Source organism: Bauldia sp. (assembly GCA_037200845.1).
In the GTDB taxonomy this organism is placed as follows: domain Bacteria; phylum Pseudomonadota; class Alphaproteobacteria; order Rhizobiales; family Kaistiaceae; genus DASZQY01.
This window is the reverse complement of sequence record JBBCGQ010000001.1, coordinates 1-228576: the sequence shown is the minus strand read 5'-3', so window position 1 is coordinate 228576 and position 228576 is coordinate 1. Positions and strand designations below refer to the sequence as shown.

The 228576-nt window shown below is 66.2% G+C and carries 219 protein-coding genes, 2 tRNA genes and 1 pseudogene (1 of these 222 only partly in view); 138 read left to right on the top strand and 84 right to left on the bottom strand.

The window, feature by feature from the left end:
* A protein-coding gene (locus WDM94_01110) for a diphosphate--fructose-6-phosphate 1-phosphotransferase (protein MEJ0011227.1) crosses the window boundary here: on the bottom strand, positions 1 to 1150 show its 5' portion. 14 nt of this gene lie to the left of the window's left edge; the window shows 1150 of its 1164 coding nt (coding positions 1-1150); its start codon is at positions 1148 to 1150; its stop codon lies beyond the left edge, outside the window.
* 127 nt (positions 1151 to 1277) lie between these two features.
* Here WDM94_01110 and WDM94_01105 point away from each other — a divergent pair, with 127 nt between their 5' ends.
* Both WDM94_01105 and WDM94_01100 read left to right on the top strand, forming a co-directional pair.
* Entirely contained in the window at positions 1278 to 3500 is a 2223-nt protein-coding gene (locus WDM94_01105) for an adenylate/guanylate cyclase domain-containing protein (protein ID MEJ0011226.1), read from the top strand.
* Positions 3501 to 3610: 110 nt separating this feature from the next.
* Positions 3611 to 4000: a DUF3307 domain-containing protein gene (locus tag WDM94_01100; protein ID MEJ0011225.1), complete on the top strand. Its 390-nt coding sequence runs from the start codon at positions 3611 to 3613 to the stop codon at positions 3998 to 4000.
* Positions 4001 to 4013: 13 nt separating this feature from the next.
* Here WDM94_01100 and WDM94_01095 read toward each other — a convergent pair whose 3' ends face one another.
* Positions 4014 to 5126: a hypothetical protein gene (locus tag WDM94_01095; GenBank protein ID MEJ0011224.1), complete on the bottom strand. Its 1113-nt coding sequence runs from the start codon at positions 5124 to 5126 to the stop codon at positions 4014 to 4016.
* 182 nt (positions 5127 to 5308) lie between these two features.
* Between WDM94_01095 and WDM94_01090 the strand changes: the two genes are divergently transcribed.
* The gene (locus tag WDM94_01090; GenBank protein MEJ0011223.1) at positions 5309 to 6322 is read left to right on the top strand and encodes a FecR domain-containing protein; all 1014 of its coding nucleotides are present in this window, start codon (positions 5309 to 5311) and stop codon (positions 6320 to 6322) included.
* 4 nt (positions 6323 to 6326) lie between these two features.
* On the opposite strand, the gene WDM94_01085 is transcribed toward WDM94_01090, so the two are convergent.
* A complete protein-coding gene (locus WDM94_01085; protein ID MEJ0011222.1) occupies positions 6327 to 7379 on the bottom strand; it encodes a LacI family DNA-binding transcriptional regulator in 1053 nt (350 codons plus the stop codon).
* Positions 7380 to 7932: 553 nt separating this feature from the next.
* On the opposite strand from WDM94_01085, the gene WDM94_01080 reads away from it, so the two are divergent.
* From WDM94_01080 to WDM94_01040, 9 genes are all read left to right on the top strand, one after another.
* On the top strand, positions 7933 to 9180 hold the full coding sequence (locus WDM94_01080; protein ID MEJ0011221.1) for an ABC transporter substrate-binding protein: 1248 nt from the start codon (positions 7933 to 7935) through the stop codon (positions 9178 to 9180).
* 105 nt (positions 9181 to 9285) lie between these two features.
* Positions 9286 to 10227: a sugar ABC transporter permease gene (locus WDM94_01075; protein ID MEJ0011220.1), complete on the top strand. Its 942-nt coding sequence runs from the start codon at positions 9286 to 9288 to the stop codon at positions 10225 to 10227.
* A gap of 14 nt (positions 10228 to 10241) precedes the next feature.
* On the top strand, positions 10242 to 11141 hold the full coding sequence (locus WDM94_01070; protein ID MEJ0011219.1) for a carbohydrate ABC transporter permease: 900 nt from the start codon (positions 10242 to 10244) through the stop codon (positions 11139 to 11141).
* Positions 11142 to 11144: 3 nt separating this feature from the next.
* Entirely contained in the window at positions 11145 to 12230 is a 1086-nt protein-coding gene (locus tag WDM94_01065; protein ID MEJ0011218.1) for an ABC transporter ATP-binding protein, read from the top strand.
* A gap of 42 nt (positions 12231 to 12272) precedes the next feature.
* A complete protein-coding gene (locus WDM94_01060; protein ID MEJ0011217.1) occupies positions 12273 to 13034 on the top strand; it encodes a sugar phosphate isomerase/epimerase in 762 nt (253 codons plus the stop codon).
* Between the two features lie 5 nt (positions 13035 to 13039).
* Positions 13040 to 14185, top strand: coding sequence for a Gfo/Idh/MocA family oxidoreductase (locus WDM94_01055; protein MEJ0011216.1), 1146 nt, complete (start codon positions 13040 to 13042; stop codon positions 14183 to 14185).
* Positions 14186 to 14250: 65 nt separating this feature from the next.
* Entirely contained in the window at positions 14251 to 15057 is an 807-nt protein-coding gene (locus WDM94_01050; GenBank protein MEJ0011215.1) for an NAD(P)-dependent oxidoreductase, read from the top strand.
* A gap of 417 nt (positions 15058 to 15474) precedes the next feature.
* Complete coding sequence (locus WDM94_01045) at positions 15475 to 15933, top strand: TerB family tellurite resistance protein (protein MEJ0011214.1); 459 nt, start codon at positions 15475 to 15477, stop codon at positions 15931 to 15933.
* On the top strand, positions 15920 to 16657 hold the full coding sequence (locus tag WDM94_01040; GenBank protein MEJ0011213.1) for a glutamine amidotransferase: 738 nt from the start codon (positions 15920 to 15922) through the stop codon (positions 16655 to 16657). Before WDM94_01045 ends, WDM94_01040 begins: the two co-directional genes overlap by 14 nt.
* Before the next feature lie 590 nt (positions 16658 to 17247).
* On the opposite strand, the gene WDM94_01035 is transcribed toward WDM94_01040, so the two are convergent.
* A complete protein-coding gene (locus tag WDM94_01035; GenBank protein ID MEJ0011212.1) occupies positions 17248 to 17835 on the bottom strand; it encodes a tetratricopeptide repeat protein in 588 nt (195 codons plus the stop codon).
* An 85-nt stretch (positions 17836 to 17920) separates the two neighbouring features.
* Between WDM94_01035 and WDM94_01030 the strand changes: the two genes are divergently transcribed.
* Both WDM94_01030 and WDM94_01025 read left to right on the top strand, forming a co-directional pair.
* Positions 17921 to 18469, top strand: coding sequence for a sigma-70 family RNA polymerase sigma factor (locus WDM94_01030; GenBank protein MEJ0011211.1), 549 nt, complete (start codon positions 17921 to 17923; stop codon positions 18467 to 18469).
* Positions 18459 to 19244, top strand: coding sequence for a hypothetical protein (locus WDM94_01025; GenBank protein ID MEJ0011210.1), 786 nt, complete (start codon positions 18459 to 18461; stop codon positions 19242 to 19244). Before WDM94_01030 ends, WDM94_01025 begins: the two co-directional genes overlap by 11 nt.
* Here the strand turns inward: WDM94_01025 and WDM94_01020 are convergent.
* Positions 19241 to 20728, bottom strand: coding sequence for an MDR family MFS transporter (locus tag WDM94_01020; protein ID MEJ0011209.1), 1488 nt, complete (start codon positions 20726 to 20728; stop codon positions 19241 to 19243). The two genes, WDM94_01025 and WDM94_01020, sit on opposite strands and share 4 nt — an antisense overlap.
* A gap of 211 nt (positions 20729 to 20939) precedes the next feature.
* Here WDM94_01020 and WDM94_01015 point away from each other — a divergent pair, with 211 nt between their 5' ends.
* On the top strand, positions 20940 to 22370 hold the full coding sequence (locus tag WDM94_01015; protein MEJ0011208.1) for an adenylate/guanylate cyclase domain-containing protein: 1431 nt from the start codon (positions 20940 to 20942) through the stop codon (positions 22368 to 22370).
* 90 nt (positions 22371 to 22460) lie between these two features.
* Here WDM94_01015 and WDM94_01010 read toward each other — a convergent pair whose 3' ends face one another.
* Together WDM94_01010 and WDM94_01005 are read right to left on the bottom strand one after the other, a co-directional pair.
* Positions 22461 to 23252 carry a GntR family transcriptional regulator gene (locus WDM94_01010; protein MEJ0011207.1) on the bottom strand — a complete coding sequence of 264 codons (792 nt, stop codon included), beginning with the start codon at positions 23250 to 23252 and terminating at the stop codon, positions 22461 to 22463.
* Positions 23253 to 23393: 141 nt separating this feature from the next.
* Positions 23394 to 24764, bottom strand: a complete 1371-nt coding sequence (locus WDM94_01005; GenBank protein ID MEJ0011206.1) for an MmgE/PrpD family protein — start codon at positions 24762 to 24764, stop codon at positions 23394 to 23396.
* A 350-nt stretch (positions 24765 to 25114) separates the two neighbouring features.
* On the opposite strand from WDM94_01005, the gene WDM94_01000 reads away from it, so the two are divergent.
* From WDM94_01000 to WDM94_00960, 9 genes are all read left to right on the top strand, one after another.
* Positions 25115 to 26248, top strand: a complete 1134-nt coding sequence (locus tag WDM94_01000) for a CapA family protein (GenBank protein ID MEJ0011205.1) — start codon at positions 25115 to 25117, stop codon at positions 26246 to 26248.
* Positions 26249 to 26363: 115 nt separating this feature from the next.
* Positions 26364 to 28025: an ABC transporter substrate-binding protein gene (locus tag WDM94_00995; GenBank protein MEJ0011204.1), complete on the top strand. Its 1662-nt coding sequence runs from the start codon at positions 26364 to 26366 to the stop codon at positions 28023 to 28025.
* A 171-nt stretch (positions 28026 to 28196) separates the two neighbouring features.
* Positions 28197 to 29138 (top strand): aldo/keto reductase, encoded by a 942-nt coding sequence (locus tag WDM94_00990; GenBank protein ID MEJ0011203.1) that lies wholly within the window; start codon positions 28197 to 28199, stop codon positions 29136 to 29138.
* Between the two features lie 19 nt (positions 29139 to 29157).
* Positions 29158 to 29640, top strand: a complete 483-nt coding sequence (gene rraA, locus WDM94_00985) for a ribonuclease E activity regulator RraA (GenBank protein ID MEJ0011202.1) — start codon at positions 29158 to 29160, stop codon at positions 29638 to 29640.
* A 52-nt stretch (positions 29641 to 29692) separates the two neighbouring features.
* Positions 29693 to 30619, top strand: a complete 927-nt coding sequence (locus tag WDM94_00980) for an ABC transporter permease (GenBank protein ID MEJ0011201.1) — start codon at positions 29693 to 29695, stop codon at positions 30617 to 30619.
* Positions 30620 to 31495 carry an ABC transporter permease gene (locus WDM94_00975; GenBank protein ID MEJ0011200.1) on the top strand — a complete coding sequence of 292 codons (876 nt, stop codon included), beginning with the start codon at positions 30620 to 30622 and terminating at the stop codon, positions 31493 to 31495.
* The gene (locus WDM94_00970; GenBank protein MEJ0011199.1) at positions 31495 to 32472 is read left to right on the top strand and encodes an ABC transporter ATP-binding protein; all 978 of its coding nucleotides are present in this window, start codon (positions 31495 to 31497) and stop codon (positions 32470 to 32472) included. Before WDM94_00975 ends, WDM94_00970 begins: the two co-directional genes overlap by 1 nt.
* Before the next feature lie 55 nt (positions 32473 to 32527).
* The gene (locus WDM94_00965; protein ID MEJ0011198.1) at positions 32528 to 33415 is read left to right on the top strand and encodes an oligopeptide/dipeptide ABC transporter ATP-binding protein; all 888 of its coding nucleotides are present in this window, start codon (positions 32528 to 32530) and stop codon (positions 33413 to 33415) included.
* A gap of 45 nt (positions 33416 to 33460) precedes the next feature.
* Positions 33461 to 34225 (top strand): fumarylacetoacetate hydrolase family protein, encoded by a 765-nt coding sequence (locus tag WDM94_00960; GenBank protein MEJ0011197.1) that lies wholly within the window; start codon positions 33461 to 33463, stop codon positions 34223 to 34225.
* Positions 34226 to 34523: 298 nt separating this feature from the next.
* Here the strand turns inward: WDM94_00960 and WDM94_00955 are convergent, their stop codons facing one another.
* Both WDM94_00955 and WDM94_00950 read right to left on the bottom strand, forming a co-directional pair.
* A complete protein-coding gene (locus tag WDM94_00955; protein ID MEJ0011196.1) occupies positions 34524 to 35033 on the bottom strand; it encodes an MFS transporter in 510 nt (169 codons plus the stop codon).
* A 399-nt stretch (positions 35034 to 35432) separates the two neighbouring features.
* Positions 35433 to 36326 carry an NAD(P)-dependent oxidoreductase gene (locus WDM94_00950; protein ID MEJ0011195.1) on the bottom strand — a complete coding sequence of 298 codons (894 nt, stop codon included), beginning with the start codon at positions 36324 to 36326 and terminating at the stop codon, positions 35433 to 35435.
* Between the two features lie 260 nt (positions 36327 to 36586).
* Between WDM94_00950 and WDM94_00945 the strand changes: the two genes are divergently transcribed.
* From WDM94_00945 to WDM94_00915, 7 genes are all read left to right on the top strand, one after another.
* Positions 36587 to 37660: an amidohydrolase family protein gene (locus WDM94_00945; GenBank protein ID MEJ0011194.1), complete on the top strand. Its 1074-nt coding sequence runs from the start codon at positions 36587 to 36589 to the stop codon at positions 37658 to 37660.
* On the top strand, positions 37657 to 38781 hold the full coding sequence (locus WDM94_00940) for an amidohydrolase family protein (GenBank protein ID MEJ0011193.1): 1125 nt from the start codon (positions 37657 to 37659) through the stop codon (positions 38779 to 38781). The genes WDM94_00945 and WDM94_00940 overlap by 4 nt, the downstream gene beginning before the upstream one ends.
* Positions 38782 to 38887: 106 nt before the next feature.
* The gene (locus WDM94_00935; protein MEJ0011192.1) at positions 38888 to 39856 is read left to right on the top strand and encodes a tripartite tricarboxylate transporter substrate binding protein; all 969 of its coding nucleotides are present in this window, start codon (positions 38888 to 38890) and stop codon (positions 39854 to 39856) included.
* A gap of 77 nt (positions 39857 to 39933) precedes the next feature.
* Entirely contained in the window at positions 39934 to 40347 is a 414-nt protein-coding gene (locus WDM94_00930) for a Rieske (2Fe-2S) protein (protein ID MEJ0011191.1), read from the top strand.
* A gap of 129 nt (positions 40348 to 40476) precedes the next feature.
* The gene (locus WDM94_00925) at positions 40477 to 40923 is read left to right on the top strand and encodes a tripartite tricarboxylate transporter TctB family protein (GenBank protein ID MEJ0011190.1); all 447 of its coding nucleotides are present in this window, start codon (positions 40477 to 40479) and stop codon (positions 40921 to 40923) included.
* A gap of 2 nt (positions 40924 to 40925) precedes the next feature.
* Positions 40926 to 42425, top strand: coding sequence for a tripartite tricarboxylate transporter permease (locus tag WDM94_00920; protein MEJ0011189.1), 1500 nt, complete (start codon positions 40926 to 40928; stop codon positions 42423 to 42425).
* Between the two features lie 51 nt (positions 42426 to 42476).
* Positions 42477 to 43694 (top strand): FAD-dependent oxidoreductase, encoded by a 1218-nt coding sequence (locus WDM94_00915; protein ID MEJ0011188.1) that lies wholly within the window; start codon positions 42477 to 42479, stop codon positions 43692 to 43694.
* A gap of 16 nt (positions 43695 to 43710) precedes the next feature.
* Here the strand turns inward: WDM94_00915 and WDM94_00910 are convergent, their stop codons facing one another.
* A complete protein-coding gene (locus WDM94_00910; GenBank protein ID MEJ0011187.1) occupies positions 43711 to 44388 on the bottom strand; it encodes a GntR family transcriptional regulator in 678 nt (225 codons plus the stop codon).
* A gap of 329 nt (positions 44389 to 44717) precedes the next feature.
* Between WDM94_00910 and WDM94_00905 the strand changes: the two genes are divergently transcribed.
* On the top strand, positions 44718 to 45485 hold the full coding sequence (locus tag WDM94_00905; protein ID MEJ0011186.1) for an alpha/beta hydrolase: 768 nt from the start codon (positions 44718 to 44720) through the stop codon (positions 45483 to 45485).
* A gap of 15 nt (positions 45486 to 45500) precedes the next feature.
* On the opposite strand, the gene WDM94_00900 is transcribed toward WDM94_00905, so the two are convergent.
* Together WDM94_00900 and WDM94_00895 are read right to left on the bottom strand one after the other, a co-directional pair.
* Positions 45501 to 46280, bottom strand: a complete 780-nt coding sequence (locus WDM94_00900) for an alpha/beta fold hydrolase (protein ID MEJ0011185.1) — start codon at positions 46278 to 46280, stop codon at positions 45501 to 45503.
* Positions 46281 to 46361: 81 nt separating this feature from the next.
* The gene (locus WDM94_00895) at positions 46362 to 46934 is read right to left on the bottom strand and encodes a carboxymuconolactone decarboxylase family protein (GenBank protein MEJ0011184.1); all 573 of its coding nucleotides are present in this window, start codon (positions 46932 to 46934) and stop codon (positions 46362 to 46364) included.
* Between the two features lie 451 nt (positions 46935 to 47385).
* Between WDM94_00895 and WDM94_00890 the strand changes: the two genes are divergently transcribed.
* From WDM94_00890 to WDM94_00870, 5 genes are all read left to right on the top strand, one after another.
* Entirely contained in the window at positions 47386 to 48384 is a 999-nt protein-coding gene (locus WDM94_00890; GenBank protein ID MEJ0011183.1) for a hypothetical protein, read from the top strand.
* A gap of 99 nt (positions 48385 to 48483) precedes the next feature.
* Complete coding sequence (locus WDM94_00885) at positions 48484 to 48819, top strand: hypothetical protein (protein ID MEJ0011182.1); 336 nt, start codon at positions 48484 to 48486, stop codon at positions 48817 to 48819.
* A gap of 32 nt (positions 48820 to 48851) precedes the next feature.
* Positions 48852 to 49292 carry a carboxymuconolactone decarboxylase family protein gene (locus tag WDM94_00880; protein ID MEJ0011181.1) on the top strand — a complete coding sequence of 147 codons (441 nt, stop codon included), beginning with the start codon at positions 48852 to 48854 and terminating at the stop codon, positions 49290 to 49292.
* Positions 49293 to 49389: 97 nt separating this feature from the next.
* Entirely contained in the window at positions 49390 to 49734 is a 345-nt protein-coding gene (locus tag WDM94_00875) for a non-heme iron oxygenase ferredoxin subunit (GenBank protein ID MEJ0011180.1), read from the top strand.
* 100 nt (positions 49735 to 49834) lie between these two features.
* Entirely contained in the window at positions 49835 to 50965 is a 1131-nt protein-coding gene (locus tag WDM94_00870) for an amidohydrolase family protein (GenBank protein MEJ0011179.1), read from the top strand.
* Positions 50966 to 51222: 257 nt separating this feature from the next.
* Here the strand turns inward: WDM94_00870 and WDM94_00865 are convergent.
* Positions 51223 to 51298, bottom strand: a tRNA-Ala gene (locus tag WDM94_00865).
* A 185-nt stretch (positions 51299 to 51483) separates the two neighbouring features.
* Between WDM94_00865 and WDM94_00860 the strand changes: the two genes are divergently transcribed.
* Complete coding sequence (locus tag WDM94_00860) at positions 51484 to 51774, top strand: YggT family protein (protein ID MEJ0011178.1); 291 nt, start codon at positions 51484 to 51486, stop codon at positions 51772 to 51774.
* Positions 51775 to 51777: 3 nt separating this feature from the next.
* Positions 51778 to 52089 carry a DUF167 family protein gene (locus WDM94_00855; protein ID MEJ0011177.1) on the top strand — a complete coding sequence of 104 codons (312 nt, stop codon included), beginning with the start codon at positions 51778 to 51780 and terminating at the stop codon, positions 52087 to 52089.
* Position 52090: 1 nt separating this feature from the next.
* Here WDM94_00855 and WDM94_00850 read toward each other — a convergent pair whose 3' ends face one another.
* Both WDM94_00850 and typA read right to left on the bottom strand, forming a co-directional pair.
* The gene (locus WDM94_00850; GenBank protein ID MEJ0011176.1) at positions 52091 to 52612 is read right to left on the bottom strand and encodes a GNAT family N-acetyltransferase; all 522 of its coding nucleotides are present in this window, start codon (positions 52610 to 52612) and stop codon (positions 52091 to 52093) included.
* A gap of 110 nt (positions 52613 to 52722) precedes the next feature.
* Positions 52723 to 54543, bottom strand: coding sequence for a translational GTPase TypA (gene typA / locus WDM94_00845; GenBank protein MEJ0011175.1), 1821 nt, complete (start codon positions 54541 to 54543; stop codon positions 52723 to 52725).
* A 241-nt stretch (positions 54544 to 54784) separates the two neighbouring features.
* On the opposite strand from typA, the gene WDM94_00840 reads away from it, so the two are divergent.
* The gene (locus tag WDM94_00840; protein ID MEJ0011174.1) at positions 54785 to 56629 is read left to right on the top strand and encodes an adenylate/guanylate cyclase domain-containing protein; all 1845 of its coding nucleotides are present in this window, start codon (positions 54785 to 54787) and stop codon (positions 56627 to 56629) included.
* Positions 56630 to 56821: 192 nt separating this feature from the next.
* Here the strand turns inward: WDM94_00840 and WDM94_00835 are convergent, their stop codons facing one another.
* The 3 genes from WDM94_00835 to WDM94_00825 form a co-directional block, all read right to left on the bottom strand.
* The gene (locus WDM94_00835; protein ID MEJ0011173.1) at positions 56822 to 59371 is read right to left on the bottom strand and encodes an EAL domain-containing protein; all 2550 of its coding nucleotides are present in this window, start codon (positions 59369 to 59371) and stop codon (positions 56822 to 56824) included.
* A 99-nt stretch (positions 59372 to 59470) separates the two neighbouring features.
* A complete protein-coding gene (locus tag WDM94_00830) occupies positions 59471 to 60688 on the bottom strand; it encodes an argininosuccinate synthase (GenBank protein MEJ0011172.1) in 1218 nt (405 codons plus the stop codon).
* Between the two features lie 54 nt (positions 60689 to 60742).
* Entirely contained in the window at positions 60743 to 61630 is an 888-nt protein-coding gene (locus tag WDM94_00825; GenBank protein MEJ0011171.1) for a phosphatase PAP2 family protein, read from the bottom strand.
* A 59-nt stretch (positions 61631 to 61689) separates the two neighbouring features.
* On the opposite strand from WDM94_00825, the gene WDM94_00820 reads away from it, so the two are divergent.
* Positions 61690 to 62334 (top strand): LysE family translocator, encoded by a 645-nt coding sequence (locus WDM94_00820; GenBank protein ID MEJ0011170.1) that lies wholly within the window; start codon positions 61690 to 61692, stop codon positions 62332 to 62334.
* A gap of 107 nt (positions 62335 to 62441) precedes the next feature.
* On the top strand, positions 62442 to 63941 hold the full coding sequence (locus WDM94_00815) for an outer membrane beta-barrel protein (GenBank protein MEJ0011169.1): 1500 nt from the start codon (positions 62442 to 62444) through the stop codon (positions 63939 to 63941).
* 51 nt (positions 63942 to 63992) lie between these two features.
* On the opposite strand, the gene rlmN is transcribed toward WDM94_00815, so the two are convergent.
* The 5 genes from rlmN to thpR all read right to left on the bottom strand — a co-directional run bounded on the left by rlmN (position 63993) and on the right by thpR (position 67536).
* Positions 63993 to 65177 carry a 23S rRNA (adenine(2503)-C(2))-methyltransferase RlmN gene (gene rlmN, locus WDM94_00810; protein ID MEJ0011168.1) on the bottom strand — a complete coding sequence of 395 codons (1185 nt, stop codon included), beginning with the start codon at positions 65175 to 65177 and terminating at the stop codon, positions 63993 to 63995.
* 223 nt (positions 65178 to 65400) lie between these two features.
* Positions 65401 to 65982, bottom strand: a complete 582-nt coding sequence (locus tag WDM94_00805) for an invasion associated locus B family protein (GenBank protein MEJ0011167.1) — start codon at positions 65980 to 65982, stop codon at positions 65401 to 65403.
* A gap of 141 nt (positions 65983 to 66123) precedes the next feature.
* Entirely contained in the window at positions 66124 to 66504 is a 381-nt protein-coding gene (locus tag WDM94_00800) for a YkvA family protein (protein MEJ0011166.1), read from the bottom strand.
* A gap of 160 nt (positions 66505 to 66664) precedes the next feature.
* Complete coding sequence (locus WDM94_00795; GenBank protein MEJ0011165.1) at positions 66665 to 66955, bottom strand: 4a-hydroxytetrahydrobiopterin dehydratase; 291 nt, start codon at positions 66953 to 66955, stop codon at positions 66665 to 66667.
* Complete coding sequence (gene thpR, locus WDM94_00790; protein MEJ0011164.1) at positions 66940 to 67536, bottom strand: RNA 2',3'-cyclic phosphodiesterase; 597 nt, start codon at positions 67534 to 67536, stop codon at positions 66940 to 66942. The genes WDM94_00795 and thpR overlap by 16 nt, the downstream gene beginning before the upstream one ends.
* Positions 67537 to 67772: 236 nt before the next feature.
* On the opposite strand from thpR, the gene WDM94_00785 reads away from it, so the two are divergent.
* Together WDM94_00785 and WDM94_00780 are read left to right on the top strand one after the other, a co-directional pair.
* Complete coding sequence (locus WDM94_00785) at positions 67773 to 68543, top strand: Bax inhibitor-1/YccA family protein (protein MEJ0011163.1); 771 nt, start codon at positions 67773 to 67775, stop codon at positions 68541 to 68543.
* A gap of 73 nt (positions 68544 to 68616) precedes the next feature.
* A complete protein-coding gene (locus tag WDM94_00780) occupies positions 68617 to 69147 on the top strand; it encodes an N-acetyltransferase family protein (GenBank protein MEJ0011162.1) in 531 nt (176 codons plus the stop codon).
* Between the two features lie 236 nt (positions 69148 to 69383).
* Here the strand turns inward: WDM94_00780 and WDM94_00775 are convergent, their stop codons facing one another.
* From WDM94_00775 to acnA, 4 genes are all read right to left on the bottom strand, one after another.
* Positions 69384 to 69728: a DUF2794 domain-containing protein gene (locus tag WDM94_00775; GenBank protein ID MEJ0011161.1), complete on the bottom strand. Its 345-nt coding sequence runs from the start codon at positions 69726 to 69728 to the stop codon at positions 69384 to 69386.
* Positions 69729 to 70089: 361 nt separating this feature from the next.
* Complete coding sequence (locus WDM94_00770) at positions 70090 to 70290, bottom strand: hypothetical protein (GenBank protein ID MEJ0011160.1); 201 nt, start codon at positions 70288 to 70290, stop codon at positions 70090 to 70092.
* Between the two features lie 71 nt (positions 70291 to 70361).
* Positions 70362 to 71102 (bottom strand): DUF1223 domain-containing protein, encoded by a 741-nt coding sequence (locus tag WDM94_00765; GenBank protein ID MEJ0011159.1) that lies wholly within the window; start codon positions 71100 to 71102, stop codon positions 70362 to 70364.
* Between the two features lie 131 nt (positions 71103 to 71233).
* On the bottom strand, positions 71234 to 73957 hold the full coding sequence (gene acnA / locus WDM94_00760; protein ID MEJ0011158.1) for an aconitate hydratase AcnA: 2724 nt from the start codon (positions 73955 to 73957) through the stop codon (positions 71234 to 71236).
* A 210-nt stretch (positions 73958 to 74167) separates the two neighbouring features.
* Here acnA and ccmA point away from each other — a divergent pair, with 210 nt between their 5' ends.
* Together ccmA and ccmB are read left to right on the top strand one after the other, a co-directional pair.
* Positions 74168 to 74749, top strand: coding sequence for a heme ABC exporter ATP-binding protein CcmA (gene ccmA, locus WDM94_00755; GenBank protein ID MEJ0011157.1), 582 nt, complete (start codon positions 74168 to 74170; stop codon positions 74747 to 74749).
* Positions 74746 to 75414 carry a heme exporter protein CcmB gene (gene ccmB, locus WDM94_00750; GenBank protein ID MEJ0011156.1) on the top strand — a complete coding sequence of 223 codons (669 nt, stop codon included), beginning with the start codon at positions 74746 to 74748 and terminating at the stop codon, positions 75412 to 75414. Before ccmA ends, ccmB begins: the two co-directional genes overlap by 4 nt.
* A gap of 3 nt (positions 75415 to 75417) precedes the next feature.
* On the opposite strand, the gene WDM94_00745 is transcribed toward ccmB, so the two are convergent.
* A complete protein-coding gene (locus WDM94_00745) occupies positions 75418 to 75768 on the bottom strand; it encodes a lipocalin family protein (GenBank protein ID MEJ0011155.1) in 351 nt (116 codons plus the stop codon).
* An 84-nt stretch (positions 75769 to 75852) separates the two neighbouring features.
* Here WDM94_00745 and WDM94_00740 point away from each other — a divergent pair, with 84 nt between their 5' ends.
* The 3 genes from WDM94_00740 (at position 75853) to WDM94_00730 (ending at position 77456) form a co-directional block, all read left to right on the top strand.
* Complete coding sequence (locus WDM94_00740) at positions 75853 to 76584, top strand: heme ABC transporter permease (protein MEJ0011154.1); 732 nt, start codon at positions 75853 to 75855, stop codon at positions 76582 to 76584.
* The gene (gene ccmD / locus WDM94_00735; protein MEJ0011153.1) at positions 76581 to 76733 is read left to right on the top strand and encodes a heme exporter protein CcmD; all 153 of its coding nucleotides are present in this window, start codon (positions 76581 to 76583) and stop codon (positions 76731 to 76733) included. Before WDM94_00740 ends, ccmD begins: the two co-directional genes overlap by 4 nt.
* 141 nt (positions 76734 to 76874) lie before the next feature.
* Complete coding sequence (locus WDM94_00730) at positions 76875 to 77456, top strand: DsbE family thiol:disulfide interchange protein (GenBank protein MEJ0011152.1); 582 nt, start codon at positions 76875 to 76877, stop codon at positions 77454 to 77456.
* Here WDM94_00730 and WDM94_00725 read toward each other — a convergent pair.
* The 7 genes from WDM94_00725 to dapF form a co-directional block, all read right to left on the bottom strand.
* The gene (locus tag WDM94_00725; GenBank protein MEJ0011151.1) at positions 77416 to 78606 is read right to left on the bottom strand and encodes an MFS transporter; all 1191 of its coding nucleotides are present in this window, start codon (positions 78604 to 78606) and stop codon (positions 77416 to 77418) included. The two genes, WDM94_00730 and WDM94_00725, sit on opposite strands and share 41 nt — an antisense overlap.
* Positions 78603 to 79247, bottom strand: coding sequence for a septation protein A (locus WDM94_00720; GenBank protein MEJ0011150.1), 645 nt, complete (start codon positions 79245 to 79247; stop codon positions 78603 to 78605). The genes WDM94_00725 and WDM94_00720 overlap by 4 nt, the downstream gene beginning before the upstream one ends.
* On the bottom strand, positions 79244 to 79903 hold the full coding sequence (locus tag WDM94_00715; protein MEJ0011149.1) for a hypothetical protein: 660 nt from the start codon (positions 79901 to 79903) through the stop codon (positions 79244 to 79246). The genes WDM94_00720 and WDM94_00715 overlap by 4 nt, the downstream gene beginning before the upstream one ends.
* The gene (locus WDM94_00710; protein ID MEJ0011148.1) at positions 79900 to 80256 is read right to left on the bottom strand and encodes a hypothetical protein; all 357 of its coding nucleotides are present in this window, start codon (positions 80254 to 80256) and stop codon (positions 79900 to 79902) included. The genes WDM94_00715 and WDM94_00710 overlap by 4 nt, the downstream gene beginning before the upstream one ends.
* A gap of 55 nt (positions 80257 to 80311) precedes the next feature.
* On the bottom strand, positions 80312 to 81292 hold the full coding sequence (gene ftsY / locus WDM94_00705; protein ID MEJ0011147.1) for a signal recognition particle-docking protein FtsY: 981 nt from the start codon (positions 81290 to 81292) through the stop codon (positions 80312 to 80314).
* A complete protein-coding gene (mtaB, locus tag WDM94_00700; protein MEJ0011146.1) occupies positions 81293 to 82510 on the bottom strand; it encodes a tRNA (N(6)-L-threonylcarbamoyladenosine(37)-C(2))-methylthiotransferase MtaB in 1218 nt (405 codons plus the stop codon).
* 71 nt (positions 82511 to 82581) lie between these two features.
* Complete coding sequence (gene dapF, locus WDM94_00695; protein ID MEJ0011145.1) at positions 82582 to 83457, bottom strand: diaminopimelate epimerase; 876 nt, start codon at positions 83455 to 83457, stop codon at positions 82582 to 82584.
* 323 nt (positions 83458 to 83780) lie between these two features.
* Here dapF and msrB point away from each other — a divergent pair, with 323 nt between their 5' ends.
* From msrB to rplS, 9 genes are all read left to right on the top strand, one after another.
* Entirely contained in the window at positions 83781 to 84368 is a 588-nt protein-coding gene (msrB, locus tag WDM94_00690) for a peptide-methionine (R)-S-oxide reductase MsrB (protein MEJ0011144.1), read from the top strand.
* Between the two features lie 30 nt (positions 84369 to 84398).
* A complete protein-coding gene (gene msrA / locus WDM94_00685; GenBank protein MEJ0011143.1) occupies positions 84399 to 85124 on the top strand; it encodes a peptide-methionine (S)-S-oxide reductase MsrA in 726 nt (241 codons plus the stop codon).
* A gap of 114 nt (positions 85125 to 85238) precedes the next feature.
* Positions 85239 to 86294: a fatty acid desaturase gene (locus WDM94_00680; GenBank protein ID MEJ0011142.1), complete on the top strand. Its 1056-nt coding sequence runs from the start codon at positions 85239 to 85241 to the stop codon at positions 86292 to 86294.
* A 13-nt stretch (positions 86295 to 86307) separates the two neighbouring features.
* Positions 86308 to 86691, top strand: a complete 384-nt coding sequence (locus WDM94_00675) for a hypothetical protein (GenBank protein MEJ0011141.1) — start codon at positions 86308 to 86310, stop codon at positions 86689 to 86691.
* Between the two features lie 327 nt (positions 86692 to 87018).
* Positions 87019 to 88554 carry a signal recognition particle protein gene (gene ffh, locus WDM94_00670; protein ID MEJ0011140.1) on the top strand — a complete coding sequence of 512 codons (1536 nt, stop codon included), beginning with the start codon at positions 87019 to 87021 and terminating at the stop codon, positions 88552 to 88554.
* A gap of 31 nt (positions 88555 to 88585) precedes the next feature.
* Positions 88586 to 88969, top strand: a complete 384-nt coding sequence (gene rpsP / locus WDM94_00665) for a 30S ribosomal protein S16 (GenBank protein ID MEJ0011139.1) — start codon at positions 88586 to 88588, stop codon at positions 88967 to 88969.
* 143 nt (positions 88970 to 89112) lie between these two features.
* The gene (rimM, locus tag WDM94_00660; GenBank protein ID MEJ0011138.1) at positions 89113 to 89676 is read left to right on the top strand and encodes a ribosome maturation factor RimM; all 564 of its coding nucleotides are present in this window, start codon (positions 89113 to 89115) and stop codon (positions 89674 to 89676) included.
* Positions 89673 to 90365, top strand: a complete 693-nt coding sequence (gene trmD, locus WDM94_00655; GenBank protein ID MEJ0011137.1) for a tRNA (guanosine(37)-N1)-methyltransferase TrmD — start codon at positions 89673 to 89675, stop codon at positions 90363 to 90365. The genes rimM and trmD overlap by 4 nt, the downstream gene beginning before the upstream one ends.
* A gap of 170 nt (positions 90366 to 90535) precedes the next feature.
* Positions 90536 to 90931: a 50S ribosomal protein L19 gene (gene rplS / locus WDM94_00650; GenBank protein MEJ0011136.1), complete on the top strand. Its 396-nt coding sequence runs from the start codon at positions 90536 to 90538 to the stop codon at positions 90929 to 90931.
* A gap of 69 nt (positions 90932 to 91000) precedes the next feature.
* Here the strand turns inward: rplS and WDM94_00645 are convergent, their stop codons facing one another.
* Positions 91001 to 91804, bottom strand: a complete 804-nt coding sequence (locus tag WDM94_00645; protein ID MEJ0011135.1) for a class I SAM-dependent methyltransferase — start codon at positions 91802 to 91804, stop codon at positions 91001 to 91003.
* A gap of 111 nt (positions 91805 to 91915) precedes the next feature.
* On the opposite strand from WDM94_00645, the gene WDM94_00640 reads away from it, so the two are divergent.
* Complete coding sequence (locus WDM94_00640) at positions 91916 to 92059, top strand: hypothetical protein (protein ID MEJ0011134.1); 144 nt, start codon at positions 91916 to 91918, stop codon at positions 92057 to 92059.
* 54 nt (positions 92060 to 92113) lie between these two features.
* Complete coding sequence (leuC, locus tag WDM94_00635; GenBank protein MEJ0011133.1) at positions 92114 to 93532, top strand: 3-isopropylmalate dehydratase large subunit; 1419 nt, start codon at positions 92114 to 92116, stop codon at positions 93530 to 93532.
* Between the two features lie 193 nt (positions 93533 to 93725).
* Here leuC and WDM94_00630 read toward each other — a convergent pair whose 3' ends face one another.
* Positions 93726 to 94130 (bottom strand): hypothetical protein, encoded by a 405-nt coding sequence (locus WDM94_00630; protein MEJ0011132.1) that lies wholly within the window; start codon positions 94128 to 94130, stop codon positions 93726 to 93728.
* A 364-nt stretch (positions 94131 to 94494) separates the two neighbouring features.
* Between WDM94_00630 and WDM94_00625 the strand changes: the two genes are divergently transcribed.
* Together WDM94_00625 and WDM94_00620 are read left to right on the top strand one after the other, a co-directional pair.
* Entirely contained in the window at positions 94495 to 94902 is a 408-nt protein-coding gene (locus WDM94_00625) for a metallopeptidase family protein (protein MEJ0011131.1), read from the top strand.
* 104 nt (positions 94903 to 95006) lie between these two features.
* Positions 95007 to 95534: pseudogene (locus WDM94_00620) on the top strand (cytochrome b).
* Here WDM94_00620 and deoD read toward each other — a convergent pair.
* Positions 95531 to 96241, bottom strand: a complete 711-nt coding sequence (gene deoD, locus WDM94_00615; GenBank protein MEJ0011130.1) for a purine-nucleoside phosphorylase — start codon at positions 96239 to 96241, stop codon at positions 95531 to 95533. The pseudogene WDM94_00620 and the gene deoD sit on opposite strands and share 4 nt — an antisense overlap.
* A 57-nt stretch (positions 96242 to 96298) precedes the next feature.
* Here deoD and WDM94_00610 point away from each other — a divergent pair, with 57 nt between their 5' ends.
* Positions 96299 to 96799 (top strand): hypothetical protein, encoded by a 501-nt coding sequence (locus tag WDM94_00610; GenBank protein MEJ0011129.1) that lies wholly within the window; start codon positions 96299 to 96301, stop codon positions 96797 to 96799.
* A 75-nt stretch (positions 96800 to 96874) separates the two neighbouring features.
* Entirely contained in the window at positions 96875 to 97480 is a 606-nt protein-coding gene (leuD, locus tag WDM94_00605; GenBank protein MEJ0011128.1) for a 3-isopropylmalate dehydratase small subunit, read from the top strand.
* Between the two features lie 359 nt (positions 97481 to 97839).
* Here leuD and WDM94_00600 read toward each other — a convergent pair whose 3' ends face one another.
* Positions 97840 to 98757 carry a CoA ester lyase gene (locus WDM94_00600; GenBank protein MEJ0011127.1) on the bottom strand — a complete coding sequence of 306 codons (918 nt, stop codon included), beginning with the start codon at positions 98755 to 98757 and terminating at the stop codon, positions 97840 to 97842.
* A gap of 163 nt (positions 98758 to 98920) precedes the next feature.
* Between WDM94_00600 and WDM94_00595 the strand changes: the two genes are divergently transcribed.
* Positions 98921 to 99757 (top strand): PfkB family carbohydrate kinase, encoded by an 837-nt coding sequence (locus WDM94_00595; protein ID MEJ0011126.1) that lies wholly within the window; start codon positions 98921 to 98923, stop codon positions 99755 to 99757.
* Here WDM94_00595 and WDM94_00590 read toward each other — a convergent pair.
* From WDM94_00590 to WDM94_00580, 3 genes are all read right to left on the bottom strand, one after another.
* A complete protein-coding gene (locus tag WDM94_00590) occupies positions 99754 to 101004 on the bottom strand; it encodes an OmpP1/FadL family transporter (GenBank protein MEJ0011125.1) in 1251 nt (416 codons plus the stop codon). The two genes, WDM94_00595 and WDM94_00590, sit on opposite strands and share 4 nt — an antisense overlap.
* A 329-nt stretch (positions 101005 to 101333) precedes the next feature.
* A complete protein-coding gene (locus WDM94_00585) occupies positions 101334 to 101738 on the bottom strand; it encodes a GtrA family protein (protein ID MEJ0011124.1) in 405 nt (134 codons plus the stop codon).
* Positions 101739 to 101806: 68 nt separating this feature from the next.
* Entirely contained in the window at positions 101807 to 102841 is a 1035-nt protein-coding gene (locus tag WDM94_00580; protein ID MEJ0011123.1) for an aspartate-semialdehyde dehydrogenase, read from the bottom strand.
* Positions 102842 to 103248: 407 nt separating this feature from the next.
* On the opposite strand from WDM94_00580, the gene WDM94_00575 reads away from it, so the two are divergent.
* Positions 103249 to 104310, top strand: a complete 1062-nt coding sequence (locus tag WDM94_00575; protein MEJ0011122.1) for a hypothetical protein — start codon at positions 103249 to 103251, stop codon at positions 104308 to 104310.
* 529 nt (positions 104311 to 104839) lie between these two features.
* Positions 104840 to 106198 carry an Nramp family divalent metal transporter gene (locus WDM94_00570; protein MEJ0011121.1) on the top strand — a complete coding sequence of 453 codons (1359 nt, stop codon included), beginning with the start codon at positions 104840 to 104842 and terminating at the stop codon, positions 106196 to 106198.
* Here WDM94_00570 and WDM94_00565 read toward each other — a convergent pair.
* Entirely contained in the window at positions 106177 to 106671 is a 495-nt protein-coding gene (locus WDM94_00565; protein MEJ0011120.1) for a hypothetical protein, read from the bottom strand. The two genes, WDM94_00570 and WDM94_00565, sit on opposite strands and share 22 nt — an antisense overlap.
* Entirely contained in the window at positions 106668 to 107774 is a 1107-nt protein-coding gene (gene leuB, locus WDM94_00560) for a 3-isopropylmalate dehydrogenase (GenBank protein MEJ0011119.1), read from the bottom strand. Before leuB ends, WDM94_00565 begins: the two co-directional genes overlap by 4 nt.
* A gap of 316 nt (positions 107775 to 108090) precedes the next feature.
* Between leuB and sdhC the strand changes: the two genes are divergently transcribed.
* The 17 genes from sdhC (at position 108091) to WDM94_00475 (ending at position 125457) form a co-directional block, all read left to right on the top strand.
* Complete coding sequence (sdhC, locus tag WDM94_00555) at positions 108091 to 108492, top strand: succinate dehydrogenase, cytochrome b556 subunit (GenBank protein MEJ0011118.1); 402 nt, start codon at positions 108091 to 108093, stop codon at positions 108490 to 108492.
* Positions 108493 to 108494: 2 nt separating this feature from the next.
* Complete coding sequence (gene sdhD / locus WDM94_00550; protein MEJ0011117.1) at positions 108495 to 108869, top strand: succinate dehydrogenase, hydrophobic membrane anchor protein; 375 nt, start codon at positions 108495 to 108497, stop codon at positions 108867 to 108869.
* A 2-nt stretch (positions 108870 to 108871) separates the two neighbouring features.
* On the top strand, positions 108872 to 110689 hold the full coding sequence (gene sdhA / locus WDM94_00545; protein ID MEJ0011116.1) for a succinate dehydrogenase flavoprotein subunit: 1818 nt from the start codon (positions 108872 to 108874) through the stop codon (positions 110687 to 110689).
* A 389-nt stretch (positions 110690 to 111078) separates the two neighbouring features.
* Positions 111079 to 111522, top strand: coding sequence for a DUF3052 domain-containing protein (locus WDM94_00540; protein MEJ0011115.1), 444 nt, complete (start codon positions 111079 to 111081; stop codon positions 111520 to 111522).
* A 58-nt stretch (positions 111523 to 111580) separates the two neighbouring features.
* Positions 111581 to 112363, top strand: coding sequence for a succinate dehydrogenase iron-sulfur subunit (locus WDM94_00535; protein MEJ0011114.1), 783 nt, complete (start codon positions 111581 to 111583; stop codon positions 112361 to 112363).
* Between the two features lie 152 nt (positions 112364 to 112515).
* Complete coding sequence (locus WDM94_00530) at positions 112516 to 113091, top strand: AprI/Inh family metalloprotease inhibitor (protein ID MEJ0011113.1); 576 nt, start codon at positions 112516 to 112518, stop codon at positions 113089 to 113091.
* Between the two features lie 10 nt (positions 113092 to 113101).
* Entirely contained in the window at positions 113102 to 114232 is a 1131-nt protein-coding gene (gene zapE, locus WDM94_00525; GenBank protein ID MEJ0011112.1) for a cell division protein ZapE, read from the top strand.
* 29 nt (positions 114233 to 114261) lie between these two features.
* Positions 114262 to 114510, top strand: a complete 249-nt coding sequence (locus tag WDM94_00520; GenBank protein ID MEJ0011111.1) for a DUF4160 domain-containing protein — start codon at positions 114262 to 114264, stop codon at positions 114508 to 114510.
* Positions 114497 to 114907 carry a DUF2442 domain-containing protein gene (locus WDM94_00515; GenBank protein MEJ0011110.1) on the top strand — a complete coding sequence of 137 codons (411 nt, stop codon included), beginning with the start codon at positions 114497 to 114499 and terminating at the stop codon, positions 114905 to 114907. The genes WDM94_00520 and WDM94_00515 overlap by 14 nt, the downstream gene beginning before the upstream one ends.
* A gap of 193 nt (positions 114908 to 115100) precedes the next feature.
* Positions 115101 to 116066 carry a malate dehydrogenase gene (gene mdh / locus WDM94_00510; GenBank protein MEJ0011109.1) on the top strand — a complete coding sequence of 322 codons (966 nt, stop codon included), beginning with the start codon at positions 115101 to 115103 and terminating at the stop codon, positions 116064 to 116066.
* Positions 116067 to 116097: 31 nt separating this feature from the next.
* Positions 116098 to 117297, top strand: coding sequence for an ADP-forming succinate--CoA ligase subunit beta (gene sucC, locus WDM94_00505; protein MEJ0011108.1), 1200 nt, complete (start codon positions 116098 to 116100; stop codon positions 117295 to 117297).
* Positions 117297 to 118178: a succinate--CoA ligase subunit alpha gene (gene sucD, locus WDM94_00500; GenBank protein MEJ0011107.1), complete on the top strand. Its 882-nt coding sequence runs from the start codon at positions 117297 to 117299 to the stop codon at positions 118176 to 118178. The genes sucC and sucD overlap by 1 nt, the downstream gene beginning before the upstream one ends.
* Positions 118179 to 118305: 127 nt before the next feature.
* Complete coding sequence (locus tag WDM94_00495; protein ID MEJ0011106.1) at positions 118306 to 121275, top strand: 2-oxoglutarate dehydrogenase E1 component; 2970 nt, start codon at positions 118306 to 118308, stop codon at positions 121273 to 121275.
* A 42-nt stretch (positions 121276 to 121317) separates the two neighbouring features.
* Positions 121318 to 122553 carry a 2-oxoglutarate dehydrogenase complex dihydrolipoyllysine-residue succinyltransferase gene (odhB, locus tag WDM94_00490; protein ID MEJ0011105.1) on the top strand — a complete coding sequence of 412 codons (1236 nt, stop codon included), beginning with the start codon at positions 121318 to 121320 and terminating at the stop codon, positions 122551 to 122553.
* A 17-nt stretch (positions 122554 to 122570) separates the two neighbouring features.
* Positions 122571 to 123362 (top strand): hypothetical protein, encoded by a 792-nt coding sequence (locus WDM94_00485; protein ID MEJ0011104.1) that lies wholly within the window; start codon positions 122571 to 122573, stop codon positions 123360 to 123362.
* A 108-nt stretch (positions 123363 to 123470) separates the two neighbouring features.
* A complete protein-coding gene (gene lpdA, locus WDM94_00480) occupies positions 123471 to 124877 on the top strand; it encodes a dihydrolipoyl dehydrogenase (GenBank protein MEJ0011103.1) in 1407 nt (468 codons plus the stop codon).
* Between the two features lie 67 nt (positions 124878 to 124944).
* Complete coding sequence (locus WDM94_00475) at positions 124945 to 125457, top strand: gluconokinase (protein MEJ0011102.1); 513 nt, start codon at positions 124945 to 124947, stop codon at positions 125455 to 125457.
* On the opposite strand, the gene WDM94_00470 is transcribed toward WDM94_00475, so the two are convergent.
* Positions 125458 to 126402 (bottom strand): tyrosine recombinase XerC, encoded by a 945-nt coding sequence (locus WDM94_00470; protein ID MEJ0011101.1) that lies wholly within the window; start codon positions 126400 to 126402, stop codon positions 125458 to 125460. It lies immediately after the preceding gene.
* A gap of 1127 nt (positions 126403 to 127529) precedes the next feature.
* Positions 127530 to 128186, bottom strand: a complete 657-nt coding sequence (fsa, locus tag WDM94_00465) for a fructose-6-phosphate aldolase (GenBank protein ID MEJ0011100.1) — start codon at positions 128184 to 128186, stop codon at positions 127530 to 127532.
* Positions 128187 to 128308: 122 nt separating this feature from the next.
* Between fsa and WDM94_00460 the strand changes: the two genes are divergently transcribed.
* Positions 128309 to 130480, top strand: a complete 2172-nt coding sequence (locus WDM94_00460) for a primosomal protein N' (GenBank protein ID MEJ0011099.1) — start codon at positions 128309 to 128311, stop codon at positions 130478 to 130480.
* Here the strand turns inward: WDM94_00460 and WDM94_00455 are convergent.
* A complete protein-coding gene (locus tag WDM94_00455; GenBank protein ID MEJ0011098.1) occupies positions 130477 to 131103 on the bottom strand; it encodes a hypothetical protein in 627 nt (208 codons plus the stop codon). The genes WDM94_00460 and WDM94_00455 overlap by 4 nt on opposite strands.
* A gap of 267 nt (positions 131104 to 131370) precedes the next feature.
* Here WDM94_00455 and WDM94_00450 point away from each other — a divergent pair, with 267 nt between their 5' ends.
* From WDM94_00450 to WDM94_00420, 7 genes are read left to right on the top strand one after another with little or no spacing between them, the layout of a single operon-like run.
* Positions 131371 to 131931 (top strand): F0F1 ATP synthase subunit delta, encoded by a 561-nt coding sequence (locus WDM94_00450; GenBank protein MEJ0011097.1) that lies wholly within the window; start codon positions 131371 to 131373, stop codon positions 131929 to 131931.
* Complete coding sequence (gene atpA, locus WDM94_00445; protein MEJ0011096.1) at positions 131931 to 133460, top strand: F0F1 ATP synthase subunit alpha; 1530 nt, start codon at positions 131931 to 131933, stop codon at positions 133458 to 133460. Before WDM94_00450 ends, atpA begins: the two co-directional genes overlap by 1 nt.
* 29 nt (positions 133461 to 133489) lie before the next feature.
* Positions 133490 to 134371, top strand: a complete 882-nt coding sequence (locus WDM94_00440; protein MEJ0011095.1) for a F0F1 ATP synthase subunit gamma — start codon at positions 133490 to 133492, stop codon at positions 134369 to 134371.
* Positions 134372 to 134397: 26 nt separating this feature from the next.
* On the top strand, positions 134398 to 135846 hold the full coding sequence (gene atpD / locus WDM94_00435; GenBank protein MEJ0011094.1) for a F0F1 ATP synthase subunit beta: 1449 nt from the start codon (positions 134398 to 134400) through the stop codon (positions 135844 to 135846).
* A gap of 5 nt (positions 135847 to 135851) precedes the next feature.
* The gene (locus WDM94_00430) at positions 135852 to 136097 is read left to right on the top strand and encodes a hypothetical protein (GenBank protein ID MEJ0011093.1); all 246 of its coding nucleotides are present in this window, start codon (positions 135852 to 135854) and stop codon (positions 136095 to 136097) included.
* A 6-nt stretch (positions 136098 to 136103) separates the two neighbouring features.
* The gene (locus tag WDM94_00425) at positions 136104 to 136511 is read left to right on the top strand and encodes a F0F1 ATP synthase subunit epsilon (protein MEJ0011092.1); all 408 of its coding nucleotides are present in this window, start codon (positions 136104 to 136106) and stop codon (positions 136509 to 136511) included.
* Positions 136512 to 136571: 60 nt separating this feature from the next.
* Positions 136572 to 137636 (top strand): DNA topoisomerase IB, encoded by a 1065-nt coding sequence (locus WDM94_00420; GenBank protein MEJ0011091.1) that lies wholly within the window; start codon positions 136572 to 136574, stop codon positions 137634 to 137636.
* 113 nt (positions 137637 to 137749) lie between these two features.
* On the opposite strand, the gene aac(6') is transcribed toward WDM94_00420, so the two are convergent.
* The 10 genes from aac(6') to WDM94_00370 all read right to left on the bottom strand — a co-directional run bounded on the left by aac(6') (position 137750) and on the right by WDM94_00370 (position 146094).
* Positions 137750 to 138205, bottom strand: coding sequence for an aminoglycoside 6'-N-acetyltransferase (aac(6'), locus tag WDM94_00415; protein ID MEJ0011090.1), 456 nt, complete (start codon positions 138203 to 138205; stop codon positions 137750 to 137752).
* Positions 138202 to 138684 (bottom strand): isoprenylcysteine carboxylmethyltransferase family protein, encoded by a 483-nt coding sequence (locus WDM94_00410; GenBank protein ID MEJ0011089.1) that lies wholly within the window; start codon positions 138682 to 138684, stop codon positions 138202 to 138204. The genes aac(6') and WDM94_00410 overlap by 4 nt, the downstream gene beginning before the upstream one ends.
* Positions 138685 to 138707: 23 nt before the next feature.
* Positions 138708 to 139220, bottom strand: a complete 513-nt coding sequence (locus tag WDM94_00405) for an RNA pyrophosphohydrolase (protein MEJ0011088.1) — start codon at positions 139218 to 139220, stop codon at positions 138708 to 138710.
* Entirely contained in the window at positions 139217 to 140338 is a 1122-nt protein-coding gene (locus WDM94_00400) for a divergent polysaccharide deacetylase family protein (protein ID MEJ0011087.1), read from the bottom strand. Before WDM94_00400 ends, WDM94_00405 begins: the two co-directional genes overlap by 4 nt.
* Positions 140339 to 140401: 63 nt before the next feature.
* Positions 140402 to 141751 carry a S41 family peptidase gene (locus WDM94_00395; protein MEJ0011086.1) on the bottom strand — a complete coding sequence of 450 codons (1350 nt, stop codon included), beginning with the start codon at positions 141749 to 141751 and terminating at the stop codon, positions 140402 to 140404.
* Positions 141748 to 143085 carry a peptidoglycan DD-metalloendopeptidase family protein gene (locus WDM94_00390; protein ID MEJ0011085.1) on the bottom strand — a complete coding sequence of 446 codons (1338 nt, stop codon included), beginning with the start codon at positions 143083 to 143085 and terminating at the stop codon, positions 141748 to 141750. Before WDM94_00390 ends, WDM94_00395 begins: the two co-directional genes overlap by 4 nt.
* Positions 143085 to 143564 (bottom strand): 23S rRNA (pseudouridine(1915)-N(3))-methyltransferase RlmH, encoded by a 480-nt coding sequence (gene rlmH, locus WDM94_00385; protein ID MEJ0011084.1) that lies wholly within the window; start codon positions 143562 to 143564, stop codon positions 143085 to 143087. The genes WDM94_00390 and rlmH overlap by 1 nt, the downstream gene beginning before the upstream one ends.
* A gap of 50 nt (positions 143565 to 143614) precedes the next feature.
* On the bottom strand, positions 143615 to 144004 hold the full coding sequence (gene rsfS / locus WDM94_00380) for a ribosome silencing factor (GenBank protein MEJ0011083.1): 390 nt from the start codon (positions 144002 to 144004) through the stop codon (positions 143615 to 143617).
* 117 nt (positions 144005 to 144121) lie between these two features.
* Positions 144122 to 144742, bottom strand: coding sequence for a nicotinate-nucleotide adenylyltransferase (locus tag WDM94_00375; GenBank protein ID MEJ0011082.1), 621 nt, complete (start codon positions 144740 to 144742; stop codon positions 144122 to 144124).
* Positions 144743 to 144801: 59 nt separating this feature from the next.
* Complete coding sequence (locus WDM94_00370; GenBank protein ID MEJ0011081.1) at positions 144802 to 146094, bottom strand: glutamate-5-semialdehyde dehydrogenase; 1293 nt, start codon at positions 146092 to 146094, stop codon at positions 144802 to 144804.
* A 186-nt stretch (positions 146095 to 146280) separates the two neighbouring features.
* On the opposite strand from WDM94_00370, the gene WDM94_00365 reads away from it, so the two are divergent.
* The 3 genes from WDM94_00365 to WDM94_00355 all read left to right on the top strand — a co-directional run bounded on the left by WDM94_00365 (position 146281) and on the right by WDM94_00355 (position 148104).
* Positions 146281 to 147189 (top strand): DMT family transporter, encoded by a 909-nt coding sequence (locus WDM94_00365; GenBank protein ID MEJ0011080.1) that lies wholly within the window; start codon positions 146281 to 146283, stop codon positions 147187 to 147189.
* Between the two features lie 81 nt (positions 147190 to 147270).
* Complete coding sequence (locus WDM94_00360) at positions 147271 to 147696, top strand: CHRD domain-containing protein (GenBank protein ID MEJ0011079.1); 426 nt, start codon at positions 147271 to 147273, stop codon at positions 147694 to 147696.
* Positions 147697 to 147756: 60 nt separating this feature from the next.
* Positions 147757 to 148104, top strand: a complete 348-nt coding sequence (locus tag WDM94_00355; protein MEJ0011078.1) for a luciferase family protein — start codon at positions 147757 to 147759, stop codon at positions 148102 to 148104.
* On the opposite strand, the gene proB is transcribed toward WDM94_00355, so the two are convergent.
* The 11 genes from proB to WDM94_00300 all read right to left on the bottom strand — a co-directional run bounded on the left by proB (position 148105) and on the right by WDM94_00300 (position 157033).
* Entirely contained in the window at positions 148105 to 149226 is a 1122-nt protein-coding gene (proB, locus tag WDM94_00350; protein MEJ0011077.1) for a glutamate 5-kinase, read from the bottom strand.
* Positions 149223 to 150266 (bottom strand): GTPase ObgE, encoded by a 1044-nt coding sequence (gene obgE / locus WDM94_00345; protein MEJ0011076.1) that lies wholly within the window; start codon positions 150264 to 150266, stop codon positions 149223 to 149225. The genes proB and obgE overlap by 4 nt, the downstream gene beginning before the upstream one ends.
* Positions 150267 to 150270: 4 nt before the next feature.
* Entirely contained in the window at positions 150271 to 150825 is a 555-nt protein-coding gene (locus tag WDM94_00340) for a GNAT family N-acetyltransferase (GenBank protein MEJ0011075.1), read from the bottom strand.
* Positions 150797 to 151324, bottom strand: coding sequence for a GNAT family protein (locus tag WDM94_00335; GenBank protein MEJ0011074.1), 528 nt, complete (start codon positions 151322 to 151324; stop codon positions 150797 to 150799). The genes WDM94_00340 and WDM94_00335 overlap by 29 nt, the downstream gene beginning before the upstream one ends.
* A 146-nt stretch (positions 151325 to 151470) precedes the next feature.
* Positions 151471 to 151749 (bottom strand): 50S ribosomal protein L27, encoded by a 279-nt coding sequence (rpmA, locus tag WDM94_00330; protein ID MEJ0011073.1) that lies wholly within the window; start codon positions 151747 to 151749, stop codon positions 151471 to 151473.
* Between the two features lie 12 nt (positions 151750 to 151761).
* Positions 151762 to 152208 carry a 50S ribosomal protein L21 gene (gene rplU / locus WDM94_00325; protein MEJ0011072.1) on the bottom strand — a complete coding sequence of 149 codons (447 nt, stop codon included), beginning with the start codon at positions 152206 to 152208 and terminating at the stop codon, positions 151762 to 151764.
* A gap of 154 nt (positions 152209 to 152362) precedes the next feature.
* On the bottom strand, positions 152363 to 154804 hold the full coding sequence (locus WDM94_00320; protein ID MEJ0011071.1) for a glycoside hydrolase family 2 protein: 2442 nt from the start codon (positions 154802 to 154804) through the stop codon (positions 152363 to 152365).
* Between the two features lie 115 nt (positions 154805 to 154919).
* The gene (locus WDM94_00315; protein MEJ0011070.1) at positions 154920 to 155099 is read right to left on the bottom strand and encodes a DUF1328 domain-containing protein; all 180 of its coding nucleotides are present in this window, start codon (positions 155097 to 155099) and stop codon (positions 154920 to 154922) included.
* Positions 155100 to 155110: 11 nt separating this feature from the next.
* Positions 155111 to 156310 (bottom strand): AI-2E family transporter, encoded by a 1200-nt coding sequence (locus tag WDM94_00310; protein MEJ0011069.1) that lies wholly within the window; start codon positions 156308 to 156310, stop codon positions 155111 to 155113.
* A complete protein-coding gene (locus WDM94_00305) occupies positions 156307 to 156690 on the bottom strand; it encodes a hypothetical protein (GenBank protein ID MEJ0011068.1) in 384 nt (127 codons plus the stop codon). The genes WDM94_00310 and WDM94_00305 overlap by 4 nt, the downstream gene beginning before the upstream one ends.
* A 4-nt stretch (positions 156691 to 156694) precedes the next feature.
* Positions 156695 to 157033, bottom strand: a complete 339-nt coding sequence (locus tag WDM94_00300) for a hypothetical protein (protein MEJ0011067.1) — start codon at positions 157031 to 157033, stop codon at positions 156695 to 156697.
* A gap of 252 nt (positions 157034 to 157285) precedes the next feature.
* Between WDM94_00300 and WDM94_00295 the strand changes: the two genes are divergently transcribed.
* Positions 157286 to 157375: transfer RNA gene (locus tag WDM94_00295), tRNA-Ser, on the top strand.
* A 308-nt stretch (positions 157376 to 157683) separates the two neighbouring features.
* On the opposite strand, the gene WDM94_00290 is transcribed toward WDM94_00295, so the two are convergent.
* Complete coding sequence (locus WDM94_00290; protein ID MEJ0011066.1) at positions 157684 to 158004, bottom strand: hypothetical protein; 321 nt, start codon at positions 158002 to 158004, stop codon at positions 157684 to 157686.
* A 231-nt stretch (positions 158005 to 158235) separates the two neighbouring features.
* On the opposite strand from WDM94_00290, the gene WDM94_00285 reads away from it, so the two are divergent.
* The 8 genes from WDM94_00285 to WDM94_00250 all read left to right on the top strand — a co-directional run bounded on the left by WDM94_00285 (position 158236) and on the right by WDM94_00250 (position 166695).
* Complete coding sequence (locus tag WDM94_00285) at positions 158236 to 159300, top strand: LacI family DNA-binding transcriptional regulator (protein MEJ0011065.1); 1065 nt, start codon at positions 158236 to 158238, stop codon at positions 159298 to 159300.
* Between the two features lie 15 nt (positions 159301 to 159315).
* Complete coding sequence (locus WDM94_00280; protein MEJ0011064.1) at positions 159316 to 160383, top strand: Gfo/Idh/MocA family oxidoreductase; 1068 nt, start codon at positions 159316 to 159318, stop codon at positions 160381 to 160383.
* The gene (locus WDM94_00275) at positions 160380 to 161378 is read left to right on the top strand and encodes a Gfo/Idh/MocA family oxidoreductase (protein ID MEJ0011063.1); all 999 of its coding nucleotides are present in this window, start codon (positions 160380 to 160382) and stop codon (positions 161376 to 161378) included. The genes WDM94_00280 and WDM94_00275 overlap by 4 nt, the downstream gene beginning before the upstream one ends.
* Positions 161372 to 162412, top strand: coding sequence for a Gfo/Idh/MocA family oxidoreductase (locus tag WDM94_00270; GenBank protein ID MEJ0011062.1), 1041 nt, complete (start codon positions 161372 to 161374; stop codon positions 162410 to 162412). The genes WDM94_00275 and WDM94_00270 overlap by 7 nt, the downstream gene beginning before the upstream one ends.
* A 5-nt stretch (positions 162413 to 162417) precedes the next feature.
* On the top strand, positions 162418 to 163536 hold the full coding sequence (locus WDM94_00265; GenBank protein ID MEJ0011061.1) for a Gfo/Idh/MocA family oxidoreductase: 1119 nt from the start codon (positions 162418 to 162420) through the stop codon (positions 163534 to 163536).
* Between the two features lie 111 nt (positions 163537 to 163647).
* Positions 163648 to 164919, top strand: coding sequence for a sugar ABC transporter substrate-binding protein (locus WDM94_00260; GenBank protein ID MEJ0011060.1), 1272 nt, complete (start codon positions 163648 to 163650; stop codon positions 164917 to 164919).
* A gap of 34 nt (positions 164920 to 164953) precedes the next feature.
* Positions 164954 to 165853 carry a sugar ABC transporter permease gene (locus tag WDM94_00255; protein MEJ0011059.1) on the top strand — a complete coding sequence of 300 codons (900 nt, stop codon included), beginning with the start codon at positions 164954 to 164956 and terminating at the stop codon, positions 165851 to 165853.
* Positions 165850 to 166695 carry a carbohydrate ABC transporter permease gene (locus WDM94_00250; GenBank protein MEJ0011058.1) on the top strand — a complete coding sequence of 282 codons (846 nt, stop codon included), beginning with the start codon at positions 165850 to 165852 and terminating at the stop codon, positions 166693 to 166695. Before WDM94_00255 ends, WDM94_00250 begins: the two co-directional genes overlap by 4 nt.
* Before the next feature lie 2 nt (positions 166696 to 166697).
* Here WDM94_00250 and WDM94_00245 read toward each other — a convergent pair whose 3' ends face one another.
* Together WDM94_00245 and WDM94_00240 are read right to left on the bottom strand one after the other, a co-directional pair.
* On the bottom strand, positions 166698 to 167657 hold the full coding sequence (locus tag WDM94_00245; GenBank protein MEJ0011057.1) for an alpha/beta hydrolase: 960 nt from the start codon (positions 167655 to 167657) through the stop codon (positions 166698 to 166700).
* Between the two features lie 18 nt (positions 167658 to 167675).
* Positions 167676 to 168557: an AraC family transcriptional regulator gene (locus tag WDM94_00240; protein ID MEJ0011056.1), complete on the bottom strand. Its 882-nt coding sequence runs from the start codon at positions 168555 to 168557 to the stop codon at positions 167676 to 167678.
* 141 nt (positions 168558 to 168698) lie between these two features.
* Here WDM94_00240 and WDM94_00235 point away from each other — a divergent pair, with 141 nt between their 5' ends.
* From WDM94_00235 to WDM94_00195, 9 genes are all read left to right on the top strand, one after another.
* Complete coding sequence (locus tag WDM94_00235; GenBank protein ID MEJ0011055.1) at positions 168699 to 169460, top strand: phytanoyl-CoA dioxygenase family protein; 762 nt, start codon at positions 168699 to 168701, stop codon at positions 169458 to 169460.
* Positions 169461 to 169528: 68 nt separating this feature from the next.
* The gene (locus WDM94_00230) at positions 169529 to 170548 is read left to right on the top strand and encodes an ABC transporter permease (protein ID MEJ0011054.1); all 1020 of its coding nucleotides are present in this window, start codon (positions 169529 to 169531) and stop codon (positions 170546 to 170548) included.
* A 47-nt stretch (positions 170549 to 170595) separates the two neighbouring features.
* Positions 170596 to 171570 carry a substrate-binding domain-containing protein gene (locus WDM94_00225; protein ID MEJ0011053.1) on the top strand — a complete coding sequence of 325 codons (975 nt, stop codon included), beginning with the start codon at positions 170596 to 170598 and terminating at the stop codon, positions 171568 to 171570.
* Positions 171571 to 171641: 71 nt separating this feature from the next.
* Positions 171642 to 173168 (top strand): sugar ABC transporter ATP-binding protein, encoded by a 1527-nt coding sequence (locus tag WDM94_00220; GenBank protein ID MEJ0011052.1) that lies wholly within the window; start codon positions 171642 to 171644, stop codon positions 173166 to 173168.
* Between the two features lie 12 nt (positions 173169 to 173180).
* Complete coding sequence (locus WDM94_00215) at positions 173181 to 174116, top strand: ribokinase (GenBank protein MEJ0011051.1); 936 nt, start codon at positions 173181 to 173183, stop codon at positions 174114 to 174116.
* Positions 174113 to 174574, top strand: coding sequence for a D-ribose pyranase (rbsD, locus tag WDM94_00210; protein ID MEJ0011050.1), 462 nt, complete (start codon positions 174113 to 174115; stop codon positions 174572 to 174574). Before WDM94_00215 ends, rbsD begins: the two co-directional genes overlap by 4 nt.
* Positions 174575 to 174716: 142 nt before the next feature.
* Positions 174717 to 175394: a deoxyribose-phosphate aldolase gene (gene deoC, locus WDM94_00205; protein ID MEJ0011049.1), complete on the top strand. Its 678-nt coding sequence runs from the start codon at positions 174717 to 174719 to the stop codon at positions 175392 to 175394.
* Positions 175395 to 175445: 51 nt separating this feature from the next.
* On the top strand, positions 175446 to 176528 hold the full coding sequence (locus tag WDM94_00200; protein MEJ0011048.1) for an alcohol dehydrogenase catalytic domain-containing protein: 1083 nt from the start codon (positions 175446 to 175448) through the stop codon (positions 176526 to 176528).
* 3 nt (positions 176529 to 176531) lie between these two features.
* Complete coding sequence (locus WDM94_00195; GenBank protein MEJ0011047.1) at positions 176532 to 177392, top strand: creatininase family protein; 861 nt, start codon at positions 176532 to 176534, stop codon at positions 177390 to 177392.
* 71 nt (positions 177393 to 177463) lie between these two features.
* Here WDM94_00195 and WDM94_00190 read toward each other — a convergent pair whose 3' ends face one another.
* From WDM94_00190 to WDM94_00180, 3 genes are all read right to left on the bottom strand, one after another.
* Positions 177464 to 180874 (bottom strand): autotransporter domain-containing protein, encoded by a 3411-nt coding sequence (locus WDM94_00190; protein ID MEJ0011046.1) that lies wholly within the window; start codon positions 180872 to 180874, stop codon positions 177464 to 177466.
* Positions 180875 to 181070: 196 nt separating this feature from the next.
* On the bottom strand, positions 181071 to 182030 hold the full coding sequence (locus WDM94_00185; GenBank protein ID MEJ0011045.1) for an AraC family transcriptional regulator: 960 nt from the start codon (positions 182028 to 182030) through the stop codon (positions 181071 to 181073).
* Complete coding sequence (locus WDM94_00180) at positions 182027 to 183013, bottom strand: AraC family transcriptional regulator (protein MEJ0011044.1); 987 nt, start codon at positions 183011 to 183013, stop codon at positions 182027 to 182029. The genes WDM94_00185 and WDM94_00180 overlap by 4 nt, the downstream gene beginning before the upstream one ends.
* A 336-nt stretch (positions 183014 to 183349) precedes the next feature.
* On the opposite strand from WDM94_00180, the gene WDM94_00175 reads away from it, so the two are divergent.
* The 3 genes from WDM94_00175 to WDM94_00165 are packed head-to-tail and all read left to right on the top strand — an operon-like array spanning position 183350 to position 186487.
* Entirely contained in the window at positions 183350 to 184789 is a 1440-nt protein-coding gene (locus tag WDM94_00175; GenBank protein MEJ0011043.1) for a DUF1800 family protein, read from the top strand.
* A gap of 2 nt (positions 184790 to 184791) precedes the next feature.
* Positions 184792 to 185928 (top strand): DUF1501 domain-containing protein, encoded by a 1137-nt coding sequence (locus WDM94_00170; protein MEJ0011042.1) that lies wholly within the window; start codon positions 184792 to 184794, stop codon positions 185926 to 185928.
* A complete protein-coding gene (locus tag WDM94_00165; GenBank protein MEJ0011041.1) occupies positions 185921 to 186487 on the top strand; it encodes a hypothetical protein in 567 nt (188 codons plus the stop codon). The genes WDM94_00170 and WDM94_00165 overlap by 8 nt, the downstream gene beginning before the upstream one ends.
* Before the next feature lie 26 nt (positions 186488 to 186513).
* On the opposite strand, the gene WDM94_00160 is transcribed toward WDM94_00165, so the two are convergent.
* Positions 186514 to 187650 (bottom strand): helix-turn-helix transcriptional regulator, encoded by a 1137-nt coding sequence (locus WDM94_00160; GenBank protein ID MEJ0011040.1) that lies wholly within the window; start codon positions 187648 to 187650, stop codon positions 186514 to 186516.
* Between the two features lie 283 nt (positions 187651 to 187933).
* Positions 187934 to 188719, bottom strand: a complete 786-nt coding sequence (locus tag WDM94_00155; GenBank protein MEJ0011039.1) for an IclR family transcriptional regulator C-terminal domain-containing protein — start codon at positions 188717 to 188719, stop codon at positions 187934 to 187936.
* A gap of 111 nt (positions 188720 to 188830) precedes the next feature.
* Between WDM94_00155 and WDM94_00150 the strand changes: the two genes are divergently transcribed.
* The 11 genes from WDM94_00150 (at position 188831) to WDM94_00100 (ending at position 200659) form a co-directional block, all read left to right on the top strand.
* Entirely contained in the window at positions 188831 to 189676 is an 846-nt protein-coding gene (locus WDM94_00150; protein ID MEJ0011038.1) for a CoA-transferase, read from the top strand.
* Complete coding sequence (locus WDM94_00145; GenBank protein ID MEJ0011037.1) at positions 189673 to 190446, top strand: CoA-transferase subunit beta; 774 nt, start codon at positions 189673 to 189675, stop codon at positions 190444 to 190446. Before WDM94_00150 ends, WDM94_00145 begins: the two co-directional genes overlap by 4 nt.
* Complete coding sequence (pcaF, locus tag WDM94_00140; protein MEJ0011036.1) at positions 190443 to 191648, top strand: 3-oxoadipyl-CoA thiolase; 1206 nt, start codon at positions 190443 to 190445, stop codon at positions 191646 to 191648. The genes WDM94_00145 and pcaF overlap by 4 nt, the downstream gene beginning before the upstream one ends.
* 85 nt (positions 191649 to 191733) lie before the next feature.
* Entirely contained in the window at positions 191734 to 192081 is a 348-nt protein-coding gene (locus tag WDM94_00135; GenBank protein MEJ0011035.1) for a DUF6496 domain-containing protein, read from the top strand.
* A gap of 344 nt (positions 192082 to 192425) precedes the next feature.
* Positions 192426 to 193055, top strand: coding sequence for a gluconate 2-dehydrogenase subunit 3 family protein (locus WDM94_00130; protein ID MEJ0011034.1), 630 nt, complete (start codon positions 192426 to 192428; stop codon positions 193053 to 193055).
* 18 nt (positions 193056 to 193073) lie between these two features.
* A complete protein-coding gene (locus tag WDM94_00125; protein ID MEJ0011033.1) occupies positions 193074 to 194843 on the top strand; it encodes a GMC family oxidoreductase in 1770 nt (589 codons plus the stop codon).
* Positions 194844 to 194849: 6 nt separating this feature from the next.
* A complete protein-coding gene (locus tag WDM94_00120) occupies positions 194850 to 195260 on the top strand; it encodes a cytochrome c family protein (GenBank protein MEJ0011032.1) in 411 nt (136 codons plus the stop codon).
* 220 nt (positions 195261 to 195480) lie between these two features.
* Complete coding sequence (locus WDM94_00115; GenBank protein ID MEJ0011031.1) at positions 195481 to 196734, top strand: sarcosine oxidase subunit beta family protein; 1254 nt, start codon at positions 195481 to 195483, stop codon at positions 196732 to 196734.
* A complete protein-coding gene (locus tag WDM94_00110; protein ID MEJ0011030.1) occupies positions 196734 to 197051 on the top strand; it encodes a sarcosine oxidase subunit delta in 318 nt (105 codons plus the stop codon). The genes WDM94_00115 and WDM94_00110 overlap by 1 nt, the downstream gene beginning before the upstream one ends.
* The gene (locus WDM94_00105) at positions 197048 to 200029 is read left to right on the top strand and encodes a sarcosine oxidase subunit alpha family protein (protein ID MEJ0011029.1); all 2982 of its coding nucleotides are present in this window, start codon (positions 197048 to 197050) and stop codon (positions 200027 to 200029) included. The genes WDM94_00110 and WDM94_00105 overlap by 4 nt, the downstream gene beginning before the upstream one ends.
* Positions 200030 to 200194: 165 nt before the next feature.
* The gene (locus tag WDM94_00100) at positions 200195 to 200659 is read left to right on the top strand and encodes a sarcosine oxidase subunit gamma family protein (GenBank protein MEJ0011028.1); all 465 of its coding nucleotides are present in this window, start codon (positions 200195 to 200197) and stop codon (positions 200657 to 200659) included.
* On the opposite strand, the gene WDM94_00095 is transcribed toward WDM94_00100, so the two are convergent.
* The 6 genes from WDM94_00095 to WDM94_00070 all read right to left on the bottom strand — a co-directional run bounded on the left by WDM94_00095 (position 200656) and on the right by WDM94_00070 (position 207967).
* Positions 200656 to 200865, bottom strand: a complete 210-nt coding sequence (locus WDM94_00095; protein ID MEJ0011027.1) for a DUF2934 domain-containing protein — start codon at positions 200863 to 200865, stop codon at positions 200656 to 200658. The genes WDM94_00100 and WDM94_00095 overlap by 4 nt on opposite strands.
* Positions 200866 to 200940: 75 nt before the next feature.
* Complete coding sequence (locus WDM94_00090; protein MEJ0011026.1) at positions 200941 to 202200, bottom strand: aromatic ring-hydroxylating dioxygenase subunit alpha; 1260 nt, start codon at positions 202198 to 202200, stop codon at positions 200941 to 200943.
* A gap of 3 nt (positions 202201 to 202203) precedes the next feature.
* A complete protein-coding gene (locus tag WDM94_00085; protein MEJ0011025.1) occupies positions 202204 to 204714 on the bottom strand; it encodes an FAD-dependent oxidoreductase in 2511 nt (836 codons plus the stop codon).
* Between the two features lie 196 nt (positions 204715 to 204910).
* Positions 204911 to 206089, bottom strand: coding sequence for a choline ABC transporter ATP-binding protein (gene choV, locus WDM94_00080; protein MEJ0011024.1), 1179 nt, complete (start codon positions 206087 to 206089; stop codon positions 204911 to 204913).
* A 6-nt stretch (positions 206090 to 206095) separates the two neighbouring features.
* Positions 206096 to 206950 (bottom strand): choline ABC transporter permease subunit, encoded by an 855-nt coding sequence (gene choW / locus WDM94_00075; GenBank protein MEJ0011023.1) that lies wholly within the window; start codon positions 206948 to 206950, stop codon positions 206096 to 206098.
* Between the two features lie 69 nt (positions 206951 to 207019).
* Positions 207020 to 207967 (bottom strand): choline ABC transporter substrate-binding protein, encoded by a 948-nt coding sequence (locus WDM94_00070; protein ID MEJ0011022.1) that lies wholly within the window; start codon positions 207965 to 207967, stop codon positions 207020 to 207022.
* A gap of 278 nt (positions 207968 to 208245) precedes the next feature.
* Between WDM94_00070 and betB the strand changes: the two genes are divergently transcribed.
* Together betB and betA are read left to right on the top strand one after the other, a co-directional pair.
* Positions 208246 to 210315: a betaine-aldehyde dehydrogenase gene (gene betB, locus WDM94_00065; protein MEJ0011021.1), complete on the top strand. Its 2070-nt coding sequence runs from the start codon at positions 208246 to 208248 to the stop codon at positions 210313 to 210315.
* A 142-nt stretch (positions 210316 to 210457) separates the two neighbouring features.
* The gene (gene betA, locus WDM94_00060) at positions 210458 to 212116 is read left to right on the top strand and encodes a choline dehydrogenase (GenBank protein ID MEJ0011020.1); all 1659 of its coding nucleotides are present in this window, start codon (positions 210458 to 210460) and stop codon (positions 212114 to 212116) included.
* A gap of 8 nt (positions 212117 to 212124) precedes the next feature.
* Here betA and WDM94_00055 read toward each other — a convergent pair whose 3' ends face one another.
* Positions 212125 to 213414: an EAL domain-containing response regulator gene (locus WDM94_00055; GenBank protein ID MEJ0011019.1), complete on the bottom strand. Its 1290-nt coding sequence runs from the start codon at positions 213412 to 213414 to the stop codon at positions 212125 to 212127.
* Between the two features lie 351 nt (positions 213415 to 213765).
* On the opposite strand from WDM94_00055, the gene WDM94_00050 reads away from it, so the two are divergent.
* Genes WDM94_00050 through WDM94_00010 form a run of 9 tightly spaced genes read left to right on the top strand, consistent with a single transcriptional unit; the run spans position 213766 to position 225144 of the window.
* Positions 213766 to 214221, top strand: coding sequence for a chemotaxis protein CheW (locus tag WDM94_00050; GenBank protein MEJ0011018.1), 456 nt, complete (start codon positions 213766 to 213768; stop codon positions 214219 to 214221).
* Positions 214218 to 215726, top strand: a complete 1509-nt coding sequence (locus WDM94_00045; protein ID MEJ0011017.1) for a CheR family methyltransferase — start codon at positions 214218 to 214220, stop codon at positions 215724 to 215726. The genes WDM94_00050 and WDM94_00045 overlap by 4 nt, the downstream gene beginning before the upstream one ends.
* On the top strand, positions 215708 to 216253 hold the full coding sequence (locus WDM94_00040; GenBank protein MEJ0011016.1) for a chemotaxis protein CheW: 546 nt from the start codon (positions 215708 to 215710) through the stop codon (positions 216251 to 216253). Before WDM94_00045 ends, WDM94_00040 begins: the two co-directional genes overlap by 19 nt.
* A gap of 5 nt (positions 216254 to 216258) precedes the next feature.
* Entirely contained in the window at positions 216259 to 217731 is a 1473-nt protein-coding gene (locus tag WDM94_00035; protein ID MEJ0011015.1) for a methyl-accepting chemotaxis protein, read from the top strand.
* Positions 217732 to 217744: 13 nt separating this feature from the next.
* A complete protein-coding gene (locus WDM94_00030; protein ID MEJ0011014.1) occupies positions 217745 to 219781 on the top strand; it encodes a response regulator in 2037 nt (678 codons plus the stop codon).
* On the top strand, positions 219778 to 220845 hold the full coding sequence (cheB, locus tag WDM94_00025) for a chemotaxis-specific protein-glutamate methyltransferase CheB (GenBank protein MEJ0011013.1): 1068 nt from the start codon (positions 219778 to 219780) through the stop codon (positions 220843 to 220845). The genes WDM94_00030 and cheB overlap by 4 nt, the downstream gene beginning before the upstream one ends.
* Positions 220842 to 222800, top strand: coding sequence for a response regulator (locus WDM94_00020; GenBank protein MEJ0011012.1), 1959 nt, complete (start codon positions 220842 to 220844; stop codon positions 222798 to 222800). The genes cheB and WDM94_00020 overlap by 4 nt, the downstream gene beginning before the upstream one ends.
* 9 nt (positions 222801 to 222809) lie before the next feature.
* On the top strand, positions 222810 to 223241 hold the full coding sequence (locus WDM94_00015) for a response regulator (GenBank protein ID MEJ0011011.1): 432 nt from the start codon (positions 222810 to 222812) through the stop codon (positions 223239 to 223241).
* A gap of 4 nt (positions 223242 to 223245) precedes the next feature.
* Complete coding sequence (locus WDM94_00010; protein MEJ0011010.1) at positions 223246 to 225144, top strand: response regulator; 1899 nt, start codon at positions 223246 to 223248, stop codon at positions 225142 to 225144.
* A 3-nt stretch (positions 225145 to 225147) separates the two neighbouring features.
* Here the strand turns inward: WDM94_00010 and WDM94_00005 are convergent.
* Positions 225148 to 228576 (bottom strand): acyl-[ACP]--phospholipid O-acyltransferase (locus tag WDM94_00005; GenBank protein MEJ0011009.1); only part of this gene is annotated, 3429 nt, incomplete at its 5' end.

The window sequence follows — 228576 nt, the reverse complement described above, 5'->3', positions numbered from 1 at the left end:
GGAAGGTATCCGGCGGCGGCGGCAGGAGGCGGGTGAGATATGCCCTGCCGGCCGGCGCCAGCATGGTGCCGGCGTCGTCGAGGAAGTTGCGCGGCATCAGGCGCGTCTTGCCGGCGACGGCGGCCAGCGGCACGGAGCGGATGGCGACCGAGCCCTGCTCGTTGCCGAGCGCGACCGAGCAGCTTCCCGACTCGGCGGCGTTGACCGCGAAGACGCCGGTCTCGAAGGCCTCGCGGCGGTCGGCGTCGCTGACCGTACCGGAGAAGGCGCGCGGCAGGTAACCGAAGGTGTCGACGCGGGCGCGGGCTTTCGGGAAGGCGGCCGACAGCGCGGTCTGCATCGCCATGCCGAGGTCGTTGGTGGAAAGCTGCACGTTGCCGTGCGAGTCGCGCTCCAGCGCGTCGCCGAGCAGGCTTTCGATCAGCGACTTGCCGTCCGCGGTCGTGACGCCTTCCGACATCGCGACGATGCAGTAGTTGTGCTTCTCGCGGGTGGCGCGGACGTCCTCGACGAAGCGCTCGGTCGAGAAGGGAATCTCGGGGACGTAGACCAGATGCGGGCCGTCGCGCTCGGTCTGCTTCCAGGCGGCGGCGGCGGCGGTGAGGAAGCCGGCGTGGCGGCCCATGACGATGCCGACGTAGATGCCGGGCAGCGCGTGGAAGTCGAGGCTGACCGACAGGAAGGCGTGGGCGACGAACAGGCCGGCGGAGATGAAGCCGGGCGTGTGGTCGTTCTCGACGAGATCGTTGTCGATGGTCTTCGGCGCGTGGACAAAGGCGATGTGGTCGCCGCCGCTGGAATTCAGGATCTGGCAGGTGCCGGCGGTGTCGTTGCCGCCGATGTAGATGAAGGCGTCGGCCTTGACCGCGTCGAGCTGGTGCAGGATGCGCTCGCAATAGGCGGCGTCGGGCTTGTCGCGGGTCGAGCCCAGCGCGGCGTTGGGCGTCATCGCCATGCGGCGGAGGTCGGTCTCGGAAAGCGCGCTGAGGTCGACGAAGTGGCCGTCGCGCAGCCCGCGGACGCCGTGACGTGCACCCAGAACCTTCGCGCCGGGGTAGCGTTTCATCGCGGTCAGCGCCGCGCCGGCGACCGTCTGGTTGATGACGGCGGTCGGCCCGCCGCCCTGCGCAATCACGAACACCTTGCTCATCGCTTCCCCCGTCGCTCCCCGTCGCCGCCCCGGCCGGGGGCGGCAAAAATTGCGGCGCGACATTACAAGGCGGAGGCCTGTTGACAAGCAGCGCGCCACGTCCGCGATATTGGGACGCGGGGAGACCATGTTTCGATTCAACCGTTCGAGCGCGCTCTACATCGTGATCGTCGTCGCCATCCTCGGCGGCGCGACCTTCATCCGTTTCGCCGATCCGTTCTTCGTGCAGGCGCTCCGGCTGATCGCCTTCGATTCCTACCAGCGGCTAGGGCCGGCGACGTACGACCCGAACCTGCCGGTCAGGGTCATCGACATCGATGAAGATTCGCTCGCCAAGATCGGCCAGTGGCCGTGGTCGCGGACGATCCTTGCCGACCTCGTCGACAAGCTGACGGCGCAGGGCGCCGCGGTCATCGCGTTCGATATTTTCTTCTCGGAGCCCGACCGCACGTCGCCTGAGCAGGCGGTGAAGCTGATGTCGCCCGAGGACGCGGCGATCCTGGCGCCGGTGGTCGCCGGGCGCAAAACGCACGACCAGATTTTCACCGATGCGGTCGCGGCCGCGCCGGTGGTGCTGGCGACCGCGCTCAACACGACGCCGTCGGCGCCGCCGCCGCTCAAGGCGGGCTTCGCCATCGCCGGCGACGATCCGGCGCCGTTCATCACCAACTATCAGGGCGCGGCGGCGAACCTGCCGGAGCTCGATGCGGCAGCGAAGGGCATCGGCTCGGTCAACTGGCTGCCCGACCGCGACCAGGTGCTGCGCCGCGTCCCGCTGGTGCTGCGCATCGGCAATCAGTATGTGCCGGCGCTGTCGACCGAGGCGCTGCGTGTCGCCTATGGCGCCGGCTCCTACGTGCTGAAGGGCGCCAACGCCAGCGGCGAGACGGCGTACGGGCGCAACACCGGCCTCAACCACGTGCGCGTCGGCGCGACCGAGATCGCGACCGATTTCGACGGCCAGATCTGGCTGAAATTCCGGCCGCAGAATCGCGCGGCCTACATTCCGGCGTGGAAGGTGCTGAACGGCACCAACGACCCGAACGAGGTCGCCGGGCGCATCCTGATCGTCGGCACCAGCGCCTCCGGCCTGCTCGATCTCAGGGCGACGCCGATCGATGCGTCGATCGCGGGTTTCGAGGTGCACGCGCAGACGCTGGAGCGGCTGCTCGACCCGACGCGGGCGCTGACGCGGCTCGACTATGCCACGCAGATCGAGGTGTTCATCACCATCGTGCTGGGCCTGGCGCTCGCGACCATTATGCCGCGCATCCAGGCGCTGTACTCGGCGACGCTCGGCCTGTCCGTTATCGCCGCGCTCTTCCTCGGCGGGTGGATCGCCTACAGCCAGTACAATCAGCTTCTCGATCCGACCTATGGGGCGGTGGTGCTGTTCATCCTGGTGACGACGGCGACCATCTACGTCTACCGGCGCGTCGAGCAGCAGCGCGGCGAGGTGCGGCGCGCGTTCGGCTACTACGTCTCGCCGACGGTGGTGAACGAGATCATCGCCAATCCCGACAAGCTGGAACTCGGCGGTGTCGTCAGGCCGCTGACGCTGTTGTTCTGCGACGTGCGCAACTTCACCTCCATCTCGGAGCGCATGACGGCGCACGAGCTGACCACGTTCATCAACAACCTGCTGACGCCGCTGTCGGAGATCATCCTCGAAAACCGCGGCACCATCGACAAGTACATGGGCGACGCGATCATGGCGTTCTGGAACGCGCCGCTCGACGATACCGACCACGCGACGCACGCGCTGCAGTCCGGTCTCGCGATGATCAAGCGGATGGAGTCGCTGAACGAGGAGTGGCGCAAGCAGGCGGAGGCGGCGGGCAAGACGCATGCGCGCGTCGCCATCGGCATCGGCATCAACTCGGGCGACTGTTGCGTCGGCAACCTCGGCTCGTCGCAGCGCTTCGATTATTCGGCGATCGGCGACGACGTGAACGTTGCCTCGCGCTACGAGGGGCTGTCGAAGGTGTACGGCGTGCCGATCGTGCTCGGCGAGCCGACGGTGGAGCGGATCAAGGACATCCGGCCGATCGAGCTCGACCTGATGCGGGTCAAGGGCCGGGCGAAGCCGACGCGCATCTACACCGCCGCCGAGGCGCTGGGGCTGAGTTCGGACCAGTACCTGACGCTGATGTCGCGGCACGAGCCGATGCTCGCCACCTACCGGTCGCAGAACTGGGATGGGGCGGAGGCGGCGATCGCCGAATGCGAGGCTTTCGGCGTGCATGGGCTGGCGGCGCTCTACGGCGTCTATCGCCACCGCATCACCGAATGGCGCTCCAGCCCGCCGCCGGCGGATTGGGACGGCACGTTTACGGCTACTTCAAAGTAACCCTATATCCTTCAAAACAAGGTCAAATTGGCCATGTGACCGGTTTCACATATGGTGATTCCGGGCGGATGTACGGTTTCTTGCGGTGACGCGATGGCTGGGAGCGAGACGTGACAGACCCAACGGCGGCAGTTCTTGTCGCGCTCCTCTATCTGCAGGTGAAGCATTTCATCTGCGACTACCCGTTGCAGACCCACTACCAGCTCGCCAACAAGGGCACCTACGGGCATCCCGGCGGCATTGTTCACGCCGGCATCCATGGCATTTTCACGATCCCGGTTTTCCTGATCATGACGCCGACGTTCCTCGTCGGGGCCGGCATCGTCGTGGTGGAGTTCCTGCTGCACTATCACATCGACTGGACCAAGCAGCAGATCATGGCCCGCACCGGCTGGGTGGAGGCGGACCGCGAATTCTGGTGGGGCATCGGCGCCGACCAGTTCGCGCATCACGTGACCTACATCGGCATCGTCACGGTGCTGTGGCTGACGGGCGCCTAGCCCGGCCCCGATCCTAGCGGCGGAAGACGATCGCGACGGTGGCGGACTGGTTCTGCCACGTGTGGGTGCTCATGCTCGAGTTGTTCCACTCGTACTTGTAGTCGAAGCGCAGGTCGCCCTGCGCGCCGAGCAGATTGCGGAACACGAGCGAAGCGCCGGGCGCCGTCGACCAGTCCTGGCGGCTGCCGCTGCCGATGTCGGCGTAGGTGCGCTCGAACATCTTCAGATTAACCGAGGCGGAGAGGTTGTTGGCGATCGCCTTGGCGTATTCGAGGGTCGCGCCGGCCTCGGTGTAGAGGCCGGTGGCGAATTCGGTCGGGCCGTCCTCGGACGAGCCGCTGATGTTGCTCCAGCGGAACCACGGCGACACCGACAGGCTGTCGCGATCGTGGAAGACGTCCTGGATGGCGACACGGCTGCTGACATCGACGTAGGTGCCGTTGCCGGACGTGAACGACGGGTCGTACTGGCGGTAGCCGGCGCGGACGCGCAGCCACTGGTAGGCGCCGTTGAGATAGCCCTCGAACAGCGCGGAGGCGTTGACGTCCCAGTAGTAGGTGCGGCCGTTGAGGAAGGCCGTGCCGGCGCCGACCGCCGGGCGGACGGAGAAGTCCGTGCCCTTGATGTCCACGATCGGGCCAAGGTCGCCGTTAAGGGCGGCGTAGTTCATCTCGGTCTCGTGGGCGTAGGCCTCGCCGTAGAAATTGAGGTTCGTGCGCCAGCGATAAAGCCCGGCGGCGCGCTCGTCGCGCACGCGGAAGCTGCCGTAGCCGAGCACATCGTCGGTCGCCATCTCGGAGCGGAGGACGTTCGACTGCCACGTCGCGCCGACCTCGACGGTCTTCTGCGTCTCGGCGGGCTGGATGATTCGGCGGACACGCTGCAGACCGTCTCTCGCGACGGCGTTGCCGGGATCGTTGATCAGCACGCGCTCATACGCCGACAGCGCCTTGCGGTATTCGCCGCGTGATTCGGCAAGCTGGGCGTACTGGATGCTGATCTCGGAATTGGTCGGGTCGGCGAGGACGCGCGCATAGGCCGCCGTCAGCTCGTCGGCGATCGCCGCGGGCATGGCGAGCGCCAGCGCTGTCGTCGCCGTCAATGTCAATGCAATGCCGCGAAGCATGTGGGTGCCGCCGCTCCCCTTCGAATCTTCGTTTTGCGACGGTAGGCCAACGAGTCCGCGCTTGGCTATGGCACTGCAGCAACACCTGCCGCCTTTTGCACGGATTAACCATGGCGCTTGCTGGCAAGCGCAAAAAGCGCAGCGTAGACTCGCCGTACTGGAGACGCGGACCAGGAGATTCGATGATGGGCCGGCTGGGGCTTGCTGCTCTGCGGGTGCTGTTGCTAACGGGTGCGGCGCACCTTGAGTCGGCACATGCCGCCAGCAACATTGGTGTCGCCTCGGCGGCGCAAAACGACGTCAGCGGGATCACCGGTGGCGGATCGCAGTCGGTTGTCGCCGGCAGCCATATCTTCCAGGACGAGGTGATCAAGACCGGCGTCAAGTCGATGGCGCAGTTGCTGTTCCTCGACGAGACCAGCCTGTCGGTCGGGCCGCAGTCGGAAGTGACGCTCGACAAGTTCGTTTACAATCCGACGACCGGCGCCGGCAGCGTCGTCATCAACGCGACGCAGGGCGCGTTCCGCTTCATCAGCGGCTCGCAGGCGTCGGCGAACTACAAGATCAACACCGCGGTCGCCACCATCGGCACGCGCGGCACGATCGTCGATGGCAACTACAGGCCCGGTGTCGGCCTTGCGATCATCGCGCAGGAGGGCAAGGCCGACGGCGCGGTGATCGTCAACGTCAAGGGCAAGCAATACGTGCTGAAGCCGGGCGACGCGCTGTTCGTTGCGGAAGACGGGACCGTGACCGGTCCGATGGCGCCGGACGATGAATTCTTCCGCGTCGTCGGCGTGGCGCCGTGGCCGCTCTACGGCGGGCTGCTGCCCGGCGAGCACGAGCAGGTAGAGGTGCCGGACGGCGGCGAAGTGCGGAGCGACGATCTATTCAACCGGCCCGAACCTTGCGGCGATCCGATCGCCTATCACGGCGGTTCGCCGTTCGGCTCGCTGCTCACGCTGGTGGAGTGCGGCGGCGACGACGATCCGTGCGACTACTTCGCCGGCTTCAAGCAGGACTACGGCACCACGATGCCATTCATCCGGGTCGAGGGTTGCTATCCGGACGACCCTTGCAGCGATGCGAGCTTCGGCCGGGGTCAATCTCCGACCGCGCCGTTCATTCGGGTCAATGACGACGGCCGGGACGACGGCTTGTGGATGCCGCTCATTCTCGCGTCCGAGTGCGGGTAGCCGGCTAGACCGGCGCGCCGGTTATCGCCGCCGTCGGATGACGCTCGCGCGGCGCGCCGCGATGGGCGCGGACACTGTCCCTGATCACAAGCGTGCACGGCAGTCGCGTGCGCTGGGGCATGCTCTTGCGGTCGCCGCTCATGCGCAGGACGAGATGCTCGGCGGCGCGGCGGCCAAGCTCGGCGCGCGGCTGGCGCATGGTGGTCAGCGCCGGCGACAGGAGGTTGGCATATTCGATGTCGTCGAAGCCGGCGACCGACACATCTTCGGGCACCGACAATCCGGCGTCGCGGATCGCCTTGATGAAGCCGATCGCGACCTGATCGCTGGCGCAGAAGACGGCGGTCGGGCGGACCGGCAGCGCCAGGAAACGCTGCGCCGCGGCGGTGCCGGCCTCGAACGAGAAGCTGCCTTCCCACACGATCAGATCCTCGGGCGCGAGGCCGCTCGCGATCGCCGCCTCGTGCACGCCGCGCAGCCGCTCCTTCGCCTCGACGTTGTTCACCGGGCCGGTCACGTGGGCGATGCTGCGGTGGCCGAGGCTGATCAGGTACTGCACCATCTGGAACGCGGCATCGCGATTGGCGACCTCGATGACGGGCAGCTCGCCGAGCTCGGGGATGTCGTTGCAGATCAGCAGGATCGGTATCTGGCCGGCTAACGAGTCGAAGCCCTGCTGCGGCAGGCGGCCGGAGAAGAGCAGCACGCCGTCGACCTGGCCGGAGCGGACGAGCTGGTCATAGTGCTTCTCGCGGCCCGGCGTGCCGCGCGTGTCGCCCATCACCAGGCCGTAGCCGGCTTCGAAAAGCGTCGACTCGATCGCGTTCAGAATCGCGGTGTAAAACGAGTCGCCGATGCCGTTGATCAGCGCCAGCGCCATCTTGGTCGAGCGGGCGCGGAGACTGCGCGCTGATGCATTAGGTGTGAAGCCGACTTCGGCGATCGCGGCGAACACCGCGGCGCGCGTCGCCTCCGCCACGCGCTCGGGATCGGCGAGCGCGCGCGAGACGGTAGCCGTCGACACACCGGCGCGACGGGCAACGTCGCGGATGGTCACGGAGCCGGGTTTCGCTCGCGCTTCGGTTGCTCTCGACATGTTGAGACGGTTAAGTCTCGTCGCTCCCTACATCGGCATTGACTTCGCGCCGACTTGTAATTAGCGTCCAATGTAATCGTTTACAGCGCGATTGGCGAGTCTGATCGGCGTGCGTCATAGAGACCAATCTTCCTCCGCATGGGAGTTGCGGAGAAAGACGACGAAGCAAGAAGTGCCGCAAAGGCACTCGAGCGGGTGAGGGAGAGGAACTGGGCGTTGTAACGCCCGACACATTTTCCATTCGAATTGCGCCGTTCGTCATGCCGGTAACCGGCGATCAATCGGCGCCGCTGTTGAAAGAAGGAGAGGCGCGATAACGCGCCCGCCACAACTGGGAGGAATGGGCGCCAAAAAATGCGCCCCAGCTTTTCCGGATCGGAAATCGACCAGACGGGACAATTGCGCCCGGCGGGTTTGATGACTTGGACTGTCGCTTGGGAGTGCTCGTCTGGAATTGTCTTAGGCTTCTTGTGCCGGACGCCGATCGGCGGACGGAAAGATAGGGAGGAATGGAATGACGCATTTCGCAAAGACGCTGCTCGGGGCCACTGCCCTCGCGGCGATCGTCGGTGGGCCGGCTTTCGCCGCCGACGTGGAAGTGACTCACTGGTGGACGTCTGCGGGTGAATCCGCGGCCGTGAAGGTGTTTGCCGACGCGTTCGACGCGACCGGCAATCATTGGGTCGACGGCGCCATCGGCGGCTCCGGCGACACGGCTCGCCCGATCATCATCAGCCGTATCATGGGCGGCAACCCGCCCGGTGCCACCCAGTTCAACCCGGGCAAGGACTCGGACGATCTGGTTGACGCCGGCCTGATGACCGACCTGTCGGACCTCGCCGCCACCGAGAAGTGGAACGACCTCGTTCGTCCGCATTCGCAGATGGAATCCTGCACGCGCAACGGCAAGGTCTGGTGCGTTCCGGTGAACCTGCACTCGGGCCAGTGGCTGTGGACCAACCGCCACGTCTACCAGGACAACGGCATCGAGCCGCCGAAGAACTTTGACGACGTCGTCAATGCCGCTCCGGCTCTCCAGGCCAAGGGCATCCTGCCCCTCTCGGCCGCCCAGGGCTGGCCGATCGGCACGCTCCTCGGCGACATCGAAGTCGGCGTGGGTGGCATCGACCTCTACCTGAAGACGCACAAGGATCGTGACCTGGCCGCCTCCGGTGGCCCGGAAGAGAAGGCAATCTGGGTGGCCATGGATAAGGCCCGCCAGATCGTCGACCCGAACACGATCGTTCCGCAGTGGAACGACGCCGTGTCGCTGGTCATCACCGGCAAGGCCGCCGCGAACGTCATGGGCGACTGGGCCCGTGGTGAGTTCTCGGTCGCCAACATGAAGGCCGGCGTCGACTACGATTGTCTCCCGGGCCTCGGCTACCACGAGGTTCTGGATACGGGCGGTGACGTGTTCTACTTCCCGAAGCAGAAGGATCCGGAAGTCGTCAAGGCGCAGCTCCTGCTTGCTTCGACGATGTTCTCGAAGCCGGTGCAGGTCGCCTTCAACCTGAAGAAGGGCTCGCTGCCGATTCGTCCGGACGTCGATCTGGCCGCGGCTGACGACTGCATGAAGAAGGGCCTGAAGATTCTCGAGAACCCGGCGAACATCTTCCCGACGGGCGCTCAGATCATGGATCGTGACACCATCAACCAGATCCGCGACCTGCAGAACGAGTTCTTCACCAACAAGGACATGACTGTCGACCAGGCGCTCGCCTCGTTCGTCGACATCATCAAGAACGCCCCGAAGGGCTAGTACCTAGCCTTACGGCAAGCCACTGGCGTGGCCGGCTCGCGAAAACGAGCCGGCCACGTCGAACCAGGGGCCGCGTTCCTGATGAGCGCGAGGGGCAAGTAAGTCATGTCTGCTACCGCACAGCCGATTTCCAACGTCGCCACGGCGAGCGCGATAACCAAGCCGCCGCTCAAGATTTTCCGTAATCTTCAGTCGAAGATCGCGTTGACGCCCATGATGGCGACCGTGATCGTCGTTTTCATCGGCTGCAGCATCTGGACGATCGTCTACTCGCTGACCAGCTCGCGCATCCTGCCGACGTCCAATTTCGCGAAGGATTTCGTCGGCATAGATCAGTACACGCGCCTGTTCACCTCCTCGCGCTGGCAGTTGTCGGTCAGGAATCTCTTCGTCTTCAGCATCTTCTCGCTCGCCTTCACGTTCGTGCTGGGCTTCCTGCTCGCCGTGTTCATGGATCAGAAGATCCGCTTCGAGAACACGTTCCGCACGATCTTCCTCTATCCGTTCGCGCTGTCGTTCATCATCACTGGCATCGTCTGGGCATGGGCGCTCAACCCGGCGTTCGGCCTGCAGAAGTCGGTGCGCGATCTCGGCTGGACCAATTTCACGTTCGACTGGATCGCCAATCGCCAGATGGTCGTCTACTCGCTGGTCATCGCCGCGGTCTGGCAGGGCACCGGGCTGATGATGGCGCTGATGCTCGCGGGCCTGCGCGGCATCGACGATGAAATCTGGAAGGCGTCGCGCGTCGACGGCATTCCCAAGTGGCGCACCTACTGGTCGATCATCATTCCGATGATGCGCCCGGTGTTCATAACGGCGCTGGTGCTGTTCGCGGCCGGCGCGGTGCGCACCTACGACCTCGTGGTCGCCATGACCGGCGGCGGGCCGGGCCTCTCGTCGCAGTTCCCGACCGTCTACGTCTACGAATTCATGTTCGTGTCGAACCTGGCGCAGGGCCTTGCCGCTTCGTCGGTGCTGCTCGCCGCCGTCGCGATCATCGTGATCCCGTGGGCGTTCTACGAATTCGGCCAGAAGAAAAGCTAGAGGACGCGACCCCGTTGAGCAGCACCGCGCTTGCCATTGACCCGACAGGGCCGCGTCCGATCCGGCGCTTCGCGCCGTCGCGCATCTTCATCTATGCGGTCCTGATCATCTCGGCGATCTACTTCCTGATCCCGCTCTACATCATGATCTCGACGTCGCTGAAGGGGCTCGAGGAAGTCCGCCTTGGCAACATCTTCTCGCTGCCCATGCACATCACCTTCGATGCGTGGGACAAGGCATGGAACAAGGCGTGCACCGGGCTCGAGTGCCTCGGCATGCACACCAACTTCTGGAACTCGGTGAAGATCACGGTGCCGAGCGTCATCGTCTCGATCGCGATTGGCGCGGTCAACGGCTACGCGCTCGCCAACTGGCGCTTCAAGGGCTCGGAATTCTTCTTCATCATCCTGCTCGTCGGGTCGTTCGTTCCCTACCAGGTGATGATCTATCCGCTCGTGCTGCTCACGTCGAAGATGGGCATCTACTCGACGCTGTGGGCGGTCATCATGATCCACTCGATCTTCGGCATGCCGGTGCTGACGCTGCTGTTCCGCAACTATTTCGCGTCGCTGCCGGCCGAGCTGTTCAAGGCGGCGCGCGTCGACGGCGCCGGCTTCTGGGGCGTGTTCTTCAAGATCATGCTGCCGATGTCGCTGCCGATCTTCACGGTGGCGCTCATCCTGCAGGTCACCGGCATCTGGAACGACTTCCTGTTCGGCGTGATCTTCGCCGGGCCGACCAACTATCCGATGACGGTGAAGCTCAACAACATCGTCAACTCGATCCAGGGCGTGCGCGAATACAACGTCAACATGGCGGCGACGATCCTGACCGGCCTCGTGCCGCTCACCATCTATTTCGTTTCGGGCAGACTATTCGTGCGCGGCATCGCTGCCGGTGCGGTGAAAGGGTAGACGATGGCGCATGTTTCGGTTCGCAATCTCGAGGTCACCTTCGGCAATCTGAAGGTTCTGCAAAACCTCAATGTCGACGTCGAGGAGGGCGAATTCCTCGTGCTGCTCGGGCCGTCGGGCTGCGGCAAGTCGACCCTGCTCAACTCGATCGCCGGCCTGCTCGACATTTCGGGCGGCCAGATCTGGATCGCCGGCGACAACGTCACCTGGAAGGAGCCCAAGGACCGGCACATCGGCATGGTGTTCCAGTCCTACGCGCTCTACCCGCGCATGACGGTCGAGGGCAACCTGTCGTTCGGCCTCAAGACGGCGCGCGTCGCCAAGCCCGAGATCGCCAAGCGCATCAAGGCGGCGGCCGATCTCCTGCAGATCCAGCCGCTGATGAAGCGGCGGCCCTTCGAGCTTTCCGGCGGCCAGCGCCAGCGTGTCGCCATCGGCCGCGCGCTGGTGCGCGACGTCGAGGTGTTCCTGTTCGACGAGCCGCTGTCGAACCTCGACGCCAAGCTGCGCACCGAGCTCCGCGTCGAACTGAAGAAGCTGCACATCCAGCTCGGCTCGACGATGATCTACGTCACGCACGACCAGATCGAGGCGCTGACGCTCGCCGACCGCATCGCGGTCATGCACAATGGCCTCATCCAGCAGCTTGCCTCGCCTAAGGAAATCTACCGCCGGCCGATCAACCGGTTCGTCGCGGGCTTCGTCGGCTCGCCGGCGATGAACTTCCTCGACGGCAAGATCAAGAAGGCGAACGGCACTGTTGTGGTGGCGCTCGACGACGGCAGCGAGGTTCCGCTCAACGGCTACAACTTCATCGGCGCGCCGGCCGAAGGGCAGCCGATCGCGCTCGGCGTGCGCCCGGAGCAGCTTTCGGTGAAGGACCTGAACGGCCACGCGACGCTGCCCGTGACGGTTTCACTCATCGATCCGATGGGCGCCGATGCGCTACTGTGGGGCACGGTCGGCAAGAACATGATGTCGGTGCGTATCGGTCCGGAGGACGGATACGCGATCGGCGAAACGGTTCGCGCCGGCTTCGATCCTTCGGCGGCTTCGATCTTCGATGCGGAGAGCGGCGCGCGCCTTTAGGCCTTCCACTCCCAGTCACCCGCAAACACGAAGAATAAAGCCATGGCGAACTACCGGATTTCGTTCCAGCTCTACGGCGCGCGCAAATTTCCGCCGCTGGAGCCGGTGCTGGAGGGTCTCGCGGCGATCGGCTACGACGCCGTCGAGCCGTACGGCGGCAACTTCCAGGCCGACCCCAAGGGCCTGCGCGTGAAGGCGGACGCGCTCGGTCTCGCGATCCCGACCGCGCACATGCCGCTCGCCGATCTGGAAGCCGACCGCGCCAAGGTCATCGATCAGGCAAAGACGCTGGGCCTCGAGACCGTGATCATCCCGCACGTCGGCGGCGATGCGCGGCCCTCGACGGTAGAAGGCTGGAAGGCGTTCGGACATCGCCTGTCGGAGCACGCCGGCCATCTCGCCGAGGCCGGGCTGAAGCTCGGCTGGCACAACCACGATTTCGAATACGCCAAGCTGCCCGACGGCTCGCGGCCGATCGACCACATCCTCGCCGGCAACGGCGTGCGCTTCGAGGCCGACATCGGCTGGATCTTCCGCGCCGGTGCGGACTCGGCGACCGAGATCAGGAAGGAAGCCGGCAAGATCGCCGCGTTCCACATCAAGGATACGACCAAGCCGATCGTCGCCAAGGACGATGGCTGGACCGACGTCGGTGCCGGCGTCATCGACTGGAAGGCGCTGCTGCCGGCGATCTCGTCGACCGGCTCCAACCTGCTGGTGATGGAGCACGACAACCCGTCGGACTGGCGTTCGTACGCGGCCAATTCCTACAAGTACGTCTCCGGTCTGATCGGAAGGGGCTAGGTTTTATGGCATCGAAGGCCAAGGTCGGCATCATCGGTTGCGGCAACATCTCCGAGGCGTATCTCCGCCTCGCGCCGCGCTTCAGCAACGTCGAGATCGTGGCGGTCGCCGACATCGTTCCGGAAGTCGCGAAGAAGCGCGCCGAGCAGTTTTCGGTCAAGGCGCTGACGCCCGACAACCTGCTCAAGGAAAAAGACATCGAAGTGGTGGTGAACCTCACCATCCCGGCGGTGCACTACGACATTACCAAGTCGATCCTCACCGCGGACAAGCACGCCTATACCGAGAAGCCGCTGGCGCTCAACGCCAAGGACGCGGCCAAGCTCGTCAAGGAAGCCGACAAGCGCGGCCTGAAGCTCGGCAGCGCGCCGGACACCTTCCTCGGCGCCGGCGCGCAGACCGTGCGCCAGTTGCTCGACAAGGGCACCATCGGCAAGGTCGTCGGCGGCACCGCCTACGTCATGAGCCACGGCATGGAGCACTGGCATCCGAGCCCCGGCTTCTTCTTCCAGCCGGGCGCCGGTCCGGTGTTCGACGTCGGCGTCTACTACATCACGACGCTGGTCAGCCTGCTCGGCGGCGTGAAGAGCGTGACGGCGATGGCCTCGATGGGCTCGCCGACGCGCCTGGTCACGGCCGAGGGCCCGCTCAAGGGCAAGAAGATCAAGGTTTCGACGCCGACCAACATCAACGCGATTCTCGAATTCGCGAACGGCGCGCAGATCACGCTCGGCGCCTCGTGGGACGTGTGGAAGCACGGCCATCCGAACCCGATCGAGTTCTACGGCACGGAAGGCTCGATGCTGGTGCCGGACCCGAACTTCTTCTCGGGCAAGATCCTCTATTCCTCGCGCGGCGGCGACTACGTAGAGGTCGACAGCGCCGGCGGTTCGTTCGGCGCTTACAACTGGCCGCCGAGCGAGCCGACGCGCGCCAACTACCGCATGCTCGGCGTCTCGGATCTGGTCGATGCGGCCCGCTCGAAGCGCGAGCCGCGCTGCTCGGGCCGGCTTGCCGCGCATGTCGTCGAGGTGATGGAGGCGATCCTGACCTCGCCGGCGAAGCGCAGCTTCGTCACGATCAAGTCGACGGTCGAGCGGCCGGCGCCAGTCACCGCCGCGGTCGCCAAGCGGCTTGCCGCGGCGGCGTGATGCAATCGCATACGGATTGAACGAGCGGGGGCCTTCGGGTCCCCGTTTCCGTTCGGAGGCTTGAGATGAAGCGTATCCTGATCACCGGCGGGGCGGGCGGCGTCGCGACCGGGCTCAGGCCGTTGCTGCGCCCGCATTATCTGGTGCGGCTGTCCGACCAGCGGCCGGTTGCCGATCTCGTTGCCGGCGAGGAAGAAGCGCCGGCCTCGCTCGGCGATCTTGCCGCTCTCCGCCGTGCGGTCGCGGGCTGCGACGGCGTCGTGCATCTCGGCGGCTACGCCTACGAGGCGGAGTGGGAAACGATCCTCGCGTCGAACATCGTCGGCGTGCACAACGTCTTCGAGGCGGCGCGGCTGGAGGGCGTGCGGCGCATCGTCTTCGCTTCCAGCAACCACGCGATGGGCTTCTACCCCAAGGCCGAGACGATCCCGGTCGACGTCAGCGTGCGGCCCGATTCGCGCTACGGCCTCAGCAAGGCGTTCGGCGAGGCGCTCGGCAGCCTCTACGCCGACAAGTACGGCGCCGAGGTGCTGTCGATCCGCATCGGGCACGTGGTGGCGAAGCCGTTCGACCGGCGGCGGCTGGCGATCTGGATCAGCCGGCGCGATCTCGCGCAACTGATCCGCATCGGGCTCGACCATCCGGACGTCAAAAACGACATCGTCTACGGCATGTCGGACAACAGGCGCGCCTGGTGGACCAACGAGCGGGCCGAGGCGCTGGGCTACCGGCCGGTCGACCGCTCGGAGGACTATGCCGCCGAGTCGCTCGCCAACGACCACAGCGACATGACCGGCGACCCCAGGGCCGACCTCAACCAGGGCGGCGAGTTCTGCATCGTCGAAAAACTCGCAGCCGTGCGAACCAGTTAGCCGGCGTCTTCCACCGTTTTCCCCGCTACACGGCGCCCCACGCGAGATGCTTGCAAACGCGGGTCAGTTTTCGCAGAATCATTTGCGTAGTGATTCGCCGCGCCAATGGCCCGAAGCGTTTCGCTACTGAGAAAGTTTTAGGGGCGTAGTCGGTGTTGAATTAATAGTGTCGCCATTGTCCATTCGGTGATCACCTAGTTTTTCTTCAGGCACTTTCGTTCTTTCATCTTATTGGCCCGCTTTTTGGTTCGGGCGGTCGTTCTAGGGACGCAGTCTCATTCGGGTTTGAGTCTTGCCTCAAAACCGCCGGTCCGCCCGGCGGTTTTTCTTTTTTGGCGAGCTGCGACGGCGGGCGGCGTTTCCCAGCCTCCCGCGATGCGACTAGAGTGGCGCGACTTTCCTTGCCGGAGCGCCCGTTTGCTCGCCGCCATCAAGCGATTCCTCAGCGAAGCGACCGCCCAGCGTGCGCCCGGGCCGGCCGCCGAGGACGAGCTGCAGCTCGCCGCCGCGGCGTTGCTTTTCCACGTCATCGCGATCGACGGCGTCGTTTCGGACGACGAGCGCACGATGCTGACCGACCTCCTGTCGCGCCGCTTTGCCCTGTCGGTCGACGAGGCGGCGTCGCTGGCGAAGAAGGCCGAGGGCGCCGATGCCGAGGCGGTCGATCTTTACGGCTTCACCAGCGTGCTCAAGCGGCGCCTGGAAATCGGCGACCGCGAGCGCATCATCGAGATGATGTGGAAGCTGGTCTACGCCGACGGCACGGTGCACGAATTCGAGGACAACGCGGTGTGGCGCGTGGCCGAGCTGCTCGCCGTGCCGACGGCGACGCGCATCGCGCTGAAGAAGAAGGTGCGCGACAGTGGCCGCCACTAGCCACAAGCCGATCCTGATCGTGCTCCACCAGGAGCAGTCGACGCCGGGCCGCGTCGGCCACCGGCTGGTCGATCGCGGCCACCGCCTCGATATTCGCCGCCCGCGCTTCGGCGACGCATTGCCCACAACGCTGGCGGAGCATGCCGGCGCGGTGATCTTCGGCGGGCCGATGAGCGTTAACGATCCCGACGACTACGTGAAGCAGGAGACCGACTGGATCGACGTGCCGCTCCGCGAAGGGGCGCCGTTTCTCGGTCTCTGCCTTGGCGCGCAGATGCTGGCGCGCCATCTCGGCGCCGCGGTCGGGCCGCACGGCGACGGCCACATCGAGGTCGGCTGGTTCGGACTGAAGGCAACCGAGGCGGGCCGCAAGCTGATGCGCTGGCCGGACCGCGTGCATCAGTTCCATCGCGAAGGCTTCGGCCTGCCGGTCGGCGCGACGCTGCTTGCCGAGGGCGCGGCCGAGACGTTTCCGAACCAGGCGTTCGTGTACGGACCGGCGGCGTTCGCGATCCAGTTCCACATCGAGCTGACGACGGCGATGGTCAACCGCTGGACCCAGCGCATGGGCGAGCGTCCGTCGGCGCCGGGCAAGCAGGACCGCGAATATCACTTCGAAGGCCGCGCGCTACACGACTGGCAGACCGCGGCTTTTCTCGATGGATTCATCGATCTCTGGCTGTCGCGCGATACGCGCGTCGCGGCCCGCGAGGCGGCGGAGTAACACCTCGCAAATTGCGAAACGGTTCGCGTTTCGCAACGGCGCGGCGGTTAATTTTTCTTTAATAAAATCAATCGATTGCGATTGATTGCCGGCCATTGCCTAGGGCTGGTGGCGCTGCGACTGGCAAGCGGCTTGCGATGAGGGATGCCAAGCTGGCCATCGGTTGTGCGTCGGCCAGCGAGAGAACTGGGCGGGGGAGGGCACCAAAAGCCGTCGACCCCCGGCATCGCTCTTTCCCGTCCGGTCACTCTTCTCCTCGTTGTCGTCCCCGCGCAGGCGGGGACCCAGTAGACACCGGCGGATCAGGGGTGATCCGGCCGCGCATCGCTGCGTCTTAGTTTTCACCAGCGGCGTGTATTAGGTCCCCGCCTGCGCGGGGACACAGTGAGTGCTGATCGCCGTTCTCCACCACACTCCAACGTCACCCCGGCGAAAGCCGGGGTCCAGCGCAGTCGTCAGCGTCCGCCGAGGTCCTCGCGCACTGGATCCCGGCTTTCGCCGGGATGACGATTGTGGGGATGCGGCGACGGAGTTCCTCCGCCACCGTCACCGTCTACGGCGTTGCCGCCTTCGCGGGGACGACAGCGGTGCTAGTGCCACACCCCGTCGCCAATCAGCGCCGTCTGCAGATCCCGATACTGCTCGCACGTCGTGCCGCACAGCTTGGCCAGCGTGTCGAGTTCCAGTTCGGCGAGATCGACGCGGCCGGCGGCGAGGTAGCCTTCGCCGAGGTACTCGTGCGTGTGGACGTTGTCGGGATCGAGCGCCAGCGCCTGATGATAGATGGCGATGCCTTCCTCGGTGTGGCCGAGCTTGCGCTGGGAGTAGCCGATCATGGTCAGCGTCATGGCGTCGTTCTGATTCTTGATCGCGGCGAAGGTAGCGAGGGCGTCCTGGTAGTAGCCGGCGAGCGCCAGCGCGCGCCCCTGCTCGTAGAGGGCGCGGTCGTCCATCAAACTGGCGTTGACGGTGACGCAGATCTTCTTGGCCTCGTCGTACTTGGTGCCCTTGGCGCAGGGGACGCACGTCGACTTGTCGGCGTTGGGCACCTCGGGCGCCTTACAGGCCACAGGTGTCGGCGTGGCGGCCGGTGCGTCGTCCACGGCGAAAACCGGCGCGGCGGGGAGAGCGAAGGCGAGGGCGACGACGGCGAAAAGCACGTTGATCGATCGGCGCATAGCACGACTCCTGTTCAGGTCCGCGGCATCCCGGTAAGCTTCCCACACATGAACACGAGGCAAGCGTACCAAATTCGTTCGGCGCATGGGCGGGGATAGTCACGATCCTGTGATCGCCGGCATCGGCGCCGAGCTCAAGCGGCTCTGGCGCTACGGCCTCGTCTTGTCGGGCAACCGCGACACGGCCGAGGACCTGGTCCAGGCGACGTGCGTGCGGGCGCTGGAGCGGGCGCATCAGTTCCAGTCCGGCACGCGCCTCGACCGCTGGCTTATCTCGATCCTGCACTCCATATGGCTGAACGAAGTCCGCGCCCGGAAAGTCCGGCAGGGGCAAGGACTTGTCGATGCCGACGCGGTGCTGGTGTTCGACGGATTGCGCGACACGGAAACGAATATTCTGGCCGCCCAGGTGTTGAGGGAGGTGCAGGATTTGCCGGAAGTGCAGCGCGAAACCGTTTACCTCGTTTACGTCGAGGGCCTCACCTACAAAGAGGCGGCCGAGGCGCTGACGGTGCCGATCGGCACGATCATGTCGCGCCTGGCGGCAGCGCGGTCGAAGCTTGCGGGACTTGGCAGCGATACGCACGCCGGGGCGGAAGGTGCCCGGCTGGAGAGTGGAAGACATGGCCGATAGCGCCGACAACGACGCGATCCTGACCGCATACCTCGACGGCGAACTCGACGCCGGCGAGCGCGCGGCGCTGGAGAAGCGCATGTTGGCCGAACCGCAGCTCAAGGTGCGGCTCGACCAGCTCGGCCGTGGCGGGCGCGCGTTCGGACCGGCCTACGACGCGCTGCTGTCGGCGGCGCCCGAGGCGCGCATGGCGGCGATGCTCGCCGATCTCGTGGCGCGGCACGAGCAGAGCGCCAGCCGGCGTTCGCGTTCGTCGTGGTGGTCGCTGCCGGCGATCGCGGCGGCGGTCGCGATTTTCGTTGCCGGCGGGCTCGCCGGCTACGCCGTGCCGACCCTGACGCACAAGGCGCCGGAGCCGCCGGGCTGGCGGCAGGTGGTCGCCGAGTATCAGGGGCTGACCACGACCGAGACTCTCGCCGCGATCCCGGACGACCAGCCGGCGATGACGCAGGAGCTTTCCAACATCGGCGGCAAGCTCGCGATCGACCTGTCGCCCGACAAGCTGGCGCTGCCCGACGCGACTCTGAAGCGGGCGCAACTGTTCCAGTTCCGCGGCCGGCCGCTGGTGCAGCTCGCCTATCTGTCGTCGGACAGCGGGCCGCTGGCGTTGTGCATCATCGCCAACGGCCGACCCGACGAGGGCGCCGCCTTCGAAATGCGCGAAGGCTTCAACATCGTCTTCTGGACCGACAACGGCCGCGGCTACATGCTGATCGGCAAGGCGCCGCGGGCTGCGCTCGAGGCTTACGCCGGGACGCTGCAGACGCGGGTCTAGTGCCCGGCGCCCATCTCGGCCATTTGCACGGCCGGCTTCCTGACGAAGAATGCCGTCAGAATCGCGAAGAGCGAGATCACGGCTCCGATGGTGAAGGCGACGCGGATGCCGCCCGCCAGCGCCTCGACCGGACTTGCGCCGGCGGCGGCGCGTGACGCCGTCTGCAGCGACATCACCGCCACGAACAACGCGACGCCCGCCGCACCGGCCAACTGCTGCGTCGACCCGAGGATGGCGCTGCCGTGCGAGTAGAGCTGAGGCTTTATGGAGCCGAGGCTGGTCGTGAAGAGCGGCGTGAACAGGAACGCGAGGCCGAGGCTGAATATTACGTGCCCGGCGAGAATGAACGGCACCGGCGTCGTCGATCCAAGCTGGGTCATCGCCCACAGCACGGCGCTGACCGCGATGGCGCCCGGCACGACCAGCGGCCGCGGCCCGATACGGTCGAACAGCCGGCCGACATAGGGGCCGAGAAGTCCCATCAGCAAACTGCCCGGCATGAGCAGAAGGCCGGTCTGCAGGGTGGTGAGGCCGCGCACGTTCTGCATGTAGATCGGCAGCAGGATGATCGTGCCGAACATCGCCATCATCATGATCACGAACATCGTCACCGAGATCGTGAAATCCCGCGAGGCGAAAGTGCGAAGGTCGAGCAGCGCCCTGTCGTGCGCCTGCAACTGGATCTGCCGCGCCACGAAAATCACCATCGCGACGATGCCGATCGCGAGCGGGATCCAGGCGGGGACGATGCCGCCTTCGCTGCCCGCCGGCTCGCCGAAGCTCGAGAGGCCGTAGACCAGGCCGCCAAATGCCAGCGCCGAGAGGATCACGGAGAGGATGTCGAGCGGCGCGTAGCGCGTCGTTGTCACGTTGCGGAGCAGGGTCGTGCCCAGGGCCAGCGCGGCCAGCGCGATCGGCAGCACGAGGATGAACATCCAGCGCCAGCTCAGATAGTTGAGGATCAGGCCCGACAGCGTCGGCCCCAGCGCCGGCGCGACCGATATGACGATCGAGATGTTACCCATCATCTTGCCGCGTGCTGCCGGCGGGACCAGCGTCATGACGGTGGTCATCAGCAGCGGCATCATGATCGCCGTTCCCGAGGCCTGGACGACGCGCCCGAAGATAAGCACCGGCAGGCCGGGCGCGATTGCCGCGATCAGCGTGCCGATGCTGAACAGCGACATCGCCAGGATGAAGATCGGGCGCGTGTTGATGCGCTGGATCAGGAAGCCGGTGACCGGAATGACCACCGCCATCGTCAGAAGGAACGCGGTCGTCAGCCACTGCGCCGCAGTTGCCGTCGCGTTGAGGTCGGCCATCAGGTGCGGCAGCGCCACCGCCATGATCGTCTCGTTGAGAATCACCACGAACGCCGAGACGATCAGCAGATAGATGACCGAGAGATTCTTCGGGCTGATCGTCGTCGCTGCCTCATCGACGGCGGCGGGCGAAGAAGCTGCATCAATGGCTTCGACGGTCATCGGACGCTCCAATGCTTCTCGGGTGACGGACGGGGCGGGGCTTCTGCCACAAAACGCGGGTGGCGCGATAGCCCTGTGCCAGGCGCGCGGGCATAAGCCATGGGCATGTGTCAAAAACGCGACGCTGGCCAGCGTCGCCGCTCGCTGGGCCCGCGAGCCCCGGCTGACCGCTTAAGGCAAGGGCATGCCATAGTACGTCAGCATCACGGCCATGAAGCGAGACCGGCGCAATGCCTCCCGCATTCCCTTTCCGCACGGCAGCCATCCTCAAGCACCCGCCCAGGCGGCCATGAACCCTAAACCGCCAAGCGCTGCTTCGAGGGAGCCGCACCGCGATCCTCGGGCCCCGGCGCAACGGCTTGAGACCGCCTTTGCAGCGGAAGAGCGCAACGGGCTGAAGCTTGCCTTCAGGCTTCGGCTGGCGGCGCTCGGGCTGGTCGCGATCTTTCTGACCGCCGTGAATCCGTTCCCCGACGTCCTTTACTATTATGCGCTCCTGCTGGGGTTCATCGTGACCGGAGCGGCGTCTCTGGTTCCACGGCCGGAAGGCACGGGAACGCCGGAATGGACGCGATGGGCCGTCCCTCTCGCCGATCTTGCGCTGGCCACTTTCGCCGTCGTCTATCCCAATCCGTTCGGGGTCAGCGACTTCTCGGACTTGCCGATGCTGCTGCGCTCCGACAATCTCGTTTTCCCCGTGATCCTGATCGCCCTTTCCACCCTGACCAGTTCTCCCCGTCAGGTGCTCTGGACCGGAACTGCTGCGGCCATCATGTGGACCCTGGCCTCCTTCTGGGTCGCCGGCCTGCCCGGGCTGCGGTGGTCAACCATGGGCACCGATCCGCACGCCGTCATGGCTCATTCTCTCGTGAAGCAGGACTTTCTCCTGCTGGTCGTCGCCGGTCTGCTTTCCGGTGCGGTTAACCGCTCGCGGGCGCTCACTTTGCGCCAAGTGAAATCGGAGCGCGAACGCACGCAGCTTGCCCGCTATTTCTCCACGAACCTCGTCGAGCAACTCGCCGATGCGGATCGGCCGCTGAGCGAAGTGCGGGAGCAGACGGTCGCCATTCTCTTTGCCGACATCATCGGCTTCACGAGCCTTGGCGAGAAATTATCGCCGGTCGACCTGATCGGGCTGCTGCGGGAATTTCATCAGCGCATGCAAGCGGCGGTATTCGCCAACCACGGCACGCTCGACAAGTACCTTGGCGACGGCCTCATGGCGACCTTCGGCACTCCGAAGACCACTCCTCGCGATGCCGCCAATGCGCTCGCGGCGGCGCGGGACATGACGACCGCGCTGACTGCCTGGAATCGGAACCGGCAAGAGCAAGGCCAGCCGGTCATTCGTGTCGGCGTCGGATTGCACTGGGGACCGGTCGTGCTGGGCGACATCGGGGGCGACCATCGGCTCGAATTCGCTACGATCGGCGACACCGTGAATATCGCAAGCCGCCTCGAACATGCGACTCGCGACCTGGACGCCGATATCGTTGCCAGCATCGATCTGGTCGACGCTATGCGTGCCTGCGTGGGCGCGGACGAAGCTCAGGGTCTACTACTGGGATTCGCGGCGCCGACGCCGCATCCGGTGCGCGGGCGAAGCACACCGTTGGAGGTTTTTGCTCGCGTTCGCGTGTAGTTGGCGGAGCCGCTCCGCGATCGGCCGCACGCGGAAGGGCCGGTGTCTCGGTGGAGGACGTCAACCGACTAGCGCACTTCGGACCAGGCGCTAGAGTTTTGGCGAGTCACCGCGGGCCGAGCCTTCGGTGGCGGGCCGCTTTTGGTAGGTCCGCTCCGTCACCGGTATCGGTGTCGCCGTCTGCGCGTGCTGTGCCGCCAGCCATTCCTTGACGTTGGTCAGCTTGTTGGAGAGATGCTCGCGCAGAATCTTCGCCAGCGCCGCGCCGTCTCTTGCCGTCAGGGCCGCGAGGATTTGCTCGTGTTCCTTGATCGCGCGCTCCCAGCGCTCGGGCGACAGGTTGGCCGCGAAACGGGCGGTGAGGACGTAGCCCGGCAGCGCCCGGTAGGTCGACTTCAGCGTCTCGTTCCGCGTGGCTTCGCGAATCGCCTCGTGAATCGCCTGGTTCAGTTTCCTGTAGCGCTGTTGATTGCCGCGCTTCCACTGCACCACCATCGCTTCATGCAATTTGCGGATTTCGGCGACTTCCCGGTCGGTGATGCGCTGGCAGGCGATCTCACCCGAGAGAGCTTCGAGCGCGCCGCCGACCAGAAAGAGTTCCTCGAGGCTTTTGATCGTGAGGGCGTTGACGACGGCACCGCGATTGGGGAGCAGGCGGACCGCGCCTTCCGACGCCAGCACTTTCAGCGCCTCGCGCAGCGGCGTGCGCGACACGCCGAAACGTTCGCATAGCTCGCGCTCCGATATTTTCTGTGCCGGCCGCAAATAGCCGTCGACGATCAGGTCGCGGATGCGTTCCGTCAGCTCATCGTGCAGTGCGCGACGCGGAATGGAAACAGCTGCAGAAGATCTCATATCCAACCGGGTTTCACTCGCCCCCAACAATTGGCGCAGACGCTAGGCGTTTGGCTGATGTCGGCAAGCCCGTATATAGGCCCTTCGTCCGACGGCTCGCAACTTGTGATCGTTGCGGGCCGCCGGGCCGCACCATGCCATCGTCGGTCGAAACATGGCGCCGTACTTCTACTCGTAGACGATGGCGTCCAGCATGGGCGTCACCTTGTCCGCCGTCTCGATGGCACGTGCCGTGCGCACCGCCTTCTCGGCCGCGGCCTTGCCGAGCACCGGCTCGGCGAGGCCGAGGAACTTGGCATCCACCTCGTCATCGTTCATCGGGTTTTGCGGCGTGCCGCGCGGATTCTTGACCTCGATCACGGTCTTCTTGCCGTCGGTGCCGACCACGGTGGTGCGCAGGTAGTAGGTGAACGGATAGCTGCCGTCGCCCTTGTAGATCGCTTCGACGTCGGCCGGATTGTGCACCTTGATCTTGTTCATCAGCGGCCGGATGGCGGGATCGACGGCGAGCGCCGGCTCGTAGGAATTCACGGTGATGACGCCGTCCGTGAAGGTGCGGGCGAAGATGTAAGGCATGCTGTGATCCGCGGTCTCGCGCGTCTGCGGGTCCCACTTCTCCGGCTCGCTCGCCGTCTCGTGCCACGCCGACCAGTGCGTGTCGATGTCGATGGAGGCGATCTGATCGGCCTTCATCTTCTCGCGCAGCTGCAGGGCGGTCGGAACGATCGTCAGCGTGTTGCCCTCGACCGGCCAGAACTTGAGCTTGGTCGCCAGGATGATCCAGTTGCCGCCCTCGCTCGCCCATGGCTGCAGCTTGAAGGGACCGGTGATGAGATCCCAAAGCCCGTGGCGGCCTTCGAAGGATTTGTCGGGACCAGTGACGCCTTCGGCAGCGAGCAGCGAGGCGAATACGGCGTTGCGCGCGGCGAAGGCCGTCGCGGAGCCTTTCCAGTTCGACAGGGCACCGGCGCGGGATGTGCGCAGGGGCACGTTGGCGGTGCAGGTGATGGAGACGGCGTGGCTGATCTTCTCCGCCGAGAGACCCAGCAGATGTCCGACGCCGGCGGCGGTGCCGATGCCCACGGCGAAGCCCTGGTCCCATCCCTTCTCGCGGAGCTGCGTCGCCTTGGCCATGCGCACGCCGACCTCGTAGGCGACGACGAGCGAGGAGAGCAGCCGCTTGCCGTCGGCGCCGACGGATTCGGCGAGCGCCAGCAGTGCGCCGGTCATGTCGCTCGGATGGATGCCGTGTACCGCGTCGTTGAAGTCGAGGTAGCGGATCATCGACGTGTTGACGAAGGTCGCCGACTCGGCGCTGGCGCGTGAACGACTGCCGAGCACGCGGCCGGGATAGCGGTCGGGAGCGCCGCCGCCGGTGAGACGCTTGCCGGCGAGCACCGCGTTGCAATCCTTGCCGCCAAGCGCGACGCCGAGCGTGTCGATGAGACGGATTTTTGCGGCGGCTACGACTTCTTTCGGCAGGTCGGAATACTTCAGGTCGCTGGCATATTCGGCGATCCGGCGCGTTATCTCATCCATGGGTTTCCCTTCTCTGGCGCGCCCGCTTGAAAGGCGGGCTGTTGCTGGCAACCGCCGTCGGCGGCGAATGCCGTTGGCGCGCCCTACTATCGCAATCTCTCCGCCCCAGCACTACAAAAATCGAATTCAAAATGCATAATTAGACTTGACAGCGGAGGCGCGAGTTTGCGACGTTCGCGATCGGGAGAACAGGGAGGAAGACGCACAAAAGCGTCGCTATAGAGCTGAAAAAGCCCAAGCGATCCGTGCGTCCGGCGAACACGCCAAAACCCTTCACTGCGCAACCTGAGACGACTGCCGCGCCGGTTTTCCCGGCCGCGGAAACGCACAAAAACGGGATGTGGAAATCGATGAGTGACGGAAAGAATGGCGCGCTGACGTTCGCCGCAGTGGGAGATATCGGCGCGGTCGTGCACGAGACCGCCGACCATCTTTTCGAGCTCAACGCACACGTCCTGAAAGCGGCCGACATAACCTTCGGCCAGCTTGAGACGACTTATTCAACGCGCGGCGAGCGGCAACTCGGCGGCTTTCGCTGGAACGTGCCGTACCGTCCGCCGCTGGGGAACGTGCCGTCGTTTCGCCGCGTCGGTTTCGACATCATGTCGTTCGCCAGCAACCACAGCCTCGACTACGGCGTCGAAGCCTTCTTCGACACGATCGATCTGCTCAAGAAGAACGACATCGAAGTCGTCGGCGTCGGCAAGGATCTGGCCGAGGCGCGTAAGCCGGTGTTCATGGAACGCAACGGCGTGCGCGTCGCCTTCCTCGCCTACAACTCGATCCTGCCGCCAGGCTACGACGCGACTTACGACCGGCCGGGCACCAACCCGATACGCGTCTCCACCTTCTACGAGCAGGTCGACTGGCAGCCGGGAACGCCGCCGCGCATCGTCACGATGGCGAACAGCGAAGACCTAGAAGGCATGCGGGAGGATATCCGTAAGGTCCGCTCGCAGGCCGACATCGTCATCGTCGCGCAACACTCGGGCGTGCACCTCGTCCCGGACGTGTTGTGCATGTACCAGAAGGAAATCGCGCGCGCGGCCGTCGATTGCGGTGCTGACCTGGTGCTCCAGCATCACGCCCACCTGCTCGCCGGCGTCGAGATCTACAAGGGTAAGGGCATCTTCTACGGTCTCGGCAACTTCGCACAGGAGTCGTTCCGCGGAACGCTGCTCGAGACGTCTCTCGTGAAGGAGCATCACGAGTTCTACAAATTGAAGATCGACCCGGAGTGGAAGAATTTTCCGTTCCCGGGCGAGGCCCGCAAGACGATGATCGTCAAGGCGGCGATCACCAACAAGAAGATCACCAAGGTGGGCTTCGTGCCCTGCCTGACCAACCAGAAGGTCCAGGCCGAGGTGCTGCCCAAGAAGGATCCGCGCAGTCAGGTGGTCGTCGACTACGTCGCGGAGCTTTCGAGGAACCAGGGTTTCAACACGACTTTCTCATGGGAGGGTGACGAGATCGTCGTCGGCTGAACGCATGCGTGACGACGCGCTCGGGAGGCGCGGCGCCATGGTGAGGGAGAGTGGCGGCGATCGATTGCGCGCCAATAAGCGCAGTCCGTCCGCAAAAAACATTGGGAGGAAAACAATGAAGCCTGTTTCGACTACGGCGTCGGGTTCGCGCGGCGTGCGGCGGCGCACGGTGCTGGCCGGCCTCGCCGCCACGGCGGTCGCCGGTCCACTGAGCACGATCGTCGCGAAGGCGGCGGACGACGGCCCCGAGTTGCGGGTCGCCATGCAGGATTTCTACGGCGAGCAGCTCGATCCGATCATCGGCGGCAGCAACTCCAACTATCTGATGCTGCAGGGCCTGTACGACGGCGCCTTCGAGATCAACCCCGAAACCGGCGAAGTCGCGCCCGGCATCGTCAAGGCGTGGGAGACCGCGCCGGACGGCTTGTCGTGGACGTTCCACCTGCGCGACGACGTCGTCTTCCACGACGGCAGCAAGCTTACGGCCGACGACCTGGCCTACAGCTATGGCCGCGCGGTATCGAAGGAAGCCACCTACGGGTCCAACTGGCGCTCGATGCTCGGCGACACGCCGAACATCGAGGTGCTCGATCCGTACACGCTGCGCATTCATACGGCGGTGCCGCAGCCGCTGCTCGCCTACAGCTCGGCCGCGCCGGCGAACGAGCCGTACCTGGTGATCTTCCCGAAGGCGTACATCGAGAAGAACGGCATCGACAATTTCCGGGCGCATCCGATCGGCAGCGGACCGTACAAATTCGTCAGCCACACGCCGGGCGACAACATCCAGTTCGCGGCCGTCGATTATCCCCACTGGAGCGGCGTCACGCCGGACTTCAAGCGGCTGACCCTGTATCTCGTCCCCGAGGAATCGACGCGCAAGTCGATGATCGAGACCGACCAGATCGACGTCATCGAGGCGTCGATGGAGACCGCCAAGACCCTGAAGGACGAAGGCTTCGGCACGTTCTCCGGGATGGTGGCGCTGGCGCGCTTCTGGACCTTCGGCGCCTATCGCCCGCAGGCCAAGGGGCTGCCGCTCGCCGATGTGCGGGTGCGCGAGGCGCTGTCACTGGCGATCAACCGCCAGGAGATCATCGACACGATGTTCTACGGCCAGGCGCAGATGCCGCCGCCTTCGGCCGGCGCTACGCCCGACATGACCGCGGCGACGCGCCAGAAATGGGCCGACTGGTCCAAGCAGGCGTATCGCTACGATCCGGATGCCGCCAAGAAACTGCTCGCCGACGCGGGCTATCCCGACGGCTTCTCGTTCGACTTCTGGTCGGTGCCGGATTCCTCCGCGCCGTTCCTCGCCGATCTCGTGCTGGCGGTCGCCGGCTACTGGGAGAAGCTCGGCATCCACGCCAACGTCACCGCCGCCGACAAGGCCGCTTACCGCCAGGTACGCACGACCTCGAAGTCGCCGGCGCTGATCGGCAAGATGGCGTGCGATGCCTCGCCGGTGAATCGGCTTGGCCGCATCGACTTCGTCATCTGGACAAGTCAGTACGGCGTGCTCGACTTCCTCGCCGAGTCGCCGGACATCAAGGAGTTCGACGCCGACTACCTCGAAGCCAAGAGCAGCATGGACCCGGCTCATACGGCCGACCTGCTTGAGCGCATGGTCGAGATCAGCACCGCCAGCTGGTGCTGCCTGCCGATCGTCGCGGCCCCCGGCTTCTACGCAAACGGGAGGCACGTCTCGCTCACGTACCCGGTCTGGGGCCAAGGCCTCGGCAAGTACTTCGCGCAATGGAAGCACGTCCAGTCCTGAGGATAGTGAGATACCCCTAGACGCTCCCGAGACCGCGTCGAGCGCGTTTCGCCCATGCATACCGCAGCGTTGCGGTAGCCCTCGCATGACGGCGAAGCGTTCGGCGCGGCTCCGGAGAGGGGCAGCAACCCACCGGCGGCGTCGGCGTACGACGCCCCGTCGGAGACCCGCATGAAGTATCGCCAGCTCGGCCACACGGGATTGCGGGTCTCGCCGATTTGCGTGGGGTGCATGACCTTCGGTCGCGAGATCGACGAAGCAACTGCAACGCCGATCATCCGCAGGGCCCTCGACGAAGGGATCAATTTTTTCGATACCGCCAACACCTACGCCGGCGGCAAGTCGGAGGAGATCGTCGGCCGTGTCCTGAAATCGGAGCGCGACCGCGTCGTCGTCGCCACCAAGTTCGCCAATCCGACCGGCGAAGGCCCGAACGAGCGCGGTGCCTCGAGCCGCGTCGTCAAGAATGCGATCGATATCTCGCTGCGGCGTCTGCAGACCGACTACGTCGATCTCTACCAGGTCCATCAATTCGACCCCGACACTCCACTCGAAGAAACGCTGGGCGCCCTCGACGACATCGTTCGCGCCGGCAAGGTGCGCTACATCGGCTGCTCGAATTTCGCGGCCTGGCAGGTGATGAAGTCGCTGTGGATCAGCGACCGCCAGCGTGGGAGCAAATTCGTATCGCTGCAGCCGCGCTACAGCCTCGTCTACCGCGCGCCGGAGGCCGAGCTCCTGCCCATGTGCGAGGCGGAAGGGCTGGCGGTGATCAGCTATTCGCCGCTGGGCGGCGGTTTCCTCACGGGCAAATACAAGCCCGGCGTGCCACTGCCGCCGGACACGCGCATGAGCGCCACGACGCGATACCAGAAGCTTTACAGCCACGCGGCCAATTTCCGTATCGTGGAGGCGCTCGAATCCTATGCGCAGGCGCGGGGAACGCCGAAGGAGCAACTCGCGCTTGCCTGGGTCATGGCGCATCCGGCGGTGACGGCGCCGATCGTCGGCCTGCGTTCGATCGCGCAGCTCGAAACGGCGCTCTCGGCGCTGGCGCTCAACATGCCGCCCGATCAGCGCGACGAATTGAGCAAACTCGCCGACGAGGCGTGAGCATCATGGAGCATAACGAATGAGTCCGAAAACCGCCGACCTGTGCGACGCCTTCGAACAGGACGTCGCGATCGCCGAGCCGGTGTTCCGGGAATACGGCGGTGTCGCGGCCTTCCACGGCCGGGTTGCGACCGTGCGGCTTTATGAAGACAATCTGTTCCTGCGCCACACGACCGAGCAGCCGGGCGAGGGGCGTGTCCTGGTGATCGACGGTGGCGGATCGCTTCGCCGGGCGCTGATCGGCGGCAACGTCGCCGCGGTCGCCCACAAGAACGGCTGGGCGGGACTCGTCATCTACGGAGCGGTGCGCGACATCGTGGAACTCGCCGAGATACCGATCGGCATAAGGGCGCTCGCCTCCAATCCGCTGCGTCCGCGCGGCGACGGCTACGGCGAGAAGGACGTCACGGTCCGCGTTGCCGGCCTGACGATTGCTCCGGGCGATTATCTTTATGCCGACGAAGACGGACTGATCACGTCAAAGAAGGATCTGACGGCCTGATGCCGACCGCCGCGAACGCGCGACCGGCCGGCTAGTGATGTGAGGTACCGGTATGGGACGACAGATTGCCAGGCGGCTGATCCAGGGCGTGATAACCCTGCTCGTCCTTGCCACGACCGTGTTCGTGCTGGCGCGCATCATCGGCAATCCGGTCGACATGATGCTGCCGTCGGAAGCCACGCCCGATGCGCGCGAGGCAATGATCCACCGCCTCGGTCTGGATGAACCCTATTACGTCCAGTACCTGCGCTACATCGGCGGCATCCTGCACGGCAATCTCGGCGATTCCATCAAGTACAATCAGCCCGTCCTCACGCTGTTCGCGCAGAGCTTCCCGAACACGCTGAAGCTGGCCGTGGTGGCGATGGTCTTCGCGCTGATCGTCGGCTTCGCCTTCGGCATCGCGGCGGCCACCTATCGCGGCACCATCATCGACAGCCTGACGCGCGTGATCTCCGTCTTCGGCATGTCGGTGCCGGCCTTCTGGGCGGGCCTCATGCTGATGCTGATCTTCTCGGTGCGCCTGCGGCTGTTGCCCGTCGCCCGCATCGAGGGGCCGCAATCGTATGTCCTGCCGGCACTCACCTGGAGCCTGTTCCTGCTCGCCGGCATCGCCCGCCTCGTGCGGTCGAGCATGATCGAGGTAATGGACACGGAGTACGTCAAGCTCGCGCGCATCAAGGGCGTCTCCCCGGCGATGGTGATCTGGAAGCATTGCCTGCGGAATGCGCTCCTGCCGGTGGTCACGTTCGCCGGCGTGCAATTGGCCTTCCTGCTCAATGGCAGCGTCGTGGTGGAATCGATCTTCGCCTGGCCAGGCGTCGGGCGGCTGATCTATTCCGGAATCATCGGCCGCGACTATCCGCTCGTCCAGGGATGCCTGCTGATCGTCGGCTTCATGATCGTCACGATCAACATCGCCGTCGACGTTCTCTACGTCTATATCGACCCGCGGGTCGCGTTCGGCGGAGCGAAATAGATGGCCGCCACCGATCTCGCCGGCAACCCGGTGCTCGCCGGCGGCCGGAAAGCACCGCGCCGCATGACGCTGGTGCCGTTCGTCGTCCTCGGCCTGGCGTTGTTCGCCGCCGTCTTTGCCGGATGGCTGACGCCCTATGGGGCGAACGAAATGAACCTGGTGTCGCGGCTGAAGCCGCCGGGTTGGAGCGGCAGCGACGGCCTGCATCTGCTCGGCACCGATTCGCTCGGCCGCGACCTGCTGACGCGCATCTTCTTCGGAGCCCGCGTCAGCCTGGTGGTGGCGGGCGTCGGCGTCCTGTTCGGCGGCGGGCTTGGCCTCGCCGTCGGCATCGTCTCCGGCTATGTCGGCGGCCGCGTCGATTCCGTGCTGATGCGGCTCACCGACGTGTTCATGGCGCTGCCGACGCTGCTCATCGCGCTGGTCTTCGTGATGACGGTGGGACCCGGCCTCGGCACCACGATCGTGGCGCTGTCGATCATCAGCTGGTCGCGCTTCTCGCGCATCATTCGCAGCGAGGTGCTGCTGCTCAAGGAACGCGAATTCGTGCTGCTGGCGCGCGTCGCCGGCTGCTCCGCGGCGCGCATCATGGTGGTCCACATCCTGCCCAGCGTCGTGAACACGTTCATCGTTCTGTGCTCGCTACAGGTCAGCGAGCTGGTGCTGACCGAGAGCACGCTGAGCTTCCTTGGCGCCGGCGTGCCGCCGCCGACAGCGACGTGGGGCAACATGGCGGCCGACGGCCGCGACTACCTCGGCAGCGCGTGGTGGATCAGCGTCTTCCCGGGAGTGGCGCTCGCGCTGGTCGTCTTCTCGTTCAACTCGGTCGGCGACTGGCTGCGGGACCGTTTCGACCCCAAGCTGAAGCAGATTTGATGCCGCTGCTCGAGGTCAAGGGACTGCGTACCCACTTCTTCACGCGCCGTGGCGTCGTGAAGGCGGTCGATGACGTCAGCTTCACGCTGGAACGGGGTGAGACGCTTGGCATCGTCGGCGAGTCGGGCAGCGGCAAGTCCGCCATGTCGCTGTCGCTGCTGCGCCTGGTTTCGGAGCCGGGAAAGATCGTCGATGGGCAGATCCTGTTCGACGGCGTCGATCTGTTGGCGCTCGACGAGCGCGCCATGCGCGACTATCGCGGCCGCCACATGTCGATGATCCTGCAGGACCCGCTGAGTTCGCTCAACCCGGTGCTGACCGTCGGCGACCAGGTCAGCGAAGGCATCATCATCCACGATCACCTCAAGGGCGAGGCGCTGCAGAAGCGGGTGATCGAACTGCTCAAGATCGTCGGGATTCCGGCGCCGGACACGCGCGTTTCCCAATACCCGCACCAGCTCAGCGGCGGCATGCGCCAGCGCGTCGTCGGCGCCATCGCCATCGCCTGCCGGCCGGAGCTGCTCATCGCCGACGAGCCGACGACGTCGCTCGACCTCACCATCCAGCTCCAATACCTCAACCAGCTCAAGGAGATACAACAGCGCGAGAACCTCGCGATGATCATCGTCACGCACGATTTCGGCGTGGTCGCGAAGATGTGCGACCGCGTCGCCGTCATGTATGCCGGCAAGATCGTGGAGACGGGGAGGGCGGAGGACATTTTCGACCGCCCGCGCCATCCGTACACGGTGGCGCTGCTGAACTCCGCGCCCAGGGCCGATCGGCTGGAGCGGTTGCAGAGCATCGAGGGCCAGCCGCCGAGCCTGCTCAACATTCCCGCCCGCTGCTCTTTCTACGAGCGCTGCGCCGACCGCTTCGATCGCTGCCTCGCCGATGTCACGCCACCGAGTTTCGACCTGTCGAACGGCCAATTCGCAAGATGCTGGAAATATGAATCAGCCGCTCCTCAAAATTGAGAACCTGGAGAAGCACTTCCCTTCCGCCAAAGGGAGTCGGCCCACCGTAAAGGCGGTGACCGGCGTCAATTTCGAGCTCAACGAGGGGCAGACGTTTTCGCTCGTCGGCGAGTCGGGTTCGGGCAAGAGCACGACCGCGATGATGATTCTCCGGCTGCTCGACCCGACCGGCGGCGCCATCTGGTTCAACGGCGAAAACATTGCCGGCTTCCGCGGCAAGCAGCTCAAGAGCTACCGCAAGGCGATACAGGCGGTCTTCCAGGATCCGTTCAGTTCGCTCAGCCCGCGCATGCGCGTGGGCGATGCCGTCGGCGAGCCGCTGGTCGTCAACGGTTTTGGCAGCAAGAGCGACGTCAAGGACCGCGTCCGCGAGGCGCTTGAACAGGTCGGCCTCAGCGCCGAGGCCATGGACCGCTATCCGCACGAATTCAGCGGCGGCCAGCGCCAGCGCATCGCGCTCGCCCGGGCGCTGGCGCTGAAGCCGAAGATCATCGTGCTCGACGAGCCGGTGTCGGCGCTCGACGTCTCGATCCGCGCGCAGATCATGAACCTGATGAAGGACCTGCAGGAGAAGACGGGCGTCGCCTACCTGCTGATCGCGCACGGTCTCGATACCGTCCGCTACATGTCGCACTGGGTCGGCGTCATGTATCTGGGCGAGCTGGTCGAGGTGGCGCCGTCGGAGGAGCTGTTCACTCGTCCTCTGCACCCCTATACGCAGGCGCTGCTTTCCGCGGCGCTGCCGTCGCATCCGCGCGGCAACCGCCAGGAGATCGTGCTGAACGGCGAGCTGCCGAGCCCGCTCGACATCCCGTCTGGATGTCCATTTCACACGCGCTGTTTCCGGCAACGCGTGGACGCCTGCTACCAGCAGAAACCACTGCTCCGGGAAATCGCCGTCCAGCACGTAGTCAGCTGTCACCTGGCCGAGTATGGCCGCTGAGCGGCTCAATACCCTCACAAACATTCCGCAGGGAGGATCAAAATCGTGCAGCCTGAAGACGTCGCCCGCGCGGCGGCAATTCTGTTCAGCGCGCGGCAAAATCTGCGCCCGATAACCGATCTGCCGCCGGCCTTGCAGCCCCAGACGATTGTCGATGCTTACGCGATCCAGGATGCCGTCGTGGCGATGCAGGGACCGATCGCCGGCTGGAAGCTGGGGATGCCGGCGGCGTCGGCAGATCAAAGGTGCGCGCCGGTTGCTGCACCTTACGTATTCGCCTCGCCGGCCGATTCGATGAGTGGTGCGTTGCTGATAGCGCCGGAGATCGAAGTCGAGATCGCTGTCCGCTTCGCACGCGATCTGCCGCCGCGGGAGGCGCCCTACACGGCCGTCGACGTCGAGGCCGCGATCGGTTCAGTCCATCCCGCGCTGGAAATCCTGAGTTCGCGCTACGTCAACCGCAGGGCGGTTGCTCCGTTGTCGGTGGTGGCGGATGGGCAGAGCAACGGAGCGATCATCTGCGGCGCGGCCGTGCACGAATGGCGCGGGCTCGAGTTGGCGACGATCGCGATGAACCTGACCTTCGACGGCGTCGCTGTCGGATCTGCAACCGGCGAGGCCTCGACTGCGCAGGTGCTGGGGGCGCTCGCCTGGCTTGCCAATCACGTAGCGGCGCGGGCGGGCGGGTTGCGTTCCGGGCAGGTCGTGATCACCGGCGCCCGCATTTCGCCATTGCCGGTGCCACCGGGAGGGGCGACCGTCACGGCCGACCTCGCGGGCATCGCCACTCTTTCGGCGACGTTCCGGTAGACACCGCCTCGTTCCGATCGATTCCCCAAACTGTGCGGGGGCTTGCCGCCGACGATCCTGTAGGGCGACTCGGACGCCGGCCGTTTCGGCGGGGCTATGGTGGAGCCGAGGGGGCGATGGCAGCCGAGGCGCTTAGTGAAGCCAGATCAATAACTTAGATGCCCTGATGCACATCATTTTGTACCATGAATGTGCACCGTTTGGCTAGGTGGAGTTGACGCGCCGTTTACGCGCTGCACCAGCCCCCTACGGTGTCGATGTTCCGTGCTGTCGGATCGATCGACGGCTCATCACGCATTTACATGCAGGCGTAGACGAAGCGCACGAACTCATTGATGATTATCATCGCCCACAGCACCGCGCTGACCGCGATGGCGCCCGGCACGACCAGCGGCCGCGGTCCGATGCAGTCATAGACGCGGCCGACATAAGGTCCGAGAAGTCCCATCAGGAGACCGCCCGGCATCAGCAGGAGGCCGGTCTGCAGCGTGCTGAGACCGCGCACGTTCTGCATGTAGATCGGCAGCAGGATGATCGTGCCGAATATCGCCATCATCATGATCACGAACATCGTCACGGAGATCGTGAAATCGCGCGAGGCGAAGGTGCGGAGATCGAGCAACGCCTTATCGTGGGCCTGCAACTGGATCTGCCGCGCCACGAACGCGGCCATCGCCACGACGCCGACCGCGAGCGGAATCCAAGCTGGAATCGCGGCTTCGCTGCCTGCCGGAGCTGGAGAGGCCGTAGACCAGGCCGCCAAATGCCAACGCCGAGAGCACGACCGAGAGTATGTCGAGCGGCGCATAGCGCGTTGTCGTCACGTTGCGGAGCAAAGTCGTGCCGAGCGCCAGCGCGGCAGCACGATAATGAACATCCAGCGCTAGTTCAGATAATTGAGATTCTGCGGGCTGACGGCCGCCGTCTCGGTCGCAGACGAAGGAGCGGAATCAACAGCTTCGACGGACATCGGACGCTCCAATGCTTCTCGGGGGACGGGCGGGGTCGGGGCTTCTGCCACGAAGATGGCGGCGCGATAGCCCTCCGCCGTGCGTGCGGCGGCATTTGCCACGCCTTGTGTCAGAAAGGCGACGGCTTCGCGATGCAGACTAGAGGATCGAAGATCCGGCGAAGGGCAAGGGCTCCATTCCCGTAACGGTCGCCGCACCCGGCGGACGTTGACCGGGTGAGCCCCGGGGCGAGGTCTTCAGCTCTTTGCGTCTTCGGAGGAAAGAAATCGGGCAATTTCGGTATGGTCTGCCGCGTTTCCAAGCTGCTTGACCGCAGCTTCCCACAATGCCGCGTTTGCCTTCGACAGCGGTGCCGGCACGCCCAGGCTGCGAGCCAAATCGTCGGCCGTTCTGAGATCCTTTGCCATCAATCCAAGGGCGAAGCCCGACGCGTAGGTTTCACTCAGGACAAACGGCTTCATTTTTGCCTGCGTGCTGTTGTTGCGCCCCGTCGAGGCATTCAGCACATCGATCATCATTTCCGGGTCCAGTCCGAACCGACGGCCGATCTGAACCGCCTCGCAGGCCGCCGCCAAGCCGGCTGCCGACACGTAGTTGTTGAGCGCCTTCATGGCATGGCCCGAACCGAGGGAGCCAGTCTCGAAGATCGACTCTCCCAAGGCCGCCAGCAAGGGGTGAACCTCGGAGACATCTTCGGCCTCACCTCCCACCATGATGGCAAGCGACCCGTTCTGAGCGCGAGCCACGCCGCCTGAAACGGGTGCGTCGACAAGCCGGACCGAATAGGTCTCCAACCTCTTGGCGAGTTCCTGTGTGCCCGTTGGAGAAGAGGAACTCATGTCGATGGCGATGCAGTCCCTCGCCAACAGTCCCGCCAGGCAAGGCTCGCCGCCGAGCAGCGTTTCCCGCACCACGTGACCGTTGGGCAGCATCGTGATCAGCCGTTGGCATCCATCCACGGCATCGGACGGAGAATCGAACGCAAGTCCGCCTGCCTCGATGAGCTTTTCCCGTCTCTCTGCGACCGGATCGTAGCCGCGTACGACGTACCCCCTTCGCGCCAGGCGTGACGCCATGGGAAGGCCCATCATTCCCAGACCTAGAAAGGCGGTGGTTTGAGGCGATGTCATTGAAAAAACCCGGAAAGGGAAGGTTGGCCGTCGGCCCATGGATCCTGCCACATGCGCACCCGACCACGTGTCATACAAACGGTCAATCTTATTGTACACCGACCTGGGCCGACTAGACGTCGGGCGCTGGACTCATTCGTACGGTCCCAATTGATTGACCATCGTAAGACCGTATGATAATCTGATGAACCGATGTGCCGATGTCAGTGCGACTGCGAGTACGGTCGGCAAGGGACTTCCTGGGAGGGGAGGGACTCAAGATGTCGATAGCCAATGGCCCCATCGATTGCGACATCCACCCCTCTGTGCCTGGCATCAAGGCGCTGCTTCCCTACTTCCCGGGCCACTGGGCTGACGCTGCGGTGGAGCAGGGGTTCGAGGACATGGAAAGCGTCCTTTACCCGGTGAACTCGCCGATTACGGCACGGGCCGACTGGCGCCCCAGGGATGGAGCCCGCAAGGCCGGCACCAACCTCGAACAGCTCCGCGAGCAGGGTATGGATGCGTTCGGGTCAAGCATCGCGATCTGCAACAGCGTCTACGGCGTGCATCTTCTCTTCAGTCGCGACATGGCCGTTGCGTTTGCGCATGCGGTGAATGACTGGACCGCGCGCGAGTGGCTCGACAGGGAGCCGCGACTGCGCTCGTCGATCGTCCTGCCGCTGCAGGCGCCGGACCGCGCCGTCGAAGAGATGGAACGGCTTGCGGGCGATCGCCGATTCGTTCAGGTGCTGATGCCGGTTTCGGCCGAGATGCCCTTGGGCAAGCCGTTCTACTGGCCGATCTACGAGGCGGCCGATCGGCTTGGACTCCCGGTGGGAATTCATGCGGGCAGCATGTTTCGGCAGCCGACGACCTCGCTGGGATGGCCGAGCTATCATAGCGAGGATTACATCGCCCAAGCGCAGGGCTTTCAGTATGCGCTCGCCAGCCTTCTGGCCGAGGGCGTGTTCGCCAAGTTCGCCAACCTGAAATTTGTCTTCATGGAGTCGGGGTTCACCTGGCTGCCGGCGTGCCTGTGGCGCATGGACAAATATTGGAAAGGTCTCCGCAAGGAGATTCCTTGGGTAACTCGCTCTCCGAGCGACACCGTGCGCGACCACGTTCGGTTCACATTGCAGCCTGTGGACGCGCCCCCGACGAGCGCGCAGCTCGAGCGGTTCTTTACGCACATGGGCAGCGACGAGATGCTGCTCTATTCGACCGATTATCCCCATTGGCAATTCGACGGCAACGAGGTGCTGCCCAAGGGAATGTCTGCAGAGCTCGCGCGGAAGATCCAGTTCGATAACCCGCTCGCGACTTATCCGAGACTACGGGAGATACCGCAATGAACGTCACGGCGGAGATTCGGAACGAACCGCGGGCGGCGTCCCGCCTTGCGATCGCAGACTGCGACATCCATCCGGCGATGAGCAGCCGCAAGGAGCTCTATCCCTTCCTCGACGAGAGATGGCAGAAGCTGATGGAGATCTACGGCGCGCCGCGGCGCCGTGGTGTTCAGTTCGGTTCGATGTATCCCAAGTCGCAGCCGCACGCGTGGCGTCGCGACTTCCAGCCTAAGAAGACGGGCGACGGGCTCGCACTCCTGCAGAAGCAACATCTCGACGCCAACAATGTGGAGATGGGCCTGCTCAATCCGAGCGGCAGCGGATCCGACATGCGCCACCCTGGCCTCAGCGAGGCCTACTGTCACGCAGTCAACGACTGGCAGATCGCCGAGTACGTTTCAAAAGACTCGCGGCTCAAAGCGTCGATCGTCGTGCCCTACAACAACGCACCGGCAACGACGAAGGAGATCGAACTCCGCGCTAAGAACCGGGATTTCGTCCAGGTGCTGATGTGGAGCCGCACCGGCGATCCGCTCGGCAACCAGCGCTATTGGCCGATCTACGAGGCGGCGGAGGCGGCAGGCCTGCCGATCGGCGTTCACGCCTTCGGCGACAGCGGCTATCCGGTAACGAGCTCCGGCTGGCCGTCGTTCTATTTCGAAGAAATGTTTGGTCACTCGCCGTCATGTCAGGCGGTCGTCATGAGCTTAGTGATGGAGGGCGTTTTCGAGCGTTTCCCGAAGCTCAAGGTCGTCATAATCGAGGCGGGTGTGGCGTGGCTACCGTCTCTGATGTGGCGCCTTGACGCCCAGTACAAGAAGCTGAAAAGCGAGACGCCGCACCTCCATCGGCTCCCGTCGGAATATATCCGCGAGAGCGTCTGGCTCACGACCCAGCCGATCGAAGAGCCGGAAAAGCGCGAACAGCTTCTTGAGGCCATCGGCTGGGCCGGATGGGATCGCTTTTGCTTCTCGTCCGACTATCCGCATTGGGACTACGACGATCCGCTTCTTGCTCTGCCCGTCGCCAGACTCACGGCCCAGCAACGAGAAATGTACCTGCGCGGCAACGCCCACTTTGTCTTCGGCACCGCTCCGGGCAAGGAGCTCTCGGTCAAAGCGTAAGCGTGCGGCGCCAAGGCTGCCGGACGGACTCTGACAGTTGCCGAGTCTTTAGAACCGTCATTCGCCACAAGAAAAAACGCGAAATAGTCAACGGAGGAAAAGAACCATGCTGAACATGCTGAAATTACTGACAGCCGCGGCGCTCTTGACCGTCGGGGCAAATGCGCAGGCGGAGGATTGGCCGACCAAGCCGATCACGATCATCTCGACCTATGCGGCGGGCGGGCCCTCCGACATAGGCGTCCGGGTCTTTGCGGACGTCCTGTCGAAGATCGTGAAGCAGCCGGTGCTGATCGACAACAAGCCGGGCGGTGGCGGCGTTGTCGGTATGAGCGCGCTGCACCGGTCCAAGCCTGACGGGTACACCTGGGCCCAGGTGTCGGGCGCCTTCACGGTGAATCCGACGATCCAGAAGTCACTGCCCTATGACACGATCAAGGACTTCCAAGGGCTGACCATCTTCTACAGCACGCCGCACGCGATCGTCGCCTATCCGGGTTTCGCGCCGAGCACGCCGGAAGAGCTCTTTGCAGAATCGAAGAAGCGCACGCTGAAATTCGCTTCGGCAGGCGTTGGCTCGTCGAGCCATATGACGGGCGAACTCATCCAGAGCGTCGCCGGCGTCAGGTGGCAGCACATTCCGTACAATGGTGACGCAGAAGCGCTCGCCGACATCCTTTCCGGCCGCGTCGACTTTACCGTCAGCTCGTGGACGAATGTGGAACCGCAGGTTAAGGCGGGCAAGCTGAAGCTGATCGCTTTCTCGAATCCGACCCGCCTCCCGGACTACCCCGACGTCCCGACGCTGTGGGAAGTTCTTCCCGCTATGAAGGCCCTTCCGGTCGGCTCCTGGTCCGGGCTGGTCGCGCCGGCCGGCGTACCACCGGATGTACTCGCCAAGGTCGCCGACGCGATCAAGACGGCGTCCCTTTCGGATGAGTACAAGGAGAAGGCGGCCGCCATCGGCAAGATGGCGCGTTATATGACGCCTGACGAGACCTCCGCGTATCTCAAGACCGAGGTCGAGACCTGGGCGCGTATCGTGAAAGAACAGAATATCGTCATCGGGCAATAGCCCCAGCAAATGCCTCGCGGGAGACCACCCGCGAGGCATTTGCCAATTTCGGCCAAGATTCAGCAACAGGTGCAGCCTTGAGCAAGCACGTTGTCGCGGCGGTGCGGGAAATCCCGCCAGGGTCGCGCAAGCTGGTTACGATCAAAGGTCGCCCGGTCGCCATCTTCAACATCAAGGGCGAGTTTTTCGGCTTGCTCAACCGCTGCCCGCATCAAGGTGGGAGTCTGTGTGAGGGAGCCCTTATCGGATTGATCGAAGCGACCTTGCCGAGCGCGTACAAATATTCGCGCCAAGGCGAGATCCTCCGGTGTCCCTGGCATGGCTGGGAATTCGATATCCGGACCGGTCAATCCTATTTCGACCCCAAAGGCGTGCTGGCCAAGAACTATCCAGTCGAAATCGAACCGGGCACCCAGGTAGCCAAAGGCCCCTATGTCGCTGAGAAGATCGATGTCGTCGTCGAAGAAGACTATGTGGTCGTCAGCCTCTAAAGCGGCGTCCGCCGCAGGCTTTGTCTCCACGGGAAGCGATCGATACCCGTCTCCGGTTGGAGCGTTCAATCGGCCAATCTGACGTCGGGAGGGGCGGGGCGACATGAAGCCGGACATAGGGAGGGGAACATGAAACCGGACATAAAGGACATTGGTGCCGGGCTGGCGATAAGCCTCTTCGGCCTGTTCTTCTTCTTGAACTCGTTCCGCTACGGTTTCGGCACGAGTTCGCGCATAGGGCCGGGCCTGTTTCCTCTGCTGGTCAGCGCGCTCGCCATTCTCGTAGGGGTCATCATCATAGTGCCGGCGTTCAACCGCGCGGGCGGCCCATTGCCGAAGGTCGAGTGGCGCGCGATCGCGGCAGTCCTCGCCGGTGTGGCCGCCTTCGCAGCCGGTATCAGCTACCTCGGTTTCGTGCCGGCGGTCTTCCTATGCGTTTGTCTGTGCGCGCTCGGCGGCAAGACAATCCGGCCCGTGCAAACAGTCGTCCTGGCGAGCCTGACTACTCTGGCGTTCTGGCTACTATTCGTCGTTGGCCTTGAGCTCCAAATTCCCGCCTTTGGAGGAGCCTTATAGCCATGGATCTGTTCACGATCGGATTTCCGATAGCTCTGTCGCTTCACAATCTCGCGTACTGTTTTGTCGGCGTCTTCCTTGGAACGTTTGTGGGCGTTCTTCCCGGCATCGGCCCACTGGCGACCATCGCACTTCTTCTTCCCTTTACATTTTACATGGATCCCGTGACCGCGATGATCATGCTCGCGGGCGTCTACTACGGGTCCGAATACGGCGGCTCGATCACGTCGATTCTGCTCAACGTTCCCGGCGGCGCTGCCAGTGCCGTTACCGCCCTTGACGGCTATCCCATGGCGCGGCAAGGCCGCGCGGGCGTAGCCCTTCTGATGACAGGTGTCGGCTCGTTCATCGGCGGCATCGTCGGAATCATCCTGCTGATGATCCTGTCGCCGGTCATTGCAAATCTCGCGATTGCTTTCGGCCCGACGGAATATTTCTCCGTCATGGTGCTGGGCCTTTTGGCCGCGGCGAGCATCGGCAAGAGCGGTCCGGCCAAGGGCATAGCGATGGTCCTCGTCGGCATTCTTCTGGGGCTGATCGGCATCGACGTGAACAGCGGTGTTCCAAGGTTCGACCTCGACATCTATGCGCTCTACGACGGCATCAGCATTGCAGTGCTGGCGATGGCACTTTTCGGCATAACCGAGATCATATCGACGTTCACCGAGGCGCCGCCCGACATCATCAAGGCGAAGGTTACACTCCGGTCGATGATCCCGACGGCCGATGACGTGCGGCGCTCCGTGAATCCGGTCCTTCGCGGCTCCGGCATAGGAAGCTTCTTCGGAGCATTACCGGGCACAGGCCCGACCCTCGCCTCGTTCTTCAGCTATCTTGTCGAAAAGCGGATATCAAAAACGCCCGAGCGCTTTGGCCACGGAGCCATAGAGGGCGTGGTGTCACCCGAGGCGGCCAACAACGCCGCGGCGCAGACGGCATTCATCCCAATGCTCACGCTCGGAGTGCCGGGCACCGCCACCATGGCCGTCATGCTTGGCGCGATGATGCTCCACGGCATAACGCCCGGGCCACTTCTGCTCACCAATAATCCCGAGATATTCTGGGGGCTCATTGCGAGCTTCTGGATCGGCAATGTGATGCTGATCCTGCTCAACGTTCCGTTGGTCGGAATCTGGGTCAAGCTTCTGTCGGTGCCGACCCACCTGCTCTATCCGGTCATCGTGACCGCGGTATGTATCGGCACATACAGCATCAATTCCAGTGTGTTCGACGTCGGGCTCATCTGCGTGTTCGGCGGCGCCGGATATTTCATGCGGCTTGTTGGTCTTGAACCCGCTCCGCTTTTGCTTGGCTTCATCCTCGGGCCGTTGATGGAGGTCTACCTGCGGCGTGCCCTGCTCATCTCTGAAGGGGACTACTGGGTCTTGTTCCAGAGGCCCGTGAGCGGTGTTGTCCTCGTCATCGCCATACTCATCGTCCTGTGGAGCGTGTCGCTTGCTCTGCGCGCGGCCATCACTCGGAAGGTCGGAAAGGCTGCGTAGCGGCAGTTGGCAAACGAAGTCGCACCGAAGTCGCACCCAAGAACGCCAGTCATGGAACCGCTCCACGTCATCATCGGTGCCGGACAAGCTGGGAGTTGGGCGGCGATCGGAATGCGACAGGCCGGGTTTGCCGGCCGTATCCTAATCGTCGGCGACGAGCCTTGGCATCCCTACGAACGTCCGCCCTTGTCGAAGGCGGTGCTGACCGAGGCCGAGGAACCGGCGGTCAAGTTTTTTCAGTCCGTGACGACATACGATGAGCGAAACATCGATCTGCTTCTTCAGACGAAGGTGCTGGAGATTGATGCCAAGGCCCGGCGCCTGACACTCGACAATGGCGCGACACAACCGTTCGACAAACTCCTGATCGCGACCGGCGGCCGGGCGCGTCGACTGGCCATTCCCGGCGCCGAACATGCACATTACCTGCGGAACCTCGCCGATTCTCGGCGTCTGCGATCAGCGCTTGTTTCGGCGTCCCGCGTCGTTTGCATCGGCGCCGGGGTGATCGGTCTTGAGGTCGCGGCGAGCGCACGCGCGCTTGGCGCGTCGGTTCTCGTCCTTGAGGCAGGGGCCGCGCCGATGGGACGATGCGTATCGCCGGAGGGCGCTGCGGCCGTGGATCGGATACACAGAAACGCGGGAGTTGAAATCCGCTACGGCGTCGGCGTCGAGGGGATTGTCCCTGTTGGCGCCAGACTGCGCGTTGCGTGCGCGAACGGGCCGGACGAGATCTGCGATGTCGTCGTTGCCGCGATCGGGATGAAGCGAAACGTCGAACTGGCCGAGCAGGCCGGGATCGAGTCGGACAATGGAATCCTGGTGAACGCGTTCGGAGAATCGAGCTTAGCCGACATCTATGCCGCGGGGGACATCGCGGTCTTTCCCCATCCCATCTACCAGCAGCCAATGCGGCTTGAAACTTGGGCCCACGCCCAGAATCATGGCCTCAGCGTCGGCCGATCCATGGCGGGGTCTACTCAAGCCTACGACGAGATTCCGTGGTTCTGGTCCGATCAGCACCGCGCAAACATCCAGGTGGTCGGGTTGGCGACAGAGGCTGAGACGACTGTCGTGCGTGCCGACGGCGGCGATGACGCCTTCACCGCCGTGCATATTTCGAAGGGGGGGACCGTGAACGGTGTAACCGCAATCAACCGTGCTGCAGACATACGCGCGGGTCGCGCATTAATCCGGGGTCGAAAGCCGGTGAATATGGAAGCCTTGCGCGATGCTTCAGTGCCGCTTGCACAGGCGGCCGCGGCCTAGCTCTCGCGACGGCGAGCTATGAATCTTCCCTTGCCTTCATGATCTTCATCAGGATGGCTGCCGCGCTTTCTACGTGAGCCACGCTCGCATTCCAGGCTGCCTCTTTATCTCCACTCATGACCGCCTGGAATATTTTCTCGATCTCTTTGGCGGACTGGGCAAGCCTGTTCGGGTAGTTCAACGTCATCGATCGCAGGATGCTGGTGCGGGCGAACAGTTGATTGAGTTGAAGCAGCAAGGTCTCGTTGCCAGAGCCGCTGAACATGGTCACATAGAAGTCGTTCTTGGCCGCGCTGGCCTCCAGGAAGTTATCGGCTTCGCACGCGACCGTGAGGCGGTTGAAGGCCTGTCTCAATTGCGCCTTCTGTTTCTCGGTTGCAGTGTCAATGAACAAACGGCTCGCCAATCCCTCCAGGACGGCGCGCACCTGATAGAGGCCACGCGCTTCTTCCGCGGTCATCAAAGCGACGATGGGGCCCTTATTGGGCAGCACACTGACCAAGCCTTCGGCTTCCAATTGCCGAAGGGCTTCGCGTATCAGCGTCCTGCTTACGCCGATAGCGTCGCACAACTCCCTTTCGACCAGTCGGTCCCCGGCCCTGAAGCGACCGCCTGTGATTGCACCGCGCAAATTATCGACCACTCGTTGGCGGAGCGGGGCAGGCATCTTCTCGACGCGAAGCGTGTCGACCATTTGTTTCCCTTCGGGCCTCAAAGCTCGAATCCGGTTAGATATTGGAAAAAATGAAGAAACGGAACGCTGGCAGTACGAAAAATCTCCACTATAGTATTATCGAATGATTGTCACACATTGGCTGCGATCTCTATTTTGCATTTCTGCATCGCTGGTAGCCTCCTGCCGGTCACGACATGAGCCCCGTTCAAAGAGGTGAGTGCTCTGTATCGCGTCCATTCGGATTCCTCAAAAGCCAATCGTTTCCGTAGCTGGCGAGTTCGATCGCGTGCTCGTTCAGTCCGCCCGTCGCGTTCGGTCGCTCTCTCATTGCAGGGCAAGGGAAGCAAGTGATTGACCTTAACGTGCAAGTCAGCGGGCCCGAGGGTGCGCCGCCCCTTCTCCTCGTTCATGCGCTGGGCGCGAATTTGACCTTTTGGGACAGGTTCGTTGCCGAGATGGGCGAGGACGTCCGCTGCATCCGTTATGACCAGCGTGGTTTCGGACGTTCTCCGGTCCCGGCCCGTCCGTGGACGATCTCCGATCATGTCGAAGACATCGAGGCCATCAGGCATGCACTCGGCCTGGACACTTTGTCCATCATGGGGACTGCCGTCGGCGGCGTCATCAGCCTCTACTATGCCCATACTTACCCAGAAAGGGTCAGATCGGTTGTCTTCACTAACCCGACGATGGGCGCCAAACGGGAGTTGTCACTCGCCCGGCTCGAAAAGATGAAGTCGGGAGGCGGCGGAATGGATTTCATCGCCGAGGAGGCGGTCAGTACAGCTTACGGCCCGCTGCCCCACGATGCCCACTTCGTCCACTATCGCGACGATATATTTTCCAAGAACGATCCCAAGGGCTATGAGATGACTGTGCGCGGTATCGTGGGCACGTTCATCGACCCGATCCTTGACGAGATGCGGTGTCCGGTGCTCGTCGCGGGCGGTGCACTTGACTACAACAACCCGCCCGACGGTGTAGCCCGTGCCGTTGCCGACAGGCTTCGAAACGCGACGTTCGTCGTAGCGCCTTCGGCTTCTCATCTGGGCCCCTATCAGGCGCCGAGAGAATTCGCCGAATTCGTAAAGCCGTTCCTGTCTTCGCTCCCTTGAACCGACCGACGGTGCTTACAGTTGCTGCGCGTCCAGAAATGATCCGACGACGCGATTGAATTCGGCGGGATTTTCAATGTTGGAGAGATGTCCAGCGTTGGGGATTACGGCAAGCCGGGCGCCGATGATGCGGCGCGCGTCTTCCGCCATCGTCTTCGGGCGAAGGCCGTCTTGCGAGCCGGCGACCAATAGCACTGGAAGCCTTAGGGCTTCGACTCCTTCCGAATAGCTGTAGGTCTGAAGCGCCATCACGCAGCCGATGAATCCCTCCTGGCTGGTGGTTCGGATCATCTTGCGCACTTGCCTGACGGCATCCGTTTCCTGGGCTATGGACTGACTGGTGAACCAGCGTGCCAGCGTCGGTTCCACGAGTGCACCAAGTCCCTCCGAGCGTACGATCGCGAGACGCTTCTCCCATTCCGCCGCGGAACTCGCCGCCAATGCCGAATCACAAACCGTGAGGGAGATGAGCCGCTCGTGGTGATGGTGCGCCAGTCCCCATCCGGTCGCGCCGCCCATCGAGATTCCGACGAAATTTGCGCGCTCGATCCCGGCTTGGTCCATCAAATGGACTACGTCTTCAACCAGCAGCGGCAGGGAATAGGGTGGGGGCGATGCGGTGGAAAGGCCGTGACCGCGCTGGTCATAGCGGAACACACGATATCGTCCGCGCAGGGCTGCGGCCAAGCTTTCCCAGAGCGATAGGTTGGTGGCGAGCGAGTTGCTCAGGACCACCCACGGCGCGCCAGGTGGCCCCTCCACCACGACGTTGAAGTGGATGTCGCCCGCCTTCATGACTCGAGCCGTCATTCGCTCTCCATGGTCATCGCGAGCAAGCGTCGGCAGCGGCGCAATCGGATTTCAACGGATGGATCCTCAATCCGCTCCGTGCCGCTCGCGTTCGGCCACGTACCGATTCACGGTATCGGCCTCCAGTTCGATCTGCAGCGGGATCAGCACACGGACGGTCTGATTGTACCAAGCGACAATGAGCACGAGCTCCACGAGCTGCCGATGATTGAAGAATTTCGCGAGCGCCGCCCATGTCTGGTCGCTGACGTGTATCTGCTCCGTCACTTCGACGGCATAGCGCATGACCGCCTTGTCTTGTTCATTGAACTCCGTCGAGGTCTCGAAGTCGGCGAGTGCATCAATCTGCGTGGGCCGAACGCCCGCCAGCAGCGCCAAACGCGCATGATGGGTGAACTCGTACTCCGAATTCGCGATCCGGCCGACTGTGAGCACCGCCAGTTCCCGATAGCGGCGGTCTATGGCCGTGTCGTCCCGCAGGCTGTTGCTGTAGTCGTATCGCTTTCTGAACAGCTTCGGAGATGCGACCAGCGCTCTGAACAAATGGGAGACGTGGCCGCGGTTTGAAGCAGAATGGTCGAAGAGTTCGCGGTACTCCGCGGGCGCTTCATCGCGGGTGATGTAGGGAACCCTCGCCATTCTATTGCTCCATCGCGTCACTAGGGAAATCTCGGCCGGCGGCAACGGTGCCTAACGCGGCGCATCGCATCGCTGCGCCATGAGCTTGTCTGCGCGAGCCGCTCGGACTGTTCGCCAACTCTCGCCCCGATTGTGGCATCGACGCTTTGAAACAATCTAGCGTGTCCTAGCGCGACGTTGGCTTACTATCATACGGTCCTACCGTAGTCAAACTAGGCGGCGCCTCCTTGTGCCAGAAGCCCATGATAAGCACATGTTTTTTGCTGCTACGCTTACGAGAATAGGCGAGAAAGGGCACCGCACCACGTCGGCAGACATTTTCTGTATATGATTGTATGATAGTGACAGACATTCTGTAATATGATCAGATTGGAGAGCAGGTGCTTTTGAGGAGGCTGCGGCTTTGACTGGGCTCACGACTGGAACGATGAAGTACCTGAGGGCCCCTCTCGTGGCCAATATCACCGAGGGGATGAAGGTTCTCGTCATCACCGACTTCGCTCACGACCCGCGGGTGTGGCAGGTGGTGATGGCCACCCTTTCGGAATTGGGTGCCGACGCCGCGCTTGCGATCTTCGATCGTCGTCCCGCTGATTATTTCGATCCGCCCGAAGCTGTTTGCACGGCCATGCTGACTGTGGATGCGAATGTCCTCATAGCTTCGACCGGGATGCTGCATTCGCCCGCCAACCTTAAGGCTATGCAGGCGGGCATCGCCGCCATCTGCATGGATGGCGGCATGACGCTTGAGATGTTCCAATCGGGCGCTGTGACCGAGAACCAGCTCGAGATGGCGCGACGTAATTATTACGTGGCGGTCAACATCTTCGGTCGGGATGCCAAGACCTGCCGCGTCACATCCAAGTACGGCACGGATTTCACATATTCGGTTGAGGGCCGAATCTTTGTTCCAAATCTGCCGGGCGACGATTTCGTGCCGTACAAGATTCAGGATGTCGGCAAGGTGCAGAACCGGAAGTCGCTGCTTCGGCGCTTTCTCTTCCCGAACGGCGAATTCAATGTGCCGCCGGTCGAATACAACGCACACGGAAAGCTCGTCGTAGATCTGTGCATGCATCACCTCGGCCGTCTCACAGGGCCGATTGAAATCACCATCGACAAGGGACGGATCGTCAAGATCGACGGCGGCGCGGACGCGCACACCTTGCGTAATCACCTTGCCGAATTTGGAGACGAAAATGCGTATCTGTGTCCAGCAGAAGCGTCGGTTGGCATAAACACTAAGGCCATGATCCGCGGGGTTCAGCGGGAGGACAAAAACATCCTGGGCTCCATACATTTCGGGCTTGGGACCAACATCGACGTTGGCGGAACGATCATGTCCAAAATCCACATCGACGGCGTCCTCCTCGAACCGACGCTCTATGTCGATGGCGACAAACGCATCGAGGATGGGCGCTTTCTGCGGCCCATCGATGGACCGATGTGACGCTGGTCGCGCCTATGATTCATCGCTGCGGCAGCAAAGCCCAGAAGAATGGGTCAAACGCGTCAGTGCGCTTCGTCGGTGGAATAGGAGCTTGAACAAATGAGCAAGGAAGCCCGGGCATTGCTGTTAGTCGCGATGGATGTAGAGCCCGAATACGAGGAGGAATTTAACCGGTGGTATTGGGAAGAGCATCTGCCGGAGCGACTGGCTATTGAGGGGTTTCTCGATGCCAAGCGTTATGTCGCGGTGGAAGGAGCACCGAAGTATCTTGCGATCTACGAGCTAGAGAGCGCCGACGTGCTTCGCAGCGATGGCTACACCAAGGCTGCCGCTCAGTCGACGCCCTGGACTACACGGATGCGCCAGCATTACCGCTTCACGCGCAACATCTATGTCGAAATCGAAAATCCGAAGAGCGCTCCCGCTCCGCGATGACGTCGATATCGCAACAACCAGCAGAGACAAATATGCCCAAGCCTTCAAACGGAAAGAGTCATCTCAACGGGCGGACGAAGCTTTTCGAGGACGGGCTGGAAGTCCGCCGTGCGGTGCTCGGCAGCGACTATGTAGATAGCTCGATCGAAAACGCCAACGACTTCATGATGACGTTCCAGACCATTACGACCGAGTGGTGCTGGGGTTTCGCATGGAGCAGGCCGGGTCTCGATTTCAAGACGCGTAGCATGATCAACCTGGCCATGTTGACGGCGCTCAATCGGTCCTCAGAGCTGAAACTGCATGTCCGCGGCGCCTTGAACAACGGCGTTTCTGTTGACGAGATCAAAGAAGTGCTGCTGCAGGCAACCGTCTATTGCGGCATTCCGGCGGGTCTGGAGGCCTTCAAAGTCGCCAATCACGTGCTTGAAGATGCTGGCGCCTACGAAAAAGAGACCGCAACGGTGAAATAGCGCGCGTAGGGACGCGCCACCGGCATTCCGGACGGCATCGTGAAATTTTGCCGAACGGACATTTTCAACGGACATCGGGTTGCGTGAGGTGGATTTATTGACGGACGACGACTGGCTGATGGTTGCAGGGGTCGATGGGGTGATCGAAGGAAGCGTCACGACCGTCACTGTCGGTGATCGCGAAATCGCGCTCTATCACCTTCCAGGCGATGAGTTTCGCGCGTCCGACAACATCTGCACCCATGAGTACGCGCGCCTCTCGGAAGGGTGGCTGGAGGATGGCGCGATCGAATGTCCGCTTCATGCTGGCCGATTCGATATCAGAACGGGCAAAGGGCTTTGCGCGCCCATAACCAACGATCTTCAGGTCTTCGAGGTAAAAGTTATGGAGGGTCATATCTTCATCAAGATGCCCAGCGTCGCGCGCGAGGGGTCGGGCTGACAGCTCGCGCGCGAACGGACGCTGGCGAGCGTGGTGCTCCTCCGCGGGGCGCAATGAGCACGGCTCGCGGAACGGGTGTCCGGGGGGCGTCACGACAGACTTGGATGAAGCGTTGCGCGATGGCCTGCACTCCCAGCGCAGGTTGATCGAACTGCCAGTCACGATCGGGAGATTTCGCTTGAGTGGGAAAGAAACGAACGAACCGGGCCCGCATATTCGAGTTCGGCCGGATTGGCTGGCGCAACGGCAGGAGGAGATCCTGGAGCCGAATCTGGCCATCGTCGACGCTCACCACCATCTTTTCTGGGACCGACCAGATCGCCGTTATCTGCTTTTCGAATTCCTTGGCGATATCAGCGACCGGCACAACATTCGCGCCACCGTCTTCGTCGAATGCAGGGCGATGTATCGCGCCGATGGTGATCCCCGATTGAAGTCGTTGGGTGAGACGGAATTCGCTAATGGCGTGGCCGCCATGGGTGCGAGCGGTCTGTACGGCGACACTCGTGTTTGCGCCGGTATTGTCGGCAAAGTCGACCTAGTCGCTAGCGGGGACCGAAGTGGAGCGGAGCTCGAAGCACATGTCGCGGCTGCGCCAACTCGTTTTCGTGGCATTCGCAACATCTCGGCGTGGCATGCCGATCCAGCGGCTCGCGGCACGACGGCCGACCCGCCGCCAGGCATGCTGCAGGAACGATCGTTTAGGCAGGGCTTTGCCCACCTCGGGCGTCTGGGCCTCTCATTCGACGCATGGATGTACCACACACAGCTTTCCGAGCTGGCTGACCTCGCGGGCGCCTTTCCGGAAACGATGATCGTACTCAATCATGCGGGAGGGCCAATTGGCATCGGGCCGTATGCCGGTCGCCGTGACGCAGTCTTCGGCGAGTGGCTGGCCGGCATGCAGCGGCTTGCCGAGCACGACAACGTCACCGTCAAGGTTGGCGGTTTTGGAATGCGGCTATTTGGGTTTGGCTTTGAAAACGGCGCGCTGCCGCCTTCCTCGTCGGAACTGGCAGAAGCGTGGGGGCCTTATGTCGAGGAGTGCATTTCAGCCTTTGGCGTCCAACGTTGCATGTTCGAGGGTAATTTTCCCGTCGACAAGGGAACGTGCAGCTACGACACCATCTGGAACACGTTCAAGCGGATCGTGGCGAGCTATTCCGCCGACGAAAAGGCCCATCTGTTCCACGGTACGGCGACGCGAGTGTACCGGCTCGCGGGTATCTGATCGGGCGGCACGCAACGCAGACGACGAGGTCAGCCACGACCTTATTGAGATTTTGTTCGAGGGGATTTTGTTCTTCATCTTGCCACCTCGATGGCACGCCATTCGGCATCATAAGGGATGTGATGCTCAGGGTGAGTTGAAGAGAGTCTGACGCCTGTTTCACTCCGTGTGTATGCCAGCGGGGTGCACCAAACGGCAGCGCCAAGGCGTTGATCTCGCACAGAACGGTGGAAATGGTCCCGCTTGTACGTGTCTTTTGGTGGAGCCGAGGGGGATCGAACCCCTGACCTCCGCATTGCGAACGCGGCGCTCTCCCAGCTGAGCTACGGCCCCGAACCTGATGGGTTTGCCGAAAGGCGGCAAAGCGCGGCCATTTAGGGTTTGCGGTTCGGGGCTGTCAAGAACGGTCCGGAGACGCAGACGGCCCAGGGGTTGCGGGGGCTTCCGGCGCAGCTTAAATCAGGCTCGACCGAGCCGGCGGGAGGCGCGGCAGCTACTTCGATGCGGGGCCTGACGCGATGTACTCCCTTCTGGCGCTCATCTCGACCGTCATCCAGATCTACATCTACGTCCTGATCGCCTCGGCGGTCCTGTCGTGGCTGATCGCGTTCAACGTCGTCAACACGCGCAACCAGGCGGTCGCCATGATCGCCGACGCGCTCTACCGGCTGACCGAGCCGGTGCTGCGGCCGATCCGCAGCATCCTGCCCAATTTCGGCGGGCTCGACCTGTCGCCGGTCGTCCTCATCCTGCTCCTCTATTTCCTGCGCAGCCTGTTGTTCGAGATTTTCCTCGGCAGCTTCGGCTGAGCCTTGGCCTGCTTCCGGCGCGAGGCGGACGGCATCGTCCTGTCCGTCCGGCTGACGCCCAAGGCCAGCCGCGATTCGGTCGACGGGGTCGGTGCGCTGTCGGACGGCAGCGAAGTCGCGCTGGCGCGCGTGCGGGCCGTGCCGGAGGATGGCGCGGCGAACGCGGCGCTGATCGCGCTTCTGGCCAAGACATTCGGCCGGCCGAAGTCGGCGGTGACGCTGGTGCGCGGCGCGGCGCAGCGGGTGAAGCAGATGCGAATCGCGGGCGCGCCGGATCAGCTCGCCGCGATCGTCGAGATGTGGGAAGCGAAGTGACCTAGGCCGCCGACGCCTTGCCCCAGGCGAACGCGACCTTGGTCAGCGCGACCTCGCCGAAGCGTTCGTTCGCCTTGGCGACCTTGCGGCCGCCGGCGTTGCGATAGAAGCGGCAGGCGTTCTCGTTGTCGGCCAGCGCCCAGACTACGACCGTGTCGAAACCGAATCGGGCGAGCTCGCGGCGGGCGGCGAGGAAGAGCCGCGTGCCGAGGCCGACGCCCTGGTATTCCGGCTTCATGTAGATCTCGTAGACCTCGCCCTTCTGCGCCAGGTTGCGGGCGCGATTCGCGCCGACCGTGGCGTAGCCGCAGATGCTGCCGCCGACCTCGAGCACCAGGATCGCGGTGCCGCGGCGGATGGCGCGGTCCCACCAGCGCGGCCCGCGGCGGGCGATGATTCGGGTCAGTTCCTTGGCCGGGATCATGCCGTCGTAAGCGAAGCGCCACGCGGTGTCGTGGACCGCCGTGATCGCTTCCGCGTCACGGACTTCAGCTCGTCTCACGCCGATGACCTGCGTCGTCATGAACGAAAGCTTATCACCGCGGTTCCGGCTGCAAAGAGGGAACGGCGCGCAGGCTTAAGGTTTTTTGCCGCAGTGTTGCAGGCTTGCTGCGGGCGTTGGAAATGCTGGGGCTACGCCGCGCCGGCGCGGTCGGCGCGCTTGCGCGCGTTCGGGTCGAGGAGAGATTTACGGAGGCGGATCGAGGTCGGCGTCACCTCGACCAGCTCGTCGTCGTCGATCCAGGCGAGCGCCTTTTCCAGCGTCATGCGGATCGGCGGGGTGAGGCGGACGGCCTCGTCCTTGCCGGCGGCGCGGATGTTGGTGAGCTGCTTGCCCTTCAGCACGTTGATCTCGAGGTCGTTGTCGCGGGTGTGCTCGCCGACGATCATGCCGCGGTAAACCTTGGCGCCAGGCTCGATCATCATCGGGCCGCGGTCTTCCAGCTTCCACATGGCGTAGGCGACGGCCTCGCCCGATTCGTTGGAGATGAGCACGCCATTGCGGCGGCCGGGAATGTCGCCCTTGTACTCGGCGTAGGCGTGGAACAGGCGGTTCATCACCGAGGTGCCGCGGGTGTCGGTCATCAACTCGCCCTGGTAGCCGATGAGGCCGCGGGTGGGCGCATGGAATACCAGCCGCATGCGGCCGCCGCCCGACGGGCGCATCTCGATCATGTCGGCCTTGCGCTGCGACAGCTTGTCGATGACGACGCCGGCGTATTCCTCATCGACGTCGATGACGACTTCCTCGATCGGCTCGAGCATCTTGCCGGTCTTGGGGTCCTCCTGGAACACGACCTTGGGGCGCGAGACGCTGAGCTCGAAGCCCTCGCGGCGCATGGTCTCGATGAGAATCGCGAGCTGCAATTCGCCGCGGCCGGAGACGACGTAGGCGTCGGAATTCGGGGCGACGTCGACGCGGAGCGCGACGTTGCCCTCGGCCTCGCGGAACAGGCGCTCGCGGATGACGCGGCTCTGCACCTTGTCGCCCTCGGTGCCGGCGAGCGGGCTGTCGTTGACCATGAAGGTCATCGACAGCGTAGGCGGGTCGATCGGCTGGGCCTGCAGCGGCACGGTGACTTCCGGCGCGGCAAGCGTATCGGCGACGTTGAACTTGGGCAGGCCGGCGATGGCGACGATGTCGCCGGCGTCGGCTTCGTCGATCGGCACGCGCTCGATGCCACGGAAGGCGAGGATCTTCGACACGCGGCCGCTCTCGACGACCTTGCCCTCGCGGTCAATGACCTTGACCGCCTGGTTGGCCTTGACGCTGCCGGCGAAGATGCGGCCGGTGATAAGGCGGCCGAGGTAGGGGTTGGCTTCGATGAGGGTGCCCAGCATGCGGAACGGGCCGGGCTCGATGGTCGGCTCGGGAACGTGCTTCAGGATCAGGTCGAACAGCGGCGCCATCGCCTCGTCCTTGGCGCCGGTCGGGCTGTCGGCCATCCAGCCCTGCTTGGCCGAGCCATAGATGATCGGAAAGTCGAGCTGCTCCTCGGTGGCGTCGAGGGCGGCGAAGAGGTCGAACACCTCGTTCACGACTTCCTGCACGCGGGCGTCGGGGCGGTCGACCTTGTTGATGCACACGATCGGGCGCAGCCCGATCTTCAGCGCCTTGCCGAGCACGAACTTGGTCTGCGGCATCGGCCCTTCGGCGGCGTCGACCAGGATGATGGCGCTGTCGACCATGGACAGGATGCGCTCGACCTCGCCGCCGAAATCAGCGTGGCCGGGGGTATCGACGATGTTGATGCGGACGTCCTTCCACACCACCGACGTCGCCTTGGCGAGGATGGTGATGCCGCGCTCGCGCTCGAGGTCGTTGGAGTCCATCACGCGCTCGGCGACCTTCTGGTTCTCGCGGAAGGCGCCGGACTGCTGCAGAAGCCGGTCGACCAGGGTCGTTTTGCCGTGGTCGACGTGGGCGATGATCGCGACGTTGCGGAGGGCCATTTGTGTTCACCAAAAAAGGGCGCCGGCCGGCGGCCGCGCCCGATCCAATTCCCGGATGCGCCGACGGCGCGGAGGGAGGCTTGTTTGCGGCGCAATATAGTGAGCGGCGCCGCAAACGCAAACGACAGCTAAATGACTGCCGTAAACGGGCAATTACCCTTGGCTGGGCGGCGATATTCCCTTAGGGAAGCGGGATGTTTCGGCTGACCGGCCCAGACCTCCATACCGGACGGATTGCAGCATGCGCGCCCAACGCAAGCTGACCGTTCTGGCGTCTTTGGACGTCGCCGGCTACACGCGCCACATGGAGCGCGACGAGCGCGGGACGCTGCTGGCGCTCGCCCGCATCCGCATGCGGATCCTGCGGCCGACGCTCGACGAGCACGGCGGCACGATGTTCAAGACGATGGGCGACGGGGCGCTGATCGAGTTTCCCAACGTCGAGGACAGCGTGCGCTGGGCGATCGCGTTCCAGACCGCGATGGCGGACCGGAACGCCGGGCGGACCATCGACGCGATCGAGGTGCGGCTCGGCGTCGGGCTCGCCGACGTTTTCGTCTCGGGCGAGGACCGCTTCGGATCGGCGGTCGGCTTCGTCGTGCGGCTGCAGCAGGCGGCGCCGCCGGGCGGCATCGCGATCACGCACTCGGTGCGCTGGCAACTGGCGAAGCCGCTGACGCAGGAATTCGACCGCACGGAGTGGGTCGAGTTCAAGAACATGGAGGAGCAGTTCGAGATCTGGCTGTGGCGCGGTCTCGGGCCGCGCGCCGAGAATGCCGGCAACCGCATCGTCGGCTTCGCGCACCGGCCGATGGCTCCGGCCAAGCAGACGGGGCGCGTGGCGCCGCCGCCGCCGGAAGTGCCGCCGCTGGCGCCGGAGATGCCGAGGAGCGGGCGGCCGTCGATCGCGGTGCTCGCCTTCGACAACATGTCGGGCGATCCCTCCGCCGACTCGATCGCTGACGGCGTCGTCGAGGAAATTACCGCGACGCTGTCGCGGGTGCGCGACTTCAAGGTGATCGCGCGCAACTCGTCCTATGCCTACAAGGGCCGCGCCGCCGACATCCGCGACATCGCGCGGGCGCTCGGTGTGCGCTACGTGCTGGAAGGTTCGCTGCGCAAGTCGCAGGACCGCGTGCGCGTTACGGCGCAGTTGATCGACGCCGATTCGGGCGCGCACCTGTGGGCCGATTCCTACGACGGGCAGGTCGACAACCTGTTCGATTTCGAGGACGAGATCGCCGAGAAGGTCGCCGGGGCGGTGAACCCGTCGATACAGCTCGCGGAGATCGCGCTGGCCCGGCGCAAGCGTCCGGAGAGTCTCGCGGCGTACGACCTGGTGATGCGGTCGCTGCCGCACCTGTGGGCGCACCGGCGCGAGGAAAATGCCGAGGCGATCCGCCTGCTCGACGAGGCGCGGCGTCTCGATCCCGGGTACGCGCGCGCCATCGCGGTGGCGGCGTGGGCGAGGGCGCAGCACGTCATCTACTCGTGGACCGACGATGTGGAGAAGACGCGCGCGGAAAGCCGCGTGCTGATCGAGGCGGCGGCGGAGATGGTGAGCGACGATCCGACCGCGCTCAGCGCGCTTGCGACCGCCACCACGTTGCTGCTCGGCGATCTCGACCGCGCCAGTCACTTTACCGATCGCGCGCTGACGCTCGATCCGAACTACGCATGGGCGTGGTCGCGGCGCGGCTTCATCGAGGCATACCGCGGCCATGCCGAGGCCGCGATCGCCGCCTTCGAGCATGCCCTGCGCCTGTCGCCGCTCGATCCGTTCTCGTTCAACAGCCTCAACGGCATGGGCTTCGCGCATTTCGTAGAGGGGCGCTACGACGAGGCGATCGAGTGGACGCTCAAGGGCGTGCGCGAGAAGGCCGGCATGACGTGGGCCTATCGCGACCTTGCCGCGTACTACGCGCTCGCCGGCCGGATCGACGATGCGCGTGCGGCGACCGTGGTGCTGACCAAGACGCGGCCGGGACTGACCATCGCCAAGGTTGCCGAGACACTGAAGTTCATCGAGCCGCAGGTGCTGGCAAGGTATCTCGATGGGCTGCGGATTGCGGGATTGGCGGAGTAGGGCGTCCATGGCGGGCGCCGTTGCCCCCTCACCCTTCGCCTCTAATTCGCTGCGCTCATAAGAGGCGAAGCCCTCTCCCACAGGTGGGAGAGGGGACGTGCCACGCTATTGGTTTGTCCGCCCCCCACCTGTCGGAGAGGGCTCTTTCTTCTGGCGAGCACGGTGAGCCTAGAGAAAGAGGGTGAGGGCCGGCTACGCCGTCTTCCGCAGCGTCCGCATCCATTCGTCCATGCCGGCCTGTTCGCCGAACAGTTTTGAGACGGCAGTGGCGGGGAGCGGCGGTGAGAGCAGGAAGCCCTGCACCTCGGTGCAGCCCTGCTGGCGGACGAGTTCCAACTGGGCCTCGGTTTCGACGCCCTCGGCGGTGGTCGCCATGCCGAGGGAACGGCCGAGGCCGATGACGGCGGTGACGATGGCGCGGCTGTCTTCCTTGGCCGACAATTCCTTCACGAACGACTGGTCGATCTTGATCTTGTCGAACGGGAATGAGCGCAGGTAGGAAAGCGACGAGTAGCCGGTGCCGAAGTCGTCCATGGCGATGCGCACGCCCAGCGCGCGGAGCTGGTGCAGTGTCGTGATCGTGGATTCGACGTCGGCGAGCAGCAGCGACTCGGTCACCTCGATCTCCAGCCGCTCGGGCTTGAGGCCGGAGACGGCGAGCGCGGTCTTGATGTGGTTGAACAGGTTGCGGTGGCGGAACTGGATGGTCGAGAGGTTGACCGCGACGCGCACATCCTGCGGCCAGGCGGCGGCGGCGCGGCAGGCCTCGACCAGCACCCATTCGCCGATCGTGACGATGAGGCCGGTGTCCTCGGCGATGGGGATGAATTCGCTCGGCGGGACGATGCCGCGCTCCGGCCGGTGCCAGCGCAGCAGCGCCTCGAGGCAGCAGATGCGGCCCTCCGCTAGGTTGAACAGCGGCTGGTAGACGAGGCGGAACTCGCGGTTGGCGACCGCCTGGCGCAGGCCGACCTCCAGCGCGCGCCGCTCCTGCAGCGCCGCGTCCATGCCGCTCTCGAAGAAATGGTAGGCGCTGCGGCCGCCGTTCTTGGCGCGGTAGAGCGCGAGGTCGGCATTCTTGAGCAGCGCCTCGCTGGTCGTGCCGTCGCCGGGCGCCACGGCGATGCCGATCGACGCGCCGATGACGATGGAGTGGCCGTCGATGTCGAACGGCTCGGCCATGCGGGTGATGATGCGCTCGGCGATCGCGGCGGCATCGCGCGGCGCCTCCAGCGGCCCGGTGAGCACGGCGAATTCGTCGCCGCCGAGGCGGGAGATTTCGTCGCCCTCGCGGCAGCAGGAGCGCAGCCGCTTGCCGACCTCGGCCAGCACCTTGTCGCCGACGCCGTGGCCGAGCGTATCGTTGACCATCTTGAAATGATCGAGATCGACGGCGAGGACGGCGAGCCGCTCGCGGCGGCGGATGCGCTGCTCGGCCGCCTGCATGGTCTCCGAGAACATCAGCCGGTTGGGCAGGTTGGTGAGCGTATCGTGGCGTGCGAGATGGCGGATGTGGGTCTCGTGGCGGCGCTGCTCGGTGATGTCCTGGTGGGTGGACACCCAGCCGCCGTCGGGCATCGGGTGATGCAGCATCGAGATGACGCGGCCGTTGCGCAGCTCGGAGATGTCGACGCCGTCCTCGCCGGAGGCGGCGATCTGCCGGCGGCGCTTGAAATAGGCGTCGGCGTCCTCGGGGTACATGCCGTGGGCGAGGCGGTAGTCGAGAATATCGTCGAGCTTGGTGCCGGGGGTGACCATGTGCGGCGGCAGCTCGTACATGCGGGCATATTGCGGATTGCAGATGACCAGCCGCTGCTCGGCGTCGAACATGCAGAGACCCTGCGCCATGCTGTTCACGGCAACGGCGAAGCGCATGTTCTGGCGGGCAAGCTCGTGCTCGCGCGCCTCGAGCTGGCGGACGCGGGCGATGTCTTCGGTGATGTCCTGGTGGGTGACGACCCAGCCGATGCCCGGGCTGCGGGTATAGGTCGAGCGGATGGTGCGGCCCTGCAGCTCGATCTCGTAGAGCTGCGGCTTGGCGGGATCGCGCGTCTCGCCGATGCGCTGCCGGTACAGCCGGGTAAGTTCCTCCGCCGACACGTCGGGCCAGTTGCCGGCGACGCTCGACAGGCGGCAAACCTCGGCGAGCGACGTGCCGGGACTGAGGTTCCCCTGCAGGCTGAAGATGCGGCGGAACTGGTCGTTGCAGACGAGGATGTTGAAGCTGTCGTCCCAGATGACGAAGCCATAGGACATGCTGTCGAGCGAGGCGTCGAGCTGGGCGTGCTGGCGGCGCACCTCGTGCTCGCTGACGCGCAGCAGCCGCACGTCGTTCCGCTGCTCGGTGACGTCGTGGTAGACGGCGAGCCAGTGATCGTCGCCGAAGGCGTCGTAGGTGACCGAGATCGTGCGGCCGTCGGCGTAGATGCGGTCGAGGTCGAGCTTGCCGCGCTCGGCGAGGCCGCGGAGCGCGCCCTGCTCGGTCTCTTCGCCGTTGCGCGGATCGTCGATGACGCGCGGCGTGTGATCGAGAATTTCGGCGAGCCGGGTGCCGCGTTTCAGGATGCGGTCGGGCACGGCCTGCACGCGCTGGTAGGCGGAGTTCCACGCAACCAGGCGCAGCCTGGCGTCCCAGATGCAGGCGCCGGCGTCGAGCTTCTCGAGGAACGCCGTGAGGGCCGCGGGCGACATGTCGTTGTCGGCCATTGCCTCCGGCTGGCGTTTTGCGTCCGACCTGGTCACGCTTTTTACGACCGCTGAACAATGCTCGCGCGTTTGGCGAGCATTGGCAGGTGCGGCTTAATGCGTGATTAAGGCGAGGCCGGCTTTTCGCCGCAAGCCCTACGGCTTCTTGCGGTCCCGGGCCGCCAGCGTACGCAGGCGGAGCGCGTTCAGGCGGATGAAACCGGCCGCGTCCTTCTGGTCGTAGGCGCCGCGGTCGTCCTCGAAGGTGACGAGGGCGTCGGAGTAGAGCGACTTCGGCGACTTGCGGCCGGTGACGATGACGTTGCCCTTGTAGAGCTTCAGCCGAACCGTGCCCTCGACGTTGATCTGGCTCTCGTCGGCGAGCTTCTGCAGCATGATGCGCTCGGGCGCGAACCAGAAGCCGTAATAGACCAGCTCAGCATAGCGCGGCATCAGCGATTCTTTGAGGTGCATGGCGTCGCGGTCGAGGGTCAGCGATTCGATGGCGCGGTGGGCGACGTGCAGGATCGTGCCGCCGGGCGTCTCGTAGATGCCGCGCGACTTCATGCCGACGAAGCGGTTCTCGACGAGATCGACGCGGCCGATGCCGTTGTCGCGGCCGAGCGCGTTCAGCGCGGTCAGCAGCGCGGCCGGCGACAGCGCCCTGCCGTCGATGGCGATGGGATCGCCGTTTCTGAATTCGATCTCGACGCTGGTCGCCTTGTCCGGTGCATCCTCGGGGGCGATGGTGCGCTGGAAGACGTAGGGCGGCGGCTCGACCCACGGATCTTCCAGCACCTTGCCCTCGGACGAGGAGTGCAGAAGATTGGCATCGACGGAGAAGGGTGCTTCGCCGCGCTTGTCCTTGGGCACCGGGATCTGATGCTTCTCGGCGAAGTCGAGCAGATCGGTGCGCGACTTGAACTGCCACTCGCGCCACGGCGCGATGATCCTGATCGACGGATCGAGGGCGTAGGCGGTGAGCTCGAAGCGGACCTGGTCGTTGCCCTTGCCGGTAGCGCCGTGGGCGATGGCGTCGGCGCCGGTCTCGTGCGCGATCTCGACCAGGCGCTTGGCGATCAGCGGGCGCGCGATCGAGGTGCCTAGGAGATAGACGCCTTCGTAAAGGGCGTTCATGCGGAACATCGGGAAGACGAAGTCGCAGACGAACTCCTCGCGGAGATCCTCGATGTGGATCTCCTTGATGCCCATCAGCTCAGCCTTGCGGCGCGCCGGCTCGAGCTCCTCGCCCTGGCCGAGATCGGCGGTGAAGGTCACCACCTCGGCGCCGTAGGTCGTCTGCAGCCACTTCAGGATGATCGATGTGTCGAGACCGCCGGAGTAGGCGAGGACGACCTTCTTCACGTCAGCCATTGGGTACGCTCCCCGGAAACGAGTGCGGGCTTATAGGACGGGCGGGAGGTCGCCTCAAGCCGCGGGTGGCGCGGGCGGGTCGGCCGGCGGCTTGGCCGGGCGCATCGCGCCGATGCGGCGGGCGCCCGCGCGCGCGAAATCGCGGATGGCTAAGCCGGCGCGGGTCAGGCCGGCCTCGAGGACGGGATCGGTGAGCACTGCCGGGGGCGTCACGTAGAGGAAGCGCCAGGCGACGGCGATGACCGCCAGCGTGATCGCCCAGGCGAGCAGCACGTCGGAGAGGAAATGCCCGCCGGCGGCAACGCGGTTCAGCGACAAGAGAACGGCGAGGCCGATGAGGATGCGCAGCGCCGGACGCCGCCATGCGAGCGGCAGCAGCACGGCGAGCGTGATCAGCCAGATCGCGGACGACGCCTCGCCGGAGACGAACGAGCAGTTCGAGGCGCAGGCGTCGCTCATGTGCCAGGCGCCGACGAAGGGATGGTTGCCGCCGAAGATATCGACGGCGGTAGGGCGCGGGCGGCCCCAGTTATTCTTGAAGATGAGATTGACGACGATGCCCGGCCCGACGATCAGCGTGCCGAGGACGAAGAGCGTGTCGCGCGGCGGGATGAAGCTTTGCTGCTCGGGCAGCGCCAGCTTGAGAACGAGCACCAGGACCAGCCCGAGCGCCACGAAAAACGTCAGGTTGTTGCCGAGAGCGCGCAGCGCGACGAAGGCGCCGAGGTCGCCCGTCGGGAAACCTTTGCCGTCGTAGAACAGGCCGGAGAACCAGATGTCGAGGCCGGGGAAAACCAGGAAGAGAAGCGACAGCAGGAGCACGGCGATCGCCGCCTGCGCCAGCGGGTTGGCGATCAGCGCCGGCGAATCGGCGTGCAGCCAGCCCTTCGGCCATACGTGGCCGCCGAGACGCCGCGGCGGGTTTTCTTCCGGCAGGGTCAACGCTTACGCACTCCCACGGGCGGCTCCCTTATAGCGCGGGCGCCGGTTATAAGTCGTTGATGCTCGCCGATTTCGTCCCCGCGCTGCCGGTTGTCGCCGCGTTTACCGCTGCCTCGATCGTGCTGGCGCTGACGCCCGGCCCGGACATGACGTTCTTCCTGTCGAAGACGATCGCGCTGTCGCGGAAGGCCGGATTCGCGGCGCTCGGCGGGGTTTCGGTGGGCGTCGCGATCCACTCGGTGCTGGTGTCGCTCGGGCTGTCGGCGCTGCTCGCGGCGTCGGCGACGGCGTTTACCATTCTCAAATTTGCCGGCGCCGCCTACCTCGCCTACCTCGCGATCGACGCCATCCGCCACGGCTCGTCGCTGTCGCTGATGCCCGGCGCGCGGGCGGAGCGCCTACGGGCCGTGTTCCTCAAGGGGCTGCTGATCAACCTGCTCAATCCGAAGGTCATCATCTTCTTCGTGACCTTCCTGCCGCAGTTCGTCTCCGCCGACGATCCGCATGCGGCCGGCAAGATGCTGTTCCTCGGGCTGGTGTTCATGGTGGCGAACATCCCGGTCTGCGGCGCCTTCATTCTCGGCGCCGACCGGATCGCGGCGCTGCTCAAGACGTCGTCGCGCGCGACGCGGATCGTCGACTGGCTGTTCGCGGGCGTGCTCGGCGCCTTCGCGGTGAAGCTGATCCTGACGCACACGCGGTAAAAATGCGTAGTGCGAGTGTGCAGTACTATACATCCCTGACGGGAAATTAGGCGCCGACTGACCCCGCGGCGGTTGATTCGTTTTCGTAAAAATCGGGGCCAATACCCATGAGAAATCTGAGCCTGATCGGCCTGGCTTTTGCCGGCCTCGCGGTCACTACTCCTGTGCTGGCGTCCGGCGGCCCATGGTCGGGCTGGCACGCCGGCATCAACATCGGCGGGCAGACCAACAACACCGACTTTGTCCTGCTCGGACAGGGCGAGTGGCAGGACGTGTTTCTGCCGCCGTCGGACCAGGATCCGGCCTATCTCGTCAATCCGTTCGGCAACGGCCCGGCGAGCAGCACCGGCGTCATCGGCGGCGGCCAGATCGGCGCCGACATCCAGACGGGCGGCATGGTGTGGGGATTCGAAAGCGACCTCAGCGCGCTTTCCGGCACGGCGACGCGCAACTTCTCCGGCGTGTTTCCGAGTCTCTACCCGTCCACCATCGATGAACACACCAGTGTCGACTGGTTGGCGACCGTCCGCGGCCGCGTCGGCACGCTGATCACCAACAACACGTTGCTCTACGTGACCGGCGGTCTCGCCTTCGGCCAGGTGAGCGGCAACTCGACGCTGCACTACTACCTGCAGGACGGCACCACGAACCGCGACATTTCCAGAGGCTCGGGCAGCATGGTGGTGCCGGGCTGGACGATCGGCGTCGGCGGCGAAACGCAACTCGGCGGCGGCTGGTCGCTCAAGGGCGAGTATCTCTACGTCGACCTCGCGGCGGCCGACTACAACACCTTCTACGAGGGAAGCTTCGCGCCGTTCTTTTCCGAAAACATCTCGGCCCCGAGCCACATCAACATTCTGCGCGTCGGTCTCAACTATCATTTCAATCAGGGCGCGATGGACAGCAGCGGCGGCGCCGACCTCAGCTTCCCGAGCCCGCCGGCGATGGTGGCGCCGCGCACGTGGGCGGGCGCCTATGCCGGCGTCAATCTCGGCGGCGCCTTCGGCACGGCGACGGCAACCGACACCGACGTTGGCGACGGCTTCTACAACGCGCCCGGCGATACGTTCTCCGCCCGCACGACCGGGCCGGTCGGCGGCGTCCAGGTCGGCTACAACTGGCAGGCCGGTTCGGCCGTGCTCGGCGTGGAAGGCGACGTCGGCTACCTCGGCTTCCGCGGCACGGCCTCTTCGTCACTGGACTCGTCGACCGTGGTCACCGCAGTCGGCGGCCTCGCGGGCGCGGTGCGCGCCCGCGTCGGCGTCACCAACGGCAAGTTCCTCGGCTTCCTCAGCGGCGGCGTGATCATGGCCGACGTCCACGCGACGGCGAACGATCCGTACATCCCGATGTCGAACCTGGATCCGAGCCCCGCCGCCGTCCTCACGTCGCACACCGGCTTCCAGACCGGATGGACCGCCGGCGCCGGCGTCGAGATGGCGCTCGCGGAGGACTGGTCGATCAAGGCCGAGTATCAGTACTTCGACTTGGGCTCGAAGCTGGTCAGCGGATTGCAGATGAATCCCGATGTCGGGACGCCCGCCTTCGGCTGGACGATCCACAACACCGGCAGCATCGTCAAAGTCGGCTTGAACAAGAAGTTCTGACCCACCCCGCTTCTCCGCTTCCCCAGCGTTCGCGGGGGAAGCGGGGCGGGGCTAGGCCGGCGCGATCATCGCTTCCAGCGCCATGCGCTCGCGGATTTTCATGCGCTCGCTCTCGCTCTTGAGCTGGCCGCAGGCGGCGAGGATGTCGCGGCCGCGGGGCGTGCGGATCGGCGAGGCGTAGCCCGCCGCATTCACGATCTCGGCGAACTTTTCGATCTGGCCCCAGTCCGAGCATTCATAACTGTTGCCCGGCCACGGATTGAACGGGATCAGGTTGATCTTCGCCGGGATGCCGGCAAGCAGGCGGACCAGCTCGCGCGCGTCGGCGAGTGAATCGTTGACGCCTTTCAGCATCACGTACTCGAAGGTGATGCGGCGCGCGTTCGACAGGCCGGGATAGGCGCGGCAGGCGGCGAGCAGATCCTTGATCGGATATTTCCTGTTGAGCGGCACGAGCTCGTCGCGGAGTTCGTCGCGCACCGCGTGCAGCGAGATCGCGAGCATGACGCCGATCTCGTCGCCGGCCTTCGGGATCATCGGCACGACGCCGGAGGTCGATAGCGTGATGCGGCGGCGCGACAGGCCGATGCCTTCGCCGTCGGAGGCGATGTGCAGCGCATCCTTGACGTTGTCGAAGTTGTAGAGCGGCTCGCCCATGCCCATCATGACGACGTTCGACACCATGCGGCCGGTGGAAGGGACATCGCCTTCGATCGGCGTCGTCTGCGGGTAATCGCCGAGGCGGTCGCGGGCGAGCAGGATCTGGCCGACGATTTCTTCCGCCGTGAGGTTGCGCACGAGCTTCTGCGTGCCGGTGTGGCAGAACGTGCAGGAGAGCGTGCAGCCGACCTGGCTCGACAGGCACAGCGTGCCACGGCCTTCCTCGGGGATGTACACGGTCTCGATCTCGACGGGCCGGCCGGCGCCGCGCGAGGGGAAACGCAGCAGCCATTTGCGCGTGCCGTCGTTGGAAATCTGCTCGGTGACGATCTCCGGCCGCGCGATGGCGAAGTGATCCGCGAGCGTGGCGCGGAGGTCCTTCGAGACATTCGTCATCTGCCCGAAATCGGTGGCGCCGCGCAGGTAGATCCAGTGCCAGAGCTGGCCGGCGCGCATCTTCACCTGCGCCGCCGGGATGCCGATGCCGGCGAGCGCGTCGGCAAGGCCGGCGCGCGTCAGCCCGACAAGCGACGGCTTGCCGGCGGGGGCGGGGACATGGGCGGCTTCGGGTGGCATGGCGGGGTTATAGCGCAAGATATGAGTGTGGCCAGCTTTGCTGCGATGGCGGGTTGGGCTGGCACACCCCTCCCTCAAAACCGCTTTGCGGTTTTGGCCCTCCCGCAAGGGGAGGGCTCAAGCGGAGTCCAGGTCGTCCAACAAGGATGAACCCTCCCCTTGCGGGAGGGTCAAAATGGCGAAGCCATTTTGGGGAGGGGTGTCTCTCCTCCTCCAGGAAGCGCTACGGGCATTCCTTCGTCACAGCATCCAGCGCGGCGCTGATGCCTGACAGCGAGTACGTGTCGGTGATCACCGTGTTGCGCTTGGAGGTGCCGGTCATGGTCATGACGTGGCCCTTCTTCATCGCGTCGACCAGCGCGGCCTCGGTCTCGGCCACCGACCAGGCGGTGTCGGGGTGGGCGGCGTCGAGGAACATCTTGAACTTGGCGCCGTCGACGTCGATCGTCACGTCGGCGTTAGCGGCGAAGGTATAGCCGGCGATGGAGCTCACTTCGTTGACGCGGCCGCCGGCCGGGATGCGCGTGATCTGGAAGAAGGCGGGGTCGCGCCCGGAGGCGGGCTGCGAATATTTCGAGTCGGTCGGCTGGGTGGCGACGAAGCACATCTTGTTGCCGCCATCCGACGAGGTGAACGCGTTCCAGTCCTTGTAGGTGCCGATATTGGTGGCGGCGGACTGGGCGACGGCGGCGCCGGTCAGGCCCGCGAGGGCGACGGCGGCAATGGCGAGCAGGCGTAGGTTCATCGGTATCTGCCCGGCCGGCAGGAACGCGCCGGTACCGGAATCTCTCGCTCTGGTGATCATTTATTAAACTTCGCTGACCGGAGTTACTATTTCGCTAAGCACCCGCTGGCAACCGCGCCGCGGTGGCGGTTTTGGCCGCCAGCGCCGATCTCTGCCGTCAAATCGCGACGATAATGTGATGGAAGTGCCGGTAATTACTGGTTAATCGGCACCGGCCGCGGCGTCCATGGCGCGCCGGGCGGCTTCGCGGTGGGCCGGCGTGATGTGGGCGCGGACCATGGCAATGGCGGCGACCAGCACCGTCACATCATCGGAAAAGCCGATGCCGGCGAGGAAATCGGGCACCGCATCGAACGGCAGGACGAAGTAGGCCAGCGCCCCCAGAAGGATGGCGCGGACACGGTGCGGCGTGGCCGGGTCGAGGGCGCAGAAGTACGCGGCGACCAGATCGTCGGCGAACGGGATGTAGCGGATGGCCTTGCGAAACGTCGCCCAGAAGGTGCGCTTGATCCGGGCCGAGCGGGCCTCGTCGTCGTTACCCTTCTCGGGTCCCAGAATCTCGCCGTAAAGGATCTCGGGCATCCCGCCCCTCCGTCAAAGCCCAGGCCGGAAACATGGGACATGAATTGCGGCGCCGCAACTCCTCTCCGCTTTCCCCGCGAAAGCGGGGATCCAGGTGGCGACTTTCGCGGTGAGTTTGTTGTGCGACCTGGGCCCCCGCTTTCGCGGGGGAAGCGGACTGCTACTTAGCGATCGCGTCCATCGCTTCGGCGAGCGCGATGTCCAACTTGGTCAGGCCGCCGGCATCGTGCGTGGTCAGCGTCACGGCGACCTTCTTGTAGCTGTTCGACCAGTCCGGGTGATGGTCCATCTTCTCGGCGGCGAGCGCGGCGCGCGTCATGAAGCCGAAGGCTTCCGTGAAATCGGCGAAGGTGAAAGTGCGCGCGATGGCGGTGCCGTCGGCGGACAGCTTCCACTTCGGCAGCTTGCGGAGCGCGGCGCCGCGGGCGGCGGCGGTCAGTTTTGCGGCCACCGGCCGTGCTCCTCGCCGGTGCCGATGCCGGGCGCCGGCATACGCGGCACAGTCAGGTCGTACGCCTGCTCGACGATGTAGGGGCCGCCGCCGATGGAATCGCGCGACGAGAACAGGACGAAGCGGTCGACGACGAACGGCTCGGCGAAGAAGCCGCCGCGCAGCGTCAGGTACTCGGCGATGTTGCGGGCATTGCCGCTGCGGAGCCGCGCCAGCGTGACGTGCGGCGTGTACTTGCGGCCTTCGGCCTGGAGGCCGAGGCGCTGGAGGATACGCTCGTGCTCGGCCTGCAGCTCCATCAGCGGGCGCGACGGCTCGACCTCGGCGACGACGGCGTGATGCTTCTTGGTGCCGAGCACGCCGAGCCCGGTGAAGCGGAGCGGGAAGGCGGGGCGGCGGACGCGCGCCAGGCTGTCGGCGGCCTCCTCGGCGACATCCATGTCGACGTCGCCGATGAAGCGCAGCGTCAGGTGATAATTGGCGGTATCGATCCAGCGGGCGCCAACCAGGCCGCCGCGGAGGAAGGCGAGCCGATCCGCGATGTGTTCGGGAATTTCGATGCCGGTGAAAAGTCGCGGCATAGTGATTCTCCGGTTAGCGGCCCGTAAACAGAATCTCGGGTGAGTTGCGCCTCATGTAAAGGGGGAGGGCCCAAGTCTTTCTGCCTCACCCCACAAGGACTTGGCCGGGGGCTTGGCGGGGACAGGGCCGCCGCGGCCCACTTGTTTGGCGGTGCGGCACACTCCATATTCTCGCCAAGTCCGCGAAACGCTGCGGACGAGGGCGTTCGCAGCAGGACGGAGAGGGATCACTTTCCATGGCCAATATTGATAACCAGCCGCGCTACGGCGCTTCCGTCGCACGCGGCGCCGAAGCGATCGATGCCGGCCTTCGGGCCCATATGATCCGCGTCTACAACTACATGACCGGCGCTCTGGTCATCACCGGACTGGTGGCGTGGTTTGCCTACCAGGCGGCCGGCGGCGCCGACATCCACCTCACTTCCGAGGGCATCGCGGGGCTGACGTCGTTCGGCGAGGCGCTGTTCAACCCGCTGGCGCTGATCGTGCTGTTCTTCGGCACCCTCGGCCTCGTGTGGTTCATCAGCTTCCGCATCAACCGCCTGCAGGTAAGCACGGCGCTGACGCTGTTCCTGGTCTACTCGGCGGTGCTCGGGCTGTTCCTGTCGTCGATCTTCCTGACCTACTCGGGCCAGTCGATCGCGCGCGTGTTCTTCATCACCGCTGGCACCTTCGGCGTCACGAGCCTGTGGGGCTACACCACGAAGCGCGACCTCACCGGCATGGGCTCGTTCCTGTTCATGGGCCTCATCGGGATCATCCTCGCCTCGGTGGTGAACATGTTCTTCCCGTCGGGTCCCCTGTCGTTCGCGATCTCGGTGATCGGCGTCATCGTGTTCACGGGCCTCACCGCCTACGACACGCAGAAGATCAAGGAGATGTACTCGGCCGCCGACGACGGCACGATGATCGGCCGCAAGGCCGTCATGGGCGCGCTGTCGCTCTACCTCGACTTCGTCAACCTGTTCCTGATGCTGCTCCGCCTGTTCGGCAACAGCCGCAACTAGCGCAAGCCTTCAGGGTCAAGCTAAGAGAAGGGCGCGGGTCACTCCGCGCCCTTCGTCTTTTCCGGGCTATGCCATGAGCGCGACGCACCGGCCTGCCACTCACGCCGACATTCCGGCGATCACCGCGATCTATGCCGAGCAGGTGCTCTACGGCACGGCGACGTTCGAGCTCGCGCCGCCCGACGAGGCGGAAATGACCGCGCGCATGCGCGCCCTGCTCGACGAGGGGTATCCCTACATCGTCGCGGAACGCGAGGACCGCCTGGTCGGCTATGCCTACGCCGGGCCATATCGAGCGCGGCCGGCGTACCGGCACACGGTCGAGGATTCGATCTATCTCGCGCCCGACGTGCGCGGGCAGGGCATCGGCGGCCTGCTGCTCCGCGTGCTGATCGAGGAAAGCACCAAGCTTGGCTTCCGCCAGATGGTCGCGGTCATCGGCGATTCGCAGAACATGGCGTCGATCCGCGTGCATCGCGCGGCCGGGTTCGAGATGACCGGGACGCTGGTTTCGGTCGGGCACAAGTTCGGGCGGTGGCTCGACGCGGTGCTGATGCAGCGGGCGCTGGGTGTGGGGGACAAGGCGCAGCCGGAGCGGCCTTAGGCGCGCTGGCGCGGCCGCTTTTAGCGGCGATCAGCGAGGAGGAGAGACACCCCTCCCCAAAACGCCTTCGGCGTTTTGACCCTCCCGCAAGGGGAGGGTTCGGCCCGCTGAAATAGAGCGTTTCACCAAGCTCCGCTTGAGCCCTCCCCTTGCGGGAGGGCCAAAACCGCGCAGCGGTTTTGGGGAGGGGCGTCTATCGTCCGCGAGGCCGCGCAGAGCCGCCTCCGCGAATCGACCTAAGCCACAACCAGCTTCGGCTTGTCGATAAACCTGAGCACGTTCGCCAGATCGTGTCCGCGTTTCAGGATCGCGCCGGTGGCGGCGACCAGCGAATACGCCCCCTGCTTCCGCGCCAGCTTCGGCTGCTTGACGATGCGGTAGAGCGGCACCTCGGAGGTGCGGCGGAAGATCGAGAAGACGGCGCGCTCGCGCAGGTGGTCGATGGCGTAGTCGCGCCATTCGCCGTCGGCGACGTGGCGTCCGTAGACTTCGAGGATTTTGGTGATCTCTTGCCGGTTGAAGGCGACCGGCTCGTCCTGCTTGTAGGCGGCCAGCGGGATAAGGTTCGCGCGACCGCCCAAGGGCTCTTTTTCAGTAGTCTCGCCTGTTGCCACAAGCACCTCCACCGTTCACCCGACCGTCATGATTGTCCCGTTCAGGACGGCTGGCAAGGCGCATATTTTCTCATCGGGGACGCGGAAGAGAATTCACGATTTCGCCCTTTTTCGGCCCTTGCGAGGCCACCGTGCGCGGCGACCCTTTCATCGTTGCCTCAGGTTCGGTCCGGCGGGGTCACGGTAGTTTCTCAGCCCCCCAGCCCCCCGGGGCTCTGTTGGACCGAACCGATTTGTCCTGCGTAACGGGGTAATTCCCATGAGGTGGCAATTGGCCGGCGCTCGCGCCGGCCAATTTACGTATGGGGCTTAGGAATCTACCTGAAAATCAGAATGCGGCGGCGAGGGCGCGCTCGAGCATGCGCTGGCAGTCCTGCGCCTGCTGCAGCATCGCGGCGTCGCCCCACTTCGCAACGATCTCGCGGAGGTCGCGAATCGCGGCATCGACGGCGGTGACCAGGTCGATGTCCAAATCCAGCTCCTCCTCGACAAGCTCGGCACGCGATCGGAACTTTACAATTTCAGCCATACGGAATCGCCTCTCGCGGCGAATCAGGAGTTGCCGCTAAGCCATTCCGACTCAAAAGGGTTATTGGCTGCTTAAAGGCCTGCGCGAATGGTCGCCGCGCCGAGGATCGGGCCGGGAAGTCCGTCCTTCAATTCGGTCTGCAGCAACACGGCGCAGCGGTCGGCCTTGGCGTGCTCGATCTCGCTCTTGGCGAGGTCGACCGACATGGAGGCGCCGGTCCACATCGCGATCGGCCGCATCTTCCGCACGACGTTCGAGTAGGTGATCGTCTTGCCGGAATTTTCGCCGCGGCCGATCGGCACCGTGACGGCGCGGTCGTACATCACCAGCCACAGCGTGGCGTGCGGCATGTCGCTCGGCGCCGCGCCGATGTGCACGGTCACCGCGTCGGCGGTGGTCGAGAGATCGATCGGCACCGACAGCGCGCCGGAGTTGGTCGCGATCGCATTCTCGATGTCGTTCTTCAAGCTGCCGGGGACGTGCGTGCGTCCGTCGATCACGGCCTGCGGCGTGTAGACGTCGCCGTCGCCGCGCGCCGAAGAGTAGTCGCGCTGGCGCTGCGAGAAATCGTGGCTGGCGAGCGTGTCCTTCCAGCCGAGGTAGTCCCAGTAGTCGACGTTGTAGGAAAGGGCGAGCACGTCCTCGCGATCGGCGTAGGTCGCGAGCAGCTTGTCGGCGGCGGGGCACGACGAGCAGCCCTGGCTGGTGAACAGCTCGATGACGGATTTCGTGTCCGCGGCATGCGCGGGCAGCGCGCTGCCAGCGGCAAGCGCGCCGAACGCGGCGACAATAGCCATGCGGATGAATGACACGCTGCTTCCCCACTTCCCGGCGCCTGTTCCGGCGCCGAGCGTCTAACTATGACCCGGCCGGCTCAAGTACGAGTCACGTTAGGGTGAAATTCACCGCTTCCCTACCGGGCACTATACGCAAAGCCGGCGCGTCAGGCAGCCAACTGGCGCAATACGTAGTGAAGAATGCCGCCATGCTGGAAGTATTCCAGCTCGTCGAGGGTATCGATGCGGCAGGTGAGCGGCACCTCGGTAACCTTGCCGTCGGCCGACGTGATCTCGGCCTCCAGGATCTGGCGCGGCTTGAGATCGCCGCCGAGGCCGCGGATGGTCACGGTCTCGCGGCCCGAGAGGCCGAGCGAATGCCACGTCGTGCCCTCGGCGAAGACCAGCGGCAGCACACCCATGCCGACGAGATTGGAGCGGTGGATGCGCTCGAAAGATTCGGCGACGACGGCGCGGACGCCGAGCAGGCGCGTACCCTTCGCCGCCCAGTCGCGCGACGAGCCGGTGCCGTATTCCTTGCCGGCGAAGATGACCAGCGGCACGCCTTCATTCTGGTAGCGCATGGCGGCGTCGTAGATCGACTGGCGCTCGCCCGACGGCCAGTGAACGGTGACGCCGCCTTCGACGCCGGCGACCATCTGGTTCTTGATGCGGATGTTGGCGAAGGTGCCGCGCATCATCACTTCGTGGTTGCCGCGGCGCGAGCCGTACGAGTTGAAGTCGGCCGGGCGCACCTGATGCTCGATCAGGTAGCTGCCGGCGGGACCGTCGCGCTTGATCGAGCCGGCGGGCGAGATGTGGTCGGTGGTGATCGAGTCGCCGAAGAGGCCGAGGATGCGCGCGCCGACGACGTCTTCCACCGGCACCGGCGTCATCGTGATGCCGACGAAGTAGGGCGGGTTCTGGACGTAGGTCGAGCCGGAGTTCCAGCGATAGGTCTGGCCGCCCGAGACGTTGATCTCCTGCCAGCGCGCGTCGCCCTTGAAGACATCGGCGTAGCGCGTCTGGAACATGTCGACGGTGATGGTCGAGCGGATGAGGTCGGCGACTTCCTTCGACGACGGCCAGATGTCCTTGAGGAACACCGGCGCGCCTTCCTTGTCCTTGCCGAGCGGCTCGGTGGTCAGGTTGGTGCGCATGTCGCCGGTCAGGGCGTAGGAGACGACGAGCGGCGGCGAGGCGAGGTAGTTGGCGCGCGTATCGGGATTGACGCGGCCCTCGAAGTTGCGGTTGCCGGACAAGACCGAGGCGACGACGAGATCCTGGCCGCTGATCGCGTCGGCGATTTCCTCGGGCAGTGGGCCGGAGTTGCCGATGCACGTCGTGCAGCCGTAGCCGACGAGGTTGAAGCCGAGGTAGTCGAGGTCCTTCTGCAAGTCGGCGCGCAGCAGATAGTCGGTGACCACCTGCGAGCCCGGCGCCAGCGACGTCTTCACCCACGGCTTCGACGTCAGGCCCTTGGCGCGGGCGTTGCGGGCGAGGAGCCCGGCGGCGATCAGCACGCTCGGGTTCGACGTGTTGGTGCACGACGTGATCGCGGCGATGACGACGTTGCCGTCGGAGAGCTTGTAGTCCTTGCCGGCGACGTCCGACGACTTCATGTAGTCGGGCACCTTGCCGCCTTCCTCGTCCTGGTCGGCGGCTTTGTCGCTGCCGTTCACGTCGCGCATCTTGGCAAGCGCGACGTCGAAGGCCGAGTCGGCGACGGAGAGCGCGACGCGATCCTGCGGCCGCTTCGGCCCGGCGATCGACGGCACCACCGTCGCCAGATCGAGTTCCAGCGTGTCGGTGAAGAACGGGTCCGGCGTCTCGTCGGTGCGGAACAGGCCCTGCGCCTGCGTGTAGGCCTCGACCAGCGCGATGCGCTCGGGGTCGCGGCCCGTCGCCCTGAGGTAGGCGAGCGTGTCCTTGTCGACGGGGAAGAAGCCGCAGGTCGCGCCGTACTCCGGCGCCATGTTGGCGATCGTGGCCTTGTCCTCCAGCGACAGGTGCGAAAGCCCGGCGCCATAGAACTCGACGAACTTGTTGACCACGCCGCGCTTGCGCAGCATCTCGGTGACGGTGAGCACGAGGTCGGTGGCGGTGACGCCTTCGTGCAGCTTGCCGGCCATGCGGAAGCCGATGACCTCGGGGATGAGCATCGAGATCGGCTGGCCGAGCATCGCCGCCTCGGCCTCGATGCCGCCGACGCCCCAGCCGAGCACGGCGAGGCCGTTGACCATGGTCGTGTGGCTGTCGGTGCCGACCAGCGTATCGGGATAGGCGACCGTGCGGCGGCCGTCCTTGCCGGTCCACACCGTCTGGGCGAGATACTCGAGGTTGACCTGGTGGCAGATGCCGGTGCCCGGCGGCACGACGCGGAAATTTTCGAACGCGGTCGAGCCCCAGCGCAGGAAGGTGTAGCGCTCGCTGTTGCGCTCGTATTCCAGCTCGACGTTCTTGCCGAAGGCGCCGGCGCCGCCGAAATAATCGACCATCACGGAATGGTCGATGACGAGATCGACCGGGACCAGCGGATTGATGCGCGCCGGGTCGCCGCCCAGCGTCACCATCGCGTCGCGCATGGCGGCGAGGTCGACGACGGCGGGCACGCCGGTGAAATCCTGCATCAGCACGCGCGCCGGGCGGAACGCGATCTCGCGGTCGCTCTTGCGCGTCACCAGCCACTCGGCCATGGCGCGGATGTCGTCGGCGGTGACCGAGCGGTCGTCCTCGTTGCGCAGCAGGTTTTCCAGCAGCACCTTCAGCGAGAAGGGCAGGCGCGAAATGCCGGTGAGGCCGTTCTTCTCGGCCTCGGTCAGGCTGTAGTAGTCGTACTCGGCGCCGCCGACGTGGAGGGTGTGTCTCGACTTGAAGGTATCGGCGGTCACGGGCTCTCTGCTCCTCGGCAGTTTGACGGGCGCGGGCAAGGGAACGACAGGGGATATGGTCGGGGCTCAGCCTTGCCAGGCGACGGAAGCGGTGCGCGGGCCTTATAGTCCCATTCCAATGTGCAATTCCAGACGAACAAAAGCCGCGCTCCCCATGCGCTTGCAACCGTTCCTTCGGACGGTTCCAAGCAAGAACCGCGCCCTCCCGACATGCGGGTGACCGCCACCGATCTCGCGTCAGTCCGCGGCGGGCGGACCGTGTTTTCCGGCGTGTCGTTCGCGCTCGGCGAAGGCCAGGCGCTGGCGGTGACCGGGCCGAACGGCGCCGGCAAATCGACCCTGCTCCGGCTGGTCGCCGGGCTGCTCACGCCGGCAGGCGGGAAGGTCGCCCTCGAGCCGCAACCGGAAGATAGCGCGATCCACTATCTCGGCCACCTCGACGGTTTGAAGACGGCGCTGACGGTGCGACAGAATCTCGAGTTCTGGCGCGTGCTGTGGAAGGGCGGCGCCGTCGCGCCCGCGCTGGCGCGGCTCGGGCTCGAGTCTCTCGCCGATCTGCACGTCGGCGTGCTGTCGGCGGGGCAGAAGCGGCGCGTGGCGCTGGCGCGGCTGCTGGTGGCGCGGCGGCCGCTGTGGCTGCTCGACGAACCGGCAACGGCGCTCGACGCCGCTGCCGAGGCGACGCTCGGCGCGGTCATCGGCGAACATCTCGCGGGCGGCGGCATGGCGATCGTCGCGACGCACCGGCCGCTGCCCATTCCTGCCGCGACGTTGTCGCTGGGGGCCGCATGATCGCGGCGCTTACGGCAATCGCCGCCCAGACTGCGCGGTTGTCGCTGCGCGGCGGTGGCGCGCTGGTCGGTCTCGTCTTCTTCCTCGCGGTGATCGTGGTGGTGCCGTTTGGCGTCGGGCCCGACCTCAAGCTGCTGGCGCGGATCGGGCCGGCGATGCTGTGGATCGGCGCGCTGCTGGCGACGCTGCTCGGGCTCGACCGGCTGTTCCGCGACGACCGTGAGGATGGCTCGCTCGATCTTCTGATGCTCAGCGACGTGCCGCTGGAGCTGACGGTGCTGGCGAAATGCGCCGGCGCGTGGCTGGCGACCGGCCTGCCGCTGGTGATCATCGCGCCGGTGCTGGGGCTGCTGCTGGGCATCGAGCCGGGCGCGCTGCTCGCGGTCGCCGGCACGCTGCTGGCGGGCACGCCGGCGCTGACGCTGATCGGCTCGATCGGCGCGGCGCTGATCGCGGCGCTCGGGCGCGGCGGGCTGATCGTGGCGGTGCTGGTGCTGCCGTTCACGATCCCGGTGCTGATCTTCGGCGTCAGCGCGGCGTCGGCGCTGATCGTCGGGCCGACGCCGTTCCTGCCGCCGTTCCTGATCCTCTGCGCGCTGACGATGGCGAGTGCCGTGATCGCGCCGCTCGCCGCCGCCGCGGCGTTGCGCGCCAGTGCGGACTAGGCGCTACTGCGCGGGAGCGCAGGGATAGAGCGGATCCTTCAGGCTGCCGTCGGCCGACAGGTAGATCTTGCCGCCTTCGATGGTGACGATCATCTCGGGCATTGCGGCATCGCCGGCACTGCCGTTCAGCTTGCCGTTGGCGATAGTGTAGGTGCCCTTCTGGATGTCCGCCGGATCGGCGGCGCTACCCGACGTGAAAGTGCCGTCGGCGCTGAAGGTCAGGCGGCCCTGACTGCACGTCGCTTCATCGCCCCAGCTTCCGACGATCGCCTGCTTCAGTTCGTCGTCGGTGGCGGCGAGGGCGGGGACGGAAAGCGTCGCGAGAAACGCGACGGCGGTGACGATCTTCTTCATGCGTATTCCCTGAACAATCGAGCCCCTTCGCCCGCGCGGGTCTACCACGTTGCCGCCGGGCGGTCGCCCCCCTACAACCTCCCCATGGCCATCGTCGACCTCGCCAACCCGACGCGTTTCCTTGCCTTCGCGGGCAAGGTGCAGCCGTGGCTGATCGCCGCGACCGCGATCCTTCTCGCCGCGGGGCTCTACCTCTCCTTCTTCGCCTCGCCGCCCGACTACCAGCAGGGCGACGCCGTGCGCATCATGTACATCCACGTTCCCTCGGCGTGGCTGTCGATGTTCGGCTATGGCCTGATGGCGCTGGCCGCGCTCGGCACGCTGGTGTGGCGCCATCCGCTCGCCGACGTGGCGGCGAAAAGCGCGGCGCCGATCGGGGCGGCGTTCACGTTTCTCGCGCTGCTCACCGGCTCGCTGTGGGGCAAGCCGATGTGGGGCACCTACTGGGTGTGGGATGCGCGGCTGACATCGGAGCTGGTGCTGCTGCTCATGTATCTCGGCCTGATCGCGCTGTGGCAGGCGGTGGAGGATCCCGGCCGCGCATCGCGCGTCGCGGCCATCTTGATTCTGGTCGGCACGGTGAATCTCCCGATCATCAAATTTTCCGTCGACTGGTGGAATACGCTGCACCAGGGCGAAAGCATCTTCCGCGCCGGCGGGCCGACCATCGATGGCGGCATGCTGCGGGCGCTGTTCGTGATGCTCGGCGGCATGACGCTGCTGTTTGTCGTGCTGCTGTTCGCCGCCATGCGGAACGAGATTCTTCGCCGCCGCGTGCGCACGCTGGAACTGACCGCGGCGGGGAGTGCGGCGTGACCCACGCCGGATTTATCGCCGCTGCATATTTTTCGACGGCGCTGGTGCTGGCGGCCCTGATCCTGTGGGTGGTGGTCGATGGTCGAGCGCAGAGGAAGCGGCTGGCCGATCTCGATGCGCGTGGCATCAAGCGGCGGTCGGCGTCATGACTGGTGCCATGCCGTGAGGCTTGACCCCCTCCCAGCCTCCTCCTTTCAGGGGGAGGGGCGCTGTTGCACCGGCTGCGCCTTTTTCCTCCTCCCCCTGAAAGGGGGAGGCCGGGAGGGGGTCTCTTCGGGCAGTCAACGCCGATGAGCGAGACCGAATCTCCACGCACCAAGGCCGCCTGGCGGCTGATCTACCTGCTGCCGCTCGGCCTGTTCATCGCGCTGGCGCTGGTGTTCCTGTCGCGGCTGGAATCGGGCGACGCGCCGGATGCGATCCCCTCGGCCCTGATCGGCAAGCCGGCGCCGGAGTTCACGCTGCCGCCGCTCGACAAGCTCGGCGCGCCGGGCCTGGCGCGGGCCGATCTCCTCGGCAAGATCACCGTGGTCAACGTCTTCGCCTCGTGGTGCGTGCCCTGCCGGCAGGAGCATCCGGTGCTGGCGCAATTGGCGAAAGACACGCGCATCCGCGTCGTCGGCATCGACTACAAGGACCAGCCGGGCAACGCGCTCGCCTTCCTCACCGAACTCGGCAGCCCCTATGCGGCGGTCGGCGTCGACCAGCGCGGGCGCGCGGCCATCGACTGGGGCGTCTATGGCGTGCCGGAGACGTTTCTGGTCGGGCCGGACGGGACGATCATCACCAAGGTGATCGGCGCGCTCGACGCGGACAATGTCGAACGCGTGCTCATGCCGCAGATCGCGAAGCTGACGCCGGCCGGCGGCTGAGCGTCTGTCCGGTCAGGAACGCGGTGAGCGCCGCAGCGATCAGCACCGGCAGCGTCAGGTGCGCCAACCTTAGTCCCACGACGTCGGCGAGTGCGCCGAGGATCGCCGGCGCCAGCAGAACGGCGAGGCCGAATGCCAATGTCAGGCGCCGCGCCGCCGCATCGTTGTTGCCGTCGGCGGCGCCGAGCGCCAGCGCCATGGTCAGCGGATATTGCGGGGCGACGCAGAGGCCCAGCATTACGATGCCGGGGATCGCCGCCCACGGCGTCGCGATGCCCCAGTAGAGCAGGAAGCCGACGAGGCCGGTGGCGAAGGCGGCGAGCAGGATCGCCTGCGGCTGGAAGCGATGGAGCAGGGCGCGGAGCGCGATGCGGCCGGCGAGCACGCCGACGAAGAAACCGGCGGCGTAGGTCGCCGCTTGCGCGGGGCTCAAGGCGACGACGCGTTCCAGAAACGACGGCGACCACAGCAGCACGGAAAATTCGAAGGAGCACGAGAAGCCGAGCAGGGTGCAGTAGGCCCAGAACGCCGGCGGCAGCGGCTTGTGCGTCACCGTCGCGTCGGCGTGGGCTTCGGGGATGGCGATGTTGCGGAAGAGGACGACGAGCGTGACGCCCATCGCTCCGCCGAGGATCACCGCCGGCCGCCAGCCGAGGCCCTGCGCGACGGAGAAGCCGGTGAGCAGCGGCCCGACGATGGCGAAGGAATACGCGAGGATCGCCTGCTCGGCGAAGGCATGGCGGCGCGCCTCGCCGTGCAGGTCGGACAGGATCGCGGGGACGACCGACGGGATCAGCCCGCCGCAGAGTCCGATGATCAGGCAGCTCGGGATGCTCGCCCAGGCGCCCGGCGACAGGCAGAGCAGAAACGCGCCGACCGCGATGCCGCCGCCGCCCAGCCACAGTGAACGCCGGCGGCCGAGCGGCGCGATGACATGGCGGCCGAACAATGCGGTGACGATTACGCCCAGCGCCACGGCGCTCGAATGCAGGCTGACGACACGATAGGAGAGGGCGAATTCATCCTGCAGGAACGGGATGACGTTGCCCTGCACGTTGAACAGATAGATCTGCGTTGCGATGAGCAGGTAGCCGTACCAGGTCGCCGGCTGGCGGACGAAGGCGGGCGGCGGCGCGAGCGCTGCGCTCACTCGGCTTCCTTCTCCTCGAGCGAATGGCGCTGGATGAGCGGCATCTGCGTCAGCGCGAAGACGAAGGTGATCGGCACGATGGCGAAGACCTTGAAGGTCACCCACTGGTCGGTCGTGGCGAAGTGGCGGACGATCTCGTTGAGGATGGCGAGGCCGAAGAAGAACAGGCCCCAGCGGATGGTAAGCTTCCGCCAGCCGTCATCGTCGAGCTTGAACACCGCATCGAAGACGTAGCCCATCAGCGAGCGGCCGAAGAACAGGCCGCCGATGAGCACGCCCCCGAACAGGCAATAGATGATGGTCGGCTTGATTTTGATGAAGGTGTCGTCCTTCAGGTAGAGCGTCAGCCCGCCGAAAACGACGACGACGATCGCGGTCACGAACGGCATCAGCGGCAGCTTGCGCGTCAGCGCGAACGAGATCGCCAGCGCCAGCAGCGTCGCGACGATGAAGACGGCGGTGGCGAAGAAAATCGCGCCACCGAGCTGCTGGATGAGCGGCCAGCTCGCCGCCATCTTTTCCCCGCGCGCGTTGGCGAGGAAGAAAATGACCAGCGGCCCCATCTCGAGGCCGATCTTCAGCCATGGGTTCAGCTTCTTCTCCGCCGGTGTCTCGTGGTTGGGAGCGGATTCCAGGCTCATGGCGACAACTCGGGATCCGAGGCCAAACTGACGGCGAGACTTGCAAGGCGGCCGTTGTCCCAGACGAGATACAAGGTCGCTTTCCATAACACCCACACGCGCCGAAAGGCGCGGGAGGCTTCCTTGGTATTTTCGGATAGGTCGTCGACGATTTGCTCGTGCCGAATGCCCCGCTCGTCGATGTTGAGGTAGATGACGAGGTCCGCGGTTGGCGGGTAGCGTTTCGCGGCCTTGGATCGGGCAGCAGTTTGTAGCGCGGCCGGAATTTGTGCCGCGCGCGCTGCCCAAGCCTCAACCGGGTCATGCGTCATTCGTGGCGTCGTGCCCGCGGCGACTGCCCGATATTCGTCTGAGCGCCGACGATCAGGAAGATCGACCTCGGTCGCCTCGAAGCTTATCGAGGTCCCATCCACCTCGATCTCGAAGTCGGGCCAGTTGTCCGGGACTAGGCGAACGCGGGTGGCGTCGAGGCCCCTTGCAACTCGGGAAGCGATCCAAGCATCGCGCGCGAAAGTCATACCGGCTGCTACGAAGAACTGGTCGGACGGCATTAAGTTAATGAGCTCACTGGAGTAAGCGCAGAATTCTTCGAGCGGACGGAAAGACTCAATGTCTTTCTTTGCAGCTACGATTCTATCGCGGCTTAGGTGGCTCATGGCAGCACCGGTTCTCTTTGCAGCGCGCGGCCGAGCTCGAGCGTGAGCAGCCGGCGCATGACGTCCCTGTTCTTGGCGTAGTGCATGCTCTCGCCGCCGTCGAAGGTCCAGAAATACGTCGCATCGACGACGCCAAAGCTGGCGAAGATGCGGCCGCTGGCAAGGCGGATCCGCCAGGTCGGCGGGCGCTCGCCGGCGATGGGCTCAACCGCGGCGCCGGCAAATTTCTGGTTCAGCTCGCGGCACACCTCGGCCAGCGCCGCGAGGCGTTCCTCGTTGGCGCGGATCGCAAGTCCGCTTCCCCCGCGCTCGCGGGGGTCCAGGGGGTCGGAGGATGGCGAGGTGCTTACCAACTATTGCGGCTCTGTCTTTCGTACCTGGGTCCCGCTTTCGGCGGGAAAGCGGAGATTAGAGTCCCGCCAGCGCCTTGGCAAAATCGGCCGCGGCGAACGGTTCGAGGTCGTCGACACCCTCGCCGACGCCGATGAAATGCACCGGCAGCTTATACTTCGCCGCGATGGCGACGAGGATGCCGCCGCGCGCCGTGCCGTCGAGCTTGGTCATCACCAGGCCCGTAACGCCGGCGCGCTTGCCGAAGATGTCGACCTGCTGCAGCGCGTTCTGCCCGGTCGTGGCGTCGAGCGTCAGCAGCACGGAATGGGGGGCCGTCGGATCGACCTTGCGGATGACGCGGATGATCTTCTCCAGCTCCGCCATCAGCGCGTCCTTGTTCTGCAGGCGGCCGGCAGTGTCGATGATCAGGACATCGGCGCCGGACGCCTTCGCCGAGGTGAGCGCATCGAAGGCGAGGCCGGCGGCGTCGGCACCCTGCTCGCCGGAGATGACGGTGGCGCCGGTGCGCGTGCCCCATATCTTCAGTTGCTCGATCGCGGCGGCGCGGAAAGTATCGCCGGCGGCGAGCACCACGGATTTTCCTTCGGCGCGGAGTTTTGCCGCGAGCTTGCCGATGGTGGTCGTCTTGCCGGTGCCGTTGACGCCGACGACCAGCACGACGTGCGGCTTCAGCGCCGGATCGACGGCGAACGCCTGCGCGACGGGCGCCAGCGTCTTGCCGATCTCGTCGGCGAGCACGGCTTTCACCTCCTCGTCGGTGATTTCCTTGTCGTAGCGCGTGGCGCGCAGCGTCGCGATGACGTGGGCGGCGACGTCGGAGCCGAGGTCGGCGCGGATCAGCGTGTCCTCGAGGTCGGCGATGGCGTCGGCGTCGAGTTTTTTCCGCGTGAAGATCGCGGTGATGCCCTCGGTCAGCGCGCCGGACGAGCGGGCGAGGCCGGAGCGCAGGCGCTGCAGCCACGTCTGGCGCGGCGCCTCGGGCGCGGCTTCCGCCGCCGGCTTATCGCCGCCGAAAATCTTGCCGAACAGCGCCATCTACGCCGCCGCCGTTTCTGTCGTCGCGATCAGGCCGCGCGCGTCGCGGCCGACGATGCGGGCGTCGACGAAGGTGCCCGGCGCGGCGTCGATCTTGGCCGGCGTGAACTGCGGCGTGCGGCCGATGCCGCCGTTTTCGACCAGCAGGCGGCGGATGCTGCCCTGCTCGGCGGCCAGATGCGCGGCGAAGGCCAACGCGCCCTTGGCGCGGAGTTTTGCGGCGCGGGCGCGGATCGTGGCGCCACCGACCTGCGGCATGCGCGCGGCAGGCGTGCCGGGGCGGGGCGAATAAGGGAAGACGTGCAGGGTGGAGAGGCCGCAGTCGTCGACGATCGACAACGACTGCTCCGCCATCGCGTCGGTCTCGGTCGGAAAACCGGCGATGAGGTCGGCGCCGAAGGCGATGTCGGGACGCAGGCGCCGGACCGTGTCGGTGAAGTGCACGGCGTCGGCGCGCGAGTGGCGCCGCTTCATCCGCTTCAGGATCATGTCGTCGCCGTGCTGGAGCGAGAGATGGAGGTACGGCATCAGCCGCTCCTCCTCGGCGAACGCCGCGATCAGCGTCGCGTCGGCCTCGATCGAGTCGATGGAGGAGAGACGCAGACGCTGCAGCTCGGGCACCTCGCGCAGGATGGTGCGGACGAGCGTGCCCAGATCGGGCGCGGCATAACTGGTGATATCGACGCCGGTGAGCACGACCTCGCCGTGGCCCACGGCGACCAGCGCGCGGACCTCGGCGACGACCGTCGCCATCGGCACGGAACGCGAATTGCCGCGGCCGAAGGGGATGACGCAGAAGGTGCAGCGATGGTCGCAGCCGTTCTGGATTTCGACGAAGCCGCGCGTGTGGCCGGCGATGGTCGTCGCGCCGCTGCCGGCCGCGCGCACCGCCATGATGTCGCCGACGCGCCGGCGCTGGTCGGAGACATATGCCGACGCTTCGAGTTTCTCGGCGTTGCCGATCACGCGGTCGACTTCCGGCATCGCGGCGAACGAGTCCGGGTCGATCTGCGCGGCGCAGCCTGAGACCACGATCTCGCGTTCCGGATGAACGCGGCGCGCCTTGCGGATCGCCTGCCGCGCCTGGCGCACGGCTTCGGACGTCACCGCGCACGTGTTGACGAGGATTGCGTCGCGGAGCCCGGCTTCGGCGGCGCGGCGGCGCATCGTTTCGGATTCCAGCAGGTTCAGCCGGCAGCCGAAGGTGATGACGTCGATCGATGAAACGCTGCGCGATTTCGACCTCCCCTCGAGGGGGAGGTTGGAGTTCTGGTTTTCTGCCGTGCTCACTACGCCGCGCCCCGCGCCGAGGCCTCCCAGCGGAGCGTGGCCGGGTCGAGCGTGCCTTCGAATTCGGTGGCGACCGGGCCGGTCATCCAGACGTGGTTGTCGTCGCGCCATTCGATGAGCAGCGGCCCGCCGGGCAGCGTCACGGTCACGCGCCGGTCGGTGAAGCCCTTGCGGACGGCGGCGACGGCGGTGGCGCAGGCGCCGGTGCCGCACGCCTTGGTGATGCCGGCGCCGCGTTCCCAGGTCTTCGCCGTGATCGCGTCGCGGGCGGTGACGTGGGCGAGCGTGATGTTGGCGCGCTCGGGGAAGATCGGATGATTTTCGAGCAGCGGGCCGATGCGGTCGAGGGCATAGGCTTCGACATCGTCGACCCAGAAGATGGCGTGCGGGTTGCCCATCGAGGCGACCGAGGGCGAGTGCAGGATCGGCGCGTCGATCGGCCCGATCTGCAGTTCGATGGTGCGCGTGTCGGCGAATTCCTCGGCAAGCGGGATGTCCTTCCAGCCGAACTTCGGCTCGCCCATGTCGACGGCGATGGTCTCCGGCTTGCCGGTGTCGAAGGCGCGCAGCAGCCCGGCGTTGGTCTCGATGATCGCGGACTTAGTGCCGGCTTCTGCCATCAGCAGCCAGCCGACGCAGCGGGTGGCGTTGCCGCAGGCATCGACCTCGCCGCCGTCGCGGTTGTGGATGCGCATGAAGGCGTCGGCGCCGTTCTTCGCGCGCTCCAGCGTGATCATCTGGTCGAAGCCGATGGCGCCCGGCTCGCCCAGCGCCTGGATCGCGTCCGGCGGCAAAGCGATCGGTCCCCGGCGCGCATCGAAGACGATGAATTCGTTGCCGAGGCCGTTCATCTTGCGGAAGGGAATGGCGCCCATGGCGGCGTATATGGCGGATCGCGCGGGGGAATGCCAGACGGCGGATTGTGCCGGCGGGGCGGAGAGACACCCCTCCCCAAAACCGCGTTGCGGTTTTGGCCCTCCCACAAGGGGAGGGCTCAAGCGGAGTTTGTTGGAGCGCAGCGTTCCAACAAGGATGAACCCTCCCCTTGTGGGATGGTCAAACGGCCGTAAGGCCGTTTGGGGAGGGGTGTGCCTCAGCGCACGCTGTTGCAGGGGTCACATCCCGCTCACCGTCAATTGACGCCCAAGTCACCACGGGAATCCCTATATACCCGTCAGCAATTGGGGAGGTTCCCGCCATGACGTCGTCCCGCCGCAACTTTCTTCTTTCCGGTGCCGCCATCGCGGTTGCCGGCGCCTTCGGCCTCAGCCGCTGGGCCAAGGCCCAGACCATCGCAGGAGTACCCGGCAAGGTGCAGATCCATCAGTTCACCGACCTCGGCAAATCCATCGGCGTGGTCGAGATGGACAAGGTCGTGAAGACCGACGCGGAGTGGGAGAAGCAGCTTGCCTCGGCGCCGGTTGCCGGCGACGGCTCGACCGCCTTCAAGGTCGCGCGCCAGGAAGGCACCGAATATCCGTTCAGCGGGCCGAACTGGGACAACCATTCGGCCGGGCTCTATCGTTGCGTCTGCTGCGACAATGCCCTCTACACCAACGATACCAAGTACGATTCCGGCACCGGCTGGCCGAGCTTCTGGCAGCCGATCTCGGAGGAGAACGTGGTCCACACCATTCCGCAGCAGGGCGGCTACAAGGTTTCGTGCGCGCTCTGCGATGCGCATCTCGGCCACGTCTTCGACGACGGCCCGAAGCCGACCGGCCTGCGCTACTGCATGGATGGCGTCGCCATGCGCTTCATTCCCTGGGCCAACGCGCCCGCCTAGCCGTTTCCTGAAACTCCACCCATCGGGGTCATGACCATGAGCAAACTTTCGAAATTCGTAACCGGGTTCGCGCCGATCGCGGCGCTCGCCATCGTCGGAGGATTGATGATGACGCAAAGGGGCGCCGCCGAGGGCGGCATCGTCAACGTGCCGGCGCCGGCGGTCGATGAGCCGGCCGGCTCCGGCCCGGAAACTTTCGTCATCGCCGGCGGCTGCTTCTGGGGCGTGCAGGGCGTCTTCCAGCACGTCAAGGGCGTCGAGAGCGCGGTCTCCGGCTATGCCGGCGGCACCGTCGACAACCCGAGCTACGAGCAAGTGAGCGACGAGACCACCGGTCATGCCGAGGCGGTGAAGATCACCTTCGATCCGAAGCAGGTCAGCTACGGCAAGCTGCTGCAGATCTTCTTCTCGGTCGTCTCCGATCCGACGACGCTCAACTATCAGGGCAACGACTACGGCACGAGCTACCGCTCGGCCATCTTCGCGATGACCGACGCGCAGAAGAAGGTCGCCGCCGACTACATCGCGCAACTCGACGCGGCGAAGGTGTTCCCGGCCAAGATCGTCACCACCGTGACGCCCTACACCAACTTCTTCCAGGCCGAGGACTACCACCAGGACAATGCCACGACGCTCCGGGTCAACGTCGGCTACCTCCAGTACTTCGACCTGCCCAAGATCGCGAACCTCAAGACGGCGTTCCCGGACCTCTGGCGCGAAAAGCCGGTGCTGGTGTTCGCCTCGAACGAGTCCTAACCGCCCGTTTCCAGCGAAGAATACCGAGAACGGCGCCAGCGCCGGCCTCATTCTTCTGGAGATGTGCAAAATGTAACATTGCCGTCGCCCAAGGTGCTGTACGCTACAAGACACATGCGGCAGCCCGTCACCACGCTACCGAGCGACTCTCGCCAATGGTCGAAGGCGCTCGCGCGCTATCGCGACCCGAGCGACGGGCGGAGCGCCGTCGAAATCGCGCTCACCGCATTCCCGCTCATCGCGCTGTGGCTGACGATGTGGGCCTCGCTCCATTTCGTCGGCTACTGGCTGGTGCTGTTGCTCTCCGTACCGGCGGCGGGCTTTCTCGTCCGCCTGTTCATGATCCAGCACGACTGCAGCCACGGCTCGTTCTTCGCGCGGCGCAGTGCCAACGACTGGGTCGGCCGCGTCATCGGCGTCTTCACGCTGACGCCGCACGACTCGTGGCGCCAAAGTCACGCGCTGCACCACGCCGGCTCGGGCAACCTCGATCATCGCGGCATCGGCGATGTCACCACCAAGACGGTCGCCGAATACCGGCAGCTCGGCTGGCGCGGCAAGCTCAGCTACCGCGTCTATCGCAACCCGATCGTGCTGTTCCTCATCGGGCCGGCGTACCTGTTCCTGCTCCAGCATCGCCTGCCGGTCGGCTCGTTCCGGCTCGGCTGGCATTCCTGGGTGTCGACGATGACGACCAACCTCGGCATCCTCGTGCTCGCCGGCGGGCTGATCTGGCTCACCGGCATCGGCGCGTTCCTGATGATTCACCTGCCGATCACGATCATCGCGGCGTCGATCGGCGTGTGGCTGTTCTACGTCCAGCATCAGTTCGAGCACACGTCGTGGGAGCGCGATCCTGACTGGAGCCACCCCGAGGCTTCGCTGCACGGCTCGTCGCACTACGACTTGCCGGGCGTGCTGCGCTGGTTCAGCGCCAACATCGGCATCCACCACATCCACCACCTGTCGAGCCGCATCCCGTATTACCGGCTGCCCGATGTGCTGCGCGACCATCCCGAGCTCGCCGGTGTCGGGCGGCTGACGCTGTTCCAGAGCCTCGGCTGCGTGAAGCTTGTCCTATGGGACGAAGGGCGGAAGCGGCTGGTCTCCTTCCGCGAGATGCGCCACAATGCGAAGGCGGACGCCGGCGTGGCGCTTCCGTCGGCCTAGGCACTGTCGGCTGGTGTCGCGGCTTCATCCTCTGATCGCTGGTTTCATTTCTGCTGCTGCCGGGTTCGTCGCCTGGGCAGCGTTCGCATTCCCGACGCCGACGCACGAGGCCTGGGACGCGGACTCGTGGTGGTACCTCGCGCTGCCGGCGCTCGGCATCCTTTCCGCCGTGCTTGGCTATCTGGTGCCGGTCCGCGTCTGGCGCTGGCCGCTTGCCATTCTGGTTGGGGAGCTTGCGGCACTGCTGCTCATCCCGCGCAACGATCCCGGCTTCATCTTATTTCCGCTGGCGGTGCCGTTCGCGCTGGTGCCGCTGGCTATCGGCTTCTTCGGCATGGCCACCATCGGCGCGGTGTTTGCCCGCGACCAGAAATGGGACCCGGGCGTCCTCTGGTAACCATGGGCTTGTTTGACTCCGGCCGGACCGCCACGTAAACCCACGGCCGACTCTGAAAAGAGTGAGATTTAGATAAGCCCACCGGGGCCGGATCCCGGAGGTCAGCGTCCGCCAGCGCAATGCGCCCGCGGGCGCGTAACTGCTTGGGAATATTGGTATTTTGAACGTGATCGCTACCTCATACTCACTCGTCACCCCGGCGAAAGCCGGGGTCCAGCGGCGCGTGAGCGCCAAGCAGGAACAAGACTGGATCCCGGCCTTCGCCGGGATGACGACTGAGAGTGGGATGACGAAGAGCGACGGGATGGCCGAGGGGGGCGCGGCCTGATGTTCGAATCCCTCTCCGAACGCCTTGGCGGCATCCTCGACAAGCTCACCAAACGCGGTGCCCTGTCGGAGAACGACGTCAACGAGGCGATGCGCGAGGTTCGGCGCGCGCTGATCGAGGCCGACGTGGCCCTCGATGTCGTGCGCTCGTTCACCGACAAGGTGCGCGCCCGCGCGATCGGGGCCGAGGTCGTGCGCTCGGTCACGCCCGGGCAGATGGTCGTCAAGATCGTCAACGACCAGTTGGTCGAGATGCTCGGCTCCGAGGCGCAGTCGATCGACCTCAACGCGCCGGCGCCGGTGGCGCTGATGATGGTCGGCCTGCAGGGCTCGGGCAAGACGACGACGTCGGCGAAGATCGCGCGCCGTCTCGCCGACCGGCAGAAGCTGACGGTGCTGATGGCGTCGCTCGACACGCGCCGTCCGGCGGCGCAGGAGCAGTTGAAGATTCTCGGCGTCCAGGCCGGCATCGACACGCTGCCGATCGTCGCCGGCCAGTCGCCGGTCGAGATCGCGCGCCGGGCCGAGCAGGCGGCGCGTCTCGGCGGCTACGACGTCGTCATCCTCGATACCGCCGGCCGCACGCACATCGACGAGCCGCTGATGGTCGAGATGGCGGAGATCAAGGCGGCGACGAAGCCGCACGAGATCCTGCTGGTTGCGGATTCGCTCACCGGGCAGGACGCGGTCAATCTCGCGAAGTCGTTCGACGACCGCGTCGGCATCACTGGCATCGTGCTGACACGTGTCGATGGCGACGGGCGCGGCGGCGCGGCGCTGTCGATGCGCGCGGTGACGGGGAAGCCAATAAAACTGCTCGGCGTCGGCGAGAAGCTCGACGCGCTGGAAGATTTCGATCCGGCGCGTGTTGCCGGCCGCATCCTCGGCATGGGCGACATCGTCGGCCTGGTCGAGAAGGCGACGCAGAACATCGACATGGCCAAGGCGGCGAAGGCCGCCGAGAAGATGCGCAAAGGCGTCTTCGATCTCGACGATCTTTCCGAGCAGCTCAAGCAGATGGCGAATGTCGGCGGCATGAGCGGCGTGATGGGCATGCTGCCCGGCGTCGGCAAGGTGAAGAAGCAGATCGATGCGATGGGCATCGACGACAGCGTCTTCAAGCGCCAGACGGCGATCATCTCGTCGATGACCAAGGCCGAGAAGAAAAATCCCGACCTGCTCAAGGCGAGCCGCAAGAAGCGCATCGCCGCGGGCTCGGGCACCAAGGTCGAGGAGGTCAACCGGCTGCTGAAAATGCACCGGCAGATGGCCGACATGATGAAGGACATGGGCCGCGGCAAGGGCATGTTCGCCCGCATGGGCGGCATGATGGGCATGGGCGGCGGTGGCGCGCCCGGCGGCATGCCGCCGATGGACACCGCGGCGCTGGAGAAGCTTGCCAAGAGCGGCGGGCTCCCTGGTGCTCCGGCCGCGCTCCCGCCCGGCTTTCCGAATTTGAAGCTTCCAGGACTTGGTGGACCTTTGGGCGGTGGCGGGGGTTTCCCCGGTCTGCCCGGCCTGCCGAAAAAGAAATAACGTTCACCGAAATCAACGCAAGGAAACTGAAATGTCCCTGAAAATCCGTCTCACCCGCGCGGGCGCCAAGAAGCGTCCGTTCTACCGCATCGTGATTGCCGATTCGCGCTACCCGCGCGACGGCCGCTTCATCGAGATCGTCGGCACCTGGAACCCGATCCTGCCGAAGAACGATCCGAAGCGCGTCGAGCTCGTCACCGAGCGCATCCAGCATTGGATCAGCAAGGGCGCGCAGCCGACCGACCGCGTGCTCCGCTTCCTCGATGCCGCCGGCCTCGCCAAGCGTTCGCCGCGCAACAATCCGGAGAAGGCCGTGCCGGGCAAGAAGGCGCAGGAGCGCACCGGTGCTGCCGCCGCCGCTGCCGACAAGGCCGCCGCTGCTGCTGCCGCTCCGGCCGAGGCCCCGGCGGCCTAGCCACCACTCCGCTTCCCCCGCGAAAGCGGGGTCCAGGAGCTTGGCCATGGAGCGCGCAACTCGCGACTGCCGCGACACTTCTTCGACCGCGTGGGTCCCCGCTTTCGCGGGGAACGCGGAGCTGGGCGGGAGGGGGGCGCGCTATGTCTGACAAGCCGAAGCTCGTCCTCGTCGCGCAGATCGGCGCCGCGCACGGCATCAAGGGAGAGGTGCGGCTGAAGTCGTTCACGCAGGACCCGTTTTCCGTCGAGGACTACGGGCCGCTGACCGCGCGCGACGGGCGCACATTCGAGATCGAGACCGCGCGCGCCGCGGCGGGATCGTCGTCGGCCGACATGCTGATCGTGCGGCTCAAGGGCGTCGCCGATCGCAACGCGGCGGAGAAGCTCAACGGGATCGAGCTGTCGGTGCCGCAGGAGAAGCTGCCGCCGGCCGAGGAAGGCGAGTACTACCACGCCGACCTCATCGGCCTCTCCGCGGTGACGCTCAGCGGCACGATCCTCGGCACCGTCGTCGGCGTGCCAAACTACGGCGCCGGCGATCTGCTGGAGATTGCGCCGCCGACCGGCAACACGGTGCTGGTGCCGTTCACCGACGCGGCCGTGCCGCAAGTCGACATCGCGGGCGGACGCGTGATCCTCGATCCGCCGCGCGGCATCTTCGACGACGACAACGACGACAACGAAGAAGAAGGCGACGAAGCATGAGCTTCCGCGCCACCATTCTCACGCTGTTTCCCGAGATGTTCCCGGGACCGCTCGGCGTCAGCCTCGCCGGCAAGGCGCTGGCGGAAGGGAAATGGTCGCTGGAGGCGCGCGATATCCGCGCCTCGGCGACCGACAAGCACCGCAGCGTCGATGACTCGCCGGCAGGCGGCGGGCCGGGCATGGTGATGCGCGCCGACGTGCTGGGCGCGGCAATAGATGCGGTCGGTGCTGACGATCGTCCGCGCCTGCTGATGTCGCCGCGCGGGCGGCCGCTCGATCAGGCGTTCGTGTCCGATCTCGCCGGCAAGTCCGGCGTCGTCATCGTCGCCGGGCGTTTCGAGGGCGTCGATGAACGCGTCATCGAGGGGAGGGGGCTGACCGAAGTTTCGGTCGGCGACTATGTCCTGTCCGGCGGCGAGATCGCGGCGATGGCGCTCGTCGATGCGGTCGTCCGGCTGCTCCCCGGCGTCATGGGCAACGAGGCGTCGGGCGAGAGCGAAAGCTTCGCCGAGGCGCTGCTCGAGTATCCGCACTACACCCGGCCGCAGGTGTGGGAGGGGCGGCCCATCCCCGAGGTGCTGGTTTCCGGCGATCACGCGAAGATTGCCGCCTGGCGGCGGGCCGAGGCCGAACGGATTACGCGGCAAAGGCGGCCCGACCTCCTCAAAGGCCGGAGAGACCAAGGCTAGCGCGGCGTTAACGCATGGCCGGCAGAGTGGCGGGAATTGGCGCTCCGCCCTCGACAACCCATCCCTGTTAGGGTATGGAACCGCCCAATTTCAACGGATACGCCGGTATGCGGTCGGTTGCGCCACGAGGGCGCCCATCGCTTCGCGTCAGAGAAGAAGGCTCGACCCCCATGAACATCATCCAGGAGCTTGAAAAAGAGCAAGCCGCGGCGATCATGGGTGGCAAGGCCGTCCCCGAGTTCGCGCCGGGCGACACCGTCAAGGTCAACGTCAAGGTGACCGAAGGCACGCGCACCCGTATCCAGGCCTATGAAGGCGTGGTGATCGCCCGCACCGGCGGCGGCATCAACGAAAGCTTCACCGTGCGCAAGATTTCGTACGGCGAGGGCGTCGAGCGCGTGTTCCCGCTCTTCTCGCCGTCGGTCGACTCGATCGAGGTCGTGCGCCGCGGCAAGGTCCGCCGCGCCAAGCTCTATTACCTGCGCGGCCTGCGCGGTAAGTCGGCCCGCATCACCGAGAAGCAGGACTTCCGGGAGCAGGGCACCGAGGCCGAAGCGAAGGCGTAAGCTTCCGCTCCAGCGGTTCGGGTTCAGGGCGGCTTCGGCCGCCCTTTTTGTTTCGCCTTGCGGGCAATCTCAAGCGGGCATGGATTTGTTGTCCGTTGCCGCGATGACTTTGCGCAGCCGGTCGATCTCTTTTTCCCGCTCGGACATTGCCGCTTTGAGCCGCGCACTTTCGTAGTGATCCGATATCGCGCGTCCGAGATGAGCGTACGTCGACCGTATGCGCTGGCCCTCGTCTGTGCCCTCGGCAGCGTAGAGATCGATCAGCGCCTGCGTCCGCTGGTCGCCGACGCCGAGGACACCCAGGCCATGACCGTGCGTGAACTGGAAGTGCGGATAGGTGGCGGACAGTTCCTTCCAGAGACGGTGGACGCCGAAGTTCCGGGTGAGCACGGCCGTATCGTGAAAGAGTACGATCGCCCGCGCGGAAAGTTTCGGACGCCACGTCGAAAAATCATGGAGGGCGTCTTCGTACAGGTGGCGCCCGTCGATATGCAGCAGATCGATCGACCGGTCGGGGAAAGTTGCCAGCGCGTCGTCGAACGTCGCGCGGATCAGCTGCGAGAAGGCGGCGTAACGCGCGTCGTGGTACTTGCGGAACGCGGTGAAGACTTGCTCGCCGTAAAAGCCGGCGTGCTCGTCGCCGCGCCACGTATCTATCGCACTGCATCGGGTCGGGAGCCCATTGCGCTGCACGGCGTCGCAGAAGGCCGCGTAGGAAAAGCCGGAATACGTTCCAAGCTCGACGAGGCTCGCCGGGCGGTGCGTCTCGATCAGCCACTCGGCGAAGGGAGCGTGCTGGTGCCACGCCGATCGGGCCAGGTATCTTGGGATCCCGAGGGAAGACCACGAAAGCCACGTCGCGGCGAGGGACACGGTCGTTACTCCTGGCCCGCAGGGCTCGGTTGCCACAGCCATCCAAGGGGCTCGTGGGCGCAGTTTAACTGCCATTTGTCTTACGGCCACAGGGTTGCTATCTAACCCCCCATGAAAACGACAGTTTTCACCTCGCAGCAGCACGGCCGGCGCCTCCGCGGAACCTTCGATTTCGCGGGGATGGCGGATCGCGCGCGCATGCCGTGGCGGTTCCTGGCGCGCCACGTCACGGTCGACGGACTTATCGCGGCCTAGCTGACGCCGCCGCCCGTCAGGGCAATCCGACCCGTGCATTCAGGACCACCCGCCATGGCCAACGACAAACCGCAGACCCTCTACGACAAGATCTGGAACGACCACCTGGTCGAGGACGGCGCCGACGGCACCTCGCTCCTCTACGTCGACCGTCATCTCATCCACGAGGTGACCAGCCCGCAGGCCTTCGAGGCGCTGCGCATGACGCATCGCAAGGTGCGCGCGCCGGAGAAGACGCTCGCCGTCGTCGATCACAACGTGCCGACCACCGACCGGCGCGGCGGCATCCACAATCCGGAATCGAAGCTGCAGGTCGATACGCTGGCGAGGAACTCGCAGGAGTTCGGCGTCGAATATTTCGACGAGCTCGATCATCGCCAGGGCATCGTGCACATCGTCGGGCCGGAGCAGGGCTTCACGCTGCCCGGCATGACGATCGTGTGCGGTGACTCGCATACCTCGACGCACGGCGCCTTCGGCGCGCTGGCGCACGGCATCGGCACGTCGGAGGTCGAGCACGTGCTGGCGACCCAGACGCTGATCCAGAAGAAAGCCAAGAACATGCGGATCACGGTCGACGGCACGCCGCCGCCGGGCGTCACCGCCAAGGACATCATCCTCGCGATCATCGGCGAGATCGGCACCGCCGGCGGCACCGGCCACGTCATGGAATACGCCGGCGAGGCGATCCGCGGCCTGTCGATGGAAGGCCGCATGACGGTGTGCAACATGAGCATCGAAGGCGGCGCCCGCGCCGGCCTGATCGCGCCGGACGAGACGACCTACGCCTACATCAACGGCCGGCCGCGCGCGCCGAAGGGTGCGCAGTTCGACATGGCGCGGCGCTACTGGGAGACGCTCTACTCAGAAGACGGCGCGCATTTCGATCGCGAGGTGAAGCTCGATGCGTCGAAGCTGCCGCCGCTGGTCACGTGGGGCACCTCGCCGGAAAATGTCGTGACGGTGAACGGCAATGTCCCCGATCCGGCGAACATCGCCGATCCCGACAAGCGCCGCGCGGTCGAGCGCGCGCTCGATTACATGGGCCTCAAGGCGAACACGCCGATCAAGGACATCACGGTCGAGCACGTCTTCATCGGCTCGTGCACCAACGGCCGCATCGAGGACCTGCGCGCCGCGTCGAAGATCGTCGCCGGCAAGCACGTCAACCCGGCGGTGATCGCGATGGTCGTGCCGGGCTCCGGCTTGGTGAAGGAGCAGGCGGAAGCCGAAGGCCTCGACAAGATCTTCAAGGCCGCGGGCTTCGACTGGCGCGAGCCGGGCTGCTCGATGTGCCTCGCCATGAACGAGGACCGGCTGAAGCCCGGCGAGCGCTGCGCCTCGACGTCCAACCGCAACTTCGAGGGTCGCCAGGGCTTCAAGGGCCGCACGCACCTCGTGTCGCCGGCGATGGCCGCGGCTGCCGCGATCGCTGGCCGCTTCGTCGACGTGCGCGAGTGGGGAACCGCCTAAGCACAGGGGGCTCCTCCCTCGTGGAACGGGGAGGGGGACCATGCGAGGCATGGTGGAGAGGGCGCCCCCTCAGTCGGCTGCGCCGACAGTTCCCCCGTAAACAGGGGCGCACCGGGTCGTCACTTGCGGCAAAGAAGAAGCCCCGCGCTTTGTGAGCGCGGGGCTCTTCCCACAGGTCAAAGGTTGGACGCGACTACCAACCCCAACCCGGACCGTGTTGGCCGGGGCCGCCCGGGAACGGGCCATGGTTGCCCGGGCCACCGGGGAACGGACCATGGTTGCCCGGGCCACCGGGGAACGGACCGTTGTTGTGCGGCGGGTGGAACGGCGGCGGGCACTTCTGGCCGACGACGACCTGGCTCCAGTGCGGATAACCGAAGCGGTCCCACCACTTCACCTTCTTGACGATGGGCGTGCAGAACTTGGCCGGCTTGAACTGGTTGTACTGGTTGTAGTTGCCGTTGCCGATGGTGACGCTCCAACCGGGGCCGCCGAACTGCGCCGAGGCGCCTGCAGCGGAAGCCGAGGTCGTGGTGCCAGCCATGCCGAGGCCGATGAGGCCGGCAGTGGCGGCTGCGATGAGGGTCTTCTTCAACATGGTGGTCTCCCGTGGGCTATGTGTCGGGTCGTTTCGTCCGACCGTGATGCAGGTTCTAATCGGGAGCCGCTGAACCGAACCTGAGGCGGGCGTTTATCTGAGGTTCAGGCGCCGGCCACATTGATGAACGGCCACGTCGCCTCGTGCGGATTTCGTGCGGAGGAGAGACACCCCTCCCCAAAACCGCTTTGCGGTTTTGGCCCTCCCACAAGGGGAGGGCTCAAGCGGAGTTTGTTGGCGCCTGAGGTTCCAACACGGATGAACCCTCCCCTTGTGGGAGGGTCAAACGGCCGAAGGCCGTTTGGGGAGGGGTGTCTCTCATCCGCTTGACCTGCAACGTGAGCCAAGGAAGTCTCCCGGCGCCATGCCGATCTCCCCCACTGACCTCGCCCCCTCCCTCGACGACATCGAGGCGATCGCGCGCGATGCTTTCGCGGCGCTGCCCGATACATTCCGCACCCTTGTCGGCGAGGTGCCGATCCGCGTCACCGAATTTCCCGAGGAGGACGTGCTCACCGACCTCGGCATCGAGTCGGAGTTCGACATCCTCGGCCTGTTTCAGGGTGTCGGCATGGCGCACCACGGCGCCACGGCGCAGACCGGCGAGATGCCGAACATGATCTGGCTCTACCGCCGGCCCATCCTCGACTACTGGGCGGAGCACGAGGAGACGCTCGGCGCCGTGGTCAGCCACGTGCTCATCCACGAGATCGGGCACCACTTCGGCCTGTCCGACGACGACATGGAGGCGATCGAGGCGGAGGTCGGCTAGGCATTTTCTATCAGGCCGCGAAATATTTATGTTCCACGGCCGTCGGAAGATGCCGATCCGCTCGTGGGAGGAAGAGAGCGGCAACGGCGCACGGGGATGTCTCCATGTCTGTTTTCGGCAGCGAAAATCGCTACGGCCTTGTGGCGCAGGGCTTCCACTGGATTACCGCCATCCTCATCGTCGGCAACTGGCTGATCGCCGGCTCGTGGGGCCAGGACACAAGCTCGCCGCTGATGCGCGCCCACCAGTCGATCGGCTTCACCGTGTTCATCCTGGTGCTGCTCCGCCTCATCTGGCGGCTGTTCGACCGGCGCCCCGTCCTGCCGCCGATGCCCGGGCTGATGGCGTTCGCCGCCAAGGCCTCGCACTGGCTGCTCTATGCGCTGATGGTGGCGGTGCCGCTCAGCGCCATCGTCGGCACATGGCGCGAGGGCAACGCGCTCCTGATCTACGGAGGCGAGATCGAGCCGCTGATTTCCGCCTCGCGCCGCATCGGCCACTAGATCCTCGAAATTCACCACCGGATGGCGACGGTGCTGATCGGGCTCGCCGGCCTGCATGCGGTGGCGGCGATCTTCCACCACCTCGTGCTGCGCGATCCGGTGCTGCGCCGGATGCTGCCCGCCGGCTAGGCGCCGGTCGCCACCGTCAGCGCCAGTTCGGCCATCTCGCGGAGCGATGTCTGCCGCGCCTCGGGATCGATCTCCTCGCGGGTGACGAGCGAGTCCGACACGGCGCAGACGGTGAGCGCGCGGCGGCCGAAGCGGGCGGCGAGCGTGTAGAGCGCCGCCGTCTCCATCTCGACGCCCAGCACGCCGTGTGCGGCGAGGGTGTCGTAAACCTTGACGCCGTCCGGATGGTAGAACACGTCGATCGAGACGATACCGCCGACGTGCCAGTGCAGATGCCGCGTCTCGGCCGCCTCCACCGCGGCGCGCAGCAGGCCGAAATCGGCGGCGGGGGCGAAATTAAACTGGCCGAAGACGTCGCGGTTCATCGCCGAGCTGGTCGAGGCGGTGGACGCAATGACGACGTCGCGGAGCTTCACCTTGGGCACGAGCGCGCCGCACGTGCCGATGCGGATCAGCCGCTTGACGTCATACGTGTTGATCAATTCGTGGACGTAGATGCCGAGCGAGGGCTGGCCCATGCCGGTCGCCTGCACGCTCACCGGCTTGCCCTTGTACGTGCCGGTATAGCCCAGGCAGTTGCGCACCTTGTTGACCAGGCGCGGCGCCTCCAGGAACGTCTCGGCCACCCACTTGGCGCGCAGCGGATCGCCGGGCAGCAGCACCGCCTCGGCATAGTCGCCGGCTTTCGCCTCGATATGGGGTGTCACTGGAATGCTCCGAGAACAACTATGAATAGCAAATGATGTGTTTCAAGATATCCTACGGTGCAGATCGTTTACCGCGGGTTCCTCATGATACTTCGCGACCTACTGTGGCTAGCGCCTGTGATCGTCGGCGCTGTTGGTGCGACGGCCCTCCTAATCAGTATCGTCAGAGGACTCAACAGCGGTACTGCATCGATTGCGTTGGTTTGTTGCGTGGCGCTCCTGGGTGCTGGCGTGTTCACGAAAATCGTATTCTCGCCGAAAGACGGCCTCGTGGTTGAAACGGCTCAAGCCAGTGCCAACAGCCTTGTTGATCTAAAAAAGGCGGTGGACGCGAACGCTGCGGCTATCACAGAGCTGACGACAAAACTGAAGGAACTGGCGGCAGCGGGTCAAAAATCATCGGATGTCGATCCGAACCTAAACTGGACTTCCATCTTGCAATCGACGACCGCGCTTCAGCTCAAGAATGAGAGGAATGCCGAGTTGCTTGGCAATGTTGAGAAGAACAACGACGTGCTGTTGCAAAACATCGAAAAACTGAAGTCTAGCGGTTGGTGACGGCAGCCTTGACCTCGCGGACCGACCGTCGCATGACACGGGCCGCGAGGGAAAGAGACCGCAAAGGCAAGCCAGATGGAAAAGTTCACCACGCTCACCGCCGTCGCGGCGCCGCTCAATATGATCAACGTCGATACCGACATGATCATTCCAAAGGACTACCTGAAGACGATCGAGCGCACCGGCCTCGGCAAGGGTCTCTTCGCGGAGCTGCGCTACAACGACGATGGCTCGCCCAACCCGGATTTCGTGCTGAACAAGCCGGCCTACAAGACGGCGAAGATCATCGTCGCCGGCGACAACTTCGGCTGCGGCTCGTCGCGCGAGCATGCGCCGTGGGCGCTGCTCGACTACGGCATCCGCTCGGTGATCTCGACCGAGTTCGGCGACATCTTCTACAACAACGCCTTCAAGAACGGCATCCTGCCGATCAAGGTGTCGAAGGAAGATCTCGACAAGCTGATGGACGACGCACAGCGCGGCGCCAACGCGACCTTGTCGATCGATCTCGAGGCGCAGGAAGTGCGCGGGCCGGACGGCGGCGTGGTGCATTTCGAGATCGACGCGTTCAAGAAGCATTGCCTGTTGAACGGGCTCGACGAGGTCGGGCTGACGCTGGAGAAGACGGAGCGGATCTCGGCGTTCGAGAAGGCGGCGGCGGTCGAGCGGCCCTGGGTGTGACCTTCGTCGTCACCCCGGCGAAAGCCGGGGTCCAGCACTAAGGGTGCGGCGAGGTCGATTATCGCCCGCTGGATTCCGGCTTTCGCCGGAATGACGCTGTGGGGAGGGGAGACACCCCTCCCCAAAACGCCTTCGGCGTTTTGACCCTCCCGCAAGGGGAGGGTTCATCCTTGGCGGAACACCGCGCTCGAACAAACTCCACTGAGCCCTCTCCTTGTGGGAGGGCCAAAACCGCGCAGCGGTTTTGGGGAGGGGTGTCTCTCCTCCGCCCGGGTATTGGAAACCTGCAAAGAGACATCGCCCCGGCTGTCGTCCCCGCGAAGTTCGGGCGGCGACAATAGTGCGTAGGCTGTCCAGCGCTACTTCCGCCGCGCCTTCGGCTCCGCCGTATCCGCCTCCATCGCCTTGATCGCCTCCGCCATCGCGATCATGCGCTTGGCCGAGCGTTCGTGCAGCCGCTCGACCATCCGTCCGGCCAGCGCCAGCACCTCGACGCCGGAATTGTCGGGCTCGGCGAAGGCCGCGACGATCTTCCGCGCCCAGATCAATTCTTCCTCGTCCGGCGCGTAGGCGTCGTTGGCGATCGGCACCTGCGAGGGGTGGATCAATGTCTTCCCGTCCATGCCCATCTCGCGGCCCTGCACGCACTCCGCCTTCAGGCCCTTGCGGTCGTCGATGTCGTTGAAGGTGCCGTCGAGGATGGTCAGGCCGTGGGCGCGGGCGGCGAGCAGCGCCTGCGACAGGTGCGGCAGCAGCGCGGCGCGCCCCGGGCGCGGCGGCACGCCGAGCTCGGCGGCGAGGTCGTTGGTGCCGATGACGAAGCCGGTGATCGCCGGCGGCGGCAGCGAAGCGATGGCGGCGATCGCGGCGGCGTTGAGGATCGCGGCGGGCGTCTCGATCATCACCCACAGGCTCATGTCCTTCGGCGGCGATGCGGCGCTGATCGCGGCGCGGGCGCGGCGGATGTCGTCGGTGCGGGCGATCTTGGGCAGGAGCAGCGCGTTCGGTTTGGCGGCCACCATCGCGGCGACGTCGCGGGCGATCCACGGCGTGTCGAGGCCGTTGACGCGCACCACGATCTCGCGCGCCCCGTTGACCATCTCGGCGACCGCCTGGGCGACGGCCTCGCGGGCGCGCTCCTTGTTGGCGGTCGAGACCGAATCCTCGAGGTCGAAGATGATGACGTCGGCCGGCACCGTCTTCGCCTTGGCGACGGCGCGCGCGTTCGCGCCGGGGACGTAAAGTGCGCTCCGGCGGGGGCGCAGGCTGGCAGGCATCTCGTTCACTCCGAAGGTCGCGGGCCATGCTTTAGCGTGGCGGCGTGGTTTGCTCCAGAGGCGTGCGACAGGCGGCGAAGGATTGGAGTCGCCGCCTTCAGGAGGGCCGTGCTAACTCACGCCGTCCTGGACCCCCGCCTTCGCGGGGGAAGCGGAGTTGGCCGTGCCGAAATCTGCCGTCATCGTCGTCAACAGCCTCGTCGCGCGCGGCGCCATCGGCGGCCGGGCGTCGGTCTTTGCCCTTGAGCGGCTGGGCTTCCCGGTCTGGTCGGTGCCGACCGTGGTCCTGCCATGGCATCCGGGCCACGGCCGCGCCAGCCGCATCGCGCCCGATAACGCCGGCTTCGGCGCGCTGCTCGCCGACCTCGGCAAGGCGAAATGGCTGGGCGAAGTCGGCGCGCTGCTGGCGGGATATTTTGGGACGATCGATCAGGTGGCGGCGGCCGCCGAACTCATGCGCACCCTGAAGGCCGGAAACGCGGCGGCGCTGTTCCTGTGCGACCCGAACATCGGCGACTACTACGGCCTGTTCCAGCCGGAGGCGATGGTGGTCGCGCTCCGCGATCTCGCGATGCCGCTCGCCGACATCGCGACGCCCAACCGCTACGAGCTCGGCTGGCTGACCGGCATGCCGATCGGCGACAACGCGGCGCTCATCGCGGCGGCGCGCAAGCTCGGGCCGCGCGAGGTGCTGGTGACTTCGGCGCACGCCGCGGACGGCGAGATCGGGACGCTGCTGGTCACGGCGGAGGGGACGCATCTGGCGGTCCACCGCAGCATTGCCGACGAGCCGCACGGCACCGGCGATCTGTTCGCCGCGCTCTACCTCGCGCACCGGCTCGATGGCGTCAGGCCGGAAGCCGCGCTGGAGCGGGCAACCTCCGCGGTGCTGCGACTGGTCGCGCTCGCTGCCGATACCGGCGCCGACGAGATGCCGCTGGCGGCGGGGCAGGAAGCCTTCCTGGCCGCGCCCGCCGGGGTGACGGTAACCCGCCTCTAGAACTTGATCTTGAACGACGTCGACAGTGCCGCGATCAGGTCGTTACCGAAGCTGTAGCTGACGTCGGTACCGTGCAGGGTGCCGTCGGCTTCGGCTTCGGCGCCGACCGAGCCGGCGGTGAGGATGCCGAGCGCGCCGCCGAGGCGGAGTTCCATGTCGGCGCGCGGCGTGAAGCTGGCGCCGGCCGACAGCGTCCACATATCGGTGCGCGACGAGAGGCCGGTGGTCGTGCCGCGGTCCCAGGCAAGCGACGCCTGCGCGCTCCACAGGTCGCTGAACTTGTGCGCGACGCCGCCGGAGAGCGTCCAGCCGTCGCGATAGAGAAAGTCGAGCGAGGCCAGTTTGGCGACGTCGCCGAAGGTGCAGGGCCGCGTGCCCATGATCGCCTGCGAGCAGAAGGAGACGATCTGAAACGTGCTCCAGTCGACCCATTTGACCGAGCCGAAGGCCAGCCAGTCCTTGGCGATACCCGACTGCGCCTTGAGCTCCAGCGTCTGCGGCATCGCCTGATTGCCGAAGATCGGGATGAGCGGCGAGCCGTTCACCTCGCTGATGTCGAGCATGCCGGTGATGTTACCGAGATCGACCTTGCTGTTGTAGAGGACGCTGGCGCGGAGCGCGATTTCGGGAATCTCGTAGGCAGCGCCGATGCGCCAACCGACGCCGTGGCCGGCGAGATCGAGGCGGCCCGTGCCGTTGCCGATGACAGTGCTGTCCGGCACTACCTGGCGGACCTTGAAGCCGGAGACTTCCTGATAGAACAGGCCGCCGATGATGCGGGCCTGACCCTTGCCGAAGGTCATGCGGTACGAGCAGGTCGCGGCGTAGTTGTCGCTGTCGATCCGCGTCTCGATGTTGCTGTTGAGGCCGGCCCAGCCGTTGCCCGGATCGAGATGCGCGCCCCACGGCTGCGAGTAGTCGGCGAGGCAATCCACGTGGTCGCCGAGGCCCAGCTTGATGCCCATTTTCGGCACGGTGTAGGCGGGCGACTCGTGGACCCCGTCGGTGGCGCCGCCGCCGGTGCCGGTGGTGCCGATGCCGTCGATGTTGTTGGTGTCGACGACGTTGTTCAGCCGGCGCTCGGGCATGACGAAGGTTTCGGAGACGAATCCGGTGACCCTGGTGGCGTCGAACAGCGGGTCGATGTCGTAGCCGCCGCGCTCCAGCCCGCCGGCGTGGGCCGCGGTCGCGGCAAGCGAGAACAGGCCGGCCGCAAGCAGCAGCCCGGTTGTGCGCCGGTTGGTCATCGAAGCTCCCCCGCGATTTGTCTGACACTTGAGTCTCGCGGGAAGAAGTAAAGTTTTAACCAAGATTTCGCGGGTGGTCGGCGAAATGCGGTGGGTGGAACGTGGCGTTCGGGAGGATGAAAGACACCCCTGCCCAAAATGCCTTCGGCATTTTGACCCTCCCACAAGGGGAGGGTTCATCCCCGTTGAAACACTGCGCTCCAACAAATTCCGCTTGAGCCCTCCCCTTGTGGGAGGGCCAAAACCGCACTTCGCCGTTTTGGAGAGGGGTGTCTCTCATCCTCCCGGGATGACCGCTGTCCCGAAACGACCGCTGCCGCCAACCCCGCCTACACCACCGGCGGAGGCTCGCGGAACACGCCGAGGCGGAAGCCAAGGTAGGAGGCGACCGTGGCTATCGCCGTCGCGATGACGATGGCGACCAGCGTCGCCAGCGCCGGAAACGCCAGCAGCAGCAGGCTGTAGATCACGAAGTTCAGCGCGTTGGCGCTGGCAGCCACGGCCGCGAAGCGCAGGAACTCGGTCCACGAGGCGCCGGCGTCCATGGCGAAAGTGACGCGGCGGTGCATCAGCCAGGCGACGACCATCGCCACCGCGATGCCGAGCAGGCGCGCGACGAAACGGTTGAGGCCGAAGTGGGCGAGCATCAGCGTGATGCCGGAATCGGCCACGAACGCGGTGCCGCCGGAGAGGATGAAGCCTCCCCAGTGGCGGGCGCCGCTCGTGGTTGCCATCGTCGCGGCCGCCCGTTCCTACCGCACCACGCCGGACGGAAAGGCGGTGCCCACTTTTCCCGGCATCGTTACGCCGCCTTCTGCTTCGGCTTGATCAGCTTGCGGTTGACCAGCACCTCGGCGATCTGCACCGCGTTCAGCGCCGCGCCCTTGCGCAGGTTATCGGAGACCACCCACAGCATCAGGCCGTTGTCGACGGTCGGGTCTTCGCGGATGCGGCTGATGTAGGTCGCATCCTCGCCGGCGGCTTCCACCGGCGTGATGTAGCCGCCGGGCTCGCGCTTATCGATGACCAGGCAGCCGGGCGCCTCGCGTAGAATGTCGCGGGCCTCGTCGGCGGTGATCGGATTCTCGAACTCGATCGCCACCGCCTCGGAGTGGCCGATGAACACCGGCACGCGCACGCAGGTCGCGACCAGCTTGATCTTCGGGTCGAGGATCTTCTTGGTCTCGACCACCATCTTCCATTCTTCCTTGGTGAAGCCGTCGTCGAGGAAGACGTCGATCTGCGGGATGACGTTGAAGGCGATGCGCTTGGGGAACTTCTTGTACTCGACCGGATCGGAGACGAAGATCGCGCGCGTCTGCGTGAACAATTCGTCCGCCGCTTCCTTGCCGGCACCGGACACCGACTGGTAGGTGGCGACGACGACGCGCTTGATCTTGGCGCGGTCGTGCAGCGGCTTCAGCGCGACGACGAGCTGCGCCGTCGAGCAGTTCGGGTTGGCTATGATGTTCTTCTTGCGGAAGCCGACGATCGCGTCGGCGTTGACCTCGGGCACGATCAGCGGCACGTCGGCGTCGTAGCGCCAGGCCGAGGAATTATCGATGACGATGCAGCCGTCGGCGGCGATCTTCGGCGACCATTCCTTGGAGACGGCGCCGCCCGCCGACATCAGGGCGATGTCGGTGTCGGAGAAGTCATAGTTGTCGAGCGTCTTCACCTTCAGCACGCTGTCGCCGTAGGAGACTTCCGTCCCCTGGCTGCGGCGCGAGGCGAGCGCCACGACCTCGTCGGCGGGGAAGCCGCGCTCGTCCAGCGTGGCGAGCATCTCGCGCCCGACGTTGCCGGTGGCGCCTACGACCGCGACCTTGAAACCCATCTTGAAAGCTCCGTTCCCTCTCCGCTCATCCTTCGGGCCACATCCGACCCGTTTCCCTCGCCCGATGCCGGGGAGAGAGGTCGCGGCGGGAGCGAGAACTTAAGCGGTTTTCGTGGTTTTCGTTTTGGTTTTCCGCGCCACGGCCTTGCCGTCGGCGAGAGCCGGGCGGGCAAAAAGGGCCAGGAGAGCGAGGCGCAAGTTCATGGCGGACCTTGGGAAAACCGGGGCTTCTTCTACTGGAACCGGCGAAATAGTCAACGCGAACACAGGACCGGGACCGGATGCTCGCGGACGCATGGCTGACGACAAAGCCATGCTGAATATTTGGTTCATCAGGGTTTCAGGTACCGCGCGCTAAGCTAGTATCGATCGGTCGGCCCTTCGGCCGAAACGGGAGGGACGTTCGCATGCGTAGCCTTTTGGGCACTATGATCGTCGCCGGCTTTGCGATGGGGCTGTCGGCGGTGTCGGCACACGCCGACTCGACGGTTGCCTGTCCGCTTTTCCAGGCGACGCGCACCATCGTCGAGCCGCTGCCGCCGGGCTGGACCACCAACTCGCAGGTCAGCCCGCTCACCGACTACAAGGTCGATCTGTCGAGCGGCCAGCAGGTGCTGGTGTGCACCTATGGATCCTCCGGCGCCATGTCGCGCGCCGCTCCGGTCAACGAGAATTGCGCCAAGATTCCGGGCAAGCGGTTCAAGTGCGTCTCGGCGCCGCCGCCGGGCCCCTCCGTCAGCATCGTCTCCGACGGCCCGATCACGCTGGTCGACAATGGCGTGGCGGACCTCGACGCCGGCGGAGCGCCCGACATTCGCCTGCGCGCCGACAATCCGTTCCTGCGCCTGCTCGAGCCGGTCAACAACACGCGCCTCAGCCCGCAGGGCACGCATCTGCCGACCTTTGCCGATTGCCAGACGGCACCGTATGGCGCCGGCCCGATCCCGCAGTCGCAACTGCCGGTCGGCGTGTGGCTGTGCGTCAAGACGAGCGACGGCAACTTCGGCCGCCTGCGGGTAGCCAACGTCAACGGCATCCCGGGTCTGCCGATCCCGATGACCATCTACTTCGACCACACGACGTGGAGCGCGAGCAGCGGCGGCGGCAGCCAGCCGGTCCATTCGGACGGCACGATCGCGGTCCAGCAGACGTTCACGCTCGATCTCGACGAGGGCAACGTTCCGGGCGGCCCCGCCGCCGACCTGCAGTTCCAGGCGGTGACGGCGACGCAGTTGTTCCTCAGGCCGATGAACGGCGCGCAGTTTGCCGTCGGCAACAAGTCCGACCGCGGCTACGACGGCTGCTCTGCGGCATCCTTCAGTCCGAACGCGGTGCCGCTCATCACGCTGCCGGTCGGCAGCTACATCTGCGCCGCGACCAACCAGGGCCGCGTCAGCCAGTTCCAGATCACCGGCCTCACCGGCGGCGCGACGAAGAAGCTGACGCTGGCGTATTCGACCTGGGAGTGATCCCCGGCCGATAGCTGGTGACGATATTGGAGCCCGGCCGCGAGGCCGGGCTTTTCTTTGGTGGCGGCAAGTTGTTTGGCTGCGGAAGGAGGGGAGACACCCCTCCCCCCAAAACGCCTTCGGCGTTTTGAGGGGAGGGTTCGTCCCGTTGAAGCACCACGCTCCAGCAAACTCCGCTTGAGCCCTCCCCTTGCGGGAGGGCCAAAACCGCACTTCGCGGTTTTGGGGAGGGGTGTCTCTCCTCCTTTCACAGCGAATTTTTCCACCTCTCTGGAGGGAGAGGGCTTCGTCTTTTGAGAGCGAAGCGACTAGAGACGAAGGGTGAAGGGTTACAGACCGCCTGCTTACAAGCCCTGTTCCGACCCCTCACCCCCTTCGCCTAAGTTCGCTCCGCTCACCAATGTTCATTGCCCTCTCCGTCAGGGAGCGAGCAAAACAACGCCTTTCCCATCAACCACTTGCCAACCCACCGCCCACCTGCCATATCTGTTTGCGAATAATTCGCATTATCATTTGCGGGGCGCAAGGCATGCGGGAAGAGACGGCAGCGGGACCGGGAGGCGCGGCACCTGAGGGGTGGCGCTTCACGGGCAACCGCGCCAGCCTGCCCGAGGTCAACTCGACCGTCCGCGTGCCGCCGGCCGGCGCGTTCTGGTTCCGCCGGCTGCTCGCCTTCGTCGGGCCGGGCTACATGGTCTCGGTCGGCTACATGGACCCGGGCAACTGGGCGACCGACCTCGCCGGCGGCTCCAAGTTCGGCTACACGCTGCTCACCGTCATCATGATCTCCAACCTGATGGCGATCCTCCTGCAGGCGCTCGCCGCGCGCCTCGGCATCGCCACGGGCAGGGACCTCGCGCAGGCGTGCCGCGACGCCTTCCCGCGGCCGGTGAATTTCGTCCTCTACATCGCGTGCGAACTGGCGATCATCGCGTGCGATCTCGCCGAGGTGATCGGCACCGCGATCGCGCTGCAGCTTCTCTTCCACATTCCGCTGCTCTACGGCGCGCTGATCACCGCCGCCGACGCGTTCCTGCTTCTCCTGCTGATGAACCGCGGCTTCCGTTTCCTGGAAGCTTTCATCATCGCGCTGCTCGTCGTCATCGCCGGCTGCTTCCTGATCCAGATCATCGCGGCGCAGCCGCCGGTCGCGGCGCTGCTCGCCGGCTTCATTCCGCGCCCCGAGATCGTGACCAATCCCGAGATGCTCTACATCGCGATGGGCATCATCGGCGCCACGGTGATGCCGCATAACCTCTACCTGCACTCGTCGATCGTGCAGACGCGCGCCTACGAGCGCACGGAGACGGGCAAGCGCGACGCGATCAGGTGGGCGACGGTCGATTCAACCGTCGCGCTGATGCTGGCGCTGTTCGTCAATGCCGCGATTCTGGTGGTCGCCGCGGCGACGTTCCATACCAGCGGCCACGCCGATGTCGAGGAGATCGGCCAGGCGTATCAGTTGCTGTCGCCGCTGCTCGGCCTCGGCATCGCCTCGACGCTGTTCGCCGTGGCGCTGCTCGCCTCCGGCCTCAACTCGACGGTTACGGCGACGCTCGCGGGGCAGATCGTGATGGAAGGTTTCCTGCACATCCGCCTGCCGCACTGGGCGCGGCGGCTGCTGACGCGGGCGCTGGCGATTGTGCCGGTGGTGGTCGTCACGGCGCTCTACGGCGAGAGCGGCACGGCGCGGCTGCTGGTGCTGTCGCAGGTCATCCTGTCGATGCAGCTTCCATTCGCGGTGATCCCGCTGGTCAGCTTCGTCACCAGCAAGCGCAAGATGGGGACGTTCGCGATCGGGACGCCGGTGGCGGTGCTGGCGTGGAGCGTGGCCGCGATCATCGTCGGCCTCAACGTCAAGCTGCTCTACGACACCTTCGCCGGCTGAAGCGTCGTTTCGTATTCCGCCACGGCCTCCGGCGCGACCGAACGCAGGCCGGTGAGATCAACGCCCGGGCGGAGATCGAAGCGCAGCGGGCGCGTGCGCGCCGTATGGTCGGCGTAGATGAAATAAACCGGGGCGTTGCGTTTGACGATCGCGACGTGGAAGCGCCAGTTGCGGAACTCGCCGCGGATTTTCTTCGGCCCGGTCAGCGACCACTGCGTCGCGACCAGCGTGCCGTCAGTGTCGCGGTCGAGCGCCACCGCCACGTCGCGCCATTCGCCGACGATCTGCCAGATGGCATAGACGCTGCCGCCGAGGAAGAGCACGCCGAACAGCGCGCCGCTCGAGGCATCGCCGCCTTGTTCATAGGCGGCGCGCCACAGCTCGAAGATGCCCCACAGCAGCGCGGCGACGACGACGGCGAGATAGGCGACGGTGCGCGTCCAGACGCCGGGGCTGCGGTATAGGCGCGTCATTCGCGCCCGAGTTCCGCGAGGATCGCGTCGCCCATCGCCACGGTGCCGACCTTCTCGGTGCCTTCGGTCCAGATGTCGGCGGTCCTGAAGCCCTTGTCGAGCACGGCGGAGATCGCCTTCTCCAGCCGGTCGGCGGTCTCGCCTTTGCCGAAGGAATAGCGGAGCGCCATCGCCAAGGAGGCAAGCATCGCGATCGGGTTGGCGATGCCCTTGCCGGCGATGTCGGGCGCCGAGCCGTGCACCGGCTCGTAGAGCGCGCGGCGCTTGCCGGTCTTGGCGTCCGGCGCGCCCAGCGATGCCGAGGGCAGCATGCCGAGCGAGCCCGTCAGCATCGCGGCGACGTCGGAGAGCATGTCGCCGAAAAGATTGTCGGTGACGATGACGTCGAACTGCTTGGGCGCGCGCACGAGCTGCATGCCGCCGGCGTCGGCGAGCATGTGCTCCAGCGTCACGCCCGGATATTCGCGCTTGTGGGTCGCCGTCACGACCTCGTGCCACAGCACGCCGGATTTCATGACGTTGCGCTTCTCCATCGACGTCACCTTGTTGCGCCGCGTCTTGGCCAGATCGAAGGCGACGCGCGCGATGCGCTCGATCTCGTAGGTGTCGTAGACCTGCGTGTCGATGGCGCGCTTCTGGCCGTTGCCGATGTCGGTGATCGTCTTCGGCTGGCCGAAGTAAACGCCGCCGGTCAATTCCCGGACGATCAGGATGTCGAGATTCTCGACCAGCTCGCGCTTCAGCGACGATGAATCGGCGAGCGCCGGATAGACGATCGCGGGCCTGAGGTTGGCGAACAGCTCGAGGTCCTTGCGCAGGCGCAGGAGTCCGGCCTCGGGCCGCACGTCATACGGCACGCCGTCCCACTTCGGCCCGCCGACGGCGCCGAAGAGGACCGCGTCGGCGGCGAGCGCCTTCCGCATCGTCTCCTCAGACACCGCCTTGCCGTGCGCGTCGTAAGCGCAGCCGCCGACCAGATCGGTCTCGGTCTCGAACGTGTCGCCGCCCTCGATGTCGAGGAAGGCGAGCACGCGCTTCACCTCGGCCATGACCTCCGGCCCGATGCCGTCGCCGGGAAGGAGGAGGAGATGATGGGTAGGCATGAGAGGCGTTCCTTGGCGTGTTTCGGTTCCCGTAGCGGCGCGATGGCGCAAAGGCAAGCGCGCTCCGTCTGTCTCTTGCTCCGTTGTCGTCCCCGCGCAGGCGGGGACCCAGTAAACACAGGCGGTCGGGTTCTTGCCGCGCCAGCCTGCCACACCCTCAGGCACCGGCGTTTACTGGGTCCCCGCCTGCGCGGGGACGACACCCGAGGGAGAGACGCGCCGAACGCAATATGCTCGAAGCGTGCTTTGACGCACCGCCACATCGGGATTAGAACCACTCCGCTTTCCGTCGCCGTTTCTTGGGGCACCCGGGCCAATGTCGAGCGCCGACATCAAGGCGAACCGGCCGTTATCGCCGCACCTTCAGATCTACCGCTGGACGATGACGATGGCGATGTCGATCGCCCAGCGCATCACCGGCATCGGCCTCTATTTCGGCACGCTGCTGCTGGCGTGGTGGCTGGTGGCGCTCGCCGCCGGGCCAGGGCCGTTCGCTTTCGCCAACTGGGTGCTGGGCTCCTGGCTCGGGCTGATCGTGCTGTTCGGCTATTCGTGGGCGCTGATCCACCACATGCTGGGCGGCTTCCGCCATTTCGTCTGGGATTTCGGCTACGGTCTCGGCAAGCCGGCGCGCGACCGGATCGCGTGGGCCAATCTCATCGGCTCCATCGTGTTTACGCTCCTGCTCTGGGCGATCGCCCTCTGGCTGAGGTCGTAGCGATGCGCACGCCGCTCTCCCGCGTCCGCCACCTCGGCTCCGCCCACGAGGGCACCGAGCATTTCTGGAGCCAGCGCCTGACCGGCGTCGCGAACGCGATCCTGTCGACCGCGGTGGTGCTGATCCTGGCCTATGCAGTGGGTCGGCCCTTCGCGGACGTGCGCGACCTGATCGGCGCGCCGTTCGTGGCGCCGCTGTTCATCCTTCTCTTCGTGTCGGTCGCGATCCATATGCGTATCGGCATGCAGGTGATCGTCGAGGACTACGTGCACAACGAAGGCACCAAGCTGATCCTGCTCGGCGCCAGCACCCTGTTTTCCATCGCGGTCGCGGCGGTGGCGATCATCGCCGTTCTGAAACTCGCGGTCGGAGTCTAGTCATGGCGGACGGTAACGGCCCAGCGGTCAACGGCCGCGCCTATACCTTCACGGATCACACCTTCGACGTTGTCGTGGTGGGCGCCGGCGGCGCCGGCCTGCGCGCCGCGCTGGGTGCGTCGGAGGCCGGGCTCAAGACGGCGTGCATCACCAAGGTGTTCCCGACGCGCTCGCACACGGTCGCGGCGCAGGGCGGCATCTCGGCCGCACTCGGCAACATGGGCGAGGACGACTGGCGCTGGCACATGTACGACACCGTCAAGGGGTCGGACTGGCTGGGCGACCAGGACGCGATCGAATATCTCTGCCGCGAGGCGCCGTCGGCGGTCTACGAGCTCGAGCATTTCGGCGTGCCGTTCTCGCGCACCGAAGACGGCCGCATCTACCAGCGCCCGTTCGGCGGCATGACCACCAACTACGGTAAGGGCACCGCGCAGCGCACATGCGCCGCCGCCGATCGCACCGGCCACGCCATCCTGCACACGCTCTACGGCCAGTCGCTGCGCCACTCGGCGGAATTCTTCATCGAATATTTCGCCATCGACCTGATCATGGAAGACGGCGAGTGCCGCGGCGTCGTCGCGCTGTGCATGGAAGACGGCACGCTGCACCGCTTCCGCGCGCACAAGACGATCCTCGCCACCGGCGGCTACGGCCGCGCGTATTTCTCCTGCACCTCGGCGCACACCTGCACGGGCGACGGCAACGGCATGGTGCTCAGGGCAGGCCTGCCGCTGCAGGACATGGAGTTCGTGCAGTTCCACCCGACCGGCATCTTCGGCGCCGGCGTGCTGATCACCGAGGGCGTGCGCGGCGAGGGCGGCTATCTCACCAACTCGGAGGGCGAGCGCTTCATGGAGCGCTACGCGCCGCACGCCAAGGATCTTGCCTCGCGCGACGTCGTCTCGCGGTCGATGACGGTGGAGATCCGCGAGGGGCGCGGCGTCGGTCCGGAGAAGGACCACATCTTCCTGCACCTGTCGCATCTCGACCCGAAGGTCATCCACGAGCGGCTGCCGGGCATCTCCGAGTCGGCGCGCATCTTCGCCGGCGTCGACGTGACGCGCGAGCCCATCCCGGTGCTGCCGACGGTGCACTACAACATGGGCGGCATCCCGACGAACTATCATGCCGAGGTGCTGACCAAGAAGAACGGCGACCCGGACACCATCGTCCCCGGCCTGATGGCGGTCGGCGAGGCGGCGTGCGTGTCGATCCACGGCGCCAACCGTCTCGGCTCGAACTCGCTGACCGATCTCATCGTCTTCGGCCGCGCTGCGGCGGCGCAGGCGGTAAAGACCGTCGAGCGCGACTCCAAGCATCGCGACCTGCCCAAGGACGCCGGCGACAACGCGCTGGCGCGGCTCGACCGCTTCCGCAACGCCAAGGGCGGCACGCCGACCGCGGCGCTGCGCCTCCGCATGCAGAAGATCATGCAGGAAAATTGCGCGGTGTTCCGCACCGGCGAGGTGCTGGCGCAGGGCCACGAACGCATCCACGAATTGTGGAGCGGCAGCGAGGATATCCGCGTCAGCGACCGCTCGCTGATCTGGAACAGCGACCTGATCGAGACGCTGGAATACGACAACCTGATCGTCCAGGCCGTGACGACGATGGACTCGGCACTCGCCCGCACCGAGTCGCGCGGCGCCCACGCGCGCGAGGACTATCCGGAGCGCGACGACAAGAACTGGATGAAGCATTCGCTGGCGACCATCGACCTCGCCAAGCGCACGGTGAACCTCGACGACCGCCCGGTGCACACGCACACGTTGACCAACGAGGTGCAGTACATCGAGCCGAAGGCGCGGGTATACTGAGGACGGTGTAATCGGGTCTGCGTCCTCGCGAATGCCAATGAGTCACCTCGGGGGAGAGGGGACTCGCCGCGCCCCGGATTTCCCAAGCAACTTCAATGCATTGTGAGTGCGGTTGTCCCGCAGCCCCCGCTCGCGTCGCGCCTATTTCTGTAGTGATTCCAATAAGTTGTCACCGCAAATCGGTCAGTTAGCCATTTCAGTGGGTTAGCGCCGAAAAAGCGTGAAACTCGGGCCGCGATCCCCTATCTTTGTGTCAGGCCCGAGACGGCAAGGATTCGCATAGATATCCGAGCCTTAGAGTGGTTTTCCGAACCTGTCCGTTTCGTACTGAAGGGCGTTGCGACTAGCGGCGCTCCGTTGTCGCGTTGGCCTGAAGGAACGTTAAGACTATGGCGCTCGCCACACTTTCGCAGGCCGGTTACTCGGTCAAACCGCTCCACGAGAAGCTCGGCTACAAGCCGGGCTCGACCATCGCGTTCGTGGCGCTTCCGGACGATCTCGCCGAGCTTCCGAGCTCGGTAGATTTCGGGAAGGTCGCCAAGCGCGGCGACTGGTCGCGACCGCTCGGTCCGCAGACCTACGACGCCATCCACGCGTTCACGAAGAGCCGCGACGAACTCACGGCCGGCCTGCCGAAGCTCCGCAAATATCTCAACTCGGACGGCATGATCTGGATCTCGTGGCCGAAGAAGTCGGCCAAGGTGCCGACCGACATAACGGAAGACGTGGTGCGCGCCGAGGCGCTGAAGCTCGACCTCGTCGACGTGAAGGTTGCGGCGATCGACGACGTCTGGTCCGGGCTGAAGCTCGTCATCCGCGTCCACCTGCGCTGATCCGCGCGTCTGACGTGCTTGGCCCTCGGCGTCTGCCTCGGCTATAGAGGCGGGCGACATGGTCCAGTTCACCCTCCCCAAGAATTCCAAGGTCGGCACCGGCAAGGTGTGGCCCGCGCCGGAGACGGCGAAGGGCGAGGTCACCGAGTTCCGCGTCTATCGCTACAATCCGGACGAGGCCGAGAACCCGCACGTCGACACGTACTACGTCGATCGCGGGCAGATGGCGCCGATGGTTCTCGACGCGCTCATCTGGATCAAGAACAACATCGATCCGACGCTCACCTTCCGCCGCTCGTGCCGCGAGGGCGTGTGCGGCTCGTGCGCGATGAACATCGACGGCACGAACACGCTCGCCTGCACCAAGGCGATGGACGACATCGACGGCGCCGTAAAGATTTACCCGCTGCCGCATCTGCCGGTGGTCAAGGATCTCGTCCCCGATCTGTCGACCTTCTACGCCCAGCTCCGCTCGATCGAGCCGTGGCTGAAGACCGAGACGCCGCAGCCCGAGAAGGAATGGAAGCAGAGCCACAAGGACCGCGAGAAGCTCGACGGTCTCTACGAGTGCATCCTGTGCGCCTGCTGCTCGACCTCGTGCCCGTCGTACTGGTGGAACGGCGACCGCTATCTCGGGCCGGCGGTGCTGCTGCAGGCGTATCGCTGGCTGATCGATTCGCGCGACGAGGCGGTCGGCGAGCGGCTCGACAATCTCGAGGACCCGTTCCGGCTCTACCGCTGCCACACCATCATGAACTGCGCGCAGACCTGCCCGAAGGGGCTGAACCCGGCGAAGGCCATTGCCGAGATCAAGAAGATGATGGTGGAACGTCGCGTCTGACGCGGCGTTCTCCTACTGGAAACGCGGCCCCGCCGCGGTCTAGATTGCGCCGCTTTTCCAGCGGATGGCTGCTTCCCGCCTGAAAGGCGCTACAATTCGCCGCCAAACGGGTAAAGCGATTCGGCGGAGCCCGCCGCTAAAAGGACTTGTCGATGGCGTTGAGAATCGTGCTGCCGGTCACCCTCGTGATCGCGCTCGCCGGATGTGGATCGTTCGGCGCCATTGGCCTGCCCTGGAAACGCGAGAAGCCGGTCGATCCGCTGCCGGCGTCAACGACCACGGTCGGGACGGTGGACAGCACCGACATCGGCGCGCCGGCGGCCGACGGCAACGTCGATACGGTCGGCGGCCTGCCGGTCGATACCGGCACCAGCCCCGCCGACCAGCCGCTCACCCCGCCGCCCGGCTCGGTCACGACGACGGCATCCACCGGCTCGGGCGTAGACGGCGGCCTCGGCCGCACCGACCTGCTCGGCGGGTGGACGATCACCTCGGGCAACGATTCCTGCCAGTTGTTCATGACGCTGACGAGCTGGACCGGCGGCTACCGCGCCTCGACGCGAGGCTGCACGACCAACCTGCTCAAGTCGATCTCCGCCTGGAACCTGCAGGGCAGCAACGTCGTGCTTGCCGGGGCGGCCGGCGCGCCCGTGGTCACGCTCGCCTCGTCCGGCAACAACCGCTTCGACGGCCAGGCCAACGGGCAGGGCGTCACCTTCTATCGCTGATCCGGCAAACATGAGCGCGGCGGAGGCGACCGGCGGCCCGATCGCCGCCGAATATGCCGCGCGCGTCGCCGCCGGCGATGTCTCTCCCGATCCCGCGCAGATTCGCCTCGCCGCCCGGCTCGACCGGCTGCTCGCCGAGCTCGGCTCGCCGCCGCCGCGCGGTTTCTTCGCCCGCTTTCGCGGCGCGCCGCCGCCGCCGCGCGGCCTCTACATCCATGGCGCCGTCGGCCGCGGCAAGACGATGCTGATGGACGCGTTCTTCGCCTCGGCGCCGGACCTGCCGAAGCGGCGCATCCACTTCAACGAGTTCATGGGCGAGGTGCAGGACCGCCTGCATGCGGCGCGCGCCGGCGGCGGCGCGGATCCGATCGCGCCGGTCGCCGATGCCGTCGTGAAGACGGCGCGGCTGCTCTGTCTCGACGAATTCTCGGTCACCGACATCGCCGACGCGATGATCCTGTCGCGCCTGTTCGAGGCGCTGTTTGCGCGCGGCCTCGTGCTGGTCGCGACCTCGAACAGTCCGCCGGCGGAGCTCTACAAGGACGGCCTCAACCGCGGCCTCTTCCTGCCGTTCATCGCGCTGCTCGAAAGGCACGTCGATGTCTTCCATCTCGACATCGCCACCGACTATCGCCTGGCGAAGCTCGGCGGCGCCAGGGTGTACGTGACGCCGCTCGGCGCGTCGTCGCGCGCCGCGCTCGATACGCTGTGGCAGCGGCTCACCGGCACGATGCGCGGCGAGCCGACGGCGCTTCGCACCCGCGGCCGCGACATTCGCGTGCCGCAGGCGGTCGATGGCGTCGCGCGTTTCCGCTTCGCCGATCTCTGCGAGGCGCCGCTCGCCGCCAACGACTATGTGCAGCTCGCGCGCGCCTTCCACACCATCGTGGTCGACGACATCCCGGTGATCGCCGACGAGCGCCGCGACGTCGCCCGCCGCTTCATCCTGCTGGTCGATACGCTCTACGACCACCACGTCAACCTGATCGCCTCCGTCGCGGCCGAACCGGCGGCGCTCTACACCGCCACCGACGGCGAGGAGGCTTTCGCCTTCCAGCGCACGGTCTCGCGGCTGATCGAGATGCGCTCGGCGGCGTATCTCGGCGCGGAGCACGGGGCGAAGGCGGGCGGCAAAGGTTGAAAACCCAACCGGTTGGGTTTATATGAACCATGCCGACGGTGCTGCGATTTGCCGGATATCGGGTTGTCGTCTACCCGGCCGATCATGCGCCGTCGCATGTGCATGTCGTCGGCGCCGGCGGCGAGGCGGTGTTCAACCTGAACTGTCCCGGCGGGCCGGTGGAGCTGCGCGAGACCTACGGCATCGATCGGCGGCAGGTCGTGGCGATCCGTCGGGTGCTGGACGACAAGGTGCCTGTCCTTTGTGCGGAATGGAGGAAGATACATGGCCGGGCGTGAGGAGTTCACGGCCGCGAAGCGCCGTTCCGCGGCGCGGCGCACAACTGAACCTGCCGCCATCGGTGCGCGCTACGACCGGCGCCGCGATCGCGTGATCGTCAGCCTCAGCAATGGCGTCGAACTGGCATTCCCGCCGAGTCTCGCCGAGGGGCTGGAACACGCGACGCCCCAGGAGCTGAATACGATCGAGATCAGCCCGTCGGGCTTCGGCATCTATTTCCCTAAGCTCGATGCCGATCTCTACGTCCCGTCTCTGATGCAGGGCATCTTCGGCTCGAAGAAATGGATGGCGGCGCAGCTCGGCGTGGCCGGCGGCTCCGTGCGAAGCGCGGCGAAGGCCGAAGCGGCGCGCGCCAACGGCAAACGTGGCGGTCGACCGCGCGTCGCCTCGCGATAACCTCGAGGGCTAGGCGCGCCCCGCGAGGCTCAATCCCCGGCCCGCGCCCTCCATCCGGAATCTTTTCCGCCGGGTACGGACCTCACCAATTCCGCCTCTTGCACCGCACCATCAATAGGGTTAGGTCAACGCCCGTGTCCTTTCGGGGCGTCTCCCGCTCCTCCTTCCCGATAGTCGAAGGGAAATCTCGCCCATGGCTCGTGCACGGATCGCGTTGATCGGGGCAGGTCAGATAGGCGGCACGCTCGCCCATCTCGTCGGCCTCAAGGAACTCGGCGACGTCATCCTGTTCGACGTCATGGAAGGCGTGCCGGATGGCAAGGCCCTCGACCTCGCCGAGGCGACGCCGGTGTTCGGTTCCGACACCAAGTTTGCCGGCACATCGGCCTATGCCGCCATCAAGAATGCCGACGTCTGCATCGTGACGGCCGGCGTGCCGCGCAAGCCGGGCATGAGCCGCGACGATCTGCTTGAGATCAACCTCAAGGTGATGGAGCAGGTCGGCGCCGGCATCAAGAAGTACGCGCCCAAGGCTTTCGTCATCTGCATCACCAACCCGCTCGACGCGATGGTGTGGGCGCTGCAGAAGTTTTCCGGGCTGCCCAAGGACATGGTCGTCGGCATGGCCGGCGTGCTCGATTCGTCGCGCTTCCGCTATTTCCTCGCCTCCGAATTCGACGTCTCGGTCGAGGACGTGACGGCGTTCGTGCTTGGCGGCCACGGCGACACGATGGTGCCGCTCATCCGCTATTCGACGGTCGCCGGCATCCCGCTGCCCGATCTCGTGACGATGGGCTGGACGACCAAGCAGCGCATCGAGGAGATCGTGCAGCGCACGCGCGATGGCGGCGCCGAGATCGTGACGCTGCTCAAGACGGGCTCCGCCTTCTACGCCCCGGCGCACTCGGCGATCGCGATGGCGGAAAGCTTCCTCAAGGACAAGAAGCGCGTTCTGCCCTGCGCCGTGTCACTCAAGGGCGAGTATGGCGTGCGCGACCGCTACATCGGCGTGCCGGCCGTGATCGGCGCCAAGGGCGTCGAGCGCGTCATCGAGATCGACCTCAACAAGGCCGAGCGCGCGATGTTCGACAAGTCGCTGGCCTCCGTCGATGGCCTCATCGAAGCCTGCAACAAGATCGTGCCGGCGCTGACCAAGTAGCGGCGGCAGCCGGCGGAGACGAGCGGCGCCAATGAACATCCACGAGTATCAGGCGAAGGCGGTGCTGCGCACCTTCGGCGTGCCGCTTGCCAACGGCGTCGCGATCTTCTCGGCCGACGAGGCGGAGAAGGCGGCGAAGTCGCTGCCCGGCCCGGTGTGGGTGGTGAAGTCGCAGATCCACGCCGGCGGGCGCGGCAAGGGCAAGTTCAAGGAAGCCGCGGCCGGCGACAAGGGCGGCGTGCGCGTCGCGAAGTCGGTCGCCGAGGTGGTCGACAACGCCCGCCAGATGCTCGGCAAGACTCTGGTCACCAAGCAGAGCGGCCATGAGGGCCGCGTCGTGCGCCGCCTCTACATCGAGGAAGGCTCCGACATCGAGCGCGAGCTGTATCTCTCGGCGCTGGTCGATCGCGCCACCGGCCGCGTCGCGTTCATCGCATCGCAGGCGGGCGGCATGGACATCGAGGAAGTCGCCGCGCACACGCCGGAGAAGATCGTCACGGTCAGCGTCGATCCGGCGGCCGGCTACTCGCCGCATATCGGCCAGACGCTGGGCTACGGCCTCGGCCTTCGCGGCGACCTGGTCAAGCAGTGCGGTGCGCTGATCGCGCAGATCTACACGGCGTTCGTCGCCAAGGACATGAGCCTGCTCGAGATCAATCCGCTGGTGGTCACCAAGGGCGGCAAGCTCATCTGCCTCGATGCCAAGATCAGCTTCGACGACAACGCGCTCTTCCGCCATCCCGACATCGAGTCGCTGCGCGACGAGGCGGAAGAGGACCCCAAGGAAGTCGAGGCGCAGAAGAACGAGCTCAACTACATCGCGCTCGACGGCACCATCGGCTGCATGGTCAACGGCGCCGGCCTCGCGATGGCGACCATGGACATCATCAAGCTCTACGGCGGCGCGCCGGCTAATTTCCTCGACGTCGGCGGCGGCGCACCGAAGGAGCGGGTGACGGCGGCCTTCAAGATCATCACCGCCGATCCCAAGGTGAAGGGCATCCTGGTCAACATCTTCGGCGGCATCATGCGCTGCGACATCGTCGCGGAGGGCATCCTCGCCGCGGTCAAGGAGACCGGCCTCAACATGCCGCTGGTCGTGCGGCTGGAAGGCACCAACGTCGAGCTCGGCAAGAAGATCATCGCCGAGTCCGGCCTCAACGTGATCAACGCCGACGACCTCGACGATGCGGCGCAGAAGGTCGTCGCGGCGGTGGGGAAGGCTGCCTGATGTCCATCCTCATCGACGCATCGACCAAGGTCATCTGCCAGGGCTTCACCGGCAAGAACGGCACCTTCCATTCCGAGCAGGCGATCGCCTACGGCACGAAAATGGTCGGCGGCGTTTCGCCGGGGAAGGGCGGGCAGACGCACCTCGACCTGCCGGTGTTCGACACTGTGCTGGAAGCCGTCGCCGCGACCAAGCCCGATGCCACCGTCATCTACGTGCCGCCGCCGTTCGCCGCCGACGCCATCCTGGAAGCGATTGCGGCCGAGATTCCGCTGATCGTCACCATCACCGAGGGCATCCCGGTGCTGGACATGGTGAAGGTGAAGCGGGCGCTGACCGGCTCGAAGTCGCGGCTGGTCGGGCCGAACTGCCCGGGCGTGATGACGTCGGGCAAATGCAAGATCGGCATCATGCCGGGCAACATCTTCAGCCAAGGCTCGGTCGGGATCGTTTCGCGCTCCGGCACGCTGACCTACGAGGCGGTATTCCAGACCAGCAACGTCAAGCTCGGCCAGACCACCGCCGTCGGCATCGGCGGCGACCCGGTCAAGGGCATGGATTTCATCGACGTGCTCGAGATGTTTCTCGCCGACCCGGCCACTCACTCTATCGTGATGATCGGCGAGATCGGCGGGTCGTCGGAGGAGATGGCATCACAGTTTCTGAAGGATGAAGCGTCACGCGGACGTAAGAAACCCGTGGTTGGGTTCATTGCCGGGCGTACCGCGCCGCCCGGCCGCCGCATGGGTCATGCCGGCGCGATCATTGCCGGCGGCCACGGTGGGGCGGAAGACAAGATCGAGGCGATGCGGTCGGCGGGGGTCACCGTTTCCGACTCGCCCGCCCGTATCGGTCGTACTCTGGTCGAAGTCTTGAGGTGAGTGGGGCCGGACCCCACATAAGGGTCCTGAAAATCCCGGTTGATTGTCTGGTGATCGGCCTTTAGAGCGTGGCACTGTGGCTGCGCGGAAATGAGAGCGCGGGACCTCCTCCCGCGGGACCAAAAAGATGGCACGGCAGGACGCGAATAAGGAATTCGCGGCGACATCCTTCCTCTACGGCGCCAACGCGCCCTACCTCGAAGATTTGCACGCCCGGTATCAGCGCGACCCGCAGTCGCTCGATGCCGACTGGCGCGCGTTTTTCGAGGGGCTGAAGGATATCCCCGAGGCGGAAAACAAGCCGTCGTGGCAGCGGCCGGGCTGGCCGCCGCTGTTGAACGGCGAACTGACCGCGGCGCTCGACGGCAACTGGGCCGAGGTCGCGACCAGGACGGCGGACAAGATCAAGTCGGTCGCCGCCGCCAAGGGCGCGCCGCTCAGCGAGGCCGGGGTCACCCAGGCGACGCGCGATTCGATCCACGCGCTGATGATGATCCGCGCCTACCGCGTGCGCGGCCATTTCCACGCCAACCTCGATCCGCTGAACCTCGAGCTGGTGTCGAACGAGGACGAGCTCGATCCCGGCCACTACGGCTTCCGCGAGGGCGACCTCGACCGCAAGATCTTCATCGACAAGGTCCTCGGCATGGAGTTCGCGACCGTCCGCGAGATGGTCGACATTCTCCGCCGCACCTACTGCTCGACGCTCGGAATCGAGTTCATGCACATCTCCGACCCGGTCGAGAAGGCGTGGATCCAGGAGCGCGTCGAGGGGCCGGACAAGGGCATCGCGTTCACGCCGGAAGGCAAGAAGGCGATCTTCAACAAGCTGGTTGAGGCGGAAGGCTTCGAGAAGTTCTGCGACGCCAAGTTCACCGGCACCAAGCGCTTCGGCCTCGACGGCTCGGAGTCGCTCGTCCCGGCGCTGGAGCAGATCATCAAGCGCGGCGGCGCGCTCGGCGTGCAGGAGATCGTCGTCGGCATGGCCCATCGTGGGCGCCTCAACGTCCTCGCCAACGTGCTCGGCAAGCCGCACCGCGCCATCTTCCACGAGTTCAAGGGCGGGTCGGCCTCGCCCGACAACGTCGAAGGCTCGGGCGACGTCAAGTATCACCTCGGCGCCTCGTCGGACCGCGAGTTCGGCGGCAACCGGGTGCACCTGTCGCTGACCGCCAACCCGTCGCATCTCGAGATCGTCGATCCGGTGGTGCTCGGCAAGGCGCGCGCCAAGCAGGACAAGCTGGCCGACCAGCCGCGCGGCGACGTGGTGCCGCTGGAACAGCGCGAGCGCGTGCTGCCGCTCTTGCTGCACGGCGACGCGGCGTTCGCCGGGCAGGGCGTCATTGCGGAATGCTTCGGGCTGTCGGGCCTGCGCGGTCACCGCACCGCCGGCTCTATCCATTTCATCATCAACAACCAGATCGGCTTCACCACCAATCCGCGCTTCGGGCGTTCCTCGCCCTATCCGTCGGACACGGCGAAGATGGTCGAGGCGCCGATCTTCCATTGCAACGGCGACGATCCGGAAGCCGTGGTCTACGCCGCCAAGATCGCGACCGAGTTCCGGCAGAAGTTCCACAAGCCGGTGGTCGTCGACATGTTCTGCTATCGCCGCCACGGCCACAACGAAGGCGACGAGCCGGCATTCACTCAGCCGATCATGTACAAGGCGATCGCCGAGCATCCGACGACGCTGGAGATCTACGGCAAGAAGCTGGTCGAGGAAGGCCTGCTGACCAACGACGAGATCGAGAAGACTAAGGCCGGCTGGCGCGAGCATCTCGAAGCCGAGTTGGAAGCGGGCATCAACTACCGCCCGAACAAGGCCGATTGGCTCGACGGCGCCTGGGCCGGCCTCAAGTCGGCGGAAGCCGGCGACGCGCCGCGGCGCGGCGCCACCGGCCTCACGATCGACGAACTGAAGTCGATCGGCAAGACGCTGACCGAGGTGCCGGAAGGCTTCGCGCTCCACAGGACCGTCGGCCGCGTGCTCGACGGCCGCCGCAAGGCGATCGACACCGGCGCCGGGCTCGACTGGGCGACCGCCGAGTCGCTGGCCTTCGCCTCGCTGATCAAGGAAGGCCACCCGATCCGCCTGTCGGGCCAGGACGTGGAACGCGGCACCTTCTCGCAGCGCCACTCCGTGCTGTTCGATCAGGACATCGAGGAGCGCTACATCCCGCTCAACGCCTTCGCCAGCGGCGCGGCGCGCTTCGAGGTCATCAACTCGATGCTGTCGGAAGAGGCGGTGCTCGGTTTCGAGTACGGCTATTCGCTCGCCGAGCCGAATGCGCTGACCTTGTGGGAAGCGCAGTTCGGCGACTTCGCCAACGGCGCCCAGGTGGTCATCGACCAGTTCATCTCGTCGGGCGAGAAGAAGTGGCTGCGCATGTCGGGCCTGACGCTCCTTTTGCCGCATGGCTACGAGGGGCAGGGGCCGGAGCATTCGTCGGCGCGGCTGGAGCGCTACCTCCAGCTTTGCGCCGAAGACAACATGCAGGTCGTCAACCTGACGACGCCGGCGAACTACTTCCATTCGCTGCGCCGGCAGTTGAAGCGCGACTTCCGCAAGCCGCTGATCATCATGACGCCGAAGTCGCTGCTCCGCCACAAGCGCGCGGTGTCGTCGCTTGCCGAGCTCGGGCCGGATTCTTCGTTCCATCGTCTCCTGTGGGACGATGCGCAGTACCTCAAGAACGAGAAGATCAAGCTGGTGCCGGACGAGAAGATCCGGCGCGTCGTCCTGTGCTCGGGCAAGGTCTACTACGACCTCTACGAGTCGCGCGAGCAGCGCGGCATCAACGATGTCTACCTGCTGCGCGTCGAGCAGCTCTATCCGTTCCCGGCCAAGGCGCTGATGACCGAGCTGTCGCGCTTCAAGCAGGCCGAGATCGTCTGGTGCCAGGAGGAGCCCAAGAACATGGGCGGCTGGACCTTCGTCGAGCCGTACCTCGAATGGGTGCTGGCGCAAAACGAGGGCAAGGCGGACCGGCCGCGCTACGTCGGCCGCGCCGCGGCGGCGGCGACGGCGACCGGCCTGATGGCGCGGCACCTGGCGCAGCTCAACGCTTTCCTCGACGAAGCTTTTGCGGAATAGGAACTGGGCCTTCGCTAGAGTAGGCGAAACGGGGACTGAGACATGGCTACGGAAATCCGCGTACCGACGCTCGGCGAGTCGGTGACCGAGGCAACGGTCGGCACCTGGTTCAAGAAGGTCGGCGACAGCGTCGCCGCCGACGAGCCGATCGTCGAGCTCGAGACCGACAAGGTCACGCTGGAAGTTCCGGCGCCGTCCGCCGGCGTCATAGAGAAGATCGAGGCCAAGCAGGGCACCGTGGTCGGCCTCGGCGCGATCCTTGCCACCATCAACGTTGACGCCAAGGCTATCGCCGCTGCCCCGGCGAAGGCGGCTGCGCCTGCTGCTGCCGCCAAGGCCGCGCCGGCACCGGCGCCTGCCGCGAAGCCCGCTGCTGCCCCGGCCACCGCCGCCTCAGCCGTCGAAGGTGCTTCGCCTGCCGCCAAGAAGATCATGACCGAGCGCGGCGTCACGCCGGCGAACGGCAGCGGCAAGGACGGCCGCATCACCAAGGCCGACGCGCTCTCCGCGCCGATCACCGTGCCGTCGGCTCCCGCTGCGCCGGTCACGGTGCGCGCCCCGTCGCCGGCCGACGACGCCTCGCGCGAAGAGCGCGTGCCGATGACGCGGCTCCGCCAGACCATCGCGCGCCGCTTGAAGGAAGCGCAGAACACCGCGGCGATGCTGACGACCTTCAACGAGGTCGATATGAGCGCGGTGATGAAGCTCCGCACCGACTACCGCGAATTGTTCGAGAAGAAGCACGGCGTGAAGCTCGGCTTCATGGGCTTCTTCGTGAAGGCCTGCATCCAGGCGCTGCACGAGATCCCGGCGGTCAACGCCGAGATCGACGGCACCGATCTCGTCTACAAGAATTATTATCACATCGGCATCGCGGTCGGGACGGACCGCGGCCTGGTCGTGCCGGTGGTGCGCGACGCCGACACCAAGTCGCTGGCCGAAATCGAGAAGACGATCGCCGACCTCGGCAAGCGGGCCCGCGACAGCCAGTTGCAGTTGGCCGAGATGCAGGGCGGCACCTTCACCATCACCAACGGCGGCATCTACGGCTCGCTGATGTCGACGCCGATCCTCAACGCGCCGCAGTCGGGCATCCTCGGCATGCACAAGATCCAGGAGCGGCCAGTGGTCATCGGCGGCAAGGTCGAGGTGCGGCCGATGATGTATCTGGCGCTCAGCTACGACCATCGCATCGTCGACGGCCGCGAGGCGGTGACCTTCCTGGTGCGCGTCAAGGAAGGGCTGGAAGACCCGCAGCGCATGATCCTCGACCTTTAAGGCTCGGGACGGCGGCGATGCGCATCCTCGCCGCCGCGCTTCTCGCTCTGCTTTTCATCCTTCCCGCCCGCGCCGACATGACGACGGTGACGCCCGGTGCGCTGGCGCCGGCGCTTGGCGTCTATGTCGACGCGCTGGTCCGCGATCGCGCCACGGCGCTCGCGTGCGCCAAGCCGGACTCGCCCGTCCGCGACGATGCTGCCTGGGCGCAGGCCAAGGCCGTGTTCGTCGCGACGTTATGGGCAAACGGTTTCGCTGTCGATTTCATCAAGGAAACCGCGGCCCGCCTCGATGCGCTGCCGCCCGCCGGCCAAGCTGACTGCAACGACGCGACGGCGGCCGCCGATCTCGGCTACGTCGAGCGAGACGGGTGGGGCAAGGAGATCGACCGCGTGTTCTCCAGCATCGACATCACGCCGGTCGCAACGCCGGTGAGCCCCCAGCAATGGCAGGCGATCAAGGACGCCGTCGCCGCCGAGCTGCCATTGGAAAAGCGGCTGCTCGAATGCGTGGCGGCGACCCTGCCGACGATCCTGCCTGTGACCGTGCACGACTGGGACGACATGCTCGCCAAGATCGCCGCCAAACTCGTCGCCGCCGGCCTGCCGCGCGACGACATCGTCGCGCTTATCGGCGGCGCCGAGGCGAAAGTGCTTTGGCAGCGCGCGCCGGCCGAGGCTGCCGCAGCGCTCGCGGCGTCGTGCTCCAAGGACGAGGCGTGGAGCCAGCGCTTCTACAATCTCGAATTCCTGTCGCTCGGCGGCGCCATCGACAAGCTGCTGCCGCCTGCCGACGACACGGCCAACTGAAACGCGGACGGCGCCCGGACGAAAACCAGCCATGCGCCAATCGGGCGCTGACAGGGCCGGGCGAAGCGTCTATTTGTTCGCTCGCGGACTTCACGGAGACATGCGGCCTTGGCATCCACCTATGATTTCGCCGTCATCGGCTCGGGCCCCGGCGGCTACGTCGCGGCGATCAAGGCGGCGCAGCTCGGCCTCAAGGTCGCCGTCGTCGAGAAGATGGCGACGTTCGGCGGCACCTGCCTCAACGTCGGCTGCATCCCGTCGAAGGCACTGCTGCACACCTCGGACCTGTTCGAGGAAGCCGGCGAGCGCTTCGAGAATTTCGGCATCAAGGTCGGTACGCCCAAGCTCGACCTGAAGGCGATGCAGGCGCACAAGGATTCCGTCGTCGAGGCGAACACGTCCGGCGTCGCGTTCCTGTTCAAGAAGAACAAGATCGATGCCTTCATCGGCGTCGGCTCGATCCCCGCGCCCGGCAGGATCAACGTGACGGCGAGCGACGGCAAGGTCGAGACGATCGAGGCGAAGACCATCGTCATCGCCACCGGCTCCGAGTCGATGCCGCTCAAGGGCGTCGAGATCGACGAGCAGCGCATCGTCACCTCGACCGGCGCGCTGACGCTGGCGCAAGTGCCGGCGCGGCTGGTGGTCGTCGGCGCCGGCGTCATCGGGCTGGAGCTCGGCTCGGTGTGGCGGCGGCTCGGCTCCGAGGTGACCGTGGTCGAGTTTCTCGACCGCGTCCTGCCCGGCATGGACGGCGAGGTCGCCAAGCAGACGCAGCGCATCCTCACGCGCCAGGGCATCGCCTTCAAGCTGTCGTCCAAGGTCGCGTCGGTGGACAAGAAGGGCAAGACGCTGAAGGTCAACGTCGAGCCGGCCGCGGGCGGCGCCGCCGAGACGCTCGATGCCGACATCGTGCTGGTGGCGATCGGCCGGCGCGCCTACACCGAGGGCCTCGGTCTGGAAGCCATCGGCGTCACGCGCGACGAGCGCGGCCGCGTCACGGTCGACGAAAATTTCCAGACCAGCGTGTCCGGCATCTACGCCATCGGCGACGCCATCCGCGGCCCGATGCTGGCGCACAAGGCGGAGGACGAGGGCGTCGCCATCGCCGAGATCGCCGCCGGCCAGCACGGCCATGTCGACTACGGCACCATCCCCGCCGTGGTCTACACGCATCCGGAGATCGCCTCGGTCGGCAAGACGGAGGAGGAACTGAAGGCGGCGGGCATCGAGTATCGCGCCGGCAAGTTCCCGTTCTCGGCCAATGCCCGCGCCCGCGCCATGGGCGAGAAGGACGGCTTCGTGAAGATCCTCGCCGATGCCGCGACCGACCGCGTGCTCGGCGGCCACATCATCGGGCCGTTCGCCGGCGAGCTGATCGCCGAGATCGGCGTGCTGATGGAATTCGCCGGCGCCGCGGAAGACCTGGCGCGCATCAGCCATGCGCATCCGACGCTGTCGGAAGCCGTGCGCGAGGCGGCCTTCGCGGCCTGGACCAAGCCTATCCATTTCTGAAACCGGCGATATTCCGCACCCGGCCGGCCACTGGCAACCGCCGCCCGCGGCGGCTATGGATTGCCCGATGAGCGCAGGGAAGGGGCGGATGGCGATCGTCGTCATGGGGGTCGCCGGCAGCGGCAAGACCAGTGTCGGGGAGGAGATGGGGCGCCGGCTGGGCGTCCGCTTCCGCGACGCCGACGAATTCCACCCGCCCGCCAATATCGCCAAGATGTCGGCCGGCATCCCGCTCAACGACGACGACCGCTGGCCGTGGCTCGACGCCATCGGTCGTGCGATCCACGACGCGGCGCCGGAGGGCATCGTCGTGGCGTGCTCGGCGCTGAAGCGGGCCTATCGCGACCGCATCGTCAAGGCCGCCGGCCATCCGGTCGAGTTTGTGTTCCTCGACGGCTCGGTCGAGACGCTGCGCGAGCGCATCGGCAACCGCCGCGGCCACTTCATGCCGCCGAGCCTGCTCGACAGCCAGTTGGCGACGCTGGAGCGGCCGGCGGCCGACGAGCGCGCCGTGACCGTGTCGATCGACGTGCCGGTCGGCGAGGTCGTGACGCGGGCGCTGGCGGCGCTCGGGCAGTAACTACGCGCGCGGGTGGGCCGAGCGATACACCGCCATCAGCCGGTCGGTGTCGACTTCCGTGTAGATCTGCGTCGTCGACAAGCTGGCGTGGCCGAGCAGTTCCTGGATGGTGCGGAGATCGCCGCCGTTCGCCAGCAGGTGCGTCGCGAACGAATGGCGGAGCGCGTGCGGCGTCGCCGTCTCGGGCAGGCCGAGCGCGCCGCGCATGCGCTCCAGCGTGCGCTGCACGATGCGCGGCGACAGCGGCCCGCCCTTGGCGCCGACGAACAGCGGCGCGTCCGGTGCGGTGACGTAGGGGCAGACCGCGAGATAGGCGGCGACGGCGTCGGCGATCACCGGCAGCACCGGCACGACGCGTTCCTTGCCGCCCTTGCCGCGAATGCGCAGCGTGGTCGTGCCGCCGGCCGGCGCATCGCGGCGCTTCAGGCCGAGCGCCTCGGAGATGCGCAGACCGGCGCCGTAGAGCAGCGCCAGCACAGCGGCATCGCGCGCCGCGATCCACGGCTCCTCGTCGAGGCTGTTTACAGCGTCGACCACCTGCAGCGCGGCGGCCGGCGACAGCGGCTTCGGCAGCGATTTCTTCGGCCGCGGCGGGCGGATGGCGCGCAGCGCGGCGCCGTTGGCGGCGCCTTCCTTCTCGAGGAAGCGGACCAGCGAGCGAATGCCGGCAATGCCGCGCGCCAGCGTCCGCGATCCGGCGCCGTCGTTGCGGCGCGACGCCATGAAGGCGCGGATGTCGGTGGTCGTCAGCGCCTTGAGGTCGGCAAGCTTCGGCGCGCCGGCGAGATGCGTCGTGAGGAAGCGGAGGAACTGCCCGGCGTCGCGCGAGTACGCCTCCAGCGTCTTCGGCGAAAGCCGCCGCTCGCCCGACAGATGCTTCCGCCAGCGCGACACGGCGTCGAGCAGATCGGGCTGGGCAATGGTCAGGATTTCGGCGTCGGGCATAAGGATCAGTCCGCGCCCGTTCCGGTGAAGGCGGGGTTAATCCCTTTGCCGTCCGCCGAGAGGAGGAAAGACACCCCTCCCCAAAACGCCTTCGGCGTTTTGACCCTCCCGCAAGGGGAGGGTTCGTCCTTGGTGAAACACCGCGTTCCAACAAACTCCGCTTGAGCCCTCCCCTTGTGGGAGGGCCAAAACCGCGAAAGCGGTTTTGGGGAGGGGTGTCGTTCAACATGCGCTATCGGCGGTATAGCGCCGGCTGCTCCCGCCTCCCGTCATTCCGGCGAAAGCCGGAATCCAGCGTGAGTCTGGCCACGCGTGCGTATCCAGCAATGGGCGCCGACTCTCCCGCCGCACACTGGACACCGGCTTTCGCCGGGGTGACGAACCGGGGACAGCCACCAAAGTTATTCCCGCCTCCAGCCCGCATGAGAAACTCCGTCCCATCCCTGCTCACCCGAGGGCGCAACTCGAGGCGTCGTGGTGCGGAGTGGGGATGCGGCGCCCGCCGCCGATGGGTCGCACCATCGTCGTCGGGAGGCGCCTCGTTCCGTCGGCCGGCACTATGACCGGTCCCCGTCAAGGCCGAGAGGCCGGGTAATCGGACCGTGGGACAGCCGCCGGGGTAAAACGAGGCGAGCCCTCAGCGGGCCTGGACGCCAATGTCCGGGAGCAGCCACGCTCGTTCTCGCCGGCGGGGGAAGTTCGTGGATGGGGTTGCAAGAGAATGGACCCCGCCTTCCCACAGATGGCCCGAGCACGGAAAGGGGAAGCCAAAAATCGCCGCGGCGGGCGCCCGGAAGGCGCCCATGAAACGCGGACTACCCGCCTGGCACCAGCCGGGCGCCCGCCACCCCTCGGATTTTTCCCGGGGGGGGAATGCAGGAAGGATCAAAGCTCGGGCGCGGATGCGTCGCGAGAAGGAGAAGCCGTGCTCTCACCCGTCAACGCTCGCGCCGCTTCCTCCCCCACGCTGTCATCCTTCGGCGGCGCGGAGCGCCGACCGGAGGACCAGTTTCAGCAAATGCAATCGGTGCAGAAGGAGAGTGGTCCTCCGGTCGAGGCCTGCGGCCTCGCCGAAGGATGACAGTAAAGGGACGCCGCCGCGGGCGAGCATCCCTCCAGACCAGGGCCTAGTCGATCGACATGCCCGTTTTCTTCCAATCCGCAAGGAACGTCGCCAGCCCGCTTTCGGTCAGCGGATGCTTGGTCAGCGACTTGATCAGCGCCGCCGGCATCGTCGCGACGTCGGCGCCGGCCATCGAGGCGGCCTTGACGTGCAGCGGCGAGCGCATCGAGGCGGCGAGGATCTCGGTCTTGAAATGCGGATAGTTGTCGTAGACCTGACGGATCTCGCGGACGAGATCCATGCCCTCGTAGCCGATGTCGTCGAGGCGGCCGACGAAGGGAGAGATGAACGTCGCGCCGGCCTTGGCGGCGAGCAGCGCCTGGTTCGAGTCGAAGCAGAGCGTGACGTTGACCATCTTGCCTTCGCCGGTGAGCGCGCGGCAGGCGCGCAGGCCGTCCCAGGTGAGCGGCACCTTTATGGTGACGTTCTTGGCGATGGCCGAAAGCGTCGCCGCCTGCTTCAGCATGCCGTCGTAGTCGGTGGCGGTCACCTCCGCCGACACCGGGCCGGGGACGATGGCGCAGATATCGGCGATGACGTCGCGGATCGGGCGGCCGGTCTTGGCGACGAGCGTCGGGTTGGTGGTGACGCCGTCGACCATGCCGGTCGCCGCGAGTTCGCGGATTTCGTTCACGTCGGCGCCGTCGATGAAGAATTTCATGATGGAAGTTCCTATATGCCGGCCAAGGAATCCGGCCGGGCGGGAGCGGCCTTTCCTTTAGCCCAAAGCGGGGCCATCGTCAGCGTTCCGCCCTATCAACCTTAGAGATTCGTTTCACGTCCGTGGCCGGCGACAAGACCGTATCAGTGCTGGTGCCGGTGGCGGTCGCCGCGCCCTATACCTATCGCGCTCCGGCCGATGTGGAAGTGGGCAGTATCGTCGAGGTGCCGCTGGGCACACGTAACACTGTCGGCGTGATCTGGGACGATCCGGCCGATCCGGAGATCGGGCACAACCGGCTGAGGCCGATCACCGGCACTTTCGAGGCGCCGCCGCTTTCGGCCGAGATACGCAAATTCGTCGACTGGGTGGCGGACTACACACTGACCTCCCGCGGCATGGTCCTGCGGATGGTGCTGCGCTCAACCGGGGCGCTGTCGCCGGAGCCGCCGGTGCCGGGCGTGCGCCGCGCCGGTCCGCCGCCGGAGCGGATGACGGCGGCGCGGGACCGGGTGCTCGCCGTTGCCGACGAGGAAGGGCCGAGCTGGACCAAGTCGCAGCTCGCGGCGGCGGCCGGCGTCACCTCGTCCGTGGTGCAGGGCCTCATCGACACCGGCACGCTGGAAATCGTGATGCTGCCGGGAGCGCCGGCGCCGGTCGCTCCGAATCCCGATTACGCGACGCCGGTGCTGTCGGAGGCGCAGGAAGCCGGCGCGGCGTCGCTCCGCGAGGCGGTCGCGAGCGGCGGCTACTCCGTGTCGCTGATCGACGGCGTCACCGGCTCGGGCAAGACCGAGGTCTATTTCGAGGCCGTCGCCGCGGCCCTGCGATCGGGAAAACAGGCGCTGGTGCTCCTGCCGGAAATTGCGCTCACCGCTGAGTTCCTGGCGCGCTTCGAGCATCGCTTCGGCACGCGGCCGGCCGAATGGCACTCGGAGGCGGGGCCGAAGGCGCGCGAGCGCGTCTGGCGCGGCGTGTCGGACGGCAGCGTGCGCGTCGTCGTCGGCGCGCGGTCGGCCCTGTTCCTGCCGTTCCGCGATCTGGGTCTCATCGTCGTCGATGAGGAGCACGACCTCGCCTACAAGCAGGAGGAAGGCGCCATCTACAACGCGCGCGACATGGCGGTGGTGCGCGCCCACCTCGCCGGCTTCCCGGTCGTGCTGTCGTCGGCGACACCGTCGGTCGAGTCGCGCGTCAACGCCGACGCCGGCCGCTACCGCCGCATCGTGCTGCCCAACCGCTACCTCGACGCGGCGCTGCCGGCGATCCACGCCGTCGATCTGCGCAAGGAGCAGCCGGAGCGCGGCCGGTTCATCTCGCCGCCGCTCACTGCAGCGATCGGCGAGGCGCTGGCCGCCAAGCAGCAGGCGCTGCTGTTTCTCAACCGGCGCGGCTACGCGCCGCTGACGCTCTGCCGCACCTGCGGCCATCGTTTCCAGTGCCCCAACTGCTCGACGTGGCTGGTCGAGCATCGCTTCCGCGGCGTGCTCCTCTGCCATCACTGCGGCCACTCCGAACCGCGGCCGAAAGTGTGCCCGAGCTGCGACAACGCCGATACGCTGACCGCGGTCGGTCCCGGCATCGAGCGGCTGGCGGAGGAAGTCGGTCAGCGTTTTCCCGACGCTAAGGCTATCGCGCTGTCGAGCGACATGCTCGGCGGCGTCCAGCGCATGCGCGAGGAACTTGCCGCAATCGCGCGCGGCGAATTCGACATCGTCATCGGCACGCAGTTGGTCGCCAAGGGCCACAACTTCCCGCTCCTCTCCGTGATCGGCGTGGTCGACGCCGATCTCGGCTTGGCGCACGGCGACCTCCGCGCCGCCGAGCGCACCTTCCAGCTTCTGTCGCAGGTGACGGGACGGGCGGGGCGCGCCGGCGGCGCCAGCCACGCCTATCTCCAGACCTGGGCGCCGGAGCATCCGGTGATGCGCGCCATCGTCGCCGGCGACCGCGAAGCCTTCTACGCCCGCGAGATCGCCGAGCGCCGCTCTGCCGCCCTGCCGCCGTTCGGGCGCCTCGCCTCGATCATCGTCTCGGCCTTCACCCGCGCCGACAGTTTTGCTTTCGCCTCGGCGATCCGCCGCGCCGCGCCGGTCGACGACGCGGTGATGGTGCTTGGTCCGGCCGAGGCGCCGCTGGCGGTGATCCGCGGCCGCCACCGCTTTCGCCTGCTGGTCCAGGCACCGCGGAGCGCGAACCTGCAGGTGTACATTCGCGCCTGGCTTGCAGCCGCTCCGAAACCCCGCGCCGACCTCAAGGTGCAGGTCGACATCGACCCGCAGAGTTTCCTCTAGCGGCGGTGCGGCGGCTTCCGTTTTTTGCCGCCCTGCGTGGAGGATTTTAACTTCGGCAATCGCGACGGCGTTGAGGCAGGCGGCGCGGCCGGCGCGACCGTGAGCTGCGGTCGGATCCACGCCTCGGCGTCACCGGAAAATTCGAATCCAAGAATGGTCCGGAGCATCCCAACTTTTTGCCATCCAATGTACGGGACACCGTCTTTGGAGAATAGGACAGGCGCCCAGTCCGGCGAGCGCCCGCTTCGCAATGTCTGCAGCGGCTCGATTCCCACCAGGCAGTCTTTGGGATTGAGATTGAACTGGCGCAGCAATTCATCCGGAGAAGCCAGCACGCCGGAGGTAATGATGTCCTGCTTCAATATCTGCTGCGCGCGTTCCAGGCTCCGCAGCATAACGCGAGGGTCGAGCTGTTTTGCGCCGGGCGCCACAAATGGTGCGCTCTCCGGCGCCCACAAGATGTGCTCGTTGAGGCGAACGACTTTGTGCTTTGGCGCCAGCAGGCTCAGCACCTGGTTCTGGAATTTGCCGGTGGCGATTGCCGACACGGCCGAATAGATCGAAGCGGCGCTGCCGCCGACGCCGATGGCGGCGGAGCCAATGCTGATGATGTTCTCAAGCATCGCCCGTACTCGAAACACGCCGCGGCGCAAGACTACACGTCAAACGCGTGCTCGCAACAGGCCCGAATTTCCTCCGGTAGCGTAGGCGTTTAGGGACTTCGCCGTATTGCTCCACACCATCGCGTATGCTAAGCGAACCCCCAATTCTCGGGCGCGGAAAGTCGCGCGGCTGGCCGGCCCGAAAAACCAATCCGTTCAAGGCCTTGTGACGATGGGCCGGACCTCCGCAGATGGAGGCCCAGGGATGTCCGAGGGTTAGGGGTAAGGGTGGCTGCCAGCACGTCCAACGTATCAGGGGTCGCACAGCGCTACGCCAATGCGCTTTTCGAGCTCGCGGTCGATGAAAAGGCGCTTCCCGCGATCGAGGCCGACCTCGATCGTTTCGCTGCCCTCATCGAGGAAAGTCCCGACCTCAAGCGGCTGGTTCGCAGCCCGGTCTTCTCCGCCAGCGAGCAGCTCCGCGCCATCGACGCGATCCTTTCCAGGGACCAGATCGGCGGCATGGTCGCCAACCTGATCAAGGTCGCGGCCGGCAATCGCCGCCTGTTCGTGGTTCCCGAAATCATCACCGGCTTCAAGCAGCTTGCCGCCAGGCAGCGCGGCGAAGTTGCTGCCGAAGTCACCAGCGCCGAGCCGCTGTCGGATACCCACGTCGCCGAACTCAAGGCGGCGCTGAAGGCATCGCTCGGCAAGGACATCACTCTTGCTACCCATGTCGATCCGTCATTGATCGGCGGGCTGATCGTGAAGGTCGGCAGCCGCATGATCGATGGATCGCTCCGCACCAAATTGAATTCGCTCAAACTCGCCATGAAAGAGGTCGGCTGATGGAAATCCGGGCCGCAGAAATTTCCGCGATCCTCAAGGATCAGATCAAGAATTTCGGCAAGGAGGCGGAAGTCTCCGAAGTCGGCCAGGTCCTGTCGGTCGGTGACGGCATCGCCCGCATCTACGGCCTCGACAACGTCCAGGCCGGCGAGATGGTCGAGTTCCCCGGCGGCATTCGCGGCATGGCGCTCAACCTCGAGAACGACAACGTCGGCGTCGTCATCTTCGGCAACGACCGCGACATCAAGGAAGGCGACACGGTCAAGCGCACCGGCTCGATCGTCGACGTGCCGGTCGGCAAGGGCCTGCTCGGCCGCGTCGTCGACGCCCTCGGCAACCCGATCGACGGCAAGGGCCCGATCGTATCGACCGAGCGCAAGCGCGTCGACGTCAAGGCGCCGGGCATCATTCCGCGCCGCTCGGTGCACGAGCCGATGCAGACCGGCCTCAAGGCCATCGACGCGCTTATCCCGGTCGGCCGCGGCCAGCGCGAGCTGATCATCGGCGACCGCCAGACCGGCAAGACCGCGGTGGCGCTCGACGCCATCCTGAACCAGAAGACGATCAACGCGTCGGGCGACGAGAGCCAGAAGCTCTATTGCGTCTACGTCGCCATCGGCCAGAAGCGTTCCACCGTCGCGCAGTTCGTCAAGGTGCTCGAAGAGAACGGCGCGCTCGAATATTCGATCATCGTCGCCGCCACCGCTTCCGATCCGGCGCCGATGCAGTTCCTGGCGCCGATGTCGGGCTGCACGATGGGCGAATACTTCCGCGACAACGGCATGCATGCCCTGATCATCTACGACGATCTGTCGAAGCAGGCCGTCGCCTACCGCCAGATGTCGCTCTTGCTCCGCCGTCCGCCGGGCCGCGAAGCCTACCCGGGCGACGTGTTCTATCTCCACTCGCGCCTGCTCGAGCGCGCCGCCAAGCTCAACAAGGACAACGGCTCGGGCTCGCTGACGGCGCTGCCGATCATCGAGACGCAGGCCAACGACGTTTCGGCCTATATCCCGACCAACGTCATCTCGATCACCGATGGCCAGATCTTCCTCGAGACCGATCTCTTCTTCCAGGGCATCCGCCCGGCGGTGAACGTCGGCATCTCGGTGTCGCGCGTCGGCTCGGCCGCGCAGATCAAGGCGATGAAGCAGGTTGCCGGCTCGATCAAGGGCGAACTGTCGCAGTATCGCGAGATGGCGGCCTTCGCGCAGTTCGGCTCCGACCTCGACGCCGCGACGCAGCGCCTGCTCAATCGCGGCGCCCGCCTGACGGAGCTGCTCAAGCAGCCGCAGTTCTCGCCGCTCAAGGTCGAGGAGCAGGTCGCGGTGATCTTCGCCGGCGTGAACGGCTATCTCGACAAGCTGCCGGTCAACAAGGTCGGCGAGTTCGAGCGCGGCTTCCTCTCGCTGCTGCGCACCGATCAGTTGGCGCTGCTCAACGATATCCGCGACAAGCGCGAGCTCACCGACGACATCCGTACCCGCCTCAAGGCGGCGGCGGAGTCGTTCTCCAAGGTCTTCGGGTAAGCGAGCCGAGAAGGTAGCCGGACCGGCACATGCCCTCCCTAAAAACCCTTCGCAATCGTATCGCCTCGGTCAAGGCGACGCAGAAGATCACCAAGGCGATGCAACTCGTCGCGGCGTCCAAGCTGCGCAAGGCGCAGGCCGCGGCGGAAGCGGCGCGGCCTTATGCCGCCCGCATGGCGGCGGTGCTTGCCAACGTCGCCGCCGGCTCGACCGGCAGCACGGATGCGCCGCGCCTCTTGATCGGCACGGGGCAGGACAAGACTCATCTGCTGGTCGTCTGCACCGGCGATCGCGGCCTGTCGGGTGCGTTCAATTCGTCGATCGCGCGCATGGCGCGCGACCATGCCCGCCGCCTGATGGCGGACGGCAAGACGGTCAAGTTCCTCTGCGTCGGCCGCAAGGGCTACGACGCGCTTCGCCGGCTTTTCGCCAGCCAGATCATCGACGTCGTCGAGCAGCGCTCGGTGAAGGTTATGGGCTTCAGCAACGCCGAGGCGATCGCGGTGCGCGTGCTGGCGCTGTTCGCCGAGGGCCAGTTCGACGTCGCGACGCTGTTCTACGCCGAGTTCCGCTCGGTCATCTCGCAGGTGCCGACCTCGCGCCAGCTTATCCCGGCCGAGGTCAGCGCGGCGGCGCCGGCGACTGCCGGCGGCGGTGCGATCTACGAATACGAGCCGGACGAGGAATCGATCCTCGCCGACCTCCTGCCGCGCAACCTGGCGATCCAGATATTCCGGGCGCTGCTCGAGAACGTCGCCTCGGAGCAGGGCGCCAAGATGAGCGCCATGGACAACGCGACGCGCAACGCCGGCGACATGATCGACCGCTACACGCTGCTCTACAATCGCAGCCGTCAGGCGCAGATCACCAAGGAACTTATCGAAATCATTTCGGGCGCCGAGGCGCTCTAGACAAGTATCGAATACCGAAGGGAAGAATGATCATGGCCACCAGCACCGCCAACGCCAAGGGCGTCACCGGAAAGATCACGCAGGTAACCGGCGCCGTCGTCGACGTGCAGTTCCAGGACCAGCTCCCGGCGATCCTGAACGCGCTGGAGACCATGAACAATGGCCAGCGCCTGGTGCTCGAGGTTGCCCAGCACCTCGGCGAGAACACGGTGCGCACCATCGCGATGGACACGACCGACGGCCTCGTCCGCGGCCAGGAAGTCACCGATACGGCGGAGCCGATCGCGGTTCCGGTCGGCGTCGAGACGCTCGGCCGCATCATGAACGTCATCGGCGAGCCGGTCGACGAAGCCGGCCCGATCAACACGCAGCAGCGCCGCCCGATCCACCAGCCGGCGCCGACCTACGTCGAGCAGTCGACGGAAGCGCAGATCCTGGTGACCGGCATCAAGGTCGTCGATCTGCTCGCGCCCTACGCGCGCGGCGGCAAGATCGGCCTGTTCGGCGGCGCCGGCGTCGGCAAGACCGTCATCATTCAGGAACTGATCAACAACATTGCCAAGGCGCACGGCGGCTATTCGGTGTTCGCCGGCGTCGGCGAGCGCACGCGCGAGGGCAACGACCTCTATCACGAGTTCATCGAGTCCGGCGTCAACAAGAAGGGCGGCGGCGAGGGCTCCAAGTGCGCGCTGGTGTTCGGCCAGATGAACGAGCCGCCGGGGGCGCGCGCCCGCGTCGGCCTGTCGGGCCTGACGGTCGCCGAATATTTCCGCGACCAGGGCCAGGACGTGCTGTTCTTCGTCGACAATATCTTCCGCTTTACGCAGGCGGGTTCGGAACTTTCCGCCCTCCTCGGGCGTATTCCTTCGGCGGTGGGCTATCAGCCGACGCTTGCCACCGACATGGGCGCCATGCAGGAACGCATCACGACGACGCAGAAGGGCTCGATCACCTCGGTGCAGGCGATCTACGTGCCCGCCGACGATTTGACCGACCCGGCGCCGGCGACGTCCTTCGCCCACCTTGACGCGACTACCAACCTGTCGCGCGCCATCGCCGAAAAGGGCATCTACCCGGCGGTCGATCCGCTCGACTCGACGTCGCGCATGCTGTCGGCGGCGATCGTCGGCGAGGAGCACTACAACGTCGCCCGCTCGGTGCAGCAGGTGCTGCAGCGCTACAAGCAGCTCCAGGACATCATCGCCATCCTGGGCATGGACGAGCTTTCGGAAGAGGACAAGCTGACGGTCGCGCGCGCCCGCAAGGTCGAGCGCTTCCTGTCGCAGCCCTTCCACGTCGCCGAAGTCTTCACCGGCGCGCCGGGCGTGTTCGTCGAACTCACCGACACCATCAAGGGCTTCAAGGGCCTTGTCGCCGGCGACTACGATCACCTGCCGGAGCCGGCGTTCTACATGGTCGGCACCATCGAGCAGGCGGTCGAGAAGGCCAAGAAGCTCGCAGCAGAGGCGGCGTAGACCCCATGAACACCAAGATCATCCTGCTGCTTATCGGCCTCGTCGTCGGCGGGTTGGTCGGATTCATGACGCGGCCGCAGTCGAGCGAGATCAAGCTCGGCCCGGTCGAGCTCAACGTGACCAGCAACCAGACCGCCGATCCGAACGACCCGGTGACCTCCAGCCAGTGGCAGCACATCGCGATCTTCGCCGCGATCGGTGCGCTGGTCGGCATCGGCGCCGGTTACGCCGTCGGCGCGCGCAGGGCTTAGTTTCCGATGGCCGATCCGTTCCAGTTCGAACTCGTCTCACCGGAGCAGCTCCTGCTTTCCGGTCCGGTCGCCGAGGTGGTCGTGCCGGGCTCCGAGGGCTATTTCACCGTGCTCAAGGGCCACGCGCCGTTCATGTCGACCATGCGGCCAGGCGTCGTCGATGTTAAGGGCGGCCAGGGCGGCGACGTGCGCATTTTCGTGCGCGGCGGCTTCGCCGACGTCAACGCCGCGGGCCTGACGATCCTCGCCGAGCAGGCGATCCTGGTCGACGAAGTCGATGCGGCGATGCTGGCCAAGGAAGTGAAAGACGCCGAGGAAGACCTCGCCGACGCCAAGGACGGCGCGGCCAAGGACGCGGCGGCGCTGAAGCTCAACCAGCTCAAGGAAGTCCAGGCGGCGCTGACGCGCTCCTGATGTAACGGAACTCGCGGGCGGCGGGCGGCGTTATCGGCCGCGACGCTCGCTGGGGTTCCGATGTCCGACATCCTCGCCGCTTCCCGGGAAGACGCCCGCGCAAACGGTCTGCGTTATCTCGGCGATGACCATCCCGGCCTCAGCCGCAAACCGTTCCGCGGCCGTTTCCGCTATGTCGATGCGGACGGCAGGGCGGTGAAGGACAAGGCGACCCTCGACCGCATCCGCCATCTCGCGATCCCGCCGGCGTGGACGGACGTGTGGATCTCGCCGGCCGCCAACGGGCACATCCAGGCGACCGGACGCGACCAGCGCGGGCGCAAGCAGTATCGCTACCACGCCGACTTCCGCGCGGCGCGCGACCGCACCAAGTACGAGCACACGCTGGAATTCGGCAAGCACATCGAAAAGATTCGCGGGCGCGTCGCCGCCGACATGGCGCGGCCGGGGTTGCCGCGCGAGAAGGTGCTGGCGACCATCGTGCATCTGCTCGACACGACGCTGATCCGCGTCGGCAACGACGAGTACGCGCGCACCAACGGCAGCTTCGGGCTGACCACGCTGCGCAACAAGCACGTCGAAGTCGAGGGCGGCGCGCTGCATTTCGAGTTCAAGGGCAAGAGCGGCAAGATGTGGCACCTCGACGTGCACGACCGGCGCGTCGCGCGCATCGTCAAGTCGTGCCAGGAGCTGCCCGGCCAGCATCTGTTCCAGTACCTCGACGAGAACGGCGAGCGGCAGTCGGTCGGCTCGGCGGACGTCAACGCCTACCTCGCCGAGATCACCGGCGCCGAGGTGACGGCGAAAGATTTCCGCACCTTCGCCGGCACGGTTCTAGCCGCATCGGCGCTGCTCAAGTTCAAGCCGGCGGAGAGCGCGACGGAGGCCAAGGTCAACGTGCGCGCCGCGATCGAGGAAGTCGCCGGCCGCCTCGGCAACACGCCGGCCATCTGCCGCAAGTGCTACGTCCACCCCGAGATTGTCGCGGCGTATCTCGACGGCGCGCTGGCGTATCGTGCGGGCAAATCGGCGGAGCGCGCGGTGTTGCGTTTCCTGCAGGGCCGGCTCAGTCCGCGCCGGCGCAGGAAGGTTGCGCCAGTTGTCGCGGCTGCATTGGCAGCTTGAGCCGTTTCTCTTTTCCGCTTTCCCCGCGCAAGCGGGGATCCAGGTAGCGCAACAAGGATCGCTTTCTCGTTTGGCGCCTGGGCCCCGCTTTCGCGGCGGAAGCGGGGGAGGGGTCAGTCCAGTTTCACCAGGAACGTGACGATGCGGTCAGTCTCGGCGAAGCCCAGACGGACGTGCATCGTTTGCGAGTCGGTATTGTCGAGGTTGGTGTCCGACGCCATCTCGCGGTAACCGCGCGAGCGCGACCAGTCGGCGGCGGCTTCCATGAGGCGCCGGGCGATGCCCTGCAGGCGGACGTCCTCGTCCACCCACAGGCCCTCGACGTAGCCGACCGGCGAGGTGGTGCAGCCTTCCGCGTAGTCGCGGGCGCCGACCTCGACGAAGCCGACGCAGCGGCCGTTGCCCAACATGGCACCGAAGGCGGCGAAGTCGTCGCGGGTGGCAAGGCCGACGATCTCGCGCGCCAGCTCGGCGTGGTCTTCCTCCGCCCACAGCGCAACGCGCTTTTGCAGCCAGGTCGCGTCGTCCTCGGCGGTGAGGCGGCGAATGGTGACGTGGGTCGCGGTCACAGCCAGCGGCGGACGCGCTTCTTGAAATCGGCGTAGGGCGCGCCGAACTTTGCTTCGAGGTACCGCTCCTCGCGCACGATCACCTGCGTCGTGATCCACCAGATGACCGGGATCACGGCGAGCAGCGGCCACAGCGCGTTGCCGACCAGCGCGAGGCCTGCGAGGATCAGCGCCATGCCGAGGTAGATCGGATTGCGCGTGTAGCGGTAGGGGCCGTCGAAGGTCAGCGCCCGGGTCGGCTCGTGCGGGCTGACCGGCGTGCCGACCTTCTGGAAGAGGCCGAGCGCGGTGAACATCAGGTAGCCGCCGAACAGCACCAGCAGGACGCCGAGCACACGGATGGCGACGTCGAAGGTCGGCGGCGCCACCGCGATCGGCAGGATGAACTGAACGATGTAGCCGACGACGAGGCCGCCGGCGTAGACCAGCGGCGGCAGGACGGTGACGCCAGCGGTGTCGGATGGCTGGGACTGGGACATGCGGAGCCCTCCCGGATCGCGGGTCAGTCGGCGAGCGAAGCGAACGCCGCCACCACCTGTTCATACACCTTGCGCTTGAAGGGCACGATCAGCTCGGGCAGGCGCTCGAGCTTCTCCCAGCGCCACGTCGAGAATTCGGCCTTGTGCTTGCCGCCGCCGGGATGGAGCACGTCGATGTCGGCGTCCTTGCCCTCGAAGCGGAGCGCGAACCATTTCTGCTTCTGGCCGCGATAGCGACCGCCCCACGATTCGCCGACCAGTTCCGGCGGCAGGTCGTAGGTCAGCCAGCCGCGTGCCTCCTTGAGGAGGCTGACTTTCTTGACCGAGGTTTCCTCGTAGAGCTCGCGGAGCGCCGCCTTGTACGGGTCCTCGCCCTCGTCGAGGCCGCCCTGCGGCATCTGCCACCAGTGGCCTTCGCCTTCGCCCTCGGCGTCCTTGTCGGAGCGGTTGCCGATCCAGACGCGGCCCTTGGCATTGAACAGCGCGATGCCGACGCACGGGCGATAGGGCAGCTTCTCGATGTCGGATTTCTTCACGACCGGTTTTCCGCAAGCGCGCTGATCGGCACGAGGGTGATGCCCTTGTCGGCGGCGGTCTTGGCGAAGGCGGCGAGCCGCTCGATGGTGATCGGGAAGGCGGTGGCGGTGGCGACGGCGTAGCCGCGCTCGCGCGCGATGGCGCGGAGCTGGTTGAGGCGGTCGTCGATCGCCTCGGCCGAGAGTTCGGCGTCGAGCACGAGGTCGGCGCGCACGAACGGCGTCGTCGTGCCGGCGACCTCGGCGGCGCGGCTGCGGGCCGAGGTGCCGTCGTCGAGATACATCAGCCCGCGTTCGCCGATCTCGTGCATCACCGGCGCAAGCGGGCCGATGTCGGCGGTGAAGCGTGCGCCCATGTAATTCACGACGCCGACGTAGTTGGTGATGCGGCCCATGAACCAGTGCAGGCGGGTGAGGTTCTCGGCCGGCGTCGCGTTGCTGGTCAGCGTGTTGGTGCCGGGGTTGGTCTGCGGATAGTTGAACGGCTCGAGGGGAATCTGGAGCAGCAGCTCGTGCCCGGCGCGCAGCGCCGCGGTGGTCTCGGCCGGAAGGTGATCGCCGTAGGGGGCGAAGGCGAGCGTCACCTCGCCGGGCAGGTCGTCGATGGCGCGGTTGGTGCCGTCGGCGTCGATGCCGACGCCGCCGACGACGATGGCAATGCGGACCTGCGACGAGTCCGAGATGCCGGGACGCGAGTAGGCGTCGAGCGGGCGCAGGCCGTTCGGGCCGACGCGCGGCAGCGGACCCTGATCCGTCTTCTCGTAGAGGCCGGGCTCGGGCAGCGAGGCGATCTGCACCGGCGAGTCGTGGTCCGGGTCGTGGATGATGACCTCGCCGTTGAGGTCGCTGAGGCCGCCGGTCGGCTCCATCTCGGTCAGCGCCGGAGTCGAGGCCGCCGGCTTGGTCGAGGCGGTGATGTCGGCGGCGGGCGGTGCGGGCTTCGGCGGCGCGTCGATCGTGGCGGTGACGGTCGGGCCCTTGGCGGCCGGCGTCAGGTACCAGGCGCCGCCCGCGACAATGGCCACGGCGGCGATACCGGCGGCGGCCAGGGGAATTGGCTGTTCGTACCACTTCCGCCCGGGCTGAAGCCCGAGCGGCTTGACCAGGTCGTCCTTCATCCGCGGCCCGCCGATTCGCTCGTCCCGATGAGGAGAGGCGCCCGCGAGGGGCGCCTCTTTACCTCAGTTCGGTATGACGCGATTCGGGTCCGGCGGGAAGGCGGCGTGGACCTGCAGCCCGCGCAGGAGATCGAGCGCGTAGTGGAGCTGCTTGTCGTCCTTCGGGTCCGGCGGCACGTAGGCGAGCGAACCCGACTGCGCGGCCTTGCCGTTCTTCTCGTCGTCGTTGACGAGATGGCCTTTGAGGCTCGCTTCGCCGCGCGGCTCGCCCGAGAACTGGGCGGCGAGGTCGGGCGGCAAATCCTGCACCACCTCGATGTCGGGCTCGATGCCCTTGGCCTGGATCGAGCGGCCGGACGGCGTGTAGTAGCGCGCGGTCGTCAGGCGGAGCGCACCATCCTTGCCGAGCGGCACGATGGTCTGCACCGAACCCTTGCCGAACGAGCGCGTGCCGATGATGGTGGCGCGGCGCTGATCCTGCAGGGCGCCGGCGACGATCTCGGAGGCCGAGGCGGAGCCGCCGTTGACCAGCACGATCACCGGCTTGCCCTTGGCGAGGTCGCCGGAGTGGGCGTTGAAGCGCTGCGTCTCGTCGGCACGCCGGCCGCGGGTCGAGACGACCTCGCCCTCGTTGAGGAACGCGTCCGAGACGGCAATCGCCTGGTCGAGCAGGCCGCCAGGGTCGTTGCGCAGGTCGACAATGACGCCCTGCACCTTGTCCGGCCCGATCTGGGCGCTGAGCTTGTCGATCTGCGCCTTCAGGCCGTCGAAAGCGTTCTCGCTGAACGAGGCGATGCGGACGTAGATGACCTGGCCTTCGGCGCGGCCCGTGACGGCCTGCACCGTGATCTCGGCGCGGACCAGCTTGATGTCGATCGGCTTCTTGTCGTCGGTGCCGCGCTGGATGGTCAGCGTGATCGGCGTGCCGATGTCGCCGCGCATCTTCTCGACGGCCGCGTCGAGCGTGATGCCGGTGAGCTGCTCGCCGTCGATCGCGATGATCTTGTCGTTGGCGAGGATGCCGGCCTTGGCGGCGGGCGTGCCGTCCATCGGCGAGATCACCTTGATGATCCCGTCCTCCATGGTGACCTGGATGCCGAGGCCGCCGAACTTGCCGGTCGTGGTGACCTGCATGTCCTTGTAGTCCTTGGCGTTCATGTAGCTCGAATGCGGATCGAGCCCGGCGAGCATGCCGTTGATCGCCGATTCGACGAGCTGGGTGTCGTCCGGCACCTCGACGTAATCGGCGCGGACGCGCTCGAAGACGTCGCCGAACAGGTTCAGCTCGCGATAGGCGTCGGAGCTTGCCGCAACCGCCTTGGTCGATGAGAGGAACTGTCCCTGCGTGACGGCAACCGTGGCCAGGGCACCGATCGCGACGCCGGCCAGGAGAAACGAAAATCTGCGAATCATCCGCCTACCTTTTCAACGTTGGAAGCGGCCCACCATGGGGCCGGGTCAATCGACGCCCCGTCCTTCCGGAATTCGATATAGAGCACGGGCTGCGTGACGCCTACGTTCACGGCGCCGACACTGGCCAGCCTCTCTGAGGCCATGACCGCCACGGGTTCCCCGGCAAGCACAAATTGGCCGAGCTGAACATCTATCCGTTCCATGCCCGCCAGAAGCACATGATAGCCATCGCCGGCATTTATGATCAAGAGTTGCCCGTAGCTTCTGAACGGCCCCGAGTAAACCACCCAGCCATCGGAAGGCGACGAGACTTGGGCGCCCTCGCGGGTCGACAGCGAAATTCCCTGCGTCGTGCCGCCGAGGCCGTCCGGATCGCCGAAAGCCTTGATTTCCGTGCCGTTGGCGGGCATCGGCAGCAGGCCCTTGGTGTTAGCGAAGGCGACCTTGGGGGTTAACCGTCCGGCGTCGCCGAGGGATTGGGCGGGCTTATCGCCGGTTTCGGTGCGGGCGAGCTCAGCCGCCTTGGCGGCATCGGCCGCGGCCTTGGCGGTGGCGTTCTCGGCTTCCATGCGCGCGATAAGGTCGCGGAGGCTGGTCGCCTGGTCGGCAAGGACGCCGGCGCGCTTCTGCTCGGCGTCGAGCGCCGCCGCCGAGGCGTCGCGCTGGCTCTGGCGTTCGGCGATCAGCAGGTTGATCCTGGCGCGGCCTTCGGCGAGCGCGGTGGCGTTGGCGCGGAGGTTGTCGCGCTCCTTTTCCTTCGCTTCACGGACGGCGACGAGCTGCTTGAGGTCGGTGGCCAGCGCCTCGGCGGCGGTGCGCAGTTCCGGCACGACGGCGCCCAGCAGAATCGCGGAGTGGATCGAGGCCAGCGCATCTTCCGGCCGCACGAGCAGGGCGGGCGGCGGGCGGTGGCCCATGCGCTGCAGGGCGGCGAGCACCTCGGCCAATACGCCGCGGCGGGCGGCGAGCGAATCGCGGAGCTTGTCCTCCTGATCGAGGACGGCGCTCAGCCTCGCCTCTGCGGCGTCGATGTCGCCCTCAAGCTTCTGCACCTCGCGGCCGCCGTCGATCAGCGACTGGTTGAGGGTGGTGCGGTCCTTGTCGAGGGCGTCGATCTCGGCTTTCAGCGCGGCCTGCCGCGCGGCGGTCAACTGGATGTCCTGGGTGACGGCATCGAGTTCGGCCTTGCGGGCATCGGCGTCGGCGGTAGGCGGTAGCGGCGTCGGCTCGGGGGCGGCTTCCGGCGCCGCCGGCGGCAATTCCTGTGCGCCGGCAGCCGCCATCGCACCGGCGGCGAGGGCGGCAGCGAGCAGGAGAGCGCGGGCGGAACGCATCAGTCGCGATGATAGGGGTGGCCGGAGAGGATTGTCACGGCCCGGTAGATCTGTTCGGCAAGCATGATCCGGGCAAGCTGATGCGGCCACGTCATCGGGCCGAAAGCAAGGCGGAGCGCACTTTTCTGCAGCAGGGCCGGACCGTGGCCGTCGGCGCCGCCGATGGCGAAGACGAGATCGGACGTGCCGCCGTCGCGCCACTTGGCGATCTTGTCGGCGAAGGCGCGGCTGTCGAGGCTCTTGCCGCCTTCGTCGAGCGCGATCAGTACGCCGCCGGCGGGCACCGCACCGAGCAGGGCTTCGGCTTCCTGGTCCTTGCGGGCGGTCACCGCGGCGTAGCGGCTTTCGATGAATTCGCGAGTGGCGACGGTAAGGGCGAGGCTGCGTCCCACGCCCGTGGTGCGCTCGACGTAGCGCTCAAACAGCGCCCGTTCCGGTCCGGCCTTCATCTTGCCGACCGCGGCAATGGTAATCAGCATCGACGTGGCGGCTCCGCTCCCGCGCCGTCACAATTCAGCGCTGGAGCAGCCTACACCTCTACGGGAGCCGCCGGGTGCTCGGCGCGCCACATTTTCTCGAGATTGTAGAAGGCGCGCACTTCCGGCCGGAAGACGTGGACGATGATGTCGCCGGCATCGATCAGCACCCAGTCGCCGGCCGGCAGGCCTTCGACGCGGAAATGATCCCCGCCGGCTTCCTTCAGGTCGCTGATCAGGCGGTCCGCGATCGCGGCCACATGGCGCGCGGAACGGCCGCTGGCGACGACCATGTAGTCGGCCATGGCGGATTTTCCGGTGATGTCGATGGAGGCGATTTCCTCGCCTTTGGAATCTTCAAGGCTGGTCAGAACCACCTTGATGGCGGCCGCGGCTGCAAGTTCACGGCGGGCGGTCGCAAGACGGGGCGAGCGTGGACGCATCTCCCCACTACGAAGTGCGGTTGTCAGCGGTTTTGTCCCTTCTCCGGTCACGTTGCCAAAGGGTCCGCGAGTGCTTCGCGGCACCATGGTCAGGATATGCGTATGACGGTGAAGCTTTCAAGACGTGCGACGCGCGGCACGGAGCGCGGTCGAGGAGATCGGAACGTGCGGCGAAGGCAGGAAAACCCAGGCGGGCGGCGGGCTTCCGGCCAGCGCGGCGGCATCGGAGGGATCGTGGCGCGCGCGCCACAGGCTGAGCGCAGCCGGCGAGGCGAGGGCATCGAGCGCCGATCCCGGGCGGTTGAAGACCGCGATCGGGATCGAGGCGGCGATCGCCTGCCAGCCCTTCCAGCGATGGAAATTCGCCAGGTTGTCGGCGCCCATCATCCACACGCAATCGACGCCGCGGAGCCGCGGCAGCAGGCGGCGGAGCGTCTCGGCGGTGTAGCGCGTGCCGAGCGCGGCCTCGATGCCGGTAACCTTGATCGAAGGATGGCGGATGAGCGCACGGGCGGCGGCGATACGCCGGTGCAGGTCGTTCGACGGCGCGCTCTTCTTCAGCGGATTTTGCGGCGCGACCAGCCACCAGACCTGATCGAGGCGCAGCACGCGGAGCGCGACGCGGCTGACCTCGACGTGGCCGTCATGCGGCGGATCGAACGAGCCGCCGAACAGGCCGATGCGCATGCCGGGGTAGAACGCCGGCAACCGGCAATCGGCAATCGGCAATCGGCCGATTGCCGTTGGCGGAGCGGAGTTCCGACTGCCGACTGCCGATTGCCGATTGCCCACCGCCCCTACGGCCTCACCTGGCCGGCGCCGTGGATGCGATATTTGAAGCTGGTGAGCTGCTCGACGCCGACCGGGCCGCGGGCGTGCATGCGGCCGGTGGCGATGCCGATCTCGGCGCCCATGCCGAACTCGCCGCCGTCGGCGAACTGGGTCGAAGCATTGTGCAGCACGATGGCGCTGTCGACCTCGACGAGGAATTTTTCTGCGGCCGCAACGTCGTCGGTGACGATCGAGTCGGTGTGGTGCGAGCCATAGCGGCCGATGTGCGCGATGGCGGCGTCGAGGTTGTCGATGACCTTTACCGCGATGATGGTGTCGAGGAACTCGGTCGACCAGTCGGCCTCGGTCGCGGGCACGACGTTCGCTACGAGGCTCCGCGTCGTCTCGTCGCCGCGCACCGTGCAGCCGGCCTTCTGCAGCGCCTCGACCAGCGGCTTCAGGTGCGTTGCGACGACGGCACGGTCGACCAGCATCGTCTCCGCGGCGCCGCAGACAGAGACGCGGCGCATCTTGGCGTTGACGACGATCTTCTCGGCCATGGCGAGGTTGGCGGCCTTGTGGATGTAGACCGTGCACACGCCCTCGAGGTGCGCGAACACGGGCACGCGCGCCTCCTGCTGGACACGGGCGACGAGGCCCTTGCCGCCGCGCGGGACGATCACGTCGATGGTGCCGTCGAGGCCGGTGAGCATCTGGCCGACGGCGGCGCGGTCGCGCGTCGGCACGAGCTGCACCGCCTCGGCGGGCAGGCCGGCGGCGGTGAGGCCATCGACGAAGCAGCGATGGATCGCGACGGAGGAACGGAACGCATCGGAGCCGCCGCGCAGGATCGCGGCGTTGCCGGCCTTGAGGCAGAGGGCGCTGGCGTCGGCGGTCACGTTCGGGCGGCTTTCGTAGATGATGCCGATGACGCCCAGCGGCGTGCGCACGCGCTCGATGTGGAGGCCGTTCGGGCGATCCCACGCCGCGATGACGGCGCCGACGGGATCGGGCAGGGCGGCGACTTCCTCCACGGCGCGGGCGATCGCCTCGATGCGCTTGGCATCGAGGATCATGCGCTCGACGAACGACGGCGCGACGTCCTGCTTGCGCATGTCGGCGACGTCCTTCGCATTCTCCGCGAGGATCGTCGTCGCATTCTTGCGGATCGACGCGGCGGCGGCGCGCAGCGCGGCATTCTTGGCGGCGGTGGTGGCAAGGCCCAGAACGCGCGCGGCTTCGCGCGCGGCGCGGCCGATCGCGGCCATCCCGGCGGCGATGTCGGTCTTCCCGATTCTCTCGACTTCAGCGACGCTCATCGGCGCTAAACCCTGGTGCGCCGCGGTTCTCTTGGCCGCGGCGGCAGTGGTTTCGCACGGGCGGCGCGCGGCTGCAACGATCCAGCTTCGGAACCGCCGAAAGCGGCCCGATTCCGCTGGACTATGGCCGGGGCGCAGGCCATCAGAAGCGGCCCGCGCCGCGCCCGAATCCGAACAACAATAACAATGGCCGTCACCAACCTCCGCGCCCAGAACATTCCGCTCGGCATCGGCCTGATGGTCGGCGCGATCGCGCTGTTCTCGCTCAACGATGCGCTGGCGAAATGGCTGGCGGCGAACTACCAGGCGCCGCAGATGCTGTTCTTCCGCAGCATCCCGGCGCTGCTGCTCCTGCTGCCGTCGATCCGCAAGCTCGGCTGGCGCTCGCTGATCGACGTCGAGCGGCCGTGGCTGCAGGCGATGCGCGCCGCGATCGGCGCGATCGAGACGATGCTGTTCTACTGGGCGGTGCAGAAACTGCCGCTCGCCGACGCGATGACCTACTACCTCGCCGGGCCGATCTACGTGACGGTGATGGCGGCGCTGTTCCTGCACGAGAAGGTCGGCTGGCGGCGGTGGACGGCGGTGCTGGTCGGCTTCCTTGGCGTGGTGATCGCGCTCGGGCCCTCGGCGCTGTCGTTCGGCTGGTCGGCGCTGATCGCGCTTACCGGCAGCATCATCTATTCGATCTTCCTGGTGACGACGCGGGTGGTGCGCGGCACGCCGGACTCGGTGCTCGCCGCGTGGCAGGTGACGGCGGGTCTCATCTTCGGCGGCATCGTCTCGCCGTTCGTCTGGGTGCCGGTGGCGCACTGGTACGACGGCGGGCTGATGGCGCTGCTCGGTGTGGCGGCGCTGCTCGCCATCCTCGGCGTCAACCGCTCGCTCGCCGTGGCGCCGGCCTCGGTCGTCGTGCCCTACCAGTACACGATGATCGTGTGGGCGGTGATCTTCGGCTACTTCGTCTTCGGCAACGTGCCGTCGGTGCAGACGCTGGTCGGCGCCGCCATCATCATCGGCGCCGGCCTGTTCATCTTCTTCCGCGAGCAGCAAGTGGGGCTTGCGCCGGCGCAGGAGATTGCACCCGAGCGTTGAAGACGGCGCCGTCCCCGGGTAGCCTCGGCTCGTCTCGTGGAGGCGGGACGAAAAAAGGGGGGAATAAAAATGATACGGGGAGTGAAGTTGGCCACGCTGGCGTGGCTCGCTGCCGCTGTGCTTGTGCCGGCGGCGGCGTCTGCCGACCTCTTGAGCTTCCGGGTGCACCTCAACGGCGCATCCGAAGTGCCGCCAGTGACGACCGATGCCAAAGGCTCGGCGATCGCCGGCTACGACTCGACGACCAAGGAATTCAACTGGATCATCAATTATTCCGGCCTGAGCGGGCCGGTGACCGCGGCCGAATTCCACGGGCCGGCGGCCAAGGACGCGACGGCGCCGGTGCTGTTCACGATCAGCGGCGATCTCGCCAGCCCGATGAAGGGAACGGCGACGCTCACCGACGACCAGGCGAAGGCTCTGGCCGCGGGGCTGATCTACATCAACCTGATCACGGCGGCGCATCCGGACGGCGAAATCCGCAGCCAGGTGATCCCATCGACCTGAGCGACATCGAAAATAACGGGAGGCGGTGACAACCGGAAAACGCCTACCTATCTTTCCGGCATGACCGCCTCCCGCACTATCCGCGACACCGTTGCCGCCTGGCCGGGAATCAGCGAGGCGCCGGGCCAGTTCGGCGCCATCGACTTCAAGCTGGGCAAGCGCGAGATCGGGCATCTGCACGGCAACGCGTGGCTGGACGTGCCGTTTCCCCGGCGCGTTCGTGACGAACTGGTCGCGGCGGGCGATGCCGACCCGCACCACATACTGCCGCAGAGTGGCTGGATCACCTTCCGCATCCGCAAGGCGGGCGATGCCGAGCACGCGGTAACGCTGCTCCGGCGCTCGTACGATCTCATCAACCGGCAATTGGAACGCCGCAAGGCGCAGTCGGCGGCGGCGAAGGCGTAGCTACTCGCCGCGGAGCGCCATGTCGTCGCGATGGATCATCTCGGCGCGGCCGGCGAAGCCGAGGATCGTCTCGATCTCGCCGCTGTTGCGGCCGGCGATCTTGACGGCGTAGTCGGCGTCGTAGGCGACGAGGCCGCGGCCGATCTCTTCGCCCGCCTCCGAACGAATCTCGACGGCGTCGCCGCGCTGGAAGCTGCCCTCGACGCGGCGCACGCCGGCGGGGAGGAGGCTTTTGCCGGCGCGCAGGGCGCGCACGGCGCCGGCGTCGACGACGATCGTGCCCTTGGCGGCGAGGCCGCCGGAGATCCAGCGCTTGCGCGCGGTCACCGGATTGGCGTCGGGCAGGAACCATGTGCACTTCTCGCCGGCGGCGATGCGCGACAGCGGACCCGGCGCGATGCCGGAGGCGATAACCATGGTGGTGCCCGCCTGCGTCGCGATCTTGCCGGCGGCGATCTTGGTTTCCATGCCGCCGCGCGACAATTCCGATGCGGCCCCGCCGGCGACTGCTTCGATCTCCGGCGTAATGCGTTCCACCGTTTCGATCAGCGTCGCGTTCGGATCGTGCGCGGGCGGCGCGGTGTAGAGGCCGGCAACGTCGGAGAGCAGCACGAGCAGGTCGGCGCTCATCATCGTGGCGACACGCGCGGCGAGGCGGTCGTTGTCGCCGTAGCGGATCTCGCTGGTCGCGACGGTGTCGTTCTCGTTGATGACGGGGATGGCGCGCAGCTTGAGAAGCGTGCCGATGGTGTTGCGGGCGTTGAGGTAGCGCCGGCGCTCTTCGGTGTCGCCCAGCGTGAGCAGCACCTGTCCGGCGGTGAGGCCGACCTTGTGCAGCATGTCGGTGTAGGCATGCGCCAGCGCGATCTGGCCGACGGCGGCGGCGGCCTGGCTTTCCTCGAGTTTCAGGGGTCCACGCGGCAGGCCGAGGACGCCGCGACCAAGGGCGATGGCGCCGGAGGAAACCACCAGCAGTTCGCGGCCGCCGCGCGCCAGTTGCGCGATGTCGTTGGTCAGTGCCTCCAGCCACGCCGAGCGCAGGCGGCCGGTCTCGCGATCGACAAGCAGCGACGAGCCGATCTTGATGACGATGCGGCGGAAGTCTTCCGGCTTGCGCGTCACGACCGCCAGGCCTCTTCCTTCTCGGCGGGGATGACGTCGCCGCGCGCGGCCTTGGCTTCGGCGGCGATTTGCGCCACGGCGCGCAGCACCGCTTCGACGCCTTCGCCGCTGACGGCGGACATCAGCAGCGGGCGAACGCCGGCGGCCTTGCGGAGCTTCGTCTGCACCGACTTGGCGGTCTTGGCGTCGATCGCGTCGACCTTGGTGAGCGCGACGATCTCCTGCTTCTCGTCGAGGCCATGGCCGTAGGCGGCGAGCTCGTTGCGTATGGTGACGTAGTCGGCGGCGGGGTCTTCCGCCGTGATGTCGACGAGGTGGAGCAGCACGCCGGTGCGCTCGACGTGGCCGAGGAAACGGTCGCCGAGGCCGGCGCCTTCGTGGGCGCCCTCGATCAGGCCAGGGATGTCGGCGATGACGATTTCCCTTCCGTCGATGCGCGCGACGCCGAGGTTCGGCGTCAGCGTCGTGAACGGGTAGTCGGCGATCTTCGGCTTTGCGGCCGAGACGGCGGCGAGGAAGGTCGACTTGCCGGCGTTGGGCAGGCCGACGACGCCGGCGTCGGCGATCAGCTTCAGGCGCAGCCAGAGCCAGCGCTCCTCGCCCTCGAGGCCGGGGTTGGCGCGGCGCGGGGCGCGGTTGGTCGACGACTTGAAATGCGCGTTGCCGAAGCCGCCGTTGCCGCCACGCGCCAGCAGCACGCGCTTGCCGTCGGTGTCGAGATCGGCGATCAGCGTCTCGCCGTCCTCGTCGAGAATCTCGGTGCCGACCGGCACCTTGATGACCAGATCCTCGGCGCCGGCGCCGGCCTTGTCCTTGCCCATGCCGTGCTGACCGGCCTTGGCCTTGAAGTGCTGCTGGTAGCGGTAGTCGATCAGCGTGTTGAGGTTGGCGACGGCCTCGGCGTAGACGTCGCCGCCCTTGCCGCCGTCGCCGCCGTTCGGGCCGCCGTACTCGATGAACTTCTCGCGGCGGAAGGAGACGGAGCCGTTGCCGCCATCGCCCGAGCGGACGTAAATCTTGGCTTCGTCGAGGAATTTCATGGGTTTACAGGGCCGGTGACGCGACCCGGAAGCGGGCGGCGGTCAGTACGGCATGGATATGCGCGACCTCGCCGCCGCGCGCAAGCGAACGAGAGATGCCGGTACCGACGCGGCGGAAGCCGAGTTTTCGCGCGACGCGCTGGGAGGCCGGATTGTCGATGAAGACTCGGTAGTGGATGACCGGCAATTCGAGCGCGTCGAAGGCGTAAATCACGAGCGCACGGCCGGTCTCAGTGGCGAATCCTTGGCCCCACGCCGATTTCGCAAACCAGTAACCAATCTCGGAACGATACGGCATCGCGAACAGGCTGCAGATGCCGATAAGCTTGCCGGTGTGCTCGACCGCAAGGTTGATCGAGCCGGGCTGGCGTTGCGTCGCGAGGAACGCGCGGCCGTCCGCTTCCGAGTAGGGATGCGGAATGCGCGTCGTCATCTTCGCGATGTCGTAGTCGCGGCAGTTGGCCACGATCGCTTCGAGGTCCGCGTCGCGCAGCGGCCGGAGCGTGAGACGCGCTGTTACCAGCGTCGGCTCACGCCGCGGTTTCGCTCTGCGCGACATGGCGGCGTCCTTCCTTGCGGGGCGCGCCCCACGCCTTGAGGCTCGACCAGGTGCCGCGGTCGAGCGCGAACCGCTCGATCGGGAAGGCGCCGCGGCCGGGCAGACGCACCATGCCGGTGCCGCGATACTGGAAGCCGCACTTCTCGATGACGCGGCGGGCGCGGTCGTTGGCGGCGCGGTTGGAGCACCAGACCATCGTGGTTGCCGCATTCTCGCAGAAGACGCGGTCGATGAGCGCGTGGGCCGCTTCGGTGGCGAAGCCATCGCCCCAGTCGGGCTCGCCGATCCAGACGCTGATCTCGACGCCGGAGCCGAGGCCGGTGCCGCCGTAGCTGGCGCCGCCGACAATGCGGCCGGTGTGAGCTTCGACGACTGCCAGCGCGGTGCCGCGGTCGATGGTGGCGCACAAGCTCGGAGCGATCGCCGGGTTGGCGGCGAGCGCGTTCATGGCCAGCTCGTCGGCCGGCCGGCGGAGCCTGAGATGCAGCCGCTCCGTCACTATCGCTTGGTACGCACTCTCCGTGAGACCCCCGGTGCCCATGGTTCCCTCCGTCAGGCAAAGAAAAAGGGGAGATGGTGTCCCATCTCCCCTTTAAGCCTGTCGTCGCCGGGTCGATGTGACACCGGCGAAATATGTTGCCGGCGCTATTCAGCAGCCTCCATTGCGGCGTTAGCCGGGGCTACCGAGATGTAGGTGCGGCCGTTGGCTTTCGTCTTGAACTGCACGACGCCGGTAACGGTGGCGAAAATCGTGTGGTCCTTGCCGAGACCGACGCCCGTGCCGGTACGCCACTTGGTGCCGCGCTGACGAACGAGGATGTTGCCGGCAAGAACGGTCTCGCCGCCGAAACGCTTCACGCCCAAGCGCCGACCGGCCGAATCACGGCCGTTGCGCGAGGAGCCACCTGCCTTCTTGTGAGCCATCGCGGTCTCTCCTTACTTCGCCGACTTCTTGGCGCGCGGCTTCCGCACTGCCTTCGGCTTGGTCTCTGCCGTCTCGCCTTCCGCGGCGACGGGCTTGGCCTTCGCCACCTTCTTCGGGGCCGCAACCTTCTCCTTCGAGGGCTGCTTGCCGTCGGTCAGGATCTCGGTGATCCGCACGACCGTGTGGTCCTGGCGATGGCCGCGGCTGCGCTTCGAATTCTGGCGGCGGCGCTTCTTGAAGACGAGGATCGTGGCGGACCGGCGATGCTCGACGATCTCGGCCGCGACCTGAGCATCGGCGACCAGCGGGCTGCCGAGCGTGATCGTGTCGCCGCCGACGGCGAGAAGCTCGCCGAACGTGACGGTGTCGCCCTTTTCGCCGGCAAGGCGCTGGAGCCGGATCGTGTCGCCTTCGGCGACCTTGTACTGCTTGCCGCCGGTCTTGATGATTGCGTACATGACTTAAAGTCCGGTTCTGCCGCGCACGGTCCAACCCCTGTAAGCGAGGCAAACCGGCCGAATCTCAAGAAAAATCAAAAGGCGCGGCATGGGCCGCGCCGATTTCGCGGCATTTACAGGGATGGCGGTTTCCCTGTCAAGGATGAGGCGCCGCCTAGCGATACGTCTCCGCGACATGGCTGACGGCGACGTCGGCCGCCGACGGCATCCTTCCGTCGAACGAGCGGAAGGCGACGGTGCGGGTCTCGCCCGGCAGCAGGGTGAAACTGGCGTCGTCGAAGGCGCCGCCGAACGCTGATGCTTCGGGTTTGACGAAGAAAGCCGGCTTGTCGGCCGAGAGGGTAAAGACGCCCGGCTTGCCGCCGGCGCCCAGAACGACCCTGGCTTCCGGCAGGTCGTAGCGCTTGTACTTGTCCACCATCACGGTCATGCGGAGCGCGTCGTCGTAGGCCATCGCGCCCTTTCGCTTTGCCTCGAGCACATAGAAGAAGCCGCTGCCTGCCGGCACCGCCACGGTGCCGATCTCGGTCGAGCGATCCGGCGGCACGGCGCCCGACAGCGTCGTCTCGTCCAGTACCTTACCGTCCATGTCGATGCGGCGGACGCGCACGTCGAGCGCCACCGCCTCGTGCAGATCGTTCAGGCCGATCACGAGCAGCTTGCCGTTTTCGATACGCGGCGCGATCGCGACGGGCGCGTAGAAGCGGCGCGCGTGATAGTGCAGCGTCTTCCAGCCGATGGCGGAATCGACGCTCGACCAGGAGATTGACGGCCATACGTCGTTGAGCTGCCAGTAGAGCGTGCCCATCGTGTGCGGCTTCAGGCTTCGCCAGAAGCGCACCGCCGTCTCGATCGCGAGGCCCTGCTGGAGCTGCGAGAGATAGACGAACTTCTCGAAGCTGGTCGGGACGCGGAAGTAGCGCGTCATCGTCTCCAAGATCTTGCTGTTGCCGGTGCCGCTGCGCTGGTGGAACTCCATCACCGGCGAGGTGACGTTCCACTCCTTCCTGTCGGCGAACTGGCGCATGACGTTGAGCGTCGGGAACGCCTGGAAGCCGAACTCGGAGCAGAAGCGCGGGCGGACGTCGTAGTAGTGCTCGAAGTCGCGGCTCTCGTGCCAGACCGACCAGAAGTGCATGTCGCCGGCATTGTCTTTGTGCCAGTTGTCGCTGAAGTCGAGCTTGCCGGAGCACGGCGACGACGGCCAGAAGGTGCGATCCGGATCCGACTCGAGGATCGCGGTTTCGATGACGCGGCCGAGGCGGTCGTAGTTGACCAGGTAGAGGTCGCGATTGTTCTTCGACAGGTCGTACCAGGTGAGCGAGCCGATCACCTCGTTGTCGCCGCACCAGAGTGCGACACAGGCGTGCGAGCCGAGCCGCTTCACCTGATAGCGCACCTCCTCATCGACGACCTTGAGGAAGTCCGGCGTCGAGGGATACTGCGAGCAGGAGAACATCATGTCCTGCCAGACGAGCAGACCCAATTCGTCGCAGATCTCGTAGAAGGCGTCGAACTCGTAGAAGCCGCCGCCCCAGACGCGGATCATGTTCATGTTGGCGAGCGCGGCTTCGCGCAGCAGCAGCTCGATGCGTTCGCGCGTGATGCGCGAGGGCAGGGCGTCGGCCGGAATCCAGTTGGCGCCTTTGGCGAAGATGTCGATGCCGTTGATGCGGAAGGTCATCGACACGCCGGCGGCGTCGGCCTCGTTGATCAGCTCGAGCTTGCGCAGGCCGATCTTCTTTTTCACCGCGTCGCCGGGGATCGCGACCGAGGCGTCGTAGAGCGGCTGCGCGCCATGCCCCGCCGGCCACCAGAGGTCGGGCTTGTCGATGTCGATCGACAGCGCGACCTTGCCGCCGTGGGCGAGACTCGTGGCGACGTCGGCCTTCACGGTCTTGCCAGCGAAGGTGAAGGTGACGGGCACGGTCGCGTCGCGGCGCGATTCCAGTTCGACGTCGGCGATGACCGTTACCCTGCCGCCGTCGTGATGCTTCTGCCGGATCAGCACGTGCTCGATGCGCGCGTCGTCGAAGAAGCGGATGACGGGATCGGCGTAGACGCCCAGCACCATGACTGCCGGACCCCAGTCCCAGCCGCCGTGGCACTGCGCCTTCCGCAGCATGTTGAGGTCGGTGATGATGTTGTTGGATACGCTATAGGGGATCGGGAACGGCTGCTTCGCCGCGCGCGCCTTCGCCTCCAGCACGGCGGAGTGGAAGCGGATGGCGATATCGTTGTTACCCGCCTTGAGCACGTTGCTGAGGTCGAGGCGGTGGCGGACGAAGCTCGACTCGAGTCTGGCGACCGGCGTGCCGTTCACCGTGACGTCGGCGATGGTGTCGACGAAATCGAGATCGAGAACCGGCCACTTGCCGGCGAGGTCGGCGGCGGCGACGTCGAAGGAGCGGCGGATTTCCCACTCGGTCTCGGCGACCCAGCGGACGTCGAGTTCGTTGGTGCCGATCAGGGGATCTGGGATCTTGCCGAGCGCCAGCAGCGCCGAGTGGATGTCGCCGGGAATCGGGCAGTCGCCGACGGCAATGCCCTTGGCGTCATGGAGCGTCCACGGTCCCGCGAGTGACGCCTTGGTCATCGTCATTTCCCCTGAATTTTCCGTCGATTAAGCGAAGCGGAGGGCGCTCCGCGGCGCGCACACTAATGCAATCGCGAAGCCGCCGCCATCGCGATCCCGCGCTGTTCAATACGGATCAGGCGCGCCGCATCGTGTTGGCGATGAAGGCGAGGATCGCCAGGATGATCGCGACCCAGAACAGGATCTTGGCGAGACCGACCGCGGCGCCGGCGATGCCGGTAAAGCCGAGCAGGCCGGCGAGCACGGCGACGACGAGAAAGACGAGCGTCCAGTGCAGCAGGTTGGAGAAGTTCATCGGCGTGTCCTCTAAGGGTCCGGCGCCGTCGTGGCGGTGTGCTCGGGGTCGGGCTCCTCGACGGCATGCACGTCGCTGGTCGAAAGGAACTCGGCGAGCGGCGCCAGCGCCGGAAAGTTGTCGGCGAACACCTTGACCACGACGAGCAGCGGCACGCCGATGATGGCGCCGACGATGCCCCACATCCACGTCGTCAGCGACAGGAAGATGAGGATGGCGACGATGTTCAGTTCGAGCCGGCGGCCGACGATGAGCGGCGTGACGAAGTTGCTCTCGATAATCTGGATGGCGAGATAAGCGAGCGGCACAAGCGCCGCCTGGGCCAGCGTCGGGAAGGTCGAGATCGCGACCGCGGTGGCGAGCACGTTGCCGACGAAGCCGCCGAGATACGGGATGAAGTTGAGCAGCGCCGCGGCGATGCCCCAGACCAGCGGACTGGGCATGCCGAGCGCCGCCATGGCGAGGCCGACGCACACGCCGAAGCCGGCGTTGATCGCGGTGATGGTCAGCAGGTAGCGCGAGACTTCGTTCTCGATGTCGCGCAGCACGCGCAGCGCCCGCTTCTTGCCGCTGAGGTCCGGCGACACGCGGATCAGCTTGGCGCGGAGCGTCGTGCCCGACGCGAGCAGGAACAGCGCCAGGATCATGGTGGCGCCGAAGGTCGTGCCGAAATCGGCGGCGGTGCCGGCGACCCAGCCGAGCAGGCCGGAATCCTGCTGCACCACGACGCGCTGCGGCTCGCCCGGCTGCGCCGGCTGGTCGGCCACGCCGCCGGTCGTCAGAGCCTGGATCTGGCGGCTTGCCTCGGCAAGCCGCGCAAACGGTTCGCGCAGGAAATCGAAACGGTCGCGCACCTTGGCGACAAGCTGCGGCGTCTCGGTGATCATCTGCGAGACCGGGCCACTCAGCAGCGTCGAGGCCGAGGCGATGCCGACGCCGAGCAGCACGATCAGCATCACGGCGGAGACGGCCGATGGAATGCCGCGATGCGACAGCACGCGGACCAGCGGCGCGAACGTCATGGTGAGGAGAATCGCCAGCACCAGCGGCAGGAAGAAGCTGCGCGCATAGAACAGCGCACCGCAGAGGAGGATGATGAAGGTGCCGACGACGGCGACGCTGACCGCCGGCGAGACCAGCGCCGTCGCCGCGACGCGGACTTCGTGGGCGTGGGTCTGTGCCTCGGGCGTGTGGGGCGGCGTGTGGTTCATCGGCGGAAGAACTGGCGCCCGAGGAGATAGGCGACAAGGGCGGCGCCCGCGATCGCACCGGCGACGCCGAGCTCCGGCATGGCGCCGGACGCGGCGATGCCGGCGAGCGGTGCGGTCGCCTGCCGGTTCCGCTTGGTGAGGGCGAGGCTGATCTGGATGATCAGCGCGATAACGATGAACACGCCGGCGATGATCGCGCACGCGATGATCGGCCCGACGACCGATGCCAGCCACACGGTGAAGGCGGCGAGCAGGAAGCCCAGCGCGATCAGCCACAGCACGATCGCCACGGTGGCGAGGATCGCGCGGCGGGTGGCGCGGCGAATCTCTTCTTTCAGCGCCGCGAAGCCGATCGCGGAGATCAGCCAGCGGAGGATCATCTCGCTATCGGCTGCCGAGAATGCCGACCAGGAAGCCGACGCCCAGCGCGATCAGCACCGAGCTCATCGGGTTCTGCTTGATCTGGCCTTCCAGCGTCGCGATGCCGGCCTGGGCGGCATCGGCGGCGGCGTCCATGCCGTCGGCGCCGAGCTGCTGGGCCTCTTCCCAGGCTTCCTCGCCGAGGCGGCCGGCGGCCTTCGCCGCCTTCTTGGCGTCCTTGGCGAAGGCGGTCTGCGCCTTCACGGCCTCGGAGGCGAGCTTGCCGACGGTGTCGGTCAGCGCGGCGATATCGGCGCGCAGCGCCGCGATATCTTCCTGGAAATCTTTCTCGGGATTGGCCACTGGAGTCCCTCCTGCCGGTCGAAGCACCGGCGCCAACAACGCGCCGGAAGGCTTTTCGATCCGTTGTTGTACGAATTCAGCCGGCGCGGACCCCTCGCACGCCGGTCGATCTGTCTTCTTATACTATGCCGCAAGGCGTCAATAATCCACGCGGACGGCTCAGAACGGCAGGTTCGTTGGGTTTGTCGTAAACAATTGCACCAGCGGATCGCTCGTGTATGGTCCGCCGCGCCCGAAAGGGCCGACACTCGCGGAGAGGTGCCAGAGTGGTCGATCGGGACGGTCTCGAAAACCGTTGTGCATGCAAGTGTACCGTGGGTTCGAATCCCACCCTCTCCGCCACCTGCCATCGATAAATGATTGATTTTGCTGTTCAATCGCGTTTCCGTCGCGGCTGCAGACGGGCCTGACCCCAGCCGTGCGCTGATTTCTGCGTTTCGCGTCTTCGACAAGGCGAAGGCCAATGCCATCGCGCTTGAGCAAATCCGGCGCTTCGGTATCACGCGCGTCAACGATGGCAACCAGCTCATCGGGGTGCTTTCCGGCGGCGAGCGTCAAGTCCTTGCGATCAGTCGCGCCATGTACTTTGGCGCGTCCTTATTCCTGATGAGCCGACCTCGGCGCTTGGCGTCAAGGAAGCAGCGATCGTGTCACGCTTCGTGCGCCAGGCTTGCGCTGAAGGCGCCGCGATCGTCTCCATCACCCATAACGTGCGTCACGCGTTGGCGGTCGGAGACGACTTTGCCGCGCTGATTCGGGGCTAGGTCGCCGCCGAGTTCCGTCGCGGCGAGAAAACCTGCGAGGAGGTGTTGAATCCTGTGGCCGGCGGTGAGCAGATGGCCGCTCTCGAAGAAGATCTCAACGTCTAGCTGGCTGGGGCGGCAGAAAGCGCGTCCGGCCGACGGCGCGCTGCGCGCCAGGGCTTCGTCCCAGCGTCGGCGCCGATTTCCGTTGGCGCTTGTTGCGACCAAGACCTGGTCACGACGAAAGCCTTGATCGACGCGGATGGAATTCGCTGCCCGGCCGCACTTCGCGCGGTCGATGCCGCGGCGGAGGAGCAGACGATCCAGCTGTAACCGTCGAATTGGTGCCCTCGCTTCGCCGCTGCCAGTTGACGGGAAAAGCAGGCAGATATAGAACGCAACCGGTTTAGTAAACCGGTTGCGTGGCTAGACCGCGCAAAGGTCTGGGAGGGCGCGGGGATGGCGAAGGACGATCCGGATCGTCGCACGACGATTCACGACATTGCGCGTCAAGCGGGGGTGTCGGCCGGTACCGTTTCTCGCGTCATCAATCGCCAGCCGGGCGTCGGCCCGGCGACGCGCGCGCGCATCGAGGAATTGGTCTCGACCGCCGGTTTCCGCGCCAACGTGTCCGCCCAGCAACTCTCCACCGGCCGCAGCCGGCTGCTCGGCATCGTCTTCCCGGTCGAGATGGCGCGTATCGTCATCCATCCGGTTTACCCGCAACTGCTCGCCGCGATCGGCGACGCAGCGGCGGAGCGCGGCCACGCCGTCATCCTTGCAACGACGCCCTCGCACGACAAGATCGACCAGATGCTCGACGTCCTGACGCGCCATCGCGTCGATGGCGTCATCCTGCCGGCGGCCGGTCCGGACGATCGGCTCATCCCGGCGCTCACCGCACTCGATGCACGTACCGTGCTCATCGGCCACCGCAGCGAGGACCAGAATCTGCGCTGGGTGGATAGCGACCACGATGTCGCCGCCTATCGCCTGACACGTCATCTGATTGAACAAGGGCGCAAGCGTCTGTGGCATCTCGGCGGCCCGACCGAAGTCTCCGCCAGCGCCCTCCGCGCCGCCGGCTTCCAGCGCGCCATCCAGGAAGCGGGTGACGTGGTCGAGTGGTCGGCAATGGAGTCGATCAAGTTCGACACCGGTATCGCCGTTGCGCATGCGCGCTCGTTCCTCACCAGTCCAAACGGATCTCCCGACGCCGTCATTTGCGGCAGCGACCTCATCGCCGCGGGCGTCCTGATGGCAGCCAGGGAACTCGGGATCACGGTGCCCGACTCGCTGGCGGTCACCGGCTTCGACGATCTCGATATCGCCGCCCATACGATGCCGGCCCTGACCTCCGTGCGCATGCCGCTGCAGGCGCTGGGCACCGCCGCCGTGTCGCTGCTGCTCGACTACCCGACGTCGGTCACCCCGCGTTCGGTGCTGCTCGAGACCGAGATTTTGTACCGCGGCTCGACCGAGCCGTTTCCCAGCACGGCGTCAACCGCCCGTCGGCGAGATTGAGTGAGGATTGAGACTATGAGCGCGTTGCGTATCGGTATCGTCGGTCTCCACAACCACTATCACGCGTTCCCGTTTGCCGATGAGCTGCAGAAGGGCATCGACGGTCTCGAGCTCGTCGCGGTTTCCGACGAGCGCGAGTGGCTGGCGAAGAAGTTCGGCGAGGAACGCCTGAAGGGCGACTGGACGACCGACAGCGAGGCGCTGATCAAGCGCAAGGACATCGACGCGGTCATCATCACGTCGTTCACCTCCGCCCACGCCGACCAGGTCGAGCTCGCGGCGAAGCACGGCAAGCACGTTCTCCTCGACAAGCCAATCTCGACCACGCTGAAGGATGCCGACCGCATCGTCGCCGCCTCGCAGAAGGTCAAGGTCATGATGGCCTACCTGCTGCGCTTCATCCCGGCTTACCTCGAGGCCTACGAGGCGAAGCAGAAGGGCGCGATCGGCAAGCTCGTCTCGGGCACCTACTCGATCCGCGTGCCGGCCGAATTCATCAAGGACTATCCCGGCGCCGATCACATGGGCTGGTACATCGACCCGATCAAAGGCGGCGGCGGCGGCTTCCTCGATCATGGCGTTCATTTCACCGATTTCTTCCGCTGGTTCTTCGGCTCCGACCCCGTGTCGGTGACGGCGACGATCGGCAACCTCACGTATCCGGAACTGAAGACCGACGACTACGGCATCGCGACCTACACGCTGAAGGACGGCGCCATCGTCACGGTCGAGTCGACCTGGCACGCCGGCGGCTGGTTCGCACCGCTGACCAGCCCCGATCGCGCCACGGTCAACGGCACCAAGGGCGAGATCGAGTTCCACTATCAGAAGAGCCCGCAGATCGAGATCCAGGGCATTGAGGATCCGTGGCGCGAGCGCCGCTATGTCGATTTCGTTGGCGGCAAGCGTTACGAGGATTGCTACCGCAACCTGCTGATCGAGTTCCGGGACGTCGTCCGCGACAACCGTCCGGCGGTGCCCAGCGCCGCCGACGGACGCGCTGCCCTTGAGATGGTGCTCGCCGCCTACGAATCCAGCAACACCGGCCGCCGCGTCGCCTTTCCGTTCCGGAGCGCCAAGTGAGCGACGGGGTTCGCGTCGGCGTCATCGGCTCGGGCCGCATCGCGCGGACCCACGCCAGCGCCTACAAGACCGTGGCCCGCGGTCGGCTGACGGCGTGCACCGATGCGGTGCCCGCGGCAGCCAGGGCATTCGCGACGGAGAACGATCTCAAGGTATTCGACAGCCCCGAGGCGCTGCTGGCATCGCCGGACATCGACGCCGTCATTATCGCCACGCCGAACGGGCTCCACGCCGAGCAGACTGTCGCCGCACTGCGGGCGGGAAAGCACGTCTTCTGCCAGAAGCCGATCGCGATGACGCTCGCCGAGGCCGACACCGTCGTGGCGGAGGCGAAGCGGCATCCGAAATCGGTCCTCCAGTACGGCTTCATGCTGCGCTTCACGCCGCCGCTGGCTGACGTGAAGGCGCGCATCGCCGCGGGCTCGCTCGGCAAGCCAATCGTTTCGCGCTCCGCCATCTTCGGCTGGGAGCCGTCCGCGAAATGGTTCTACGACCCGAAGCAGGGTGGCGGCGTCATCCTCGATACGATGGTGCATTTCGCCGACCTGCTCGTCTGGCTGTTCGGCCCGGTCGACTACGTGCACGCCGATGGCGGCCCTTACGTCCTCGACGGCGCCAAGGAATACGGCAGCGCCGACAACGCGATGGTCACGGTCAAGCACAAGAGCGGCGTGATCTCGCACCAGTACGTCACGTGGACCGCGGGCCACGGCAACTTCACCTTCGAGGTCTATGGCTCGAAGGGCGAGATGATCGTCGATCTCGTGCGCTCGCAGGTCTCGGCCGCCTTCGCGAAGGGCGGCGCCGGGTGGAGCTACCCGGACCTCGTATGGAAATACGGCTACGGCGGTGAGCAGCAGCATTTCGTCGATCGCATCCTCGGGCTCGACGTCGATCCCGGCGCGGCCGCTGACGTCCACGCCGGCCGCGCGGCGTTGGAACTTGTGCTCGCCGCGCAGAAGGCGCTCGACACGCATGAGATCGTCCGATGCTGAACGACCGCATCGGTGTCTGCGTCGTCGGTGGCGGCTTCTGGGCGAAGGCCATGCACCTGCCGGCCTTCCGTTCGATTCCCGGCGTCGAGGTCGTGTCGGTGGTTTCGCGCAGCGAAGCCGGTGCGTCGGCACTCGCCGAGGCGCATGGCATCCAGCGCTGGTCGACCGACTACATCGAGGCCGTGACCGCGCCGGATGTCGATGTCGTCGACATCATCGCGCCGAACCACCTGCACGCGCCGATCGCCATCGCCGCTGCCGAGGCCGGCAAGCACGTCATCTGCATCAAGCCGCTGGCAACGTCGCTCGCCGAGGCCGACCGCATGCTGGAGGCGGCGGCGAAGAACAACGTCCGCCTGCTTTATGCCGAGAACGTGCCGTTCATCCCGGCGGTGCAGGAGATGCGTCGCGTCGTTGACAGCGGCGCTATCGGCAAAGTCTTTCGCGTCAAGGCCGCCGAGGGAATCGGCGAGCCGCACTCGGCCTGGCACTACGATCCGGCCCGCGTCGGCGGCGGCGCGATGATGGACATGGCGGTGCACTCGGTCGAATTCTGCCGCGCCTTCGCCGCCGCGCCATTCGCCTCGGTCTATGCCGACGCCGGCACGTTCCGCTGGGGCGACAGGACCAAAGCGGAAGACACTGCCGTCATGACGCTGCGCTTCGAAAACGGCGTCATCGGCCAATGCGAGGACTCATGGAGCCTCGCCGGCGCGATGGATTCCCGCTTCGAGGTTTTCGGCACCGAAGGCCGCATCCTGATCGACAACCTTCACCGGCAGCCGATCCAGGTGGTGAGCGGAAACGGCCAGTCAGCAGTTCCTCCCGGCTGGTCGTTTCCCTCGCCGATGCCTGGCGCGGTGATGGATGGCCACGTCGCCATGCTCACGCACTTCATCGAAGCGATCCGCAGCGGCAAATCGTCGGCATCGGAAGGCCTCGTCGGCTGGAACGCTCTGGCCGTCATCGAGGCGGCGACGGCATCGGTGAAATCCGGCAAGCGCGAAGCAATCAGAACAAGAAAAGCAGGGTAGGGCGTATGGCGAAGTCCGAGTTGCGTGTCGGCATGATCAGTTGGGCGCACGTCCACGCCGAGTTCCGCGCCAAGGCGCTCGGCGAAATTCCGGGTGCGCGGGTCGTGGCGATTTCCGACGACAATGCCGAGCGCGGGCAGGGCGCCGCCAAGCGGTTCGGCGTCCAGAAGTTCCACAAGCGCTGGCAGGACCTGATCGCCGACCCGGAGGTCGACGTCGTCATGGTCCACTCGGAGAATAGCCGCCACGTCGATCAGGTCGTCGCAGCGGCGGAAGCCGGCAAGCACGTTTTTTGCGAGAAGCCGGTCGCGACAAAGACCGCCGACGCCGTCCGCATGGTGGCCGCGGTCGAGAAGGCCGGCATCGATGGCACGGCGGCGTTCGTCTCGCGCTTCTCCAAGGAAGCGAGCCGCACCAAGGCGATCGTCGACACCGGCGTGCTCGGCGACATCATCAACCTGCGGGCGCTGATCGGCCTTGCCGGCATCCCGGAAATCGGGTGCCCGCCCGACATGACGGCATGGATGGAAGACGCGGCGCTGAACGGTGGCGGCGCCTGGATCGACGAGGGTTCCCACGCCATCGACCTGATGCGCTGGGTCGCCGGCGACATCACGCGCGTCGCGGCGTTCGCCGCCAATCGCGCCAAGCCGCGTTTCAAGATCGAGGACATCGCCGTGGCGATCCTGCGCTTCCAGAGCGGCGCTCTCGGCGAGGCGGCGACCGCGTGGTCCATGGCCGTCGACATCGGCATGCGCAATCACCTCGAAATTTACGGCACCAAGGGCACGCTGATCATGCGCGCCACCGATCCATTCCCGCGCGTCGAGATTTACGACGCGCACGGCAGTGCGCTGACGCGCGGCTGGGCGACGCCGCATATCGAGCCCGATGCCAAGGAGCCGCACGACTACGGCTCGTGGCCGCCGCACCTGCATCACTACAAGCGCGAGGTCGCGTCCTACGTCAGCCGCTACCTCGCCGACCTGAAGCCGTTCGGCCCGACGCTGCGCGACGGCCTTGCCTGTCTCGCGGTGATCGAAGCCGGCTACGCCTCGACGCGCGACGGCGGCAATGCGGTCGCCGTGCCGAGCGTCGATGCATTGCTGAAAGGAAAGATCTGATCGTTCCCGAAAGGCGCGAAAGCCCCGGCGCCCTGAGGGTCTGACGGTTCGGGGGAACCAGAAGAAAAGACTTCAGAGAGAAACGCTTCAAAGCTAGGGAGAAGAAACCCAATGAGTCGCATATCGATTGGTCTGCTGGCCGGGCTTGTGCTCGTTGCCGGCGTGCCGGTGGCGGCGCAAGCCGCCGATCCGGTCGGCAAGTTCGACGGTGCCACGCTTTCCCTGTCGCGCTGGGCGGGCGATCCGTGGACGGCAGCACAGGTGAAGTCGGCGGATGCCTGGAACGCGGCGACCGGCGGCAAGCTCACGGTCGATGCCATCCCGTACGAAAACCTGCACGACAAGCAGGTGCTCGAAATGTCGAACGGCACCTACGACATCATGTACGTCCATCCAAGCTGGTTCGGCGAATACGTCTCGGCCGGCGCGCTGCTGCCGATCGACGACCTGCTCGCCGACGCTTCGGCCAATCCGCCTGGCTTCTCCAAGAACGACTACCTGCCGTCGGTGCTGTCGCAGGGCGCCTCGGGCGGCAAGCAGTACTGCCTGCCGGATTTCGTAGCCTCGGTTGTCGTCGCCTACCGCAAGGATCTGTTCGACGCAGCCGGGCTTGCCGCGCCGAAGACACTGGACGACGTGCTCGCCGACGCCGCCAAGCTGAACGGCAAGGACGGCATCGCCGGCATCACGCTGCCCGGCAAGAAGACGGGCGCCACCGCCGACGTGCTGGGATCGCTGCTCACCGCGTACGGCACGTGGTGGTACGACAAGGACGGCAAGTCGTCGCTCGATGTCGATGCGGCCACGAAGGCGATCGACTTCTACGTCAAGGCCTCGAAGTTCGCCCCGCAGGGCATCCTCAACTATCACTTCGATGAGGTTGCCACGGCGGCGGCGCAAGGTCAGGCCGCGATGGCTGTATCGACCACGGTGTCGCTATCGTGGGTCGAGGACCCGGCGAAGTCCAAGACCGTGGGCAAGTGGGCCTACGCCCCGCTCGCCGTCACGGCCGACAAGCCGTCGGGCGAGCTGATCTACTGGAACTGGTGCATCAACGCCGCGTCGAAGAACCCAAAGGCCGCGTACTCGTTCCTGCAGTACTGGACGAGCGCGGCGCAGCAGGGCGCGGTCGCGAAGGTGGCGGCAACAGCCGGTGCGACCAAGGCGTTCTACGAGGACAAGGATCTCGTGGCGAGCCTGCCGTTCCTGCCCGCTCTCCAGGGTGCGCTGCAGAACGCCAACGCCCAGCCGAGCCTCGCCAACTGGAGTAAGGTCCAGGACGAGATCGAACTCGCCGTGCAGGGTGCGATCGAGGGCAAGACCTCGCCGGCGGACACCGCGAAGGCGATCCGCGCGATGCTCGACAAGGAACTGGGTGGCTAACACCACGATCACTCGCGGCGGCGGAGCGGCAGTCATGTCGCCCCGCCGCGCTTCCCGTTTGGAGGACGGTACGCTGCTGGGCTACGCCATGCTGGCGCCCGCCGTGGTCCTCGTCGGCATTCTTATTCTCCTGCCGCTTGCCTATTCGGTCGTCCTCAGCCTCTACGACTGGAAGCTGCTCGAGATGAACCGCCCCAAGAAATGGACGGGCCTCGGCAACTACTGGAAGCTCATTACCGACGACGGCCTGCACAACGCCTTCATCAACACCGTCATCTTCATGGTCGGCGCGGTTACGGTCGAGCTGGTGCTCGGCTTCATCATCGCGCTCGCCGTCTTTCACATGACGCAGGGCCGGCGCCTCGCCAACGCCATCATCCTGCTGCCGATGGTGATCACGCCGGTGATCACGGCGCTGCTCTGGCGCTACATGCTCGATCCGCAATTCGGCATCGTGGCGCAGGTGATGACGGCGCTCGGCGGCCACGGCGGCATCGACGTATGGGGCTCGTCGATGCTGGCACTGCCCGGGCTGATGCTGGTCGACGTCTGGCAATGGACGCCGTTCGCCATCCTCATTCTACACGCGGGCATGCTCGGGATATCGGAGGAGCAGTTCGAGGCCGCGGCAGTCGACGGGGCAGGGTACCTGCGTGTCGCCTTCTCGATCATCCTGCCGGCGATCATCCCGCAGGTGCTGATCGTGCTGCTCTTCCGCTCGATGGACACCTACCGCATCTTCGATACGGTGTTCGTGCTGACGCGCGGCGGCCCCGGCGTCTCGACCGATACGCTCGGCCTCTTCACGTTCCGCAACGGTTTCTCGTACCTGCAGATGGGCTACGCGATGGCGCTCAGCGTCTTCCTGCTGGCGACGGTCGGACTCATCTCGGCGGTCTATATCCGGCTGCTCCGCCGACGGGGGATGCTGTGAGCGCCCGCGCGGTCGGCGGCAGCAACACGCGCGCCTGGCAGATTGCCAGCTACGGCATGGTGCTGTTCTTCCTCGCGTGGGTTCTGATTCCGATCTGCACCGTAACGCTCAACTCGTTCAAGCCCGCGACGGCCATCTTCACGACCACGCCGGACTTCGCTTTCGTTCCGACGCTCGAGCACTACGCCAACATCTGGGCCAAAGGGAATTTCGCCCGGCAGTTTCTTAACTCGACGATCGTCGCCGTCGGCACCGCGATCCTGGCGCTGGGCTTCGGGACGCCTGCCGCCTACGCGCTGACGCGGCTGCCTGTGCACGGCGCCGAACGCTGGTTCCGGGCCTTCCTGCTGGCGCGCATGGTCCCGGCGGTGTCGCTGGTCGTGCCGCTGTTCATCCTGCTGCAACTCGCCGGCCTCAAGAATACTTTGCCCGGGCTGATCCTGACTCACACCGGCTTCACCCTGCCGCTGGTCGTCTGGATGATGCGCTCCTTCTTCCAGGACGTGCCGCGTGAGCTGGAGGAGGCCGCCGTGGTCGATGGCGCCAGCCGTTGGCTGACCTTCTGGCGTGTCGCGCTGCCGCTGACCTTGCCCGGCCTCGCCGCTACCGCGGTGCTCGTCGTTTTCTTTTCGTGGAACGAATTCCTGTTCGCGCTGGTGCTCACCGGGCCGCAGATGCAGACCGTGCCGATCGGGGTGTCCGCCTTCGTCGGCACGGTGTCGGTGGATTGGGGCGGCAGCTCTGCGGCAGCCGTACTGGCGATGATTCCGATGTTCGTTCTCGGATTGTTGATCCAGCGATTCCTGGTTTCCGGGCTCGCGATGGGGGCCGTCAAAGGCTAGCGCTATCCCCCGGATCCGGCAGTCGGAATTCCCTGTTCTTTGGGTAGGGAGGACCGCGATAAGACCTGACGCGCCCATGCGCCGACTCGCTCCACCGCACGCGCCGCCGCCGGCAGCGCATTTCCGAGCGTCATGAAGCCATGGGTCTCGCCATCGAACATGTCACGTGTGAGGATGTTTCCCGCGGCCGCGAGCCGGTCGCCAAACTCCGCTCCCTCGTCCTTCAGGACATCATGTTCGGCGATGAGAAGGTACGTCGGCGCAAGACCGTCAAATGTCGCCGCCCGCAACGGCGAGGCGTCGGGATGGGACCGGTCGGCGGGCGTTTCGACGTAGTGCTGCCAGAACCACAGCATCCCCGCTGACGTCAAAATCTGCTGGTTCTCGCTTGCCACGAAGGAAGCGCGGCTCGGTTCGTAGTCGGTGACCGGGTAGATCAGCGCCTGTCCGGCAAGTCTCGGTGCACCGCGATCTCGCGCCCGCAGTGCCATGACGGCCGCCAGATTGCCGCCCGCAGAATCGCCCCCGACCAGCAATGGCAGGTCATACTTTGCAGCCGCCCAGCGCACGGCGGCCCAGCAATCTTCGACCGGGACCGGGAAGCGGTACTCCGGGGCCAAGCGGTATTCCGGCAGGACGACGATGCAATTTGCTGCCGTCGCCAGATGCGAGCCGATGGCCGTCCACTCATTGACGCTGCCGATCACCCAGCCGCCGCCGTGCAGGAAGACGAGCACGCCGGCGGGCGTGCCGTGCGGCGTAAGAATGCGCAAAAGAATGTTCGCCCCGTCCACGGGCAGCGCAATGTCTTCGCTGCTTGCGACAGGAACGGCGGGCGAGCCGAGCGAGGTCAGGTTCTCGCTGAGAATGCGCGCCTCGGCGACCGACATCTGCTCAAGCGGCACGCCATCGGACTTTGCGAACTCCGCCATCAGGGCGGCCGCTTCCGGACTCAACGCCATGCAAGTTCCTCCCAGGGGTCAGCGCGATAAAACAGGCGTCGCGGCGTCAAGCGATTTTACCGCCCCCGCCTTGCGCCATTCGGTGGGCGATTGCCCGACAACGCGTCGAAACTCGCGACTGAAGTGATAGATGTCGTAGAAGCCGCAAGTGTCCGCGATCGACGTGACGCTGGCGTCCGGCCGCCCGAGCAGATCCTGCGCGAGCATGATGCGCTCGCGGCGCAACCATTCGCGCGGCGTCATGTGAAAGTGCGCGCGGAACTGCCGGCGAAAATGCGCGGCGCTGACTCGCGCCACGTCTTTCATCTCATCTTCCGTCCAGGCATCGCCGGGCCGCGCGCTCATCGCCGCGGTCAGGCGCGTCACCGATGCGGGCAGTTGCCGGTTCGGTTGCGCGAGGCCTTCGCCGTGCAGCATCGCCATCAGCTCCGCCATCAGCACATTCAGCGCGAGATCGCAGCCCGGCGCCCTGGCGCGCATGCACTCGAACAGCCGCCCAAACCATCCGACCAGCGTGACGCCGCGGCTGATTGGAATCACGCCGCCATCGGGCCCGACGAGAGTCGATCGGATGGCGGCGATGTCACCGCCGTCGACACGCAGCCAGTAGAGCGTCCACGGATCCTCGGCGTCGGCGGCATGTCCGTGCGGCGCCTCTCCCGGCAACCACGCGAGGTCGCCCGTTCGCACCGGCGTGGTCACCCCGTTCACCGTAATCGAGCCGCAACCGGCCACGCAGAACAGCAGATCCTGCCCCGGCGAGGAGGTTCGTTCGATCTGGTAGTCCGGCCCTGCCTCTATCTTTCCGGCTCGCGGAACCGACATAAGAACGTTGGCCCACAAGGGGTCTGGCAGGTAATGGAAGCTCTCTAGAATCGTTGTAGTGCGGCGCCCGGACATGTTCGTTATGTACAAACGATTGCAAGAAGAGTCCATTCTGTTTCGGCGCGCGTCCGTGCAGGTTCAGACCCAAGCGGTGAATTGAGAGAAGTCGCCGCACGGGAAACAGGGGCAGGCAGTGCCCTGCCGGGGAGGACGACGGTGCACATTCCGACGCGGGCGCAGCACGAGCAGTACGTCAAGGACGGCTACTACGTCGTACCCGGCATGCTCACGGCCGAGGAGGTCGATAACTTTCGCTCGCACGCGCGTAGCGACCTCGAGGGGGAGGCCAAAGAAGGCAAGGTCATGGCCAAGGGCGACAAGGCCGGCAAGCAGACCCTGCTCAAGATGTGGAACACCGCCGGCGACGACAAATACGGCCTGCTCGCCCGCGACGAGCGGCTCGTCCACACCGCGCAGTCCATGATCGGCGAGGAGGCCTACCTCTACAGCCACAAGATGACCATGAAGCAGCCGCGCGAGGGCGGCGCCTGGGAATGGCACCAGGATTTCGCCTACTGGTACAACAACGGCTGCCTGTCGCCCGACATGCTGTCGATCTGGATCGCGCTCGACAAATCGAACAAGGCGAACGGCTGCCTCCAGGTCCTGCGTGGTTCGCACGCGCTCGGGCGCATCGATCATATCCGCGAGGACGGTCAGACCAACGCGAGCTCAGCCTACATCGCCGAGGCGCAGAAGCGGTTCGAGCATCTGCACGTGGAGATGGAGCCTGGCGACGGGCTGGTGTTTCACTGCAACCTCCTGCATCGATCGGACGCCAATAACAGCGACACTTATCGCTGGGGCTACATCTGCTCGTACAACGCCGTGGCCAACGCCCCGTTCATGCGGGTCCGCGACTACGGGAACTTCGAGCCGATCAACACCGTGCCCGCGGGCAGCTTCATGAAAGCCTGAATAAGCGAATTGCGTTGACCTTCTGGGGAGGAGGTCGCGGGCGCGCGACGACAGGGAGGAGGAGGAATATGGAACAACAGATCGCCGCGAAGGCCGCCGTTGGAGCGGCGCCTTCGAGGACGCGACGTCTGGTGCTCGGGCGCGAGTTCGGCGTCTTCCTGGCGCTGGTCGCCATGTGCATCGTCCTCACCTTGCTTAACGATCGGTTCCTGACGCCGACAAATCTCCTCAACATCGGTCGCCAAATTTCGCTGGTGGGCATCATGGCCATCGGCATGACGTTCGTGCTGGTATCGGCCGAGGTCGACCTGTCGGTCGGATCGACATACGGACTGTGCGGCATCGTGGTCGGCCTGGTGCTGGTCGCCGGCTACCCGCTCGTGCTGGCGGTCGCCGCGGGGCTTTCGCTCGGCGCCCTGATCGGCCTCATCAACGGCATCCTGTCGACGTACCTGCGCCTGCCGTCGCTGATCGCGACGCTCGGCATGCTCAGCATGGTGCGCGGCGCGGCCCTCATCCTGACCAACGGCAACGCCGTAACCGTCAACGCGCAGGCAGGCGTGCGCCCCGCCGATCTGGCTGCGTTCGAGTTTCTCGGTCAGGGCAAGCTGCTCGGCATCCCGATGCAACTGGTCTTCTTCATCATCATCGCGACCGCGGGCTGGTTCCTGCTTTCGCACACGAGCTTCGGCTTTCGCGTCTTCGCCGTCGGCGGCAGCCCCAAGGCGGCGCGCGTTTCCGGCATCAATGTCGCCGCCGTCAAGATCTGGGCGCTCGTGCTGATGGGTGTCCTGGCGGCATTGGCCGGCACGCTCAGCTTGGCGTTTCTGCCGAGCGGCCAGGCGGGTCGCATGGGCGTCGGACTGGAGCTCGACGTGATCGCCGCGACCATCGTCGGCGGCACCACGCTTGCCGGCGGCGAAGGCACGATCCTCGGAACAATCCTCGGCGTGCTGATCATCGGCGTCCTGCGAAACGGTCTCGTGCTGACGGGGGTTTCGCCCTTTGCGCAGGAATTCCTGATCGGGCTGGTCATCGTCGTGGCCGTCGGCATCGACAAGTGGAGTTCTGCGTCGAAATCAAACTAAACGGGCCCAACAAGGGCCCAAAACCAGAGGAATGGGAGGACTGCGCAATGAGGAAACTAGTCATCCAGACTGCCGTGGCTGCGGCCTGCATCGCCGGGCTGAATTTCGGCGCCGCCGCTGCTCCGGTCAGCATTAACGACTTCAAGCTGGCGCCGCGCATTGCCGACAAGATCAAGTCGGGCAAGGACCTGAACATCATCGTCAGCTACCCGGACGTCTCGCAGGAATTCGAGCCGTTCGTGCTGAAGGGGGTGGAGGCGGCCGAGAAGCAGGACGGCGTGACCGCCAAGGTGATCGGACCGGTCGGCCCGGACGCCGACACGCAGATCAATCAGATCGAGACGTTGATGGACACCATCGACGGGCTCGCGATCGCTTCCGTGTCGACCGACGCGCTGGCGCCGGTGATCAACCGGATGATCGCCGAGGGCATCCCGGTCGTCGCGTACAACACCGACAACCCAGCCAGCAAGCGGCTGGTCTTCGCCGGCCAGGATCTGAAGCAGTCTGGTCGCGAGGCCGGCAAGCTCATGGGCACCGTGCTCGACGGCAAGGGCAAGGTGATCATCACCACGATCAACGCCACCGCGCAGTGGTCGCTCGATCGTGAAGCCGGTGCACGCGAGGCTCTTGCGGCCTTCCCGGGCATCACCGTTGTCAACACGCTGAACACGGGCACCGATCCGCAGGAAATCTACGCCTCGATCGAGAACGCGCTGCTTGCCAATCCCGATGTCACCGGTGTCCTGTCGCTGGAGTGCTGCTCCACTCCCGCCGCCGGCACCTGGGTTCAGCGCAACAACGCCAAGGGTAAGGTGCATGTCGTCGGCTTCGACCTGCTCGACCTGACGGTTCAGCACATCAAGGACGGCTATGTCGACGCGACCATCGACCAGAACCCCGAAAAGCAGGGCTTCGAGGCCGTCGATCTCCTGGTTCAGTTCCTTCGCGGCAAGACGATCGACGATGTCGACACCGGCGTGAAGATCTACAATTCGGCGAATATCGGCGAACTCAAGTAAGCGAAAAATTGCGCCGCCACGGTGGGTCAGGCCACCGTGGCGGTCCATGGTTCACGTAATCGGATCAGACAATGCAGCAGGCGCCGCTGATCGAAATCCGCTCCGTGGGAAAGAGCTTCCCCGGCGTCAAGGCCTTGAGCGGCGTGTCGCTGACTTTCAACGCCGGCGAGGTCCACGCCGTTATCGGCGAGAATGGCGCGGGCAAGTCGACGCTCATGAACATTCTTGCCGGCGAGCTGCTGCCGGACACCGGATCGATCCATGTCGGCGGCGAGGAAGTGCGGCTGACGAGCCCGCTCAAGAGCAAGGCGCTCGGCATCAGCGTCGTATTCCAGGAACTGTCGCTGTGCCACAATCTGTCGGTCAGCGAAAACGTCATGATGCAAGGGCTGGCCAAGCCGCCCGGATTGCGCGCGATCAGCCGCGCGAAGGCCAACCAGCGTGCCGTCGAGCTGCTGGCGCGTCTTGGCCTCGGCGACCTGGATCCGACCACGCCGACGCGCAAGCTCACCATTGCCCAGATGCAGCTCGTCGAGATTGCCCGCGCGATCTCGCAGGACCTGCGCGTTCTGGTGCTCGATGAGCCCAACTCCGCGCTTTCCCCGCACGAGACCGCCCGCCTGCTTCAGATCGTGCGTGCCTTGCGCGCCGACGGCGTCGCGATCGTCTACGTCTCGCATAATCTCGACGAGGTTCGCACCATCGCCGACCGGATCACGGTGCTGCGGGATGGCCACCACGTAACCACAATGGACAACGACAGCTCGGTCAGCATCGACCGGCTGGTGTCGGCAATGGTCGGCCGCGACTTGACGGCTGTCGCTCAATACGCCCTGACCGCGCCGCGCGTGGAGGCGGCAGATCCCGTGCTCTCCGTGCAGGATCTCAAGGTCCCCGCGCAGATCGCCGGGATTTCGTTCGCGCTCCATCCGGGCGAAATTGTCGGCGTCGCGGGCATGCCGAATTCCGGCAAGGAAAGTTTGTCCGACGCGCTGTTCGGGCTGGTGCCGCGCAGCGGCATCGTCGCCCTCGACGGCCTGGTGGTGGCGCCGGAAGATCCCGGCGCGGCGATCGCGGCCGGCATGGCGCTCGTCCCCGCCGACCGTCGCCGCGGCGGTGCGCTGATCATGATGAGCGTCGCGCACAACATCGTCTCCGCTTCCTTGTCCCGCTTCTCGCTGGCGGGCCTTCTGCGCCACGGTGCTATCGCCGACACCGCGGAAGACTACGCCGCGCAGCTCGACGTGCGCACCGCGAGCCTGCTGCAACGCATCGGGACGCTCAGCGGCGGCAACCAGCAGAAGGTGATCCTGGCACGCGGCCTGGTCACAAAGCCGAAGGTGCTGATCCTCCACGAGCCGACGCGCGGCATCGACGTCGGCGCCAAATCGGAGATCTACGAGATCCTCGTCAGATTGGCGGCCGGCGGCATGGGGGTCCTGATGATTTCATCGGAGCTGCCGGAAATAGTCCTGCACACCAGCCGGGTTATCGTGATGGAGAAGGGGCGCATCGCCGCGTCCTTCACCGGTGCGGGGATCACCGAGGAAGCCATCCTGCAAGCGGCGCTCGGCCAGCCTGTCGCCGAGGCTGTGTAGGGAGGTCGTCGGATGTTGCCCAAGGTCACCGTTGTAGGCAGCTTCGCCGTCGGCTTGACGATCCGCAGCCCGACCTTGCCGGTGTTCGGCGAGACTTTGCTCGGCACCGATTTCGACATGGGGCCTGGCGGCAAGGGTTCCAATCAGGCGGTGGCCGCGGCCCGGCTTGGGGCGGATGCGGCGCTCGTCGCCTGTGTCGGGTCCGACGCGCTGGCCAACATCGCGCACGACCTTTACCGGGCCGAGAACGTCGATGCGTCCCACGTCGTATCGTTGCCGGGCCGCGCGACCGGCGTCGGCTTCATCATCCTGAACACCGAGGGCAACAACTTCATCATCCTCGACATGGGCGCCAACAATGCCCTCGACGCCGCAGCCGTCGACGCTGCCTCCGACAGGATCGCCCAGTCGGCCGTCGTGATGGCGGTGCTCGAGATTCCGACCGCTGCCGCATCGCGCGCCATGCAGCTCGGCCGCGCGGCGGGCGCGCGGACCATCCTGAACCCGGCGCCGGCACGCGCTCTGCCGGACGAGATTTTCGCCAACGTCGATGTGCTGACGCCGAACGAATCCGAGTTGCGGATATTGCTCGGCCTGCCGGCCGACGCGCCCGCATCGCCGCGCGACCTGGCCATGCAGTTGCGTCGCCGCGGCGTCGGCACCGTCGTCGTAACGATGGGCCGCAACGGCGCGCTCATCCTATCCGACACCTACGATCTCGTGGTGCCTTCCGTCGAAGTCCCCGTGGTCGACACGACCGGGGCAGGGGACGCATTCAACGCCGGGCTTGCCGTCGCGCTTGCCGAGGGCCGCGAGCTGCCCGACGCGGTGCGGTTCGCTGCCACCTCCGGGTCTATCGCCTGCACGAAGCTCGGCGTCATTCCCTCACTCGGCCGGCGCGCCGATGTCGAGGCACTGTTTCAGTCCAACGCGGGAAAAGCGCGATGAAGCGAGGAACGATCCTTAACGCCGAACTGAACCATGCCATCGCTGCGATGGGCCATGGCGACACGATGATTGTCTGCGACGCGGGGTTCCCGATACCGCGCGGCGCCTGGCGCGTCGATCTCGCCGTGATCAAGGACATCCCCGATCTCGCCACTGTTCTGACGGCGATCGCCGGCGACTTTGTGGCCGAGAAGGTCAGCTACGCCGACACCTTGCCGGCGCACAACCCGGTGCTGCTGGAGACCGTGAAGCGCCTTTTCCCCGACGTGGACCACACCATGGTCACGCACGAATCCATTCTCGGCGAGCTTGCGGCGAAAGCAAAAGTCATCGTCCGCACGGGCGCCTTCGATCCATGGGGCAACGTCGTCTTGACCTCCGGCGTCGACGTTCCACGCTGGTTCGACAAGCCGGGCGTCGTCGCGCCCGAATATTACGCTCGAAAGCTGCGCCGGTGAGGCCTCGCCTGCCGCGCGCGCGGCAGGCAGACCAACCGCCCCGCTCAAGCGCCTCTCGCCGTCGCCGAACGCGACATGAGGATACTGCCGGGTGTGAGCTCGCATGAGCTCCGCCGATCAACCGTAACGCCAGGTAAGCTACATGCCGATGAAACTCGATGAAATCGCCGCCGTCATTCAACACACCGATGTCTCCCCGACGGCAACCGAAAGCAACATTCGTGCGCTGTGCGCCGACGCCGTACGCTTTCGGTTTAATGGCGTGATGGTGCAGCCGTGCTGGATCGGCCTCTGCCGTGCGGAGCTGGCTGGAACGGACATCAAGGTGTGCTCCGCCATGGCCTACCCGATGGGCGGCGGACTGACGCGCTCCAAGGTCGCGGAGATGCGGCATCTGGTCGAAGAAGGTGTCGACGAGATCGACTTCATGCCAAATCTTGGCTTCCTGCTCAGCGGCAGGACGGAGGAGTTCCGCGCCGAGATCGTCGCCGTCGTCGAGGCGGCGGAGGGCCGGCCGGTGAAGGCGATGCTCGAGCTCGAGCCGTTGTCGATCGCCGAGCGCCGCTTGGCGATCCTCGAAGCGGAGGCGGGCGGCTGCGCCTACGTGAAAAACTCATCCGGCTGGGGCGTCGGCGGCAAGGCGACTGCCGAGCTTATCCGGTTCATGGCCGCGACGGCCACGCGCGCCAAAGTCAAAGCCTCGGGCGGCATCCGCTCCCGGCAGGACGCCGAGGACAATATCCTCGCGGGTGCCGTGTTGCTGGGAACAAGCGCCGGGCCGGCGATCATGCGCAGCGGCGTCGGCGCCAATGCTTACTGATCGGCGGTCTCGCCCCCGCGCGACGTCGTACAGCTTCCCGGGAGCTCTGCCGTGACGGCGAAGCAGACGCAGGCGCTCGTCCTGCACGGGCTCGGACAGATGCCGCGACTGGAAGACGTCGTGGTTTCCGATCCCGGCCCCGGCGAGGTGCGGATAAGGGTGATGGCCGCCGGCATCTGCCACACCGACCTCGGCTATGTGGAATACGCCCGCGCGACACCGGTCGTTCTCGGTCACGAGGGCGCCGGCATCGTCGAGGCCGTGGGCACGGGGGTGAGCGCGTCGCGGGTCGGCGAGCATGTCGTCATCAGTTGGCGCTCGCCCTGCGGCGAGTGCCGCAATTGCCGCTCCGGTCGAGCCCAATTCTGCGAGTCGGTGCGCGGCACCGCCGAGCCCCGCGTTTACCTCGGCGATGCGCCTCTCGCCGTCATGCTCAACGTCGGGTGCTTCGCTGCCTACGTCGTCGTCCCTGCGGCGAGTGCCGTTGCCATTCGTGCCGACATGCCGTTTGCGAAGGCGGCGCTGCTCGGTTGCGCGGTTGCCACTGGATTGGGCGCCGCCATCCGGCACGCGAAGATAAACGACGGCGACGATGTGGCCGTGATCGGCTGCGGCGGCGTCGGTCTCAATACCGTGCAGGGCGCGCGGCTGGCGCGCGCGGGACGGATAATCGCCATCGACCGCGATCCCGATCGCCTGGCTCTGGCAAGGAGCTTCGGCGCCACCGACGAGATTCTGGCAAGCGGCGATATCGTGGCCGAGGTGCGGAAGCTCACCGACGGGCGTGGTGTCGACCACGCCTTTGAGCTGGTCGGGCGTCCCGATCTCATCGAGGCAGGCGCGGCCATGCTTGCGCGTGGCGGTCAGCTTACGCTGGTGGGGGCCACCGGCCGCGAGGAAGCCATCAGCCTGCGACCCCGGGGCTTCATGAGCCAGCAGCAAAGGATTTGCGGCTGCATCTACGGCGATATCGCACCGGGCCACGACCTCGCGCTCTTCGCCGATTGGTACGCCGACGGCAGGCTGCAACTGGATCCTCTCCACACGGCCACCATCAGCCTGGCGGAGATGCCCGACCATTTTTCTGCCAGCCGACACTCCGGCATCCGGACGGTCGTGCGTTTCGAGGACTAGGCAATGCTGAACCTCGCCGAGGCTTTCCCGCGCGATATCGACCGGCATCTGGCCGAGCACGCGCCGATACTGGTGCAGCCCCTGGGCACCATCGAATGGCACAGCCATCATCTGCCGCTGGGTCTCGACGGGATCGTTGCCGAACGATTGTCGCGGGCCATTGCCGAGCAGGCGGATGCAGTCCTGGCGCCGGTCTCGTGGTGGGCCGTGGGCGGTGTGCCGTTTCCCCATACGCTCAAGCTGCCGCTCGCGTTGATCGAGCCGCTCCTGGTGGAGCTCTACGTCCAGTTTGGTGGCATGGGCTTTGCCGTCGTCCTGGCATTTGCGGGGCATTTCGGTCTTGAGCAAACGCTCGCCATGAAACGTGCGGCGCTGACGGCCATGCGGCGAACAACGGCATTCATCCTGCCGCTCACCGAGTACGACACGGTCACCGACATGTATGCGGGCGACCACGCCGGCCTCGGCGAGGCATCCCTGTTGCTGTCATTTCGCCCGGAGCTGGTGCACCTCGACGCGGTTCCTCTGGACGCTCCGTTGCCCGGGGTGCTGGGGCCGGAGCCGCGTGGCCACGCCACCGCCGACCACGGCCGCCGGATTGCCGAGGCGATCGCCGCACGCTCCGCCAAAGTCGCCCACCGGCTTCTGGATAGTGCCGGTGATCGACGCCGCTACGCGGATGTCCTTGAACTTTGCGTCGAGGTGATGGAGGCAACGCTGCAGTTGCGCCGATCCGGCGACAGCAGCTCCGCTCCTCCTATCGGCACCCCTGCCTGGCTCGCGCATTGCGCGGCACTTACGGATGGCGACTACGACGCGGCTCAAGCTCATCTGAGGACAAAGCGGTCCGACCTCTGGCGTTAGGCCGCCCGGCCTGTTTCGGCGCGCCCAGGCGCCGCCAGCCGTGTCTGGTCACCCGTCGCTGGCGCCTCGTCTCAGAACTTGACGTTGAAGTCGGCGTTGGCGGACTGGTCGGAGAAACCCGGGCCGAACTGGCCGCTCAGGGAGACGCCCAGCGTGGCGGCCGGCGTGATGGCGAAGTTGAGCCCGGCTTCGGCGACCGCCGCGTCACGCGCGACTGGTGCGCCTCCGATCGAAAAGGCATCGCCGCCTTCGGCGAAGCGCATCGTTGACAGCGCGAACGCATCGCCGAAAACGTGTCGCCAGCCGAGCATGCCCTCCGCGGTCGCGTTGACGCCGGCGATCGTGAAGCCGGTCGAGGCGCGCAGCCCCAGCGCGGTGAAGGTTGCGTCGCTAACGGCTCCCGCGCCGGTCAGCGCCGCGGGCCCGCCCTTCTCGGTGAAGCCGTCGGCATGCAGGCTCACGTAAGCCAGGTTGGCGAAGGGCTCCAGCGCGACCTTGCCGGCACGCATGCCGTAGCCGAGCTCGCCGAAGACCTGCGCCGTGCCGGCGTTGTAGTTTCCGGTCAGCCGGTCGGTGACGCCGGGGAATTCCACCGAGCGCGAGGTCGAGACGTCGTGCCATGTGTAGGCAGCGCCGGTGCGCAACGTGAGATCGCCGAAGGTGGCGCCCCCATAGAGACCGACATCGTAGTTGTCGCTGGCGCCGGAGGAACGACGGTCCGTCACGTCGAATGTCGTGCGGCGGTAGCCCGCCACGATGCCGGCCCGCGCGCCACCGGGCAGGGCGGCGTCGGCGCCGATGAAGATGGCGCCGGTGGAGCGGTCGATACGGGCGGCGTTGCCGTCGCCGTCGCTGCGGCCCCACGCACCGACCCCCCGCCCCCAGACCGCGGGGCGATCCGCGGTCGCTGCCGCGCGCAGCCGATCGAGGGCGGCCTCGCGCGGGAACCGGCTGTCCTCGATCATCGCGCCCCTGGCCGAGGCATGCACCTCGCCCGAGAGCTGATCGAACGCATCGCGGACCTCGTCGGTCGAGAAGCCGAGGACGGCGTCGTAGAGCGTGTTGCCGCTCCCCAGGCTTCCGACGCCGCCGCCGGTGGCGATCTGGTTCGGGGTTTCGCCGATAGCCGCAAATCCCAGGCTGTTGCGCGTCAGCTTGAGGTAGACGTTGTTCGGATCGTAGGTCAGCGACGGAGCGTAGAAGGCGAGGTTGGAAGTCACCGCGTCGAACGTGCCGCTGCGCCCGCCGTTGGCGGTCAGGATGACGTAATCGGTCGACGGGGCGTAGGCGCCCGGCTCGACCACCACCTGCACCGTGCCGCCGTTGATGGTCGCGGTGCCGGTGGCAACGATCTTGTCCGACTGGCTGGCGTCGTTTGCCTCGACCCGGTAGATGGAGCCGTCGGCGAAGCTCGTGTCGCCGCTGACGTTGAGCGTGCCGATCGAGTTGCCCGGGCCGACGATGCCGCCGGCATTGGCGATGATGCCGCCGACCGTGCCGGTGCCGCCAAGGATGCCGCCTCCCGATACCGTCGCGATCGAGCCGGCGAGCGAACCGTTCACCGCCAGGCGCCCGCCGCTCACATTGGTCGCGCCCGTGAAGCTCGCGGAGTTCGCGCTCAGGACCGTCGTGCCGGCGAGCTGGTTGATCGTGCCGACGCCGGCGATGGCGGGCGTGAAGTCATAGTTCGTACCCGTATGATTGAAGTTGATCGCGCCCGTGCCGTCGCCGAACGTCACGTTGGTGACGGCAAGCGTGCCCGCGGCCGCCGCCGTCGATCCGGCGGCCGCGCCGATGTTGAGCGTGCCGACGGAGCCCAGGCCGTCGGCGATTCCGACGACGCCGGCGACCGAGACAAGGCCGCCGCTGGAAATCGTCAGCGCGCCGGTGCCGGCGGAGCCGACCGACAGATTCTCGGCGACCGTCCATTTCGAATTGCTTCCATCGACACTCGCCGTTCCGCTGGCGCCTGCCTGAGTCCCCAGGACGGCGTTGCCGGCGACGCCGCCAACGACGCCGCCGTTGGAAATCGTCAGTGTCCCGGTGCCGGAATAGCCGACGACGACTCCGTCGTTGGTCCACGTTGACCCGGCGCCATCGACAGTGACGCCGCCGGTCGAGCCGGCCTCGAGGCCGACGTAGCCGGCAACGCTGCCGACGCTGCCGCCATCGAGGATTTCGAGGGTGCCGGTGCCGTAGTAGCCGACGAAAAGGCTCGAGGTGTTGGTCCAGGTCGAGCCGGTGCCGTCCACCGTGGCGGAGCCGAGCGCGGTGCCGCCGTAGCCGATCGCCGCGCCGACGCTGGTGACCGCGCCGCCATTGGAGATCGTCAGCGATCCGGCTTCCACATAGCCGACGTTCAGCTCGGCGACGACGCCGAGCGACGAGCCGGCGCCGTCGACCTCGACGATGCCCTGTCCCCCGTTGCTGCCCCCGACGTAGGCATTGGCGGCGGTCACCTTGCCGCCGGCCTCGATGTTCAATGCGCCGCTGCCGACCAGGCCGACGTACAGGTCGGCGCTGTTGGTCCAGGTCGAGCCGGCGCCGGTGACCTTTACGATGCTGGGCAGGCCGCTGATGACGCCGTTGTAGGAGATGTAACCGTTGGCGTTCGAAACGACGCCGCCGTCGGCGATCGTCAGGCTGCCGGTGCCCTTCTCGCCGACATGCAGATCCTTGCTGTTGGCCCAGCTCGAGCCGGCGCCGGTCACGGTGGCGGCGCCATAGCCGGCCGTGTAGTAGCCGAGAGAGCTGGCCTCGCTGATGATCGAACCGCCGTCGGACACCGTCAGGCCGCCCGTGCCTGCGTCGCCGACAGCCAGGTCGTGGACAATGGTCCAGACCGATCCGGTCCCGGTGATCGTTGCCGTGCCGTTCGAGTCGGCATTCAGGCCGATGACGGCCCCGTCCGTATTCGCGTGCGCCCCGTCGGATACCGTCAGCGTTCCGGTCCCGCTGTAGCCGACGGTGGCGAACGAGCCGCTTGTAAAGATCGTGTTGGTGCCACCGATCGTCACCGTGCCGGAGGAGCCCTCGTTCAGGCCGACATAGACTCCATTGGCGTTGACGATGCTGCCGCCGGTGACGCTGAGCGAGCCGGTGCCTTCATGGCCGACCGTGACGACACCGGAGGTCGTCCACGTCGAACTGGCGCCGGTGACCGTGATGACGCCGTTGCTCCCGGCATCGTGGCCGAGCTCGGCTGCCGTGTTGGTGACCGCGCCGGCCAGGCCACCCGCCCCGATGTTCAAAGTGCCGTTGCCGCTGCCACCGACGGTGAGTGGGCCGACGAGATTCCAGGGAGAGGCTTCCGTGCCCGGCACGTTGACCACGCTGCCGCCGTCGATGAGGGACTGCGCGCGGGCGTGCTCGGGTCCACCGCCGAGAACGACGAGCGCCGTTGCCGCGAGCAGCGCCATCCGCGAACCGACGTGAAAGAAGCGGCGCGTACCGGCGTCGCCAGTCCTTCGTACGGAAATCATCTCGCCCCCAAACGCGCGCTGAGTCTCGGCGCATCCGGGAGAACGATATTGTGTCAGCAGGAACAGTGGCTTGGGCTGGCCGACGCGATGACTTTAGCTGCGCGGCATTATGCGGCGCGGAGGGCCGATGAATTGTGCCTGTTGCCGCCTGGCAACATTGCGTAGCGGCAAATCCATCCACGGATCGATGCTGCCGTCAGCCTCGGGGACCGGCCGCGGCCCGCACATCGCTCGGCGTCGCCGCGTAGCGGCGCCGAAACGCGTTGTTGAAATAAGAGATATCGCCGAATCCGGATTCGAGCGCGAGGCTGCTGATCGTGCGATCGGCGAAACGTGGATCGACCAGCATGCGATGCACCTGCGCCAGCCGCTGCTCCAGCACGAAGTCCGTGAAGGTCGTGCCTTCCCGGTTGAACAGCGCGCCTATGGTCCGGGGCGACATGCCGTGCCGCGCGGAAATTGCACCGATCGTCAGATCGGGCCGGCTGAAATTGGCGGCGATGTCGACCTTGATGGCGCGCAGGCGCGCGTTGGACACGCCGCGGCGCGCTGCGAGGTGGGCCGCATCGGCGGTCGGCCCGAGCATGGTGGCTACCAGATCTCGCACATGCATGGCCGCGACGGACTGCAGGCCCTGCGGCATGCTCGTCCGCTGCATGGCCTGAACGTACAGTACCAGCAGCCGCAGCACCTTGTTGCTGGCCGGAACGATCGCGGGCGCCGCGTTATCGGGATGCAGCAGATGCGGCAGCAGCGCGCTGCGCGGAATCGCGATGGAGAGAAACTCGATCGGCTCCGAATAGTGGCTGTGGCCGGGCGTGGCGTTCGACCAGACGACGGCATCGCCGGTATCGACGCTTACTTCACCGAAATTCTGCTGGAAAATCGTGGCCCGTCCCGTCAGCATGATGCCCAGCATGACGTCGTCGTTTCCGTCGGCGATCAGGGCTCTCGTCCGCTTGATGCGGTTGGGCGAGCTCGCGGTCAATCCGATCGTCAGATCCGGCAGCGTGCGAACGAACACCTCGCCTCGGAACGGCTGGCCGGCGATCGGCTCCATGTCCAGGTTCGCGATCTTCTGGCCGAAAATCTCCCGCCAGACCGCGATGCTGTCGGTCTGCTGATAATCGCCGGTCGAAAAACGAAAGTCGCTCAACGCATGTCTTTCGCTGCGCTATTGCGAATGTCCGTCGGCGTCGCGCCGTAGCGTCGGCGAAAGGCCTGGTTGAAATAGGAGATGCTGGCATAGCCGCAATCCAGAGCGACCGTGCCGATGCTGCGCCCGAGCGAAGCCGGATCGCTGAGAATGCGATAGGCCCGCCGCAAACGCTGCTCGCGCAGGAAGTCGGTGAAGGTGGTGTGGTCGCGTTCGAACAGCGTGCGCATGTAGCGTGGCGAAATCGCGCAGCGGGCCGCGATCGCATCGACCCCGAGGTCGGGGCTCGCGAGGTTCGCCAGGATGTCTGCCTTGATCGCGTGCAGCCGGGCCGCGGACAAACCGCCGGCCTCAGCCCGCTCCCTGGCATCGCGGGTCGCGCCGAGTGCCAGCGATGCGAGGTCGTGAATATGCGGCACGCCGAGCGCCTGCAGTTCGGGCGCCAGCGAACCCGGATCGGCGCGCATGATCTCGACGTAGCTGGTCAGCAATCGCAGAGCTTCGTTGGATGCCGGGATCGGCGTCATCAATGTGCGCTCGAGGTCGGGCACCGTCGCGGCTAGGCTGCGCCGGGAAAATTTCAGGCAGACCATGCCGGCCGCGCTCAGATTGCGATAGACGCCGGTCCGCTCGGCCGACCACAGGAGCGCCTCGCCATGACCGATAACCGCCTCGCGGCCGGACTGGACGATCGCGGTCCGCCCTTGGCCGACAATCGCGAGCACCAGGCTGTCGTCCGCATCGGCGACATGGACGGGCGTCCGCCGCACCTCCGACTCGGTGATCGAGCACCACCACACATTGAGATCGGGAAGGGCGCGGATGTAGCACACGGAGCGGAACGGCTCGTCGCCAAGCGCCGTCATGTCCATATTGACGATCGCGTCGCCAAAGTGGTCGCGCCAGACCGAAGCTTTGTCGCGGTCCGGAAAATCGTCGGTGGCGAATCTGTATAAAGCCGAACTCTCGGTCACCGCGGTCACACCAATTCACCGTTCTCGAAATGCTACACTAGAAGACCGCAGAAATATCTCTTGGGCTGGGACGAAGGGAACTTTAGCCCGGCGGCACAATCTGCGCGAATACCCGGTACGCCGCGGGGAACTTGCCATGCCGGCGCATGAGAGCAGGCGCTTTATCGCTGTTTGCGGGCTTCCGACGCCGGCGCCCCGCTCACCGCGATTCAGGCGCGGCGATCGGCATGTCATGCCCCATATGGGGCATGACGCAGCCCCTCCCTTTTGTTAGCGATCTATTCTAGGTTGAGCCAAGGACGCCGTCGGGCATCGCCGGCGTCCGAATAGCCGCTCGGATGGAAGATGGCTCTGTCGCCTGCCGACTCGTTTCGCTTCGCCCGCAAGGTTGGCTACGGCCTTCGCCCGGATGAGAATCCCGGCGACGTGCTGGAGTGGGCGATGGCCCAGATGGAGACGGTGCCGGGATCGGTCGGCATTGCCCATTTCAACCAGCCCGACATCAAACCATGGCCGGCCGAGCTGAACTGGTCGCTTGAGCAGCGCGTCGCCAACCTCATCAAATACAAGTCCGGCGAGGAGAAACTCCAGAAGAGCAACGACCCGAGCGCCGAACAGAAGCGGAGCGCGCTCTACAACGCGACCACGCATATTTACTACGACATCATCCGCCACTGCGCCGACGCAGTGTTCTCGCCGACGCCGGTGTTCGAGCGCTTCGCCAATTTCTGGGCGAACCACTTCACCATCGGCGAGAACAGCAAGTCGACCCACGTCCTCGGCCACTACACCGACGCCGCGATCAAGGCCAACATGGTCCGCGACTTCGCGGCCTTGCTCTACGACGTCGAGACACACCCCGCGATGCTGTCGTATCTCGACGCCCAATATTCAATCGGTCCAAATTCGAAATTGGGTCGCGAGTTTCACGCCAAAGGCACCTACGCCGACATCAACGAGAATCTCGCGCGCGAGATGATGGAGCTACACTCGCTGTCGCCCAAGGCGGGCTACGCCCAGGCGGATGTACGCGAGGCCGCCAAGGTGTTGACCGGCTGGGGCTACACCATGGAAATTCCCGACAGGGACTTTCCGCCTGGGGACCGCTGGCACCAGATGTTTCGCAAAGCCTGGCACGAGCCAGGCAAGAAGACGGTCCTCGGGCAGGTTTTCCCGGAAGGCAAGGAAGGCCTGCATCAACTGACCGACTTCCTCGCCACGCGCGACGAAGGTCGCGAATTCATATCGTTCAAGCTCGCGCACCACTTCATCCGCGAAGAGCCGACCGCCGATGACGTCGCCTTCATCTCCAACGCCTGGCGCGACAGCAAGGGCAGCATGATCGCCATCAACAAGGCGGTGCTGCAGCGCGCGACCGAGCCGGATGCGCGCAAGTTCCAGCAGCCGGAGTGCTGGCTCTATCAGATGCTGCGTATCTCGGGCGCCAGCCTGTTCGTCGGCTATGAAGAACTCGAGGTGTTCGGTCCGGCCGAGCGCCACCCCGAAAAAATCCTCGACGAACTCGGCCAGAACAACTGGAGCATCCGGCAGCCGAACGGCTTCTCGGACGCGCGTAGCGACTGGATCTCGCCGGAGCACATGGAGCGCCGCGTTCGCCTGGCGCAGCTCACCCAGCGTTCCGGCTCGCCGAAACTTCAGGCCAACGACATCGCCGATCGTTATCAGGTGCTGCCCGAGACGCGCGCTCTCATGGAGAAGAGTCCGATGTCGGACTACGGCAAGTTCATGCTGCTCTTCTGCAGTCCGGAATTCACGGAGGCATGACCATGCTTACCCGCCGCCACATACTGCAGAGCGCCGCGGCCAGCGTCTTCTTTGCCGGTTTCCCCGCACGCGGCTTCACGCAGACGCGCGAGCTCGGCAAGATCGGCGTCATCATCCTTGAAGGCGGCATGGACGGGCTCGCCGCCGTTCCGCCGATCGGCGATCCGGCGCTGATCAAGCGGCGCAAGGATCTGGTGCCGACCAAGGCGATCAAGCTCAACCCGTTCTTCGGGCTCCATCCTTCCTTCGCCGCGTTCTCGCAGATGCTCGCCAACGGCGAGGCGGCGATCGTCCACGCCACCTCGATCCCCTACACGCTGCGTTCGCATTTCGAAGGCCAGAACCTGATGCAGACCGGCATCGCGAAACCGTTCGCGATCCAGACCGGCTGGCTCGGCCGCGCGATGGAACTTGCCGGCATTCCAGGCAAGTCGCTGGCGCTCGACATGCCACTGCTGATCCGTGGCGCCGCCGATCTCGATAACCTCTACCCAGCGAGCATTCCGGGCTCGGAGGGCCCAACGCGCGACCTGATGACGGCGCTCGAGGCCGCGTACACCGGCGACGCCAGCGAGGCGTTCGCGAAGCTGGCGATGCGCACCGGCGCTCTCGAAGACCGGCGCCGCGAGCCCGCCGCGCTCGCAATGCATGCCGGCAAGGAGATGGCGAAACCCGGCGGCCCGAACGTCTCGGTGATCCGCGTCACCGACTTCGACACCCATTCGCAGCAGGGCGCCGACGAAGGCCGCCAGGCCGATCGCCACACCATCGTCGATCAGATTTTCCTCAACTACAAACACGGTCTCGGCGACGCCTGGAAGAACAGCATCATCCTGACGCTCACCGAGTTCGGCCGCACGGTGCAGGAAAACGGCTCCGCCGGGACCGACCACGGCTGGGGCACCGCGGCCCTGATCGCCGGCGGCCTGCTCAAGAAGGCGAGCGTGGTCGCTAACTGGCCCGGGCTCGGCGACAAGGAGATGTTCGAGGGGCGCGATCTCGCCTCGACCCTCGACTACCGCACGATCTGCGCCGCCGCGATCGAAGCTGCGTTCGGCCTGCCGCACGACGAAATTGCCGAGCGCATCTTCATGGAGCCAAAGCTGCCGCACGCCTATGGACTGCTGTTCGATGCGTAAGCGCGCTGCCGCCTTCGTTCTTGCCGGTGCTCTGCTGCTTGCCGCGGCGACGCCGGGGCTTGCCGACGACACGTCCGATTTCCTGGCGAAATTCAAGCACTACACGATCGAGGTGAAGCCCGATCCCAACTTCGACATCTCGCCGCTTGCGTTCGACTTCTCCAACCTGAAGCTGACGACGCGCTACAGCGGCTATAGCTGCCAGTTCAGCCTGATTCGGCTCGACAGCGACCAGCCCGACGACCTCGCAAAGGGCCGGATCGCGTTCAGCGACGACGGCCACGTCCACTTTACCGGCCGGTGGAACACCGGCGGCATGGCAACGCCGGAGACCTTCGAGGAAACCAACCTCGCCGTAACCGAAAAGGGGTTGCTCGTCGGGAAGATGACGGTCTACGCCGAATACACCGACGAGGGCGGCGTGCCGCAGGAGCCGATCATCGCCAACGTTAAGGTGACCGACGGAAAATTCGGCGACGAAGCGCCCGCCGGCACTCTGGTCTACCGGCTGAATTTCGAATGGCAGGCGCAGTTGAACGTGGCGGGCTGCCACAAGTAAGCCGCGCCTCGGCGCCGTCGATGGCGTCAGCCGAGGACCAGCCGAGTCAGCAGCGCGGCCAAGTCTCCCTGGCGGGAAATTCCGGTCTTCGCGAACACGCGCTTCAGCACGGTGCGCACCGTCTCCTCGGTGATGCCCAGCCGCTCGGCCGCCGCCTTCGGCGGGATGCCGGCGCCGACGAGCGCGGCGACGCGCGACTCGCCCAGGGTCAGATTGAGAATATCGCGCACCAGCGACGGGTCGATCGGATCACCCCGACCGGCGCGGCGAACGATGACCAGCGCCCGCACGTCGGCGAGTTCAAGCCCGAAGGAGTGGATGCCCGCGGCGGCGACGGGCAGCACGTAGGCGACGGCGTATTTCGTTTCTCCGACGCCGTGAATGACGATCGGCCGCGGCGCATGTCTGGGATCGGCCGGTCCGGCAACGGCGGCGGCAACTGCTTCCCGCAGCAGCGTGCGTTCGGGTTCGAAGCGGGCCATCGGCCGGCCGTTCGACAGCACAAGCGCACTCCCGATGAGCTGCGACGCGATCTGGTTGGCCGGCGACATGCTGCCGGAGGCGTCGGCCAGGAACACGCCGACATCGAGCCGCGTCAGTGCCTCCTCGAGGGCAAGGTTGGTCAGCTCCGCTGCAAAAAGGCGCGCGCCGAGACGCAACGAATTTTCCACGTGCCGGCTCAGCCACCCCAACGTCGACAGCTCGGCAGCGCTGAATGCGGGCCTCCCCCGAACCCGCTGGATGGACAGGCCGGCGACCAAATGCGGATCGGGAGAGATGTTCGCGCCCGCGAACCAGGCAAGGTTCTGGTTCGCCAGAAACTCCGTGTAGAACGGCAGCGTGGAGATCTCGGCGTCGGTCACGACGTGGCGGTCGGTCAGCATGTCGCCCGCCGCGAGGTAGCCCCGCTCGATCGCTCGCAGGAAGCGGACGTCCTGGCGCCACCATTCGTCGGCATAGGCGGCCTGGGCCGGCGCCATCGACGGCGAAACGATGCTGGCGCTGCTGCCGTCGCCGCGCTGGTAGAGCATAATCGCACCAAAGTCGTCGAAGACGTCGGCAATCGCCTGCAGCGTATTCGGCCACGACGACGGCACCGGCGCCGCCGAGTAGATCGCGGCGACGGCTTCGGCGAGACGACGGTCAAATAAGCGCTCATCCATCCCCGCGCTCCTTCGCCGACATGCTCCGCGCCCACCGGGTCGTGGCTTCACGCCGCGCCGCCGCCTCCAAGGATATTCCGAAAGATGGAATGAGGGAAATTCATGAAGCTCGGGGAGGTAGCCATCTCGAATACGTGACGCACATCCGCGGACTTTCACGACTGGCGGCGTTCGTGCTGACGGCGCGCGTACAACTGCCGATGGTCGGATATGTTTCCAGCGGCGCACATCGACCCGGGCCACGCAGCACGCCTCCGACGGACTGCTCAAACGCGGCGTCCGATCAGATCAGCGTGCGCGAAATGGCGCGGGCGACGGCCTCGAGTTTCGGCAGGAAGCGGTCGCGGAGATCGGCCTTCGTCGTGCGGCTGGAATGAGCGGAGAGGTTGATCGCGCCGACGGCCTCGCCGCTTCTGGTCACGATCGGGACCGCGATCGAGCGCAGGCCCTTCTCCAGTTCCTCGTCGACGATGGCACAGCCCTGGGCGCGGTCGGCCCGGATGCGGGCGATGAGCGCCGCCTTGCCGTCGATTGCTTTGTCGGTCAGCCGCGCCTTCGGGCTCGCGGCCCAGCGTTTCGCCAACTCGGCGTCGTCGAGGAAGCCCAACTGCACGCGTCCGAGCGAGGTGTGGAAGGCGGGGAGGCGCGTGCCGACCGCGATGGTCACCGACATCAGGCGGTGCGGCGCCGGCATGCGCGCGACGTAGACGATCTCGCTGCCCTGCAGGATCGCGGCCGAGCACGACTCCTGCACATCGTGGCTCAGTTCCTTCATCAGCGGCTCGGCGCGGTCGAGCCACGACTGGGTCGAAAGATAGGCGAAGCCCAACTCGAGGATGCGCGGCGCCAGTGCGAAGTCGCGGCCGCGCTGTGTGACGTAGCCGAGGTCGGCAAGGGTGAGCAGCACGCGGCGGGCTGCGGCGCGCGACAGGCCGGAGGCGGCGGCGGCGGCCGACAGGGTCATCGCCGGGCGCTGTTCGCCGAAGGCGCCCAGCACCGCCAGGCCTTTGGCGAGCGTCGCCATGTACTCCGGGCTGCTGCTGAAGGCGCTCGGCTTTGCCGTTGACATAGAGGGAGGCCTCGTCGAATATCCGGTCGCTAAACGAACATATGTTCGATAAACGAACAAGCGGCACGCGTCAATGTGCGCCGAGTGGGATGTGGAGACCGAGTTCTGTCGATGGCCGAGTTTCTTTCCCTGCACGATGCAATCGCCGCCAACGTCCGCGATGGCGACGCAGTGGCGATGGAGGGGTTCACGCACCTCATCCCGTTTGCGGCGGCCCATGAGGTGATCCGGCAGGGGCGCAAACGCCTGAAGCTGATCCGCATGACGCCGGACCTGATCTACGACCAGCTCATCGGCATGGGCGCGGCGGAGAAGCTGACGTTTTCGTGGGGCGGCAACCCAGGCGTCGGCTCGCTCTATCGCCTGCGCGACGCAGTCGAGAACGGCTGGCCGGGACCGCTGGCGATCGAGGAACATTCGCACGCCGCGATGGCCAATGCTTACGACGCCGGCGCGGCGAACCTGCCGTTCGCGGTGTTCCGCGGCTATCGCGGCGTCGAACTGGTGCGGGTTAATCCGGCGATCCGGTCCGTCACCTGCCCGTATACCGGCGAGGTGCTGGCGACGGTGCCGGCGATCCGGCCCGATGTCGCTGTCATCCACGCGCTGCGCGCCGACCGCGAGGGCAACGTGCTGCTCGAAGGCATCGTCGGCGTGCAGAAAGAGGCGGTGCTGGCGGCGCGGCGTTCGGTGGTCACGGTCGAGGAGATTGTCGGGGATTTCGGCGAACGCAGCCGCAACGCGATCATCCTGCCGTCGTGGACCGTGTCGGCGATTGCCGTCGTGCCGGGCGGCGCGTTTCCCTCGTACGCGCAGGGCTACTACAAGCGCGCCAACGCCTTCTACAAGGCGTGGGACGCGATCGCGAAGGAGCGCGACACGTTCACGGCGTGGATGAAGGAGAATGTGCTCGGCAAGGACGTGTCGGCTTTCGCCCGGCACGCGAGGGCGTCATGAGCGCGTATACGCCTTCCGAGATCATGACCGTCGCTGCGGCGCGCGCCCTCGGCAACGACGACGTCTGCTTCGTCGGCATCGGCGCGCCGTCGGCGGCATGCAACCTCGCGCGGCGTACGCACGCGCCGGGGATCACGCTGATCTACGAGTCGGGCACTATCGACACCAAGCCCGAGGTGCTGCCGCTGTCGATCGGCGACGGCGAGCTGTGCGACACGGCGCTGACGACGGTGCCGGTGTCGGAGATGTTCCGCTACTGGCTGCAGGGCGAGCGCATCACGGTCGGCTTCCTCGGCGGCGCGCAGATCGACCGCTACGCCAACCTCAACACGACGGTGGTCGGCCCGTACGATCATCCGAAGGTCAGGCTACCGGGCGGCGGCGGGGCGCCGGAGATCGCGGCGTGCTGCGGCGAAATCTTCATCACGATGGCGATGTCGAAGCGCGCCTTCGTCGACAAACTCGATTTCATCACCTCGCTCGGCCACGGCGGCGGTCCGGGCGACCGCGAGAAGCTCGGACTGAAGACCAAGGGACCGACACGCGTGATGACCGATCTCTGCGTGTTCGAGCCGGATCCCACGACGCGCGAGCTGGCGGTCGTGGCGCTACATCCCGGCGTGACGCGCGAACAGGTGCAGGCGCAGTGTGCGTGGCCGGTGCGGTTCGCGGCAGAGGTCGGCGTGACGCCGCCGCCGACGGAGACCGAACTTGGCGTGCTGCGCGATCTGCAAGCGCGGACGGCAAAGGCGCACGGAGAAGATACATGAGCCGCGATGCCTTCATCTGCGCTGCCGTGCGCACGCCCATCGGCCGCTATGCCGGGGCGCTGGCGCGGGTGCGCACCGACGACCTTGCGGCGATCCCGATCCGCGAATTGATCGCGCGGCATCCGCAAATCGCCGGCGCGGTCGATGAAGTCTTCCTCGGGTGCGCCAACCAGGCGGGCGAGGACAACCGCAACGTGGCGCGCATGGCGGCGCTGCTTGCCGGGTTGCCGGACAGCGTGCCGGGGACGACGCTCAACCGGCTGTGCGCTTCGGGCCTCGATGCGGTCGGCACGGCGGCGCGGGCGATCCGTGCCGGCGAGATCGACGTCGCGATCGCGGGCGGCGTGGAGTCGATGACGCGGGCGCCGCTGGCGATGGCGAAGGCCGAAGGCGCGTTCCAGCGCAGCGCCGACATCTACGACACGACCATCGGCTGGCGCTTCATCAATCCGCTGATGAAGGCGCAGTACGGCGTCGATTCGATGCCCGAGACCGGGGAGAACGTCGCCGACGATTATCAGGTGACGCGCGCCGACCAGGATGCGTTTGCGCTCCGCTCGCAGCAACGCGCGGCGAAGGCGAAGGAGGCGGCCACGCTGACGGCGCGCATCGTTTCTGTCGCCGCCCCAGTCGGCAAGGGTGGCGCCATCCTCGTCAGCGAGGACGAACATCCGCGCGGCGACACGACGATCGAGGCACTCGCGAAGCTGAAGCCGATCGTGCGGCCGAACGGCACCGTCACCGCCGGCAACGCCTCCGGCGTCAACGACGGCGCGCAGGCGCTGGTGGTCGCATCGGGCGAGGCGGCGGCGCGGCTGGGCCTGACGCCGATCGCGCGCGTCGTCGGCATGGCGACGGCCGGCGTGCCGCCGCGCGTCATGGGCATCGGGCCGATCCCGGCGACGCGCAAGCTGATGGAGCGGCTCGGGCTGAAGATCGGCGACTTCGATGTGGTGGAGCTGAACGAGGCGTTCGCCAGCCAGGCGCTGGTGTGCCTGCGCCAGCTCGGACTTGCCGACGACGCGGAGCACGTCAACCCGAACGGCGGCGCCGTTGCCTATGGCCACCCGCTCGGCATGTCCGGCGCGCGGCTTGCCGCCGACGTGGCGCTGGAGCTCGCGGCGCGCGGCGGGCGCTACGGCCTCGCGACGATGTGCGTTGGCGTCGGGCAAGGCGTGGCGATGGCGCTGGAGCGCGCCTAGCCGGCAAGCGGCGCTGTGACGGACGGAACCATCCTTGCGGCTGGCGATTTCTACTGACGGGGTGCGTCAGCTAGGAGCGTCAATCATGGCCCGCAAATATTCGAAGGCCGCCAGCAATAAAGTCGAGCGCGCAATGCACGAGCGCAAGACCGGTACGCTGAAGAGCGGCGGCAGCGGCAAGAAGGTGACCAGCCGCAAGCAGGCGATCGCGATCGGACTTGCGGAAGCGCGGCGCGAAGGCAAGAAGGTGCCGGCGAAGCGTTCATCGTCTTCCCGTTCGTCTTCGTCGCGCTCGTCGAGCGGCCGCAAGGCGTCCACCGGCAGCCCTAAGTCCGCGACGCGGAAGTCTCCCGCGCGCAGATCTTCGACGCGCAAGTCGGCGGCGAGCAAGCGCTCGTCGGGCGGACGCAAGTCGTCGCGCGGCAGCAAGTAAGCCAGCTTACAGGTCTGCATTTGAATCAAATCGCCGCCGGTTTTCCGGCGGCGATTTGCTGCGCGAGTGAGTCGCAAATGTCTGTTCCGGTTTGAACAGTGCAAACGCCAAATCGCCGCCCCAGCATCACATCTTCTTGTTTTTGAATTACTCCAGTTCGGGTGTCGATTTGCTCCCGCCGACCGCTCCCATCGCGATCGACCCAAAGTCAAATCTAGGGAGCACCAATGTCCAAATCCGATTCTGAAACGCCCAAACTCGGGCGCCGCGACTTTCTCAAGGTCGTCGGCGTTGCCGGCGTAGCCAGTGCTTTGCCGTCTCAGGCACCGCGCGCCGAAGAGACCATGAAAATGCCGATGCCGGCGAACGCGCCGGCCGCGGGCGTGAACACCAACACCGGTTTCCTCTTCTTCAACCCCGACGAAGGCGCCGTCATCACCGCGATCGTCGACACGCTGATCCCGGCCGACGCGACCGGGCCCGGCGGCGTCGAAGCGGGCGTGCACATCTACATCGACCGGCAGCTCGGCGGCGCTTACGGCTCGGCCGCGCGTCTCAACATGCAGGGGCCGTTCCGCCCCGATATCGCGACCCCATCGCAGGGCTACCAGCTTCCGCTGACGCCGGCGGAACTGATCCGCGCCGGCCTCGTCGATCTCGCGGCGTACTCGCAGAAGACCAAAGGCAACACCTTCGACAACCTGCAGCCGGCGGATCGCAACGCGATACTGACCGACATCGACGGCGGCAAGGTCACGTTCGCCACCGTGCCGTCCAAGGTCGTCTTCGACCACCTCTATAACCTCGTGCAGGAGGGCTACTTCGGCGACCCGATCTATGGCGGCAACCAGGGCAAATCGGTCTGGAAGATGATCGGCTTCCCGGGCGTTGCCGGGATGTACACGCAACTGATCGAGCAATACCGGAACAAGCCGTACACGGCCGATCCGCAATCCATTCAAGATTTCGCGTAGGGCGGGAGGAAAAAGATCATGGCCACGAAACTTCCACCCGTTGATATCGCGATCATCGGCTTCGGCTGGACCGGCGGCATTCTCGCCAAGGAACTTGCTAGCACGGGCCTCAAAATCGTCGCCTTCGAGCGCGGCAAACCGCGCACGACCGATCCAGACTTCCTCGAGCCGGGCAAGGATGACGAGATCCGCTTCGCCAACCGTACCGACCTGATGATCGATACGACGCAGGAGACGCTGACCTTCCGCAACACGGGCGATCAGACCGCGCTCCCGATGCGGCGGCTCGGCTCGTTCCTGCCGGGCACCGGCGTCGGCGGCGCCGGCGTGCACTGGAACGGCGTCACCTGGCGCTTCATGGAATGGGACCACGAGGCCTACAGCCGCACGGTGTCGAAATACGGCAAGGGCATCATTCCGGCCGACATGCAGCTCCAGGACTGGGGCATCAGCTACGCCGAGCTCGAGCCGTACTACGACATGTTCGAGAAGACGGCGGCGATCTCGGGCAAGGCCGGCAATCTAAACGGCACCAAGATCGACGGCGGCAACGTCTTCGAAGGGGCGCGGAAGTCGGAGTATCCGAACCCGCCGCTGGTCTGGTCACAGGCCATGACGATGTTCGACAAGGCGACGCGGTCGCTCGGCTACCACCCGTTCCCGTCGCCCGCGGCCAATGCTTCGCGGGCGTACACCAACCCGGACGGCGTGAAGTTCAACCAGTGCCACTACTGCGGCTTCTGCGAGCGCTTCGGCTGCGAGGCCGACGCAAAGGCATCGCCGCACTTCACGGTCATCCCGATCGCCATGAAGAATCCGAACTTCGAGCTGCGCACCCGCTCGCAGGTTCTGAAGATCAACATGGACTCGGACGGCAAGAAGGCGACCGGCGTCACCTATCTCGATCCGCTCGGCAACGAGATGGAGCAGCCGGCGGATATCGTGATCGTCTCGGCGTTCGCGCTCAACAACGTCCACCTGCTGCTCTACTCGAAGATCGGCAAGGCCTACGACCCGAAGACGGGCGAGGGCGTGGTGGGGCGCAACTACGCCTACCAGGGCGGCGGCGGCGCCACCGCCTTCTTCGGCGAGGACGTCATCACCAATCCGTTCATGGGCGCCGGCGCGCTGTCGATGTGCATGGACGATTTCAACGGCGATTCGTACGACTTCGCCAAGGCCGGCTACATCGGCGGCGGCGGGATCAGCGCCGGCTCGTCCGGCGGCCGTCCGATCGGCTATCACCCGACGCCGCCGGGCACGCCCAAGTGGGGCTCCGACTGGAAGAAGGCGGTGGTCGCCGCCTACAACCACACCGTCGGCGTCGGCAGCCAGGGTTCGGTGATGTCGTACCGCCAGAACTACCTCGACCTCGACCCGACCTACACCGACTCGTTCGGCCGGCCGATGATGCGCATGACCTTCGACTTCCAGGACAACGAGTGGAAGCAGATGGCTGCGGCGCGCGACATCTCCGCGGCAATCGCCAAGGAGATGGGCGCCAAGGTCATCGCCACGAGCCTGCCGGCGAAGCCGTACTCGGTCGTGCCCTACCAGAGCACGCACAACACCGGCGGCACGGTGATGGGCGCCGATCCCAAGACCAGCGTCGTCAACAAGTACCTGCAGGTATGGGACGTGCCGAACGTGTTCGTCACCGGCGCCAGCGTCTTCCCGCAGAACGCGGGCAAGAACCCGACCGGGCCGGTCGGCGCGCTGGCCTACTGGATGGCGGATGCGTTGAAGAACAAGTACCTCAAGAGCCCGGGGGCGTTGATCCCGACCTAGAGGATGATGAACGTGAAGCGTGTCGCACTGACCCTCCTCCTGGCCGTCGCACCCCTGGGTGCGACGGCTTTCGCTGCCGGCGATCCGGTCGCCGGCCAGGCCGTGTTCGGCAAATGCTCGCAGTGCCATCAGGTCGGCCCGACCGCCCAGAACGCGACCGGCCCGATCCTCAACGGCATTGTCGGGCAGAAGGCCGGCATCGTGCCGGGCTACACCTTCTCCGACGCGATGAAGAATTCCGGCCTGACGTGGGACGAGCCGACGCTCGCCGCGTATCTCAAGTCGCCGCGGAAAGTCGTGCCGGGGAACAAGATGAGTTTCGTCGGCCTGCCCAACGATACCGACATCGCCAACGTCATTGCTTATCTGGCGACGTTCAATCTGGATGGGACTACGGCGACGCCGGCACCACCATAACTCCAGATCGCTGCCTGTATCCCCTCTGCTGTTATCCTTCGGCGAGCCGGTAGGCCTCGACCGGAGGACCATTCTCGTCCCGTATGGCGGCTCTTGCTGAAGCCGGTCCTCCGGTCGGCGCTCCGCGGCGCCGAAGGATGACAGCAGAGGGGAGGCAAAGGAGGGTGCCGTACGCCTATGCCTCCTTGGCAAACCGCCGCCTATTTGCTTCTAATCATCCGTGTCCCGCTTTTCCTTCCTTTCCCTCGCCCGCAACGCGCTGACCGGTCATCAGGACTGGGGGCAGCAGTGGCGGTCGCCTGAACCCAAGCGCGAGTATGACGTCGTCATCGTCGGCGGCGGCGGGCATGGGCTGGCGACGGCGTACTATCTCGCGGCCGAGCACGGCATCACCAACGTGGCGGTGGTGGAGAAGGGCTGGCTCGGTGGCGGCAACACCGGCCGCAACACCACCGTCATCCGCTCCAACTACCTGTGGGACGAGAGCGCCGCGATCTACGAGCACTCGGTCAAGCTCTGGGAAAATCTCAGCCAGGAGCTCAACTACAACGTCATGTACTCGCCGCGCGGCGTGATGATGCTGGCGCACACGGTGCACGACATCCAGGTGTTCAAGCGCCACATCCACTCCAACCGCCTCAACGGCATCGACAACGAGTGGCTGACACCGGAGGAAGCGAAGGCCTTCTGCCCGCCGCTCAGCACGTCGAAGGATATGCGTTATCCCGTCGTGGGCGCGGCGCTGCAACGGCGCGGCGGCACCGCGCGCCATGACGCCGTCGCGTGGGGCTTTGCCCGCGGCGCCGATGCGCGCGGGGTAGACATCATCCAGAACTGCGAAGTCACCGGCATCGGCCGTGCTGCCGACGGCTCGGTCAACGCCGTCGAGACGACGCGCGGCACCATCCGCGCGAAGAAAATCGCCGTCGTTGCCGCCGGGCACACATCGGTCATCATGGCGATGGCCGGCGTGCGCATGCCGCTGGAAAGCTACCCGCTGCAGGCGCTGGTGTCGGAGCCGGTGAAGCCGGTGTTCCCATGCGTGGTCATGTCGAACACCATCCACGCCTACATCTCGCAATCCGACAAGGGCGAGTTGGTGATCGGGGCCGGCACCGACGCCTACGTTTCCTACAGCCAGACCGGCGGGCTGCACATCGCGACGCACACCGTCGATGCGATCGCGGAACTCTTCCCGATCTTCCGGCGCATGAAGATGCTCAGGAACTGGGGCGGCATCGTCGATGTGACGCCGGATCGCTCGCCAATAATGGGCCTGACGCCGGTCAAGGGCCTCTACGTGAACTGCGGCTGGGGCACCGGCGGCTTCAAGGCGACGCCGGGCTCGGGTAACGTCTTTGCCGCGACCGTCGCGAAGGACGAGCCGCATCCTTACGTCGCGCCGTTCACGCTTGAACGGTTCCGCACCGGGCGGCTTATCGACGAGGCGGCGGCGGCGGCGGTGGCGCACTGATGCTGCTCATCCCTTGCCCCCACTGTGGACCGCGCCCGGAGATCGAGTTTCGCTACGCCGGCGAGGCGCACATGGCGCGGCCGAGCGACCCGGCGAATTCCGACGAGCGCGCGTGGTCGGATTTCCTCTACATGCGGACCAATCCCAAGGGGCTGCATTACGAGCGCTGGCGGCACAACTACGGCTGCGCGCGCTATTTCAACGCCGTGCGCCACACCGTGAGCGACCGGATCGTCGCGACCTACAAGGCGGGCGAGCCGCAGCCGGACGGCGATGCGCTGTTGGCGCAATTGCAGATCCCGGACGTGCGGCGATGAACGAATTCCGCACCGCGTCCGGCGGGCGCATCGACCGGTCGAAGCCGGTGCAATTTTCTTTCGACGGCCGCAGCTACTCCGGCCTTGCGGGCGATACGCTGGCTTCCGCGCTGCTGGCGAACGGCGTCCATCTTGTCGGCCGGTCGTTCAAGTATCACCGGCCGCGCGGCATTCTTTCCGCCGGCGCGGAAGAACCGAATGCGCTGGTGACGGTCAATCGCGGCGGCGGGCGCGAGGCGCCGAACCTGCGCGCGACGCAGGTCGAGATTTACGAGGGACTGAGCACGATCAGCCAGAACCGCTGGCCCGTGCTTTCCGCCGACATCGGCGCGGTCAACGATGCGCTGGCGCCTCTGTTTCCGGCGGGCTTCTACTACAAGACCTTCATGGCGCCGCGTGCCTTCTGGAAGCATGTCTACGAGCCTGTGATCCGCGCGGCGGCCGGCCTCGGCAAGGCGCCGAAGTCGCCCGATCCCGACCGTTACCTGCACCGCTTCGCCCATTGCGACGTGCTGATCGCGGGGGGCGGGCCGGCAGGTCTGGCAGCGGCGCTCGCGGCGGCGGAGAGGGGCGCCCGCGTCATTCTCTGCGACGAGCAGGCGGAGTTCGGCGGCACGCTGCTGCATGAGGCGAACGCCACCATCGACGGGCGCCCCGTGGCCGACTGGGTGCAGAGTGCGGTGGCGACGCTCGCCGACAACGAGCGCGTGACGCTGCTGCCGCGGACGACCGCGTTCGGCTACTACGCCGAAAATTTCATGGGGCTTGCCGAGCGGGTCACCGACCATCTTGCCGACCTCGATCCGAACTTGCCGCGCGAGCGGCTGTGGCAGGTGCGGGCGAAGGAAGTCGTGCTGGCTACTGGCGCGATCGAGCGGCCGCTGGTGTTTCCGGAGAACGACCGGCCGGGCGTGATGCTCGCCGATTCCGCGCGCCTCTATCTCAACCGGTTCGGCGTCAAGCCTGGCGTGCGCGCCGTCGTCATGGCGGCCGACGACACGGCCTACACCGCCGCGCTCGACCTGCATCAGGCGGGCGTCACCATCGCCGCGATCTGCGACCTGCGTCCGCAGCCGGACGGCCCGGAGGTCGCGGCGGCGCTCGACGCGCGCATTGCGGTGTGGCCATCGACCTCGATCTGCGGCACGCACGGGCGGCTGCGCATCAAGGCGGCGGAGATCGGCGCGGTCGAGCGGAACGGCAGGGTGCGCGGGCGCGAGAAGCTGGACTGCGACCTGCTGATCATGTCGGGTGGGTGGACGCCGAGCGTGCATCTCTTCTCTCAGTCGCGCGGCAGGCTGCGCTACGACGAGGCGCTGGAGGCGTTCGTGCCCGGCACGTCGGTGCAGCGCGAGCGGTCGGCCGGTTCGTGCCGCGGCACCTACGAACTGGCGCATGTGCTGGCGGAAGGCTACGCCGCCGGCGAATCCGCGGCGCGGCGCGATGCCTCCGGGCGGCTGTTCCATGTCACCGGCGTCGCGGCGCCGAACGGCGGCTTCATTGGCGCGCTGCCGCACAATCGTGGGCCGATGGCGAAGGCCTTCGTCGACTTCCAGAACGACGTCACGGCCAAGGACCTGAAGCTCGCGACGCGCGAAGGCTTCCGCTCGATCGAGCACGTCAAGCGCTACACGACGACCGGCATGGCGACCGACCAGGGCAAGACGTCGAACATGAACGCGCTGGCCATCGTCGCCGACGATCTCGACAAGTCGATTCCCGAGGTCGGGCTGACGACGTTCCGCACGCCGTACACGCCGGTGACCTTCGGCGCGCTGGCCGGCCATCAGCGCGGCGAGTTGTTCGACCCGCTGCGCAAGACGCCGATGTACGGCTGGGCCGAGGAACAGGGCGCGGTGTTCGAGGACGTCGGCCTATGGCGGCGGGCGAGATACTTCCCGCAGGCCGGCGAGGACATGGATGCGGCGGTGGCGCGCGAGTGCCGCGCGGTGCGTTCCGCCGTTGGGATTTTCGATGCGACGACGCTGGGCAAGATCGAGGTGGTCGGGCCGGATGCGGCGGAGTTTCTCAACCGTATCTACACGAATTCGTGGACGAAGCTCGATCCCGGCCGCTGCCGCTACGGACTGATGCTGACCGAGACCGGATTCGTGATGGACGACGGTGTCGTGGCGCGGCTGGCGCCGGATCGGTTCCACGTCACGACGACGACCGGCGGCGCGCCGCGCGTGCTGCATCAGCTCGAGGATTACATCCAGACCGAGTTCACCGATCTTCGGGTGTGGCTGACGTCGACCACCGAGCAGTGGGCGGTGATCGCGGTGCAGGGGCCGCGGGCGCGCGACGTGATCGCGCCGCTGGTCGAGGGCATCGATCTCAGCGCCGCGGCGATGCCGCACATGAGCATGCGGCTCGGCAAGATCTGCGGCGTGCCGCTCAGGCTGTTCCGCGTTTCGTTCACCGGCGAGCTCGGCTTCGAGATCAACGTGCCGTCGCGGCACGGGCGCATGGTGTGGGAGGCGGTGTTCGCCGCCGGCAAGGCGTACGGCATCGTGCCCTACGGCACCGAGGCGATGCACGTGCTGCGCGCCGAGAAGGGCTACGTCATCGTCGGGCAAGAGACGGACGGCACGACGACGCCGGACGATCTCGGACTTGGCGGCATGATCGGCAAGACCAAGCCCGACTTCATCGGCAAGCGCTCGCTGGCGATGCCGGAGCTCAGGCGTGCGGGCCGCAAGAAGCTGGTCGGGCTGTTCACCGTCGATCCCAAGGTCGTCGTGGAGGAGGGCGCGCAGGTCGTCGCCGACCCGACGCAGGCGATCCCGATGACGATGCTCGGGCACGTCACCTCATCGTACATGAGCGCGGTGCTTGGCCGATCAATTGCGCTGGCGCTGGTCGCCAATGCCGAGAAGGGCCAGCGGTTCTTCGTGCCGATGCCGGAAGGCGCGATCGAGGTCGAGGTGACCGACCCGGTCTTCTACGATCCGAAGGGGGAGCGGCTCAATGGTTAGCACCGCGGCCCCCTCACCCTCTTTCTCTAGGCCCGGCTTTGCCTCGCCAAGAGAACGAGCCCTCTCCCACAAGGGGAGAGGGGAACACTCCGCGCTGTTCGTTGGTCTACTCTCCCCTTGTGGGAGAGGGCCTCGCCTAGGTGCGAAGGGTGAGGGAGCGACGTCATGGCGGGGGTGATCGTCACGATCCTTCCCGAAGGGACGCGCTACATCGTGCGCGGCGATCCGGCGGCGTTTGGCGGCTACGGCGTGACGCTGCCGCGCGAGGCGTGCCGGGCGGCGACCAACGGCACGGTGTCGGCGCTGTGGCTGGGGCCCGACGAGTGGCTGGTGCTGGCGCCCGACGGGCAGGCGATGACGATACCGATGGCGAGCGTCGTCGAGGTTTCGGATCGTCAGGTAGCGATCGGAGTCAGCGGTCCGCGGGCGGCGGATGCGATCAACGCGTTCAACGCGCTTGACCTGCACATCGAGTCTTTCCCGGTTGGGATGTGCACGCGCACGCTGTTCGGCAAGGCCGAGATCGTGCTCTGGCGCACGGCGCCGGAAGCCTTCCACATCGAGGTGTGGCGGTCGTTCGCGCCCTATGTCCTCGGCTGCCTCGCCGAGGCGGCTCGGGAATACGACTAGGCGCGTTCCTTCTTCACCGCGGCAGTGCGGGCAGCCGCCTTTGCGGCCTGGCGGAGGCGCGTGACGGCGCCCGGGGCGGGCACAACCAGCGCGATTTCGCGCGCGGCCTGGAACCAGTGGTCCTTGTCGCGGCCATGCGGGCGGCCGCTGGCCTCCCAGATGGCGTAGGCGCGCAGGCGGACGGCCGTTTCATTATCAAGCATCATCAGAACCCCCAATCTCGATTCGGACGACTCAACTGTACGAGACTGTGCCGATGCAGAGCGCGTGCCAACGCGACCTCACGCCACACTCCGCAAGCGGCCGGCGCCGCCGGTCAGGCGGTCCGTCATGGTCTGGGTGTACCAGTCGATGAACTGGATGACGCCGTCCTCGTAGTCGAGCGAATAGGGGCCGGGTTCGTAGGCCGGGCTGTCGATGCCGCGCTGGTTGCGCTCGACCAGAGTGCGATCCTGGTCGTTGGTCGCTACCCACACCTCGGTCAGCGTCTTAAGGTCGTAGTCGACGCCCTCGACGGCGTCCTTGTTGACCAGCCACTTGGTGGTGACCGCGGTCTGCTTCGGCCCGATGGGCAGGACGCGGAAGGAGATGACCATGTCGGCGAGGAAGTGATTCCAGCTCGACGGGAAGTGGAAGAACATCAGCGTGCCGAGGTCGCCGTGCTGGGGCAGGTGGCCGACCAGCTTCTTCACCGCCGGCTTGCCGTTCATGGTGAACGAGCGGCCGTCGTCCATGAGCGGAATGCGCGAGACGCGATATTGTCCGTTGTCGGCGATCTGAAAGCGGCTGGGTATCCCCTCGGCCTCGCGCGCATTCCAGAATTTTTCGATGACGCCTTCGCCCTGCGCGTTGGTGGTGCGCATGAACGACGGCGCCTCGGGGAAGGTGCGGCATAGCTCGGGATGGGAACCGGCGCAGTGGTAACACTCGCGGTTGTTTTCCAGCACGAGCTTCCAGTTGCCTTCCTCGACGATGGTCGACTCGTGCGCGACCTTGGCGTTCGACACGTCGAAGGGCGCGAAGTAAGGGGAGACCATGTCGCGGAAGGGCGCGAAGTCCGGCGCGTCTTTCGCGACGCAGACGAAGATGTAGCCGCCGGCGCTGGCGACATGCGCCGGCTTGAGGCCGTACTCGCCGGCGTTGAAATCTTCCTGGTCCATGGCGCGGGCGCGCACGAGACGGCCGTCGGGATCGTAGCTCCACTGGTGGTAGGGGCAGACGAAACGCTTCACCGAGCCGTGGGCGACGTCGCACACCTTGAAGCCGCGGTGGCGGCAGGTGTTGTGGTGGGCGTAGATCTTGCCATCGTTGCCGCGCGCGACGATCAGCGGGTATTGGCCGACCTGCAGCGTGAAGAAATCGCCGGCCTTCGGGATCTCGCAGTCGTGGCCGGCGAAGATCCATTCCTTGTGGAAGAGAAGGTCGAGGTCGAGCTGGTAGAACTCGGCGTCCCTGTAGAACGGGCCGGGCAGGGCGTGGCCCTGTTTGCGATGGGCCAATTCGTGAAGCATGGCCTCGGCTGAGGCCGGCGCGGCGGTCATCTCTCAACTCCGCAGGGCGACATTGTCGGGATCATAGGGCGACTCGGCGATAACGGTAGCCCGGTGGGGCTTGCCCAGGATCTGGACCGTAAGCGGCTGGCCGATTTCGCCGAGATCGGGGCGGACCATGGCCAGCGCCAGCGATTTGTTCACGCGCCAGCCCCACGCACCTTGCGTGGCGCGGCCGACCAGCTCGTCGCCCAGCAATATCGGCTCGGAGCCGCGGGCATCGGCGTCGGTGACGTCGTGGACTTCGAGGGTGACGAAGCGGTTGCGGAAGCCTCTCTCGCGCCATTCGACCAGCGCGTCGCGGCCGTGGAAGGTGCCCTTGTTGGGATGGACGAAACGGTCGAGGCCGGACTCCAGCGCGGCGTACTCGATCGACAATTCGCGGCCGACGAGGCGATAGGATTTCTCGACCGCCATCGCCAGCATCGCCTTGATGCCGAACGGCTTAACGCCGAATTCCTTGCCGGCGTCGAAGAGCAGATCGAAGATTTCGTTCTGCGTCTCGATCGGGTGGTGCAGCTCCCAGCCGAGCTCGCCGACGAAGTTGACGCGGAGCGCCCAAGTCACGGCAGGGCCGATGCTGATCTCCTTCGCCGACAGCCACGGGAAGGCATCGGACGACAGATCGGCGTCGGTTATTTTCTGCAGCAGCGCGCGCGAATTCGGGCCGGCGACGACGAGCACGCCGCGCTGCGTTGTGATTGGCTGGAAGGTGACCGAACCATCCTTCGGCAGCAGCTTCTGCATGATGTCGTGATCGTGGCGCTCCAGCGCGCCGGCGGAGACCAGATAGAACGACCGCGGCCCGGTGCGGCAGACGGTGAACTCGGCGCGGACGCCGCCGTTCGCCGACAGGAGATGGCAGAGGCCGACGCGGCCGATCTTCTTCGGGATGCGGTTGGCTAACAGACCGTCGAGCCAGGCTTCGGCGCCGGGGCCGGCGACGATCGCCTTGGCAAACGCAGACATGTCCTGGACGCCGACGTTTTCGTGGACGTTGCGGCATTCCTGGCCGACGAAATCGAAATAGTTGGAGCGGCGGAAGCTCCACTTCTCGCGGATCGGCTCGCCGTTTTTCACCGGCGGGTGGTTTTCGTTGAGCAGCACGTCCGGCCTGTTGAGTTGGGCGGGGCTCAGCGCATAGCCGGGCGGGGCAAACCAGCCGGGACGCTCCCAGCCGTAGACTGTGCCGAACACGGCGCCCATTGCCTTGAAGCGATCGTAGGAGGGGGCGCGCTTCAGCGGGCGCGCGGCGACGCGCTCCTCGTCGGGATAGTGGACGGTGAAGACGGCAGCGTAGGCCTCCTCGTTCTTTTCCTTGAGGTAACCGCGCGAGGCGTAGGGGCCGAAGCGGCGCGGATCGACGCCCAGCATGTCGACGGTCGGCTCGCCGTCGACGATCCACTCGGCAAGCTGCCAGCCGGCGCCACCGGCAGCGGTGACGCCGAACGAGTGGCCCTCGTTCAGCCAGAAGTTCGGCACGCCCCACGCGGGACCGATGATCGGGCTGCCGTCCGGCGTATAGGCGATGGCGCCGTTGTAGACCTTCTTCACGCCGACCTCGCCGAAGGCAGGGACGCGGGCGATGGCCGTCTCGATGTGTGGCATCAGGCGGTCGAGGTCTTCCTGGAACAGTTCGTACGCGGAATTTTCTGCCGGCCCGTCGACGTAGCAGGCGGGCGCGCCCTTCTCGTAAGGCCCGAGCAGCAGGCCGCCGTTTTCCTCGCGCATGTACCAGCTTGAGTCGCTCTCGCGGAGCACGCCCATCTCCGGCAGGCCCTTGGCCTTGCGTTCGAGGATCGCGGGATGCGGCTCCGTGACGATGTACTGGTGCTCGACGGGGATCACCGGAACATCGAGGCCGACCATCGCGCCGGTCAGCCTAGCGAAGTTGCCCGTGGCGGAGATCACGTGCTCGCAGGTGATGTCGCCCTTGTCGGTCACCACCCGCCACTCGCCCGCCGGCGTGCGCTCGATCGCGGTCACCGTCGTCTCGCGGTTGATCTCGGCGCCCATGGCACGCGCGCCCTTGGCGAAGGCTTGCGTCAGGTCGGCGGGCTGGATGTAGCCGTCGTCGGGATGCTGGATGGCGCCGATGATGCCGTCGATCTCGCAGAGCGGCCAGATTTCCTTCACCTGCTGCGGCGTCAGGATGTTGAGCGGCACGCCGATCGTGCGCGCGACGCCGGCGTAATACATGTACTCGTCCCAGCGGTCCTTGGTGCGCGCCAGGCGGATGTTGCTGACCTGCCGGAAGCCGACGTTCTGCCCGGTCTCGGCTTCCAGTTTGCCGTAGAGGCCGACCGAATATTTGTGAATCTGGCCGACCGAGTAGCTCATGTTGAACAGCGGCAGGAGGCCGGCCGCGTGCCACGTCGAGCCGGAGGTCAGTTCCTTGCGCTCGACTAGCACGACATCGGACCAGCCCTTCTTGGCGAGATGGTAGAGCGTCGAGACGCCGACGACGCCTCCGCCGATGACGACCGCGCGGGCGTGGGTTCTCACAGCGCTGCCCCCTCACCCTCTTTCTCTAGGCTCGGCTTCGCCTCACCAAGAGAAAGAGCCCTCTCCCACCCGGGGAGAGGGGAAGGAGGATCCGGCGGTGCCCATTCTCCCCTCTCCCCCTGTGGGAGAGGGCTTTGCACCTTGGCGAGCGGAGCGAGCTTAGGTGCAAAGGGTGAGGGGGCTTCGGCGGCGACTATCACGACTGCTTCCTCAACAAGCCTCGGTAGATCTCCTCGTTGCCGCAGAGGCCGGCGAGGCGGCCGAGCTGGTCGACGAGGAGGATGGGGTGGTCGGTCTGCGACTTCAGCGCGATCGCGGCGCGCAGCGTCAGGTCGACCGGCGCGACGATCATGTCGTAGCCGTCGCCGTTGACCGCGCCGGTGTCGGCGTCGGTGGTGGCGATGCGGCCTTCGCGGCCGTTCAGCGTCACGCGGATGGGGCGATCCTCCGCGTCGGTGTGGACGCGGATGCCGCCGGTGTCGATGACGATGGCGCCGCCCTCGCGGCGCAGCGCCGAGGCCGGGGTCATGACAGAGTTGCCGCGCAGCACGTTAAGCGGGTTCATGTGCTTCACGAATTCGGCGACGTAGGCATCGGCGGGGCGGAGCAGGATGTCCTCGGCGGTGCCCTTCTGGACGATGCGACCGGACTCCAGAATCGCGATCGAGTTGCCGAGCTTCAGCGCCTCGTCGAGGTCGTGGCTGACGAAGACGATGGTCTTCTTCAGCTTGCGCTGGAGGTCGAGCAGCTCGTCCTGCAGCTTGTCGCGGATAAGCGGGTCGAGGGCGGAGAAGGGCTCGTCCATCAGCAGGATGTCGGCGTCGGTGGCGAAGGCGCGGGCGAGGCCGACGCGCTGCTGCATGCCGCCCGACAGCTCGTGGCTGTACTTGTCGCCCCAGCCGGTCAGGCCGACGAGCGCCAGCTTCTCGTCGACGATCTTCGCGCGTTCGGCGTCCGCCATGCCGCGGAGCTCGAGGCCGAAGCCGACGTTCTGGCGCACCGTCCGCCACGGCAGCAGGGCGAACTGCTGGAAGACCATGGCGACGGTGTGCATGCGGAGATCGCGCAGCGTGGCGTCGTCGCAGGTGGTGACGTTCACCGGCTTGCCGCGATGATCGACGGTGACGGAGCCGCGCGCGACCTCGTTGAGGCGGTTGATGGCGCGCACGACCGTCGACTTGCCGGAGCCGGACAGGCCCATCAGCACGCAGATCTCGCCGCGCTTGACGGAGAAGTTGATGTCGATGGCGCCGGGGACGGACTTCGTTTTGGCGATGACCTCGTCGCGGGTGGCGCCTTGCGACAGCATCGCCAGCGCGGCCTTGCGGTCGCCGCCGAAAACGATGTCGACATTCCTGAATTCAACGACGGGCATCGGCGGCTATCGCGTGCCCTTCAAGTTGCGCTCGGGCCATTTGCAGACGCGGTCGAGCAGGATGGCGAGGACGACGATGGCGAGGCCGGCCTCGAAGCCCATCGAGACGTTGACGGTGTTGAGGGCGCGCACCACCGGCTTGCCGAGGCCGTCGGCGCCGACGAGCGCCGCGATGACCACCATCGACAGCGACAGCATGATGCACTGGGTGATGCCGGCCATGATGGTCGGCAGGGCGTAGGGGATCTCGACCTTCCACAGGAGCTGGCGTTTGGTGGCGCCGAAGGCCTGGCCGGCTTCGTGGAGCTGGAGCGGCACGGACGAGATGCCGAGGTGGGTGAGGCGGATCGGCGCGGCGATGGCGAAGATCACGGTGGAGATGAGGCCGGGGACCATGCCGAGACCGAACAGCACCAGCGTCGGGATGAGATAGACGAACGTCGGGATCGTCTGCATCAGGTCGAGGATCGGACGGATGACGGTGTAGAGCATCGGCCGGTGCGCGGCGGCGATGCCGATCGGCACCCCGACGGCGACCGAGACCAGCGTGGCGCAGAGCACCAGCGCCAGCGTCTCCATCGTCGCCTGCCAGTAGCCGAGGTTCATCACGAACAGCAGCCCGACAAGCACGCCGAGGGCGAGCGGCCACGAGCGGTGCAGGAACCACGTGCCGACGGTCAGGATGACGATTAGGACGAGCGGATTGAACCAGAGGAGGCCGATCAGCAGCGCGTTGATCAGGCCGCCAAGCACGAGCGAGATGAAATCGAAGACACCGGCGGCGTGGAAGTTGAGGATGTCGAGACCGGCGCGCAGCCAGTTGCCCAGTGGAATCTTGTGGCTGGTGATCAGGTCGTCCATCTAGCGCCCTCCATCCCCTCGGGCGTGACCGGCGGGCAGCGCTTGGCCGCCCGCCGGAAGTTCAAAAGACTAGAGGCCGAGGCTCGCCTTGGCGGCGTCGAGCCCGGGCTTGCCGTCGAAGGTGGTGACGCCGTCGAACCACGAGGTCCACGCGGTCGGGTTGGCCTTCAGCCACTCTTCCGCGGCCTTTGCCGGGTCTTCGGAGTCGAACAGGATCTTGCCCATCACCTCGTTCTCCATGCCGAGCGAGAAGGTGAGATTGGTGATGAACTTGCCGACGTTCGGGCATTCGCCGACGTAGCCGGCGCGGGTGTTGGTGAACACGGTGGCGCCGCCGTAGTCCGGCCCGAAGGTGTCGTCGCCGCCCGACAGGTAGCTCATCTTGTACTTGGAGTTCATCGGGTGCGGTTCCCAGCCGAGGAAGACGATCGGCTTGTTCTGCCGCGTGGCGCGATCGACTTCGGCGAGCATGCCCTGCTCGCTCGACTCGACGAGGTTGAAGTCCTTCAGCCCGTCGACGTCCTTGGCGATCATGTCGAGGATGATCTTGTTGCCGTCGTTGCCCGGCTCGATGCCGTAGATCTTGCCGTCGAGCTGGTCCTTGAACTTGGCGATGTCGGCGAAGGTCTTCAGGCCGGCGTCGAAGGTGTAGGTCGGGACGGCCAGCGTGTACTTGGCGCCCTCGAGGTTCGGCTTGGCGATCAGGTCGACGGTCTTGTCCGTGATGTATGGAGCACGGATCGATTCCATCGTCGGCTGCCAGTTGCCGAGGAACACGTCGATGTCCTTGTTCTTCATCGATTCGTACGTTACCGGCACGGCGAGCACGGTGGTCTTCGGCTCGTAGCCGAGCGCAGTGAGCAGACGCGAAGCCATCGCGGTGGTCGAGGTGATGTCGGTCCAGCCGACATCGGAGAAGCGTACGGTCTTGCAGGCAGCCGAGTCAGCCGCGTTGGCGGCGGTAGTGATGGTCATCGCGGCCAGGCCGGCCGCGGCAATACGCCAGGCATTACGCATCGAATTCCTCCGTTTCCAGGTGAGCGCGCCCCGCTCCGGTTCGCAGTACTTTCGAGTCCGAGTAGCAATCAGCGGGCCAGAGTTGCCTTCAACCAATCGCGTCCGCGAGGCGGACGCAAGGCAACCCAGCCAAATCCGGTGAAATACTAGCTGATCGCGCGTTCAACGGGGACAAAATTTCGCGAGCTAAGTAGTCAGGGTCGATGCCGATACCATTGTGTGGCTGGGCGTTTCTGCCTATTGATCAGCCGTTCAATGGACAACTCCTGGGCATTGTCATGCAGCGCGTCGAACCCGAGGATCTCCGCCGCCGCCAGCTCATCGAGGCGACCGTCGACACCATGGCGGCGGAAGGTTTTGCCGCGACGACGCTGGCCGCGATCGGCCAGAAGGCCGGCGTCTCGCCCGGGCTGATCGCGCATTATTTCGTCGACAAGGACGGTCTGCTCGAGGCGACGCTGCGCAGCCTGGCGGCGCGTCTGGCGCTCGGTCTGTCGAAACGGCTGCGCTCCGCGCGGACGGCGCGGGAGCGCGTGCAGGCGGTGATCGACACGACTCTGGCGGCGGAAGAATTCGACGCGCGGACGTGCAGCGTGTGGCTGGCGTTCTGGGGGCAGGTGCTGCACTCGGCGCGGCTGAAGCGGGTGCAGAAGGTCTATCAGGGGCGGCTGCTTTCCAACCTTCGTCATGGGCTGAAGCAGATCGTGCCGGCGGTGGAGGCTGACCGGATCGCGCACGCCGTTGCGGCGATGATCGACGGGCTGTGGCTCGGCGCGGCGCTGTCGTCGCCGAAGGAGACGGACAGCGCAGCGGCGCGGGCGACGGCGAGTGCGTTCATCGATGCCGAACTTCTGCGATGCGCCGCGAAGCCGGCGATGGCGAAGAAAAGCGAAACGCGCGTACGGAACTACATCGGCGGTGCGTACATCGACGCGGCGAAGCGGGCGACGTTCGTCACCAGCAATCCGGCGACCGGCGAGAAACTTGCCGAGGTCGAGATCGCGGGCGCGGCGGAGGTCGATGCCGCCGTGGCGGCCGCCAAGCGCGGACAGGCCGTGTGGTCTGCGATGACCGGGCTGGAGCGCGGGCGCGTGATGAAACGCGCCGCCGATATCCTGCGCGCGCGCAACGCGGAGCTGGCGCGGCTGGAGACGCTCGACACGGGCAAGCCGATCCAGGAGACGTCGGTGGTCGACGTCATCTCGGGCGCCGACTGCCTCGATTATTTTGCCGGGCTCGCCGGTGGGCTGGCGGGCGAGCACATCGATCTCGGCCCGTCGGCCATGGGCTACACGCGGCGCGAGCCGCTCGGCATCGTCGCCGGGATCGGGGCGTGGAACTACCCGATCCAGATCGCCTGCTGGAAATCGGCGCCGGCGCTCGCCTGCGGCAACGCGATGATCTTCAAGCCGGCGGAGCTGACGCCGCTCTCGGCCGCGAAACTCGCCGAAATCTACACGGAAGCGGGGCTGCCGGACGGCGTGTTCAACGTCGTACAGGGCTTGGCGGACACCGGCCGGTTGCTGACGCGCCATCCGGCGATCGCCAAGGTTTCGCTGACCGGCGAGGTGTCGACCGGCAAGGCCGTGATGGCGGACGCGTCGCCGACGTTGAAGCACGTGACGCTGGAGCTCGGCGGCAAGTCGCCGCTGATCGTGTTCGAGGATGCCGATCTCGACGACGCCGTCTCGGGCGCGCTGCTCGCAAATTTCTATTCGGCCGGCGAGGTCTGTTCGAACGGCACGCGCGTGTTCGTGCATCGCGCCGTGAAGGACGCGTTCCTGGCGAAGCTCGTCGAGCGCGTGCAGCGTATGACCATCGGCGACCCGCTCGATCCGAAGACGCAGGTCGGCGCGCTGATCTCGGAAGAGCACATGAAGAAGGTGCTCGGCTACATCGAGCGCGGCAAAAAGGAAGGCGCGAAGATTCTGGTCGGCGGCAATCGCGCCGATGCCGGCGCGATGAAGCGCGGCTGGTTCGTCGAGCCGACGGTGTTCGACGGGTGCGACGACGACATGGGCATCGTGCGCGAGGAAATATTCGGGCCGGTGATGACCGTGCTGTCCTTCGCCGAGGAAGACGAGGTCATCCGCCGCGCCAACGACACGGTGTACGGCCTCGCCGCCGGCGTGTTCACGCGCGATCTGGCGCGGGGGCATCGCGTCATCGCGAAGCTGGAAGCCGGCACCTGCTGGATCAACGCGTACAATGTCACCCCGATCGAGCTGCCGTTCGGCGGCGTCAAGCAGTCCGGGCTCGGCCGCGAGAACGGCAAGGCGGCGATCGAGCATTATTCCCAGTTGAAGAGCGTCTACGTCGGCCTCGCCCCCGTGCAGGCGCCGTATTGATGCGTGTCGGGCATGCCCCCTCAGTCGGCTTTGCCGACAGCTCCCCCGTAAACGGGGGAGCACCCGCGGCCGCATCCGGCAGGTCCTCCCCGGCAAAGCGGGGGAGGGGGACCATGCGAAGCATGGTGGAGGGGGCGCACCGGTGAGCGAAGCCTACGACTACATCATCGTCGGCGCCGGCTCGGCCGGCTGTGTGCTCGCGGCGCGGCTCAGCGAAGACCCGAAGAACCGCGTGCTGCTGCTGGAATACGGCGGCTCGGACCGCTCCGTGTTCATCCAGATGCCGAGCGCGCTCAATATTCCCTTGAACAGCGCCCGCTACAACTGGGGCTACCAGAGCGAGCCGGAGAAGAATCTCGACGACCGGCGGATCAATGCGCCGCGCGGCAAGGCGCTAGGCGGTTCGTCGTCGATCAACGGCCTCGTCTATGTGCGCGGCAATGCGCTCGATTTCGAGCACTGGGAAGAGATGGGCGCGCGCGGGTGGGCCTACCGCTATGTGCTGCCGTATTTCCGGCGCGCCGAAACTTTCCTCGGCGGCGCTGACGATTATCGCGGCGGCGACGGGCCGCTCGCGACGCGCACCGGGCGGCTGGCGAACCCGCTCTATCGCGCCTTCGTCACCGCGGCGGAGCAGGCCGGATACGGCGTGTCGCCGGATCTCAACGGCTACCAGCAGGAGGGATTCGGCAGCCTCGACATGACCGTCAACGGCGGCGTGCGGTCGAGCGCGTCGAACGCATATCTCAGGCCGGCGATGAAGCGCGGGAACCTCCGCGTGCTGACCGGTGCGCTCGCCGAGGCGATCGTCTTCGAGGGCAAGCGCACGACCGGGGTGCGCTATCTGCGGCGCGGCCAGAGCGAGGTCGCGACCGCGACGCGCGAGGTGATCGTGGCGGCGGGAGCGATCAACACGCCACAACTGCTCAAGCTGTCGGGCGTCGGGCCGGCGGCGGAACTGAAGGCGCAGGGCATCGCGGTCAATCACGCGCTGCCAGGCGTCGGCGAGAATCTGCAGGATCATCTGGAGTTCTATTTCCAGGTCGCGTCGAAGCAGCCGATCACGCTCTATTCGTCGATGGGTCTCGTCCCGCGCGGTCTCATCGGCCTGCGCTGGCTCCTGTTCCGCGACGGACTCGGCGCGACCAATCATTTCGAGACCGGCGGCTTCATCCGCAGCCGCGCCGGCGTCCGCTATCCGGACATCCAGTTTCATTTCGTGCCGCTCGCGATGTCGTACGACGGCAAGAAGCTCGCCACCGAGCACGGCTACCAGGTGCACGCCGGGCCGATGCGCTCGAAGAGCCGCGGCTACGTGCGGCTGAGATCGGCGGATGCGCGCGAGGCGCCGCGCATCGTGTTCAACTACATGAGCCACCCCGACGACTGGACGGAGATGCGCGCCTGCGTGCGGCTGACGCGCGAGATTCTTTCGCAGACGGCGTTCGACCCGTATCGCGCGCGCGAGATCCAGCCCGGCGCCGACGTCACCTCGGACGCGATGATCGATGCGTTCGTGCGCTCGAAGGCGGAAAGCGCGTACCATCCGTCGGGCACGTGCCGGATGGGGCGGGCGGACGATCCGATGGCGGTGGTCGATCCGGAGACGCGCGTCATCGGCCTGTCGGGCCTACGCGTCGTCGATGCCTCGATCATGCCGCAGATCACCAACGGCAACCTCAACGCGCCGACGATCATGCTCGCCGAGAAGGCCGCCGACATGATCCTCGGCAAGCCGGCGCTGGCGCCTTCCAATGCGCCTTACTACGTCGCTGACAATTGGGAAACCGCGCAGCGCTAGTCGCGCGACTACGCCCTCAGGCGCGGTTTTCCGGCGGCATCCGAGCGCTCGTCGCCGGCTACGTTGAAGCCGCCGGTTTCGCCGGCCATCAGGCGCGTCATCAGGAATTCCTTCGGCATCGGGTGGGCGAACAGGTAGCCCTGGCCGACGTCGCAGCCGGTGCGGCGGATGACGGCGAGGTCGCTCGCCTTCTCGATGCCCTCGGCGACGGCGACGCCGCCGAAGCGGTGCGCCAGTTCGACGACCGTGCGGCATAGCGCGGCGTTGGTCGGGTCGGCGCCGCAGTTCTGGACGAAGCTCTGGTCGAGCTTCAGCTCGGCGAACGGCAACTCCTTCAGCCGGGCGAGCGAGGAGTAGCCGAGGCCGAAATCGTCGATGGCGAGCGCGATGCGGTAGATGCGAAGCTGGGTCGCGATCTCGTGGACGGTCGGGATGTCGCGGATGACCTGATCCTCGGTGACCTCGAGGATGATGCCCGACCAGTCGTCGCCGCGCGGGCGGCATTCACGCACGATCGCCGGGATGGGCAGCGCCATCAGCGCCTCGACCGGCACGTTGATGGCGAAGCGGATGTCGTGGCCGACGAAGGCGAAGTCGGCAGCGTCGCGGAGCGCGGAGCGCAGCGCGAATTCGGTGAGCGCCATCAGGTCGGCGTTGCTGGCGTTGGGAATGAAGCTTCCCGGCGACAGGAGACCCAGCTCGGGATGGCGGACGCGGGCGAGGCCCTCGGCGCCGACCACGCGACCGGTCGCCAGGCTGAACTTCGGCTGGTACCAGAGCTCGACCCAGTTGCGGTCCAGCGCCTCGCCGAGCACGATCTCGGGGGCGGAGCCGCGCGCGCGGATGGTGTGGTGATTCTCCAATGCCGTGGGCTGGGCGGCCTGCTTCCGGTTGCCGCCGAGGTGCTCCTCGTCGACGACCTGCTTCACCGCGTCGATGCGGAAGGGCTTGTTGAGCGGCGGGCGCATGCGCAGGCCGTGGCGCTCGCCGACCTGGCGGACGTCGCCGAGCAGGCCGGTGTTGCTGCCGCTCATCACCTGCACGGTGCCGGTGAAGCCGGCGGCGGAAAGGGTGCGGATCGCGTCGATGGCGTCGGAGTCGCCCAGCGATATGTCGAGGAAGATGACGCTCGGCATCGTGCGCTTCAGCCCGTCGGCGAGCGCGGGGACGTTTGCGAACTGCTCCGCCGTCACTCCGAAATCGGCGAGGGCGCGCGCGATGAAACGGGCGACCGCGGGATTATCTTCGACAATGAAACATTCCGCGGTGGGCACTGCCGCGGCCGCGTCGCTAGCCATAGGTCTGCCGATGTTCAGCCGTCGCCATTTTTCGCTCGCCCAAGTCTTGCCACGGTAGACCTTAATCGGGCGTTGATTTCCCGCTGCAATTGCATGGGGTTAGCGAAGTCTTCCGCCCTTCGTGCGCGATTGACGGCTCGTAAACCTTATCTTTTACGCGATTTTGCAACGAAAGCGCGGCGCGCCTCCGTACAACCCCCGTCTGGCGGGCGGGCAGGATCGGTATCACCATTGCGTGAGGGCGATTCGCGGGGCGGCTGGAGTAACGGGCGGTCAAGGTCTGCACCCTAGCAATTGCCGATGCGCGGGCTACGTCGCCACCGGCGCCGCCACCGAAGAGGGGAGACCGACGTGGACTTCGCATCCAGCCAGACTCTCATCTGCAGCGTCGGCGGCCTGCTGTGCTCGCTGCCGGTCGCCGGCGTGGTCGAGACGTTTCGCCCGCTGCCGGTCGAGCGGGTCGCGGGCGCGCCGGAATTCATGCTCGGCCTGGCGATGGTGCGCGGCGAGCCGGTGCCGGTCGTCGATCTGTCGCGCCTGCTCAACGGCCACGCCGGCAATCCGACGCGCTTCGTGCTGGTCAAGGCGGACGAGCGGCGCGTGGTGCTGGCGGTCGACGGCGTCGTCGGCATCCGTGCCATCGAGGCCGAGCAGATGCGGAGCATGCCGCCGCTGCTGCGCGATGCCGACACCGGCGTCGTGTCGGCGGTCGGCACGCTCGACAGCGCGCTCTTCCTGATGCTGCAGGCGGCGCACATAGTGCCGGAAGATTTCTTCGATGAAGCGGCGCGGAGGCTGGCGTCGTGATCGGCCAGCCCGATCCGCAGTCGGTCGATCGGTTCCGGGACGCGATCGTGCGTCGTCTTGGCCTCTATTTCGACGAGGCGAAGCTCGGGTTTCTCGGCGAGGTGCTGCAGCGGCGCGTCGAAGCGACGGAGCTGCCGCTGGAACCCTATCTCGCCGGGCTGGAGAATCATCCCGGCAAGGGCGAGCTCGGGCGCCTTGCCGAGGCGCTGACCGTCGGCGAGACGTACTTCTTCCGCAACAACGACCAGTTTCGCGCCTTTGCCGAGGTCGTGGTGCCGGAGCGCATGCGCGCCAATGCATCGAGCCGGCGCCTGCGCTTCCTTTCGGCCGGCTGCGCCTCGGGCGAAGAGGCCTACACGCTGGCAATCATTATGCGCACCATCGTCGCCGACCCGTCGTGGCAGGTGACGATCCGCGCCGTCGATGCCAACCCGGCGTCGCTGAAGAAGGCGCTTGCGGCGCGCTATTCGCCGTGGGCGCTGCGCGAGACGCCGGCCGATATCCAGCAGCGCTGGTTCCGCAACGGCGGGCGCGACGCCCTCCTCGACGAGACGATCCGCACCGCGGTGACCTTCGAGGAACGCAACCTTGCCGTCGAAGATCCGGAGCTGTGGCAGACGGAGACCTACGACGCCGTCTTCTGCCGCAACGTGCTCATGTATTTCACGCCGGACGGCATGCGGGCGGCGATAGCGCGCATCTCGCGCTCGCTGGTGCGCGGCGGCTACCTGTTCCTCGGCCACGCCGAAACGATGCGCGGCATCTCGGGCGATTTCCATCTCCGGCACAGCCACGACACCTTTTACTACCAGCGGCGCGAGCGCGGCGACGACGATGCCGTCGACGTCGACATCTCATCGCTGCCGCTGGCGACGCCCGCCTTCGCGCCACCGCTGGTGATGGACGATAACTGGGTCGGCGCCATCGGCAGGGCGACCGACCGCGTGACGGCGCTGAGCCTCAGGTCGATTCCGGCGCCGGAAGCGGCGAAGCCGGCGCCGACGTGGAATCTCGGCCTAGCGCTCGACCTGCTGCAGCGGGAACGATTTGCCGACGCACTCAGCCTCATCGGGCAGTTGCCGCCGGCCTCCGACAACGATCCGGACGTGCTGCTGCTGCAGGCCGTGCTGCTGGCGCACAGCGGCCAGCCGCGGCAGGCGGCGGAGACGGCACTGCAGCTTCTCGCTCTCGATGAAATGAACGCCGGCGCAAACTACGTCATGGCGCTGTGTTTCGAGGATGGCGGCGACCGGATTACTGCAGCGAATCACTATCAGGTCGCGATATACCTCGATCCGACTTTCGCGATGCCGCGATTGCACCTGGGAATTCTTCTGCGGCGGGCCGGCGACCTGGCAAAGGCCCGGCACGAATTGAAGGAAGCCCTGGTCCTGCTCCAGCGCGAGGACCCTTCGCGCCTGTTGCTGTTCGGTAGCGGCTTCACCCGCGATGCGTTGATCACTCTCTGTCAATCGGAGCTCGAGCGTTGCGCGGTCAGGCAGTAGACGGTGCCGATCCCGGCGGTACGCGCGCGGCAGCGCTGCGTGCCGCATTCGATCGCGCGTTTGCGGAGCCGCCGGCGCCAGAACGCGGGGCGCCGCTCGACTTTCTCTCGGTCCGGCTCGGCGGCGATCCGTTCGCCATTCGCCTGACCGACACGGCCGGGCTGTTCGCCGACCGCAAGATCACGCCGGTGCCGACGACGGTCGCGGAGTTCCGCGGCGTCTCCGGATTTCGCGGCGTGCTGGTTCCCGTCTACGACCTCGGCGCGCTGCTGGGCTACGCGCCGCTGCAGTCCGGGCGCTGGCTGGTGCTTGCCGCCGGCGGTGCGCTGGCCTTCGTTTTCGACGCGTTCGAGGGCCACATCCGCGTTCCGCCGGAAGGCGTCAGCGCGCGGCGCGACAGCGGCTCGGCGCATGGGGTCCACGAGATTGCCCGCCTGGGCGATCGCGCCTGGCCGGTCATCGATATTCCTGCGGCGGTCGAAGCGATCCGCGCGCGGCTTCCCCGTTCCAACGCAAGCAAGGAGTGAGCGCCATGTTCAGAACCTGGACATTCGGCCGGAAGGTTACCGTCGGGTTCGCGTTGATGGTCGTCTTCACGGTCATCATCAGCGTCATCGCGATGGCCGCGCTGCAGAAGGTGATCGCCAGCAAGGATCAGGTGATCAACGTCGACGGACCGCTGATGGTGCGCGCGACGCAGTTGCAGACGGTGCGCCAGCAGCTCACCTCCAACCTGCGCAACTTCCTGCTGTCGGGCGTCGAGGATGACCTGACGGCGCTCACCGACTCGCGCAAGGCATTCGGCGACACGCTGACGGCGCTGCGTGAAGACGCCACCAGCAGCGAAGGCGTCGCGCTGGTCGACGCCATGCAGAAGACGTTTGCAACGCACACGGCCGCTGTCGACGACATCATCAAGCTGCGTCGCAACGGCACGTCGATCGAGGATTCGCTCGCTGCCTACAAAGACCAGGTGACGCCAGCCGGCACGGCGCTGTCGACGGCACTGACCGACTACCTCACCAAGCGGCAGGACAGCCTGCTCGCCTCACAGCAGGCCTCGACGCGGGTCGGGCAGGAAGCCGAGATCCAGATAGCGGCCGTCGGCGGCGCTGCCGTGCTCTTCGCCCTCATCGTGGCATTCATGCTGGTGCGAAACCTCAATCGCCAGATCGGGTCCGCGGTCGGGCATGTGCAGAGCTCGTCGGCGGAACTCCAGTCGGCGGCGAACCAGCAGGCGAGCGGCATGAAAGAGCAGACGATCTCGATGAACGAGATCGCCACGACGATCAGCGAGCTGCTGGCGACGTCGCGGCAGATCGCCGAAAGCTCGCAGCGCGTCGCCAAGATAGCCGAGGAGACGACGACCGCGGCGCGGTCCGGCGACGGCACGGTCGAGCGCGCCAACGAGTCGATCATCGGGATCAAGCGGCAGGTCGATCAGATCGTCAGCCACATGCTGGAACTCGGCAAGAAGTCGCAGCAGATAGGAGCCGTGCTCGACATCGTCACCGAGCTCGCCGAGCAGACCAACATCCTGTCGATCAACGCGACGATCGAGGCGGTGGGGGCCGGCGAAACCGGCCGCCGCTTCGCCATCGTCGCCGACGAAATCCGCAAGCTGGCGGATCGCGTCGCCGGATCGGCGAAGGAAATCCGCAGTCTGATCGACGACGTGCGCTCGTCGGTCAACACGACGGTGATGGCGACCGAGACCGGCTCGAAGGCGGTCGATGCCGGCTCGAAGCAGTTCGGCGACGTCGCCTCGGCGTTCCGGGCGATCGCCAGCCTCGTCTCGACGACGACCGAAGCGGCGCGCGAGATCGAGCTGTCGACCAAGCAGCAGACCACTGCCGTCGAGCAGGTCAACATGGCGATCGCCAACGTGACGCAGGCGGCGCGCGAGACGGAAGCCAGCACCAGCCAGACGCTGGAGACGGCGTCGTTGCTCGCCGTCACCTCGAGCGACCTGCTCAAGCTGGTGCAGGCGCAGCAGGCCGCCTGAGGATCGACGGCAGATGGCCCAGGACCCCTTCAAGTACTTCCGCGTGGAAGCGCACGAGCTGGTCGACCAGCTCGGCAAGGGCGTCCTCGAGCTCGAGCGCGGCGGCCCCGGCGTGCTGCCCAAGCTGCTGCGCCTCGCCCATACGCTGAAGGGCGCCGCGCGCGTCGTGCGCCGTCCGGACATCGCCGAGTATGCGCACGCCATCGAGGACGAACTGGCGCCATACCGGGAAACGTCCGACGTGATGCCGCGTCCGGCGATCGACTCGGTGCTGAGCTTGATCGACCGGATCGCAGCGGGTCTGGCGACGCTCGGCCGCGACGAGACGGCAGAAGCGGCGGCGGTCTCGCCGGCGGCGACGGGCGGCGATGCGTTGCCGATGGAGGATGCTTTCCGGACCGTATGGGCGGAGGTCGGCGATCTCGACGTGCTGATCGAGGGCGTCACCGAGACACACGCGCAGCTCAGCGCCTTTCGCACGGCGACCGAGTCGATGTCAGGCGCGCGGGCGCTCGCCGAGCAGCTTGTCGATCAACTGGCGCTGAAGCGCGACCGGGCGCGCGGCGACAAGTCTCTCGCCATCGCCGAGGACCTGCGCACCATGCTGCGCGGCCTCGACCGCGGCCTCGCCTCGGCGCAGGAGCGCATGGAGCGCGAGCTGCAGCAGGTGCACGACACCGCCGAGCAGCTCCGGCTGGTTCCGGCCGGCGCGCTGCTGGCGTTTCTCGAGCGGGCGGCGCGCGATGCGGCGCATGCGGTCGGCAAGCTGGTCAAGTTCCAGAGCAAGGGCGGCGAGGTGCGGCTCGATTCGCACGTGCTGCGCGTCATGCACGAGGCGCTGCTGCAGATCGTGCGCAACGCGGTGGCGCACGGCATCGAAAGCGAAACCGACCGGCGCGTCGCCGGCAAGCCGCAATCCGGCCAGGTGACCGTCGAGGTGATACGGCGCGGGCGGCGCGTGGTTTTCCGCTGCCAGGACGACGGCCGCGGCATCGACATCGAGGCGGTGCGGCGGGGAGCGCTGGCGCGCGGCACCCGCGCGGCGGACATGAATGCGACCGAGATCGTCAACCTGATGCTGGATGGCGGCATCAGCACGTCGGCGAACCTCACCGAAGTTTCCGGACGCGGCGTCGGCATGGATGTGGTGCGCGCCGCGGTCGCGCGCCTCGGGGGCAAGGTGACCGCCGAGACGACGCCCGGCAAGGGCACGACGTTCGAGCTGACGGTGCCGCTGACGCTCGCCGCCACCGAGGCGCTGCTCATCGATTCCGGCGGCGTCATCGTCGCCATTCCGTTCGACGCGGTGAAGCATGTCCTGCACACGTCGGGGCAGGAGATCTATCGCACGGCGCGCGGCTACGAGCTGGTCTTCGACGGCAACGCCATGCCGTTCGTGCCGCTGGCACGGATGCTCAACGGCAACGCGCAGGCGGCCGGCGGCGGCTCGGCGGTCATTGTCGCGGGCGCCGGCCGCATGGCCGCGATCGGCGTCGAGCGGCTGCGCGGCACCGCCAACATCGTCTTCCGTTCGCTGCCGGAATTCACGCCGGCAATGGCGGTCGTCGCCGGCGCCTCGCTCGATGCCGACGGCAATCCGCAGCTCGTGCTCGACCCGGACAATCTGGTCGCCGAGGCGGACAAATACGGCTCAATGGTGAGCACGGCGCGGAAGCGGCCGCGGCCGGTTCTCATCATCGACGATTCCTTAACCACGCGGATGCTCGAGCAGAGCATTCTGGAGTCCGCCGGCTATGAGGTGGACCTCGCGACCTCGGCCGAGGAGGGCCTCGAGATCGCGCGCAGGAAACAATACTCGCTGTTCCTGGTTGATGTTGAAATGCCCGGCATGGACGGGTTCTCGTTCATCCAGACAATCCGCGCCGATGCCGAGTTGCGCGATATACCGGCGATCCTCGTGACGTCGCGCAACGAACCGGAAGACTTGCGCCGCGGCAAAGACGTCGGAGCGCAGGACTACGTCGTGAAAAGCGAATTCAACCAGGCCAATCTTCTTGGCCGCATCCGCGAACTGGTGGCCCAGGCATGACCGCGCGCACGCGTGTCCTCGTTGTGGAAGACTCGACGACGGTGCGGGCGCGCCTGCTGGAGGTGCTCGCCTCCGATCCGGCGATCGAGGTCATCGGCGAGGCGGCGGACGGCAAGCAGGCGATCGAGCTGTGCAAGCTGCTGCGGCCCGACGTCGTGACCATGGACATGATGCTGCCGGAGATGAGCGGACTGTCGGCGACCGAATACATCATGGCCTATTGCCCGACGCCGATCCTGATCGTGTCGTCGTCGGTCAATCGCGGCGAACTGTTCAAGACGTACGAGGCGCTGAGCGCGGGGGCGCTCGACGTGCTCGAGAAGCCGAGCGGCGAGGAGCCGCCGGGCGTCTGGGAGCGCACGTTCCTCTCGACGGTGAAGCTGATCGCGCGCATCCGCGTCATCACCCATCCGCGCGGACGGCTGGCGCCCGGGCGGCCGATGCCGATGCGCGTCGCGCCGCCGCCGGCGACCGACGTCATGGCCGGCTGCCGCGCCATCGCGATTGGCGCTTCGACCGGCGGGCCGGGTGCGATCGTCGATATCCTGCGCAGCTTGCCGTCGGAGTTCGACCTGCCGATCCTGTTCGTGCTGCATATCAACGTGATGTTCGGCGCGGCATTCGCGGAGTGGCTCGACGGGCAGTCGACGCATCGCGTCGCCTACGCCAAGGACGGCGAATCGTTCGCCTCCACCATCGGGCGTGTCGTGATGGCGCCGCCGGATTCGCATCTGGTCGTGCGCGACGGGCGGCTGCGCATCACGCACGATCCGGAGCGGCATTCGTGCCGTCCGTCGGTCGACGTGCTGTTCGAGTCGGTGGCGGCGGAGTTCGGTCCTTCGGCGGCGGGCATCCTGCTCACCGGCATGGGCCGCGACGGCGCGTCCGGGCTGCTCGAGATGCGGCGGGCGGGAGCGTTCACCGTGGCGCAGGACCAGGCGACGTCGGTGGTCTACGGGATGCCGCAGCAGGCGGCGCTGCTCAACGCCGCGGTGCGCATCGTGCCGTTGCCCGAGGTCGGGCCGCTGATGACGTCGCTGTGGCGGCGGCAGGTCGCGGCATGATCGACAACACGATCCTCATCGTCGACGACAGCCTCACGGTGCGCATGGACCTGTCCGACGCGTTCACCGCGGCCGGCTTCAAGACGCTGCCGTGCGCGTCGCTCGCCGAAGCGCGCGAGGCGCTCGGGCAGAGCGCGGTGGCGCTGGCGGTGCTCGACGTGCTGCTGCCCGATGGCGACGGCGTCGATTTCCTCGCCGAGCTGCGCGCCGATCCGGCGACCGCGTCGATCCCGGTGCTGATGCTTTCGACCGAGGCCGAGGTCAAGGATCGCGTGCGCGGCCTCAAGACCGGCGCCGACGAATATGTCGGCAAGCCGTACGACGACAAATACGTGGTCGCCAAGGCGCGCGAGCTGCTGCGGGCGAAGGTCGCCTCGACCGGCGACCGGCAGACGGTGCTGGTGGTCGACGACAGCATCACCTACCGCGAGACGCTGCGCGATGCGCTGGAAGCCGACGGCTACTTCGTGCTGACGGCGGGCAGTGGCGAGGAGGGGCTGGCGATGCTTACCTCGCGCCGGCCCGATGCGATCGTGGTCGATGGTGTGCTGCCGGAGATGGACGGCGCGACGCTCATCCGCCGGGTGCGGCTCGATGCGGCGCTCCGCGGCCTTCCGTGCCTGCTGCTCACCGCCTCGCAGGAGCGCGGCGTCGAGCTACGCGCGCTCGAAGCCGGCGCCGACGCCTTCGTGCAGAAGGACGAGGATGTTTCGGTCGTGCTCGCCAAGCTCAAGGCGGCGATGCGCGGCGCCGCCAGCATGCCGAGGCCGATCGAGGAACTCGCGACCCTGCTCGGGCCGCACAAGATTCTGGCGGTCGATGACAGCGCGACGTACCTCAACGAGCTGGCCGAGGCGCTGCGCGGCGAGGGCTACGACGTGGTGCCGGCGCGGTCGGGCGAAGAGGCGCTGGAGCTTCTGGCGGTGCAGTCGGTCGGCTGCATCTTGCTCGATTTAATCATGCCGGGGCTTGGCGGCACGGAAACATGCCGGCGGATCAAGAGCGCGCCGATCGTGCGCGACATTCCGCTGATCATGCTGACCGCGATGGAAGATCGCCAGGCGATGCTCGACGGATTCAGCGCGGGCGCCGACGATTACATTTCGAAGTCGAGCGAATTCGACGTGCTCAAGGCACGCGTGCGCGTGCAGATCAGGCGCAAGCAGTTCGAGGACGAGAACCGCCGCATCCGCGAGGAGCTGCTGACCAAGGAACTGGAAGCCGCGGATGCGCGCGCCGCCCGCGAGTTGGCCGAGACGCGGGCCGAGCTGGTGGGCGAACTGGAACGCAAGAACAAGGAGCTCGAGGCGTTCTCTTATTCCGTCTCGCACGATCTTCGGACGCCGCTCCGCGCTATCGACGGATTCAGCCAGGCGCTGCTGGAGGACTATCCCGATAAGCTCGACGCGACGGGCCAGAATTATCTCAAGCGCATCCGCAGCGGTGCGCAGCGCATGGGCGAACTGATCGACGACATGCTGCAGCTTTCGCAGGTGAGCCGGGCCGAGATCCATGCCCAACCGCTCGACCTGTCGGCGTTGGCGCGCGAGATCGCGGCGGGCTTGAGCGCCGGCGGGCGCAAGGTTGAGGTGCGCATCGAAGAAGGGCTGGTAGCCAAGGCCGACCGGCAGCTCATGAAGATCGTGATGGAGAATCTTCTCGGCAACGCCTGGAAATTCACCGGCAAGGCGGACAATCCGGCGGTCGAGATCGGCGCGACGGACGCGCCGGAGGGCACCGCGTTCTACATCCGCGACAACGGCGCCGGCTTCGACATGGCGCTTGCGGACAAGATGTTCCAACCCTTCCGCCGCCTGCATTCCGAGGCCGAATTTCCCGGCACCGGAGTCGGGCTTGCCACCATTCACCGCGTGATCGACCGCCACGGCGGGCGCATCTGGGCGGAAGGCAAGGTCGGGGCGGGCGCAACGTTCTACTTCACACTGGCGGCATAGGAGCGGACGATGGCCGAACGCACGATCCTGCTCGTGGAAGACAACGCCGACGACGAGGCGCTGACGCTGCGCGCCTTCGCCAAAAACAAGATCACCAACCCGGTGATCGTGGCACGCGACGGCGTCGAGGCGCTGGATTACGTGCACGGCACCGGCGCGCACGCCGGGCGCGACGTTACCGAACGTCCGGCGGTCGTGCTGCTCGACCTGAAGCTGCCCAAGCTCGACGGCATCGAGGTGCTGAAGCGCATCCGCGCCGACGAGCGCACGCGCCTGCTGCCGGTCGTGATCCTGACCTCGTCGAAGGAGGAGCAGGACATCATCGACGGCTACCGCTTCGGCTGCAATTCATACGTCCGCAAGCCGGTGGATTTCGACCAGTTCCTCGAAGCGGCGCGCCAGCTCGGCCTCTACTGGCTGCTTCTCAACGAACCGCCGTAGCCAAATGACAGAATCGCAAAAGCTCGACCTGCTGCTGGTCGAGGATACGGACAGCGATGCCGAGCTCCTGCTGCGCCAGTTGAAGCAGGGCGGGTTCGACGTCGAGCATCACCGTGTCGATAGCGCCGAGGGTGTCGAGGCGGCGATTGCGGCGAAGCCGTGGGACATCGTCATCTCGGACTACAACATGCCGGGTTTCACCGGCGTCGATGCGCTGAAGATCGTGCGCGCGCACGACAGCGAGACGCCATTCATCTTCGTCTCCGGCACGATGGGCGAGGACACGGCGGTCGCGGCGCTACGCGCCGGGGCGCAGGATTACCTGATCAAGGGAAAGACGGCGCGGCTGCCGTCGGCGATCGAACGCGAGCTTCGCGAGGCGCGCGAGCGCCGCGCCATGCGCATCGTCGAGAACCGGCTGCGGCAACTGTCGCGGGCGGTCGAGCAATCGGCGAATTTCGTGCTCATCACCGACGTCGATGGGCAGATCGAATACGTCAACCCGGGCTTCGAGAAGGCGACCGGGTATACCAACGCCGAGCTCGAGGGCCGCCAGCCGTTCTTCTGGAAACTGGCGCCGGCGCTTGGCGAGGAGGTGTGGGCGACGGCGCGCTCGGGCCTCAACTGGCGCGGCGAGTTCGACAACATCCGCAAGGACGGCACGACGCTGGCGGTCTCGGTGACGGTTTCGCCGGTCACCGACGAGGCCGGCAAGATCAGCCACATCATCGCCATCGAGGAAGACATAAGCCGCCGGCGCGAGATCGAGGCGCAGCTTCGTCAGGCGCAGAAGATGGAGGCCGTCGGCAATCTCACCGGCGGCATGGCGCACGACTTCAATAACCTGCTGGCGGTGGTTATCGGCAACCTCGACCTGCTGGTCGGGCGGCGCAAGGACGACGCCGACGTGCAGGATCTCGCCGCCGAGGCGCTGGAGGCGGCGGTGCACGGCGCCGACCTCACCAAGCGGCTGCTCGCCTTCGCCCGGCGCCAGCCGTTGCAGCCGGAGGAGGTCGACCTCAACGATCTGATCGGCAACACGACGAAGCTGCTGCGCCGGCTGCTGGGCAATAACGTCGAGATCGCGCTGGATCTCGACCCGGCGCCGTGGCCGGTGGTGGTCGATCCCTCGCAGCTTGCCTCGAGCATCACCAATCTCGCCACCAATGCGCGCGACGCGATGCCGAAGGGCGGCCGCCTGACGGTCGCGACCCGCAACACCGTGCTCGACACCGACTACGTGCTGGCGCATCCCGAAGTGAAGGTCGGCGAGTACACCGAGATCAGCGTCACCGACACCGGCTCGGGCATGCCGCCCGAGGTCATCGCCCGCATCTTCGAGCCGTTTTTCACGACCAAGGAAATGGGCAAGGGCACCGGCCTTGGCCTGTCGATGGTCTACGGTTTCATGAACCAGTCCGGCGGACACATCGGGCTCGACAGCATACCGGGCCGCGGCACGACGTTCCGCCTGTTCCTGCCGCGGGCGGAGGCGGCGATGCCGCTGCGGGCCGAGGCCGACGCCGACCCGAAGGATCTGCGCGGCAACGGGCAGACGGTGCTGGTGGTCGAGGACGTCGGGCTGCTGCGGCGGGTCGTGGTCAAGCAGCTCACCGAGCTCGGCTATCGCGCGATCGAGGCGGAGACCATCGGCGCGGCGCTCGCCGCGCTGGAGCGGCAGCCGATCGATATTCTGTTCACCGACGTGGTTGTCGGCGAGGGGCCGACCGGGTTCGACCTCGCCCGCGTCGTCGCCAACCGCTGGCCGATGATCCGCACCGTCTTCACGTCCGGCTTCCCGCAGGCGAAGCTGAACGCCGGCTCGGGCCCGCCGCCGGGCGCGCGCATCCTCAACAAGCCGTACCGCAAGGACGACCTCGCGCGGGCGATCGCGGAGGCCTGAGCCTCAGCCGGCCTGCATCGCGGCGCCCTGGCCCGTGCCCATCAGGATCGCCGCGACCATGCGCGCGATGGCCGGGTGATCGACCTTGCCGGTGCCGAGCAGCGGCAGCTCGCGGGCCACGATGACGTCGGACGGCACCATCAGCTCCGAGGCGCCGCGCTGGCGGGCGTAGGCGCCGACCGCGGCGCGGCTGGCATCCGGCTTGTCGGTGACGAGCACCAGCCGCTCGCCGCGCTTGGGGTCGGGCACGGAGGTGACGGCGGACTGGTTCTCCGGCCAGAGCTCGGACACCAGCATCTCGACAGCGGCCATCGAAATCATCTCGCCGCCGACCTTGGCGAAACGCTTGGCGCGGCCGCGGATGGTGACGAATCCTTCCTCGTCGACGGCGACGATGTCGCCGGTGTCGTGCCAGCCCTCGTGCGGCGGCTCGAGCGTGCCGGGGCGCTCGCTGCGCAGATAGCCGAGCATGATGTTGGGACCGCGCACCACCAGGCGGCCGGCACCTTCGACGCCGGGGACAGGATCGAGGCGGGCCTCGATGCCGGGCAGGAAGCGGCCGACCGTGCCCTCGCGGCTGAACATCGGCGTGTTGAAGCAGAGCGCCGGCGCGGCCTCGGTGACGCCGTAGCCTTCGAGGATGCGCAGGCCGAATTTCTCCATGTAGACCTGACGGGTCGCGGCCTTCACCGGCTCGGCGCCGGCGACGATCAGGCGGATCGAGCGGAAGTCGTACGGGTTGGCCGTGCGGGCGTAGCCGGCGAGGAACGTGTCGGTGCCGAGCAGGACCGTGGCGTTCGAGGCGTAGATCAATTCGGGCACGATGCGATAGTGCAGCGGCGACGGGTAGAGGTAGGTGCGCACGCCCGAGACCAGCGGCAGGATGAGGCCGACGGTCAGCCCGAAGGAATGGAACACCGGCAGGACGTTGAAGAATTTGTCGGTGCGGCCGAACTCGATGCGCGCCGCGCCCTGGGCGGTGTTGGCGAGCATGTTGGCGTGGGAGAGGACGACGCCCTTTGGCGCGCCCTCGGAGCCCGACGTGAAAAGGATCGCCGCGGGATCGTCGGGCTTGCGCTTTACTACGGGATGGAACGGCCGCAGCAGGCCGCGCAGCTTGTCGATGATCGTGATGTCCTTCCGGACCTCCTCGAGCAGCACGACGTTGACCGAAGCGGAGAGCGCATCGACGAGCGCGCTGAGATTCGCTTTCTCGATGAAGGCGCGCGAAGTGACGATCGTCTTGACCTCGGCGGCGCGGCAGGCGGCGAGGATGTTGGTAGCGCCGGCGGTGAAGTTGATCATCGCGGGGACGCGGCCGGCCGACATGAGGCCGAGGATCGCGACGGCGGCGCCGTTGGCGTTGGGCAGCATGACGCCGATGGCGCCGCCCACCGGGGCGAGCGGCATCAGCTTGCGGCCGAGCACCGACATGGCGATCAGCAGCTTCTTGTAGGTGAGCGTGCCGGAGACCGGGTCCTCGAGCACGATGTGCTCGGGGCCGTGGCGTCGGGCGGTGGCAATCAGCGCCTCGGGCACGGTGACGCCGGTGGCGGTGGTACGGAAAACGAGATCGGACATGATCTGGTAGAGGGCGGCGCCGGCGGCGGCGCGGCGCGCCTTGCCGGTGAAGTGCGGCGACACGGTGAGCCTCACCGGCTCCAGCACCGTGACCTTCACCTTCGGCCACCAGCGGCGCTTAACCTGGCTGGCGTCGAGGCGCGTGAACGGCGTCTGCTCGAGACCGTCGATGCGGACGGGCACGATCAGGGCGCCGGATTTCTCGGCGACCAGGCCGGCGCCGTCGTAGACCTTCATCAGGCTGCCGGTGGCGGTGAGGCGGCCCTCCGGGAAGATGACCAGCGTCTTGCCGGCGCGCACTGCCTCGATCATCCGGCGCGTCGCCATCGGGTGGCGCGAGTCGAGCGGCAGGAAGCTGACGAAGGGGAGGAACGGGCGCACCCACCAGCGCCGCGCGATCCACTGGTCGATCGCGAAAACCGGATCGCGGTCGAGGATGGACATGGCGAGCGCGGCGTCGAGGAAGCTGACGTGGTTAAGCGCGATGATCGTGTTCTGGTCGGCGGTCTTGGCGAAATTTTCGATGCCCTTCACCTCGAGGCGGTAGAAGGCGCGGAAGACGATCGACAGGAGGTCGCGCACCGGGCTTGTCGGCAGGAAGCGGAAGATGACGATGCCGGCGATGAGGCAGAGCGCGCCGGTGGCGAGGAAGAGGACCGGCACCGGGATGCCGCGGCCCTGCAGCACGGCGACGCCGACGCTCGCGACGGTCATGAAGCCTGACGAAAGGACGTTGACGCCGGCGATGACGCGCGCCCGTTCGGCGGGCTTGCTCCACGCCTGCAGCGCGGAGAAGGCTGGCACGACAAACAGGCCGCCACAGACCGCGACGCCGAAGAAATCGATCGCCACGTGGATGCCCTCCGGGCTCTGGAAAAACGGCAGCGCGTCGATCGATACCGCCGGCGGCGTCACGCCGAGCGTCGAGATGCCGAGGTCGGCGAGGAAGATGGCCATGCCGATCGCGGCGATCGGCGTCGGCACGAGGATGATGCGGCCGTGCGCCAGCCAGGCGGCCAGCGCCGAGCCGACCGCCACGCCGACCGAGAAGATCAGCAGGCTGGCGATCACGACGTACTGGGTGCCGCCGAACGTGTCGGCCGCCAGCGACTGGAGCAGGGCGAGGACGACGATGCCGACCGCCCAGAACCAGGCGACCATGAGGCTCGTGCGCCAGATGGCGCTGTCCGACCACGCCTGGCGGAGCAGGCCGGCGGTGGAGGCGAAGATGTTGCGGTTGAGCGCGAGGCCGGGCGAGGCTTCGCCGGTCGCGGGAATGGCGCGGCTCGCGGCGTAGCAGAGGGCGGCGAAGCCCAGGACGACGATGGCGACCAGCACGCTGTTGCCGCTGGCGCTCGCCAGTCCGGCGAAGATCTGGCCGGCCAGTATCGCCAGGAACGTCGCGCCCTCGACCAGCGCGTTGCCGGCCGGCAGTTCCTCGCGGGCGAGGTGGTCGGGCAGGATGCCGTACTTGATCGGACCAAACAGGGCGGCAACGGTGCCGAACAGGAAGAGCGCAAAGAACAGCACCGGCACGGAGTGCAGCGTGAAGCCGGCAACGGCCGCTGCCGAGGCGGCGATCTCCGCAAGCTTCAGACGTTGGGCGATGGTCGCCTTGTCGTAGCGGTCGGCGAGTTCGCCGCCGATGCCGGAGAGGATAAAGGACGGTGCGATGAAAACCGCGCCGGCGAGGGTGACCAGCATGCCGGCGTGCGCAGGGTCGGCGGCGCCGACCCCGAAGAGCAGCAGGAAGGCGAGGGCGTTCCGCAGGAAGTTGTCGTTGAAGGCGGAGAAGAACTGCGTCCAGAAGAGTGGCGCGAACCGCCGGGTCGTCATCAGCGAGCGGAACAT

Bases quoted from the DNA above. Each gene is read 5' to 3' on its own strand.
- WDM94_01105 (MEJ0011226.1), top strand. From the start codon at position 1,278: ATGTTTCGATTCAACCGTTCGAGCGCGCTCTACATCGTGATCGTCGTC.
- WDM94_01095 (MEJ0011224.1), bottom strand. From the start codon at position 5,126: ATGCTTCGCGGCATTGCATTGACATTGACGGCGACGACAGCGCTGGCG.
- WDM94_01090 (MEJ0011223.1), top strand. From the start codon at position 5,309: ATGATGGGCCGGCTGGGGCTTGCTGCTCTGCGGGTGCTGTTGCTAACG.
- WDM94_01080 (MEJ0011221.1), top strand. From the start codon at position 7,933: ATGACGCATTTCGCAAAGACGCTGCTCGGGGCCACTGCCCTCGCGGCG.
- WDM94_01075 (MEJ0011220.1), top strand. From the start codon at position 9,286: ATGTCTGCTACCGCACAGCCGATTTCCAACGTCGCCACGGCGAGCGCG.
- WDM94_01065 (MEJ0011218.1), top strand. From the start codon at position 11,145: ATGGCGCATGTTTCGGTTCGCAATCTCGAGGTCACCTTCGGCAATCTG.
- WDM94_01060 (MEJ0011217.1), top strand. From the start codon at position 12,273: ATGGCGAACTACCGGATTTCGTTCCAGCTCTACGGCGCGCGCAAATTT.
- WDM94_01055 (MEJ0011216.1), top strand. From the start codon at position 13,040: ATGGCATCGAAGGCCAAGGTCGGCATCATCGGTTGCGGCAACATCTCC.
- WDM94_01050 (MEJ0011215.1), top strand. From the start codon at position 14,251: ATGAAGCGTATCCTGATCACCGGCGGGGCGGGCGGCGTCGCGACCGGG.
- WDM94_01035 (MEJ0011212.1), bottom strand. From the start codon at position 17,835: ATGCGCCGATCGATCAACGTGCTTTTCGCCGTCGTCGCCCTCGCCTTC.
- WDM94_01030 (MEJ0011211.1), top strand. From the start codon at position 17,921: ATGGGCGGGGATAGTCACGATCCTGTGATCGCCGGCATCGGCGCCGAG.
- WDM94_01025 (MEJ0011210.1), top strand. From the start codon at position 18,459: ATGGCCGATAGCGCCGACAACGACGCGATCCTGACCGCATACCTCGAC.
- WDM94_01020 (MEJ0011209.1), bottom strand. From the start codon at position 20,728: ATGACCGTCGAAGCCATTGATGCAGCTTCTTCGCCCGCCGCCGTCGAT.
- WDM94_01015 (MEJ0011208.1), top strand. From the start codon at position 20,940: ATGAAGCGAGACCGGCGCAATGCCTCCCGCATTCCCTTTCCGCACGGC.
- WDM94_01005 (MEJ0011206.1), bottom strand. From the start codon at position 24,764: ATGGATGAGATAACGCGCCGGATCGCCGAATATGCCAGCGACCTGAAG.
- WDM94_01000 (MEJ0011205.1), top strand. From the start codon at position 25,115: ATGAGTGACGGAAAGAATGGCGCGCTGACGTTCGCCGCAGTGGGAGAT.
- WDM94_00995 (MEJ0011204.1), top strand. From the start codon at position 26,364: ATGAAGCCTGTTTCGACTACGGCGTCGGGTTCGCGCGGCGTGCGGCGG.
- WDM94_00990 (MEJ0011203.1), top strand. From the start codon at position 28,197: ATGAAGTATCGCCAGCTCGGCCACACGGGATTGCGGGTCTCGCCGATT.
- rraA (MEJ0011202.1), top strand. From the start codon at position 29,158: ATGAGTCCGAAAACCGCCGACCTGTGCGACGCCTTCGAACAGGACGTC.
- WDM94_00980 (MEJ0011201.1), top strand. From the start codon at position 29,693: ATGGGACGACAGATTGCCAGGCGGCTGATCCAGGGCGTGATAACCCTG.
- WDM94_00975 (MEJ0011200.1), top strand. From the start codon at position 30,620: ATGGCCGCCACCGATCTCGCCGGCAACCCGGTGCTCGCCGGCGGCCGG.
- WDM94_00970 (MEJ0011199.1), top strand. From the start codon at position 31,495: ATGCCGCTGCTCGAGGTCAAGGGACTGCGTACCCACTTCTTCACGCGC.
- WDM94_00955 (MEJ0011196.1), bottom strand. From the start codon at position 35,033: ATGCGCCGCTCGACATACTCTCGGTCGTGCTCTCGGCGTTGGCATTTG.
- WDM94_00950 (MEJ0011195.1), bottom strand. From the start codon at position 36,326: ATGACATCGCCTCAAACCACCGCCTTTCTAGGTCTGGGAATGATGGGC.
- WDM94_00945 (MEJ0011194.1), top strand. From the start codon at position 36,587: ATGTCGATAGCCAATGGCCCCATCGATTGCGACATCCACCCCTCTGTG.
- WDM94_00940 (MEJ0011193.1), top strand. From the start codon at position 37,657: ATGAACGTCACGGCGGAGATTCGGAACGAACCGCGGGCGGCGTCCCGC.
- WDM94_00935 (MEJ0011192.1), top strand. From the start codon at position 38,888: ATGCTGAACATGCTGAAATTACTGACAGCCGCGGCGCTCTTGACCGTC.
- WDM94_00925 (MEJ0011190.1), top strand. From the start codon at position 40,477: ATGAAACCGGACATAAAGGACATTGGTGCCGGGCTGGCGATAAGCCTC.
- WDM94_00920 (MEJ0011189.1), top strand. From the start codon at position 40,926: ATGGATCTGTTCACGATCGGATTTCCGATAGCTCTGTCGCTTCACAAT.
- WDM94_00915 (MEJ0011188.1), top strand. From the start codon at position 42,477: ATGGAACCGCTCCACGTCATCATCGGTGCCGGACAAGCTGGGAGTTGG.
- WDM94_00910 (MEJ0011187.1), bottom strand. From the start codon at position 44,388: ATGGTCGACACGCTTCGCGTCGAGAAGATGCCTGCCCCGCTCCGCCAA.
- WDM94_00900 (MEJ0011185.1), bottom strand. From the start codon at position 46,280: ATGAAGGCGGGCGACATCCACTTCAACGTCGTGGTGGAGGGGCCACCT.
- WDM94_00895 (MEJ0011184.1), bottom strand. From the start codon at position 46,934: ATGGCGAGGGTTCCCTACATCACCCGCGATGAAGCGCCCGCGGAGTAC.
- WDM94_00885 (MEJ0011182.1), top strand. From the start codon at position 48,484: ATGAGCAAGGAAGCCCGGGCATTGCTGTTAGTCGCGATGGATGTAGAG.
- WDM94_00880 (MEJ0011181.1), top strand. From the start codon at position 48,852: ATGCCCAAGCCTTCAAACGGAAAGAGTCATCTCAACGGGCGGACGAAG.
- WDM94_00860 (MEJ0011178.1), top strand. From the start codon at position 51,484: ATGTACTCCCTTCTGGCGCTCATCTCGACCGTCATCCAGATCTACATC.
- WDM94_00850 (MEJ0011176.1), bottom strand. From the start codon at position 52,612: ATGACGACGCAGGTCATCGGCGTGAGACGAGCTGAAGTCCGTGACGCG.
- typA (MEJ0011175.1), bottom strand. From the start codon at position 54,543: ATGGCCCTCCGCAACGTCGCGATCATCGCCCACGTCGACCACGGCAAA.
- WDM94_00840 (MEJ0011174.1), top strand. From the start codon at position 54,785: ATGCGCGCCCAACGCAAGCTGACCGTTCTGGCGTCTTTGGACGTCGCC.
- WDM94_00830 (MEJ0011172.1), bottom strand. From the start codon at position 60,688: ATGGCTGACGTGAAGAAGGTCGTCCTCGCCTACTCCGGCGGTCTCGAC.
- WDM94_00820 (MEJ0011170.1), top strand. From the start codon at position 61,690: ATGCTCGCCGATTTCGTCCCCGCGCTGCCGGTTGTCGCCGCGTTTACC.
- WDM94_00815 (MEJ0011169.1), top strand. From the start codon at position 62,442: ATGAGAAATCTGAGCCTGATCGGCCTGGCTTTTGCCGGCCTCGCGGTC.
- rlmN (MEJ0011168.1), bottom strand. From the start codon at position 65,177: ATGCCACCCGAAGCCGCCCATGTCCCCGCCCCCGCCGGCAAGCCGTCG.
- WDM94_00805 (MEJ0011167.1), bottom strand. From the start codon at position 65,982: ATGATCACCAGAGCGAGAGATTCCGGTACCGGCGCGTTCCTGCCGGCC.
- WDM94_00800 (MEJ0011166.1), bottom strand. From the start codon at position 66,504: ATGCCCGAGATCCTTTACGGCGAGATTCTGGGACCCGAGAAGGGTAAC.
- thpR (MEJ0011164.1), bottom strand. From the start codon at position 67,536: ATGCCGCGACTTTTCACCGGCATCGAAATTCCCGAACACATCGCGGAT.
- WDM94_00785 (MEJ0011163.1), top strand. From the start codon at position 67,773: ATGGCCAATATTGATAACCAGCCGCGCTACGGCGCTTCCGTCGCACGC.
- WDM94_00780 (MEJ0011162.1), top strand. From the start codon at position 68,617: ATGAGCGCGACGCACCGGCCTGCCACTCACGCCGACATTCCGGCGATC.
- WDM94_00770 (MEJ0011160.1), bottom strand. From the start codon at position 70,290: ATGGCTGAAATTGTAAAGTTCCGATCGCGTGCCGAGCTTGTCGAGGAG.
- ccmA (MEJ0011157.1), top strand. From the start codon at position 74,168: ATGCGGGTGACCGCCACCGATCTCGCGTCAGTCCGCGGCGGGCGGACC.
- ccmB (MEJ0011156.1), top strand. From the start codon at position 74,746: ATGATCGCGGCGCTTACGGCAATCGCCGCCCAGACTGCGCGGTTGTCG.
- WDM94_00745 (MEJ0011155.1), bottom strand. From the start codon at position 75,768: ATGAAGAAGATCGTCACCGCCGTCGCGTTTCTCGCGACGCTTTCCGTC.
- WDM94_00740 (MEJ0011154.1), top strand. From the start codon at position 75,853: ATGGCCATCGTCGACCTCGCCAACCCGACGCGTTTCCTTGCCTTCGCG.
- WDM94_00730 (MEJ0011152.1), top strand. From the start codon at position 76,875: ATGAGCGAGACCGAATCTCCACGCACCAAGGCCGCCTGGCGGCTGATC.
- WDM94_00720 (MEJ0011150.1), bottom strand. From the start codon at position 79,247: ATGAGCCTGGAATCCGCTCCCAACCACGAGACACCGGCGGAGAAGAAG.
- WDM94_00715 (MEJ0011149.1), bottom strand. From the start codon at position 79,903: ATGAGCCACCTAAGCCGCGATAGAATCGTAGCTGCAAAGAAAGACATT.
- ftsY (MEJ0011147.1), bottom strand. From the start codon at position 81,292: ATGGCGCTGTTCGGCAAGATTTTCGGCGGCGATAAGCCGGCGGCGGAA.
- dapF (MEJ0011145.1), bottom strand. From the start codon at position 83,457: ATGGGCGCCATTCCCTTCCGCAAGATGAACGGCCTCGGCAACGAATTC.
- msrB (MEJ0011144.1), top strand. From the start codon at position 83,781: ATGACGTCGTCCCGCCGCAACTTTCTTCTTTCCGGTGCCGCCATCGCG.
- msrA (MEJ0011143.1), top strand. From the start codon at position 84,399: ATGACCATGAGCAAACTTTCGAAATTCGTAACCGGGTTCGCGCCGATC.
- WDM94_00680 (MEJ0011142.1), top strand. From the start codon at position 85,239: ATGCGGCAGCCCGTCACCACGCTACCGAGCGACTCTCGCCAATGGTCG.
- ffh (MEJ0011140.1), top strand. From the start codon at position 87,019: ATGTTCGAATCCCTCTCCGAACGCCTTGGCGGCATCCTCGACAAGCTC.
- rpsP (MEJ0011139.1), top strand. From the start codon at position 88,586: ATGTCCCTGAAAATCCGTCTCACCCGCGCGGGCGCCAAGAAGCGTCCG.
- rimM (MEJ0011138.1), top strand. From the start codon at position 89,113: ATGTCTGACAAGCCGAAGCTCGTCCTCGTCGCGCAGATCGGCGCCGCG.
- trmD (MEJ0011137.1), top strand. From the start codon at position 89,673: ATGAGCTTCCGCGCCACCATTCTCACGCTGTTTCCCGAGATGTTCCCG.
- rplS (MEJ0011136.1), top strand. From the start codon at position 90,536: ATGAACATCATCCAGGAGCTTGAAAAAGAGCAAGCCGCGGCGATCATG.
- WDM94_00640 (MEJ0011134.1), top strand. From the start codon at position 91,916: ATGAAAACGACAGTTTTCACCTCGCAGCAGCACGGCCGGCGCCTCCGC.
- leuC (MEJ0011133.1), top strand. From the start codon at position 92,114: ATGGCCAACGACAAACCGCAGACCCTCTACGACAAGATCTGGAACGAC.
- WDM94_00630 (MEJ0011132.1), bottom strand. From the start codon at position 94,130: ATGTTGAAGAAGACCCTCATCGCAGCCGCCACTGCCGGCCTCATCGGC.
- WDM94_00625 (MEJ0011131.1), top strand. From the start codon at position 94,495: ATGCCGATCTCCCCCACTGACCTCGCCCCCTCCCTCGACGACATCGAG.
- leuD (MEJ0011128.1), top strand. From the start codon at position 96,875: ATGGAAAAGTTCACCACGCTCACCGCCGTCGCGGCGCCGCTCAATATG.
- WDM94_00600 (MEJ0011127.1), bottom strand. From the start codon at position 98,757: ATGCCTGCCAGCCTGCGCCCCCGCCGGAGCGCACTTTACGTCCCCGGC.
- WDM94_00590 (MEJ0011125.1), bottom strand. From the start codon at position 101,004: ATGACCAACCGGCGCACAACCGGGCTGCTGCTTGCGGCCGGCCTGTTC.
- WDM94_00585 (MEJ0011124.1), bottom strand. From the start codon at position 101,738: ATGGCAACCACGAGCGGCGCCCGCCACTGGGGAGGCTTCATCCTCTCC.
- WDM94_00580 (MEJ0011123.1), bottom strand. From the start codon at position 102,841: ATGGGTTTCAAGGTCGCGGTCGTAGGCGCCACCGGCAACGTCGGGCGC.
- WDM94_00575 (MEJ0011122.1), top strand. From the start codon at position 103,249: ATGCGTAGCCTTTTGGGCACTATGATCGTCGCCGGCTTTGCGATGGGG.
- WDM94_00570 (MEJ0011121.1), top strand. From the start codon at position 104,840: ATGCGGGAAGAGACGGCAGCGGGACCGGGAGGCGCGGCACCTGAGGGG.
- WDM94_00565 (MEJ0011120.1), bottom strand. From the start codon at position 106,671: ATGACGCGCCTATACCGCAGCCCCGGCGTCTGGACGCGCACCGTCGCC.
- leuB (MEJ0011119.1), bottom strand. From the start codon at position 107,774: ATGCCTACCCATCATCTCCTCCTCCTTCCCGGCGACGGCATCGGGCCG.
- sdhC (MEJ0011118.1), top strand. From the start codon at position 108,091: ATGTCGAGCGCCGACATCAAGGCGAACCGGCCGTTATCGCCGCACCTT.
- sdhD (MEJ0011117.1), top strand. From the start codon at position 108,495: ATGCGCACGCCGCTCTCCCGCGTCCGCCACCTCGGCTCCGCCCACGAG.
- sdhA (MEJ0011116.1), top strand. From the start codon at position 108,872: ATGGCGGACGGTAACGGCCCAGCGGTCAACGGCCGCGCCTATACCTTC.
- WDM94_00540 (MEJ0011115.1), top strand. From the start codon at position 111,079: ATGGCGCTCGCCACACTTTCGCAGGCCGGTTACTCGGTCAAACCGCTC.
- WDM94_00535 (MEJ0011114.1), top strand. From the start codon at position 111,581: ATGGTCCAGTTCACCCTCCCCAAGAATTCCAAGGTCGGCACCGGCAAG.
- WDM94_00530 (MEJ0011113.1), top strand. From the start codon at position 112,516: ATGGCGTTGAGAATCGTGCTGCCGGTCACCCTCGTGATCGCGCTCGCC.
- zapE (MEJ0011112.1), top strand. From the start codon at position 113,102: ATGAGCGCGGCGGAGGCGACCGGCGGCCCGATCGCCGCCGAATATGCC.
- WDM94_00520 (MEJ0011111.1), top strand. From the start codon at position 114,262: ATGCCGACGGTGCTGCGATTTGCCGGATATCGGGTTGTCGTCTACCCG.
- WDM94_00515 (MEJ0011110.1), top strand. From the start codon at position 114,497: ATGGCCGGGCGTGAGGAGTTCACGGCCGCGAAGCGCCGTTCCGCGGCG.
- mdh (MEJ0011109.1), top strand. From the start codon at position 115,101: ATGGCTCGTGCACGGATCGCGTTGATCGGGGCAGGTCAGATAGGCGGC.
- sucC (MEJ0011108.1), top strand. From the start codon at position 116,098: ATGAACATCCACGAGTATCAGGCGAAGGCGGTGCTGCGCACCTTCGGC.
- sucD (MEJ0011107.1), top strand. From the start codon at position 117,297: ATGTCCATCCTCATCGACGCATCGACCAAGGTCATCTGCCAGGGCTTC.
- WDM94_00495 (MEJ0011106.1), top strand. From the start codon at position 118,306: ATGGCACGGCAGGACGCGAATAAGGAATTCGCGGCGACATCCTTCCTC.
- odhB (MEJ0011105.1), top strand. From the start codon at position 121,318: ATGGCTACGGAAATCCGCGTACCGACGCTCGGCGAGTCGGTGACCGAG.
- WDM94_00485 (MEJ0011104.1), top strand. From the start codon at position 122,571: ATGCGCATCCTCGCCGCCGCGCTTCTCGCTCTGCTTTTCATCCTTCCC.
- WDM94_00475 (MEJ0011102.1), top strand. From the start codon at position 124,945: ATGAGCGCAGGGAAGGGGCGGATGGCGATCGTCGTCATGGGGGTCGCC.
- WDM94_00470 (MEJ0011101.1), bottom strand. From the start codon at position 126,402: ATGCCCGACGCCGAAATCCTGACCATTGCCCAGCCCGATCTGCTCGAC.
- fsa (MEJ0011100.1), bottom strand. From the start codon at position 128,186: ATGAAATTCTTCATCGACGGCGCCGACGTGAACGAAATCCGCGAACTC.
- WDM94_00455 (MEJ0011098.1), bottom strand. From the start codon at position 131,103: ATGCTTGAGAACATCATCAGCATTGGCTCCGCCGCCATCGGCGTCGGC.
- atpA (MEJ0011096.1), top strand. From the start codon at position 131,931: ATGGAAATCCGGGCCGCAGAAATTTCCGCGATCCTCAAGGATCAGATC.
- WDM94_00440 (MEJ0011095.1), top strand. From the start codon at position 133,490: ATGCCCTCCCTAAAAACCCTTCGCAATCGTATCGCCTCGGTCAAGGCG.
- atpD (MEJ0011094.1), top strand. From the start codon at position 134,398: ATGATCATGGCCACCAGCACCGCCAACGCCAAGGGCGTCACCGGAAAG.
- WDM94_00430 (MEJ0011093.1), top strand. From the start codon at position 135,852: ATGAACACCAAGATCATCCTGCTGCTTATCGGCCTCGTCGTCGGCGGG.
- WDM94_00425 (MEJ0011092.1), top strand. From the start codon at position 136,104: ATGGCCGATCCGTTCCAGTTCGAACTCGTCTCACCGGAGCAGCTCCTG.
- WDM94_00420 (MEJ0011091.1), top strand. From the start codon at position 136,572: ATGTCCGACATCCTCGCCGCTTCCCGGGAAGACGCCCGCGCAAACGGT.
- WDM94_00410 (MEJ0011089.1), bottom strand. From the start codon at position 138,684: ATGTCCCAGTCCCAGCCATCCGACACCGCTGGCGTCACCGTCCTGCCG.
- WDM94_00400 (MEJ0011087.1), bottom strand. From the start codon at position 140,338: ATGAAGGACGACCTGGTCAAGCCGCTCGGGCTTCAGCCCGGGCGGAAG.
- WDM94_00395 (MEJ0011086.1), bottom strand. From the start codon at position 141,751: ATGATTCGCAGATTTTCGTTTCTCCTGGCCGGCGTCGCGATCGGTGCC.
- WDM94_00390 (MEJ0011085.1), bottom strand. From the start codon at position 143,085: ATGCGTTCCGCCCGCGCTCTCCTGCTCGCTGCCGCCCTCGCCGCCGGT.
- rlmH (MEJ0011084.1), bottom strand. From the start codon at position 143,564: ATGCTGATTACCATTGCCGCGGTCGGCAAGATGAAGGCCGGACCGGAA.
- rsfS (MEJ0011083.1), bottom strand. From the start codon at position 144,004: ATGCGTCCACGCTCGCCCCGTCTTGCGACCGCCCGCCGTGAACTTGCA.
- WDM94_00370 (MEJ0011081.1), bottom strand. From the start codon at position 146,094: ATGAGCGTCGCTGAAGTCGAGAGAATCGGGAAGACCGACATCGCCGCC.
- WDM94_00365 (MEJ0011080.1), top strand. From the start codon at position 146,281: ATGGCCGTCACCAACCTCCGCGCCCAGAACATTCCGCTCGGCATCGGC.
- WDM94_00355 (MEJ0011078.1), top strand. From the start codon at position 147,757: ATGACCGCCTCCCGCACTATCCGCGACACCGTTGCCGCCTGGCCGGGA.
- obgE (MEJ0011076.1), bottom strand. From the start codon at position 150,266: ATGAAATTCCTCGACGAAGCCAAGATTTACGTCCGCTCGGGCGATGGC.
- WDM94_00340 (MEJ0011075.1), bottom strand. From the start codon at position 150,825: ATGTCGCGCAGAGCGAAACCGCGGCGTGAGCCGACGCTGGTAACAGCG.
- rpmA (MEJ0011073.1), bottom strand. From the start codon at position 151,749: ATGGCTCACAAGAAGGCAGGTGGCTCCTCGCGCAACGGCCGTGATTCG.
- rplU (MEJ0011072.1), bottom strand. From the start codon at position 152,208: ATGTACGCAATCATCAAGACCGGCGGCAAGCAGTACAAGGTCGCCGAA.
- WDM94_00320 (MEJ0011071.1), bottom strand. From the start codon at position 154,804: ATGACCAAGGCGTCACTCGCGGGACCGTGGACGCTCCATGACGCCAAG.
- WDM94_00315 (MEJ0011070.1), bottom strand. From the start codon at position 155,099: ATGAACTTCTCCAACCTGCTGCACTGGACGCTCGTCTTTCTCGTCGTC.
- WDM94_00310 (MEJ0011069.1), bottom strand. From the start codon at position 156,310: ATGAACCACACGCCGCCCCACACGCCCGAGGCACAGACCCACGCCCAC.
- WDM94_00305 (MEJ0011068.1), bottom strand. From the start codon at position 156,690: ATGATCCTCCGCTGGCTGATCTCCGCGATCGGCTTCGCGGCGCTGAAA.
- WDM94_00285 (MEJ0011065.1), top strand. From the start codon at position 158,236: ATGGCGAAGGACGATCCGGATCGTCGCACGACGATTCACGACATTGCG.
- WDM94_00280 (MEJ0011064.1), top strand. From the start codon at position 159,316: ATGAGCGCGTTGCGTATCGGTATCGTCGGTCTCCACAACCACTATCAC.
- WDM94_00270 (MEJ0011062.1), top strand. From the start codon at position 161,372: ATGCTGAACGACCGCATCGGTGTCTGCGTCGTCGGTGGCGGCTTCTGG.
- WDM94_00265 (MEJ0011061.1), top strand. From the start codon at position 162,418: ATGGCGAAGTCCGAGTTGCGTGTCGGCATGATCAGTTGGGCGCACGTC.
- WDM94_00260 (MEJ0011060.1), top strand. From the start codon at position 163,648: ATGAGTCGCATATCGATTGGTCTGCTGGCCGGGCTTGTGCTCGTTGCC.
- WDM94_00255 (MEJ0011059.1), top strand. From the start codon at position 164,954: ATGTCGCCCCGCCGCGCTTCCCGTTTGGAGGACGGTACGCTGCTGGGC.
- WDM94_00245 (MEJ0011057.1), bottom strand. From the start codon at position 167,657: ATGGCGTTGAGTCCGGAAGCGGCCGCCCTGATGGCGGAGTTCGCAAAG.
- WDM94_00240 (MEJ0011056.1), bottom strand. From the start codon at position 168,557: ATGTCCGGGCGCCGCACTACAACGATTCTAGAGAGCTTCCATTACCTG.
- WDM94_00230 (MEJ0011054.1), top strand. From the start codon at position 169,529: ATGGAACAACAGATCGCCGCGAAGGCCGCCGTTGGAGCGGCGCCTTCG.
- WDM94_00225 (MEJ0011053.1), top strand. From the start codon at position 170,596: ATGAGGAAACTAGTCATCCAGACTGCCGTGGCTGCGGCCTGCATCGCC.
- WDM94_00220 (MEJ0011052.1), top strand. From the start codon at position 171,642: ATGCAGCAGGCGCCGCTGATCGAAATCCGCTCCGTGGGAAAGAGCTTC.
- WDM94_00215 (MEJ0011051.1), top strand. From the start codon at position 173,181: ATGTTGCCCAAGGTCACCGTTGTAGGCAGCTTCGCCGTCGGCTTGACG.
- rbsD (MEJ0011050.1), top strand. From the start codon at position 174,113: ATGAAGCGAGGAACGATCCTTAACGCCGAACTGAACCATGCCATCGCT.
- deoC (MEJ0011049.1), top strand. From the start codon at position 174,717: ATGCCGATGAAACTCGATGAAATCGCCGCCGTCATTCAACACACCGAT.
- WDM94_00195 (MEJ0011047.1), top strand. From the start codon at position 176,532: ATGCTGAACCTCGCCGAGGCTTTCCCGCGCGATATCGACCGGCATCTG.
- WDM94_00190 (MEJ0011046.1), bottom strand. From the start codon at position 180,874: ATGATTTCCGTACGAAGGACTGGCGACGCCGGTACGCGCCGCTTCTTT.
- WDM94_00175 (MEJ0011043.1), top strand. From the start codon at position 183,350: ATGGCTCTGTCGCCTGCCGACTCGTTTCGCTTCGCCCGCAAGGTTGGC.
- WDM94_00170 (MEJ0011042.1), top strand. From the start codon at position 184,792: ATGCTTACCCGCCGCCACATACTGCAGAGCGCCGCGGCCAGCGTCTTC.
- WDM94_00165 (MEJ0011041.1), top strand. From the start codon at position 185,921: ATGCGTAAGCGCGCTGCCGCCTTCGTTCTTGCCGGTGCTCTGCTGCTT.
- WDM94_00160 (MEJ0011040.1), bottom strand. From the start codon at position 187,650: ATGGATGAGCGCTTATTTGACCGTCGTCTCGCCGAAGCCGTCGCCGCG.
- WDM94_00155 (MEJ0011039.1), bottom strand. From the start codon at position 188,719: ATGTCAACGGCAAAGCCGAGCGCCTTCAGCAGCAGCCCGGAGTACATG.
- WDM94_00150 (MEJ0011038.1), top strand. From the start codon at position 188,831: ATGGCCGAGTTTCTTTCCCTGCACGATGCAATCGCCGCCAACGTCCGC.
- WDM94_00145 (MEJ0011037.1), top strand. From the start codon at position 189,673: ATGAGCGCGTATACGCCTTCCGAGATCATGACCGTCGCTGCGGCGCGC.
- pcaF (MEJ0011036.1), top strand. From the start codon at position 190,443: ATGAGCCGCGATGCCTTCATCTGCGCTGCCGTGCGCACGCCCATCGGC.
- WDM94_00135 (MEJ0011035.1), top strand. From the start codon at position 191,734: ATGGCCCGCAAATATTCGAAGGCCGCCAGCAATAAAGTCGAGCGCGCA.
- WDM94_00130 (MEJ0011034.1), top strand. From the start codon at position 192,426: ATGAAAATGCCGATGCCGGCGAACGCGCCGGCCGCGGGCGTGAACACC.
- WDM94_00125 (MEJ0011033.1), top strand. From the start codon at position 193,074: ATGGCCACGAAACTTCCACCCGTTGATATCGCGATCATCGGCTTCGGC.
- WDM94_00120 (MEJ0011032.1), top strand. From the start codon at position 194,850: ATGAACGTGAAGCGTGTCGCACTGACCCTCCTCCTGGCCGTCGCACCC.
- WDM94_00110 (MEJ0011030.1), top strand. From the start codon at position 196,734: ATGCTGCTCATCCCTTGCCCCCACTGTGGACCGCGCCCGGAGATCGAG.
- WDM94_00105 (MEJ0011029.1), top strand. From the start codon at position 197,048: ATGAACGAATTCCGCACCGCGTCCGGCGGGCGCATCGACCGGTCGAAG.
- WDM94_00100 (MEJ0011028.1), top strand. From the start codon at position 200,195: ATGGCGGGGGTGATCGTCACGATCCTTCCCGAAGGGACGCGCTACATC.
- WDM94_00095 (MEJ0011027.1), bottom strand. From the start codon at position 200,865: ATGATGCTTGATAATGAAACGGCCGTCCGCCTGCGCGCCTACGCCATC.
- WDM94_00090 (MEJ0011026.1), bottom strand. From the start codon at position 202,200: ATGACCGCCGCGCCGGCCTCAGCCGAGGCCATGCTTCACGAATTGGCC.
- choV (MEJ0011024.1), bottom strand. From the start codon at position 206,089: ATGCCCGTCGTTGAATTCAGGAATGTCGACATCGTTTTCGGCGGCGAC.
- choW (MEJ0011023.1), bottom strand. From the start codon at position 206,950: ATGGACGACCTGATCACCAGCCACAAGATTCCACTGGGCAACTGGCTG.
- WDM94_00070 (MEJ0011022.1), bottom strand. From the start codon at position 207,967: ATGCGTAATGCCTGGCGTATTGCCGCGGCCGGCCTGGCCGCGATGACC.
- betB (MEJ0011021.1), top strand. From the start codon at position 208,246: ATGCAGCGCGTCGAACCCGAGGATCTCCGCCGCCGCCAGCTCATCGAG.
- WDM94_00055 (MEJ0011019.1), bottom strand. From the start codon at position 213,414: ATGGCTAGCGACGCGGCCGCGGCAGTGCCCACCGCGGAATGTTTCATT.
- WDM94_00035 (MEJ0011015.1), top strand. From the start codon at position 216,259: ATGTTCAGAACCTGGACATTCGGCCGGAAGGTTACCGTCGGGTTCGCG.
- WDM94_00030 (MEJ0011014.1), top strand. From the start codon at position 217,745: ATGGCCCAGGACCCCTTCAAGTACTTCCGCGTGGAAGCGCACGAGCTG.
- cheB (MEJ0011013.1), top strand. From the start codon at position 219,778: ATGACCGCGCGCACGCGTGTCCTCGTTGTGGAAGACTCGACGACGGTG.
- WDM94_00020 (MEJ0011012.1), top strand. From the start codon at position 220,842: ATGATCGACAACACGATCCTCATCGTCGACGACAGCCTCACGGTGCGC.
- WDM94_00015 (MEJ0011011.1), top strand. From the start codon at position 222,810: ATGGCCGAACGCACGATCCTGCTCGTGGAAGACAACGCCGACGACGAG.
- WDM94_00010 (MEJ0011010.1), top strand. From the start codon at position 223,246: ATGACAGAATCGCAAAAGCTCGACCTGCTGCTGGTCGAGGATACGGAC.